A 191400-nucleotide genomic window follows, 5' to 3' on the forward strand; every position below is an offset into this window, starting at 1 on the left:
GGAGAAGTATCTGTTTATGAAGTAACAGGTCAAGATTTAAAGGATTATATGGAATGGGCTGTGGGTTATTTCAATAGCACACGCGATGGAGATGTAACGGTTAGCTTTGATAAAACGCGACGTGCATCTAAATATAGCACAAATGACTATTTCGGTAATGTTCAGTATGATATTGATTTAACAGAGCCAGCAGGCAACAGAATCAAAAATCTTCGCAAATTAGATGGCACACCAATTAAGATGGAAGACAATTTAACACTTGGTATGAATGCATACCGAATGGACTTCCTTGTATCTAAAGGCCAAGCACTTGAAGGGCGCAAATTTAATATGATTTGGTCTTCGAAAGAGGAAAGTGCTTATGGGGAAACAGGTGGTACAATTCGTAATTTAGCGATTCGCTATTTGAAAGAAGAAATGAACGGTGTCTATGAGCCTGTTATTAAGGATAACTGGAAAATTATCGGTGTTGATACAACATCGCCTGCTCGTGCGGCAGTTGTTGAGCTAATCAATAAAGATATTTTAACAGTACCAACATCAGAGGATGGCAAATATACAAATATCGCTTCGATTAATATTAAAGATGCGATTACAGCAGAAGAAATCGCAACATTAGCAACAAAAGCTGGTGTAGATGCAGATCAATTCAAGAATGTAAAAACGACAGGTGAGTTTTATCAGCAGCTTGTAAAAGCAATGAATGCACCTACAGCTGAGCCAGAAAAAGAGGCAGAGAAGCCTGTAGAAAAGCCAGCACCAGAAAAGCAGCAGCCTGAAAAACCAAAGCCTACTGTAACGCAGCCAAAATCAACAAAAGGAACTGTGACAGCTTATCACTTAAACGTTCGTTCAAATCCATCGAACACAGGAAAAGTATATGGAACGATTGCAAAAAATACAGAAATTACGATTTTAGGCAATGAAAAAGGCTGGTACAAAATTTCTTATAAAGGTAAAACAGCTTACGTTTATAGCAAATATGTAAAGGTTAAAAGCAAGTAGTATAGGGAGAAGCAGCCAATGATGAAATTGGTTGCTTCTTTCTTTATAGATAATTATATATTCCAGTCGACGTTTCAAAAGTCATTTTCCAGCTTATCCTTTATAATAATAAAAAGAGGTGATACGATGCTTAGTGAACTCAGCAATTTAATCATATTTGCGGCTGTTTGCTTAATTGCTGCTCTGTTATTTATCTTTTCATTAAAATCATATTTAATGCAAGTGAATGTGCGACGCCATTTAAAGAAGGAGCTACGGCTGAATCGTGCAGAGATTAGGCAGACGAAGGGCAATAAGGCGCAGCGCTTTGAGGCGTATAAACGTGTCTACAATAATGCGGTTTATAATGGGCGCCGTTTTAGAACAAGGCGCAAGCAGAGAAAGTATGAGCAACGTCTAAACGATGAACTGAATTTAATGGTTAAAAATCCATTGACAGCACTTTTCTCATGGTTAAAGTCAGTCGTGTTCGGCGCGGCGACAGTTATTTTACTGCTTTCTAGCTTATTGTTTGGCTCAATTGCTGTAGATGAATTTAGGGCATCCTCTTTAACATTGCCAACAGTAAATCCGCAAATTGCGTTGAAGCTAGATAGCGATTTTAATTTTGATTTGGAGCAGCAGGTCAATCAATTGTTGAATATGTTTACGGAGAAGCCTTCAAGCTTTAATGTTGAGAAGGTTGCAACAGCCAATATTGCACCTGTTTATAAGGAGAGCGATTACCCAGCAGCAGTTACGAACGGAGAGCAGCTTGGACAGGCGATGGCCTACCATATGGGGCAATTTGAAAGCGATTTTATGATTGAATATTACGGCGATGCAACTGATTTGCAGCAAATCGTCAATGCTGCAATGAATTGGCTAGAGGGGCATGAGCCTTATTTATCGCGTTTACGTAGAGAGCTATCTTGGCAAGCGACAGATTATCGTAACGGATACGTGGAGTTTAAAATTGAAGTAACATACGATATGACAGCAGAGCAAAATGCACTTGTCAAAGGGATAGTGAAACAAATTGTTAGTGCAATGCCTAGTGATCTATCCACTGTAGATAAGGTGAAATATGTAAATGATTATATTGTAACGAATACAAAATACAATTTGAATAGCCAGGAAAGCCCATATACACCGTATTCAATTTTAGTGAATGGTGAAGGTGTATGCGAAGGCTATGCGTTAACAGCCTTGCTTTTATTAGAGGAGCTAAATATAGAGACGAAATATATTTCTGGTGAGGTTACTTCTGGCGAGCTACATGCGTGGAATTTAGTGAAGCTGGATGGGGAGTGGTATCATTTAGATGTAACATGGAATGACCCTGTTCCAGACCAAGGCAGTAAGGTGTTTTACAATTATTTTTTAATTTCAGATGAGCAAATTTCAAAGGACCATTTTTGGGATACCGCGAAATACCCTACTACTGCAAGTGAGGGCTATATGTAAAAGGAATGCTATATAAAAAGCATTCCTTTTATTTGTGGATAAATTGGGCAAGTCGCAAATATATCTGGAAAAACGCAAATAAAGTGAGAAAATCGCCAATAAATCAACGACACACAAATAAACTAAAAAAAGCACAAAAAGTAAGGCACCATCGTATACTTCAAATAGGCTGCAATTAAAAAGAAGCTTCCAACAGTATTTGCTAATAAGAAAGGGAGGAAAGTCTTGCTGAATGTAATCGGTGAAGCATTTTTTAAACAATATATTGACCGAGAGTTTCATATAAAGGGAATCAAGTGGTATGTATGGGCATGTTCGCTTAGTCTTATTGCCCTGATGATGTTTTTTATACTTTATGCATATCCAAACACGCAAAAGTTTAGATGTATTGTTGGTGGAGTAGTTTGTGGTGTAGCATCAGTTATTTATTTTAAGCATGAAAAAAATAAAAACACATATGCTCAGCTAGGTGATGAGAAAGCAACATTTCAAAAAAATATTCAGTTAATAAAAAAAATATTAATAGAAAATCATATACTCAGACTTGAGCAGCTAAACATATTAATTAGCTTGGCAGATACTGAATTATCTGGCTTACGTTTAAGCGAAAAATTAAGGAAATGGCTGTATGGGATTATTTCAGCGATTTTGATTCCAAGCACAACGTTTGTTTCAACGCTGATTGGCAATTATGAGCAAACAATTAATTATATATTGCAAGTTTTTTCACTGGTTTTAATGCTATTAGTTATTTATCAACCCATTAAATATTTATTGTATTGGTCACTTGATACAGAATTTCATCAAATGCTCGTACTGAAGCGTTATCTAGAAGATGTGAAGATGATGGATTATGTGAGATGATGCGAGAAATAACAGTCGGAAGTTGAATTAATTGTGGCATATGATGTCAACATACATATAGTAAGTGCAGAGGGCAAAACATGGCCCAGAATAGGAGTGATGAAATATGTATGGTAATTATCAGCCACATCCATCGCATATGTATCCACAGGGAACACAGCCAAACACTTGCAACAATGGGGGGCCAAATAATTTACAGCAACAAACGCTTGCAGCGATTGCACCAGTTGTTCATCATGGATTATGTGAAGCGCAGTATTTAGGATATCAGCATGCATTAACAGAAGCAGTAGCGATTGGCTATTTAATGGGGAAAGGCTATAGCTTTGAGGCAGCATGGAAATTAGTTGAATCTTGGTGGAGAGCACCAGGAAGTCCTTTACCACAGCCATATTAATAGAAGTTTAACAGAGGGGCGTCTAGAAAGTTTACTTTCTAGACGTCTCTTTTCGCTCTTATTGCAATGGTAAAAAGCTAGACTGCCAGAGGCCGTTTTGATTTTGAACCATGCGCCACATACCCAAATCTCCATTAGGTAAGTTGAAGATAATGGCGCCTTCGCTTCCTTCAAATTGAAACTCGCCATTTTGTAGAAGCTGTGCATAGTAAATAGCATAACGACGCTCATTTTCCAAATGGGATAATGAGTTATTTTGACGTATATGCTGGTCCTCTGTCCATTGCACATGCTCTGGATTTGTTGTATACATGCGATAATCGGCTCGTTTGTCGACTATAAATCGCGCATAGAGCTGAGTGCGTACATAAGTAATGGGGTCAATATGCTGAAACACTTCTAGATTGTTTGAGCTTTTGAATTCGTTATATAAATTGCGTTCCTCTTCTGTCCAATGCTTTTCCATACTTTTACTATCATAGCCTAGCACTTTTGCATCAACCTGTTCAAATGAGACTTTCTCGATTTTATCCAGAGACCAGTTATCAGGAATAACAAAAATTTCATTGTCAGAAAGCTGTGTAACTGGATAATTATAAAAGAAAATTTCTTGCGCATTGCTTGGATTTTTAAATTTTTCAATATAACTTTCGTAGACCGTTTCGCCCATTATTTTTGCATACATATGATAATGAGGGAGTGGTATTGTATTAATAACGACAGTCCCATTGGTAATTTCAATCGTTTCATTAGGTAAACCAAGGATGCGGCTCATCACCTGTTGACCATCTTTATCCGTATATAAAATAACATCTGAACGATCTAATGTATCAAATTTTGGATCAACGACAATAGGGTATTGCATATATTCTTGATTGCCTTGCTCCATCGTATTATTTGTTAATTTAATAGCGTATTGTTCTTCTGATAATGAGTCAATCAATGGAATATGTTTAATTGAATCATCATGATATATGTCACCAGCTAGCCGTTCCCATACATTATTTTTATCTTGGACAACAATACGTGCAGCCTTGTCACTAACAGCAAACCAGTAAGTAAGCCCGTCCTCAAGAGGAATCAAAGTTGCCTTTTGCTCACCGACAATAATTTGCTGAAGCATGGCTGTTTCAATAACACCTGCATACATATATGGTGCTTGCACAGTTGAGCCCCAAAATTCTTTGCCTAAATAGGGCTTGCTTTGCGTACCTGTCGTTTGTCTCCATTGCCAACCATTTTGATATTCAAAATAGGCTAAATAAATTTTTTCCTCCTCATGTCGTTCAATAAAGGCAACGAGCGCATCATTGTCTTTTAAATAATTGAATTGTTGAAAAATGATTTCATAATTGACATCTTTCATTTTGCTTTCAAAATAACGTGTAAACTGTGCCTGTTGATCATTTGGCTGCTTGACACTAATAAATAGTACTAATAAAGCGACAAAGCTTGCTACAACAAATAAAGGAGTCCAATTTCTCCTTTTAGGCTCTTGAATTTGCTGTATGATATAGTTTATATTTTTTTCGGTGAAACGCTCTTTTTCTTCCAATACTTCTTTGAGCTCTCGCTTAATATTATTCATACAAATCACCTCCCAATTGAAGCTCACTCAGCGATATTTTCAATAAATCGCGGCCGCGCCTTAATCTTGTTTTGACCGTATTTTCAGAAATGTTGAGGAGTGTCGCAATTTCGAGACTTGTCATTTCTTCATAATAAAAGAGAACAATCGCTTCACGGTATTTAATAGGTAGTTCTAGTACCGCCTTTGCAATAGAGCGCTGTTCCAGTTTTTTGAATGTTTCCTGCTCACTTGATGGCAATGTTTGTTGCTTTTGTTTCCAAAAGCTTTCTAAAATGCGTAATCTATTTTTGATGCTGCGTAAATGGTCGCAGCTTTTATGTATCGTCATTTTGGCTAAATACGTTTTGATGCTTGATTGCCCTTTAAATTGCTGTGATTGAAAATATTTAATGAAGACATCCTGCACAATATCCTCCGCAATGGTCCAATTTTTCACATAGACATAGGATAGGCGTGTTAAATAATCGCCATATAGGCGTATTAATTCTCTCATTTCATCTGTATGCAAAGTGTGATGCCTCCTTTCTTCATGCAATAGACGGGTGAGGTGCGAGAATAGTTTCAAATTGTTAGTGTATTTTTAAAAAGCACAGTTGTATTATTGTAATATACAATGTATGATGAAGAAATTACATAATAGATTTATGGAGGCAGGAAATGAAGAAGATGTTTGAAACGTGGAATCGCATTAACCTTGTCAGTCGAATTGTTGTTGGTATTATTGTCGGCATCGTGTTAGCGTTAATCGTTCCACAGGCCAGTGGTATTACTATTTTAGGAACACTTTTTGTAGGCGCGTTAAAGGCTGTGGCACCTGTGCTTGTATTTGTCCTAGTGATTAATGCAATTGCTTCACATGTGAGTGGCAAGGCGACAAATATGAAAATGGTGCTCGTGCTGTATGCGATAGGTACTTTTTTAGCAGGATTTATTGGTGTTATTGCGAGCTTTTTATTCCCAACCAAGCTTACATTAAAAACAGGTGCTGAAGAAATTGCACCACCAAGTGGTATTACAGAAGTGTTAGAGTCACTATTATTTAATATTGTGTCAAATCCGGTTAGTGCAATTATGAATGCTAATTATCTAGGCATTTTAGCATGGGCTGTGTTGCTTGGTGTTGCACTAAAAGCATCTCATGATTCAACTAAAACAATGTTAGCAAATGTTTCAGATGCTGTAACAAAAATTGTGCAATGGATTATTAGTCTAGCACCAATCGGGATTATGGGAATTGTTTTCGATATTATTTCAACAACAGGGCTATCAGCATTAGCAGAATATGGTCGATTAATTATTATTTTAGTTGTTACGATGTTGTTCATTGCATTAGTGGTTAATCCATTGATTGTTTTTGTAGTAGCACGTCGAAATCCTTATCCGCTAGTTTTAACAAGCTTAAAAGAAAGTGGCATTACAGCCTTCTTTACACGTAGCTCGGCTGCTAATATCCCTGTGAATATGGCATTAGCTGAAAAGCTAAAGCTAAACAAAGATACATATGCTGTATCAATTCCATTAGGTGCAACGATTAATATGGCAGGAGCGGCTGTTACAATTTCCGTATTAACGATGGCAACAGCACATACGCTAGATATCAAGGTTGATATGTTTACAGCAGTTATTTTAATGGTATTAGCAGCAGTTTCGGCAGCAGGTGCATCAGGGGTTCCAGGAGGCTCTTTATTATTAATACCGCTTGCTTGTAGCTTAATTGGTATTTCAGATGATATTGCGATGCAAGTTGTCGCAATTGGCTTTATTATAGGCGTTGTACAGGATTCCTGTGAGACGGCATTAAACTCATCGTCAGATATCGTTTTTACAGCAGCAGCGGAATATGCGCAAGAGCGTAAAAAATCATAAGATATAGTGCAGGGCATGTGTGAAAGCTTTTTACACATGCCTTTAAATCGTATTTCAGCATACTTTACTAGCAGAAGATAAATTGAGCTATCTAAACAATTACTGAATGATATAGCGGATATCACACATTTTTTCAAGCTTAAATTATCAATATTTCCATGCTATAATTTGAGCAAGAAGGAGGTGAGGAACATGAATAATGAAATAGTAATGATGGAAATGCTACAAAAGCTAGTAGTGAGCGTTGATGACATGCAACAAAATATGAATAGACGTTTCGATCAAGTTGAAGCACGCCTTGAAAATGTGGAAACACGATTAACGAATGTAGAAGAGCGTTTAGAGAACGTGGAGACACGATTAACGAATGTAGAAGTGCGTTTGGAGAATGTGGAAACACGATTAGCAGATGTGGAAGTGCGCCTTGAAAATGTAGAGACAAGACTAGCCGATGTAGAAGTACGTCTTGAAAATGTGGAGACAAGGCTGGCAGATGTGGAAGTACGTCTTGGAAAGGTAGAAACAGATTTAGTGGATGTAAAGGTACGTTTAGACAACGTAGAGATGAATTTACAAACGCTGAATACTCGTGTGGGAGCATTGGAGAAAACGAATGGTGGCTTAGGTGAAATGTTTGAGTACACTGTACAGCTTCAACAAGAGGCGACTAATAAAATTCATGAAGTATTACAATTCCACGCACACAAAATTACTGAAAATGAGAAAAGCATTTTCTTTTTGAAACATAGGTTATCCTCTTAATAACTTCATATTGATTAGACCTCATTTAATTTTTTAAACTAACATCGTATTTTTTCGAATTTTTATTTCATTTTGTACTTGAGGCTGAAAGGCTTACATTTGGTTAAGCCCATAATAAAAGCGGCTTATCATCTTTTAAAAAGTTGAAGCCGCTTTTCATTTTATTTCAATGTACTTTGCATAAATGTTTTCATATCATGACTTAAAGTAGTCAGCTCTTCAATAATTTCGCTAAAATCTTGAACTAGCTGAGCTTGTTCATTTGTAGCTTCGTTAATTTGCCCCAAATTTTGCTTTAAGTTTTCTAAGTTGCGGTTAATATTTTTTAACGAGCCCTCAATATTTTCAGTCGCATTTGATGTTTCTTGGGACATTTTGCGAACTTCCTGCGCTACAATGTTGAAGCCTGCGCCATGTTGACCTGCGCGTGCTGCTTCAATGGAAGCATTTAAGCCAAGTAAGTTTGTTTGGCGAGAGATATTTTTGATTAAATCTGTAATACCATTGGTTTTTTCAGCATCCTCAAGTGTATGCTGAGCTTGGCGATTAATCTCTTCACTTGTAGCAGCTAGCTCTTCAGAGTGGGAAGCAATTGTATGTACTTTGTCTTGCAAGTTTGTAACAATCATATTCATTTGCTCCATATAATGCTCAAGCTTTACCATATTATCAATTGGCAAGCCAAAAGCAAGTGCCCCTACTACTTTACCATTTTCACGAATTGGAAATGAGAAAGCGTTCACGGCCACACCGTAAACATCCTGAGGAATAATCACATCTGCATTTTTCCCATTGAAGGCAAGAAATACGTTATCATCGTTAGGATTAATAGAATCCCCATCTTTATAACCAGTATCAACTCGCTTACCAGCTAAATATTTAATCATTTTGTTATCTTCTTTTCGACAGACAGCGACAATGGCTTCTTCTTTCAATGCAAGGTGCATATAAGGGGCGGACATTGCAAGTGCTTCAATAATGTTCATGCGTAATTCCTCCAAATTTCGTTAATAAAATGGCAATAATTACTTTTACTTTAACATAACGCTACATAATACTAAATAACGAATTAATAAAAAAATAAAAATATAGTAAGCGATTTAATTTTACATACACAAGATTAGGCTGTCTGAAAAGATGATTCTTCCCAAACAGCCCTCCATCATTATGAAACTCATTTTTTTCTAAGCCATGCTAGAACGATAACGAAAATAAGGGCGAATCCTAAATAACCCATTGAGGCATATACTTTCCCTACTAAATCCGTAAAGCCTATAAAACTGGCAAGGAATCCTGCCGTACCAACGAGAACTAGCGCAGGCTTAAACATTTGATGATCTGGTGCTACAAAACGTACTGTGAACGCATAAAACATACCAACTGCTGTGTTGTACATCATACCGAGTAAGGCAATGGCCATTAAAATGCCAACGAACGGATGAATTTGATTTGCTAAAGCAAGTGTTGGCATATCGACACCTGCCACAACATCTATTTTCACAAGCATTGTCACATTGATTAAAATAATAAGCATACCAAGCATAATACCGCCAAAAATCCCACCAAGACCAGCTACTTTGCGGTCCTTTACTGTTCCGCCCATCACAATAAGCATCGCTGCGCCTGCCGCAAGATTATAGGAAACATACAAGAGTGCACTAACTAACCAATTAGAGCTTGCAGATGCCTGTGTTTTAGCAAGTTGATCTGCCTCTGAAAGGGAAACATCCATCGTAAACAATGAATAGATTAAAATAATAAAAATGATTGCCATTAAATAAGGTGTAAGAGCTGCGATGATATTAATAATATTTTTAACATTTAAAAGCAATGTGCCAATTGTTAAAAGCACCATAATAATACTACCAACCATCGTAGGGATGCCGAACATTTGATGGAAGGTTGCACCAGAGCCAGCAAACATAACGACTGCGACACCGAATAAGAAAAAGGTAATTAAAAAGTCGAGTGCAAGACCGAGATAGCGACCACCAATGTAATAAATAACACCTTTATGTGAAGTTGTTTGAAGCTGTGAGCCAAGCTGCGCTAATGTCATACCTAAAAATGAAAAGGCAAATGTAGCTAGCAATGCGCCGATAATTCCAATGAAGCCGAAGCTTGTGAAAAATTGCATAATTTCTTGACCTGATGCAAAGCCAGCTCCAACAATGAGTCCGACAAACGCTCCGCCAATTTGTAAGCTTTTTTTCATTGTTTCACTCCTTATTTTAGTTAGAAAATTCTGATTTTTAATAAGCGAATAATTCAAGTATTTTCTTAAAATAGCTGCCTAGAAAGTTATGTTAGCTTATTTTCTAAGCAGCTATCAATTAGCGATAAATCTTTTTGGCTACAGTGTAGGATTCAACAGTTTCTCTATTGATCTCATAGCCGATACCTGCGGATTGAGGCACTTGGATATAGCCGTTTTCAGCGATAACCTCTGGCTCGATAATATCCTTTTCCCAATAGCGGCTCGAGCTTGCTGTATCACCAGGTAGGATGAAGTTTGGTAGCGCTGTGAGTGCGACATTGTGCGCGCGACCTACACCAGATTCTAGCATGCCACCACACCATACAGGGATACCCGCAGCAGCGCAATAATCATGAATTTTCTTAGCCTCTGTTAAGCCGCCAACGCGACCGATTTTAATGTTAATAATTTTAGTAGAGCCTAGCTCAACAGCCTTGCGGGCATCTTCAAGTGAATGGATGCTTTCATCTAGGCAAATCGGTGTAGCTAGCTGCTGCTGTAATTTTGCATGGTCAATAATATCATCTGAAGCTAACGGCTGTTCAATCATTGTTAAGTTAAATTCATCTAATTGCTTTAGTAATTGTGCATCCTCTAAGCGATAGGCTGAGTTCGCATCCGCCATAATCGCTACATTTGGGAAGGCGTTGCGCAATGAACGCATCACTTCAACATCCCAACCGGGCTTTACTTTCACTTTAATGCGCTTATAGCCTTCTTGTACGTAACCTCCAACTAATTCAACAAGCTCTTCAATTGAATTTTGAATGCCGATACTAATACCTACTTCGATTTTATCTTTTGTTCCACCAAGAGCTTGTGCTAATGATTGGTTCGTTTGTTGTGCATAAATATCCCAAACAGCACCTTCAATCGTCGATTTTGCCATATTGTTTTTACGAATAGCTGAAAAAATGTCACTTACTTCATCTGGATGAGTAATTTCCTTATTTAAAATAAGTGGAATTAAAAAATCCTCCAGCATATGCCAGTTTGTTTTCATCGTTTCCTCGTTATACCATGGTGAATCGAAGGCAACAGACTCGCCCCAACCAATTGTACCTGACTCATCCTTTGCCTCTAACAGTAAAAAGTTTTTCGTCGTAAATGTGCCAAAGCTAGTTGTAAAAGGAGACTTTAACTCCATTTGTAAATGGCGTATCGTCATTTCAGTAATTTTCATTTATATTTCCTCCAGTGCTAAAGCTGATTTTTTCACAAAAATATATTGATTCCATTGTGATTGCTTTTCTATACGAACGGCTGCATAGCCTGCTGCAAACAGCTCTTGAAAAATTTTCCGTGTAGCGAGCCGCCAATGCAATGCATGCTCCTGACTTTGCCCTTTTAATGCTTGAAAATCCTGCGGAACAGGTAAGGAATAGCTCTGCGCATCATAAATTGTGTGTAAATTGTGTGTGTGCCTGGCACCTAAAGTGGGTAACCCTTGTTCATCTATTACGATCTCACCAAGAGGAATAGGTGCTGGAGCTAAAGGCTGATGTTTGTGTACCACATAATCGCTTGTCAAATGCCAATGAACTTCAAAGCGATCGGAAGGTAGCCCCTTATTAAAGCCGTCCTGCATTTCTCCATAGCAATTTTCAATATACGTATCACAAATGCCGTTGAGCTTTGTTAAATTTAAAAAGCCGTTACGTGTTTCGAGTGGGTCATATGTCCATGTCATTAGTTCATAGCCTTTTTGAATGGCGATATTGCGCTGAGCTAGCTTTAATTGCTCACCAATTTGCTGTGAGCGATAGGCATTATCAATACCTAGCATATGTGAGCATAAATAGCTTTTCCCATTTTTCCAGCCAGCGAAGGCGTAGCTAAAGCCAATTAACTTATCAGCATCAAAGGCCCCAACGATGATACCACCATTTTTTACGGCAGTAAATGTTTGATGTGTTGGAATAGGGGAGATGCCCCAGACTTTCCACTCTAGCTGCTGCACGAGCTCCATTTCCTCAATCGTTGTTAGCTCTCTAATTGCAATCATCAGCACTCGCTTCCTTTTACTTTTTGTAATGTCAATAATAAAGCTTTCATAATAATTTCAGCTCCAACATGTAAACGCTCTTTGTTAAAGGTCATCAGTGGGTGATGAAGCCCTGGGGTAACACCACAGCCTAAGCCCAGCATTGTTGTTTTCAAATGTGGCTGCTCATAGGCATAATAGTGGAAATCTTCTCCACCTGGTGTCACGACATCGCCAGCGCAATATTGCTCTCCAACTGTTTCGATAATTGCCTGCTTCATAATGGCTTTCGCTTCATCATGTACTTGCGCTGCTACAATTTGTGCCGCACAAGTTGTTTCAATTCTAGCCCCGTAAAGTGTTTCCACTGCCGTGACAGCTTTATGGAAGCCATTTGTTAATGCTTCCATTGTTTCGTTTGTTTGGGCGCGTGCATCGATACTGAATGTCGCACTACCTGGGATGATATTGGCTGAGGAGCCTCCTGCCTGAAGCTGTGTCATTTTAATAGATGCCGATTGCGTTGGGCTAATCCAATGACGTTTCATTGCATCAATAAGGGCCGCGGCTACTTCTATTGCATTAATTCCTTGCTCAGGGCGAGCACCATGTGCCTCAATTCCTGTAATGGTGCCTGTAAACATTTTAGCCGCACCATGATAAAGTGCAGGTGTGTGCACGCCATCTGGAATTTCAACTAATGGTCTTACATGTGTGCCAAATAAATATTCAAGTGGTGCAGTTACACCTTGTTGAATGACAGCTTTTGCCCCTTGCCCCTTTTCCTCAGCAGGCTGAAAAATAATGCGCACAGCGCCAGAGAGGCGATCCTTTTGCTCGTTTAATAATAATGCTACGCCAAGAGCTATCGTCATATGCCCATCATGTCCACAAGAATGATTGGCTTGAAATTTTCCTCCAACCTCCTGCCAAAGTGCGTCCATATCTGTACGGAAGCCTACTTTCGGAACGCCTTTACCTATATCGACATAGAGACCTGTCATATTGTCAAACGTATGTGGCTCTAAACCTTCATCCTTTAAAAGCTGCGCAATATAAGCAGTTGTCCCAACTTCCTGCCAGCTAATTTCTGGATTTGCATGTAAATGAGTAAATATTTTGTCCATTTGATTTGTAATTGTTTGTACGGTCATTTTGTTCAACTCCATCTGTTTGCTAAAAAGCTATTTTGAAAATCATCATAATTGATCCGTTGTTGATTATAGTATGGGATATCGTGTGACATCATGCCTGCTACTAACGTATTGAGAAATGCCATTAAGACAGGCATTAAGTCAATTGTTGAAAGCTCTACCTGCTGTAAAACAAATGTTTCGTGCGCATATGGATGAATCGGTGCGACATTTGTATCTGTAATCGCAATAATATAAGCACCGCGCTGCTGAAATTGCTCAGCAATTTCAATTGGCTCCTTATAATAGCGATGTAAGGAAACGACAATTGCCACAGCCGTTTCGTCAACTTCCTGCAATGTTCGAATTAAGGTGCTTGTATCTGTATGTACAAGCTTCACCCCTGGTCGCAGCATATTGAGTGTAAACTGTAGCCATTGTGTCGCAAAAATAGAGCCACCAGCTCCAATTAAGTAAATAGTGCTTGCTTCATGGATTTTCTTTGTCACTTCATGAAATTGCTGCGAGTCAATTTGCGTTGCAACATTGGCGATTTGCTTGCTCATTTGCCCCATTACTTTTTCACAAAGCTGCTCGCTTGGTAATGCTTTCTTTGAGGCAACATAATTACCTAATGTACTATTTGTATTATGCTCAAATAAGTATTCTCTCCATTTTTGTTGAAGCTGTACATAGCCATCCAATCCGACTGAATAGCAAAAGCGTATCACCGTTGTTTCACTTGCTCCTGCCTTTTTTCCAACTTCTGCAGCGGAGTGCATACTAATAAAAGATGGATTATTTAATACGAAGTTGGCAACTTTTTGCTGCGACTTCGATAGTGTACTGAAATGCTGTTCAATTTTCTTTTTAATGGATATCAAAAGGAAGTCACTCCTTCATTTTATGATAAATTGAAGTATAGGCTTCAATTTATCATAAATAGTGTAATCATGCAATTCGTTTTCTGAAAGTTCTTTTAATTAATCTGACACCTTTAAAAAATATAAAACTGGATATTTTGTAATGGTCAAAATATGATAACCTAAATTTAGGAAAAGGAGGAAGATAAAAATGATGAACTATGGTGGCGTAATTATGGATGTTATTAATGCAGAGCAGGCAAGGATTGCGGAGGCGGCAGGAGCAGTAGCTGTAATGGCTTTAGAGCGTGTGCCGTCAGATATACGTGCAGCTGGTGGAGTGGCGCGCATGGCAGATCCACGAATTATTAAAGAAGTACAAGAGGCTGTTGCAATTCCTGTTATGGCAAAGGCACGTATCGGTCATATTTCAGAGGCACGTGTACTAGAGGCATTGAATATTGATTTTATTGATGAAAGTGAAGTATTATCACCAGCAGACGAGGAATTCCATTTATTAAAAAGCTCGTTCAAAGTACCATTTGTATGTGGTGCACGTAATCTTGGCGAGGCAGCAAGACGCATTGGTGAAGGCGCAAAAATGCTGCGCACAAAAGGAGAGCCAGGTACAGGAAATATCGTGGAGGCAGTGCGTCATTTACGTGAGGTGAATGCGCAAGTGCAAAAAATCATTCATCTAGATTCCGCAGAATTAATGACAGAAGCCAGGGAGCTTGGCGCACCATATGAAGTATTACTAGCGATTAAAGAGGCAAAACGTTTACCAGTTATCAATTATGCGGCAGGAGGTGTAGCAACACCAGCTGATGCAGCACTAATGATGGAATTAGGGGCAGATGGTGTATTCGTAGGGTCAGGCATTTTTAAATCGGAAAACCCTGAGCAATTTGCGAAGGCAATCGTGCAAGCAACAGCGAATTATCAAGATTATGAGCTGATTGCTCATTTATCAAATGGCTTAGGTACACCAATGAAGGGAATTGACTTAGCTACATTGTCGACACATGAAAGAATGGCTACGCGTGGTTTATAAGGAAAAGACTGTTGGGGAAGTTTCTGTTTTCCTCACAGTCTTTTTCTATATTAAACAGTATTTATGAATCTATAAGGAGAGAAAGAACGTATATTAGTTAATTAGAAAACGAAAGGGGAGATATGATGAAACAGCTTTATATTAAACAAAAAATATTAAGCCTAAGTGGGAAGTTTACTGTGAAAAATGAGCAGGGAGAGGATGCCTATTTCGTTGACGGGAGCTTTCTGCAAATTCCGAAGACGTTTACAATATTTGATACGTCGAGAGCTGAAGTGGCAGTTATCACAAAAAAGGTTTTTAGTTTTTTACCAACATTTTTTGTTGAAGTGAATGGACGAGAAATGGTGAAAATTAAAAAGGAATTCAGCTTTTTAAAGGCACGTTATTCTATTGAAGCAGAAGGCGTTGAAGTACGTGGTAATTGGTTTGATATGAATTTTACATTACTAAAGCATGGTGAAGTAGTTGGCAGTGTGAAGAAAGAATGGTTTACGTGGGGCGATAGCTATAAAGTGGAAGTATTAGATGAAGCATTAGAGAAACTTATAATCGCAATCGTTGTAGCTATTGATTGTGTAAAGGCAGATCATGCAGCGGCAGCATCAGCAGCAACGTAAAAAAATGTGCAAGCAGCCGTTGTGAGTAGATTTTTAGCGGAATGATTAAATGAGGCTGGGACAAAACCCATCCCCAAATTCAAAAGCCGGTGAAATTTTACAATCAGTAAAATTTCACCGGCTTTCATTTTTGGATTAAAAATAAGGATCTCTTCTGATAAAATTAAGTTACCACACAAAATCAATCTAGAAAGAAGGATCCTTATGTTTAAAGATTATAACATGAATCAATTAGTTTTACCGCTGGATGTTGAAATAAAATTACAAGAACACGATATCGCCTTCTCTATTCATCAATTAGTGGAAAGTATCCCCACAGAAGCTTTCGCTCCTTTTCTGCAACAAACCGGCTGTCCAGCCTATCACCCACGTATGATGCTCAAGCTCATTTTATGTGGCTATACCCAATCAGCGTTCTCTGGTCGCCGAATTGAAGACCTGACGAAAGATAGCCTTCGTATGATGTGGCTTGCGCAAGGCTATCAACCAAGTTACCGTACCATCAATCGTTTCCGTGTCCACCCATTGACAAAGGAATTGCTTCGTCAATGTTTCGTGCAATTCCGTTGTCAACTGGTGAAGGAGGACCTGATTGCGCAAGAAGCCATTTTTATTGACGGCACGAAAATCGAAGCAACTGCGAACAAATTCACCTTTGTGTGGAAACGTTCGATTGAAAAATATGAAGCGAGTTTGGTGGAAAAATCAAACCAGCTGTATGAGGAATTACTGCAACAACAAATTATACCAGCCATCGAACAAGAAGTGGAAACGCAGCTGTCCATCACTGAATTAAAGCAGGTGGCAGAAAAATTAGAAGAAGTCGTAGCCGACTATACAGAAAGAATCGAGCAATCCGAAAAGGCACAAGAGCGAAAGCAGCTACGAAGTGAACGAAAAACACCGAAACAACAATGGAAGCAAGTAAACGAGTGGATCACCCGCAAACAGAAATATGAACGAGATTTTGCGATTTTCGGCAAACGGAATAGCTATGCCAAAACAGACCCTGATGCAACTTTTATGCGCATGAAGGATGACTACATGCAAAATGGCCAATTAAAAGCGGGCTACAATTTACAAATTGCGACAGAGGGACAGTACACATTGGCTTATGGCATTTATGCGAATCCAACGGATACGAAAACGTTGATTCCCTTCTTGGATGAAATCGAGAGACGCTATTTTCAATTGCCACAACATATCGTAGCCGATGCCGGCTATGGTAGTGAGCCAAACTATGAAGATGTACGAAACAACCGAAAGTGTGAACCTGTGATTCCCTATACGCATTATCGAAAAGAGCAAAGCAAAAAATACCAACAAGACCCCTTCCGAACAAGTAACTGGATGTATGATGAAGAGTTGGATACCTATATCTGTCCATACCAGCAAAAAGTAACGTTCCGCTATGAGTCAACACAAGAAGACAAAGAAGGATTCCAACGAACGTTTCGTATCTATGAATGCGAAGACTGTACCGGTTGTCCATTTCGAGAGAAATGTACGAAAGCCCAAGAAGGCAAGTCACGGAAAATCAAGGTAAATGAAAACTGGGAACAACAAAAAGCATATGTACGTACAAAGCTTTCAGAAGCCAAAGCAGGAACTCTCTACCGTCAACGAAAAGTAGATGTAGAACCAGTTTTTGGCTGTCTGAAGGCTAATTTAGGTTTTACTCGCTTTTCGGTTCGTGGTCAATCGAAGGTGGAAAACGAAATCGGCTTCGCTTTGATGGCCGTGAATCTACGAAAGTATAGGTGGAAGAGGAAATCTTCTTCCAGTTCTTCCTTTCACACATCAAAAAATCGAAATCACCTGATGCGATTTCGATTTTTTGTATGGACTAGAACTATTTATGTCCCAGCCTCAACGTCACGTTTTGTAAGGGAGTTTAGTATAATCGATTTTTACATAACAAGCTGAGGATGCTCGTAACGCACATAGGAGACACCACAATTGAAGGCAGCCTCCATTGCGGTTTTTGATGCTTCCTTAGCGAATGGGTGACTTGCATCGACAACACAAGTAACTTCGTGCTCTGTAATCATATCAACCATTTCATGGACAGATAAAGAATTCATTAAAAGAGTCCCAGCTAAACAAGTGTTTTTTGTTATGACACGATGACCTTGCTGCTGCAATGTAATGGCTAATTCACGTGTTTCATTTATTCCTTCTATAAATAAAATCATCTGCACCCTCCTTATACTAAACTAAAAAAAGCTGTATCTCTAAAGTAAAGAGATACAGGCTATGAGATTTCATGTTGAAAAAGCGTGTATATGCTAATGTATACACATTTTTGTACATTCGATGTCTCGCCTATACTTCTCCCTCCGAAAAGCAAGTGACCAATTAAATAAGCAGGTTTCCTGGCTCGTGCTTCGTTTTACTTTCACATCTTCCCATTCCAGTGAACAGTGATTGGCGTGATTTCATCTGCACTTACAGTAGCGGGGGCTGCATTAGCTTTTCACTAATTTCCCTTTTACCTCAGCATTGCTAAGCACTCATTTAACCATCATATTCGATTATGTTTTTACAATAACATATTTCCCCAAGATTTCAATAGTTTTTTGTCTCCATTCAGCAAGCTAAACCGTTTGCACTACTGTAATAGCCCGTATTTCGTTTTGATGCGCTCCAGCTTCTCACGTATAGGCTTTTCTAATAATAATAAAAAGATAACATTTGATATTGCGTAAACAATCATAAAGGGCACAGCGGAGGTTAAGGCAACAATGTAAGCACTCCAGCTAAATACCCCGTACATCGAGATTGTTCCCCAAATGTCCATACCGAAAGAGAAAAAAATACCTGCAAACATACCAAATAGAATTAAAGGGATTTTTTTATGCATGATGCCAGTTTTCCCTAGTAGCCCTGCAATAAAGCCAATCATTCCCCACATAAACATTTGGAATGGCGTCCAAGGCCCTTGTCCGAAAAACATATTGGATACTAGGGCGGAAATAGCGCCTGTTAAAAAGCCTGCCTCTGCACCAAGTGAAAAGCCTGTGATAGCAGTAATTGCTGCAACAGGCTTGAAGCCTGGTGTCACAACAAACAATGCGCGCCCGGCTACAGAAATGGCGGACATAACAGCAATCACTAAAATTTCACGTGGCTGTGGCTTACGGCGTTCAAATGATAGGAAGAACGGGACAGATGCTAAAATGATAATAACAATCGAAATAAAATAATATTTTCTATCAGCAAATAGCGTAATACCTGCATATAAAGTAAGTGGGATAGCAATGAAAATAACAAGGAGTGAAATAGCTAAACGCATGTTTTTTGACATAGTGTAACGACATCCTCACATGTAATGGCATTGCTCAATTGTTCCCGTGATATGCGGTGTGCTGCTGTTGTATAAAAGCTATTGCCACTATAAAATGCACGTGGCTCATCTTCTGACACGATGCTGCCATCGAAAAACAGGGCACATCTGCTGCTATATTGCGCTGAAAATTCAATATCATGTGTCACCATAATAATCGTCATCCCTTTTGCCTGCAAATTGTTCAAGATGTCTGCAAGCTCATTCTTTGCCTGTGCATCAAGTCCCTTTGTTGGCTCGTCCAGTAACAAAATTTTTGGTTCGATTAACAACAGCTTAGCGAGCGCTAGCTTTTGCTGCTCACCACCACTTAAATCATATGGATGGCGCTTGACTAGATGCGTCAATTGGAATAATTGAATCGTTTCCTGCATTTTTTCTTTCGTTATTTTATGTAAATGAGCCATATCCTCAAGCTCTTGCTGCACGGTTTTTTGGACAAATAATGTTTTAGGGTCCTGTGGCAGCAATGTTAAATAGTGTTGATATAATTGCTTATTACTATAGCTTTTTAATGGCTTATTAAATAAAGTGACCTTGCCACGATAAGGCTTTTGAAGCCCTGCTAAAATGGACAATACCGTGGATTTACCAGTTCCATTGCCACCGAGTATTGTTAAAAACTCCTGCTCCTTTACTTGTAAATTGAAATGATAGATGATATCCTGCCCGTTTTTTTCATAGCGAAAGGCAATATCCCTTGCCTCCAATACAATATTTTCTTTATTTTTCTGTATGATGGGAGGCAGCGTGATTGCGGGAACTTGTTGCTCCTTCAGCCAGCGCTGCCCTTCACGAATGGTCAAAGGAATCAGTCCTTCACCATTCAATAAATGAAAAATTTTTGTGGCTGTCGGTAAAGCTGTAATCATTGCATGATTTGCTGGCAATGTCTTTAAAATTTCGCGTGGGGAACCATCAAATAAAATTGTTCCTTTATCCATTATCAGCACACGATCAGCGAGTGGAAGTACCTCCTCAAGGCGATGCTCAATCAAAATAATTGTAATGCCAAGCTCTTTGTTTAAGCGGTGCAATGTTTGAATAAATTCCAATGCTGCAATCGGGTCAAGCTGTGATGTCGGCTCGTCTAGCAGTAGTAATTTTGGCTGCATAACCATAATAGAGGCTAAATTTAATAATTGCTTTTGTCCGCCAGAAAGCTCAGTTGTCTTTTGATGGAACCATTTTTGAATGCCGAAAAAGTTAGCCATTTCCGCTACTCTACGGCGAATTGTCGCTGAATTCACACCAAGACTTTCTAAGCCAAAGGCAAGCTCATGCCATACTTTATCTGTAACAATTTGATTATCAGGATTTTGAAAAACATAGCCAATATTAGCTGCTGCCACTTCTGCATCGAGCTGCTCTAAATCACAGCCTTGATAAAAAATATGTCCTGTCCTGTCACCATATGGGCATAGCTCACGCTTAAAATGACGTAGCAACGTGCTTTTGCCACAGCCAGATTGTCCGATGAATGCAATGAATTCACCTTGCTGAATCGTTAAATCAATATTTTTTAATACGGGCTCTATCTCATTTGGATATGTAAAGCTTACATTGTCGATTTTAACGATCGCCATTTGAACGCCTCCCTTATTTCGATAATGAGTGGGATAGAGAGCAGCAGCAAGTAGCTACTGTAAAATAAAATGCTCCCAATATCCCATTTGAGTGCACTAAAGGTTGGATAAAAATAAAAGGATGTCGTACCAAGAAAGCCAGCAGCTAAATTCGTAAGAAAAAGCACTAAAATTATTGCTAAAACGACGCCATCACGACGTTCAAAGACAAACAATGAGAAGGCTGATCGCTTCTTAATGCCATAGCCACGAGCCTTCATAGAATCCGCTGTATCAATCGCATTGTCCAATGCCCAAGTAATTAAAATAGATAGGATGCGTACGATACATTTAATTCGATGCCAAAGGGAACCAGCTGTATAATCCATCCCGATTACTTTTTGTGCTTGGACAATTTGTGCTAGCTGATGACGAAAGCGTGGCACTAAGCGCAATGAAATGGACAATGTAAGTGATAGGGCTGGCGATACCTTGCCGAATAAATAAATAAATTTATCGGATGTCATCACAGTGTTGTAGCTGCTAAACCATAGCATTACTGCTACAAGCATTGTGGCAATGGCAAGTCCATACATAATGGCTTCTACAGTAACGGCATTGCCGTTTAAATAAAATAATTTAAGCTGTCCATTATGACTAATTAAAGGATTAATCATCGCCATTAGGAAAAACAGTGGTACATATAGCTTCCAATCCTTAAAAAACAATTGTCTACGCAATGCAATATTTAAGCTGATTGCTGAAAAAATAGTGATAACTAAGTACACGGGGTGCATAAAAAACATGGATAAGCCAATTGCTACGACAAAAAAGGAAAAAAGCACGATTGGGTGAAATGTTTCAAAGGCCTTCATTTTATTCACCTGCCCAATAATGTCCTAGGTCGCGACCTAAATCGACTGTATAATGCCATTCGATGACGTCGCCATCTTGTAAAACATACTGACTGCATCCGTAATTAGGGAATACACCGTTGACGTTATACATCCACCCACTTAATTCACCTGCACTAAATTCATATAGATGGTTGATACCTTCTATATAAACACTACTATAAATGTTTTCATTTGCTCCCTGATATTCCATTTGGATTTTATGCTCCTTTGTAGCACGCTGTAATATATCCCAAACGGTATCATTTTCAGATAACAGCTCATAGGTCGTCGGCTTTAAAATAACACCGCTTTTCGGCACATATTTTTCGCTTTGCAGAGCTGGGTCTAGTAAATCCCAATGCTGAAGTAATGTATCAACACGAATTGCAATCGTTACAGTGCGCTTTTGTGGTGCAGGCTCCTGCGTTTTTTCTACTTTTTTTTCTTTAGGCTTTTCAGCTGGTTGTTTCGTTTGGTTGTTTGGCTCTATTTTTGTACTTGGTGTTTTTGTAACTTCCTGTTTTTTTTCTGTTACCGGTTTTTCTTCCTTTTGCGTTTCAGGCTGTGTTTTTTGTTCCTTTACTTGCTCTTTAGGCTGTTCCTCTTTTGCAGGTTCCTTGACCTCTTCCTGTTCAGCAGGTTCAGGCTCAATCGGCTCTGGTTCTTCTGGCTGCGAAGGGGAGGGAGGCGTAATGCTTTGCTCCTCCTCCTGCATTTTTTCAAATTCCTCAACGGATTGAAGGCCACAAGCAGCTAAAAATATAACGACTAGTGTTAGCAATAAAACATGTACAGTTTTTTTCATTTTATTGCTCCACTACCTTTAAGAAATTGACATACATTTTTGCTGCATGTGCACGGGTAATGGAATTAGTAGGATGAAATGAACCATCTGCGCCCTGTGCAATGTCAAAATTATATAAGAATGTAATAGCTTGCTGTGATTTCTCAGATAATTGTGCAATATCCTTTAAAGGTGCTATTTGAGCAGCTGTATAAGCTTTGCCTGTTTGATGTGCATAGGCATTTGCTAGCATAACCGCTAACTCCTCACGTGAAATAGGGGAGGATGGTGAAAATTTATTAGATTTTCCTACTAATAAATTAGCCTCATAAGCTGCTGCAATTTCTCGTTTTGTTTCATCATTGTATGCGCTAATATCTGTAAATGGTGTGCTGCTAGTGCTTGTTAATTGAAGCGCACGCACTAAAATGGATACAGCTTGTACACGTGTTAAGCTGTTGTTTGGTTTAAAGGTATTGTCCTCATAGCCTTTTAATAAGCCCCTTGCAACAGCTGCTTCGATATCAGCCTTTGCCCAATGTGATTGCACATCCTTAAAGCTCACTTTTGAAGTAGGGGGGGCAGGCTTGTTTGGTTGCTCAGGTGTAGATGGCTGTTTTTTTGTATCTGACATATCGTACAGCTTCGTTTTGCCTGCAACTAGTCGATTATACGCTGCGAGTGTATAAGCTGCCTGCTCGGTTGCCATCCCGTTTGCTGCTGTTTCAGTTAATGCATGCTTGAAGCCACCATCCTTTGCATTATAAAAGGAAAAGAAGCTATTGAATGTGCTGTTAAAGCGTTGATCCTTGCTGACATCGATGTTTAAGCTGGAAAGTGCTGTAATAACTTGTGCGGCACTCTCGATATTGGTAACACCCCAGCTTTGATAGCTGCCGTTTGCCTGTTGTAATTTTTGCAATGTGTTCAAAGCTTTATCGATAGATGTCTTTACATCTTGTCGATCTTTATATGTAGAAAGTGCTTGAAGTGCCATTGCTGTCATATCAGGGTCTGCCTTTGTTCCAGATAAATCCCAGCCACCATCAGGCAATTGTTTAGCTAATATATGCTGAATGAGCTTTTCACGTGTCGTCGTAGCGGTTTTAGGTAGCTCAAAACCCCATGTATCTAAAGCAATTAAAGCAAAGTAGGCGCCATTCGAACCTTGCCATACGACTTTATCAAAATCGCTTAGCTTTTCTACTAAATTATAGCCACCTACATTGGTAGGGTCTTTGCCGATTGCTGTTAGAGCAATAATTAAACGTGAGTACTCAGTGTACTTACGGCTGTGTAATTCACCTTTAACAGATTGGACATGCTTGACAACATTGTCATAATATTTATCATAGTAATCTTTCGGAACCTTGTATTCACCACGAGCAAGTGCAATAATAAACCACTCATTGCCAAACGTAGGGTTCGGTGCTTTCGTTACCATGTAATTTCCAGTTGTTTGATAAGCTTCTATAGCTGAAACATTTTGAGCAGAAACAGGTGATACAATTAATATTAAGGCATATAGCATCACGAGAAGCATGGATAATTTTTGCTTCATTATATAACCTCCATTCTACGAAAAGGTACTAACCCAAATGCAAGAAGCCTTTGGGTTAGTATAGAAATTTACATCATCTCTGCAATAATTAACGTACGTTTTAAAATTTTAGCTGTTTGTCCACGCGTTAATGAAGCACCTGGATCAAAGGAGCCATCCTCTTTACCTGTCATAATATCAAGGCTGTTTAATAGCTCAATATACGGTAAGTATTCCGGGCTAATATTGCTGCTATCAGTGAAATCAACTTGGCCGTTAGCTTTTACATCTACCTTGACATAATCTAAAATACGAGCCATAAAGGCAGCAGCTTGTTGGCGTGTAATTGGTGCCTCTGGATTGAATGTAGAAGCAGTTGTTCCTTTCGTAATGCCCGCTTCAAATAATGCTTGAATATCCGACTCATACCATTTACCTTGTGTATCGCTAAATGGATTTTCACCAGTTGACTGTAAGCCAAGTGAGCGACTAATTAAAGCGGCAAATTGTGCACGTGTAATTGGTTTATTCGGCTCAAACGTTTCTGATGTTGTGCCTTGAATGACGAGTCGGTTCGCTAAAAACTCAATTTCATCTTTGTTCGCTAAATTTGCAATATCATTAAAGGTTGCTGAACGCTCTGCAATAACAAATGTGCCGCTTGTTTTAGTAAATACGACAATTTCCCCGTTCACTACTTGATGTGGAACAGGCTTATATGCACCGCCGACAAGCTGTAAAACAACACTGTTAGCTTTTACATTCTTAGCAGGTAAAGTTACTTTTAAATATTCATTACCTAAAGAAATTGGCTTGACTCTACCTTGCGCTGTTTCAATACCAAATGAAATAGTAAATTGTTTATTGTCGATATCTTTTGTAACAGAGGCGCTAATTTGCTCACCATCTGCTAATGTCATTGTATTGAATGTGGACATTGGGATTTCTAATTTGAAATTATCATCACTTTGAATAATAAGCTTTTGAATATTTTTCTCACGATATTGTTGAAGGTTTTCTTGTGTAATCAGTGCTTTATTTTCATTACCTTCAATTGTAATTTCAACGACTGTCTTATTTTGTGGCTGCTCTGTATCTGTCTTAGGTACAGTATGTTCTGCAATACATTGCTCATCGCCTTCAGGGCATAGCTTTGCAATACACTCTGTATCACCCTCGGCACATGTAGCATCACCTGCTGCGCCACCAGCACCATTTTCGATACCATCGACATAGCCGCCAGTATCTTTCCCTAAATCTATTGTATAAACCCATTCAACAACATCGTTCGGAGATAGAACGTAGCTTGCTGCTGAATAAGAAGGGAAGACACCATTTACACGATACATCCAACCACTTAAAGGACCACGATCAAATTCATAAAGCCCAGCGATCCCATCAATATAGACACCAAGCTCCGTTTGGCGATAACTTAATGCAATCCCATTGTCATCTGTTGCTCTTTTTAAAGCATCAAAGGCTGTTTCACCAGCAAATACTTTTGTTGCTGTTGGCTTTAACGGTACTTCAGATGATGAAATTCGGATGGATACCGTGGCATAGCCAATTGGTTCTTTGTCTGATGGAACGGAAGGCTGATTTCCATTGTTGTCAGGAGGGGAAGGCTCCTCGTCATCATCACCATCGCCATCCTCAGGTGTAGAAGGTCGATCTTTTGTATCGGACATATCATAAAGCGCTGTTTGACCGCTTAGTAGACGGTTGTAGGCTGCTAATGAGTAACCGACCTGTACTGTTGCCATGCCATTGGCTTTATTTTGGCTATAGCTATGTTTAAAGCCGCCATCGTCTGATTGGTATGTCATAATATTAGAAATCACTTTGTTAAAACGTTCATCTTTATTTACATCAATTCCTAAGCTTACAAGTGCTGTTACAACTTGAGCAGCACTTTCAGGGTTTTCAACCCCTTTGACTACAGAATAATCAGCAGATTTATAGCCACCATTAGGTAATTGCATTGCTGCTAGCTTGTCTACTGCTCGATTAATTACTTCTTGTACTTTCGTATTACTTTGATAATATGGTGCAAGTGCTTGTAGCGTCATCCCTGTTACGTCTGCGTCATCATTACTACCACTTAATGCAAAGCCCCCAGCGCCTTTAATTTCCTTCGATAAAATATAATCTATTAATTTATCTCGTGTTGTAGTTGCTGTTTCAGGCAAATCGAATGCCCAAGTATCAAGGGCAATCAATGAATAAACTGCGGAGTTTATGCCAGGACTTATAGCAAAATTATAATCTGTTAACTTTTCTACCAGATTGTAACCACCAACATCTCTAGGATCTTTGCCAATTGCAGTAAGTGCAATAATTACTCGAGACCAATCTGTTGATTGGCTACCTATTTTCCCATTTGTTGTTTTTACATGTTTTACGAGATTGCTATAATATTGCTCATAATAATCTTTATATTTATCAGAATTGTCACCACGAGCTAATGTTAAAATTGTCCATTCTGACCCATAAGTAGGTATAGCTGAGCTTGATGATAAATAATTGGCAACAGCATGATAGGCATCGACTGTAGGAGGTTGCAATTCTATTAAACGTTTTTGTAAAGCCTCTAATTTTGCGTAGTTTGTGACACGAGTTTTAAACTCATCTAGCAATTGGTCATAGGCCTGTTGTGCCTCAATTACTTTTGGTCGGTCAGCCCAAACTAAGGCTTCTAAAGATGGTAATGCATTAATCTTTGTGATGACTTGGTTAATATCACCTTCTGCATTTATTATTTGCTCTTTTTTTATAAGATCATCATAGTTTGAAACATTATTTTGTAAACTTTTTGGATTTAAACTATTGTAGGCAGCCTTTGCGGTAGCTAATTGCTCTTTTGCTGATGTGCTATCTATATCAATAGCGTCAATTAATAGCTCTACATATCGAACTTCTTTATCAAATAGTTCTTGTTTATTACTTACGCTATTATTATTTCGATATGTTGTTGGTAGAATATTATATTTTTTTCTTGCATAATCTAGCTGCTCTTTTATTGTCGTATTAATTGTTAGCTCTTCTATTTTAGGAAGCGCATTGATAGCCAGGTAAGCATATTTAACTTCTTTAGCTATCAAATTGTCATTAAATGCAAGGATCTCTGAATCTGTAACTTTCCTATAGCCAGAAGTTTTAATCAAGGTACTATATTTTTCACGAATAGTATCTAATTTACTATTTACTTCCTCACTTAAAGAAGTCATTTCCTCAGGAGTAGGTAAATCATTGTTAGGGTCCTGCATATACAATTTGAAATAGGTAATTTCTTTTTCTAATAACATAGTGAAGTAAGGTAGTTTACCTGCTGTTATCAATAAAGTACGAGCAGGCGCTTTTACTTTACTATCTAGCTCTCTTGCTTGCAGTAAGAGCTGATATGTTGTCTCATCAGCACTTGTAATTGGCGGAAGGGCTAGGATAAAATCTATAGCTTCGCGAGCTTCAGGGGAAATAACATATGCTGTGATTGCTTTAGTATTAGTACCTAATTTAGCAGTAATGATTGTTTCGCCAATTGCCTTAGCTGTTACTAATCCATTATCAACAGTTGCAACTCCAGAATTACTTGAAGTCCATTCAATTGATGCACTGTCCTCTGTTGTTGAAGTAGTTGCTATCAGTTCAAATGTCTCAGCTACTTGTAATAGTAACGGTTCTTCTATATTTAATTGAATATCGCTAACTGACAGAGGAGAGATCTCCATAAATGGAGTAATTGTTGCATCATTTAATTGTATTGGCTGTTCTAGTTCAGCTAATTCAAATGCATGATCCTGCTCTGTTGAATCTTCTAATTTTTTTTCATTATCAGGTTCTGTCGTATTATCTTGTTTAGTTGAATCATCAAGATGCTGTTCACTAATATTATGAGCATTCTCACTATTCAGCGCGCCTGTTTCTCCTTCAAAATGCTGTGCCTTGATTACACTAGCCGGAGAGAATAGCGATAACACTAAAATAAAGACAAGCGCTATATGTAGCTGTTTTTTCCATATAGCCATTAAAAAGCCACTCCTTTATAAATAGTTAAATACTGATAAGGGGAAATGCTTCCTCTTATCAGTATCAATTTACTTCCTTATTTCACTTCTACTTCAAGCGGCTCACTTGCTGAGCTACCGAATAAAGCATTGGCAGAGGCAGTAATGGTAATCGTGCCTGCTTGCGCTTGACCTGCAAATGTAATCACAACTTGTTGGTCAGTATTTACAGTAACAGACTGCGCTGTTAATGCCGTTGTACCAGTATTAATTGTCCAGTTTGCTAAATTAGTGACACCTGGTGTTACAAATAAATCACCAGTTAAATCTACTGTAACAGTAGGATTGTTATCATTTATGGCAACTGTACTTGTTGTTTGTAATTTAGCCCATGTAGTGTAATAAATATGAACTACATCATCAGGCTCTAATACGTAATCTGCCAAGCCATCATTAGGGCTGATGTTATTTACTGTATACACCCAGCCATCCCAACCGTTTAAGCTACCTGCAGCACGTCCATCAATTGATTGGAGATATGGGCCATATTGAGTAGAAACTACTACATAAGGAATACCCTCGTTATCTAACACTTGTTCTACAAGCTCTAGTGCTGTTGTTCCTTCTGCAACTGTTGCTGTCGTTAACCCTAAAATTTCATCATCCAAGCCATCAATCGATAATTCAACATCAAACGTTGTTGATTGTAGCTCCTGACTTACAGGCTGTAATACTGCTGCACTAGCTGTTGGTGATACGAGCGCAAATGCTAAAAGCAATGCAAACGCTAAATGCCACCATTTTTTGAATTGAACCATTTACAAAACCTCCTAAATTTTTTATTTCGTGAATGTTCTTGCAATTAACTCGAAAATAAAAAGATGCTTCACCGAAAAGGGAAGCATCTTTTAGGAAAACAGAAAAAGGCGCAAAAACATTGTTAGCCTGTCCGCTTTGCCGTAAGTTCTCCTAGCTTCCGAAGAGAGTTAATACGATAAAATAAAGGCAGGTCTCCTGGCTTGTGTATCCTAAAATCAGCACCTTCCCATCTACTAGAGGCATTTTTCCTCGTTTGACAGTGGTATTACGCTGTAGTCATTTACACTTACAGTTGCGGAAACAGCTTCGGCTTTGCACCGAATTCCCTATTAAGCTCTGTGAAAGAGCACCTTTATTCTGCAATCATTATCCACTTGAGGAAAGTATAGCACAAAGTAAGCAATTAAAAAATAAAGAAAAAGAGATTTCAAGTAGAAACATAGTAAATTCACTAGAGAAGAAATTCTCGAGTATGATAGTATCAAGAGGAAGACTAGTTAAAGGGGTGGCAATCGCATGACAACAAATACTTTAGCATATGCCAAAAATTTAGATGAGACATATGAAATTCCCTCAAAAAGAGAAGCCTTTTACATAAAGGAGGGACGTATTTATTTTGATGGTAATTCATTAGGGCTTATGTCAAAGCGTGCAGAGGAAACATTGCATAGCTTGATTGATTCATGGAAGGAATACGGTATTGATGGCTGGACACAGGGGGAGCATGCTTGGTTTTTCCTTGCTGAAAAGCTTGGTGCACAAATGGCACAAATTGTTGGAGCAAATAACAATGAAGTAATCGTAACAGGGTCTACAACCAGCAATTTGCATCAGCTTGTTGCAACGTTTTATAAACCTGAAGGAAAGAGAACGAAAATTTTAGCGGATGAGCTGAATTTCCCCTCTGATATTTATGCATTGAAATCACAATTAGCATTGAAGGGCTATGATGAATCGCATTTAATTCGCGTTGCTTCACGTGACGGGCAAACGCTTTCAGAGGAAGATATTATTGCAGCGATGACAGAGGAAGTTGCATTAATCGTTTTACCTGGCGTGCTTTATCGTAGTGGGCAAATTTTAAATATGGAAAAATTAACGAAGGCAGCGCATGAGCGTGGTATTGTAATTGGCTTTGATTTGTGTCATTCAGTCGGCTCTGTTGTGCATCATTTGCATGCTTGGGATGTTGATTTTGCATTTTGGTGCACCTATAAGCATTTGAATGGGGGACCTGGCAGTACAGGAGCTCTTTTTGTCCATGAAAAGCATTTTGGTACAGCACCAGGCTTAGCCGGTTGGTTTGGCTCAAACAAGGAAAAGCAATTTACGATGAGCCATACATTTGAGCCAGCAGCCGAGGTGGGGGCTTTCCAAATTGGTACGCCAAATGTGTTAAGTATGGCACCACTTTTAGGGGCACTTGAATTATTTAATGAAATGGGCATTGAAAATATTCGCAAACGCTCGCTAGCGTTATCGGATTACATGCTGCAATGTGTGGAGGATATGTTGAGTGAATATGACTTTAAAGTATGTAGTCCAGTGGCACACCAAGAGCGTGGTGGTCATATTTATTTAGAGCACAAGGATGCTGCGCGTATTTGCAAAGCATTAAAGGAACGAGGCATCATTCCAGATTTCCGAGCACCACAAGGCATCCGCCTAGCTGCGGTGGCAATGTATAACACATTTGAGGAAGTGTATACATGCTTTGAGATATTAAAGGATATTATGGAAACGAAAGCATATGAGAAGTTTAGCAATGAAAGAGAGATTGTTGCGTAATGGGATGGATTGATATAACACAGCCGTTAAATCAAAATATTGCGACATGGTCAGGCGATACAAAATTTCGCTATGAAACAGTAGCGACAAAGGAGCAAACAGGCTCGGTTAATGTTGGCATGCTCCAAATGAGCCTTCACTCAGGCACACATATGGATGCGCCATTCCATTTTGATAACGATGGATGCACATTTGAGCACTTAGATTTAGAGCGCTGTATTGGCAAAGTGGTCGTTGTGGAGTGCTTAGATAATGATTTTATTGAAGTGACCCACGTAAGAGGAAAGCTGACAGGGGTAAAGGCTGTCTTTTTTAAAACGAAGGCAATCGCCAACGCACATATTTTTCCTGAGGAAGTACCAACATTAACTTTAGAAACGGTAGCCTATTTAAAGGAATGTGGCATTCAATTGATTGGTGTCGATGTGCCATCCGTTGATAAGGTTGCATCAAAGGAGCTACCAATCCATCACGCATTAGCAAAAAGCGATATTTATATAGTAGAAAATTTATTGCTAGAGTACATCAAGGCGGGGCGTTATGACATGATTGTTTTACCGCTGTTAATTGAAGGTGCGGACGGTAGCCCTGTCAGAGCAGTCATCAAGGAGGAACAATGATGTCAAATAATTATAAGCCATTCGAGGATGAGAAAAAAATCGTCACAGATTTTAAAGACCGTATGACATATACGGATTATTTACATTTAAATGAAGTACTAGCTTGCCAACAGCCGTTGACAGAGGAGCATGATGAAATGCTTTTTATTACGGTGCATCATGTGAGTGAGCTGTGGATGAAGCAAATTTTACATGAAGTCAAATCGGCTACGGTAGATATCCATAATGGGCGCTTACCTGAGTCATTTAAAAAGCTAGCACGTGTTTCACAGGTGCAAAATCAGTTGAAAAATGTGTGGGATGTGCTGGCAACGTTGACGCCTGCGGATTATTTGCAATTTCGTGACTCACTTGGTAATTCATCGGGCTTTCAATCGTATCAAAATCGCTTGCTAGAATTTTATTTTGGCTATAAAACGCCACATATTTTGAAAATTTATGCACATGATGAAAAAATATTAGCGATGCTACAAGAGGCTTATCATGCGCCAAGCTTGTATGATGAAGCAATTCATACATTAGCGAAGCGTGGCTTTGCGATTGATGAGGAAATATTACAGCGCGATGTGACAGCAAAGTATGAAGCAAATGACAGTGTCAAAGAAGCTTGGAAGGCTGTGTATCGTGAGCCTGAAAAATACTTTGATTTGTATGAGCTAGCAGAAGAGCTTGTCGATATTGAGGATTTATTCCAGCAATGGCGCTTCCGTCATATGAAAACAGTGGAGCGCATTATCGGCTTTAAAATGGGAACAGGTGGCTCTGGTGGTGTGAGCTATTTGAAAAAAGTGTTAGACCAATATTTCTTCCCAGAGCTGTGGCAGCTACGTACAGAGCTGTAATTTTACTTATTAAGAGTGTATCTGAGAAACTTTCAGATGCGCTCTTTTTTAATATGATAGAGGAAATATTAGTAAAATATTTGGTGAACTATTGATGCTAATAGAGGCTGACAAGCGTGGACCAGAATATGCGATGTCACTGACTTATTCAGAAAAGGGAGAGACTTTTTATATTCCTAAAATCTTTATATTATTGGTTTAATGAATACAGCGGATCGCTCATTGGCGGTAGTAGATTATGCTTTGAGAAGGCGCTTTGCTTTTATTTCTATGGAGCCAATATTCGATGACAAGTTCATTCATTTTTTAGAGCAAAAAGGCATTGAACAATCATTTGCGCAATTTATAGTTAATGCTATAACACAATTAAATCGAGTAATTGAGCATGACCCTCATTTAGGGAAAGGATTTTTAATTGGGCATAGCTATTTTTCAACAGCTATTCAATCGAAGCAGCCCATTGCTTGGTATAACCAAATCATTCGTTATGAAATTGGCCCAATGCTAGAAGCGTATTGGTATGATGATATGGAACAAGCACATAGAGAAACAGAAAAGCTGATTTTTAAGGAGTAAATACGATGGCAAATAATATTCCTATTCATAACATTTATTATATGCTGAGCTATTGTGCGGGTATATTGCCAGAGGTAGGGGAAACGCAAGTAACAAATATTGATGAAACGGAATTAGTTGAGCTATTTGCAGGAGCATTTGTAAGGCGATTGAATGGCTTTATTAAAAGAGGCTTTTATAAGGAATATGTAGTACAGCAAGAAAACTCATCAGCAATACGATGTGTTTTCAGAAAATATTGTACATAATCAAATTTTGAAGGCGACGATTCATACGTTAACAAAGCATCCTACATTAAAAAAGCCGCTAAAGCTATCTTTGAAAAAAATGTATCCATATTTTCAGCATGTCACACCTATACAGCTAGAACGCCAACATTTTCATCAAATCCAGCTGCATAAGCAAAATCAAAACTACCATCTTATGCTAGAAATTTGTCGCATTATATATGAGCATTATTTAATCGATGAGGAAAGTGGCAAATTAACATTTGTAGATTTTATGCGAGAAGGTAGGGTGCATTATGTGTTTGAGGGCTTTGTACGCAATTTTTACAGGCTGGAGCAACGACAATATAAAGTGTATCGTGAAACATTAAGCTGGCAGGTTGGAGAGATTTTAGCAGGTGAGCAAGGGTTAATTCCAAAAATGCAGACTGATATTTGCTTATCTGATTCAACAACGAAAATAATTATTGATACGAAATTTCATAATCAGCCACTTGCTCGTAATTATTATGAGGAGGAAAAAATTAAATCTGAAAACTTGTATCAAATCTACAGCTACTTAAGCAATTCACTACAGTATGACAAAATGGTTGGCATACTGTTATATCCTCAAATTGATAAAGAGGTTCATCAAGTGTTTGAAATGAATAATTATCTAATTAAAGTGGTGACAGTGGATTTAGCACAAAGCTGGCAATATATTAAGGAGCGACTATTAGGAATTATTAATGATGCTGTCGAATGAGGGCGTCGAAAGGGACTATTTTCTCGCTTTTTTATGGCGTTTTTTGCGATATTACAAATAAAAATAGTCTATATGTAACGCTTTCTAATTAACTAATAAAAACTAAAATCCTGTTTTTTGTAAAAAAATAAATTATTCTTATTATTCTAGGTAAACCTTTTGTATACTAGTAGTATTCTGTTAATCGAGGGATTTGTTACATTTTTAAATAATCGACATGAAAGTGACATCGTTAGACATTATTCTAATGTTTAAGAAATACATAATGTTTTGTAGCCCTTTCTACTCGGGGATGGAATAAATTATAGTTAGGAAAGGTGAAGAAAGATGGAAAATCAAGAACAACAACAGCCGAATACAGCCTCTAAAAAGAAATGGTTTATCGGCGGTGGTATAGCTGCGCTTGTTTTAGCTGGAGGTATTGGCGCGGCGGCGATATTTATGAAATCCCCGAAAGCCGCTTATTTGGCAGCAGAGGCTGAAACGGTTAGCGAAATGGTGGATTTCTTTGAGGAGAAGTATAAAGAGGAGCTAGCTTGGTCTGAGTTAGCACAAACATCTGTTATTCAAAGTGATTTTAAAATTACTGGGGATATTCAAAGTGAAGGAATGGAAGACCCAATTTTTGATGTTATTAATTCCGCAGCGATTAACTTATCAACTACGACAGATGTGAAAAATAAGCAGTATGCATTTGGTGTCGGTGGAGAAATTGCGGATGTGAAAGTCGATAACTTTGAGCTATTTGTTACATCAGAGCAATTTGTATTGAATGCCCCGTTTTTATCTGAAGCGATTGGCGTTTCAATGGAAAAACTAAATGACTTTACGGATGGGGAACTAAGCTGTAGTAAAGATATTTTATCGCAAACAGAGCTTGTAACGAAGGCACAGCAGGAGTATTTAACGAAAAATATAGGCAAAACGATTTATGAAGAATTACCAGATGAAGCCTTTACAAAAGAGAAAAACAAAATTGTGATGGACTTATCTAAGGCAGATGTCAAAAAAGTAGCAGCTGCACTTGCGAAGAAAATGGAAACTGATCCAGAACTCGAGCTGATTTTAAAGCAGGCGATGGCAACGCAAGGCATTTGTGATGATGACACAGTGAAAGAGACGAAACAACAAATCGTCGATGCTTTAGGTGAAATTGAGTTTGGTGTTGTCTCAACAATTTGGGTGGAAAAAGGCAAAATCATTGAGCGTGAATTAAAGTTCAAAGAAGCTGAGGATTTCGTCATTACAGGTAAGCAATCATTCGGCAAAGAGCTAACATTTAATTATGAATTGAAGGATGATATCGACACAGTTTCAATCGAAGGTGTTTTCCAACAAGGGAAAAAAGCCTCTGACCGCGTGCAATTTGCAGTGGAAGGTGTAGAGGTTGCCTATGAATCTGAGGAAAGCAAGGAGAAAGATACAAAGAGCTTTGAGCGCAAATTTATTGTAGATGCTGAAGGGCAGCAAATTACGCTAAATTGGGATGGCTCAACACAATATAAAGCAGATAGCGTTACTGGCGAGCATGTTGTATATATTGATATGCCTGAGCTTGGAAAAGCTTCTTTAACAATTGAACATGATGGTAAAAAAATTAAAGCACTTGAGCTACCAGCAAAAATTAAAGATATTAGTAATCTAACAGATGATGAGCTGTCAGAATATATGATGACAGTTGCGGAAGAGGCAATGGCTTGGGCAGAGAATTTTATGGCTGAAACAGGCTTTGATGAATATTTCGCTAATGATGATTACTATTATGATGAAGATTATGATATGAGCTTTGAGGATTATGATTATAATGAAATCATCGGCTATCCAGCGCCTGATTTTGAGCTCGTTGACTTAAATGGCAAGACGCATCGTTTAGCTGATTATGAAGGAAAAGGCGTACTGCTATACTTCTGGGGCACTGGCATTGCATCAAGTGAAGAGGAGCTACAGGCAATTAATCGTCAATATCAATTATACCGAGAGCAAGATGTTGAAGTACTAGCGATTAATTATGCGGAGCCTGATGCTGAAGTACAAAGCTTCATTTCTAATTTAGGGCTAGAGTTCCCTGTTGCGATTGATAAGACAATCAGCGTGACAAGTGATTATAATATAGGTGAAGATTTACCTGCCACTGTTTTAATAGCACCAGATGGCTATGTAGATGATGTGATTTATGGTGAAATAACAGAGGATGATATTTATTGGTTTATGGAATTCGTTAAACCATACGAAGAATAAAACAGATTCATTGCACTAGCGAGGGATATGTATGAAAGCATTGAAAAATATATTATTTTTTACAACGCAAAACGCCCATTATTTAAAGAAGAAGTGGTTCTCACTTCTTCTTCTTTTTATAACGCCCATTTGCATGATCGGCTTATTTTTATTATTAGTGCTACAGTTTATGACACCTGATGAAAAGCAAAGGTCGACACTAGCGATTGTTGACAATGACCGAACAGAGGAGTCAAAAATATTAACACAGCTACTCATTATGGCATTGAAGGGCAATGGTCATATCGATATTACCCGCATGTCTGACATGGAAGCACAGCAGGCGATGGAGCGGCAGCAAATCACAAGCTATGTAACTTTTCCACAAGGCTTAACAAACGATTTATATGCGGGGAGTCCAATTGAATTGCCATTAGTAGGTGATGCCAATAAATCGATTGAAAATGCGATGATTGAAAATTTGCTTAACAGTATGGCTTCCTATATTGAATCCGCACAGGCGAATATTTTAACGGTATATGAGTATGCCAAAAAAACACCAATGAGCACAGAGCGATACAATCAGCTAGTGGAAGATATCTTTATTGACTATGCTATTTACACAGTAGGGAAAAACAATTTTTTAGCAGAAAATACAGTGAACAATACAGCAACAACTATGCCGCGCTATTATTATGCGATGTCTACATTATTTATTTGTTTGACAATATGGTTAATCGGCTTTTATTTGCTTTTAATGAGAGAGCAGTCGCAAAGCATTCAAAATCGGCTGCGGCTTTTAGGGGTAACGATAACGCAAACGTTTATCGCAAAGTCCGTAATTTGTATTAGTGGCAGTGTATTGTTTCTTATCGTGCTATATAGTGTCATGAATCGCTGGTTGGCATTAGCGCTGTATCCGCTTGATTATTGGCGCCTTTTATTATTCGTTCTTTTCTATAGCATTTGCGTAGTTTGTTTACAAGGAATTGTAGAGCTTCTTAGCACAAATGCAAAAATGCGTATGCTTTGCTATGTAGTAGTAACAACCATCATTATTTTAGTAAGTGGTGCTTTACTGCCAACCATTTATTTTCCACATGCTTTGCAGCAGTTACTTTTGTTTACGTTTCCTTATGAAGCCTTTGCATGGATGATTGATATTACGCTGGAAAATCGTAACTACGCAAATTATATGAGCATGCTCGTTTCGGCAAGCTTAAGCATAGCATTATTCGGGCTACTTGCTTTGTATAAGGAAAGGAGGTTGCGATGAAGAGGGCAATTTATATACGGGCACTGCATTTAAAATATGAATGGAAATCCGCTGTATTTTGGCTGCTATTTCCTTTTGTCGGTACGCTATTTCTTTATCAAATTGCACTTTCTTTTATAGAGGAAAGCAAGGTGCCTATAGCTATTGTTGTGGAAGAACAATCGCTATCAGCACTAGAAATTACTGAGCATTTACAGCAGGTGGATTATTTAAATGTGCAACAGCTTTCCAAAACAGAGGCGCTACGGCTTTTAGAGCAGCATGAGCTAGATAGCGTATTTGTGATTCGGCGTAAATATGAGGAAAATATCAAGCTAGGACGCAAAAAGCTAATTGAAGCCTATTCCTCAAATCGTTCATATGCATATGAGGCAGCGAAGGAATTGATGAGCTCAGCTGTGATGGCGCAAGCGTTACGTGCAAAAACGGCAAGAGATATTGAAGCATTGCTACTTGATTATGATATGCAGTATTTATTTGATGAGCAAGTGATTGAAGGGAAGGTACGCACACGTCAAGCTGAGGCTGACTTAATTCAAATTCCATTCTCCCTTTTTAATGTCCAAAAAGAGACTGGAGATAAAGTACCGTATGTGTCAAAATGGGCAATTTGGTCAAGCTTAACGGTGCTCGCAACGTTCTTTTTATTCGATTGGTTAGTAAAGGAGAGCAATGCACCTATAAGACAGCGTTGGCTACTAAGTGCGCAAACATACAGAAGCTATGCATTTACACAATTTTTTATTTATTATGTCGTATTTTTATGTGCAGATTTGCTTGCCTTTTTGTTCTTTTCACAAGGGGTGTCCTTTTGGTCTTTTGTGGTTTTATGCATATGCCGCTTTGTGTTGAATGGCTATGCATTTATTGTAGCTTCACTTTGCAAAAATCCACCTACGTATTATATTTTGTCTATTTTAGTAACATTGCTATTAGCGTTAACAAACGGTGGGATTGTACCGATTCGCGACAGCGGTTATGTACATCAGCTGCTAGCTCAGTTGCATCCACTTTATGCATTAGTAAAGTTGGAGCTACCAATCGCTGCATTGCTGTTTTGTAGTGTGCTAATCCTTAGCGTAGGGAGGTTGAAAAATGCTTGAAGTGCAGTCTATTTATAAGCGGTATCAGAAAAAAATTGTATTGGAAAATGTTTCATTGACGATTGGACAAGGTGAAATTGTAGGACTTGTTGGAGAAAATGGTGCGGGTAAATCAACATTGCTGCAAATGCTCGCTACATTAATGAAGCCAGATAAAGGTGAAATATATTGGCAAGGTATGGCATATCATCAGCAGCAAAAAGCGATTCGACAAAAAATTGGCTTTGTGCCACAGGATTTAGCGATTTGGGAGCATTTTTCAGTTGAAGATAATATGCGTTATTTTGAACGTTTAAGCTGGAAACGAATTGGCATCTCAGCATGTCAGCAAATTTGTCAGGATATGCAGCTGACACAGTGGAAGGAGCCTGTTTCAAGCCTATCAGGTGGTATGAAGCGCAAATTAAATTTAGCGATTAGCTTAATTCATCAACCAGAGCTACTATTATTGGATGAGCCAACGGTTGGTATTGATATGCGCTCAAAGCAGGAAATAGGTCGCTTTTTACAGCAGCTTGCGAGGTCGCAAGGTACAACGATTATTTATACGTCACATGATATGAATGAAATTGAACAATTTACAGACCGTGTTTTGCTCATTGGCAAGGATCGTTATTACGAGGAATTGCTTACGGCGAAAGGCATTCAAGTAGATTGCTTATCATAAAATGAAAGGTTGTCGGGAAGTATTTTCCCGACAACTTCTTTTATATTGCTGTATAGCCACCATCTACTAATAACGTTGCACCTGTCATAAATTTATTTTCACAAACGAATACACAAGCATGTGCGATTTCCTCTGGCTGACCTAAACGCCCGATTGGGTGGCGTGCCACTAAGCCATCATAAAAATCACCAAGTGCCTCTTTGTTGACCATGCCTGATTCTACATAGCCTGGGCAAATTGCATTTGTACGAATATTACGCGAAGAATATTCAGCCGCAAGTGATTTTGTCATAATAATAACTTCATTTTAGTTTATCGATTGCTATCTAACAATTTCTTTCATTATACCACCTATGTGAAAGCGCTACCAATTGCATCTGCCTGCCATGTATTCTATACTTTTTCAAATAAGGGGGAATGGGTATGTGTATTATTGCATTTGCTTATAAAATGCATCCACAACATGACTTGATTGTTATAGCAAATCGAGATGAATTTTATAAGCGACCGACGAAAGAGCTACATCAATGGGATGATGCGTTACATATTTGGGCAGGGCGAGATTTAGAAAAAATGGGCACATGGCTTGCTGTTAGCGATAATGGGCGTTTTGCTGCTGTGACGAATTACCGCGACCCGCGTTTACCATTAGTTGGAGAGAAATCAAGAGGACAAGTGCCTGTCAACTTTATTAATAGCCAGCTTAGTGCTCATCAATTTGCGCAGCAATTACAGCAGGAACGACAGTTGTACGGGGCATTTAATGCCATTTTGTATGATGGTGAGCATTTGGTGCATTACAATACGGTGCTAAATGAGCTAATGATTGTACCACAGGGCATTCATTGTGTATCAAATGCGACGCTTAATACAGCTTGGCCTAAGGTGGAGCGCTTAAAAGCTAACATGTGTGAAACAATTCAAACAACAACAGAGGAAGAAGCATTATTTGCATTATTAAAGGACACAATAAGGGCAGAGGATCAACATTTACCAGCAACAGGTGTATCTTTTGAAATGGAGCAAAAGCTTTCACCTATTTTTATTCATTTTGATGGCTATGGCACAAGAGCTTCTACTGTTGTAAAAAGCACAAGCAACGGTTGGGATATTGCAGAACGCAGTTTTACAGATGGGCAGTACAGCAATGACGTGCGTTTTCTAATTGAGAAAGGGAGATAAATTTGGCAAAAATGATCAAGATTCAACGTGTAACAATTCGCCACTTAAAAAATGTCAAGCACGGCTCTTTTCAAACGAATACAACACAAGAGAAAGCAAATGTTGTTGGCTTTTACGGGCAAAATGGTTCAGGGAAAACGGCTGTTGTAGAAGCTTTTCATCTGTTGAAAATATTGCTACAAGCGAAAACGTTGCCTGATAACGAGCAAAGACTTATTTATTTTGAGGAAAAAAGCATTGAATTACACATTGAATTTTTTATCATCAACCACTTTGGAGAATACTATGTGAAGTATTTCGTAGAGCTACAAGAAGGAATGAAAACATTAAAGGTTTGTCGTGAAGCTTTATTTTATAAAGAAAATAAGCGTGGTAAACGATATAAGGAGCTTGTAGCTAAAGATGGCAATGACATTTCCATTCGCAATAAAAAAATGCAATCATTTAGCGAAAGTCAGCGTGTGAATATAACGGTAGCTAATTATTTAGCAGAGGAAAATGCAACCTCCTTTATTTTTCGGAAAGAGCTTGTATTGTCTTACTCTGAGGAAGAAAAGGAGCTACTACAAAATTTAAGAGTTGATTTTAATAACGACTTCCATGTAATTGATACGATTCATTACGGCTTACTTGTTGCAAATCTTGTGATGCCACTTAGCATTCATACGGATGGAATACGAGGAAATATTCCTTATGAATTAAGGGATACAATGCTCTTGCCAAGAGATATGTTTGCAACGATTGAAAAGGTCATTACGCAAACAAATATTGTTTTAACAACGATTATCCCAGGGCTAGTAATTAAAGTTCGAGAAATACATCGAGAGAAAATGCCGAGCGGTGAAGATGGCGTGCGCTTTGAGTTTTTATCAGTAAAAGGTGAAATTGAGCTTCCTTTGCGCAGCGAATCACAAGGTGTATTAAAAATTATTTCCATTTTAAGCACATTGATTGCCGTTTATAATAATCCGAATGCTTGTGTTGTTATTGATGAATTAGATGCTGGGATTTTTGAATATTTACTTGGCGAAATACTAGAGGTCATACATGACAATGGTAAAGGACAATTGTTTTTCACATCGCATAATTTGCGCATTTTAGAGGTGCTCCCTATGCAAAATTTATGGTTTACGACATTGAATGAGGAGGAGCGCTATTTACAGCTAAAAGGTGTGAGAAAATTAAGCAATGCACGCGATGTCTATTTAAGGGCAATTCAACTTGGTGGACAGGAAGAGGCAATATACAACGAAACGAACCTATATGATATTAAGAAATCGTTTAGGAAAGCAGGGAAAGTAATTGACTAAGGCACAAAAGAAGGTTGTTATTTTGTTAGTCGAAGGTGACACGGATGAATTGTTACTGATTGAGCGTTTACGACAATTATTTAAGGATAAGGAAATTCGCTTTGAGCCACAGCATGGCGATATTTTTTATCAACGAGATAAAAAGGAGCAGGCAATTAAAGAGGTTATCAGTGATCGTGTGAAAGAAATATTAATAAAGCGAAAATTTAAACCATCGAATATTTTAGCAGTGCTGCATATACTTGATACAGATGGCTGCTTTATCGTACCAGCGCATGTAGCAGTCGACACAGAGCAGTCCAGTTTAACACAATATAATGAAGAAAGCATAACGGTCAATTCAGAGGAGCAAAAAGGACGAATTGAGGAACGCAATGAAATTCGGTCACGCAATGTGCAAATGATGAGTAGCACGCAAGCTTTGGCACAGTATACGTACCAAGCATATTATTTTTCTCGCCACTTAGAGCATGTTGTATTTGATGAAATGAATCCTTGTCGAGAGGAGAAAGTAGAAAAGATAGAGAATTTTTTAGAGGAGCTTACTATACCAATTGAGCAATTTTTAGCACAGTATATGCCTGTAGGACAAGATGAGGGGTATGCGACGATGCATCAGGAGAGCTGGGAATTTATAATGGAAAATATCCATTCATTGCAGCGCTACACGAATGTTTCGTTAATGTTTGATTTTTTGGATCAATATTCATAAGGGGGATATTTATTATGGGAGAAGTAGTTATTGTAGCAGCAACACGAACGGCAATTGGCAGACGTAAAGGGGCCTTGAGTCAAATACGCGCAGATGATTTAGCAGCAGTTGTTTTGGAGGAAGTTGTAAAGCGCGCAGGCATTGAGAAAGCTGATGTGGAAGATGTCATTTTAGGCTGCGTGACACAAAGTGCTGAGCAGGCAGGCAATATTGCACGCACCGCCTTATTAATTGCAGGCTTTCCAGTGCATGTACCAGGTGTAACGATTGACCGACAATGCGGCTCAAGTCAGCAGGCGCTTCACTTTGCTGCACAGGCAATTTTAGCAGGGGATATGGACATCGTCATTGCAGGTGGAGTAGAAAGCATGTCACGCATGGCGATGGGTTCAAATTATATGGGTGTTATGCCAAGCGAGCAGCTAACAAAGCAGCACGAAATCATTCATCAAGGCATATCAGCAGAGCGCATTGCTGAAAAGTGGGGACTTAGCGCAAAGCAGCTAAATGAATATGCTGTTAGCAGCCATCAACGCGCATTACAAGCAATAGCAGAGGGCAAATTTAAAGAAGAGATTGTTGCGCTCAAAGTAAAAAATGCTGCAGGTGAAACAGTTATTTTTGATACGGATGAAGGGCCAAGGCAGGATACGACGATGGAAACCTTAAGTAGCTTAAAGCCTGTGTTTAAAGAAGATGGGGTGATTACAGCGGGCAATGCGAGCCAAATGAGCGATGGTGCATCAGCTGTTTTACTGATGTCACGTGAACGAGCAGAGGAGCTTGGCATCAAGCCATTAGCTCGTATTGTCACTCGTGCGGTTGTTGGCTCTGACCCAACGCTGATGCTAACAGGTCCAATTGCGGCAACAGAAAAAGTATTATTAAAGGCGGGGCTGTCTTTAGTAGATATTGATACATATGAGATCAATGAAGCATTTGCTCCTGTGCCGCTTGCATGGGCAAGAGATACCGGAGCAGATATTGCAAAATTAAACGTAGATGGTGGAGCAATTGCATTAGGACATCCACTTGGTGCAACAGGTACGAAGCTTTTAACAACGATGCTTTATCGTATGCAGCGTGAGCAACAACGTTATGGTTTACTCGCTATTTGTGAAGGTATGGGAATGGCGAATGCAACGATTATTGAACGATTATAGATTACGAGGATTAAGGCTTTGCATTTTAAAAGATAACAAAGGCCATCTAGCAAGTGAACGAATATATCACTTGTTAGATGGTTTTTTATCTTGGTTCAGTAGAAGACCCCTTCCTCAGTAGGGAGGGGCTGAATGCTATAGGTTTACCTAGTTCAATGGATGTCCAAACATCCACTGAACCAAGATAAAGCCTCCGGCGGATGTCACAGATTTTTTCAAGCAAGCTTGAAAAAATCTGGACGCAATTACGCCGAGGCGTAATTGATAAAAAAATTGATTGTAAAGTAGAAATTTTCAGATTATAATAAAGGATAAATAAAGGGTATTTACCCTTTAATCACTTTACATCATCCAAAAGGGGGATATATGTATGGAAACATTCGGATTGATTTCGATTATTCCACCAGTCGTTGCGATTGCCTTAGCGTTTATTACGAGGAACGTTATTATTTCCTTATTTTTAGGGGCTTTCACAGGGATTGTTATTTTATTGAACGGTAATATTTTCAAGGCTGTAAAATCAATTGTTGGCGATTATATTTTTGTGCAGTCGACAGATAGCTATAATGCAGCTGTTTTAGCTTTACTTGTGTTTATTGGTGGCTTTGTTGCATTAATGGAGAAGTCAGGCGGTGCAGGGGCATTTGCAGATAAAGTAGCCACATTTATTCGGACAAAGGTAAGTGCACAATTGTCTGCTTGGATTGGCGGAATTATTATTTTCTTCTCAGATTTAGGTACACCACTGATTGTAGGTCCAGTTTTTGAGCCGATTTTTGATAAATTGAAAGCATCACGTGAGAAGCTAGCATGGATTATTGACTCAACATCATCACCTGTAGCGGTAATGATTCCTTTCATCGGTTGGGGTGTTTATATTATGGGCTTAATCAGCAAAGAGTATGAACGTTTAGGTGTCAAGGAATCTGATTGGGATGCCTTTATGAACGCACTCCCATTTTATATTTACCCGATGCTAGCAGTGCTAATTGTACCAGTAATGCTATTAACAAAATCAGAATTTGGGCCAATGAGGAAGGCAGATCGACGCATTGAAAAAACGGGAGAAATTTATTGGCCGCATTCAAAGCCACTACGTAAAACAGAGGCGATGAATGAATATTTAGAAACGAAAAGTAAAGCGAGCCTAGTATTAGTACCAATCCTTGTGCTGCTTGTTATGTTGTTTGGACAATTAATTCCATTAGGCTTCCCATTCAAGCAAGTGGCAGGTGGGGAATTTAGGGTTGCGTTGAGTATTTCTTATTTAACAGCAGCAATTGTGCTGATGGCACTCATGGTTGCGTATAAAGTAAAAAAAGTGATGGAAACGTTTGATATTTACGTATCCGGTATGCGTCGTATGATGGATATCGTCGTGATTCTTGTATTGGCATGGTCGTTAGGTACAGTATTAGAGCAGCTAGGAACAGCCAATTATTTAGTAAGCGTGATGGATGGAGCGATTCCAGTGATGCTTATCCCAGCGATTATTTTTATTCTTGGTGCCATTATGTCGTTTGCATGTGGAACATCTTGGGGAACATTTGCCATTATGCTACCTTTAGCAATTCCATTAGCGTATCATCTTGATATTTCAGTATATATCGCTATTGGTGCAGTCATTTCAGGTGGTATTTTCGGTGACCATTGTTCGCCAATTTCGGACACGACGATTTTATCATCGACAGGTGCAGGCTGTGACCATGTGGATCATAATAAAACGCAAATTCCGATTGCGCTATTTAACGCATGTATTACATTGATTGCCTTTTTAGTTGCAGGGATGTATGAAAGTGTGTACACAGCAGTATTGGCGATTATTTTAATGATTATCGGTACACTTATTTTAGGGCGAATTGCAAGAAATCGAGAGAAAAAGGAAGAATTAGAGGGGGCATAACAAATGAAGCTTTGGGGCGGACGTTTTCGTAATGAGGAAAATAGTTTAATGGAGGAATTTAATAGCTCACTAGAAATTGACCAGCGACTTTATTTTGAGGATATTACAGGAAGCTTGGCACATGTGAAAATGCTTGTGTATTGCGAGATACTTTCTGCCACAGAGGGTGAATTAATTACAGAGGGCTTAACAGGTATTTTAGCGGATATCGAGAGCGGTGCACTGCCAATCGAAGGTGACTATGAGGATATTCATAGCTTTGTCGAAATGAATTTAATTAAGCGTATCGGTGATGTCGGGAAAAAGCTGCATACAGCGCGTAGCCGCAACGACCAAACGGCGGTTGATACGAGAATGTATGCACGCAAAAAAGCACGTGAAATGGTGGAAGTGCTTGAAGCGTTTAAGCAAGTATTAAAGGATAAGGCAGAAGAAAATCCATATATAATGCCAGGCTATACACATTTACAGAGGGCACAGGTGGTCACATTTAAACATCACTTAATGGCCTATTATCAAATGTTCAACCGCGACCAAAAGCGCGTGCAAAATGCACTGGAATTGTTAAACGAAAATCCGCTTGGCTGCGGAGCACTTGCGGGGACAACACATAGCATTGACCGCACGATTACGACAAAGGAGCTTGGTTTTACAAAGCCTGTTGATAATTTTATGGACGGTGTGAGCGAGCGTGATTATGTACTAGAGTTAACTTCTGATTTCTCAATTATTATGATGCATTTAAGCCGTATGAGTGAGGAATTGATTTTATGGTGCAGCCAAGAGTTTAAGTTTATCGAAATTGATGATGCCTACGCAACAGGTAGCAGCATTATGCCCCAAAAGAAAAACCCCGATGCAGCGGAGCTAATTCGTGGCAAAACAGGGAAGGTGTATGGCGCATTATTCTCAATTTTTACAATTATGAAGGGCATACCGTTGACGTATAATAAAGATATGCAGGAGGAAAAGGAATCGTTCTTCTATGCGATTGATACGACGCTCGCTTCCTTGAAAATTATGACAGAAATGATTCGCACATTAAAGGTCAATGAAGACAAGATGCGTGCCTCTGTGAAGCAAGGCTTTTTAAATGCGACAGAGCTAGCGGATTATTTAGTCAAAGCAGGAACACCGTTTAGAGATGCACATAGCATTGTTGGCAAGGTCGTTATTTATTGTGAAGATCACAATAAAGGGATTGAGGATTTAACATTACAGGAGCTACAGCAGTTTAGCGATGTGATTCAATCGGATATTTATGAATATATTGATTATGATAGCATTTTAAATAAAGGGACAAAGGTTCATTTACGATAGAAAGAGGCGTGTGTTTGAAAGTAATTTCAGGCACACGCTTTTTAATGGGCGAATTTAAGCGTCTTGCGGGCGAATATGGAAGCTTTACGGGCGAATTATATCTTTTGAACTAGAAAAATGAGGCTGGGACATAAATAGTTCTAGTCCATACAAAAAATCGAAATCGCATCAGGTGATTTCGATTTTTTGATGTGTGAAAGGAAGAACTGGAAGAAGATTTCCTCTTCCACCTATACTTTCGTAGATTCACGGCCATCAAAGCGAAGCCGATTTCGTTTTCCACCTTCGATTGACCACGAACCGAAAAGCGAGTAAAACCTAAATTAGCCTTCAGACAGCCAAAAACTGGTTCTACATCTACTTTTCGTTGACGGTAGAGAGTTCCTGCTTTGGCTTCTGAAAGCTTTGTACGTACATATGCTTTTTGTTGTTCCCAGTTTTCATTTACCTTGATTTTCCGTGACTTGCCTTCTTGGGCTTTCGTACATTTCTCTCGAAATGGACAACCGGTACAGTCTTCGCATTCATAGATACGAAACGTTCGTTGGAATCCTTCTTTGTCTTCTTGTGTTGACTCATAGCGGAACGTTACTTTTTGCTGGTATGGACAGATATAGGTATCCAACTCTTCATCATACATCCAGTTACTTGTTCGGAAGGGGTCTTGTTGGTATTTTTTGCTTTGCTCTTTTCGATAATGCGTATAGGGAATCACAGGTTCACACTTTCGGTTGTTTCGTACATCTTCATAGTTTGGCTCACTACCATAGCCGGCATCGGCTACGATATGTTGTGGCAATTGAAAATAGCGTCTCTCGATTTCATCCAAGAAGGGAATCAACGTTTTCGTATCCGTTGGATTCGCATAAATGCCATAAGCCAATGTGTACTGTCCCTCTGTCGCAATTTGTAAATTGTAGCCCGCTTTTAATTGGCCATTTTGCATGTAGTCATCCTTCATGCGCATAAAAGTTGCATCAGGGTCTGTTTTGGCATAGCTATTCCGTTTGCCGAAAATCGCAAAATCTCGTTCATATTTCTGTTTGCGGGTGATCCACTCGTTTACTTGCTTCCATTGTTGTTTCGGTGTTTTTCGTTCACTTCGTAGCTGCTTTCGCTCTTGTGCCTTTTCGGATTGCTCGATTCTTTCTGTATAGTCGGCTACGACTTCTTCTAATTTTTCTGCCACCTGCTTTAATTCAGTGATGGACAGCTGCGTTTCCACTTCTTGTTCGATGGCTGGTATAATTTGTTGTTGCAGTAATTCCTCATACAGCTGGTTTGATTTTTCCACCAAACTCGCTTCATATTTTTCAATCGAACGTTTCCACACAAAGGTGAATTTGTTCGCAGTTGCTTCGATTTTCGTGCCGTCAATAAAAATGGCTTCTTGCGCAATCAGGTCCTCCTTCACCAGTTGACAACGGAATTGCACGAAACATTGACGAAGCAATTCCTTTGTCAATGGGTGAACACGGAAACGATTGATGGTACGGTAACTTGGTTGATAGCCTTGCGCAAGCCACATCATACGAAGGCTATCTTTCGTCAGGTCTTCAATTCGGCGACCAGAGAACGCTGATTGGGTATAGCCACATAAAATGAGCTTGAGCATCATACGTGGGTGATAGGCTGGACAGCCGGTTTGTTGCAGAAAAGGAGCGAAAGCTTCTGTGGGGATACTTTCCACTAATTGATGAATAGAGAAGGCGATATCGTGTTCTTGTAATTTTATTTCAACATCCAGCGGTAAAACTAATTGATTCATGTTATAATCTTTAAACATAAGGATCCTTCTTTCTGTATAATTTGGTTATGGTGACTTAATTTTATCAGAAGTGATCCTTATTTTTTATGAAAAAATTGAAAGCCGGTGAAATTTTACTGATGGTAAAATTTCACCGGCTTTTTAATTTAGAGGTGGGTTTTGTCCCAGCCTCATTTTTGTGATACAAATCGATACACTTTACGTGGTCTTCCTTTAGCATGGTGCGTAGATTCTCCTACACATTCAATTAGGCCTGCCTTGCTTAAATTCGTAACGATGCGCCTTGCGTTGCGATTTTCCATAGCTAAATGGTTCGTTAAATCTAGTGTTGTAAAATGCTCTGTGCCTAGTTTTAAAAGTAATGCTTGAATACGATTATATGTCCGCATGCTAATATTGGCTTCCTTTAAAGCTTCTAGCGATGGTGTATTCAATAATTTATTCGTGTACACAAGCTCTCGGCTATGCCCGAAATGCTCAACTATCGTTCCATCCTCCTGCATAATAAATAGCTCATGCTGTTCATGGTGGCGAGAGTGTTGGTTAGCAGTTGCTGCATTCATTTCGGCTGCTAAGGCGGTTTCGCCATAGCCGATGCCTGCAATAATATGCTTATTAGCTAATAGCTTAAGCTCTTGAATTTTTTGACGCACAATTGAAAAGTTTTTTTCGATGGCGCCACGGGTACTAAAAATAATGTAGCGATGCTCACCTTGCTCTGTTAAAAAACCGTCGATATGCTCGCTTAAATTAATTAATATTTCCTTTATTTGTAGCGCTAAATATTGCTGTGTGTATGGACGAATGGGGGAAATTTCCGCCTCAATTTCTTCCATTGTAATAATACAAATACCAATTTGCGTATCTTTGAAGAACGAGGTTTTTATTTTTTCCTCTAGCACTTTACAAGCATGAAGAATTTCTGAATGGCTAATTGAATACCAATAAACGGGAATTCCTATTTGCTGTAGCGCTGTATAAACTGCCTCGAAGCTTGTAATGGCACCACATGTTTTGCCTTCCTCCCATAGCATTTTATGAAAGGTGACAAGCTCAGCCAATGTTGTCTTCGTATCATAAATTTTTAAATAGATTTGAGAGGATGCAATATTCAGCTGTGTGAGCGCATCGTCTACTGCCTGCTTGGATAGTTCATCAATGCTTAGTTGCTGCAAAAATATATTGGAATGATGTGCAACCTCTAAAAAAGCTTTATATAAGCTTGCTTCATTATTTTGAATTGGTATTAAATAGTCATCTGTTTGCAAATATTCCTTTGCGATGGCATAAGGCAGCTGACCTGTTGGAAACCAAAAGTCGACCTCATGGTCGTGTGCTTGAATAATTTGTTTTGTTTCTTGAAAGCTTTTATAAGGCAATGCAATAAAATGTGCTTTTAGGTTTAAATTTTGTGCAAGTGAGATGACTTTATGCACAGATGTTGTAGAGCCGATTACACCAACTGTAAACATCACATGCCTCCTTTTTCCTAACCTTCAAACGCATCTGAATAACGAACAGTACCTTGTACGTTTTGGAGTGCATTCGGTACTAATTCAAGCGCCATGAAAATTTCACTTGGCACTTCAAATGGAGCGAAAATATTCCATTCTCGGGCTTGACGGAAGCCGAATTTAGGATAGTATGCTGCATGTCCTAAAACGATGACAGATTGCTGCCCAATGTCCGCAGCTTTTTGTAATACTTCTTTAATTAATTGACTGCCAATTCCTTTGTTTTGAAATAACGGTAAAACAGATACGGGTGCAAGCGCTAAAGAATCAACCGATTTTTCGCCATCCTCAATCGTAATTTTCGATAGTAAAATATGGCCGATAATTTGATCGTCATAATCAACTGCGACTAACGAAAGCTCAGGAATAAAAGCGGAGGATTGGCGGATGCGCTGGACAAGGAAATGCTCCTTTTGGTCGCTCATATCTTCATCTAAAAAAGCTTGACGTATTACATCCTCCGTTATTTTATAATCAGCGGGACGCTCTTGTCGAATTGAAAAGTTCATACTATAAAATCTCCTTAATAAAATTCACTATACTAATTATGCACTATATTTGACCGTACTTCTATAATAATATACAATTTCTCATATTAAGCTGGTGAAAACAGCAACCGATTTGTTGCTCGCGCTTTGCGTTGTGTGCGAGTTGAAAAATTGAAACAACGCACTTAACTAATAATCGATGAAACAAACTTGAAGGCTCAAAGCTAAATGTTTAAAGCACAAGGTTCAAGCATCAAAGCTCTTATTTTCTAAAGCTTAATCCTTAAAGCATAAAGCTCCTTCAAATCCAAGATGCAAGGTTAAGGTTATAACAAATCATGACCGGTTGACAGCCTCTTGGCAGCTATAATAGTGCAAATTTGTTCTAAAAAAGCAGTCCAAAATGGGCTGCTTTTTTAATTTGAAGCTAGATGCAAGAAAAAGGCTACATTACGATGTTACAAAAATACGAAAAATAGCATTTATTCAATCAATGCATCTATCTTTTTTATACTTGTACGATATACTTTATTCAAGATATTTTTTGATAGGAGCGTTATAAAATGGGAGCAGAAAAATACCAGCAAATGATGTATAAGCGCATGCAGACAAATTTTCTGAGGTGGAGAGAAAGGGAATCGATAAAGGAGAAGGAAGTATATGCTTTTTTGCATCAACTAAAAGGGACAGCAGGCTCAATTGGCTTACATGGTCTATCTGCTATTGCTACTGAAAAGCTGGTGAATTTAAGTGAAACGAGCGAGCTAGAATGGCTGAAGGAACAATGGACAATGTATTTAAGCCCGCTCATCGAGGCACTTTCCTTTTATGAGACGAATCATCATTCAGGAGAAAATGTGGAAGTCGTTCAATCACTTGTCAAAAGCGATATGTCAAAAGAGTTTATATTAATTATTGATGATGATATGGTCTTTATCGCTTATTTAAAAAGTGCGCTAGAGAAAAAAGGATTTTCTGTCATCGTGGCACATAATGGAAAGCGGGGGATAGAGCTTATTTATGAAGTGCAGCCTGCGCTCGTCTTTTTAGACATTGCATTGCCAGACATTGATGGCTTTTCCATTTTAAACAGCATTAAAAAAATTAAAAAGGACCGCACATTTATTGCGGTGATGAGTAGCTACCATAACAAGGAAAATCGCATTCGTGCTTATGCATTAGGTGCGATGGACTTTGTGTCAAAGCCGATTGATGAAGATATTTTATTTGCCTATGTGACGAATCGTCTTGCATATCGAAAAGAGCTAGAATATGCCATTGTCATTGATGAATTAACACAGGTTTATAATCGCAAGCATTTCGAAGGAAAATTGAAAATACTCATTGAGCGATATAAAAAAATAGGCGAAATGTTCACTGTAGCTATTATTGATTTAGATTTCTTTAAAAAGGTTAATGACACATATGGACATTTAATTGGTGATGAAGTATTAAAAGGCTTCGCGGTGCTTGTAAAGGAATTAAAGCGTGAACAAGATATTTTATGCCGATATGGTGGCGAAGAATTTGTGTTACTAATGCCAAATACGGAAGTGGATGAAGCGTATTTACTTGTGGAAAAAATCCGTCAAGCAATGGAGCAAAAAGCATTTATAGCAAATGATACTATGTTTCATGTCACATTTTCCTCAGGGTTAATGGGTGTTAATGAGCATTATATGCATTCGAAAAAGCTATTAGAGGCAGCTGACCGAGCGCTTTATGCAGCGAAAACGACAGGAAGAAATCGGGCGGTATGCTTTGATCTATCTATTGAGTATATGAAAAAGCAAAAGCAAATCAAAGTAATTGTGATTGATGATGTATATATTATTCGCGATATGCTTACAAAGCATTTTGAGGAGCTTGCTCAACATGATGAAGCCATTGCAGAAGTAGCTGCATTTAACGACGGCTTCACATTTTTATATTCAGGCTGGTACGATGAAAACTATAAATACATTATTTTATTAGATTGGATGCTACCAAATATAAGCGGTATTGAGGTGCTGAAAAAGATTCGTGCAAATTATTCATCGAAGGAAGTAATTGTGTCAATGCTGACTGGTCAAACAGGTGAAAAATATGTGCTAGAGGCATTTCAAAACGGTGCGGATGATTATATTCGTAAGCCATTCCAAATTGCTGATGTGTCATCACGCATCCTGCGCTTAGCAGAGCGTATTTTTTAGGGGGTATAATTATGGCAAAAATTTTAGTCGTAGATGATGAAGAAATTTTACGCATGTTAATTCGAGATACGCTAGAGGATATGGGCTATGAAATTGATGAGGCAGAGGATGGGCCAAGCGCTTTGCAAAAGCTAGAGGAAGCAAGCTATGATGTAATGCTACTCGACTATATGATGCCAAACTTAACAGGTATTGAAGTCATTGATAATTTGCCATCAAATGTAAGGGAGCAGCTAATAATCATTATGCTAACAGCAAAATCGCAAGAGGCAGATAAGCAACGGGTGTTTGAAAAAGGGGTCGATTATTTTATGTCGAAGCCATTTAGTCCAATGAAGTTAGCGGAGTTAGTAGAGGAGGCTTTAAATGCCAAATGAATCTACTATATTGAAAAAGAGCATTCGCAAGCAATTTCTTCACACTTTCTTGCTTTTAACGAGTATTTTTTTACTATTTATTTTAGTATTTTATTTTTTAACAAATGCTCGTAACCAAGCTTTGGAGGAGCAGCAGGAAGCAATGATGGAGAAGGTTATTATTATCGATGGGCTGTCAGATATTTTTCATGACATTTTTTTTCGCGCTCGAGGCTACTATTCGTTTAAAAATGAGCAGGAATTACAACTGTTATATGAGGACTTAGACTTCTTAGATGAACAATTGAGAAAATATGGAAACATGGAACTGTCAGCTGATGAACGTGCTTTATATGACGAGTTGAATGAGTTTGCTGCAAATTATCGTGCCAACATCTTGCCAACAGCGATTTCCTATGTGCAGGCAGATGATTATGAGTCGCTTCGCAATTTATCAAATAGTGGAGCTAATGATGTGGTGAATCGGCTTGTCAGCTATACAAAATCCTATAAAGTGCAAACGAATGAGGAGTTAAATAATTTATTTCGAAAGACCATTCATAGAGTAGAAAATATCGCCTTGTTCTCTTTCTTGTTAAGTATAGGCATCATTCTATTGATTGGCTTTATTACACATCGAGTAACGAAAAAATTAATTAGCCCAATTGAACAATTGACAGCAGCAACAAATGCCTTTGCAGAGGGAAGGCCTTTCGCTGTGAAAAAATTGGAAAAAATGAATGATGAATTAGGTGTGTTAGCAAATGCCTTTATCAATATGACAAAATCAATTCAAGATAAGGAGGAGGAGCTAACAACACAAAATGAAGAGCTGTTAATGCAGCAGGATGAATTGCAGGAAAACCAATTACAGCTCCAGCGCTCATTAAATCAGCTTGAAAAATATAATCAGCTAAATCATGCTTTAACTTTTACATTGAATAAGCAGCAGCTTGTCGAAAACCTGCATAATTATTTAAATGATGTATATCGCTTTGATGCGAGTATTTTAATGTGGCTTGAGGGAGATGTGCAGGATGCAAAAGGCTTAGCAGCTAGCTATGCCGCTGAAAGAATGCATAGCTTAGATGCTAATAAGCTGACACGTCTGGAGGAGGAGAAGTCATTTATTATTAAACGTGAGGTAGATGAGCTGGCACGTGGCATAGCTCAAACTCCGTATTATGCTTATGATATGTATGCATCCATTGTGAATGCACAAGGGAAGCTTGTAGCAGTTTTAATGGCAACTCGCGAAGGGCATAACTTTGCGGAGGATGAACAAAATGAGCTGAATGGCTTGCTGAAACGTGTATCGATTGCCTTTGATCGTATTTTAATGTATGAAGAGGTTGAGCGCTCAAGGCAGCTAAGTAAAAATATTATTGAAACAATTAATGAAGGCTTGCACCTTGTTTCAAGTGAGGGCGATACATTATTAATTAACCATGCATTTGAACAAATAATGATCATGCCACAAACAGAGCAGCCATTTATGAAAAAGGTATGGCTACAAAATTTTGAGCTACTTTGCAAGGAGCCACGACCATTGCTTGAGTTTTTTGAAAAGGCGATTGCGGAAAGCTTTGAGGATAAGCGAACATTGCGTTACGCATTAGCATTTGAGCAGGATACGTTTGTAGAGGTGTATGCAACATGTCTATTTGAAGGTAACCAAAAAATTGGTACGATTTTTGTTCATCGCGATATTACGAAAGAATATGAAATTGACAAAATGAAATCAGAGCTTGTAAGCACAGTAAGTCACGAATTGCGCACACCACTTTCCAGCATACTCGGTTTTACAGAGCTACTTTTAACAAAAACGTTAAAGCCTGAGCGTCAGCAAAAATATGTTGAAACGATTCATAAGGAGGCGCAGCGCCTGACGAATTTGATTAATGATTTCCTAGATTTGCAGCGAATGGAGTCGGGCAGACAGCAATATGTGATGAAGCCATTGCAAGTAAATGAAATTGCAATGGATGTAATTAATCGTTTTCAGCATGAAAAGAATCACCATATTCATTTAATTGATAAAGCACGCAATGTTATTGTAAAGGCAGACGAGGAACGATTAATTCAAGTATTTTTAAATATTGTGAGCAATGCGATTAAATTTTCACCAAATGGTGGGGATGTGGCAATTTTACTGGAGAATAAAGAGCAAATGTTACAGGTTGCTATAAAGGATGAAGGAATCGGTATTGCAACAGCTGATTTATCCGATTTGTTCCAAAAATTTAAGCGCATTGATAATAGCGCTAGGCGGAAAATTGGTGGAACAGGACTTGGCTTAGCGATTTGCCGTGAAATTATTTCAATGCATAATGGCGATATTTGGATTGAGTCTGTGGAAGGAAAAGGGGCAACCGTGTACTTTACATTGCCATTAGATAATGAGTTAAGCATATTGGAGGAGCCTTCACATTTCTCAACTTCACAAGGTGCGAATGTTATGATTGTAGAAGATGATGCTAGCTTAGCCTTACTGTTATCAGAGGAATTAAAAAGTAAAGGCTTTACTGTTGTTTATCACAATAATGTGCAAAGAGCATATGAAGAAGCATTAACTACACCATTTATCGGCATCGTTGTTGATTTAATGTTAAGCGATGAGATGAGCGGCTGGGAATTGATTCAACAGTTGAAAGAAACAGAGCAAACAAGCAAAATTCCAATTGTTATTTCCTCAGCGTTAGATGAAGTGGAGGAGTTAGTGGAGAAATATGGGGTAGCAAAATATTTAACAAAGCCATATTCGCTAGAAGAGATTTCAAAGGCACTTGTACCATTCCTGATGTCGCAGGAAAATAAAGGCGATATTTTGTTCCCACAAGAAGATTGATTGTAAGAAGGCTGTCCGGAAAGATATTATCTTTTCAGACGGCCTTTTGTTTAAGAAATACGGTGACATGACCACACCATCCCTGCGGAGTTTACCCCACCTAAATTTAATCCAATTGTTAATCCATTTGCTTCGTAGTATAAATCAATCGTATCCCCAGCGTTTAATAATAAATCCCCCGCAAGTGTGACAGTACCATTTCCTAAAATAGCACGTAAAGTTAGTAAAGTGACAGACACGTTTAATAAAGGAAATAGCCCGCTAATAACATTTGTTGAAGTGTTACGTCGCATATAAAATGCAGGGTTAATGCCACTACCTAACGATAAACTAATGATAGCAACTGTAGAATAGTTTAACGTTGCTGCAAATGAATAGCGCCCTGTTACAGGCACAGTGAATACACCTGTTGTTGGATTGAATCCGCCTGTTGAATAGTATGGAGCTGTGACAATCCAGTTCGTAATAGCTGTTGAGCTATTTGTCACTAAGGAGCTTTTAAAAGCAGAAAAGCCTTCTGTGAAAGCAGGACCTGTTGCACCAGTAGGCCCAGTAGCGCCGGTAGCACCTGTTGCACCAGTAGGTCCGGTAGCGCCGGTAGCACCTGTTGCACCAGTAGGTCCAGTAGCGCCGGTAGCACCTGTTTCGCCAGTAGGTCCAGTAGGTCCCGTATTTCCTTTACAGCCTAATGCCCGATTACAATTGCAATTTTTAGAAGCGCATTTTTTGCAATTTTGTATGTCCACCTAAATTCCTCCTCCCTATTATGTCGTTTAAATTAACTTATTCGCATGATTTAACAAGGAGGCGGACAAAGAAACTATATTTGTTAAAAAGCTCTTCATAAAATAGATAACGATCGTATGTATAAAATAGGGAGGGGGGATAATTAATGGACATGACCAAAATAGAAAAAGGAAAGCCAGTCATACTATTGGATGAAGAGGGTCAGCCTTTAACTGTTATAGGCTTTTCGCCACATTGCCCATTTATTTCGCATTTTTTTCACTTATAGCTGTTGCTGAAGACGGTCAGTGTGCCATATTTGAAATCCTTTTTCCATGTTGCTGTAAGAAAAAGCTAATTCATACGAAACAAAAAATTATTGTGGATCTAGCTTGCTTTTGCTGTGTAACAATTTGCCAGCCAATTGATGATAACTACGTATGTCATACGACGATACGTGAGAAAATATGTACGACAATTTCGGGTAGCTCTGATAGAAGTCCAAAATTTATATGGCTAAATAATATGCCTGATGTAGAAAATGTAGTGACAGTGAATGTATGTACAACGCAGCCCTTCACGATGAAAATTTATGAACAAGAAGGCATCTTTTCAACTATAGCGGTTGATGAAATATGTAAAGCGTTCACAATGCATAATATTTTATTAATAGAAATTCAATCCCATGCTAATAGTACAGTGGAATTGACGATTACATGGAAGAAAATAAAGAACATTGAGCTTGCATAGTTCGGTTGACCGATGTATCAGCATAAATAAAACATACAATAGCAATGACTTTTAAGCAAAGGAGGGGAAAGCATGGCGAAATTAGGAAGCTGTTGCGGTAATAAAACAAGTGTACACGACTCTGTCTGTCAAGATTTAACATTAGCTGATGAGACACCAGTAACAGTATGGGAAAATTCTACACCATTTGCGATTAACGGAACAATTTTAGTGGAAAATGCGAGCTCATCAACTGGCGATGTAACACTATCTGTAACAAGTAATCCCGCAACACCAGCAATTGCAGCAATTGCACCAGGTAATTCTGTATCAATAACTGCTAATAATATTACTGAAATTCAATTAGCAGGTACAGCTACTGGAGTAGCTAATGTGAAAATTTCTTATTCATTGAACTATAATTTCTAGTATGAAGCTGTGTGGAGTCTACTTCCACACAGCCTTTTGAATTCAGCACTAGTTATCGCTGCTAAACAGCTGTTGAAAATACTGTTCATTATGCAATATTTGAGGATGCTGAGGAGAAAAGTTTTTTGCTTGCTTATGATGCTCGTAAGCAAGCGCATATTGTTGTAAACGATCGTAGAGTACACATAGCTGTAAATGAGGTAGCCATGTGGTAAAGGTCAAATTGCGAAATGCTGCATGTGTAGATTCTGTAATGGATAAAGCTTGCTTATACCAATAAATTGCCTGCTGATTTTTGTGCTGTTCCATAAAATAAAAGCCTAAACGACAGCATGCTTCAGGGCGTGGGGAATCAAATGTAAGGCTCCTCACAACAGCTCTAATAGCATTTGCTTCATTTTGTAATGCGTGATGACAATCCGCCAATTTAAAGCAAGCATGTATGCAGTCCTCAAGCCAGCCTTGCTCTGTTGCTAAAAATTTCTCATAGTAGTCAACAGCTTCCGCATATTTCGCATGATCTTTTAATTCATTGGCATAATAATAAAGGTCGCGTGGTGAAAATGCTTCGCCAGCTTCAAGTAATCGCTCATAAATCGCGATATTGCGCGCAGCATCATGGCTTAGTGGTCGATGACAAATTGCAATATCACTATTGATAATGGTACCATCTACCGCTAAGTATTCATGAACAGCACCGATCCATTGGAATTGACGTTGTCTTTTCACAAGACGATTTCGTCTCAAAGAATGAATAACTTTTTCTTGCTCATCGAAATCGAGATGATAATCCATTGATACAGCATCAACCGCAGTCGATAATGTTGATTTTAGCTGCTGTAATTTTGTTTGATTGTCAATTGTTAAGATATCATCTGCATCAAGCCATAAAATATAATCCTTTGTTGCTTGTTGAAAAGAGAAATTACGTGCAGCGGCAAAATGATGAATCCATGGAAAGTCGAAAATTCTTGAAGTATACTGAGCCGCAATGCTTTTTGTGGCATCCGTTGACCCAGTATCCACGATATTAATTTCATCCACAACCTGTTGAATAGAATCGAGACATCTGGTAAGTACTGCCTCTTCATTTTTTACAATCATACATAAGCTAATCGTAATGCAGGCACGTCACTCCTTTTAGGAATTTGGAAGAAAAGCGGAGAATATGTCATTTTTTTAAGAAAAATGTTTATTTTCATTTATATGCGGTAACACTAGTTGAAAATTCATTGCATCCATAAAGGAGGAGCATTATTTTGAAAACTAAACTAGTGATCATGAGCTTGGTGATGTCGTTTTTGTTGCATATAACAGCAATTTATCCAATGGCGGCAATTCCGTTGCCTCTCAGCGGTGATTTACCTATCGACTATAGCATTCATATGTGGGATGCGTTAAGCATGGAAGACTCGCAAGAAACAGGGCCAACGATTTATACTGTAGAAGAAGGAGATAATTTATATCGTATTGCCTTAACACATGGTGTACCACTTCAGTCATTAATGGCTTGGAATGATATATCGAATACGTTAATTTTCCCTGGTGATGAGTTGACGATTTATAGCGATGGGGACGAGCCTATTAGAGCTGAAGAAGAAAAGGTCGTAGCAGTTGTATCACCAAGTAACAAAACGAAAGAGGAAACTGTCGAAGTATACGAACAGCAGCAAGGTGATGAAATGGTTGTTACAGCAACTGCCTATACGGCTTATTGTGAAGGCTGTTCAGGTACGACTGCCTACGGTATCGATTTGCGAGCAAATCCAAATCAAAAGGTTATTGCTGTTGACCCAAGAGTGATTCCACTTGGAACAAAGGTATGGGTAGAGGGCTATGGAGAAGCAATTGCAGGTGATACTGGTGGTGCGATTAAAGGGCATAAAATTGATGTCTTCATTCCAGAGTATGAAAATGCGATGCAATGGGGTGTCAAAACAGTCAAAATAAAGGTTTTAAATTAATCCACATAACAATTAGGGTGTTGAGGAAACTCAACACCCTAATTTGTTTTGGTTTTATTATTTTAATGTCCCCATACTAACGATAATTGTCCTCACTTGCACATCTACTTCTAATTTGCTTAACACATCCTCTGTCATAGCGCGTGTCCATTTCCCTCTCGTATGCTTACGGAAGTTTTCGCTTAAACCAATTGGGTCAATTTGCTGTTCATTTAATTTTTTTATAAATGCTTCAATGTCTTGTGCTAGCTGTTCATTAATTAAGTGTTCGATTTGATTAATTTCTTTCCAACTGTTTAATTTATCTGTATCCTCAATACGATATTCGCTTAAGGTGGCTTTAATTAGTAAATGGGCAGTGAGCTTTGGCTGCTGATTATCTTTATTGCTGTCTATTTTACACTTGCTTTTAACGAGATTAAGTAATACTTTTGTTTCATTAGGTACATCAATAACAAGTGGCGCAAGATTTTGTCTACAAAGCAGTGCTTGAACGTAAACCGCTTCATTAGGTGGAATGACATCTACCATCGCATCCTCTTTGAACAAGGCAAAGCCTGAAATTTCAACGTTATCACCGTGCAATTCAAGATATGGAACGATAGCATCTCTTGTAGGGTTTGTTGTCGCATAAATAAAGTCGTGAATGTTAGTGTTAGGATTAAACGCTGTGTTTAAGCTAGGAAGCAGTAAGTCATTTAAATAAAAATTAATATTCGGCTTATCAGGGTATTCAGCATATAGAAGATTTGCTGCTTGATCTTTAACAACCGCAATAAATGCTTTATTTCCTACTTCGGCATTGCGATAAATATGTTCGATTATTTTTCTCGGCTGCCCTTTGCGAGCGAATTCCTCGCTAATTAAGATAACACGTAATTGGTTCAATACGACCTTTCGATCAGATTGTGCCTCTATTTTGACAATCCCTTGTGATACCAAATCTGTTTCTACAGAAAATACTTTCGTATCCTTTTCTGCTTCCTGTGAATATTGCGGAATAGCTACAGTTAGTTTTGTGACATTTTCATCAATATAATCAAATGCCATAATCCCAATCATATCGACTTCTTCTATTGGAATTTTTCGTTCTTCAGAGCAGCCAGCGACAAATAATAGAAGAAAAATAATCAACAATTTACTATTCATTGATGCACCTGCTTTTTTCGAAATAAATAAATGATAAATAAAAAAATAGGCCAAAGAAGGAATAAATAAAATATATAGTTATTGATCGTAAAGATTTTTTCTTTCAAATGCTGAGAAAGAGGTAAAATAAGTAGGATAAAAATAATTGCAATTAAAATATATAAAGGAATGTGTGACTTCGGTAAAATGATTGTTTTGAAGCCCTCGTTTGCCGCCCACAAATATAAAGCGACAGTAGAATAAACTAAGAAAACCCATAGTGTCATTCCGATAATATCAGCGCGTTCAATAAAGGAATATTCACCAGCCTTAAAAATATTTAGAACAGCAAATTCCACATTGCTTAACTGCCATTCAGAAAAATACATAACACTTACACTTGTAGTAATTAACATTAAAAAACCAGATATCCAAATGCCTATCGTTGCATATTTGAAGGCGCTTTTTTGCTGAATAATAAACGGAAAATAAAATAGGATAAGTTCATATCCTAAAAAAGATACGTAGCCTTTTTTTGTGGCCTCATAAAATTCTGGAAATGTAAAATTGAATATAGGGAAAAAATGACTAAACTCTCCTTTTTGCACGGCCCATTTTATCAGCAATAACATCGGTAATGTAATAAAAAATGTCATAATTGAAAAGCGTGCAATAGTAAAAATACCACCTTTAACTAAATAAATAAGTAATATTAAAAAAAAGATAACAGGGAGAGGGATTGTCTGTTCAGGCAATGCCGTACTTTGAATGAGTAGCATATAGCTATTAATAGCATCCACGCAAATTATTACAAATATAATAATGAGTAGAATATTAAAGAACTTTCCAAGCACCTTTCCTAATAATATTTCATTTATTTGAAATAAATTATAATTAGGAAATTTAGAGCTAAGCTTTACCATTGGCCATAAAGTGATTGTGGCAATACAAGCGAAAAAAAGTGGCATAAACGCTTGACTATAGCCCATGGAACTTAATTTCTGGGGGAGCTGTAAAATGCCTGTTCCAATTAAACAGCTCTGTACTAAAAATAATACATGCACTTTCGTTAATACTTTCTTTTGGGTTATTTTCATGTTTTATTCATCCTCATTTTAGCAAGTGCATTAGCTTTTTTGACTTTTAGAAATACCCATTCGATTTTTTAAAAAATTCATTGGAAAGCGAACCACACTATTGAATAAATCTGTCCATTTACGTGGAATAAAGGGCGCTATATAAGGCTCTCCTAACGAGCGAATGCTTAATAAATGGATGATAAGCCATGCAAATGCTAACATTTGTCCAAACAAGCCGAATAAGCCTGCCGCAATAATAAAAAAATAACGAACTAATCTACTTGTATTGCTCATTAAAAAAATAGGAGGTAAAAAAGATAGTAGTGCAGATGTTGCCACAAGCACAATTAAAATATTACTAATTAACCCTGCTTCAACAGCCGCTGTGCCAATTACGATACCACCAACAATACCAATTGTTTGACCAACCTTTGCGGGCATTCGTGAACCTGCCTCACGTAATACTTCAATAATTAACTCAATAAACAACACTTCAAACAATGGCGGAAAAGGCACCTGACTTCTAGATTCCTGTAGATTCAACAATAGCTCATAGGGCAATAATTCAGGGTGAAAGGTCAATGTTGATATATACATCGGTGTAATCATAATCGTTAAAAAAAAGCCAAAAAATCGTAGGGAGCGTAACAATGTAGCGGTTGTCCAACGATTGTAATAATCCTCAATCGTAGTAAACATTTCGAAAAAAGACGTCGGACATATAATGACTGTTGGACTATTATCCATTAATAAAGCAATTCGCCCATCTAATAAATAGTGTGTAATGGTATCAGGTCTTACACTTATATAATATTGAGGAAAAGGAGAAAGAGGATTATCCTCAATCAGCTGTTTTAACACCGTAATATCTAATAATGGCGGTACCTCAATTTGCTGAAGGCGTTTTCTCAGCCTTTTCAACAACTTTTTATTGACGATATTGTCCATATACATAATCGAAATTTGATATTGGTTTTGAGAGCCGAGGCAAATGCTCTCGTTTTTCAAGGAATGCTCTTGAATACGTCTTCGTATCAATGAAATATTTGTTGTTAATGTCTCTGTAAATGCATCTTGCGGACCGATGACAGTTGATTCAACCTCTGTCTCTGCAATAGCACGAACCGGTGCACTATATGTGTCGAGTGCTAAAAACTGCTTTGTTTCATGAAAATATAAAATTGTATAGCCTGCATTAATTTTATTTTCAAGCTTAGCAATTTGGTTATATGCTAGTTGCTCAGCAGTTTGTTGAATTTGATGTATAGAGTGAGATAACGGTGCAAGCACGACTGCTTGTAAAGTCATTTTTTCAATAAGCGAGCTTGAAAATATAATGGTTACAGGCCCTTCACTCGTTAATTTTCTTTGAAAAACGATATCGCTAGAATGATCGGAGAGGAGCTGTAGAAGCTGTAATGTATATTGCGCATTGCTGCTATATTTTGTATTGATTTTTTTACGCAACTTACCAGATGAAGTTCGAATTATTATTTTCAATAATACCATTCGCCTTTCCTTCTTGATTATCATAGTTTAGACTGTTTATAGAAGTTGTATACGATAATAATTAGAGAAAATACTTTTGAAATAACATAGCACCAGTATTGAGAGGCAATAATTTAGGAATAAAGTTGTGGAGAGATGGAAAAATGGAAAAGGTGTTTGTCATAGCAGATATACATGGTCACTATAGTCAGCTAGAGAAATTGTTAACACAATGGCGGCCAGAGGAAGAGCAGCTGATATTTTTAGGAGATTATATCGATCGAGGGCAGGAGAGCTTAGCGGTTTTACAGAAAGTTAAATCACTGACAGAACAAGGTGCTATTGCATTAACAGGCAATCATGAGCAGTTATTTTTAAGATGGCTAGCTGATGTTGAGTATACGCATTACCTAGGAAATAATATCGGTGGAACAGCGACGATTACTAGCTTCCAGCAACCCGAATGGACTGCAAATACACCTGAGGAAACAGCGCAAAACATTACACAACATTATCCTGAGCTAGTACAATGGATGAAAGCTTTGCCACTATTTTATCGCTGGGATCAATATTTCTTTGTGCATGGTGGCATTGACCCTGAAAAAGAGGATGCAGCACAAACAGAGCCACGCGATTTAATATGGATTCGCGATAAATTTCACCATACACCGCATGTGGCAAAGGAAACCGTTATATTTGGGCATACACCAACACCTTATTTAAATGAAGACGGCACAGGAAAGCTATGGATTTCTCCTTGTGGTAAAAAGATAGGTCTTGATGGCGGTGTCATTATGCAAGGTGGTCAATTAAACGGCATTGTATTAACACAAGGAACGAATGAAATCATTGTGCACTCTGTTATGGGAGATCACTTAACAACGGTAACTAAAATGCTTCCAGCAACGTCTTGTTAATAATAGGAGGGATTAGCTATGCAACATACATTTGTTTTACAGACGAAATGGGATGGTGGAAGGAATGCAGTAGGTGATTTGCAGGCACAGCGTTTACAGACGCAAATATCCATTCCACCTGAAATGGATGGCCCAGGCATTGGAACAAACCCAGATGAAATGCTGCTAGGTGCAGCAGCAACATGCTATATTATTTCGCTTGCAGCCATGCTGGAAAGAGCAGCTATCAAGGCGACAATCGATATGCAGTCAGATGGTATTGTCGATGTAACGAATGGCGTTTTTACATATCAACAAATTATTCATAAGTTAACGCTCAAGCTTGCTGAGCGCACAGAGAAAAATGAAAAAATGGCAGAGCGACTTGCATTTAAGGCAGAATCTACTTGCATGATTAGCAAGGCATTAAAAGGCAATGTAGAGGTATTGGTGAAATTAACGATCGAGTAAGGAGAGAAGAAGATGAGCGGCTTACATTTTGTTATACAAGTTGTGTTATTTTCCATCGTCATCTTTTTTCTGAGCGGACGTTTAATTGGCTCACAAGTTAATTTATTACGAAGAATTTTATCCGTTGTTTTAAGTGTTGCATTAACGACATTTGTTTTTTGGTACACATATGTACGAGGAACGGATTATTGGACAGGTGATATGGTGCAAAATGTCATCAATGTCGCAACATTGCTATGGGTCGGTAGTATGCTGCTGATTTCAATGTTATTTTATTTATTATTTGAGCTATTTGACCCGATTGCAATTGACGAAAATGGCGTACGCATCAAAGGAAGAAAATCCTTGATTATGCGTGTTATACAGCAATGGCGTAGGCAAAAGCGGCTACGGCAAGTTGTCCAAATTGCCGTAACAAACGGCATTACACGTACTGTGAAATATGCGCGCAATCGAGATAACGACCGTGAATTAGCGATTGCCCTACGTGATACACTAGAGCAATGTGGCGGTATTTTTATTAAATTTGGGCAAGTGTTATCAACACGTAAGGAATTATTTTCACCTGTCTTTATTGACGAGCTTGAAAAGCTACAGCAAAATGTTAAGCCTTTAACAGAGGAGCAAGTCAACGCTGTATTACAAGCCAACTTAGCACAGCCAATGGAAGAAGTATTTTCATACTTTAGTCAAGAGCCTATTGCAGCTGCGTCCATTGGGCAAGTCCACAAAGCGGTATTGCGTGCTACAAATGAGCAAGTAGCTGTGAAGCTGTTGCGCCCTGATGTGAAGGAAATTATGCGAGATGATTTAAGCATTTTAGTAGAATTTGCACAATGGGTATCAAGCAAATCGATGTGGGCTGAAAATTTAGGCTTCCGCGATTTAGCGATTGGCTTTGCTTCCTCATTGATGGAGGAAATTGATTTTCAAATTGAAGCACGCAATACGCAGCAAGTTGCGAATGTACTGCGAGGAAGCGAGTATAAAGTTTATATTCCTAAAATTTATACACAATATAGCAATTCCAATATTTTAGTGATGGAATATATAGATGGGAAATCAGTTGCACAGGCAGACACATTATATGAGCATTTTCAAATTGACCGTCATTTGCTAGCGAAAAATTTATTTCATAGCTTTTTAGAGCAAGCTTTAGTGTCAGGCATTTTTCATGCAGACCCGCATCCAGGAAATATTTATATTACAAGCCGTACAGGGATGCTGACGATGCTTGATTTTGGTGCAGTTGGACGCCTTGCAGAAAAGCAGCAGGATGGCTTAAAGCAATTTTTAATTGGTATTGCCTTGAATGATGCCAGCGTAGTTTATGAGGGAATTACGGAATTGGTAGATAATGCGATGGAAGTGAATGAGGAAGAGGTGGAGCAGGCAATAGGGCAAGTGTTGCTGAAAATTTCCTATGCAGAGAATGTGCAAACAGATGAGCTAATCTATTCCATCTTCTCAATTGTCCGCGAGTTTGGCTTGCACTTTTATCCGTCTGTTAGTACTGCATTGCGTGCGCTTGTTACATTGGATGGGACGTTAAGCATAATCGATCCGAAGTTTGCCATTTTCCAAGAGGCAAGAGAGTTTTCAAGCCATTATATTGAAGCGAGCATGAAGCGCCCATTTAAAGAGCCCTTAGCGACAAAAAATCGCTTAGAGGAAGAGCTAGCACTCATTTTGCCAATGGTGAGAAAAATACCGCGCCGTATGAATAGAATGTTTAAAAAGATGGAGAGCGGTAAAATCATTTTGCATCATGATGTATTTTCGGATAAGCATAATGCGATGTTCGTGACACAATTATTTTCACGCTTTGTTTTGCTTTTTGTCGGCATTACATTTGGTATTATTTCAGTTGCACTGCTTGCCATTTCGCAATTTATGCATACAGCCTATGCTATTTATTTAAATACGATTGCTTATGTTGGGTTATTTTTATGTGCAATTTTACTTGTGCGTTTATCAATTCAAGCGATTCGTGATATGAAGAGAACATAGGTCAGTAACAAAAAGAGGCTGGGACAAAACCCATCCCCAAATTCAAAAGCCGGTGAAATTTTACAATCAGTAAAATTTCACCGGCTTTCATTTTTGGATTAAAAATAAGGATCTCTTCTGATAAAATTAAGTTACCACACAAAATCAATCTAGAAAGAAGGATCCTTATGTTTAAAGATTATAACATGAATCAATTAGTTTTACCGCTGGATGTTGAAATAAAATTACAAGAACACGATATCGCCTTCTCTATTCATCAATTAGTGGAAAGTATCCCCACAGAAGCTTTCGCTCCTTTTCTGCAACAAACCGGCTGTCCAGCCTATCACCCACGTATGATGCTCAAGCTCATTTTATGTGGCTATACCCAATCAGCGTTCTCTGGTCGCCGAATTGAAGACCTGACGAAAGATAGCCTTCGTATGATGTGGCTTGCGCAAGGCTATCAACCAAGTTACCGTACCATCAATCGTTTCCGTGTCCACCCATTGACAAAGGAATTGCTTCGTCAATGTTTCGTGCAATTCCGTTGTCAACTGGTGAAGGAGGACCTGATTGCGCAAGAAGCCATTTTTATTGACGGCACGAAAATCGAAGCAACTGCGAACAAATTCACCTTTGTGTGGAAACGTTCGATTGAAAAATATGAAGCGAGTTTGGTGGAAAAATCAAACCAGCTGTATGAGGAATTACTGCAACAACAAATTATACCAGCCATCGAACAAGAAGTGGAAACGCAGCTGTCCATCACTGAATTAAAGCAGGTGGCAGAAAAATTAGAAGAAGTCGTAGCCGACTATACAGAAAGAATCGAGCAATCCGAAAAGGCACAAGAGCGAAAGCAGCTACGAAGTGAACGAAAAACACCGAAACAACAATGGAAGCAAGTAAACGAGTGGATCACCCGCAAACAGAAATATGAACGAGATTTTGCGATTTTCGGCAAACGGAATAGCTATGCCAAAACAGACCCTGATGCAACTTTTATGCGCATGAAGGATGACTACATGCAAAATGGCCAATTAAAAGCGGGCTACAATTTACAAATTGCGACAGAGGGACAGTACACATTGGCTTATGGCATTTATGCGAATCCAACGGATACGAAAACGTTGATTCCCTTCTTGGATGAAATCGAGAGACGCTATTTTCAATTGCCACAACATATCGTAGCCGATGCCGGCTATGGTAGTGAGCCAAACTATGAAGATGTACGAAACAACCGAAAGTGTGAACCTGTGATTCCCTATACGCATTATCGAAAAGAGCAAAGCAAAAAATACCAACAAGACCCCTTCCGAACAAGTAACTGGATGTATGATGAAGAGTTGGATACCTATATCTGTCCATACCAGCAAAAAGTAACGTTCCGCTATGAGTCAACACAAGAAGACAAAGAAGGATTCCAACGAACGTTTCGTATCTATGAATGCGAAGACTGTACCGGTTGTCCATTTCGAGAGAAATGTACGAAAGCCCAAGAAGGCAAGTCACGGAAAATCAAGGTAAATGAAAACTGGGAACAACAAAAAGCATATGTACGTACAAAGCTTTCAGAAGCCAAAGCAGGAACTCTCTACCGTCAACGAAAAGTAGATGTAGAACCAGTTTTTGGCTGTCTGAAGGCTAATTTAGGTTTTACTCGCTTTTCGGTTCGTGGTCAATCGAAGGTGGAAAACGAAATCGGCTTCGCTTTGATGGCCGTGAATCTACGAAAGTATAGGTGGAAGAGGAAATCTTCTTCCAGTTCTTCCTTTCACACATCAAAAAATCGAAATCACCTGATGCGATTTCGATTTTTTGTATGGACTAGAACTATTTATGTCCCAGCCTCTTTATACGTGGTCGTTCGCATCAATCACATCGCCACACTCCGGACAGAATTTTGGTACTGTCCCATCGGCTTGCCAGCCACATTTATCACATTTAATATTTGCAGGCTTTGCTGCGCCACATTCTTTACAAAACTTACCTTCATTTTGTGTGCCACATGAGCAAGTCCAGCTAGTCGCTTGAGGCTGTGGCTTTCCACATTCCGAGCAGAATTTACCTGTATTTGTTGCACCGCATGAGCAAGTCCAGCCTGCTGTTGCATTTTGTGTAGGCTGCTGTTGCCCCATTTTAAATAAATCCTGTGCATTGACACCGCCAGCCTGTGCTGCCATATTCATTCCAGCAAAACCAACGAAGGCACCTGCGTCGTTTTGTGCCGCCATTTTCATCGCATCGCTTTGTGCCCCAATCATTGTAGCGGCAGCCATATTTGGATTACGCAATACGGCATTTTTTTGTAAATCCTTCATCATTTTTTCGTCTTCTTCAGAGGCTTTTACTGTATTGACACCAAACGAAATAATTTGGATACCGCGTAATTTACCCCATTTTTCAGACAAGACATCATTTAATGCTTGCGCTAGCTCCATTGTACGTCCTGGTAAAGAGCTGTAGCGAATGCCCATTTCTGAAATTTTTGCAAAGGCAGGCTGCAATGCTGTTAATAATTCTGAGCGTAATTGACTCTCAATTTCCTCGCGACGAAATTCCGATTGCACGTTGCCTGATACGTTTGTATAGAAAAGGATAGGGTCCATAATCTTAAAGGAATACTCCCCATTACAGCGAATGGAAATATCGATATCTAGCCCAATATTTGTATCAATGACACGGAATGGAACAGGTGTCGGTGTGCCATATTTGTTTCCTGGAATTTCCTTTGTGTTAAAGAAGTAAACGCGTTGATCCTTTGGCGCTGCGCCACCAAACGCGACACGCTTACCAAATTGCTTAAATGATTCAATAATATTTTCTTTTAAATCTCCATAGAAAATACTTGGCTCTGTCGATGTATCATAAACAAATTCACCAGCTTCAGCACAAAACTCAACGATTTGTCCTTGATCCACGATAATCATCGCTTGTCCTTCATTAATCGCAATAATTGAGCCATTGCTTATAATATTGTCGCTACCTTTAAAGTTAAAGCCGCGTTTTCCACGTTTATTAACACCTTTTGTAATTAACACATCTGCTGGGATTGACTTACAATAAAAATATTCTCTCCACTGATCTGCTAAAACACCTGTTGCTGCTCCAATACCTGCTTTTAATAAACCCATAAAAAAACTCCTCTCTTATATCTACTTATCAATAGTATACTGTCTTTTTTGAAAAAAAGATTCATTTGTTTTTATTGTCAGTAGAAAAATATCGCTCTGCTTTAGTAGACAATCAAAGGTTATAGGTACAGACAATCGCCTTTTTAGTTTTTTTGAAAATAGGATAAAAAAACAGAGTGATTATAATTATATTGAAATATTAAATTACTTTTTTGCTCTATTGCAGTAAAGGAATTTGCTGAAAAAATGACTAGAAAAATATTATTTTTTAGCTAATAATATGAGGAGAGAAACAAATTAAAGGGGATGGCAAAATGATAATTTTAAATGGCAGTGATTTAACAATTGAACAAATGAAAGCGATTTTATATAAAGGTGAAACGGTAGCAATTGATGAGGCAGCAAAGCAACGCGTTTTAAAAAGCCGTGAGCATGTAGAGCGCATCGTACGCGATGATAAAACAGTGTATGGTATTAATACAGGCTTTGGGAAATTTAGCGACGTAAAAATTGAAGAGGCGGAAGTCGGCGCATTACAAATTAATTTAATCCGCTCACATGCTTGTGGCTTCGGTGAATTATTCCCAGAAGTAGTGACGCGTGCAATGACAGTGCTACGTTTAAATGCCTTATTGAAAGGGTTTTCAGGTATTCGCTATGAGGTATTAGAGCGCCTTGCAATGATGGTTAATGAAAAAATTCATCCAGCGATTCCACAGCAAGGCTCGCTTGGCGCATCAGGTGACCTAGCGCCATTATCTCATTTAGTCTTAACATTAATCGGTGAGGGCGAAGTGTTGCGCGATGGTCAAGTGTTGGCGGCTAAGGATGTGTGGAGCAAATACGATGTTGCCCCAATCGTTTTACAGGCAAAGGAAGGTCTTGCTTTAATTAATGGTACACAAGCAATGACAGCACAAGGCGTTGTTAACTATATTGAAGCAGAAAAGCTAGCATATGCGAGTGAATGGATTAGCGGCTTAACATTGGAAAGCTTGCGTGGAATTAAAGATGCATTCCACCCAGCTGTGCATGAGGTGCGTGGCTTTAAAGAGCAAAGCGATGTAGCAGCACGTATGCGCGAGTTGTTTGAAGGTAGCGAGCTAATGACAGCACAAGGTGAACTACGCGTTCAAGATCCATATTCATTACGCTGTATTCCACAAATTCATGGAGCAAGCTGGCAAGTATTAAATTACGTGAAAGAAAAGCTAGAAATCGAAATGAATGCAGCAACGGACAATCCATTAATTTTCGATGAAGAGGATATCGTCATTTCAGGTGGTAACTTCCATGGGCAACCAATTGCCTTTGCGATGGATTTCTTAAAAATCGGCGTATCGGAATTAGCAAATGTATCAGAGCGTCGCATTGAGCGTTTAGTAAACCCAGCATTAAGTGAGGGGCTACCAGCATTTTTAAGCGCACATCAAGGTCTGCAATCAGGTGCAATGATTTTACAATATGCGGCAGCTAGCCTTGTATCAGAAAATAAAACATTAGCACATCCAGCCTCTGTCGATTCGATTCCGTCTTCTGCTAACCAAGAGGATCATGTTAGCATGGGAACAACAGGCGCACGTCATGCCTATAATATTATTGCGAATACGCGCCGTGTACTAGCAATTGAAGCATTTTGCGCAGCGACAGCTGTTGAGTATCGAGGTGTGGAAAAAATGGCACCAAAGCTACATGAAAAATGGCAGGAAATTCGTGAGATTGCAGCGGGTATTACAGAGGACCGTGTTTTCAATAAAGATGTTGAGAAAATTGCACAATATTTAATGCCTTAATTATTTAGGAAGAAGCTGTTCGCAAAGGTGGCGAGCAGCTTTTTTTAGATTTATTCCATGTTATACTAGTAAGTGACTGGAGGAATACATATGGAAAAACCACATTTACTCATTGTTGATGGCATGGCATTATTGTTTCGCTCATTTTTCGCCTCTGCGGCAATGAACCAATATATTCGCTTAGATGATGGTACGCCAACAAACGGTGTACAAGGCTTTGCACGCCATGTGCTGACAGCGCAAAATTTAATGCAGCCGACACATGTCGCCGTATGCTGGGATATGGGGATGCATACATTCCGCAATGATTTATTCGATGGCTATAAGGCGAACCGACCTGCTCCACCTGAGGAAATGCTACCGCAATTCGATATGGCAAAGGATGTATCACAGTTGATTGGCTGGAAAAACTTCGGCATTAGTGGCTTAGAGGCGGATGATTTAATTGGCTCGATGATTGAAAAATGGAAGAGCGATGCGAATATTACAGTCATCAGTGGTGATCGTGATCTATTGCAATTGCTCAATCCTGCGACAACTTTAGCTTTTACGAAAAAAGGCTATACTGAATATGATACGTATACAGAGCAGCGCTTCCGTGAGGAATACGGCATCGCACCAAAGCAATTTGCAGAAGTAAAGGCATTTATGGGCGATACGAGCGATGGTTATCCGGGTGTCAAAGGCATTGGCCCGAAAACGGCTTTGCAGCTTATTCAAACATATCACTCAATTGAAGGAGTATTAGCAGCAATTGATGAATTGAAGCCTGCACAGCGCACGAAAATTAATGATAATATGGATATGCTAAAGCTATCGCATCAACTGGCAACAATTCAATGTGATGCAGCAATTGAAGCAGAGCTACATGAGTTAGCTGTGCCAGCATTTAGTGACTCAGTTGTATTGCAATTGGAAAATCGCGGCTTGCGCTTAATTACGCGCCACGCAAGATCTTTAGGATTATAGTATTGACGCCAGATAAAAATTTCGTAATAATAGAATAAAATTGCTTGCACCACTAGGGGAGCCTTTGAGAGAGGCTGAGATGTATCTGTGCGATATAGACCCTTCGAACCTGATCTAGCTTACACTAGCGTAGGGAAGTGGCGACATTAAATGATACATGTTCATTTTATGCCGTCTCCCTGTATTTTAGTGGGTGCGGCATTTTTCATTGGGAGAGGGCGAAGCGCCAATAGATTCATGAAAAGCGCCAATAGAATTGCTCTAAGCGCCAATAGAAGCGTCCAAACCGCCAATAAAATAAAAATTAAAGAGGTGTTGTTGATGTCAGTTCGTAAATTAACGCTGATGGCGTTATTTGTTGCTATCGCAGTAGCAGGTTCTATGTTTGTAGCAATTCCTACAGGGATAGCCCGTGCCTATCCAATTCAGCATGCGGTCAATGTTGTAAGTGCTATTTTTTTAGGGCCAGTGCCAGCAGTAATCATAGCTTTTGTTACAGCTTTAGTACGTATTTTTACAGGGACAGGCTCATTGCTGGCGATTCCTGGTAGTGTTATAGGGGCCTTTTTAGCTGCAATGGCGTATAAGTATAGCGGTAAAGCATGGTTAGCTGGTGTCGGTGAAGTTATTGGCACAGGTATTATTGCGTCATTAGTTGCTGTTCCATATGCCAAAATACTAATGGGTACATCTGTCGCAGCGTTTGCTTTTATGCCAGCCTTTTTCGTCTCGAGTGCAATCGGTGCGATATTAGGTGTAATTATTGCGGCGAGCTTACGCAATACAGTGTTAGCAAAACATTTTCAAACAATATAATAGAGAAGGGCTGTCAGGAAAAACATTATCTGATAGCCCTTCTCTCATAATTAAAGGTCTTGCTCCTTCTCTTCCTCTTCTTTAGGTAGTCCGATGATTGGCTCACCTAGTAATGGGGAGGACAGGACGTACATGCCGTGATTAGAAAATGCCCAAATTAAATTGCGATCCCATTCAACAAAAATGCCATGTACTGGGTTGGAATGGTCGCTTGGACGCGTCGTTTCTCCATCTTCATTTGGAATATCTCCAGACATTTTTGGTACGAAATATGCTTCAATTGTTGGGTTTTCAGGATCGGCTAAATCAAATACTTGAACTCCCGCATTATAGAATGCATAAGGCATAAAGCGCTGACTTGGTTCTCCAGGATTGATTGTTGCATAGCCACTGCGTTTTGGACCAAAGCTACCACGACGCTGACAATAGTCAGTAAATGGTGCTGACTCAGGTGGTGTTGGACGTTCAAGAGTCGTGACGATTTTTGGGTTATAAGGATCCTTTACATCAATTGCATAAATATCTTTATAAGGCTCATGACAATCTTCTCCTAATGGATAACCACTAAAGTAAACCATACCCGTTGTTTCGACCTTTGTTACATCAATATTGTCACCCTCTGTACCACTAACACTCATCGGCATATCAATATGAGAAACCGCTTTCATGTTGGCTGGATCAGATATGTCGATGACCCAGAAGCCAAATCCGCCCATTGCTGCATAGCCATATTTCCCGCCTTCTTCAACAGGCGTAGGGATAAATAATGGCATTCTAGAACCCATCCAGCTTGTTTTGTTACCAGCGCGAGGGTTTTTGTTGTAGTCAGCCTCTTCTCCTACACGTTGACTAGGAACCCACCAAGTAGACAATAGCTTAGGATTTGTTGGGTCTGAAACATCATAAGCTAACTGAGCGCCTGAATACAGATAGCTTTTATACTCTGTATTACTAAAGCTGTCATTCGGTGCGCCTGCTACAAATAAATATTTATCGCCATTGTATACAGGTACATCCTGACAGCCCGACCCTTGTTGTACTGGGTCTTTAGCAGATGCGTTCACATCTAAAGGTGTTTCAGATAGTATTTTCCAATCTTCAAAAAATGGACTTGTCACTTCAAACATACGAAAACCACGTAGCATTTCTTTGTTTTTAATATTTTCGACTTCTTCGGGGTTGCTGTATTTATTGCTTAACACACCGTAGCGTGGTACTTCGTAGCATTGTACAGCAATTGTTTTATCTAATTTTTTATTATATTTGACATTGAGAGGACCGAATCGCTTATCGCCCGCATCTGAATCAAGGCTTTTATGAACAAGGCGCTCCGCTTTCGTTGGATCAGTAATATCAAAAATGTTATACATATCTGTTTCATAGTCATATAAATAACGGCGTCCATCTAAATCAAAAGTGGCTTGCCAGCTATGGCCCCATCCGATTACATAAGGATAGAACGCTTCAACATTGATGTTTTTTGTGTACTGATTTTGATCCAAATAAGGAAGGTTCCCTTCAAAAGGCTGAGGTCCTTCGTTGTCAGGCGTTGATGATGGATGTGTGAATACACCAGTTTCTGGATTGTATCCCCAACTATCTGGTGCTGGCTCAGCAGGTTCTCCTGGTAAGAGCGATGTGTCATCCTTCTCTTTCGGAAGTGGTGCATCAGGTGCATGTAAATTAAGCCCTGTTCGTGGTGCTTCATAGATGGTTGTTTGTGCTGAATAGGCAGTGATATCGTTACGCGATATCGTCGGTAAATAAAAGCTACCAAGTGCAAGAATTGTAACAAGTAAACTACTAAAAAATCGTTGTTTTCTAGCTTTCTTCATGTTTTTAATCCTCTCCTGAATCATTAGTTTCAAAAATATTAATCGTGCTGCTATAATCAGTGATTGAATAGCTTTATACGATTTTTTCTGATATTACTAAGTTCATCGGCCAATTATTTCTTGCAAAAAAATAGCATGCTAAAACTACAGTTTCGAAACTAGTTCAAATCTTACAAGGTATATGACGTAGTGTCAATATTATTTTTTATTGATTATTTAGAATAATTTGATTATTTATTGAGGTATAGCCCATCTATATACATAGTTGTTAAGGTCATAGCGATTTCTTCAAGAGAGGCAGTATTTGTCTCATGTACGATATCCCATTGGTAATTTTCATTGGCAAAAAACCAAAATCGTGCAACCAATTCAGCTTTTAAATCAGTTCGTGCTAAGCCAGCATTTTGCGCAAAGGTGATATCCTTCGTGATAAAGTGAATATTTGCTTCTCGAATTTCATTCCATTTACTGTTGACAGAAGGAGAAAGTCCGATAGCTTCAGAAAATACCTTCATAATTTTTTTATTAGATTCCGCCATTTTTAAAAAGGCTGTTACTTGCTTTAATACAAGCTTCTTCGCCTCTTCCTTTGAAGCTGGGAAGAAAGGGGTCTCCGCCATTTCTAAAAATTCCCGCATAACGTTTTCCATCAGCATAATCAGTATATCGTCTTTTCCGTTGAAGTGAACGTAGGCTGTGCCATAGCCAGTTTTCGCTCGTTTAATGATTTGAGTAATGGTCGTTTTTTCAAAACCGGCTTCGTAGAATAAATCAAGAGCGGCATCAAGTAGTTTTTGACGCGTTAATATGGAGCGCAAAGTTCTTCCATCCATACCTTTTTCTTTGTTATCCATATAATCTCCCCCTTGTTTAAGTGTGTGAAACTAAGCTATTAATATATGCTCGTATCCTAATTAATTTTAGCTTAATTTACTTAAATGCACAAAGACCTATTCTAAAGGTGATAACAAAGCAATTTACCAAAAAGTAAAAAAAAAGATATTGACATCATGTCAATATGATTATAGTCTAATATGGAATTCTGAAAAATTCAAAAATTGGGGGATGAGGAATATGGGGGAAGAAAAAAATGTATTAACAAGAGAACATGCAAAAGCACATGATGCGACAGATGCGTTTGCTCGTTATCGTGAGGAATTCTACTTACAGCCTGAGGTTATTTATCTCGACGGAAATTCACTCGGGCTTATGTCAAAACGTGCAGAACTAAAAGTAGCTGAATTGATGGATTCTTGGAAAACTCTTGCAATTGAAGGGTGGACAAAAGGAAAGTATCCATGGTTTTTTTTATCAGAAAAATTAGGTGCAATGTGCGCACCACTAGTAGGAGCACTTGAGGACGAAGTAATTGTAAGCGGTTCCACAACCTCGAACATTCATCAGTTGATTGCAACGTTTTATAAGCCAGAAGGAAAGCGCACTAAAATTTTGGCGGATGAATTGACGTTTCCATCTGATATTTATGCACTTCAAAGTCAAATTAAGTTGCGTGGTTATAATCCCGATGAAGAGCTTTTGCGAGTGAAAAGTCGTGATGGCAAGTTTCTTGCGGAGGAAGATATTATTGTGGCAATGACAGATGAGGTTGCATTAATTTTTCTACCAACAGTGCTTTATCGAAGTGGGCAATTACTAGATATTAAGCGGTTAACAGCTGAGGCAAATGCGCGAGGTATTTGTATTGGCTTTGATGCGTGTCATTCAATTGGTGCCATTCCCCATCATTTTAGTGAATGGGGTGTAGATTTTGGGGTATGGTGCAATTATAAATATTTAAATGGTGGACCAGGCTCTGTTGCAGGGCTGTATGTTAACAAAAAACATTTTGGGATATATCCAGGCTTGGCAGGGTGGTACAGCTCCAAAAAAGATAAACAATTTGATATGGAGCACACATTGGATGTAGAGCTGTCAGCAGGTGCTTTCCAAATAGGTACACCGCATGTACTGAGCTTAGCACCAATTTTAGGCTCTTTCGAATTATTTGCTGAAGCAGGCATTGAGCAAATACGTCAAAAATCATTGAAAATTACTCAATTTTTAAGTGATTTAGTTGAACAGGAGCTAGAGGGACTTGGCTTTTCTATCGGCAATCCGCAGGAAGATGATCGACGTGGGGGACATATTTGTTTGGAGCATGAAGAAGCAATTCGCATTTGTAAAGCATTAATTGAAAATCGCATTATTCCCGACAATAGACCACCGAATATTATTCGTCTTGCACCAGTTGCGTTTTATACATCCTACGAGGAGATTTGGGATACAGTTCAAGTATTGAAGACAATCGTTAAAGAAAAGCAATATGAAAAATATAGCAAGGAACGAAATGTTGTCTCTTAAAATACAAAATAGCGAGAGGGGAATTCCATATGAAACCAACCGATAATTTTCAAGATATTATTGAAAGAGAAAAAGGTTTAAATCGTAGTTTAACAACTAGGCAACTGACAATGATTGCAATTGGTGGAGCGATAGGAACAGGGCTATTTTTAGGAAGTGGGCTAGCTATTGGTTTAGCTGGTCCGAGTGTTATTGTCAGCTATGCGGTAGGAGCAGTAATTGCCCTATTATTAATGGGATGTTTAGCTGAAATGACGGTGGCACACCCCGTAACAGGCTCTTTTGGAGCATATGCAGAGCGATATATCAATCCATGGGCGGGATTTGCAGTGCGTTACTCCTATTGGTTCAGCTTAGTCTGTGCAATAGGGACGGAGGTAACCGCTGTTGCCGTTTATATGAAATACTGGTTCCCAACTGTGCCAGCGATTGTTTGGATTGTATTGTTCGCTGCTATTCTCATATATGTCAATGCAACAACCGTTAAAATGTTTGGCTTTGTTGAATACTGGTTCTCATTAATCAAGGTGATTGCCATTACAGGCTTTATTATTTTAGCTGTTTTTGTCATTGTTGGATCAAATGATGGTTCTGTTGGTATACAAAACTACACAGTTAGTGGTGGATTCTTCCCAAATGGACTTTGGGGCATGTGGATTGCTATCTTTATTTCACTTTTTAGCTATTTAAGTATTGAAATGATTGCTGTTAGTGCAGGAGAAGCGGAAAACCCTGAGAAAGCTGTACCGATAGCGCTCAAATCAGCAGTTATTCGATTGGTGTTATTTTATTTATTAACATTGTCGTTAATGTTAATGATTGTTCCATGGAATGCAGCTGGCATTGATAAGAGTCCATTTGTAAAAGTGATGGAAATGTTAAATATACCTGGAGCGGCATCTATCATGAACTTTGTTGTTTTAATTGCAGCTCTTTCAGCAATGAATAGCCAGTTATATATTTCAACACGTATGATGTTTTCTCTTTCACGCGGTGGCTTTGCACCAAAAGTATTTGGAAAATTAAACAAAAAATCCGTTCCTACGATGGCTTTATATGTATCAATTATTGGTATTTTTATTGCTACAATTTTTACAGTTGTGAAGCCAGATACTGCTTTTGCAACGATGATTTCGCTTTCTAGCTTTGGTGCAATGTTTGCTTGGTTTATGATATTTGTAACGCATTTATTTTTCCGTAAAAAATGGAATGAAAGCAATGGACATAAGCTTCCAGTCAGAATGATCGGCTACCCGTATTTAACAATTTTTGGAGCGCTTTTACTTGCTACCGTTGTACTCTCTACATGGTTTTCACCCGATTTTAGAGCGACGTTAACACTAGGGTTCCCATGGTTAATCTTTATTACAATCTGCTACTTCCTTTGGAAAAAGGCTAACGGAAAAAAGATTGTAAGTGACAAGGAGCAGTAGTTTTAAAAATCGTACAACTAGCTTTCGGTTTGAAATGAAAAAATGATAAGTAGGTGGGTTCTGATGATTATTGAATCTGTAAAAAAAGCTTGTCAAATCATTAGCTGTTTTTCAAATGAAGAGCCTGTGCTTGGTGTTGGAGAAATTGCTGATAAGCTCAATATGAATATTAGCACAGCCCATCATTTAGTTACTACGCTTTGCCATGAAGGCGTTTTGATTAAAGATAAGCTTCCGAGGCAGATGTTTCGGCTCAGCATATTCATAAAGCGCGAGAACTTGGGATGGAGGCATTGGGCTTTTTAATGATGGCCCATTCCGTACCAATTGAGAAGCTAGTAGAGCAAGCAAAATTAATGGAGAGCTATGGGGCAGAGGCTGTCTATATAACAGATTCGGCTGGCGCTTTATTGCCAAATGAAGTACGTGAGCGAGTAAAAGCACTGCGCGATACCTTGAACATTGAAGTAGGCTTTCATGCACACAATAACTTATCTCTAGCCGTTGCAACTACAGTAGCGGCAATTGAAGAGGGTGCTACACGTATTGATAGCAGTGTGCGTTGTTTAGGAGCAGGGGCAGGCAATACACAAACAGAGGTTTTACTTGCTGTGTTAGAACGAATGGGGATTGATTTATATAAGATGATGGATTTAGCAGAAGACATTGTGGCTCCTATCCTACCAGTTGCACAGGAAATTCGCAAAGGTAGCCTCGTATTAGGCTATGCAGGTGTTTACTCAAGTTTCTTATTACATGCAGAGCGAGCAGCAAAAAGGTTTGGACTGGATGCAAGGGATATTTTAATGGAGTTAGGCAGAATGAAGGTTGTAGGTGGTCAAGAAGATATGATTCTTGATGTAGCGGCTGATATGGCGAAAAGCATGAAGGTGAGGGGATAGATGATGAAACTAGTGTCGGAAAAAGAAATAGAGATTATTAATTATTTGTTGGCTGCTGAACAAAATGTCTGCGAAGTTATCAAGGTAACAGATGACTTTCCTGAACTAACATTACCACAAGCCTATGAAATTCAAGAACAATTACTAGTGCGTAGACAAGTGGAGAAAGATGTGAGGTTCATTGGTGTAAAGCTAGGGCTGACGAGCAAGGCAAAACAGGAAATGATGGGTGTTGATAAGGCAATTTACGGATTTTTACAAAGCGATATGCTCGCTTTTGAGTGGGAGGCTATACAATATACTGCACTTATTCATCCAAAGGTTGAGCCAGAAATTGCTTTTTTAATAGCAGAAGATTTACAGGGCACCAATGTTACAGCAGCAGATGTACTGCGCGCCACAAAATATGTAGCACCTGCTCTTGAAGTGATTGATAGTCGCTATAAAGATTTCCGTTTCACTTTAGTTGATGTTATAGCAGATAATTGTTCCTCTGCCAAATTTATTATTGGCAGTACATGGGTCTCACCAGACGCTATTGATTTAGAAAATATCGGCATGGTGCTATCTAAAAATGGAGAAGTGGCACAAACGGGCTCGAGTGCAGCTGTTCTAGGGCATCCTGCAAATGCTATCGCTTGGGCAGTAAACGAATTGGGTGCTAGAGGAAAAGGGCTTAAAAAGGGTGATATTGTATTAAGTGGTGCGATGTCAGAAGCGATTACCTTTCAAGCAGGTGATGCCGTTACTGCACAATTTGATAGTTTAGGCAGTGTGGCGATGTATTGCAAGTGAGCCAGTAAGAAGACAGCTAGTCTGTTGCTTCATTACGAATAGAGAAAAAACGTGAACAATCAATGTGTGAAAAATTGATTATTCACGTTTTTACTTTTTCTCAACCTTCACAAAGCTAAGTACATGCTTTTGATCCTCATAGCGAAATGTACGTATTTGACTGCTCCGCCCTTGTCCACCATTATCGTGAATAATAAAATAAAGCTCCCCATCTTTGCGCTCATAGCCAATTAACGGAACCCAATGATATTTAAATAAAGGCTTCTTTTTTGAACGCCATTGAAAGCGGAAATATTGGTCAAATTTGAGTGCAACGGGATTGCCACGGTTCAGCTGTGCTAAAGCTTCAGCAAGTGAGCAGCTGTTAATTGTAAAATGACTGCCTAGCATATGACGAAGCCTTTTGATTAAGCGCCATTTAAACAAGCCAATTTTCGTTGTGCCGAGCTGTTTATATAAGTCATTAATATTTTTGTCTATATTAAAGGATCGCAAAATGACATGCATCGTTGTCGGTCCACATGCTGAGCTTTGATAATTTGGATGAACGCTCCTATCATATTGTGATTTTCCTTCTATATTATTTAGCATCACGCGCATTGTCATCACTCCTTGATTAATATACGTGTAAAATAAAATATAGTTTCAATTTTGAAACCAAATCAACTAGTGCTCCGTCTAACGTGAAACAACAAAGGGGGGATGGCCGTTGTCACAGCTAGAGCAATTTATTCGTGAGCATGGTGAGGAGCTGCTGCGGCTCGCCTTTACATATGTCAAAAGCAAGGAAATAGCAGAGGATATGATTGAACAAGGCAATAATACGATTGGATATAGCGGAATATTTTTAATACTTGAAAAAGATGGGAAGTACTATGAAATTACTTCTTTCAGAGACGATCCACAAACACAATATTCTATTGTAGGAAGAATGAACACAATTCATGTAATGAATGAACCAATAGGAGATTCTTTAAAAGATGTAGACTACGAATTAATATACTATAATGAGCATATCGATAATTTCCAATCTGTCAGAGGGCAGTTGAGCAAAACAAATGGTCCAGCTTCTTTTCAAACAAATTTGACAGAGGAGCCTTTATATACTTTTGATGGAGCTCATGCAAATATTGCCTTTGTTCAAGACGGGACATTAAAGCAAATTAATATTTTAGATGCACTGAATATGCCTTTATTGCTGAAAGAGCTATTAGCAGTGCGTATGGTAGGTGGAGAGGTTTTTGATATCCAGTATCAAGAGCTATATACGGAAAGGTCAACGCCTTATTATTATTTACACTCCTTAGAGGAAGCATCAATGAAGTGAGAGGAGGAATTTTAATGCTTTGGAAGCCATTATTTGAACAGGATGTACCAGTAAACCTTCGCTAATATTATATTTTAATTAGACGGAGGATATGAAAATGAATCTATTACCATATATCGCAGTGCTACTTGCTGCTGTTTTATGGGGAACGACAGGAACAACACAAACATTTTTACAGGGGAATATTTCACCATTTGCGGTCGCATGTGTGCGCTCAGCTATTGGTGGCGGTACGTTATTAATTTTTGCACTTTTAGCAAGGAGCATTCAATGGAAAACATGGCCTTGGAAATGGAATTTACTGGCGGCGCTATCCATTGCACTTTTCCAATGCTTGTTTTTTTCTTCTATACGCTATACTGGTGTGGCCATTGGAACGGTTATAACAATTGGCAGTGCCCCAGTTTTTGCAGGCATTATTGAATGGCTTCTTTGGAAGGTTAAGCCGACACGTGTTTGGGCAATTTCTACAAGCTTTGCTATTGTTGGCTGTGTGCTGCTTTTTGCAATTGGTGGTGATACGACAGTCAATGGCTTTGGGGTGCTGCTTGCACTATGTGGTGGCATAATGTTTGCGTTTTATACGAATGTTAGCAAACGTTTGACGGAGCATGCTGCGACATTGCCTGCAGTAGCCATGACCTTTACATTAAGCGCATTATTTTTAGTACCGCTTGCATGGTCTGATGGCTGGAGCTGGCTAGGAGAAACGACAAACCTATTGACAATGGGCTATATGGGAATAGCAGCGACAAGCATTGCCTATATTTTATTTTTAACAGGCTTGCGGGCGGTTCCATCCTCTGCGGCAGTAACGTTAAGCTTAGCGGAGCCATTGACAGCAGCACTACTCGGTGCGTTTTTCTTGAATGAATATTTAGCGTGGACATCATGGCTAGGTGTTGTGCTGATTTTTGCTGGAATTATCGTATTAACTGTAGGAAATAAAGTGAAAGCTTAATGAAAAGGTACTAGAGGAGCTCATTCTTCTAGTACCTTTTTTATTTAAAAAATATTCAAACAATTCTAAATACCCATTAAATAAAAAGTTCTTTTATACTATAATTAATAATAACAAGCATGTACTTTCTCATAGGGAGGGATAGAAGATGAAAGAAATGTACAATAAAAACCGTTTTTTCAATGTTTTTTCTAAAAGAAAGAGCGATAGCACGTATGTAATGGAAACAACACATGATGATTTACTGCAAATTTATACTTCACTTGTAACGAATGATCCAGAAATCGTCTTTGTTTTTTCACGTCAAGGTGAGCTATATGTTGCAAACAGAGAGAAAATGGAAGCGTTTTTTGGAACGGAAATTACATCGACAAATGACTTTCGAAAATTTACTTCCCCTGAAACATTGAAACAATTAAAAATTAGCTTTATCAATGCATTAAAAGGAATAACGACACAAGTTGATATTACTGTTCGCAATAAACAGCTAGAGGAGCTACCGCTTACTTTATCATTTGTGCCAATTAAAGAGGGCGATCAAATAACGAGTGTCTATGTGAAGGTAAGCAGCAATTTAGAGAAATATTTACTTGAGCAGCAGCTTACGTTAAAGAAAAGTCGCGATGAATATCAATATATTTTCGATCATTTGACTTCGGGAATTTGGATGCGAGAATCAATGGATGGGCCGTTTATTTACGCTTCAAAAGGGCTGGAGGACATATTAAACCTTCCAACTAATACACTTTATGAAAATGAGCAAGCTTGGTTTGAGCTTGTTAATGAAGAGTATATTGATGTGATGAATAAAGCAAAGGCACGTGTTGTGGCAGGAGAAAAAATACAGGAAATCTATGCAATTACTTGTCAAAATGGCGAGAAAAAATGGCTGCTTGAGCAAATTGTACCACGCTTTAATCAGCAGGGAGATGTCACAAATGTTTTTGGACTTGTGCTTGATATTACACGGGAAATTGCAATGGAGCAGGAATTACTATATTTAGCGCAATATGATGCATTAACAGGTTTGCCGAATCAAACGAAAATGAGAAAAGTATTGGGGCAATATACAAAAAAGCAAGAGCCTTTCACTATTTTAAACATTGATATCGACCGGTTCCATGTTATTAACAATTCATTAGGATATTCAACAGGTAATGAAGCATTGAAAATATTAGCGCAAAGATTGAAACAAATAACACCTCAAAATGGTGAAATTGCCCGCATGAGCAATAATAACTTTTTAATGCTTGTGCCTCACATATGGCAAAAAGAGATCATCACATTAGCTGAACAAATTTTAAAAACAATTCAGCAGCCTTTTACGATTCAAGAATTTGAATTGAATGTGACAGCTAGCATAGGAATTTCATTTTATCCAGCAGAGGCAGGAGACGAAAGAACATTGCTTGAAAAAGCATATAATGCTTTACAGGAGGCAAAGAAAAAAGGAAAGAATACGTATGAGCTTTCATCACATGTTGCAAGTATTTCAACATTTAAGCAATATATGCTAGAGCGAGATATGAGAAAAGCTATTACTGAAAAGCAATTTGCCGTTTTTTATCAGCCGCAAGTTGATACGAGAAAAGGGCTGTTGACGGGGGCACAAGCTTTTATTCGCTGGAATCATCCAGACTGGGGACTTGTCATGCCAGATGAGTTTCTCCCATTAGCAGAAGAAAATCATTTAATTAATCCCATTACCGACTGGCTACTAGAAAAAGTGCTGCAATCGATGCAGGAGTGGCAGGCTGAACAGCTGTCATTAAAGCCTATTACGGTCATTATTCCAGCGCTTCGACTATTGAAAAAGGGCTTTTATGATTTAGTTATTCGATTGCTTGAGCAGTACAATATAAATCCAGCCTTCTTACGCTTTGAAATGAATCAAAATACATTTTTACATGAAGACATTATTCATGAATCAATAGAAGCATTTAAACAGCTAGGCATTCAAGTGGTTGTTGCTGATTTTGGCAAAGGACATTCCTCATTAGATTATATTCGAAAAATAAGGCCGAATATTTTGAAAGTAAACAAAGTGTTCGTTCAAAATTTGTTTGAAGAAAATAGCATTGATGATGCGATTATTAAATCGACTATCTATTTAGCAAAGTCGCTTTCGATGGAAGTGATTGCAGAGGGGGTGGAAACGGTAGAGCAGCTCGAATTTTTAAAGCAATTGGAATGTGATGCTGTCCAAGGATATATTTTCTCAAAGCCTGCAAAAGAATCGACATTTAAAGCCATTTTAAAAACAGGCTATGTTATACCAAAAAGCAAATATAAAAGAGCAGTCACTGTAGAGAGACGGCAATATTACCGCTATCGTTTCCAGCATCTATTACAAGGGTTTTTAACAATTACTGAGTTCAATGGACAAGCGATAACGCTTGGGAAAACACCTGTGTTAATTGAAAATATAAGCTTAGGTGGCGTGAAAATTTTATCTAATTTAAAGCTACCAGTCCATCAGGATATGAAGTTTAATGTGACATTTAATATTATGGGCGAGCATTTTGAAGTGGCAGGACAGCTGCGCTGGTGGGAGGAGAAAAAGCTCGATGTATTCGGCTACGGCATTCACTTTATGACAAATATAAATGTAGAAAATCGACTAGCCGCAACGATAAATAAATTAAGTCGCTATGAGCGAAAAATGGAGGCAATTCCGAATACGCTCTTTATTTATACAGAGCCGCACAAATATTTTCGTGAAATGAATTTAATCCATTGAAATGGCTGACTGAAAAGATAATATCTTTTCAGTCAGCTGTTTTAATTTCAATTTTAGTTGCACTTGCCTGTGCCTGTGCAGGATCACTTGTCTCAACGAAATTTACCCACACAGAGACAGTTTGACCAATTTTCAAAGAATCCATTGAATTGCTAGCAATCCAAACTTTGTAGCTGCTTTGCAGTAAAAACCTACCGCTCTCTAGCTCTATAATTTCTCCAGTAATAACAAGCAATTCCTCATTATTTGTTGTAGGAGAAGCTGCATTATCCATAATCATTTGTGAAAAAGCGATGAGGAGAATAGAGATGGTTATTAAAATGATGAATGTAATATTCTTTTTCATCTTTATAGCCCCCTTCTATTATCTTATTAAGAAGTTTTGTATAGGTAAAGCTGCAACTTATAAGGCAGGAAAAACGTTGTGATTTTGGAAAGGAAATGGAGGGACAAGAAATGGGCTCGAGAATTATGCATTTGATTATCTCACAGAAGATAGCAGAACGGATCGCAATAAAGGACAAAGCGAGCTTTTTAGCAGGTGGCATCGCACCGGATGCTGCATTAGACAAAGAGCGCTCGCATTTTTATATTGGTCAACAGGAAGATTATACACGAAAAATTGATTATACAGGTTTTTTAGAAAAATATAATACACACAAAGAACAGTCATACATACTTGGCTACTATACGCATTTAATTACAGATGATTTATGGCTGCAAGGCTTCTATCTACCTTGGCTAAAAAATCGTATGGAAAATGACCAAAATCTAGGAAGGCTTTATCATCAAGATTTTATGCTACTAAATGGGCAGCTATTAGCATATTACGGCTTCAATGAATCTATATTGCCATCTAAAGCAACCATTGTGAATTTAGAGGAAGTAACTGAACAGGAGGTTATGCAGTTTTTACCTTATGTACAAGGTGACATGGTGTATGATGAGGATATGCTAAAGCAAAATTTACAGGTTTTCACATTGCCACAAATCATCGGCTATATTGAAACATCGGTTGAAAAGGGACAGCAGTTAATGAAAGAATTGGTTTAAAAGTAGAGATTCGCTCAACGAATGGTGGAATTCGCTCAACCAAACACGAAATTCGCTCATCGACCAATGCAATTCGCTCAACCAAATGTAAAATTCGCTCATCGAAACGCAAAAAACAAGCTCCCGACCAAGCGGGAGCTTGTTTTTTATGCTTGCGCGTCTAAAAACTCAGTTACTTGTGCAGGTGATTTAGCATTGGCACTATGTAAGTGTGCTAATTTTTCACCATTTTTGAAGATTAATAATGACGGGATGCCCATTACTTGATATTTTTCAGCTAGCTCTGGGAAATCATCGCGGTTGATAGAATACCATTTATATTGGTTGTATTCCTCGATAATTGGGTCAATAAACATATCCATGCGTGTGCAATCAGGGCACCAGCCTGCAAAAAATTTAATGATAACTGCTTGCTCTGTTGAAGTTAATTCGTTAAATTGCTCTAATGTTGTTATTTGTTCCATTGATCTCACTCCTTTATGATTAGTGTACCGATTTTCAAATGTGAACGAAAGCAATTTGCTTGTCGATAGAAAAAATTTTGAAAATACTGTGAAAAAAATATTGCTTTAATAAAAGAAATACACTACACTAAAAACAGAAATGATGTGAAAAAAATATTTTAGTAGTGAGCTATTTTTTTTCGTTACAAAATGAATGACTGTTCATTCAAAGAATTGCACAAGGGGGAATTGCTCGTGGCTTACAGCATTAAAAAGGCAGCCGTTTTAGGCTCAGGGGTTATGGGATCAGGTATTGCAGCACATTTAGCGAATATCGGTATTCCGACATTATTGTTGGATATTGCACCGAAGGAATTAACAGCGGAGGAGCAAGCGAAGGGGTTAACGCTTGAGCATCCTGTAGTACGCAATCGTTTTGCACAAGGGGCAATGCAAAAACTATTAAAACAAAAACCAGCACCACTATCTTCGAAGCAAAACTTAGCTTTAATCACACCAGGGAATTTTGAGGATGATTTAGAGAAGCTAAAAGATGTGGATTGGATTATTGAAGTTGTTGTTGAAAATTTAGATATTAAAAAGAGCTTATATGAAAAAATTGATGCTGCGAGAACAGCTGGCACAATTATTACATCAAATACATCAGGTATTAGCATTAATGCGATGGCAGAGGGACGCTCAGAGGATTTCCAAAAGCATTTCTTAGGAACGCATTTCTTCAATCCACCGCGCTATTTAAAGCTTTTAGAAGTTATCCCAGCAAATACAACTGCACCAGAAGTGGTCGCATTTATGCGTGAATTCGGTGAAGATGTGCTTGGCAAAGGGGTTGTTATCGCAAAAGATACGCCAAACTTTATTGCAAATCGTATCGGTACATACGGTTTACTTGTAACGATGCGTGAAATGCAGGAGCGTGGCTATTCAATCGGAGAAGTTGATTCCGTAACAGGTCCTTTAATCGGTCGCCCAAAATCAGCAACTTTCCGTACGTTAGATGTTGTAGGATTAGATACATTTGCGCATGTTGCTAAAAACGTTTATGACAATACGACAGGTGAGGAGCAACAAGTATTTGCAGAATCAGCAGTCGTGAAAAAGATGATTGCCAATGGCTGGCTAGGTGCGAAGTCAGGTCAAGGCTTCTTCTTAAAGCAAGGCAAGGAAATTCTTGAGCTAAACTTACAAACATTTGAATATGAGCCAGTGAAAAAGCTGAAAACGCCTTCTATGGAAATGGCAAAGCAAGCTAGAGGCTTAGCCAATAAAGTAAAAACACTGGTTTATGCAAATGACCGTGTAGGCGAGTTATTATGGAATGTTTTTGCACCGACATTGATTTATTCAGCACAGCTACATGGCGAAATTGCAGATGACATTGTGGCAATCGACAATGCGATGAAATGGGGCTTCGGCTGGGCACAAGGGCCATTTGAAATGTGGGATGCAATTGGTGTGAAAGACTCTGTTGCAAAAATGGAGGCAGAAGGTCGAGAAGTGCCAGCATTCGTGAAAGGTTTATTAGAAAAAGGCTTTGATACATTCTACTCAGAAATTGATGGTGATTTAGCCTTCTATAATGGGACAGAATATGAAAAAGTGCCAACGAATCCGAAAGTAATTGATTTAAAGCGCTATAAGAAAAAGCATGGTGTCATTAAATCAAATACGGGTGCTAGCTTAATTGATTTAGGTGATGGCATTGCATTATTAGAATTCCACTCACAATCAAATGCCATTGGCTTAGACATTATTCAAATGCTGAACTTCGCAATTGACGAAGTAGAAGCAAATTACAAAGGCTTAGTTATCGGTAACCAAGGCAAGAACTTCTGTGTTGGGGCGAACTTAGGCATGATTTTAATGGAAGCACAGGATGATAATATTTTCGAGCTAGACTTCGTCGTGAGCGCATTCCAAAAGGCGATGCGTCGCATTAAATATTGCACAAAGCCAGTTGTCGCAGCACCTTTCCAAATGGCTTTAGGTGGCGGAGCGGAAGTGTGCTTACCAGCAGCGCATATTCAAGCGTCTGCTGAAACATATATGGGTCTTGTAGAAGTAGGCGTTGGCTTAATTCCAGGGGGCGGCGGTAATATCGGTCTTTATCAAAAGTTCTTAAAAGGCTTGCCAAATGGGGTAGAAATCGATTACCAAGCAATCGCAACAAAAGTATTTGAAACAATTGCGATGGCGAAAGTATCAACGTCTGGTGAGGAAGCACGTGAAAACAACTTCTTAAACTTTGCGGATGGCATTTCTGTTAATGCAGATCATCAACTTTATGATGCAAAGCAAGCAGCGCTAGCATTATATGAGGCGGGTTATACTGCACCGTTAAAGCAAAAGGTGAAGGTTGTTGGGGCACCAGGCTATGCAACATTGCTGTTAGGTGCACAGGGCATGTTCCAATCAGGCTATATTAGTGAGCATGATTTAAAAATTGCCAAAAAGCTTGCATATGTGATTGCAGGGGGCTTAGTACCATATGGAACAGAAGTGACAGAGGAATACTTATTAAACTTAGAAAAAGAGGCATTTTTACAATTAGTTGCTGATCCAAAATCGCAAATGCGTATGCAGCACATGCTTGTAAAAGGAAAGCCATTACGTAACTAGTCATAAAAGGGGGATATGAATGATGCGTGAAGCCGTCATTGTAGCAGGTGCTCGTACACCGATTGGGAAAGCAAAGAAGGGGTCGTTAGCAACAGTCCGTCCAGATGATTTCGGTGCACTTGTTGTCAAAGAAGCATTGAATCGAGCAGGTTACGAAGGGCCGATTGATGATTTAATTATAGGCTGTGCGATGCCAGAAGCAGAGCAGGGCATGAATATAGCACGTAATATTGGAGCATTAGCAGGGTTACCAGATACAACACCTGCATTAACAGTCAACCGTTTCTGTTCATCAGGCTTACAAACAATTGCCTATGCTGCAGAGCGCATTATGCTAGGACATTCCAAGGCGATACTAGCAGGTGGCGTTGAGTCGATGAGTATGATTCCGATGACAGGAAATACGATCCGCTTGAATCCGAAGCTTGCAGAGGAAGCACCACAGTATTATATGAGCATGGGACATACGGCAGAGGAAGTAGCACAGCGCTATGAAGTGAGCCGTGAAGACCAAGATAAATTTGCGGTACGTTCACATGAATTAGCTGAAAAAGCGATTAAAGAGGGCAAATTTAAGGACGAAATCGTAGCTGTAGAAGTTGTCCAGCATTATGTAGATGAGAAAAACAAGCTACAGGAAAAGAAATTTATTTTTGATACAGATGAAGGTGTGCGTCCAGGCACTTCTGTGGAAGGCTTAGCTAAATTACGTCCAGCCTTTAATGTTAAAGGCTCTGTTACAGCAGGAAACGCTTCTCAAACTTCAGATGGCGCAGCTGCTGTCTTGGTAATGGATAAGGAAGAAGCAGAGGCACAAGGCTTAAAGCCACTTGCAAAGTTTTTAGGCTTTGCGGTTGGTGGAGTAGCGCCAGAAGTAATGGGCATTGGTCCGATTGTCGCTGTGCCAAAAGCGTTAGAAATTGCTGGCTTAACGCAGGAGCAAATTGATTTATGGGAAATCAACGAAGCGTTCGCCTCACAATCATTGCAGGTTGTACGTCATTTAGGCATTGATGAAGAAAAAGTAAACGTCAATGGTGGAGCGATTGCATTGGGGCATCCACTTGGTGCAACAGGCACGATTTTAACATTGAAATTAATTCACGAACTAAAGCGTCGTGGCGGCAAATATGGCGTTGTGACAATGTGTATCGGTGGCGGCATGGGCGCTGCTGGTGTGTTCGAAATACTATAACAAGGCTAGATTGGAAATTGTGTGAGAATTGTGTGAGTGCCTGGCACTCAAAATAAGGGGGAACTAATAATGACAAACATTATTAAAGGTGGAAGCTTTTTAGTAGAAGAAGTAGATATTAATCGCGTAATTACACCAGAGGATTTCATGGATGAGCAAAAAATGATTGCGAAAACAACAGAGGAGTATGTAGCAAACGAAGTACTACCAGTTGTAGAAAATTTAGAAAACCATGAATTCGACCACTCTGTACGTTTATTAAAAACAGCAGGTGAATTAGGTCTTTTAGCAGCAGATGTACCAGAAGAATATGAAGGCTTAGGCTTAGACAAAATTTCCTCTGCACTAATCGCAGAAAAAATGTCTGTAGCAGGTGGCTTCTCAATCACACATGGTGCACATGTTGGTATCGGTTCATTACCAATCGTATTGTTCGGAAACCATGAGCAAAAATCAAAATACTTACCAAAGCTTGCTTCAGGTGAATTAATTGCAGCATACGCCTTGACAGAGCCAGGCTCAGGTTCCGATGCATTGGGCGCAAAAACGACAGCAAAGCTAAACGATGCAGGCACACACTACGTATTAAATGGTGAAAAGCAATGGATTACGAACGCAGGCTTTGCGGATGTCTTCGTTGTTTACGCTAAAATTGATGGCGACAAATTCTCTGCATTTATCGTAGAGCGCTCATATCCAGGCGTTTCTGTAGGTCCTGAAGAGAAGAAAATGGGGATTAAATCATCTTCAACACGTACATTAATTTTAGAGGATGCAGAAGTACCTGTTGAAAACTTATTAGGTGAAGTAGGACGCGGTCATATTATTGCCTTCAACATTTTAAATATCGGACGCTATAAATTAGGTGTAGGTACTGTAGGGGGCTCAAAGCGTGCCTTTGAATTAGCTGTACAATATGCCAACCAACGTAAGCAATTCAATACGCCAATTTCAAGCTTCAATTTAACGAAAGAAAAGCTAGCAACGATGGCTTCACATATTTATGCATCTGAATCGTTAAACTATCGTACAGTAGGCTACTTCGAAGATCGTCTAGGTCAATTATCAGCTGAAGAACAAAAGGATGGCAAAGCAATTGCTGGTGCAGTAGCTGAATATGCAATTGAGTGCTCAATCGCTAAAGTATTCGGCTCTGAAACGTTGGACTATGTAGCAGATGAAGCAGTGCAATTACACGGCGGCTACGGCTTCATGGCAGAATACGAAGTAGAGCGCATTTACCGCGACTCTCGTATTAACCGTATTTTCGAGGGTACAAACGAAATCAACCGTATGATTGTACCAGGCACATTTATGAAAAAGGCATTAAAAGGTGAGCTACCATTATTACAAGTTGCGCAAAACCTGCAATCAGAGCTATTAATGATGATGCCTGAAGAAGTGGGTGATGAGCCATTAGCACAAGAGCTATACTTAGTGAAAAACGCCAAGAAAATTGGCGTATTAGCAGCAGGCGCAGCAGCTCAGCGTTTCGGTGTGAAATTAGAGACGGAGCAAGAGGTATTGGTGAAAATCGCCAACATCGCCAACCAATTATACGCAATGGAATCAGCAGTTATCCGCACGCAAAAAGCAATCGAGCGTGATGGTGCAGAAAAAGCAGCACAAAAGCTTCTATATACGCAAATTTTCTGTCAAGAAGCATTTGCAGAAATCGAAAAAGAAGCAAAGGATACATTGCTTGCGTCAGTTGAAGGTGATGCAGGTCGTATGACATTATCAGCACTGCGCAAATTAACACGCAACAACCCATACAACTTAATCACGAAAAAACGTGAAGCTGCTGAGAAATTAATCGAGGCAGAGAAGTACATCGTTTAATATTGTGGGGCTATCCAAATATTTTGGATAGCCTTCTATTTATGTTTGGTAGAGCGAATTGTTACTTTTGAATTAAAAAATAACAGCACTACCCTTTACTGAATAGGCACTAATATTTCGCATAAATGCTGATTAATCATTTGAGCCGTATATCTCTCAATAATCGGCTGCTCCCTAATAGATAAATGATTTTTTTCAATCGCATTAAAAATATTTTTCCAAAATTCGCTCACAGCCTCTTTTGTATGATCAAGCAAGAAAACAGCGTATTTTCCACCTGAAAATTGCCCAGTTTGAGCGGGCGCTGTGACGTTAAAATCTTCACTTACAATAGCACAAACATCATAACGACATTCCTCTTTCAGAACAATTTGTGGATTATCCTGTGGTATGCCTAAAATAATAGATTGCTCAAATATATTTTGCAATTTTGCCCATTCTTTAAAAGCTTCCATCAATTCTTGGTTTTTCTCTCCCCCATACTCCCCGATGCTTCGGAAATAGGCGATTCTTGATGAGGGTAGTTGTTCAATTGTCATGTTCATACTTCAGTCCCCTTTCTAGAACAAGGTAATATGATATAAAATGTTTTTCAAGGTCTTTTTAAAAGAATTTATGATATGATTTTTAAGAAGCAATGAAAAAGGAGCGACTGGCAAATGACAATTCAAATTTATCAATATCCAAAATGTTCAACATGTAAAAAAGCGCAAAAATGGTTGGACGATCAGCATATTACGTATGAGTCGATACATATTGTAGAAGAAACACCGACAAAGGAGCAGCTACAAGCAATTTATGAGGCGAGCGGGCTGCCGTTGAAGAAATTTTTTAATACATCTGGGATGAAGTATAAGGAGCTAGGCTTGAAGGATAAGCTAGCAGAAATGACAGAGGATGAGCAATTAGCCTTGCTGGCGTCTGATGGTATGCTGATTAAGCGACCGCTTGTAACGGATGGCAAAAAAGTGACGTTAGGCTTCAAGGAGTCTGACTTCTTAGAATCGTGGAAATAACGTGAATAGTAGCTTGTTTTTACGTAAGAAATATGGCAAACTGAAAATGAATGTATTACATATTTGGAGGGGTTTTCATGAGCACACCAACAGAATTACGTTATTCTAAAGAGCACGAATGGGTAAAAGTTGAAGACGGCAAGGCGCGTATCGGTATTACGCATTTTGCACAAAATGAACTAGGCGATATCGTATTCGTTGAACTACCAGAAGTAGGCGACGAATTAACGTTGAACGAGCCATTTGGTAGCGTTGAGTCAGTTAAAACTGTATCGGAGCTATATGCGCCCGTATCAGGCAAAGTTGTAGAAGTAAACGAAGAGTTAGGTGATAGCCCAGAATTCGTGAACGAGTCTCCATATGAGCAAGCATGGATGGTTGTTGTTGAGCTATCGAACCCATCTGAAGTAGATGAGTTAATGACTTCTGAGCAATACGACGAAATGACTGCAGAGTAAAACAAATATAAAGGGGGTGTCGGTAAAACAGATGTTGATCTGCTTTCCTGGCACCCCATTTGCGTATGAAAGGAGAATTTTGATGATTTGTATGGTTGTAGAAGGGCGTTCGGATAAATTAAAGCTGGAGCAAGTAATTGCCGAGGATGCGATTATATTATGTACAAACGGAACGATGAGTGAAGACAATTTGCTTGAACTTTTAGCACCATATGAGTATCTTAAATTTTATACGCTTTTTGATGCGGATGTATCAGGGCAAAAAATGCGTAAGCTAATGAAGCGAGTTTATTCAGAGGCTATTCAGCTCGAAATACCTGCACAATATAAAGAGGTTGCAACAACCCCAACAACTGTGTTAGCTACACTTTTGAAAAAAGCAAATATACGTACAAAGTAGGACAATGATAATGGAAGAATGGACAATCGAGCAGTGGCAACAGCAGCTAACTAATAATGATGTTGTCACGCTATATTTATATACGCCAATATGTGGAACATGTGCCATCGCATCGAAAATGATGGATGTCGTGGAACAGCTATTACCTACTATGCCAATAGGAAAAATGAATTTAAACTATTCTGAAAAATTAGCCTTGGAGTTGCAAGTAGAAAGTGTTCCATGCCTAGTAATAGCAAGGGATGACGGCACAATGGAAAAAATTTATGCCTTTCAATCCGTACTAAATTTATATGAAATATTAAAAAGTAGTTGACGCACTTTTTATATCGTGATAAAGTACATTCATACTAAATTTACAAATTAAATAAATCCTCTTATAAAGAGCGGCGGAGGGAAGTGCCCTATGAAGCCCGGCAACCATCACGAATGTGAAAAGGTGCCAAGTCACACAAAGTATACACTTTGAAAGATGAGAGAATGGTTCAACATAAATTCATTATGTAAAACCTTTCTGCTTGCTCAAAGTGGAAAGGTTTTTTTGATTTTTAAAAGGAGAATAACGATGATTCAATTATCTAATATAACGAAAGTTTACAAAACGAAAAATGGCGATTTGACCGCTGTTCGTGATGTTAATTTAACAATCAATCAAGGCGAAATATTTGGCATTATCGGCTACAGCGGTGCGGGTAAAAGTACAATGATTCGCTTGCTCAACGGTTTGGAAAAGCCAACAACTGGAGAAGTCATTGTCAATGGTGAGGATATTGCGCATACTTCTGGTGCAAGCTTACGCCAAGCACGTCAGAAAATAAGCATGATTTTTCAACATTTTAATTTGCTTTGGTCACGTACGGTTGAGGAAAATATCGCATTTCCATTAGAAATTGCGGGTGTCAGCAAAAGCGAGCGAGCAAGCCGCGTGCAGGAGCTAGTGGAGCTAGTCGGTTTAAACGGAAGGGAGAAAGCATATCCTTCACAGCTATCAGGAGGGCAAAAGCAGCGAGTTGGCATTGCCCGCGCATTAGCAAATAACCCAGAAGTATTGCTCTGTGATGAGGCAACTTCAGCGCTAGACCCTGAAACGACGGATGCTATTTTAGAGCTACTCTTGAATATTAATAAAAAGCTAGGGCTGACAATTGTTTTAATTACACATGAAATGCATGTTATTCGTAAAATTTGTCATCGCGTTGCAGTGATGGAAGCTGGACAAGTTGTGGAGCAAGGCAAGGTGCTAGATATATTCCAAAATCCACAGGCAACGATTACGAAAAACTTTGTGTCGCAAGTTTCTGATTCAAGTGAGACGAAGGAATCAATCGAGCAAATTGTGACAAACTATCCGACTGGCAAAATTGTACGTGTTACCTTTGTTGGTCAATCAACAAAAGAGCCTATTATGTCGCAGTTAATTAAGCAATTTGATGTAGATATTAATATTTTGCATGGCGCTATTTCACATACGGCAAATGGTCCTTACGGTACGCTCATCGTGCATATTGATGGAGGTAAAGAAAATATTGAAAGTGCATTGCAGCTATTAGCAACAAACAATATTCAAGCGGAGGTGATTGAACGTGGTTGAGCAATTATTTCCGAACGTCAATTGGGACAAAATGTGGCAAGCAGCCTATGAAACGATTTATATGACAACAATTTCTACTGTAATTACATTTATTTTAGGACTAGCAATCGGGATTGTACTATTTTTAACAAGCCCACATCAGTTGTGGGCAAATAAAATTGTCAATTTTATTACAGGGTCACTCGTTAATATTTTTCGTTCCATTCCATTTGTCGTTTTAATTATTTTATTAATTCCTTTTACGTTATTCATCGTTGGAACAATTCGCGGAACGAATGCCGCTCTACCAGCTTTAATTGTTGGGGCAGCACCGTTTTATGCGCGCATGGTACTTATTGCATTGCGTGAAATTGATAAAGGTGTTATCGAGGCAGCACGTTCAATGGGGGCGAAAACATCGACGATTATTTGGAAGGTCTTGATTCCTGAATCATTGCCTGCCTTGATTTCAGGTATTACAGTAACAGCCGTTGCACTTGTTGGCTATACAGCAATGTCAGGGATTATCGGCGCAGGTGGTTTAGGTCAGCTTGCCTATATCGATGGCTTCCAACGTAGCCGTAGCGATGTAACACAAGTAGCAACAATTTTTATTTTAGTCATCGTCTTTATTATTCAATGGATTGGCGATATTTTGACAGTCAAAGTAGATAAACGTTAGGTCTTTACAAGGTAACTTGTTGACATATAGAAAGTGAAAAAAGAGAGGAAGAAAAAACATGAAAAAATGGTTATCAATCTTATTATTCTCAGCACTTGCGCTAGTATTAGCAGCTTGTGGTGCTAAAGAAGATAAAGAGCAAGAAACAACAGGTAGCAACACAGAAGGTGACAATGGTACAACAGAAACAGCAGAGCCAACAAAATTAGTAGTAGGTGCATCATACGGTTTACATGATATTATTTTAGAAAAAGCGAAGCCAATTTTAGCTGAGCAAGGCGTTGAAATTGAAGTTCGTCCATACCAAGATTATATATTGCCAAACCAAGATTTAGATTCTGGTGAATTAGATGCGAACTATTTCCAAACGATTCCATATTTCGAAAATGAAATGAAGGAAAAAGGCTATGACTTTGCGAATGCAGGTGGTATTCATATTGAGCCAATCGGTGTTTACTCACAAAAATATAAATCACTTGATGAATTACCAGACGGCGCAACAATTATTATTTCAAACTCTGTAACAGAGCAAGGTCGTATTTTAACATTGTTTGAAAGCTTAGGTTTAATTACTTTAAAAGAAGGCGTTGTAAAATCTGAGGCGCGTTTAGAGGATATTGTAGAAAATCCAAAAAATCTTGTATTTGATGCAGACTCTGCACCAGAAATGTTAGTTACTTATTTTGAAAATGGTGAAGGCGACGTTGTTGTCATTAATTCAAACTTTGCTATCGATGCAGGCATTAGCCCAATTAACGATTCAATCGCAATCGAGAGCTCAGATTCTCCATATGTAAACATTATCGCTACACGTACAGGCGATGAAAACAGCGATTCAATTAAAAAATTAGTAGATGTATTAACATCAAAAGAAATCCAAGACTTTATTTTAGAGGAATGGGACGGCGCTGTTGTACCAGTTGAAAAATAATAGATAACTTTCTAAATCGCTTACAACTATTATGAAAGTTCTCCCTTAAAACAGAGGCTACCTGAAAAGATGATTCTTTTCAGGTAGCCTCTACTTTTACATTACATAATGTGTGCTCCTGTGGTGGTCACGATCCACATTCTTTACTGAAACTGCGTCAGCCTTGAGAAAAAATCGCCAACAAACGATAAAAAGATTTGCTCTGATGGTGCTAAATCGCGAGTTGTCGGATAAATGACACCAACTGTGCGGCGGATAACAGGCATTGCAATAGGTACTTTGACGGTTAAGCGCGGTGTGGAGTCATAGAGCGAGCTCTCAGGTAATAGTGTAATACCAATACCAGCTGCAACAAGCCCCTTCAATGCATCCATATCCTCACCCTCAGATGTAATGTTTGGCAAAAAGCCTACTGAACGACATGCATCGACGACCACCTTTTGCAAAACATAGCCCTCAGGAAAGAGTACAAAGTTTTCATGACGTAAATCAATTAAATTAATCGATTCATTTTTAGCTAATGGATGTGATGTTGGCAGCAGTGCATACATATTTTCGCTAAAAAGCACACGGACATCAATTAACTCATCCTTTGGTGGAATCGGCCCTAATAAAGCTAAATTGAGCTCTCGATTTTTTACAGCTTCAATTAAGTATTTATAAGACCCTTGACGCAGCTGAAAGGCGACATCGGGATATTGGCGTTTAAAGGCGGAAATCACAGTTGGTAAAACATAGCTTGCTAAGCTTGTTGGGAAGCCAACTTTAATGACCCCTTTTTGTGGGTCTAAATATTCCTCAACTTGCTTTGTAGCAAAATCTATTGCCTTTAAAGCGGTTAAGCTATGCTCTAAAAAGATTTTCCCAACTGGTGTCAGCTTGACATTGCGACCAACACGCTCAAAAAGGGGGGTACCTAATTCCTCCTCTAAATTGGCAATTTGCCGACTAATTGCTGATTGTGCCACATGTAAATGCTCTGCTGCTGCTGAAATATGCTCGCGTTCAGCCACTTCAACAAAGTAACGCAATTGACGTAACTCCAACGTTTCCACCCCATTCATCTGATTTTTAGATAGATTATATCCAAACTATATATTGTTTATATTATTCTGAAAAATATAAAATGTAAATACGTTATTGAAAAAATTGGGGGGATCATCTATGACTTTTCATCAATTGCCAGTCACACAAGGTCTTTATTCACCAGAGTTTGAACATGATGCATGTGGTATTGGCATGTACGCAAATATTAAAGGGCAACCTTCTCATGATATTGTCAAAAATGGTTTAGAAATGCTATGTCGCTTAGAGCATCGTGCAGGGCGTGGAAGCGATGGGAAAACTGGGGATGGTGCAGGGCTGATGGTGCAAATTCCAGATGCCTTTTTTAAAACGCAATGTCCAGAGCTACAATTACCTAATAAAGGGATGTACGGTGTTGGGCAATTATTTTTTACAAATAATGAGGAACAGCGCAAGGCAATCGAAGAAAAAATAAATGAATTGATTGCGCAAGAAGGGCAGCAACTAATTGCTTGGCGTACAGTACCGATTAATAAAGAATGTTTAAGCGAGGTAGCAAAAGCGACAGCGCCGATTGTTCGTCAAGTATTTATCGCAGCTAATACAACAGACAATCTTGCCTTTGAACGCAAGCTATATTTAATTCGCAAACAGGCAGAGCATTGGGCAAAAGCGCAAAATTATACCTTTTATTGTCCAAGTATGTCCAGTCAAACAATTGTATTCAAAGGGCTGCTAGCACCTGAGGAAGTACGTGAATTTTATTTAGATTTACAAGATGAGCATTTTGTTTCCGCATTAGCACTTGTCCATTCACGCTATTCTACAAATACATTCCCATCGTGGGAGCGAGCACATCCAAATCGCTACATTATTCATAATGGTGAAATTAATACGTTGCGTGGCAATATTAACTGGATGCAAGCACGTGAACAGCAATTTATTTCAGAGGCTTTCGGGGAAGATTTACAAAAAATCTTACCGATTATCGATACGACAGGCTCAGACTCATCAATGCTAGACAATGCCTTTGAGTTTTTCGTACTAGCAGGACGCACACCTGCACATACAGCAATGATGCTAATTCCTGAGCCATGGACAGAAAATCCACGCATTGCAAAAGAGCGCAAAGCATTTTATCAATATCATGCAAGCTTAATGGAGCCTTGGGATGGGCCAACAGCAATTTGCTTTACAGATGGCAAGCAAATTGGCGCTATTTTAGACCGCAATGGCTTACGTCCAGGTCGCTTGTATGTAACTAAGGACGACCATATTATCTTCTCTTCTGAAACAGGTGTTATTGATATAGCAGAGGAAAACGTTTTATATAAGGACCGTCTTAGTCCAGGGCGAATGCTGCTTGTTGATTTAGAGCAAGGGAAAATCATCTCAGATGATGAGCTAAAGGCTGAAATGGCTGCAGCATATCCATATGCAGAGTGGCTAGAGGAGCATATGGTCAAGCTTGAAGCAAAGGAAGAGCCATCTGTACAAGTGCAAAATATTACACGTCAGCAGCAAATTTATGGCTATACATTTGAGGATATTCAAAAATATATTGTGCCTTTAGCGAAGGAAGGGAAGGATCCACTTGGTGCTATGGGCAATGATACACCGCTTGCTGTACTATCTGAGCGCCCACAATCGCTGTTCAATTACTTTAAACAGCTATTTGCGCAAGTAACAAATCCACCGATTGATTCCATACGTGAGCATGTTGTCACATCGACCATGACATTGCTTGGCGCTGAAGGTAATTTATTGCATCCGACAGCAGCAAATGCACGTAGAATTTTCCTTGATACACCAATTTTAACGCATGGGGAATATACCGAGCTACTAAAACAATCAGATTTCCAGTACACTGTGATGGATTTAACATTTAAGGAAAGCTTAGCAGAAGAATTACAGCGTATACAGCAGCAAGCGAAAAAGGCGATTGGGCATGGTGCAACATTGTTAATTTTAACAGATCAAAATGAGGATATCACAATACCAACAGTGCCAATTTTATTAGCTGCAAGTAGCTTACATCAATATTTAGTGCGAACAGGCTTACGCACTAAGGTAAGCATTATTGTTAGCAGTGGCGAGGCGAGAGAGGTGCACCACTTTGCTGCATTAATTGGCTTTGGTGTTGATGCAATTTATCCGTATTTAGCATATGCAACGATTGAGCAGGCAATTCAGAAAGGGCATATTCCACTCCATTATCAAACAGCGATTCAAAAATACCGTAAGGGCATAACGGATGGCGTTGTCAAAGTGATGTCAAAAATGGGTATTTCAACAGTGCAATCCTATCGTGGTGCGCAAATATTTGAAGCTGTAGGGATTAGTAAAGCTGTTATTGAGGAGCATTTCACAGGAACAGCCTCGCAAATTGATGGCATTGATTTAGAAACGATCGGTGAAGAAACGAAAAAGCGCCATCAAGCTGCACTACAAATGAAGCAGCAGGAGCTTGATTCAGGCAGTGACTTCCAGTGGCGTGCAAATGGTGAGCATCATGCCTTCAACCCAAAAACAATTCATACATTGCAATGGGCAACACGTAAAAATGATTACGGCTTATATCGTATGTATGCCGAAATGGCAAATGAAGAGCGCATCGGCTTTTTACGCAATTTATTCGACTTTAAAAAGGCGGAGAAGCGTTTGCCTTTAGAGGAAGTGGAATCGGTGGAATCAATTGTTAAACGCTTTAAATCAGGGGCAATGTCATTTGGTTCATTATCGAAAGAAGCTCATGAAACATTGGCGATTGCGATGAATCGCCTTGGTGCACGCTCAAATTCTGGAGAAGGTGGCGAAGACCCTGCTCGCTATATACAAGACGCAAACGGTGATAGCCGTCGCAGTGCGATTAAGCAAATTGCCTCAGGACGTTTTGGTGTTAAATCGCATTATTTAGTGAATGCAGAGGAATTGCAAATTAAAATGGCACAAGGGGCAAAGCCTGGTGAAGGCGGACAATTGCCGGGCAATAAAGTATATCCATGGGTGGCAGAGGTACGTGGCTCCACGCCAGGTGTTGGTTTAATTTCTCCACCACCACATCACGATATTTATTCTATTGAGGATATGGCTGAGCTCATTCATGATTTGAAAAATGCCAATCGCTATGCACGAATTTCTGTCAAGCTTGTGGCAAAGGCAGGCGTTGGTACAATTGCAGCTGGCGTAGCAAAAGGAGCGGCAGATGTCATCGTTATTTCAGGCTACGATGGCGGTACAGGTGCTTCACCGAAAACATCAATTAAGCATACAGGCTTACCATGGGAGCTAGGCTTAGCAGAGGCGCATCAAACGCTGATGTTAAATGGCTTGCGTGACCGTGTCGTATTAGAAACAGATGGCAAGCTAATGACAGGAAAAGATGTCATTATGGCAGCACTTTTTGGAGCTGAGGAATATGGCTTTGCGACAGCACCATTAATCGTTTTAGGCTGTGTGATGATGCGTGTTTGTCATTTAGATACATGCCCGGTAGGTGTAGCAACGCAAAATCCAGAGCTACGTGCGAAGTTTATGGGGAATGCAGACCATGTTGTGAACTATTTCCGCTTTGTAGCAGAGGAAATGCGTGAGTATATGGCATTGCTAGGCTTCCGCACAGTAGAGGAAATGGTTGGACGCACAGATGTCCTTGAAGTGTCTAAACGTGCGAAGGCGCATTGGAAGGCAGGACAGCTCGATTTAACAGCGTTACTATATCAGGTGCAAGGCGTGCGTACGAAAGAGCAGGAGCAAGACCATAAAATTGCAGAAAGCTTTGATATGCGTGAGCTGTTGCCAAAGGTGAAACAGAGCATTGCAAGCAGAACACCTATTACATTACACTATCCAATTAAAAATACAGACCGTGTTGTCGGCACAATTATCGGCAGTGAAATATCTCGCTGCTATGGAGAGCAAGGCTTACCAGAGCATACGATTCGCCTAAATTTCACAGGACATGCAGGACAGAGCTTTGGTGCGTTTACGCCTCGTGGTATGACATTAAGCTGTGCAGGAGATGTCAACGATTACTTTGGGAAAGGCTTATCTGGTGGCAAAGTGCTTGCGATTGCACCGATTAAAGGACAGCAAGAGCGCAATGTCATTGCAGGCAATGTTTGTTTATATGGCGCAACAAGTGGTCAGGCATTTATTAATGGGCGAGCAGGGCATCGCTTTGCAGTTCGTAATTCAGGTGCACATATCGTTGTTGAAGGCATTGGAGACCATGGCTGTGAATATATGACAGGTGGCAAAATTATTGTGCTAGGCGATGTAGGACAAAACTTTGCAGCAGGTATGTCAGGCGGTATTGCCTATGTGCTGCCAACAGACGAGGCAGCATTTAAAGCGCAGTGCAATATGGAAATGATTGAATTTGCGAAGCTTGAAGAAAAACAGGAGATGGATATCATCCATGCAATGATTACACAGCACTATGATTATACAAATAGCTCAAAGGCTTATGAGGTGTTAGAAAATTGGGAGCAAACTGTTCAGCGCTTGATCAAAGTTGTGCCAACAGATTATCAGGCGATGCTGAATAAAATTGCTCAGCATGAGGCACAGGGGTTAACAACTGATTTAGCAGCAATGCAGGCATTTGTCGAAGCAACGAGCATAAAAGAGCTAGCTATTTCCAAGTAAAGGGGGGGTCTAGAATGGGAAAAGCTACAGGGTTTATGGAATATAAAAGAGAAAAAACAAAGGAAATCGCGCCACTAGAGCGTATCACAAACTGGAAGGAGTATGCTTCTCGCTTAACAGATGAAGCATTGCAAATACAAGGCGCACGCTGCATGGACTGCGGCACACCATTTTGCCATATGGGTATTGAAATTCGTGGTACAGCAGCGGGCTGTCCAATTCAAAATGTAATTCCAGAATGGAATGATTTAGTTTATCGCGGGCAATGGAAGGAAGCACTAGAGCGCTTGCATATGACGAATAATTTTCCAGAATTCACAGGGCGTGTTTGTCCAGCACCATGTGAAGGGTCTTGTACATTAGCGATTACAGACCCCGCTGTTGCCATTAAGTCGATTGAGCGTACCGTTATTGATAAAGGCTTTGAAAATGGCTGGGTAATACCTCGTATTCCAGCACAGCGCACTGGTAAAAAAGTAGCGATTGTTGGCTCAGGTCCAGCAGGCTTAGCAGCAGCTGACCAATTAAATCAGGCAGGGCATGCTGTGACAGTTTTTGAGCGAGCTGATCGCCTTGGTGGTTTGCTCATGTACGGTATTCCGAATATGAAGCTAGAAAAGGATATTATTGAGCGTCGTGTTGACCTTTTGAGTCAAGAGGGCATTGAATTTATTGTCAATACAGAGGTAGGGAAAGATATTACTGCCGATGAGCTACAGAGCACCTATGATGCTGTTATTTTATGTGTAGGTGCACAAAAGCAGCGCTTGCTTCATATGGAGGGCAGCGACGCAAACGGGATTCATTTAGCGATGGATTATTTAACAGATGTCACAAAAAGCTTATTAGACTCAAACTTTGAGGACGGGCAAGCATTGAATGTAGAGGGGAAGGATGTCATCGTTATTGGTGGTGGCGACACAGGGGCTGACTGTGTGGCAACAGCTATTCGCCAAAAATGCAACTCGGTTTACCAATTTGGTAAGCATCCAAAGCTACCGACAGGACGTACAGAGGAGACACCGTGGCCGAAAGATCCGAATGTTTATACGCTAGATTACGCTTATGCAGAGGTGGAGGCAGCGCAGGGGCATGATCCGCGTGAATATTGCATTCAAACAACGAAAATTGAAAAGGATGCGAGTGGTTGTGTGAAAGCATTGCATACAATTCAAATGGAAAAAGTGCTAGGGGATGATGGCTTCTATTATTTTAAGGAGCTACCTGGCACTGAAAAAATATGGCCAGCTCAGCACGTTTTTGTAGCGATTGGCTTTGAAGGTGTAGAGCATACAGTACCAGAGCATTTTGGTGTGACGATTGCCAACAATCGTATTCAAGCATCTATTAAGGACTTCTCTACAAATGTACCAGGTATTTTTGCGGCAGGTGATGCACGTAGAGGGCAAAGCTTAATTGTTTGGGCGATTAAAGAGGGACGCTCTGTCGCTGCGAGTGTGGATGCCTATTTAATGAAAGAACTAGCGATTTCGCAATAATAATAAATGAGGGAGCGTTCTAATTATGAGCGCTCCTTTATTTGTTAAAAATGCAGATAAAGCAAATTAAAACTTTACGTGCGCTCTAACTATTACTTGAGCCATAATTCTTATTGACAATGAGCTAATTGATAATTGTTGCTACTGCATTATTAATAAATTATGAATTGTTGCATACTGGCTACTATCTTTTTTTACAATTATTTAATTAAAATTATTCTAAACTATTTGCAACACTAGCTCTTTTCAGTTAAGATTGTACATGACAATAATTATGCAATGGGATACCCATGCAATGAACATTATGGAGGTAATTTAATGGCAACTTTAGAAATTAAAGATCTTCACGTTGAAATCGACGGAAAAGAGATTTTAAAAGGTGTAAACCTAACAATCAATACAAATGAAGTACACGCAATTATGGGTCCTAACGGTACTGGTAAATCTACGTTAGCATCTGCAATTATGGGTCATCCTAAATATGAAGTAACACAAGGCGAAGTATTATTAGATGGTGAAAATGTGTTAGAAATGGAAGTTGACGAGCGTGCAAAAGCTGGTTTATTCCTTGCAATGCAATACCCATCTGAAATCGCTGGTGTAACAAACGCAGACTTCCTACGCTCAGCAATCAATGCGCGTCGCGAAGAAGGCGATGAAATTTCTTTAATGAAATTTATCCGCGAATTAGATAAAACGATGGACTTTTTAGAAATGCCAGAGGAAATGGGTCAACGTTACTTAAACGAAGGCTTCTCTGGTGGTGAGAAAAAGCGTAACGAAATTTTACAATTAATGATGATTAAGCCAACATTCGCAATTCTTGATGAAATCGACTCAGGTCTTGATATCGATGCATTAAAAGTGGTATCTAAAGGCATTAACGAAATGCGCGGCGAAGGCTTCGGCTGCTTAATGATTACGCACTATCAACGCTTATTAAACTATATCACACCAGACCATGTACACGTAATGATGCAAGGTAAAGTTGTGAAATCTGGCGGTGCAGAGCTTGCACAACGCTTAGAGGCAGATGGTTACGACTGGATTAAGCAAGAGCTAGGTATCGAAGAAGAAACTGTAGAAGCAGAAGCATAATTAGAGGAGGACGAACAAGATGACGGTGGAAACAAAATTGGCGTTATCAGCACAAGAAGTACGCTCGTTCTCACAAAGCAACAATGAGCCAGCGTGGTTTGCTGATTTCCGCGAGGCGGCACTTGCACAAGCGGCAGAGCTAGCATTACCAACGCCTGATAAAACGAATATTAAAAAATGGAACTTTACTGAATTCCCTAAACATACAGTAGAAAGTGCACCATACGCATCATTAGATAGCTTACCAGCAGAGGTAGCTGCTTTAATCGATGTAGAGGGGCAACAAAATCTTTACATTCAACGCAATAACACACCAGCATTTAGCAAAGTTTCAGAAGAGCTAAAAGCACAAGGTGTTATTTTCACAGATATTTTAACAGCAGTTCGTGAGCATAGCGATTTAGTACAAAAATATTTCATGACAACGGCTGTTAAAGTAGATGAGCATAAATTAGCTGCTTACCATGCAGCACTTGTCAATGGTGGCGTATTTGTTTACGTACCACGCAACGTTGTTGTAGAAGAGCCATTACAAGTTGTTTTTGTTAATGATGATGCAGATGCTTCATTATTTAACCACGTATTAGTTGTAGCTGAAGAATCTTCAAGTGTAACATATGTTGAAACATATGTATCGACAATTGAAGAATCAAAGGGACAAGCAAATATCATTGCGGAAGTTGTTATCAAAGACAATGCGCAAGTTGTTTACGGTGCTGTAGATGTTCTTGCAAAAGGCTTTACAACATATGTAAACCGTCGTGCAAACATTGCACGTGATGGCAAAATTGAATGGGCACTTGGCTTAATGAATGATTCAGATACAATTTCTGAAAATATTTCACATTTAATCGGCGATGGCTCTGTTGCAGATACGAAAACAGTTGTTGTTGGTCGCGGTACGCAAAAGCAAAACTTCACAACAGAAGTACGCCACTGGGGTAAAAACTCTGATGGGCAAATTTTAAAGCACGGTGTAATGAAAGACGGTGCACAATCTATTTTCAACGGTATCGGTAAAATCGAGCATGGTGCAACAAAGGCAAACGCAGAGCAAGAATCACGCGTTCTAATGCTTTCTGAAAAAGCACGTGGCGATGCTAACCCAATTCTTTTAATTGATGAAGACGATGTAACAGCAGGACACGCAGCATCTGTAGGTCGTGTTGACCCGATTCAGCTTTACTATTTAATGAGTCGCGGTATTTCAAAAGCAGAGGCAGAGCGTCTTGTCATTCACGGATTCCTTGCGCCAGTTGTGACAAAGTTGCCAATCGAGGGCGTTAAAAAGCAACTGACGGAGGTTATCGAAAGGAAAGTTCGATAATGAATATAAAAGACATAAAAAACTATTTTCCTGTGCTAAATCAAGAGGTAAATGGGCATCCGCTCGTTTACCTTGATAGTGCAGCAACGTCGCAAAAGCCTATTCAAGTGATTGAAGCATTAAAAAAATATTACGAATTTGATAATTCGAACGTCCATCGTGGAGTGCATACTTTAGGAAACCGCGCAACGGATTCTTATGAGGGTGCACGCGAAAAGGTACGTAAATTTATTAATGCTCGTTCTACAAAGGAAATTATTTTCACACGTGGTACAACAACAGCTTTAAATACAGTGGCAGCAGGCTATGGTCGTCAAACGCTGCAAGAGGGTGACGAAATTGTCATTACGTATATGGAGCACCACTCGAATATTATCCCATGGCAGCAGCTTGCGAAAGAAAAGGGAGCTGTGCTGAAATATATTGATTTACAACAAGATGGCACGATTTCTTTAGATGCAGTGCGTGCAGCAATTACTAGCAAAACAAAAATTGTCTCTATTATGTACGTATCGAATGTTTTAGGAACGATTAATCCAATTAAGGATATTGCGAAAATTGCGCATGACAACGGAGCAATTATCGTTGTTGATGCAGCACAGGCAGCACCACATGTCAAAGTCGATGTGCAAGATTTAGATTGTGACTTTTTAGCGTTTTCTGGGCATAAAATGTGTGCGCCAACAGGTATTGGTGTACTATATGGAAAAGAGGCGCTTTTAGACAACATGGAGCCAATCGAATTTGGCGGTGAAATGATTGATTTCGTAGGTCTTTATGAGTCAACATGGAAAGAGCTACCGTGGAAATTTGAAGGTGGTACACCAATCATTGCAGGAGCAATCGGCTTAGGTGCAGCAATCGATTTCTTAAATGAAATCGGCTTAGATAATATAGCTGCACATGAGCATAAATTAGCTGCATATGCAATGGATGAGCTAGAGAAAATCGAAGGCTTACAAATTTTTGGTCCTCGCGATCCAATGCAGCGCTGTGGACTTGTGACATTTAACTTAGATGATGTCCATCCACATGATGTTGCAACAGTATTAGATATGAATGGAATCGCAGTACGAGCTGGTCACCACTGTGCTCAACCGTTAATGAAATGGCTTCAAGTAACTGCAACAGCACGTGCAAGCTTCTATCTATATAATGATGAAGCAGATATCGACCGCTTAGTTGCAGGACTGCGCTCAGCGAAGGAGTATTTCAACGATGTCTTTTAATAATTTAGATCAGCTATATCGTTCTGTTATTATGGAACATTATAAAAACCCTCGTAACAAAGGGATTTTACAAGAAAATAACGTCACAATCGATATGAATAACCCTACTTGTGGTGACCGCATTCATTTAACATTAAAATTGACTGACGGTATTGTAGAGGACGCGAAATTTGATGGTGAAGGCTGCTCGATTTCCATGTCCTCTGCATCGATGATGACACAAATCATCAAAGGAAAAAAACTTGAAGAGGCGTTAGAGCTAGCAGATATTTTCTCAAAAATGATGCTTGGTGAAGAGTACGACCTAGACAAATATGACTTAGGTGATGTAGAAGCGCTACAAGGCGTGTCGCAATTCCCAGCTCGCATTAAATGTGCAACATTGGCTTGGAAAGCAATGGAAAAGGGTGTAAAAAGCGAAGCGCAATAATTGTAATGAACGGAGGAGAACTAATGGCTAAAAAAATGCCTGATATCGGCGATTACAAATATGGCTTCCACGATAAGGACGTATCAATTTTCCGTTCAAAACGTGGGTTAACAGAAGAAATCGTACGAGAAATCTCAAATATGAAAGAAGAGCCGCAGTGGATGCTTGACTACCGCTTAAAAGCTCTCGAACAATTTTATAAAATGCCAATGCCTCAATGGGGCGGCGACCTTTCAGCATTAGACTTCGATGAAATTACGTATTACGTAAAGCCATCTGAAGCAACACAGCGCTCATGGGATGAAGTGCCTGAAGAAATCAAAGCAACATTCGATAAATTAGGTATTCCAGAAGCAGAGCAAAAATATTTAGCTGGTGTATCTGCTCAGTACGAATCTGAAGTAGTTTACCACAACATGAAAAAGGATTTAGAAGACTTAGGTATCGTCTTCAAAGATACAGACTCAGCATTAAAAGAAAATGAAGACATTTTCAAAAAATATTGGGGTACTGTTATTCCTTACGCAGACAACAAATTTGCAGCATTAAACTCAGCAGTATGGTCAGGTGGCTCATTCATCTACGTACCACCAGGCGTAAAGGTAGAAACTCCTTTACAAGCGTACTTCCGTATTAACTCTGAAAACATGGGTCAATTCGAGCGTACATTAATTATCGTAGACGAAGGCGCACATGTACACTATGTAGAAGGCTGTACGGCACCTGTTTACACAACAAACTCATTGCACTCAGCAGTAGTAGAAATTATCGTTGGTAAAGACGCATATTGCCGTTATACAACAATCCAAAACTGGGCAAATAACGTTTACAATCTTGTAACGAAGCGTACAGTTGTAGATGCAAACGGCACGATGGAATGGGTTGATGGCAACATCGGTTCAAAACTAACAATGAAATATCCAGCATGTATTTTACGTGGTGAAGGTGCACGTGGTATGACATTATCAATCGCTTTAGCAGGTAAAGGTCAGCACCAAGATGCAGGGGCAAAAATGATTCACCTTGCACCAAACACATCTTCAACAATCGTATCGAAATCCATTGCACACCATGGTGGTAAAGTATCATACCGCGGTATCGTTCGCTTCGGTCCAAAAGCGACTGGCGCACGTGCAAACATCGAGTGTGATACATTAATTATGGATAACCAATCAACTTCAGATACAATTCCATACAACGAAATTTTAAATGACGATGTGTCATTAGAGCACGAAGCAAAAGTTTCAAAAGTATCAGAAGAGCAATTATTCTACTTAATGAGCCGTGGTATTTCAGAAGTAGAAGCGACAGAAATGATCGTAATGGGCTTCATCGAGCCATTCACAAAAGAATTACCAATGGAATATGCAGTAGAAATGAACCGTTTAATCAACTACGAAATGGAAGGTTCTATCGGTTAATATATAAGGAGCTGTTCGAAAGGATATCATCTTTTCGAACAGCTCCTTCATTTTTATTGAATATGGTTTGACATACTTTTGATAAGTAGCTTTGCAACAGCTCTCACGGAAAAAGGGTTTTGCCCAGTAATTATATGTCCATCTTGCACAGCAAACTCACTGTAAGCACGCTGTTTCTTAAAATGAGCTCCGCGTTGTTCAGCGATTTCTTTATTTAAAAACGGCACGACTGATTTTTTGCCAGCTAAAACTTCCTCAGTTGTTGTAAAGCCAGTAATTGCTTTTCCTGCAATTAAATAATTTCCATTGTCATCCTTAATATTGACTAAACCAGCCATACCATGGCAAACAGCTGAAATGAATCCATTATTTTTGTAAATAGCTAAAGCGATTTGTTGCAATTCCTTATTGTCTGGAAAGTCCCACATCACACCATGACCACCAGTGTAGTAAATTGCAGCATAGTCACTCGCATTTACTTGATTGGGGCTCAATGAGGAGGCTAGTGCTCTTTTTTGAAAGTCAGCTGTTTCATAAATTTGCATAATGGACTCGTCAGCATATTTCATGCTTCTAGGGTCTAATGGTACAAAGCCACCTTTAGGACTGACATAATCCACTTCAATATTGGCTTTCAGCATTTCTTCAACGAATTCAGTTGCTTCCCCAAGCCATAAGCCAGTAGCATCTTTAGTTCCTGGATAACGAGTTACATTTGTTAAAACAACCAATACTTTTTTCATATGCATTTACTCCTTTGTTAAAATAGCTGTGACATGGTCTAATAGCTTTTTCATCTTATCGATTTCTGTTGTGTCATGTGAGAGGTAATAATAATTTTTTGTTCCTTCGCTTCGATAATCAACTAAGTTAGCTTGCTTCAATATTTTTAAATGATGAGAGATAGCAGGGCGAGACAGGTTTGTCACCTCTGTTAAATCATTGACTCTAAGTCCTTCACAGGCTTTGTTTTCAAGGAGAGCAATAATGATTGCTTGTCTTTTTTCATCCCCTAAGGCAACTAAAAAGTCACTAAGTGCAGCAAACTCATTTTTTAAATGTTGTAAATTAGGCATAATAGATCTCCAATGGTTTATATTTTTAAACTATTAAACCATTGGATTATTTGCTTGTCAATTTTTTTGATTCGATTGAAATACTTGACGAAATATTTTAGATGCGTTATTATCACATTACTTAATGGTTTAAAAGTTTAAACCAATGAACTAAAAGGAGAATAGAAAATGACTCAAAAAATGAAAGCCGCTCTTATTCGAAAGTATGGTCAAAAAAACCTAGAAATTGCCGAGGTGGATATTCCTACTGTTCGAGACAATGATGTGCTTGTCAAAATTGTAGCAGCCAGCATCAACCCAATTGATTTGAAGACGAAAGATGGTAAAGTAAAAATGCTTTTAAGCTATAAAATGCCATTAATTTTAGGAAGTGACTTTGCGGGCATTGTTGAAAGTGTAGGGAAGAACGTTACAAAATATAAAATAGGTGACAAAGTATATGGAAGGGTGCAAAAAAATCGAATTGGAACCTTTGCGGAATATATCGCAGTAGATCAAGGTGATATAGCCCTTAAACCAAAAAACCTTACTTTTGAAGAGGCTGCCTCTATTCCGTTAGTAGGGCTAACGAGCTATCAAGCATTATATGACATCATGCAATTAAAAGCGGATGATAAAGTATTGATTCAAGCAGGGGCAGGTGGAATAGGAACAATTGCTATTCAACTAGCAAAATTGACAAGTGCTTATGTAGCAACGACAACAAGTGCAAAAAATGCCGATTTTGTTAAAAGCTTAGGTGCGGATAAAATTATTGATTATCGAACAGAAAATTTCGAAGAGGTCTTAACAGATTATGACTATGTTTATGATACGATGGGCGGTGAGACATTAGAAAAGGCTTTTCGTATTATTAAACCAAATGGCAAAGTGGTTTCTTTGTCAGGAATACCAAATAAACGTTTTGCAAAGGAATATGGCTTACCATTATGGAAACAAATCATTTTAGGAATAGCTACACGAAATATTAGTAAATTAGAGAAAAAAACAAATGCCAGCTACCACTTTTTATTTATGAAACCAAGTGGGCCACAACTAGAAATATTGACGAATTTGATAGAGCAAGGAAAAATTCAGCCAATCATTGACCAAGTTGTTTCGTTAAATAATATTCAAACAGCAGTGAATCACTCATTATCCGGAAGAGCAAAAGGGAAAATTATTATTAGAGTAGCTGAAAATTTAAAAGATGAAAAATAACCCTATAGTATAAATAGACTTTTAAGGTTTTCAGTAATAATAAATTGTTAATTGTGGTACGCTAATAAATAGAATTCCAATAATTTTAAAGGAGTGTTCAAAATGGTTGGTGTAGAAATCGATATGGTTGTGACGGATAGTTTAAAGGCATTAGCATTATATGAGAAGATTTTTGATATTGAGCGTCTAGAGGTAACAAATTTTCCAGTCGGAAAGAACGAAGCTGTTTTTAAGTTATATGATGTAAGATTTCATTTATTAGACGAAAATCCTGAATATCAAATGATTGCACCTAAACCAGATGATCCAAAGCCGATTTGGTTTAATATTTTAGTACCAGACATTGCAGAAACATATGAGAAGGCAATGAAGGCAGGCTGTAAAGAAGTACAAGCAGTAACACAGCTACCTGATTTTGGCGTATCCAATGCGGTATTTAGCGATGAATTTGGCTATCTTTGGATGTTGCATGAGCTGCACAAAGTAGTGAGCTTTGAAGAGCGTGTAGAATTGCTGAAAGATGAAATGGGCGAACATTAATAATTAATTACGCGAACCTTAAGTGCCCATAAATATATGGGGAGGTTCGCGTAAAAAATAATAGTATAACTTTAATTTTAAGTAATAATCTATTGGATATAAGCTAAAGTTTATAACTTTTTCTAAATATAGACGATGCCATAAATAATTAATCTATATATTGCGGTCTCTCTCTGTATGGAGAGAGTGGATTGAAATACATCCGCATGATCTACGGCATGCCCGTGAAACAGTCTCTCTCTGTATGGAGAGAGTGGATTGAAATTTACGGTGTGAAACGTGCATACCAAGAATTATTGTCTCTCTCTGTATGTAGAATGGATTAGAAAAATAAAAAGAGTTAGATGTTGGTGCGAATGTGAAGCGAACATGATTTTCTAAGGGGATTCGCACCAAAAAGAAGCAAGAAATTCTATATACAAGAGAAAAGAATTAGGATAATATTACCTTATAAATTAATTTTTAAGTGAAAAACGGTGATAAATGTTACTTTTATGCGCTTTTTCACAGTTTCTCTCTGTATAGAGAGAATGGATTGAAATGCCTGCTTCTGCTTCCGATATTGCAGCAGTTGCAGTTTCTCTCTGTATAGAGAGAATGGATTGAAATCGACCTGTCAAATGCAAATTTAACGGGTTCGAATGTTTCTCTCTGTATAGAGAGAATGGATTGAAATTCGCTTGACGGTTGTTAGTAGTCCTTGTTTATGTTTCTCTCTGTATAGAGAGAATGGATTGAAATAGCGTATCGATGTAATTACGGGGCAAATTCTGTAGTTTCTCTCTGTATAGAGAGAATGGATTGAAATAATAGGAGAAATGATAATATCCCTTGTGATAAAACGTTTCTCTCTGTATAGAGAGAATGGATTGAAATTCTACGTCTTTTGTTATTTCACTAGATAAAACAATGTTTCTCTCTGTATAGAGAGAATGGATTGAAATCTTAAATTATGAACAACAAGAATATCTTGATGGAGTTTCTCTCTGTATAGAGAGACCCCAAAACATTTTATAAATGCATCATTTTTCATAAAAGGTTATAGGAAATGTAGGTCGATATCTAAATTTCGCTATAGCCTTTTGTGCTTTTTTTAAGAAGTAATTAGGGTATGTGGACAATCGTAAACTAATGAGTAAGGAGCATGAAATTGATGTTGTAGGGGGAGAATAATGAGAAATATATCAACTATCGTTTTCTAATCCATATGCATTAATTAAAAGATAAGGTGTATGCGGTGTAATATAATCAATTATGCCGCAAGTTCCTTGATTATTGATATTTAGAAATTACTTAAAATGTCTTCTTCTTACTTTCAAAAATTTTGCTGAATCAGGCTCAATGAAGAAATTTGTTTATTAGCAACAAACGGTTGCTTTCTATGTTGAAACAGTTCAGCTAAAATGAGGGAGAGGTGAGGAGAAAATGGAAACGGCAACGATTATTAAAGAGATTAGAAATAAAAATCAATTATCACAAGGGGCATTTTCAGAAATACTTTGTGTGACACGCCAAGCTGTTTCAAGGTGGGAAACAGGGAAAACAACACCGAATTATGAAACGTTGAAAACTATTTCTAAGAAATTTAATGTAACGATTAATACTTTACTTGGTTCGCCAAAAAGCTTGATTTGTCAATGTTGTGGGATGTGTCTTCATAGCGATGATGTGATAAGCAAGGAATTGGATAATCAATTTAATGAAGATTACTGTAAATGGTGCTATGTTGATGGGGAGCATCAATACAAAACAATGGAAGAGATACTAAACTTTTTAGTTCCACTTTTAGTAGAAGAGCGTCAACAGGCACCAGAGGTCGTTCGTCAGCAATTAGAGGATTTTCTTCCTACACTGAAACAGTGGGGAGTTAAAGAAGAATAAAAAATGCAAGCCCTTGTCATCAGTGAAAATGGATGACAAGGGCTTTGTAGGTTATTTTGTATCACTAAATGCATGAAGCCAGTTCAATGTATTTTCGTTAAAATCTTTTAATGTAAAGACGATTTCATTTTGTGCCCATTTGACGAATGTCCGTGTTTCATCGTCTGCGTAAAAGTGCATTTGCCCTATAATTTGTGGATGTGGGTAATAGCCATTTCCTGTACCGTCTGTTATGTCATTAACTAAATCCTTTTCCTTAATCCAATCGACTAGCTCTTGCTCGGATTTTTCCATAGAATAGGCAAACACATACCAGCCATGGCTCGTCGTCCAGTTGACAATACTTTCGTCACCTGAAATAAAAGGATAAATTAATTCAGGACCGGCATCCGCGACATAATCATCATGTAATGTGAGCTGTACTTTTAAATCATCATCTGCCTTGAGTTCATCTTCATAGCGTGTAATTGTTAATTGTCCGATATAGTAACCCTCTGTTACGTTTGCTGCATCGAGTGCAGTTTCTTCATCAAATTCATAAAAATCGAATGTTATTTCATTTTCAGTTGTCGTTGTTTGTGCTGTTAAAAATTTGTCTTTTGCTACAGGAAATTTGGTAGGGAGCTGCACTTGCCAATCTGTAGGTATCGCAGATTGAAAGTCAGCATATTGATTGACTTGACCATTGTTTGTTGTCGTTTCCTCAACAGGTGCTTTATTCGGTTCCTCGCTCGAATCATTGCTACAAGCTACTAGTAATAAGGTGCACGCAAGAAGTATGTTAAGCTTTTTCATGATCGTTTCCTCCTAGTTAGTTGGGACTTGGAATATCCACAGGCTCTCCCCACTGTAGAAATGTATTGCTCGTTGTCTCAGATAATCCAGCGATTGTCGCTGTTGCAATGTAATAGGCACCTAAATAGTGATCTGTAATCCAAAGCTGAACATCTGTGAGCATGGCGCCATTTAAATGAATAGGCTGTTCGGGTGTAAGATGCCATGCCGTATCGACGAAGGCTTCTGTGTCAGGTACAGCACCTTGCCCAACAACTTTCCATGTAGGGGCTTGTGCAAAGTTTTCTGCAATGGCGATTGGATGACCTAATATCCGCGTTAATTTTATAACATTTGATGCAATGACTTCCTCGCCATTACTTGGCTCATCTGTTTCCTCAATCCAACCTGTTTCGGGCGTTTTCATCCAACCTGTATCTCCATCAATAATAACTGTATTGTCACTGTTTTCGATATGCATTGAAAAGTCAGGATTCCATTGAAAATCTACTTTTGAAGCACCACTTGCGGAATTGACTTTATGAGAGCCACTGCCTGCTGCTATCATCGCATCTTTCATGCAGGCTGCTAGTTTTTTTCCTTCAATAACAGCCCCTTGTTCAAATAGTATGCCCTCACATGAGGCAGGAGATGCTGGTGTAGCAACAGTTTCTTGCTCTTCGACAGCCTCCTTCGCGGGAGATGTCTCTTGTTTATTTTCCGTTTCGTTAGAGTTTGCTGTATTCCCACATGCTACTAGTAGCAATAGACAAAAGCATAACCAAAAAAGCTTTTTCACTATAAGCAACCCTCCTTATATTGAAAATTTTGAAATTTTATCTATACAAATTAATGGTAACCTATTGCATAGTTTGAAACAAGAACGATAAAATAAGGTTTATTTAAGCATAAAATGGAATTTTATAGTGAAAAGTATCTATTGGAAAAGCCATCGGAAGAACGGCGTTTTCCAATGGCTCCTTTTTTAACATATAACACTTTGCTTCACAGTAAGCTTTGCAAGCGTATTTTCATCTACATCAACACCTAATCCTGCTTGTCCATTTAAGCGAATGTATGGAATTTCAAATTGCAAATTACCTACATCTTCGCTATATTTTAGCGGACCTGTTAACTCAACGCTCGTCATCGATTTTTTTGAGAAGGCAACATGATAGCCTGCCGCAGAGCCAACAGATGATTCCACCATTGAGCCAACTTGACATTCGATGTTTGCCATTTCTGCCATAATCGCTAGCTTATTTGCTTTATAAATACCGCCACATTTCATTAGCTTAATATTTACTTTATGTGCAGCCTGCTTTTGGATGATTGTGCGCATTTCTGTCATGCCAACAAGCCCCTCATCAATCATCACAGGCGTTGACGTTTTTTGTTTAATTTCAACCATGCCATCAAAGTCGTGTGCTACAATTGGCTGCTCAATCCAATCAAGGTGACAATCCTCAAGCAGGGCAAGTGCTTGGAGGGCGGTTGCGCTATTTTTCCAGCCTTGGTTGACATCGACGCGAATAGCGATTTCAGGTCCAACTGCTGCTCTTACTGCTTGAATGCGTTTGACATCCTCTAGCATTTTCGCACCAACCTTCAGCTTGAAGGAGCGATAGCCCTCTGCCATTTTATCGAGCGCTTCCTGTGCCATGACAGCAGGCTCTTGAATGCTTAATACATGGGTAATCGGAAATTCCTCATGGAAGCGTCCGCCTAGTAAATCATAAACAGGTACATTTAGTGATTTTGCGGCAGCATCATAGCACGCAATATCTAGTGCAGCCTTTGCTGTTGGTGCAGCTAAAATAGCGCGATCCATTACGTCATGAATAGCCTCCATATTTAACGGATTCATACCAATTAAGCGTGGCGCTAAAATTTTCTCAATAATTTCGAAGGCACCATACATGCTTTCGCCTGTTACATGCTCATCTGCTACACCTTCACCATAGCCAACAACTCCATTATTTAAAGTCACTTTGACGATTAAGGAAGGCATCGTATAATAGGTAGCATAGCTAATAATAAATGGTTCCTTTAATGGTAATTCAATAGCGAATAATTCAATTTTTTCAATTTTCATCGTTCTACATCCTTTCAAAGGGGGTTTTTCTTTATGATAACAATTGCTTTAATCGGTTCAGCAAGCTTTTGCCAAAAAGCGCAGGCTCTTGCTGTACAAGATGCTTCATACAAGCTAGTATGCTACGAATATAAAGAGGCAGCTGAGGCACCACAGCTCGTAAAAACGATTGAGCACTGTGATGCATTAATGTTTTCAGGCTCGCTGCCATATGATTTTTCAAAGCAACAACTTGAGCAGCTACAAATACCTGTCATTTATTTACGTCAAGATGTGCAAGCATTAGCGATTACGCTATTAAAGGCTGCACAGCTAGGCTATTCTTTAATGCGTATTTCCCTTGACTATCGCCATGAGGAAGAGTGGCAAAGCTTGTGCAAAGATTTGCATCACCCACCAACGGAGCATACGCTATGTTTACAAAGCGCGCAGCCATCTCAGCCTGTATTGACATTTCATCGTAGGGCATTAGACAGTGGACAAGTGGATTTCGCCATTACGAGTATTCATGCCGTCTATGATCAGCTATGTGAGGAGGGCTATCCAGCGATGCGCATTGTAGATACAGATAACGACATCCTACATACGTTAACAAAGGCAAAGGAGCAGGCATTATTAGCAAAAGCACAAGCAGCTCAAGTTGCTGTCGGGCTAATCCAAGGTCAACATTGCTCACAAGGGGAGCTCGCTGAATTTGCGCAGCTAATGGGTGCGACATTAACGGAAACTGCACATGGGCTTGCGGCGTATTCCACAGTTGGCAAAGTAAAGGCGGTTATTGCCCATCCATTGTTTACAAAGTGGCACAATGCTTTGCATCCAAATATGCGAATTTCCTTTGGTAGTGGGCATTCGATGGAAGCAGCGTATAACAATGCACTTGTTGCAAGCTCCTTTACACAATCAAAGCAGTTTTACTTTATGGATGCAAAGCAAATATTGCATGGCCCTTATCCAATTGTCACACATCAATCCATACATTCGATAGAGCATCCACAACTCGTAGCACTTGCACAGCAAGTACATATAAGTACACAAAATATGTCGCGTATTTTTGCATATGCTGCCTTACAATATAATGAGCCTTTTACTGCTGCACAATTAGCGACGTTTTTACAAGTAACGAGAAGGACAGCAGAGCGCATGCTAAAAAAGCTGCATGATGCTAGCTACGTAATGATTATTGGAGAGCAGTCTGCCCATCAAAAGGGTCGTCCATCAGCACTTTATCGCTTGGAGCTTCCTGCTTTAAAGAAATAATATTTGCTCCTGCGATGATTTGTCGCAAAGGAGTCGTCTTGAATTTTTTCAGATGGCTCTTTTTTTATTTTCAGAAAATTCCTTGCATATAACAAAAAATTTTTTTACAATAAAAGACGTCGTTAGATAGTCGTTAATTGTATCGTACAAAGTAAAAAGGATGAAGTCAAGGGCAAATAAAAGAGTTATAGGAGTGATAACATGAAGCAAGTTACAGAGAAGAAAAAGAAATTTTTAATTCCGCATACATATGCAATTATTTTTTCAATTATTATACTTGCAACGTTAGCGACATATTTTTTACCAGCAGGACAATATGAAAGAATAGAAGAAGCAGGGCGTACGATTGTTGTTGAAAATAGTTATGCACAGGTAGAGCAAAGCCCTGTCTCTATTTTTGAGATGTTTAAAGCAATCCCGCTCGGTATGCAGGCAGGAGCACGTATTATTTTCTATATTTTCCTCGTAGGAGGAGCGTTCGGTATTATTCGAGCAACAGGGGCAATTGAATCGGGTGTTAATGCACTCGTACAAAAAATGCAAGGCTCAGGTATATGGCTTATTCCAATTTCCATGACTGTCTTTTCTATTTTAGGCTTTTCAACAGGGATGAGTGAGGAAACAATTATTTTCGTACCAATTGGTATAGCGATTGCGAGAGCACTAGGCTATGATGCGCTTGTTGGGACAGCGATGGTTTCAACAGGGGCAGCAAGTGGCTTTATTGGCGGGATGCTCAATCCATTTACTGTCGGGATAGCGCAAGAAATAGCGGAAGTAAAGCTGTTTTCAGGTATCGGCTTCCGTTCAGTTGTCTATGTATTTATTTTGCTCGTAGCGATTATATATGTAATGCGCTATGCAAAAAAAATCCAAGCAGATCCAACGAAAAGCATTATGTATGATATTGAGCAAAAGATAAAGCTAGTAAAGGTTTCAGATATTGATACATTTGATAAATTTACGACACGCCACATTTTAGTGCTGTTAACATTGCTTACTGGAATTTTAGTAAATATGTACGGCGTATTTAAATTGGATTGGTTTTTAGATGAATTAGCGGCAAACTTTATTATTGTCGGCTTTGTAGCAGGGATATTAGGCGGTTTGAACATTAATAAATTATTTGATGCTTTAGTGGATGGCATGAAAATTGTAGCCTTTGGTGCATTAATTGTAGGTTTTGCTCGCGCAATTTTAGTCATACTTGAATCAGGTGTTATTATTGATACAATTGTTTATAGCTTAGTGCAATTAATTTCACACTTGCCACAAACATTGAATGCTGTTGGTATGTTTGCGGTACAAGTAATTATTAATTTCTTTATTCCTTCAGGAAGTGGACAAGCTGCGACAACGATGCCAATTATGGTGCCGATTGCCGATTTACTTGGAATGGAGCGTCAAGTAGCCGTTTTAGCATTCCAATACGGTGATGCGATTACGAACTCGATTATTCCGACGTCCGCAGCTTTAATGGGTTATTTAGCGATTGCAGGTATTCCGTATGAGCGCTGGGTGAAATTTATTTGGAAGCTGATTGTCATTTGGTTAATTATTGCGGCAATTGCTTTAGTTGCTGCTGTTATGTTAGGAGTTTCTTAAAATGAAAGAAAAAGTAATGCAAATTTTTGAGCATTTACATGCACATGGTGAAGTAAGCTGGAAAGAGATTGAAACGACAAATTATCTCGTAGCATTATTTGAGGAAGCTGGTTTTCAGCCAAAGCGTTTTCAAAATTGTCCAGGCTTTTCAGTAGAAGTTAGCTCTGGTTCACCGAAAGTAGGGCTGCGTGCAGATATGGATGCACTATGGCAGGAAGTGAATGGAGAAATGAAGGCCAACCATTCATGTGGACATGATGCACATATGGCGATTGTCACTGGCGTGATGCATAAATTAAAGGAAATCGGTGATATAGGCGGCACAGTACGCGCCGTGTTTCAGCCAGCGGAGGAGCTTGGTAACGGCTCATTAAGCGTTATTCAAGAGGGCGTTATCGATGATTTAGATTATTTTTATGGCGTTCATTTACGCCCATTTGATGAAATGGCTTTCCCAAATTGTGCACAAGGTATTCAGCATGGCTCCTGTGTCTTTGTTAAAGGGCAAATTGGCGGATTGGATCATCACGGTGCGAGACCACATAAAGGCGTTAATGCGATTGAAGTAGCTGCCTCGATTGTGCATCATTTAGGATTAACGTACACAGACCCACATGTTGCGGCAACGGTGAAAATGACGAATTTACATGCGGGAACGGAAAATTTTAATATTATTCCAGGTAAAGCAACTTTCGGCTTAGATTTACGTGCACAAACAAATGCAGTTATGGATGAATTGCAGCATCAAGTAAAAACGGTTTGTGCACAACTAAGTGCAATGCATCAAGTGCCGATTGATATTGAATTTTTCGATTACGTTCCAGCGGCAGCAGTGAATGAGGAGGCGGCTGCATTGATGGCACAGTCGATTGAACATGTACTAGGATGCCCAGCATTACCGACGATTGTCACACCAGGCGCAGATGATTTTCATTTTTATACGATTGAGCGCCCACATTTAAAAGCGACGATGCTTGGCTTAGGAGCAGATGTAACGCCAGGGTTGCACGATCCGTATATGCTGTTTAATCATGAGGCGATTTTTAACGGAATTGAGATTTTAACAGATGTTTGTTTGCGCACATTGCAAAGAGAGAAGGAATCGGCTGTCTAAATTCGGACAGCTTTTTCCAGTTTGCTGGGTGAAAGGGCATATCGGATGGATGAATTTAAAGCGTCGTTGGGCGAATAGGGACTTTTGAATGGATATATGCCATATTTGAAAATATGTTATGATAAAGGATACGATAGTAGTGAGGAGGGAGAGGTCGTGATTTCGATTGGGTTAACTGGCTGGGGAGATCACCCTGCGCTATATTCAACAGTGACGACTGCTCGTGATAAATTATTTGACTATAGCGGGCATTTTCCAATCGTAGAAGTGGATACATCTTTCTACGCAATTCCAAATAATCAACATGTAGAGAAATGGTGCCGTGATACACCTGATAATTTTCAATTTATATTAAAGGCTTATCAAGGAATGACAGGGCATTTACGTGAGGATTTACCATATGAGACGCGCAATGATATGTTTGAAGCTTTTTTGCAATGTGCACATACATTCCAACGCTTTAATAAACTAGCAATGGTGTTAGTACAATTTCCACCGTGGTTTGATTGTACAACTAAAAATGTTAATTATATTCGATATGTTAAAGAGCAATTGCCAGATTTACCATTAGCAATTGAGTTTCGCAATCAAACTTGGTATGCGGCAGCGATGCGTGAAAAAACGCTGCAATTTTTACGGGAGCATAGCTTTATTCATACAGTTTGTGATGAGCCGCAGGCAGGGGTTGGCTCCGTTCCGTTAGTGCCGATTGCGACAGCTAATAAAGCGCTTTTACGTATACATGGACGCAATATTCATGGCTGGCGCAATAGCGGCAATGCACATAATTGGCGCAAAGTTCGCTTTTTATACGATTACAATGAGGACGAGCTGCAATCCTTAGCTGTGCATATTCGGCAGCTGCAACAGCAAGCGAAGGATGTTTACGTGCTGTTTAACAATAATTCAGATTACCATGCAGCACCGAACGCACAACGTTTAAAGGAAATATTAGGCTTGCATTTTGACAATTTATCACCAAAGCAATTAAATATTTTTGAAGGAGAATTTTAATGGAATTTATACTGCTATTTATTATTGCGGCAGCTTCAGGAATCGTCGGAGCGCTCGTAGGGTTAGGTGGCGGCGTTATTTTAGTACCGGCTACCTTATTTATAGGAATTAACTTAGGCTATATTCCAGATATTACCCCACAAACGGTTGTCGGGTTATCTGTTGTGATGATGATTTTTACAGGGCTTGCTTCTACATTATCACAAATGAAATCGAAGACAGTTGATTATAAAACAGGCTTTATTTTTTTTGCTGGTAGTATCCCAGGTGCGATGCTAGGAGCATGGATTAACAAAGGCTTAGATTTACCATCATTTAATTTATATTTTGGCATTTTATTAATTATTTTATCTATCATTTTATTAGTGCGTGATAAATTAAAGCCTGTACGTTGGTTTGTGGAGCATGGAACAAAGCATACATATGTTGATAGTGAAGGTAAGGAATATGTGTACGGTTATCCGATTTGGTTTGCTTTCATATTAACATTTGTTATTGGCTGTATGTCGGGGCTGTTTGGCATCGGTGGCGGCTCGATGATTGTGCCAGCAATGCTTATTTTATTTTTATTCCCACCGCATGTGGCAATTGCCACATCGATGTTTTTAGTATTTTTAACGTCAATTGTTAACTCTGCCTCGCATATTTATTTAGGGCACGTGCCTTGGCTCTATACGTTGCCAGTCATTCCAGGGGCATATATTGGAGCGAAATTTGGGGCACAATTAAATAAAAAGTTAAAATCGGAAACATTAGTGCTTGCATTAAGAATTATTTTATTACTATTAGGGATTCGTTCAATTATCGACGGATTATTTTAAAAAGGATGGTGTGCATTGTGCAAGAGAAAATTCATTTTTTTCATACAAACGATTTACATAGTCATTTTGAATTTTGGATGCGTACGCAGAGCTATGTCCATGCACAACGCACACTATTAGCACAGCAAGGTGAGCCTAGCTTTTTACTAGACATTGGCGACCATATTGACCGCTCTCATATTTATACAGAGGCGTTAAAAGGGAAGGGCAATGTGCAAATGCTGAATGACGCCAATTATGATGTCGTGACAATCGGCAATAATGAGGGCATTACTTTTGCACATGAAGATTTGATGGACTTATATGAGCATGCTACATTTGAAGTGGTTGTCGCTAATTTACAGGCATCAGAAGGCCCCCAGCCTGCATGGTTAAAGCCATATACGATTTTAACGACGAAATACGGAACAAAGATTGGCGTTGTTGGTGCTACGGCACAATTTGAGGCATTTTATCGCTCATTAAAATGGCAGGTGACAGAGCCGCGTATTGCCATTATTCAAATTGTTGAGCAGCTAAAGACACAGGTAGATATTATTATTTGCTTATCTCATTTAGGAAAAACAGAGGATGAGCTACTTGCAGAGGAATGTCCTGAAATTGATGTCATTTTCGGCTCTCATACGCATCATTTATTTGAAACAGGCGAATATGTTGGCAACGTACTACTCACAGGCTGTGGCAAGTTTGGTCAATATATAGGACATTTAATAATAGAGTTTGACCATCAAACGAAACAATTGACGAGACAGGAAAAAGTCATTGAATGTGCATTGCTCCCTAGTCCAAAAGAAGAGCTACCGTTTTTACAAAATCTATTGAAAGAGGCGCAGCAAAAGCTCGATAAACCTGCTTTTACAACTGTGAAAACTTATCATAAAGAATGGTTTCATTACTCGCAGCTATCCGATTTGTTTGCAGAGGCAATTATTGATTATACAGCAGCAGACTGCGCTTTATTCAATGCAGGTATTTTTTTGGAGGATTTGCACAAAGGCAACGTATCAGCATATGACCTCCATCGCATTTTGCCACACCCTATTAATTTATGTACGTTAGAGCTAACGGGGACAGAGCTAAAGGAAATTTATATACAATCAATGAATGAAGAATGGCCACAGCTGCAATTCAAAGGGCTAGGCTTTAGAGGTATCGTATTCGGCAAGCTGCTAACCTATCATTTTAATTTAAATGCCCAGCGTGAGCTTATTATACATGGTGAGGTTGCAGACTTACAGCGCACGTATAAATTAGTTACGCTCGATTTATTTACATTCGGTTATTTTTTCCCAAGCTTTAAATATGCGAAAAAGCACTATCAGCTCCCTTTATTTTTGCGCGATATCATGCAGTGGTATGGACAAAACAAATTGAATTAAATGCAAGAGAAAAAGTGAAATATTCTGTCTATCATATAATGGTGAGACAGGATATTTTTTTTATTGTACATCTATCTTATTTGATTTATTACTTATATAATAAAAAATAATGTATATAGTAGAATCGGGGTTAAATGATAAATATGCGACTAATATCATTAAATGTTGTGAAGGAAGGCATGGTCGTTGGCAAGACGATATGGAATGAGGCAGGTCATCCACTCTTGCACCAAGGCGTTGTCATCAATCATAGAATAATTGAAAGATTACGGCAATTAAACATTCGATATATTTATATAGATGATTTAATATCTAACGGCATTCAAATAGAGGAAACGGTAAATCCAGTCGTACGCCATAGGGTAGTAACAGAAATTACTAAAACGTTTGAGACGGTTAAAACGTTAAAGGGCGCCCAAGCTTCATATATAATTGACCAACAATCGAAAGCGATTAGTGGTATAGTCGAAGGGCTTTTAGATACGATTTTAAATAGTCATGAATTTTTAACGATTTTATCTGACGCATATTTATATGATCAATACTTATACCAACACTCTTTCCAAGTCACACTCTATTCAATTGCGATTGCAAAGGAACTAGGATACTCCTATGAGGAGCTACGTTTAATTGGCATTGGTGCAATATTGCACGACATTGGCAAACTATTAATACCGACAGAAATTTTAAATAAATCAGGAGCACTAACTGAAGAGGAATACAATGAAATGAAGCTGCACACTCGCTATGGCTTTGATTTATTACGCAATTTACATTCCATCTCCCTATTAGTGGCGCATTGTGCATTTCAACATCATGAACGCTTGGATGGCAGTGGTTATCCTAGAGGATTAGTGGAATTTGAAATTCATCCATTTGCTAAAATCATCGGTGTGGCGGATGTTTTTGATGCGGTAACGTCGAATCGTGTTTATCGAGATAAACTACTACCTTCAGAAGGGGTAGCCATTCTAGAACAAGGGGCAGGTACATTGTATGATACAAATGTTGTCGAAGCATTGAAAAAATGTGTTGTCCATTATCCGAACGGCACAGTGCTTACCTTGTCTAATAATCGCCGCGGCATTGTTTCACGACAAAATGAGTTACATCCTGCAACGCCATATGTAAGGATTTTTGAGGAAAACGGTGAAATGCTTGTTGCTACATATGAAATCAATTTAGCAATTGAATCAGCTAAAATCATTGAAAAAGTCGACACGGAATTTATTCCTTCCGAATAGTTATCCCTTCTTGCTCATACGAATAGAGCAAGGGGGATTTTTCTGTTTTTACAACGAAGAAAAATGCGTTTTAGAAAGTATAAAAAAAGAGGAAATTTAGCTTTTTTCGTTATTTTAACACTAATCATTGTAGTTATTTTATTTTTATACTGGTTGAATGCTCGTCTAATGCCCACCTATTTACAATATGCAGAGGTGCAAACAAACAAAGTGGCCTCATTTGTTGTCAATAAAGCGATTAATGCGCGCACATCGAGTGTGTTAGACGTCAATGATATTATTGAAAATTTGCCATCGGGCTCAAGTGAAATGATTACGACAAAGTTTAACACTGAAATCATTAACCGTGTGCGTGCAGAAACACAGGCTTTAGTAAAGGAATATTTACAGCAGGCGGAAAATGGCGACCTAACACATTTGCCAAACTTAGAAAATGTCGAATACGATGTTGGAAAAATGGAGGCGGGCGATGGCATTGTATTTTTTGTGCCGCTTGGTCAGGCAGCCAACCTTCCTTTGTTAGGAAACTTAGGACCAAAAATACCGATACGCTTTCACATTATTGGCAATGTGCATAGTGATGTACAATCTACAATTCGAGAATTTGGTATTAATAACGCTTATGTAGAAGTAAATATTCATTTAGAGGTAAATGTTCAAATTATTGTCCCATTTGCAAGCAAATCGTCCACTGTAGAGCAATATATCCCAGTTGCCATCGGGTTAGTGCAAGGCTCTGTCCCGCATATTTACACAAATGGGGGAGAAGGTGTACAGCCATCATTAGAGGTGCCAGTGCCTTATGATTAAAGGAAAAACTAGAGGCTTTATAAGCATCCGCTCCTGCTGAATCGAGATAAAGAGTTGTTGTGGCGCATGGAATATGGTACATTGACTACAAGTACTATAGTTTTGATAGGGGCGAATTTGAATGACATCTTGTAAACCTACAACAAAAGAAGAGCATTTACGTAAACCGGAATGGTTAAAAATAAAATTAAACACAAATGATCAATACAAAGGCTTAAAAAAATTAATGCGTGAAAATAACTTGCATACAGTTTGTGAGGAAGCGCGTTGTCCAAATATTCATGAATGCTGGGGCGAACGCCGTACAGCAACGATGATGATTTTAGGGTCTGTCTGTACGCGTGCATGTCGTTTCTGCGCAGTAAAAACAGGCTTACCGACTGAGCTTGATTTAGCGGAGCCAGAGCGTGTGGCAGATTCTGTGAAAATCATGGATTTAAAGCATGTTGTTATTACAATGGTAGCGCGTGATGATTTGAAAGACGGTGGCGCAGAAGTGTTAGCGGAAACAATTCGTGCGATTCGTCGCAAAAGTCCAGCAACATCTGTTGAAGTATTGCCATCTGATTTAGGTGGTATTGAGGAAAACTTACAAATGGTTATGGATGCGAAGCCAGATATTTTAAACCATAATATCGAAACGGTTCGCCGTTTAACACCAAGAGTGCGTGCACGTGCAAAATATGATCGCTCATTAGAATTTTTACGTCGCTCTAAGGAAATGCAGCCTGAGATTCCAACGAAATCTTCTTTAATGATTGGTCTTGGCGAAACATGGGATGAAATTTTAGAGGTAATGGATGATTTACGCGCAAACAATGTAGATATTATGACAATTGGTCAATACTTACAGCCAACGAAAAAGCATTTAGCTGTGAAGAAATATTATTCGCCACTTGAATTTGGCAAGCTGCGTAAAATTGCGATGGAAAAAGGCTTTAGTCATTGTGAGGCAGGCCCATTAGTGCGCAGTAGCTATCATGCGGATGAGCAAGTAAATGCAGCAACAAAAGAACGTCAAGAACAGGCAAACGTAAACGCCTAAGGCATGTGCAAATAGATAGGTGGGTTTTCAATGATTGTTGCGGAAGGTTATATGTATGAGATAATCGAAAATGTGCGAGAAGGCTTTAATGAAGAAGTATTTTTGGAGCGCTTTTCCGACATTTTAACAAAATACGATTACATCGTAGGTGATTGGGGCTATGGTCAGCTTCGTTTAAAAGGATTTTTTGATGATAAAAATCATAAATCGACATTCGACACGAAAATTAGCACATTTGAAGATTATTTATTTGAATACTGTAATTTTGGCTGTGCTTATTTTATCGTTCAAAAAACAGGGCGAGCACCACAGCAAGAGGCGATGGAAGAAGTTGTAGAGGAATTATAAAAAAGGGCTGTAGGAATTTTCCTACAGCCCCTTTTTGTGTGCGAATTCATGCCTCTTACGTGCGAAATGTCTTCATTAACGTGCGAATCATGACTTTCGAACGAAGTTTTAGCTCAGCAACTCTGTTAAATAAGCGCGTAAATCTACTGTTTCTTCCTCGCTACGGTTGTACACATGCTCTAAATAGCCTGGCTCCTCGACATCGTCTGGACCAATAATAGCAAAGCGACCAAATTGAATATCTAAAACAAGCACTTTACCAAAAAAGCGGCCGCTTTGTAAGATAGCTAAATCATAGCGCTGCGTTTTTCCTGCGAAGCTAACGAAGCGTGTTTTTGTATCTTCTACATCATCATATAAGAAAAATCTTTCCATTTGTATTTCTATCTCCTTCCGTATCTCTAGAATATGTTACTATAGATAAGAAAACACTATCAACTTTTTAGGTACTAGGAGGCGTTTGGAATGTATTTCGTGGATCGAAATAAAATTTCATTAAACTTACAACATTTAGACACATTGCTCGCTATTTTTGAAGGGCAAGAAAATTGGCTGGAAAGCGATGTGACAAAGCTAGCACTTGAGCGTATCGGTCATAATGTAATGGAGTCGATGATGGATGTCGGCAATTTAATGATTGATGGCTTTATTATGCGCGATCCAGGTAGCTATGAAGACATTATTGATATTTTAGTAGATGAAAAAGTTATTACAGCAGAGATGGATGCTCCTTTAAAGGCTGTTGTTGGCTTGCGTAAAATGCTTGTACGCGAGTTTATTCAAGTGGATGATGAAGAAGTCGTAAAAGTGTTAACAGGCTCTCTACACGCTTTAAAACAGTTCTCAGACAAAGTGCAAAGTTATTTAACAAATGAGCTTGGTCCTGTATCAGCATTTTTACCAGAGGAGCAATGATGAAACGTTATAAAGCTTATTGTTTTGATTTAGATGGTACGGTCTATCGTGGCGATGAAGGGATTGCGAGTGCTATTGCCTTTATCCAAAAATTGCAGCAAGAAGGTATTGAACCGTTTTACATTACAAATAATGCAACGAAAACGCCTGAGCAAGTGCAGCAAAAGCTAGCTGCTTTAGGTATTGCGGCTCCTTTACAGCATATTTATACGAGCGCACTTGTCACGGCGACATATGTTGAGCAGCATTTTCGACAAATGAAGGTGCAGGTAATTGGCTCAGATGGCATTCGTGTTGCTTTAGCAGAAAAAGGCATACATATAACGAATGATGAGGATGCGAGTGCCGTTGTCATGGGATTGGATCGTGAAATCAATTATGCGAAGCTTGCAAGCGCATGTTTAGCGATTCAAAACGGAGCAAAATTAATCGGAACAAATGGTGATATGAAGTTTCCAACAGAACAAGGCTTTGTTCCTGCCAATGGCTCCTTCGTTCACCTTGTAGCAACAGTTACAGAAACTGAGCCCCTATTTATAGGCAAGCCCTCTCCAATTATGCTAGAGGCAATTGCACAGGCGCATCATTATAGTAAAAACGAAATGGTGATGATTGGCGATAATTATCAAACTGATATTTTATGCGGTATTCGCTTCGGCTGTGATACGATTCACGTAAATACAGGCGTGACATCTACAGCCCAAGTACAAGTGCAGCAGGAGCAGCCAACATGCTGTCTTTCTTCAATGGCTGAGTGGGCATAGATTAGTAGATAAAAAGCTATATTAAAATTATTTTAATATAGCTTTTTATTATTTGTTAAAATTTGATGACAAACAAATTGAATGCAATAGGTATTTATGCGGATTTTCAAAAAGGAATATATGTTTTCATGAAAATTAAAAAAATGCAAGAGTTGTTTTTTTAAAATCGGGTATGTTACAATAAATGCAGTTCAAAATAAACACTATATATAGTGTGGTGGTGTTTTGATTTGCACTACATATAGAAAATATAGCGAGAATAGCCATATGAAGGGCTTTTCCTCATGTTTTGGCAGGTACCGATGTATATTTTTTGTTTAGATATAAATGCATTTGACCAGATAAGGATGATTAAAATTTGAAATTTAGTTTTCAAACTATAAGAATTGTTCGTAATTAATTATGCTAATAAATGAAGAATGACGCATTTTGTTGGTACATGCTTTATAAAAAATTAATGGGAAGAGGTTATTATAATGATTTTGTATACAAAAACAGTTTGTCCAAAATGCATGTTTGTTAAATCGGAGCTAAATGAAGCTGGTTTAGAAGGCCGCTATGAAACGGTAAATATTGACGTAGATGCAGAAGCAAAAGAAAAAATCGTCAATGCAGGCTTTTTAACTGTGCCCATTTTAGAAATCGATGGTCAGCTAATCCATGATTTTTCACAAATTAACGAAGAGATTAGCAAGCTAGTTGGATGATTGTCTTTGCAAGTCGAACAGGCAATGTGCGCTTTATTATTAATCAGCTCCAATTACCAAACATCGAGATAGCAAAGGGGCTCAAAGTAACTGAGCCCTATTTATTATTTACTTATACGGATGGGCTTGGAACGGTGCCACAAATAGTAGAGGAGTTTTTGCAAGACAATGCTGCTTATTGTAAAGGTGTTATTGCAAGTGGTAACTCCAATTTTGGACACCATGTTTTTTGTGGCTCTGCTGATAAAATAAGTGCTGCTTATCAAATCCCAATTGTTCGCAAAATAGAGCTTCGCGGGTTTGCGCACGACTATGAAGTGATTCGAGAATATTATCAAACAGTAATTAAAGGTGGGGAAACGACTTGAAAGAGTATTTAAAGCTCAACAATGATTTATTGAATAGTTACAGCTCTACAGGTATTTTAGATTTAGATAAAGATAAAGAGGCAACACGTAAATACTTTCTGGAAAATGTAAATGTGAAAATGCGCTACTATATCGATTTAGAGGAAAAGCTCGAATATTTAGTCGATGAAGGGTATTATGAAAAAGATTTTTTAGAAATGTATCCATTCGAATTTATAAAAAAATTATTTAAAATCGCTTATTCCTATAAGTTCCGCTTCCCATCCTTTATGAGTGCTAGCAAATTTTATGAAAGCTACGCAATGAAGAGCCGTGACGGTCAGGAAATATTAGAAAAATATGAGGACCGCATTACAATTATTTCTTTATATTTAGCACAAGGTGATCAAGACCTTGCAGAGCGTGCTGTGCGCAGCATTATGGAGGCGTATCAGCCAGCGACACCAACAGCATTAAACAGCGGTAAAAAGGCGCGTGGTGAACTTGTTAGCTGCTTTAAATTATCAGTTGATGATACGATGAACTCCATTGCAGAAAATATCGGCTACTGTTTAGAGCTTTCGCGCTTAGGAGGCGGTGTCGGCACGCTGTTAACCGATTTACGTCCATTAGGCGATCCAATTAAAGGGATTTTAAATCGTGCGAGTGGTGTGATGCCTGTTGCCAAGCTATTAGAAAACTCCTTCTCTTATTCCAACCAACTAGGCCAACGCAATGGCTCTGGTGTTGTTTATTTAAATATTTTCCATGGTGATATCGAGGAATTTATTTCATCGAAAAAGCCAAATGCAGATGAAAAAATTCGCTTAGCGACATTATCAACAGGCGTTATTATTCCATCCATTTTCTTTGAGTTAATGAAGCGCGATAAAGATATTATTTTATTTAGTCCATACGATATTTATCGTGAATATGGCAAGCGTATGTCAGAAATTAGCATGACGGAAATGTATTATGAATTGCTAGACAATCCAAATATCCGAAAACTCAAGCGCGTCAATGCACGCAAGCTTTATACAGAAATTAAGAAAACGCAATTCGAATCGGGCTACCCATTCGAAGTGTTCGATGATAACGTCAATGACAACCATGCATTAAAAGGCATCGGTCGCGTGAAAATGTCGAATTTGTGTACTGAAATTTTACAAGTACAAACAACGAGCGAAATTACGGATATGGATCAGCCAAACAACTATGGCTTAGATGTATCGTGTAATTTAGGCTCTATCGACATTCACCGTGCAACGAAAAGCGAGCACTTTGGTGAGCTGATTACGACGAGTATGCAGCTATTAACGAACGTATCATTAATGACGAATATTACGAATGTGCCATCTGTAGCGAAAGCTAATAAATTAATGCATTCGGTAGGTCTTGGTGTAATGAACTTGCATGGACATTTAGTGCAATCTAACATTTTATACGGCTCACCAGAATCGATTGAATTCGTTGACTACTTTATGGAGGCAATGAACTTCTATTCGCTACAGGCATCAATGCAAATTGCAAAGGAAAAAGGTGAGACATTCTATCGCTATGAAGATAGCGAGTATGCGAATGGTCATTATTTTGATTCGTACGTAGCGAAAGAGGAGAAAGAGCCATCACCAACTGTAAAAGAAGCATTAGGCAATGTGCCGGTTATTACAGCTGCAATGTGGCAGGAGCTAAAGGAGCAAGTGATGGAGCATGGCGTATTTAATGCCTATCGCTTAGCGGTTGCACCAACAGGAAGCATTTCCTATATCCGCAGCAGTACTGCTTCACTTGCACCATGTACAGAGCGTGTGGAAATTCGTGACTATGCAGATAGCCGTACAATTTACCCAATGCCATTTTTAAACAATGACAACAGACATTTATATGTGGAAGCATATGAAGTAGACCCATACCGCTTAATCGATTTATATGTAGCTGCACAAAAGCATGTCGACCAAGGCATTTCAATGACATTGTACGTAACGGACCGCTGGACGACAGAGCAATTGGCGAAAGTGTATATTTATGCTTGGATGAAGGGCATTAAAACAATTTACTATGTGCGCCAACGACTACAAACTTTAGAGGAGTGTGTATCATGCTCGATTTAAAACAATATGAGGCGGTTAACTGGAACAAGCCGACAAGTGATTTAGCAAAAGTATTTTGGGACCAGCAATGGAAGCAGATGTGGCAGCCAGAGGAAATTGCAGTATCAAAGGACATTAAGCAATGGAAAGATTTTGAGCACCAAGATACGTACAAAAAAGTATTTGGCGGCTTAACGTTATTAGATACAGTGCAAACAAATATTGGAATGAATGAAATTGCAAAATATAACAATGACCTGCAAGAAAAAGCAGTGTTAACTGTTTTCGGCTCATTTGAAGCAATTCATGCCAAGTCTTATTCATATATTTTCACAACGCTATGTAATAATGATGAGATCGATGCCGTTTTCGAATGGGTAAAGAAAAATGAATTTTTACAATATAAAGCAAACCGTATTAGTGAAGTCTATTTAGCAATTCAAGAAAATGATGATGAATCATTGTGGAAAGCGATGTTCGCCTCTGTTATGCTGGAAAGCTTTTTATTCTATTCAGGCTTCTTCTATCCACTTTATTTAGGTGGGCAAGGTACTTTACGCAATAGTGCAGAGGTGATTTCACTTATCTTACGTGACGAATCCATTCACGGTGTAGCTATTGGCTTCTTTGCACAAAATATTTTTAGAAAGTTCTCGCCAGAAAAGCAAGATGAATTAAAAGTATGGGGCTATGAGCTATTATTAGACTTATATCAAAATGAAATGAAATATACGGAAGATATTTACGCTGAAACAGGGCTATCGCCTGAGGTGAAGGCATATGTGCGCTTTAATGCGAATAAAGCATTAATGAACCTAGGCTTAGACACAATGTTCCCAGAAGAGGAAGTCAACCCAATCGTTATGAACGGTATTCGCAATGAAGGCTCGACATACGATTTCTTCTCTCAAAAAGGCTCAACATATGCACTTGCAAAAGTCCAGCCGATTACAGATGATACATTTAACTTTGATTTTTTAGAAAAATAACAACATGTAGGGTAGCAAGGAAGTAAAAAAACTTCTTGCTACCCTTTTAACGTTGTATAGTTAAAAGGGCTATTAATAAAGTAACATATAGCATTTACTAATGGAGGCGAGAGTAGATGATAACAATTGTCGTTTTAAACGAAGCTGATGCGAAGATGTATCGAGAAATACGGTTAAACGCATTAAAAATAAATCCAGAGGCATTTGGTTCAACCTATGAAAGAGAAGCAGCATTTCCGATAGCAACTTTTGAGGAACGCTTAAAGTCAACAGAAAATCAATTTGTTTTAGGTGCATTAAAGGATGATGGTTCACTAATTGGCATTGTCGCCTTCAAGCGTGAGGAGAGCCTCAAAATGAATCATAAGGGTAATGTTTTTGCTATGTATGTAGCACCTGAACATCGGGGACAAGGTGTTGGGAAATTGCTAATGCTGGAATTGATTAGTAAAGCAAAAAACTGTGATGGCTTGGAGCAAATTAATTTGACTGTTGTGTCTGATAATGATTCAACGAAGCAATTGTATACATCCTTAGGCTTTGAAACCTATGGTGTGGAACGTAATGCATTAAAATTCAATGAACAGTATTTTGATGAAGATTTGATGGTTTTAAATACAATTATTTGAAAAATAATATGATTACTAATAAAGTAACGCTATCCATAACAAGTTTTTGACTGCTTTTTTTCTTTTTAATAAAAGCTTATTGCATTTACATATAACCCTTCTATACTTTAAATTGAAGAATCTTTAATTTAAAGGAAATCCTATTAATAGGGGATATTTGTAAGGGGTGTATAAATGGGCGATTTTTCTGTAAGCTCTAATAAACAGTTTTTTAATTATTTAACTGAAAATAATATAACAAGAGTAAAGTATGCCGCAAAAATTGCTATCATCATAGAGCTTATTTTACTGGGGCGCAATATTTATTATTATGGTATTTCGTTCCATTATTATGTAAGGCTTTATTTAGCGATGTTATTTATATCCATCTTCATTTTAATTATATTGCGAAGCGTGCAGCGTATTCAACTAGAGGATAAAAAATACCGCATAGCGCATAGGATGATGTTTGCATACTATTTATTTACTTTGTTATGGGGTGTAACAGTCACACTCATTGACCAATTATCTTATGGACATGTAACGGTTTATTTAACCAATTTAGTATTAGCTGCCACCTTATTTATTGGCAATAAAAGAACTTTTTTTGCCCTACATATTATTCCTGTTATCGTCTTATTAACAGGCTTTATATTGATTGTACAAACAAAAGTATTAATTGGACATATCCTTAATATTTCCTTCTTTTGGACTTTTATTATTATTGGCGCACAGTCTATGTATAAGCAAACCGAAAAAAACTATAAACAAAGGCTGTTATTAAATGAACAAAATGAAGAATTAATTGCAATGAATCAAACTTTAGAGTTTTATGCCAACCGTGATCCGCTCACAAGGCTGGCGAACCGCTATTATTTGGAGCGCCATATGAATAAAGTGTTAACGGAAAAATGGCAGATGGCTATTTTTATTTTTGATATAGATTCCTTTAAAATGTATAACGACTTTTATGGACATCCACAAGGGGATAAAGTGCTGCAAGCTGTCGGAGAAACGTTGACCCATTTTGTAGAAGAAAAAGGCTTATTCGCTTGTCGCTATGGTGGCGAGGAGTTTTTAGTTGTAGGCTTAAATATGTCAGAGCAGGATGCGGCGATGATTGCTGAAGAAATTCGTTTAGCAATTGAAGCACTGCAAATACCACATGAAAGGTCAGCGGCCGCTCCGTATGTCACAATAAGCCTTGGCTATGTCGTGCAAGAGGTTGAAAGCTTAGAGCAGTTTGAAAAATACATTGATTTGGCAGACCAAGCACTTTATACAGCGAAAAAAGCAGGACGTAATCAAACGGCATTTTTAAGTAAATTGCTTTCTTAAAAAATGGATATGGTTTCTCTTTCAACTTAGTTCGTGTATGATTAAAACTATATTGAAAGAGGAGTAGAAGTTTTTATGAAACAGTTTGCAAACAAATTACAAAACCATGTACGTGACTTCCATGTCGCATTTAGTCACCCCGCACCTGAGCAGCTTGTGCCGATGGAACGCGAGCGAGCAATTAATCGTAGCGTTTGGACAGCGGAGGAGGCAATTGAGTTTATTGCCGCTTCTTGTACGACGAAAGAACAATTCGAAGCAAGCTTTGAAGTATTTTTAGCAGGTATTCACAAAGCATATGAAAAATCATTAAATGGTGAATTCCCACAAACAGCTGAAGAAAAAGTAATTGCACAGGCAGATGCTTTAGCGGATCAGCTATACTTTTCATTCGGTTCAGCAGTGGAGATTGGTGTTGATATCGAGCCGGTCTTTGATATTGTGCAAGGTGCAAATATGTCAAAGCTTTTTACAGATGAAAATGGCAATAAATATGCGAAATGTCGCGAGGATGGCAAAATTATTAAATCACCAGATTTTTATAGCCCTGAGCCATTTATTAAAGAAGAAGTATTAAAACAGATGAAATAGAAAAAATAGCTGTAGGGAAGAGCGGATGCTTTCTCTACAGCTATTTTATTACGCAATTACGCTACAGCGTAATTAATCACCAAAGAGGATTTTCCTCAATGTAGTCATATATTTTTTTCGTTAGCTCACTCGGAGAGTCAGCTTCTACGATATCTCCATTAACAAGTGCATAAAAGGATTCGGAACATTTTGTGCAGAAGCTCAAGCAACCGTATTCTAGCACATCAATATTTGGATCTTTTTCAAGTGCTTCATATGTTTCCTGTGCACCGTTTGCCAAATTGCTAATACAAAATTCAACCATTGGATTCACAACATGTCACCTCACAATTGTATGCTACTTTTTTTTAGCGATTTCGTCAAACATCCTATTTTGTGAAATGTTTCACAAAAGATATTGTGAAATATATCACAATGAGCTATACTCGTATTGGATAAATAAATCGTATAAGTAAAAAAGGAGATTTTCATATGAAAAAACTAGTGCTATTAGGTGGCGGCTATGGCAATATGCGTATATTGCTGCGTCTACTACCGAATAATTTACCAGAAGATACAGAAATTATTTTAATTGACCGCACATCATTCCATAGCTTAAAAACAGAATTTTATGCGCTTGCTGCAGGTACTTCAACGGATAAAGAAATTCGTGTAGCCTTTCCAGAGCACCCACGCTTAAAAACAGTTTTTGGTGAAGTAATTCGCATTGACTGTGAAGAGAAAACAGTTTTCCTAGAGGGTGGTCAAGAGGTACAGTACGATGATTTAGTAATCGGTCTGGGCTGTGAGGATAAATATCATGGTGTACCAGGAGCTAAAGAAAATACATTTAGCATCCAAACAATTGCAAAATCACGTATTACGTTTGAAAAGCTTTGTAGCTTACCACCTGATTCAACTGTTGCCATCGTTGGTGCAGGCTTATCAGGTATTGAAATGGCAAGTGAGCTACGTGAAAGCCGTGCAGATTTAAAAATTAAATTATTTGATCGCTCGTCACGAATTTTACGCGATTTCCCTGAAAAGCTAAGCAATTACGTGAAGTCATGGTTTATTAAACATGATGTAGAAGTAATTGCAGAGTCTAATATTACAAAGGTTGAGGAAAATAAAATTTATAATCATGACCAAGTAATTGATGTAGATGCTGTTGTTTGGACAGCAGGTGTACAGCCTGTGAAAATTGTACGCGATATGGAAGTTGAGAAAGATAAATTTGGACGCCCAATTGTTACAAAATACTTCACATTACCAAATGATGAGCATGTGTTTGTCGTAGGGGACTGTGCTTCCTCAGATTTACCACCGACAGCACAGCTTGCGGAGGAGCAAGGCGAGCGTATCGTCAAAGTATTGCGTCACCGTTGGAATAACGAGCCACTACCAGAAACAATGCCAGAAATTAAATTAAAAGGCTTTATGGGCGCGTTAGGAAAGAAACAGGGCTTTGTACATTTAGCAGATACAACAGTAACAGGACGTATCGCACGCTTAATGAAATCAGGCTTATTGTGGATGTATAAGCGCCAAAACAATTAGGATTGGTAGAAATTGTGAAATTCGCCCGTAAGATTGCCAAATCACTGAATTAAAAGAGGAACGTGTCTGAAAAGGCACGTTCCATTGGATTAGGCTTTTTCTTCAGGGATATAGCCTAGTTTTTCAAGGGCGGCGTAGACAGGCTTGATTTGAATATAGCCTTCACCGATGACTTCATCATTAATTAAAACGAGTGGGTAGAAAAATTCATCATCTTGAATGCGGTTGGCATAATCAAGATCTCGATCGTCATTTAGGTCTCCTTCAATATCAACGTAGCGAATTGTAAAAGGCTGATTTGGATATTTGCGATCGATGGCAGCTTGTAGCCATTCATATGTGTCCTTAGAAGACGGGGCATTGACACAGCTTGCACAAACAATGTCTGCTCCGTATATTTCGATTACTGCTTTAGATGTTGTCATATAAATTCCGACCTTTCGTAATACAATATTGGCTTTTTTCTCTTGTTCACATTATAATGATTTTAATGAAAGGAGTCGAGAAAAATGACAGAATTAGAACAACGCGAACAAGTACAAGAAGTTTTAGATAAATTACGTCCGTTTTTACTACGTGACGGTGGAGATTGCGAATTAGTAGATGTAGAAGAAGGTATTGTGAAATTACGATTACTAGGCGCATGCGGTAGCTGCCCAAGCTCTACAATTACATTAAAAGCTGGTATTGAACGCGCATTATTAGAAGAAGTACCAGGCATTGTCGAAGTAGAGCAAGTATTCTAATATAACTTATATGAAAAGTGGAATTGGAAGCAAGCTGTTTCCGAATTCCGCTTTTTTTATGTTCATTTCATGTATAATGAATAGGTGTGTTTTTTAATATAGTTTTTTACGATGAAGGAGTTTATTTATGGGTCAACAGCAAGAACAATGGACATCAAGATTAGGTTTTATTTTAGCAACAGCTGGCTCCGCTATTGGATTAGGCGCGATTTGGAAGTTTCCTTATATAGCTGGAATTTCTGGTGGGGGTGCATTTTTTCTCATCTTTTTAATTTTTACATTATTTATGGGTCTGCCAATTTTACTTGCAGAGTTTGTTATTGGACGAGGCTCACAAAAGGATGCCGTTTCAGCATATTTAACATTTGCCCCTAATTCGAAATGGCATTTTGTCGGGATACTTGGCATGGTTACATGCTTTATTTTATTATCCTTTTACAGTGTTGTTGGTGGCTGGATTATTCTTTACATGGTTCAAGCTGTTATTGGGAATTTATCGGGGCTTTCAGAAAGCGCCTATGCACCGCTATTTAATGATTTTATCGCCAATCCGATATATGCGATCCTATTCCAATTTATTTTTATGGCGATTACCATTTATGTTGTAGCAAAAGGTGTTCAGCAGGGGATTGAGCGCGCAGGTAAAATTATGATGCCAGCTTTATTTATTTCCTTTCTTATTTTAATTATCCGCTCTTTAACATTGGATGGCGTTGGGGAAGGGCTGCACTTTTTCTTATATCCTGATTTTTCAAATATGAGCTCTAAGACAATTTTATTTGCATTAGGACAGTCCTTTTTCGCTATTAGTGTCGGGGTGTCTGTTATGGTCACATACAGCTCCTATTTATCGAAAAATGAAGATTTGCCTAAATCAGCATTGATGATTGTTATGATGAATTTATTTATTTCGCTTTTAGCAGGGCTAGCGATTTTTCCAGCAGTATTTTCATTTGGCTTTGAGCCGACTGAAGGCCCTGGGCTATTATTTGTTGTGTTACCTGCTGTGTTCAATCAAATGCCATTTGGAGTATTTTTCTTATTTATCTTTTTAATTTTGTTCTTGTTTGCGACATTGACATCTGCTTTTTCAATGCTAGAAATCATCGTAGCAGCTGTCACGAAGCAAGATCGTACAAAGCGTAAAAGGACAACATGGATTACGGGAATCCTAATCTTTATCGTTGGTATTCCTTCTGCCTTATCTTATGGGGTGTTAAGCGATTTTACGATTTTCGATAAAACGATTTTTGATGCTGCCGATTATCTTGTATCCAATATTTTAATGCCGTTAGGTGCGTTATTAATCGCCTTATTCGCAGGCTTTAAAATTCCACGCAAAGTGTTACTAGAAGAAATTAGCGATGGGGCAAGCTATGCCAAAAAAATATTTGCTATATGGTTAATTGCTATTAAATATATAGCACCAATTGCGATTATTATTGTCTTTTTAGATGCGATTGGCATATTGAAGTTTTAAGTAAAGTAGCTGTAGGGAGAGCGTTCCCCTACAGCTATTTTTATGAAGTTTATTTGTGTGACATATTTGAAGCATATCATGATAAGTATAGAGAACACCTCATATCTTATTTTCAAAGTGTTAATTTAGTTATGTTTCAGTATCGTTTTTTTAGACACTGGTCATAGGAGGATTTAACTGTTAATTGATAAATAAAAAAATATATATATCAATAAAAATAAATATTGTACAAATTGATGGTATTATATATACTATTTTCTTTTTAGATGATAGAAGATTTAGCTTATTTTTAAATATTAAATATAAAAAAAATGTGATGATGCATAAAATTCCAAACAAAGTCATTGGAAAAAATAATTGATAAAATATTTTTTGAGTAAATGTTATATCACCTGGAAAGTTAGAAGCAGCATAACTACGGCTCATATTAATATAAAGATGGCTTCCGTATATCCAAATATAAGTAATCAAAGTGCATATTAATAATTCGATAGAAATAATAAAAAACATATTTTCCGCTCCTTTTTTAGATATTATACCAGATAATCTATTTTTTATGTTATAATTACAAAAAAAGTTAAAGTAGGGATATGAATGAAAAAAATTATTTTGTTGGTTGGCGTATTTTTATTTACTTTGTCACTTGATCCAAATGCTATATCAGCTTCTAATGATTTATTTGTTGATGAAGATTACATTTTGAGAGATCCTGTTACAAACAAATATTCAAGTGATTGGTCACATTTAGATACTCCTGAAAATCTTCAATTACAACAAGATGTTCGAGAATATTTTTTACAAACAAATAGCATAGGGGTTCAAAGTGAAAGTAAATCACTGGATTTAGAAGATTTGAATAAAAGAATTGACGATTTTTTAAGCTTAATAGATCCCGAAATTGCTGCTTATAATTCGCAAGCATCAAATTTAATTATTCCTATGAGTTCCTATGGGTTACCAGGGATTGATCAAACATTGGTAAAAATTTACGAAGGAAGACTTCACCTTGCTATAGGTAATTTGACTCCTTCTAATATAGCTACAGCTATACAAAATTCTAATGCCGCTAGAGACCATGGGATTAGATATGCTGAAAATAATAATTTTTATCATAATGGTAGATTAATAACATGGGAAAATGCAGCAGATGCATTAAGACATTTTGCTTGGAACTATATGAACAGTAATGATTTTGGAGTTGCTAAAGCAAAAACTGCTGGTGATATACATGAACTTGCATTAATAGCTTTAAAATATGTGAATAACGATGTAAATGCTGCTCAATTGTGTAAATTTAATATGAGTTGTATGGAGGCTGCGGCAATACAAAAAACAATAAATAATTCTAACTTAGCTAAAACTAATATAACTGCATTCAATAATATCTTTGACAATGCCAGTGTTATGGATTTAATAAATAATGCAAAAGGACGTCAAGCGTATTCACAAGGGCATGCTACTTACTCTGTTCCGTTCAATAGAATGCTTGCTAGTGGTGAGTTAATTAAAGCGCTAAGCAGTGTAAATAGTACAATCAGAAATAATGCTTGGGTTGAATATAAATAAAATTGAAGGGTAGCTTAATGCTACTCTTTTTGTAAGTATATTGACATTATAATTACAAATGAATAGATTTTGCATGAATAAGCATACATGAGTTTTAGAATTTTCTCTCATTATGATAAACGCATGGTAGATGAGGTAAGGAGTTGATTGAAATAGGTAAATGCCTAAATTTATTGTTATTTAATATATCTATATTTTAATCTTTAATACAAAAAATGTATTTTTAACAGTGTAAATAGCTGTAGGGAGACATTCTCCCTACAGCTATGTTATTGCTTTGCTCGTTCTTCACGAATAATTTCCCATTGCTCCTTCGCCATATCAACAAGCCTTGCTTCGCCACCTACACGTTGGCTTTCAATAACTTTAGAGAAGAAGCGTGTCGCCATTTCAGTCTCACCAATGCGACGAGATAGCTCAGCAATCATATACATAATTCGCACACCTGACATTTGTGTATTGGCGTAATCCTCAGTAGAATAGGATTCCATATATTGGTCACGAGCTATGTGTAAAAAGCGCTCTTCCTGTTCTTTATTGTTCAAGGAGCGGTAAAGCCAAGCGAGGCGGAGTGTCAGTCCAGCAATTGTGACAAAGCGTTCTTTTTTGATTGTAGCGCTAAGCCAAGCAAGCTTATATGCTTGGATTGCTTGGAATACTGTACGCTCACCTTGAAATGAATGGTGCACCCATTTGCGTGAAATTTGCTCATTAATTTGCTCGCTCACACCAGGGGCAAAATATTTCGAAAAATCCTCTGTAAATGAAAAGCCACAATGCTCACAAACAAAGACATTGTAGTAAAGTGCATTGACATGATTGTCCTCATAAATAGGCTGAAAGTCTGACTCTGTTGACTTTACTTTAATGGATTTCGTTCGAATTTTAAACGTAGGAAAGCTTTTTTTGCAGTGCAAACAATCTATTTTTTTTTCGTAAAAAGGTGAGATTTCCATCAAATATTCACGCCCCTCATTTATATACATAGTATTATTATAACACTTTTATTTAAGAAAAAAGTATGGAATGCGTCAAAATAAAGGCAGTTTTGTTGGCAAGGATAAAGCGAACTTGATATGATAGAAAGCAAGAAGGAAGGTGACTGTGATGAGTACAAAGCAAGTAATTGAATTAACGGAAGCGGCAGCGTTTCAAGTAAAGGAAATGATGGCGCATAATGAAGAGGAAGGCTCCTATTTACGCGTCGCGGTTAAAGGTGGCGGTTGTAGCGGTCTTTCATATGGAATGGCCTTTGATACAGAAAGAAATGACGACGATTTTTTAGATGAGCAATATGGCTTACAAATTATCGTCTCAAAAGAAGATGCAGGTATTCTACAAGGAACAAAAATCGATTTCAAGCAATCGCTCATGGGCGGCGGCTTTACCATCGATAATCCTAACGCCCTTGCATCATGTGGCTGTGGCACAAGCTTTAAAGCAGCGACACGTGAAGGTACGCCTGAGGTTTGTGATTAACGGATATGGAGTCTTTTAGGTTTGTATCATACAAACCTAAAAGGCTTTTTTAAATAAGTGCTTTGACCATTGTGTAATAGCTGCTACCAGGTGGGTAATCTTTAATTTCACCAACCACTTGATAGCCTTTTGTTTCATAAAAAGCACGGGCTTGGAATTCAAATGTAGTTAATAGCACTTTCGTTGCACCCATCTCCTTTGCTATGTTTTCACATTGGGAAAGAAGATTGCCTCCTAGGCCTTTTCCCCTGTAGTCTTCATGAAACCAAAAATGATTGATTTCTAACCAATTCCAATAAATCTCTGCATATAAGCCACCAATCCAATTTCCGTTGTCATCTGATACGATGATGTTGACTGGCTGTATAGCTTTCTTTTGTCTTATTTCTTTATGATATATAGAGTGTTCATTGTTAAATTCTCGAATTTTTCCTTGTAAAAAGGCTGCAAAGCTTTCGTTCTGTTGCAATAAAATTTCTATGTGATGATCCATTTTTGCTCCTCTAATTTATTTCCATATTCGTGTGTAAGTAACTCCATTATTTATATTTTCTAATAGGAAAATATCTGGGTTACTAAGTTTTTGCCATTCAACAAAGCCAAATTTTTCATTATAATGCTTCAACAGTAATGACAATAGGTTTCCATGTGTGACAATAACGATATGATTGTTTGAGCTTTGAAAAGCTTCCTCAACAACTGCGATAATGCGTGTCATTGCTTCATAGCTCGATTCGCCACCTTCAAATTTTAGTTCCATGTCTTGAGATGTTCGTTGCAATTTTTCAAACCAATCTGGCAAGTTTTGAGTGCTAAGCACACGTTCGCTTAATCGGTTGTCCTGTGCTATGGCAAGATGTGAGCTTTGTGCAAATGGTTGAATGGATTCTAACGCACGTTTATATGGACTTGTAATAATATAATCTATTGTTAAATCAGCAAAAAAGTTGCTTAGCTCTAAGGCTTGCTTATAGCCTTGTTCTGTTAGGGATGCATCAATATGCTGCCCCTCTGCTTCACAATGTCTCACCAGATATATTTTTTTCAAAGTATCGCATATATCCTTAATTTTGAATTTATAGAAAATTATAATTGGGAGAATTATAACATAATAGGACAACAAATTTTAGCGAAAGGCACAAAAAATCATTGCTGTATAAATCTTCTCAAATCCCGTTCTGATTTTACTATTACCACTTTACTATGAAACGGCTGTAACTGCTCTTGAATTTTCCACTGACCTGTTTTTTCATAAAATTTATTCCATTTGTACATATTGCGCAGCATTTTGAGTGTTGGCTTGTAATTTGATTTTTCTAGACCAAACGCTTGCTTAACAAAGCGCTTATTAATTCGCCATAGCCTTGTCAAATAGGAGGGCTGTAAGTGAACAATATAGTCGGCTTGCTCGAAAAGGGGGGCTACCCAATGCTGGGAGTGTGCTCCTTCTGTAATCCATTCGCTTTGCTGAAGTATTTGTTGGATTATTTGAGCAATGGCTTCATCCGTGCGGCGGATATCGCCAGTAGGATGACGTTCCCACACAATATTATCTAGTTCAATATAATTTATTTGATATTGGCTTGCTAACAGCTTTGCGAAAGTCGATTTACCACTTCCTACACCGCCGATAATATGAATTTTTTTCTTCAACTTAGCTCATTCCTTTATTGATTTGCGTACAGCCATTGTAGCATACAGGGGAAGGGGAGAAAGCTAATTTTCCACAATAGGTGTTGACAATCATTATTTTTAAAATATAATTGATAATGATTTTCATTATTAATTAAGTGGAGGGTTTTCAGTTGAAAAAGTTATTAGCTGTATTTATATGTGCGATGCTTTTATTAGTGGCATGCGCGGAAAAAAAGGAAGAGCAACAAGTAGAAAAAGAAGATGCTACAGTAGATGAACAAGAGCAAGCAACAAATGAAACAGAGTCAGAGGAACAAGCAGAAGACGAAGGACTAACATTAGAAAATGATGGGATAGATGAGGCGAAATTCCAAGAATTATTAGCGGCTCTTCCAGCAGAGAAGCCAGAGCGCATCGTTGTGACATCTGTTCCGTTAACAGAAATGTTGTATTTATTGGATGTGGAGCCAGTTGGGGTACCTACTTCAACAAATCCAATTCCAGAGGCATTCCAGCATATCGCACAAATCGGTTCACCGATGACGCCAGATTTAGAGGCGATTACAAATTTAGAAACAGATTTATTAATTGGCGCAAAATCATTGCAGTCATCGCTTGATAAAAGCTTGGAAGGTCTTAATTTAACAACAGCCTACTTACCAACAGATTCATTTGAGGATTTAAAATTAAGCTTTAAGGTGCTAGGTACATATTTAGGGAAGGAAGAAAAAATGAATGAAGTGCTAAGCTCGATTCTTGATAAAGAAAATGAATTAACGAAGCTAGCAGAAGGAAAAGAGTTACCACGTGTTTTATTAATGATTGGTACATCAGATTCATTTATGGTGATGAGTGAAAATTCATATTTAGGAAGCTTAGTGAAACGTTTAGGTGCAGAAAATATTGCAACAACGGATTTAAAAGTAGATTCGACATACTCAGCGGTTAATTTAGAGGATGTGATTGTTTCTGATCCAGATATTATTTTAGTATTAGCTTCAGGAGATCATGGGGCTAGCGAGGAAATGTTCAAGGAAGAAGTAGCCAAAAATGACGCTTGGACAAAGCTATCCGCTTATAAAAATGACCAAATTCATATTTTAGATTACAGCACATTCGGTGTGACATCCATTATGAATGTAGAAAATGCATTGACAAAAGTAGCAGATTATTTTGTGAAATAAGCAAAGGGGTTTGAGGCAATTATGGTAAGTACAGCTAAAAGTCGTGCTATCATTATCATTACATTTTGCTGCTTACTACTTTTTGCCGTAATCGCAATCGGTTTAGGTAGCGTACGTATAGCAGTGCCAGATATATTAACGACATTATTCACAGCAGCAGGTGAAACAAAATTTCAAACGATTATTTTTGATATTCGCTTACCGCGTGTACTCCTTGCTTTAATTATTGGGGCCAATATCGCCATTTCAGGTGCGTTATTGCAGGCTGTGATGGGCAATCCATTGGCAGACCCAGGTTTAACAGGTGTAACGGCAGGGGCAGCAGCCTTTGTACTAGTCATTATGCTCGTTTATCCAGAGTATACATACTTAGTGCCAATTGCAGCTTTTGTTGGGGGCATCATTGCAGCCTTTATCGTTTATGCATTAGCATGGCGTCGCACTGGTATTACACCTATTACCATCATCTTGTCAGGTGTAGCGGTAAATGCATTATGTGGGGGCATAGTTGGGTTTCTTTCTATCATATATAGCGACCGATTGCCATCAGCAGTGCAATGGTTAAATGGTAGCTTGGCGGCGAAGGGAAATAACTCTTTGCTGATGATTTATCCGTATACATTGGTTGGCTGGATTTTATCTATCTTTGCCATTCGTAAAGCCAATATTATTCGTTTAGGTGACCAAGTGGCAACGAATTTAGGTGAGAATGTCACACGTATCCGTATTGCGTTATCTTTGCTTGCTGTTTTTTTAACGGCTATTTCTGTAGCGGCTATTGGAATGATTGGCTTTATTGGATTGATTGTGCCACATATGGCGCGCTTACTTGTTGGCTCAGATTATAAATATATGATGCCAATGAGCATGATTTTAGGGGCGCTTGTACTGTTATTAGCAGATACGGGTGGACGAACATTGTTTGCACCGCTAGATATTCCTGCTGGTATTTTAATGGCGGTTATTGGTGGACCCTATTTCTTATATTTAATGCGTAGGAGGGCATTTTAATGCTAGTAGTTGATCATGTCTGTATTCGTTATGAACAAAAGCAAGTGATCAAGGACTTTTCCTTTGAAGTAGCAAACGGAGAGATTGTCTCTATTATCGGTCCAAACGGCTCAGGGAAATCGACATTATTAAAATCAATTGCACGCATGCACCCTTATGATAAAGGTCAGATTACATTAAATAAGACGAATATGAAATCGATGAACTCGAAGGAAATTGCCAAAAGGCTTTGTATGCTAAGTCAGCGCAATCAAGCGCCAAACGATATTACGGTGGAAAATTTAGTGAGCTATGGTCGTTATCCGCATAAAAAGTGGTTTGAACGTTTAAATGATGATGATATGCAAATCGTGCACTGGGCTTTAGAAAAAACGCATTTATTACATTATAAGGACCGCCCTATTTCAGCTTTATCAGGTGGTGAATCACAGCGTGCTTGGATTGCGATGGCTTTAGCGCAACGGCCACAAATTTTATTGCTTGATGAACCAACGACATACTTAGATATTTCGCATCAGCATGAAGTATTGCAGCTTGTGCGTGAGCTGAATGAAGAAATGGGTATGACGGTTGTGATGGTATTGCACGATTTGAATCAAGCAGCTGCCTACAGTGATAAAATTGTCGTCATACAAGAAGGTAGCTGTAAATGCATTGGCAATCCAAAAGAAGTGATGACAACAGGCATGATTCGTGAGGTCTACAGGATGGAATCAGAGGTAGAGTATGTTGCTTGGGATCAAGCGCCGCGCATCCATTTAGTAAGTGCGGTCAAATAGGAGGAAGAAAATGAAACCAGTTAATATTGAAAAAGAGAAGGAAAACTTTTTACATTTTATCGACAGCAAAAAAACGTGTGTTATGAGTATGTTAAACGCTGAGGGGGAGCCTTTTATTAGCAATTCACCCTTTGTAAAAATAGGCGATGTTTTTTATATTTATATTAGCCGTATTGCTGACCATTATCGCTTTTTGGAAAATAGCAAATTTGTAGACATAATGTTAATTGCAGATGAAGCGAGCACGCATAACCATTTTGCAACAGAGCGACTGCGCTTTAAATGTGTGCCAGAAAATATCGGCAATGAAGGGCATGAGGAAATTTTTGAAGCCTTTTCAAAAACACACGGCAATCAAATTATGTCATTGTTAAAAACATTGGATTTCTCCCTATTCGCATTAGCACCTGTTGAAGGGCGCTATGTTGTAGGGTTTGGTAAAGCATTTGAAGTGAATCCTTCAGGCACGAAATTTGAGCATGTTGTAGTAGATAAGAAATAATGAAAAAAGCGGCGTCTGATATTTTCAGACGCTATTTTTATGTGGAAGCAATGGATTTTTAAATTTGAATAGCCATCTTGCGACTTATGCTCTCCATACCTAAATGCTTGTAAAAATCAATAGCATTTGTATTGAATTCCCAAACATTGAGCTCTATAGATGTGACATTCATAGTTTGTGCCCAAGTGACACAAGCTGTAAATAATAATTTCCCAACCCCTTGTTTTTGTACATCCTTTTTGACACCAAAATCATGGATATACGCATATTGACGCTGAACTAAGGAATCAAAAGATGGAGTAGATTCAATACTAATGACAGCAAAGCCAATGACAACTTCTTTATTTTTAGCAATAAAAACCATGCTATTTGAACTTTCAAGTAATTCCTTGTAATAAGCTTCTGGCATAACAGATGCTACACTTTTAAAAACAGTTGGAACCTCTGCAACATGTTCGTCATGCCCCTCTTTTACAAGGGTATTGATTGCTTGATAATTCTCTAATGTAGCGCTACAAATTGTCACCATAAAATTCCTCCAATAATTTTTTAATCAACTATAGCACCATATACTAATAAATGGAATAACTTTATTGTTGACATACAACCAAAAGGTGTTATATATTTATAACACCTTTTGGTTGTACTTTTAATAGGGGGAATTAAAACAATGACAAACGATATTATTAAAACGATATTATTAAATGCACCGATTACGAAGGTTTGGAGCATCGTATCAACGGCAGAAGGAATTGGCGCATGGTTTATGCCAAATGATTTTCAGGCAATTGAAGGGCATCACTTTACAATTCAATCACCATTTGGACCTTCGCCATGTGTAGTTGAAAAAATAGAAGCACCACATTTCCTGCGTTTTGCTTGGGATGAGGATGGCTGGTATGTGACATTTGAGTTAAAGGAAATGGGCGAACAAACAGAGTTTATATTAACGCATGGCGGTTGGAAGGAAGAGGGGCATATTATTCCGAAAGCTAACATGTCTGTTGAAGCGGTGCGTCAAAATATGGATGGTGGCTGGACAGCGATTGTTGGTAAAAAATTAAAAGAGGTAGTGGAGGCGTAATGGCACAGCCTGCCGAAAAATACGATGTATTCCAAGCGATTGCTGATTCGACGAGACGCGATATTTTACAGCTATTAACAAAAGGAGACCAGCCAATTGCCGCTATTTCTGCGCAATTTCCGATGAGTCGCACAGCGGTTGTCAAGCATTTAACCGTGCTGGAGCAAGCCTGTCTCGTCGCTACTGAGAAAAAAGGACGCGAAAAAATTTATACGCTGCATGTAGAAGGCTTGAAGGAAGTTGAAGATTGGTTGCAATATTTTGAGCTATTTTGGGATAATAAATTGTCACAGCTACAGCGTTTAGTGGAGGAGCCTTGAAATTCTCAAGGCTCTTTTTGAATTTGCACATCCGATTACACAAATTACAGTTCTTTTTCAATTAACGCAAAATAATTGCTTTCCTCATCTGCGAAGTTAAATAATTTCCCTGATGGAATAGTTACTAAATCGCCAACTGTAATTCCTTTTTCTTTAAATTCCTCATACAAAGCTTCCACATTTGTTGCATAAAACATGATGGAAGGTGTACCCAAGTTTAACTCAGGCTGCATTTTAGCAATGACCGCTTTATTATGAAGGATAAAAGAGGTTTGTACATCTTTTGAAGGTGCAATTTCAATTATTCGCATACCATGACTTTCCTCGTCCTGTATAACAACAAAGCCGATTTTTTCTGTCCAGAACTTTACCGCTGCATCCTGATTGTCTACATAAAGCATAATTTGTCCAATTTGGTGAATCATCGAATTCCTCCTTCTCATCAATTACATTCATTGTACCGCAAATGACTACTAATTGAAATTTGTAGCAGACCTTTGAACAAAAAAGCAAGATGGATTATGATTAGTGTAGAGATGGAATAGGGAGGCTTAGCAATGGATGTGTTAAATGTTTTAGATAAACTTGATCAAATTGAAATATTGTTTGAGCCAATTTATAGTGCAGATGAGCATAGTGTTGCCGCATATGAGGTGCTAGGGCAATTAGATGACAATGTCAATTTAAAAACATTTTCTAAAAGTGAGGAAGTGCCAGAAGAAATTCGTGCAGAAGTTGAACAGCTTGTGATTCGAGCATCTCTACAAAAGGTAGGGCAAAATATCCAAGATGTTGATTTATATATACCTTGTAACCCCAATTTGTTGATGCTTGATTTTGGTGAAAGTTATTTCGCTTTATTAAAGGAAATGCTGCCAGAGCATTTATTATCGCATATTGTGCTAGTAATTAGTGAGCATCATTTTAGCGGAAATATAGAGCAATTACATCATGTCGTAAAATATATGAAAACATATGGAATTAAGGTGGCGCTTGATGATATTGGTCCACACAGCAATTTGAACCATATCCTTTTGCTAGAGCCTTACGTGTTAAAAATGAAAGTAGAGCAATTAAACTACAATCACTGGAGTACACAAAACCATGTTTTTTCAACGCTTCGTACATTAGCTTTAAAAATTGGTGCATCCTTATTAGTAAGCGATATAGATGCAGCGTACCAATTGCAGCATGGCTGGAAAAGCGGTGCACGTTATTATAAAGGAGCCTATTTAGATAAGCCTTTGAAAGATTTTATTGCACGCGATACATTGAAATCGCGCTTCCATGATGAATGTCAGCAATTTATTTTAACTGAAAAGAAGCTGTTAGAGAAAAAGTATGAAGCGATGAAAACATTAGAAAGAAAAATCGTTTTAGCGGTAGAGCAAGCAGAGCCAACGAGTGCCAATATCGATAGCTTATTAAAGTTAGCAGAAAAGCTGCGCCCTTATATTTTTCGTTTATATATTTGCGATGGGGAAGGGTTCCAAACAACGCCGAATATTATGTTAATAGAAGGAAATTGGCATATTCAAAAAGAAGCAATTCATAAAAATTGGAGCTGGCGACCATATTTTTTACAAAATTTAATTAAAATGCGGCACGATGGGCAAAATAAATTTTCCGAAATATACAGCGATATTGAAACGGCAGAGTTAACGAGAACTTATTCAATGGCATTACCTAAAAACGAATTCCTATTCGTCGACATCACATATGACTATTTATATGAGAATAACATTGTAAGTTAATCGAATTTTTGAACTTATAATACTTTCCTTTTAAGGTGTTGAAATTGCTGAATAAAAGGGCTAATATAGTAGGGAGAGATTTTTGTCGAAAATATGTCGACCTAGCGTAAGTATTAGTGAAGTATATCGTACTTCTTTTTTATTTGCCTTGCGCTAGTATAATACAATTAAAGGGGTTTTGATTTCAGTGAAGAGACCGACAATTTTAGTATTAGGCGCGGGCTATGGTGGATTAACAACAACTGTTAATTTACAAAAAATGCTTAGTGGTGAGCAAGCAGAAATTATTTTAGTGAACAAAAATGATTATCACTATGAAACAACTTGGTTACATGAAGTAGGGGCTGGTACAATTGCACCAGATGCTGCACGTTATCCAATTGCAAAAGTAATTAATAACAATGTTCGTTTTGTACAAGCTTCTGTAGAAGGCATTGACGTAAATGAGCGCAAAGTACAAACAACAGCTGGCGAAATGACGTATGATTATTTAGTTTTAGGCTTAGGCTTCGAAGGTGAAACTTTCGGCATTCCGGGCTTAGATAAATATGCTTTATCATTAGCTAACTTAAACGCAGCACGCCAAATTCGTGAGCATATCGAATATCAATTCGCTTCATGGTCATTAGATGAAGTTAAAGATGACAGCAAGCTAACAATCGTTGTTGGTGGTGCAGGCTTTACAGGTATTGAGCTTTTAGGTGAGCTTGGCAACCGTGTACCAGAGCTTTGCAAAGAGTTTGATATTCCACAAGAAAAAGTGCGCATATTATGTGTTGAGGCAGCGCCAATGGTGTTACCAGGCTTTGACCCAGAACTAGTAGAGTATGCAAAAACACAATTAGCGAAAAAAGGTGTTGAGTTCTCTATCGGTACACCTGTTGTAGAAGCAACAGAAGAAGGCGTAAAAATTAAAAAAGGCGAAGATGAGTTTGAGTTCGTAAAAGCCGGCACAGTGATTTGGGCTGCTGGTGTTCGCGGTAACAAGCTTGTCGAAACATCTGGCATCGAATCCAATCGTGCTCGTATCGCAGTGCGTAAAGATATGCGTGCACCAGGCTTTGATGATGTGTTCGTAGTAGGTGACTGTGCGTTTCTATTAAATGAAGAAGCAGGTCGTCCATACCCACCAACAGCACAAATCGCGATGCAGCAAGCGGTAACAATTGCGAAAAACATCAAGCACTTAATGGCTGATGAAGATACAGAGGAGTTTGTTTACGATGACAAAGGCGCTGTATGTTCTTTAGGTCATGATGATGCAATTGCGGATGCAATTGGACGCAAAATGGCAGGTAAAAAAGCTTCTGCATTGAAAAAAATCGTAGATAACCGCGCATTATACTTAGTAGGTGGCGTAGGTTTAACGGTGAAAAAAGGTAAATTTAAATTCATTTAATTCATATAACGTAAAGCAGTGTCCGAAAAGGTGGTACATGAAACCACTTTTCGGACACTTTTTGCTATTTTGTTGAAGCGATAGTGGCTGTCTAAACTCTTTCTTACTGGAAGGAGCAAGCTTATAATAATACATAGAGAAGGGGGATATATAGATGAAAAAAGATCGTGGGAAAGTATGGCTAGGCGTTGCGGCAGTGATTGAAAATCATGCTGGCGAATGGCTTGTAGTTGAAAAAACATACGGTGGATTAAAGGGGCGCTGGTCTTTACCGGCAGGCTTTGTGCAGCAGGCTGAAACAGCAGACATGGCGGCACAGCGTGAGGTGAAGGAGGAGACGGGTATTGATTGTACAATACAAGGGCTTATTGGCTTCCGCACAGGGGTTATTCGTGAGGATATAAGTGATAATATGGCTATTTTTTATGGCAAAGCGCTAACGGAGCATATTCAAATACAGGAAGATGAAATTCTCGCTGCCTTCTGGATTGCACCTGATAAGCTGGCAAAGGATGCAAAATCGTCTGTAATGCTCGCTGAAATGTCTGCATATCATGTACAACAACATCAGTTAGATTTATGGACAGACATTGATCCAGGAAAAGTATTTGGTTATACGACATATCATTTATTTTTCAATCAGCATGGGAATAAGCAATGATTGAACTATCTGTTTATATGCTGGAGCGTATTGGCATTATTGTGATTTTTGCATTTTTAATTTCGAAATGGCAACCGTTTCAAAGCAGATTATATCGGGAGCAAAATACTTTATCAAAACTAATCCTTATTTTTGTCTTTGGACTTTTAGGTGTCATTAGCAACTATTTAGGTATCCGCATTGATGATGGAGATATAAGTGCAAAGATTATGAGTGTACAAGTTGAAGAAACTGCTGCAATCGCCAATACAAGGCTCGTTGGCGTCGCTATTGCAGGCATTTTTGGCGGGCCAGCAGTAGGAATTGGAGCAGGCTTAATCGCAGGCATTCATCGTATTTTGCTTGGAGGCTATACGGCGGTTGCTTGCGGTATTTCAACTATTTTAGCGGGGATTATTACAGGTTTTTTAGGGCGTAAGCTCCACGTTGAAAAAACCTTTTCCTATCGTCATGCTATGGGTATTGGTATATTAGCAGAATGCTTGCAAATGCTTGTTATTTTGCTCATTGCTCGCCCTTTTGATATGGCATTGAATTTAGTACAAATTATTGCAATGCCTATGATTTTTATGAATGCGTTCGGTATTTTTTTATTTTGTCTTATTATTAAAACGTCGATTGCTGAGGAACGACGTACAAAAGCAACACAAACGCACGAGGCCTTTCAAATCGCCCAAAAAACAGTTATCCATTTTAGGCAAGGCTTGAATGAGGAGTCCTGCTATCAAGCTGCTGAAATTATTAAAGAGGAGACAGGCGTCGTAGCAGTTGCGATTACAGATCAGCATGGCATTTTAGCGCATGTTGGTGAAGGGGCAGACCACCACTTAAAAAATCAAAAAATTATGACAAAATTAACATATGATGTGCTGAGGCATGGCAAAATTATTAAGGCAACGAAAAAAAGTGAAATTAATTGCCCTCATAAAGATTGTAAATTACAGGCAGCACTCGTTCTACCGTTACAAGTGCATCAGCAAACGGTTGGAACGTTAAAAATGTATTTTACAGATGGTGCTCATATTACGGCAGTAGAGGAGGAATTGGCTGAAGGGTTAAGCAAATTATTTTCTACACAGCTTGAATATGCGGAGGTAGAGAAGCAGCGAAAATTATTAAAGGATGCGGAGATCAAAGCTTTGCAGGCACAGATTCATCCTCATTTTTTCTTTAATAGCATAAATGCAATATCAAGCTTAATTCGCACAGATCAAGAGCAGGCGCGTCATTTATTGTTACAGCTCGCCTCCTTTTTCAGAAGCAATATGCAGGGGGCACGCCAAATGCGCATTCCTCTCGAAAAGGAAATAGAGCATATTGAAGCCTATTTAGCGATTGAGCAAGCACGCTTCCCAAATAAATATGCCGTGCAATTTAATATCGATGAGCGCTTATTAAAAGTACCTGTGCCACCTTTTACATTACAACCACTTGTTGAAAATGCGATACATCATGGCTTTAAAAAGCTGAAAAGTGGTCAAATCAGCATTACAGCGCGAAAAAATCGAGATACGCTTGAAATTATTGTAGCTGATAATGGCTGTGGTATTGAGCGAACAAAGTTAATTTTATTAGGCAATCAAGTGATAGATTCACCGAATGGCACAGGGACTGCACTATGGAATATATCAGAGCGTTTAAAAGAAATTTATAATTATCGTGGCAAAGTAGAGTTTAAAAGTAAAGAAAATAAAGGAACAGCGGTGAAAGTAATTGTTCCGATAGATGATTAGGTGATAAAAATGTATAAAATATTCATTATTGATGACGAACCTTTAGCGCGTGATGAATTGAAATATTTATTATCGCAATTTTCGGAAATTGAAATAATAGGAGAATCTGAAGATTTACAGCAAGTGCTGGAGAATAATTTAATTGAAGAAATTGATTGTTTATTTTTAGATATAGAGCTTTCTGATAAAAATGGTATAGAGTTAGCCAAGGAGCTATTGCAGCGAGAGGAAAGACCTTTAATCGTTTTTGCTACTGCCTATGATGATTATGCAATCGAGGCTTTTAATATGAATGCCTTTGATTATATTTTAAAGCCTTTTGAACAACAACGAATCGAGCAAACTGTTCTTAAATTAATGACAATGACCAAGAAAAGTGAGCGCAAGGAGCCCGCAGTGAAGGAAAAAATTAAGCAGATGGGGAAAATTGCTGTTTCAAATGAGGATCGAGTTGCCTTAATTAAATTACAGGATGTGCTGTATTTCACATCAGAGGAAAGTAAAACAAAGGTCATTACAGAAAGTAAATGCTACAATAGCACAGAATCGCTAATAACATTAGAAAAAAAGCTAAGCCCCAATTTTATACGCGTCCATCGTGCATTTTTAATCAATTTAGAGCATTTACAGGAGCTTGAATCATGGGGAACCTCCAAATACAATGTCATTTTGCAGGGAGGGCATGTTGTGCCTGTCAGCCGTATGTATGTGAAGGAGATTCGAAAAATATTTGAAATGTAGCATGCATTTTAACAGCAGATTTTGACGCTTTAACAGATTATTCAGACATTTTAATGTGATTTTATCCAATTTTCTTATCTTTTTGCTACGCTTGTAAAAAGAGTAAAGGGGGATGAAGTTCAGTATGAATGCAATTTCAATCGTTATAGGGGCAATCTGTATTTTAGTAATCTCGTATCGTCTTTATGGTTATTTTTTTACAAAGAAAGTATTGAAGATTAATGACAATGAGCCTACACCAGCACATAAATTAAATGATGGGCAAGATTATGTACCCACCAACAAATGGGTGGCGTTTGGGCATCATTTTGCGGCGATTGCTGCGGCGGGTCCGTTAGTTGGTCCTGTATTAGCAGCACAGTTTGGTTATTTACCAGGTCTTTTATGGCTACTAATTGGGGCAGTAATTGGTGGAGCTGTACATGATGCAGTTGTATTATTCGCTTCAATGCGTCGCGGTGGTAAATCACTTTCTGAAGTAATGAAAGAGGAGCTTGGACCTGTCGCTGGATTTTGTACAGGGCTTGCTATGCTGTTTATTATTACGATTACAATGGCTGGTTTATCGATGGTTGTATTAGGGGCACTAGAAAGAAACCCTTGGGGGACATTTGCTGTAGCGATTACCGTGCCTATCGCAATGCTTGTAGGAATCGCCTATAAAAAAACAGGAAATTTACTTATTACATCTACAGTCGGCTTTATTTTATTAATGATTGGTGTTTTTATAGGACCAAGTATTCAAGGTACTTGGCTTGGTGATTTATTAACATTAGAACGTCAAACTTTAGCACTTATTTTACCGATTTATGCCTTCTTTGCAGCGGCATTGCCTGTTTGGCTATTGCTTGCACCGCGTGATTATTTAAGCAGCTTTATGAAAATTGGCGTATTTATTGCATTAATTATCGGTGTGTTTATTGTCAACCCAGCCATTCAATTTCCTGCCATCATTCCGGATTTCTTAGGTGGGGGAGGTCCCGTTGTGGCAGGTCCTGTATGGCCATTTGTTTCAATTACAATCGCCTGTGGTGCTATTTCAGGCTTCCATGCTTTCGTTGGCTCAGGCACTACACCAAAAATGCTTGATCGATGGGAAGATATTCGTGTCGTTGGCTTCGGTGCTATGTTAGTAGAATGCTTGGTTGGTATTATGGCATTAATTGCAGCAACCGCTTTACATCCGGGAGATTATTTCGCAATTAACTCTGCACCAGCAGTATTTGCAACGCTTGGAATGGATACGGTCAATTTGGCGGCGCTTTCACAGCAAATTGGAATGGACTTAGAAGGACGTACAGGTGGAGCCGTTACATTAGCAGTCGGTATGACGTACATTTTCACAGGTGTGAAATGGTTTGCTGACTTGACATCTTACTTCTACCAATTTGTTATTATGTTTGAAGCGGTATTTATTTTAACGGCAATTGATGCAGGAACGCGTGTTGCGCGTTATTTAATTCAGGATTTCGTAGGTGAGGCATATAAGCCATTAAAGAGAACCGACTGGCTTCCAGGCAATATTTTTGCCTCAGCACTTGCCTGCTTCATGTGGGGTTACTTGTTATACTCAGGAGATATTAGCTCTGTTTGGGCATTATTCGGTGTATCGAATCAGCTAATGGCATCCATCGGCTTAGTATGTGGTGCAACGATTATTTTGAAAATGGCTGACAAGCGTATTTATGTTTTAACATGTATCATACCACTTGCATATTTGTATGTTACGGTAAATGTCGCTGCCTATTGGATGGTTAAAAATGTCTATTGGAATTCAGCGGCAGGTGGTTACAGTATATTAAATGGTATTTTATCGATTATTATGGTCGTGTTAGGATTAATCATTGTTGTGACTGCAGCACGTAAATGGAAGGACTTATGGAATAGTCCACGCTTCGTAAAAGGCAAAGCTATAGATGCTATATAATCTTGAACAAGCTGTGTCAAAATGCTTTTCATTTTGGCATGGCTTGTTGCCGTATAAGGACTTAACATTGAAAGCTTTTCTTGAATCATGTAAACTTGATGGAGAGTATATCGGAGGTTTACATAATGACAGTTTCCATTCCAGAAGTAATTATTTCAACATTATTGTTTTTAGTTATGTTTTTCGGCATTGGCTTTTTATTAAATATGCTGCTGCGTATGACATGGTTAATGGCGATTATCTATCCAATTATCGTTATTTTTATCGTTGATGAAGTCAGCTTTTTGGATTATATTTTCAAGCCGGGAACAGCCTTCCCTGCATTGCTAGATAAACTTATTGCTCTACAGCCAGCAGATATTATTATTTTATCGGGCGGCTTTGCTGGGGCGATTATTGCGGGCATTGTGATGATTTTATTGCGTAAAAATGGCTATCGAATGTTTTAACTTGAATCAGCAGAAATTCCCCACTTCCATAAGTGGCGGGATGAATGCCAGAAAAGTAATAGAATCAGAGGGAGTCCCAAACTCCCTGCTCCTGCGATTACTCGTCGCAAAAAACATTACTGATTCAAGTTAAGCCTCCGGCGGATGTCAGGGATTTTGAATTGTGCACGCACAATTCAAAATCCCGACGCAATTATGCCAAGGCGTAATTGATTGAAAAGGCTAGCGGAAAATTTTCCGCTAGCCTTTTCACATTACTTTACAGAAACTGATAAACAATGATGCTTAAAATAATACCAGATAGCGCACCGATTGTGACCTCGCTTTTTTTATGTCCAAGCAATGTTTTTAAATCCTCAATTTTTTGCTCTTCATTTAATTCAGGCCAACGTTTAATTTCACGGAAGAAATGCTGTAAATCGTGGCGGATTTCATTTAAAGCTGCGGCATGCTGTCCTGCCTGAAAGCGCACATGACTTGCATCATACATCACGATACCGGCAAGCATTGCTGCAACAGCGAAAATCGGTGAATCGAAGCCTGTTTCAAAACCAACAGCGGTGGCGATACTTGCTACGGCAGCAGAATGCGAACTTGGCATCCCGCCAGTTGATGTGAGCAAGTGCCAATCAACTTTTTTTGTGGCAAGAAAATAAATTGGGACTTTTAAAAATTGAGCAAGTAAAATAGCAAAAATCCCAATTAACAGCGGGGTGTTTTGTAAAAGCTCCATTGTTCACCGTACCTTTCCAATTGTGTAATTACTATAAGAAAAGTATATCATATTTGTGAATGTCAACAACTACAGGTCTACGATGAAAAGCAATTATTTCGTTATTCGAATAATTATGATATTGTATAATAGAGTGATTAAACAATTGGAGGATGTATGGAATGAATATTGCAAAACAATTAACAACATTAGAGCAAGTGGCAACAGATGTATTAATCGTTGGTGTGCAAAAGCATCGCGAGCAAATGAGCAATTGGTCTGCATTGCCAGCAGCCTTTGGTGAGCATATTAATGATTGGCTACATAGCGGGGAAATTTCTTCTGAGGCAAAAGTAATGACAAAGCTGCCAATTGCAGGTAAAGCAGTAAAGCAAATTTTATTTGTTGGGTTAGGGGAAGGCAAGAAATTAACAGCAGAAGTATTACGCAATGCATTTGGCTTAGTAGGAAAGCAACTAAAGGCTTCAAAAAAGACAGCGTATACAATTTGGCTTGAATCATTTGTAACTGAACAAGTAACAGAGGAAGAGGCGGCATTTTTAGCTGGTGAAGGGATTGGCTTAGGCTTCTATAAAGTGAAGCACTACAAAACGACATCAAATGAGCCCGATACTTATTTAGAAGAGGTTCAGTTTGTAGCCTCTAGCTCTGCTGAGACAGTTGCTGCAAATTATGAGGTAGGGCATATTTATGCAGAGGCAACAAACGAGGCGCGTACGCTTGTCAATACACCACCAAACTTATTAACAGCGACTGATTTAGCAAATTATGCGGAAGAGCTTGGAAAACAGTATGGCTTTGAAGTAGAAATTTTAAATAAAGCACAAATGGAAGAACTAGGAATGGGCGCTATTTTAAGTGTCAATAAAGGGTCTGTGCAGGAGCCGCGTATGATTACATTGAAATACAAGGCGACAGAGCAATGGGAAGATGTTGTGAGCTTTGTAGGTAAGGGTGTAACGTACGATACAGGTGGTTACTCATTAAAGCCTCGTGAAGGTATGATTGGCATGAAAGGCGATATGGGTGGCGCAGCAGCTGTTTTAGGTGCAATGAAAATTATTGGGGAAACACGTCCGAATAAAAACGTCATGGCTGTTATCGGCTCAACAGACAATATGGTTTCTGGCGAGGCCTTAAAGCCAGATGATGTGATTACAACATTAAGCGGCAAAACTGTGGAAGTATTCAATACAGATGCAGAAGGACGCCTTGTGTTAGCCGATGCGGTAACATATGCAAAGGAGCAAGGAGCAAGCTACTTAATTGATGTTGCAACATTAACGGGCGGTGTCATTGTCGCATTAGGTAATGATAAAACAGGTGCATTAACGAATAATGAGCCATTTTTCGAAAGCTTTATGGAGGCAACTGTAGATACAAATGAATTTGTATGGCGCTTACCGTTAACAGAAAATGATAAAAAGCGCATTCGTAACTCTGAGTTTGCAGATTTGAACAACTCACCAGGCCGCGATGGACACATGATTTTTGGTGGAGGCTTTATCGGTGAGTTTGCGGAAGAGACACCATGGATTCATTTAGATATTGCAGGAACATCTGATGCGAGTGCAGCATATGACCTTGGACCAAAAGGTGGCACAGGTGTCATGGTTCGTACTTTAGCAAGCTTTATTGAGCAATTAGCAGAGGAAGAGTAAATTTCTTGCCACATTAAAGGCTATATAAGCGTAAAATCGATTTATACTCAGCAATTTGGTGTAAATCGATTTTTTTATGCGATGGTTGTGTAGAGGTGCTAGCTTAAAGTGAATTGCTCCTGCGGTGGTTGTAGCAAGCCACCACCATCCTCGTCGCAACTGAAGATTTGAAAATGACTTTCAAGGGATTTGAAAAGTCATTTTCGAAGAATTGTGCTCCTGCGATTACTCGTCGCAAAGGAGCTAACTGAAAATAAATTTTCAATTAGCTCCTTTGTCACCAATTCCTAAGCTTTTGTCATATAGTAAAGCAAAGGAGGAGATTTTTTATGTTTCCATGGTTTACATTTGGTGCACCCTTTTTAGGAGGCTTTCTTGGAGGTTTTTTAGGAAATCAAGTTTATCCGCAACGTTATCCGTATTATCCACCATATCCGCCATATCGACCATATCCATATCCACCATATCGCCGTGGATTTTATGGACCATATCGTTAGGACGAAAATTATGAGTTCCTCATAAAAGAAAAGAGCAAGAAATCAGCCAACGATTTCTTACTCTTTTCTTTTTTAATCTTGTACATTTTGTTCTTTTTTCATCCGTTCAATTTCAGGCTTTAAATCATCACGTACAGTACCAGACCAAGGTTTAACGCCTGCGATGTAGGATGAGCGGCTCATAATATGACCGCCTACAGGACCTGTCATAAAAATAAACAAAATCCCTAGCAATATGCGTGGATTGAAGTGGTTTTCAATCAGCCAAAAATGTAGGAAAACACCGATTAACACGCTCATAACACCTAATGTTGCACTTTTAGAAGCTGCATGTGCTCGCGTATATAAATCAGGTAAGCGCAATAAACCGATTGCGGCTACTGCAATAAAAATAACACCTATCGAGATAAAGAGAACAATTAAAATATTAGCGAGAACTGTCACGTTCAATAATGTCTCCTTTCTCAATAAATTTCGAAAAGGCTACTGTACCAATAAATGATAAAATAGCGAGCAATAAAATGATTTCTAAATAAAAGCTTGTATCTACCATAATCGAAAACATTCCGATTAATGCGATAAGAGAAACGCCAATTGAGTCTAGCGCAACGACACGATCAGAAGGGTTTGGTCCTTTAATGAGACGGTAAATAACTAAAATCATTGATAGCATAACAAGGACAATTGCCCCCCAAATAAAATAGGTCATGTACGACTCACCTCCAAAATCGCTTTTTCAAAGGAGTTGCGAATGGAATCAATCGTTTCATCCACATCCTTTGCATCAATTGCATGTATATATAAGCTTTTTGCATCATCAGACACATGGACAACAACAGTACCTGGCGTTAATGTAATTAAGCTAGATAACAGCGTAATTTCCCACTCCTGTGTTAATGTCGTATCATATTTGAAAAATGCAGGCTGCATATCAAGCTTGGGCTTCAATACAACACGTAATACCGCCACATTGGCTAAGACGAGCTCCTTGAAAAATAAGAATGTCAATTTTATAAAAGCCCAAATACGTCCAATATACAGTCGCCCGTTGAAAAAGCGACGCATTAGTAGAACAGCTGCTAGACCAAGTAAATAGCCGATAATAAAGCCGCTAGCTGTAAAGTTATTACCAAGGAACATCCATAATAGGGCAAGTGAAAAGTTTAATAGTATTTGAAATGCCATTAAGGTTGTGCTCCTTTCATGACCGCTTCAATATAAATAGAAGGGTCTGTTAACACACGGGCAGCGCCATCCATAAATGGTGTTACCCATTCAGCACCAACGCCGTAAGCGATGGAAAGGATGACTAAAATAACTGTAGGATAATAGAGCTGCTTATATTTTTTTGGCTGAATTTGCACTGTTTGACCTTCCTCACCCCAAAAGGCATATAGAAAAATACGAATAACTGATAGCAAAACAATTAAGCTAGATGCTAAAATGAAAATGCTACTCCATATGTTGCCAGCTGCAAAACCACCTTGCACAATTAACAATTTCCCAACAAAGCCGCTTAAAGGCGGAATACCTGCTAAGCCAAACGCTGCGATTAAGTAAAACCAGCCTAATGATGGGTATTTTTTCATGAGCCCACCCATTTTGCGTAAATTGCTTGTACCTGTTACATAAATGATGATTCCGACAAGCATAAAGAGTGCCGCTTTAATAATCATATCATGTATTAAATAAAACATAGCCCCCTCTAAACCAGCAAAATTCATTTGTGCTACACCAAATAAAATAACACCAACTGCAATGACAATATTATAAATAATAATTTGTTTCACATCGAAATGTGCTAATGCACCAATGCAGCCTGCCACAATTGTTAATACGGCGAAAATTAACAGCAATTGATGCGTAAAGGCAATATCATGCACGAAAAATAGCGTATATGTACGCATAATGGCGTAGACACCAACCTTTGTTAACAATGCACCGAACAGCGCTAAAACAGGAATTGGCGGTGCTGCATAAGAGCTAGGTAACCAAAAGTACAGCGGAAAAATGGCTGCCTTTAAGCCAAACACCATTAAAAAAAGTACAGCAATCGTTGTAATAATACCTGGTTGGTCAATTTCTGCAATCTTCACAGCAATATCCGCCATGCTCAGCGTACCGATGACAGAGTATAAATAAGCAACTGTAATGACGAATAAGGCAGAAGAAATAATATTCACTAAAAGGTATTGAATTGATTGATGCAGCTGCTTTTTTTCACCACCCAGTACAATGAGTAAATAAGAGGACATTAATAGCACTTCGAAAAACACGAACATGTTAAAAATATCACCTGTTGTGAAGGCGCCGTTGACACCTGTCAAAATAAACATAATACCTGGATAGTAAAAGAAATGCTCACGTGCTCTGCCAATGGAGCTGAAGCTGTACCACACAATGAAAAACGTTAGCAGCAATGATGTAAGAACAAGCAATGTAGAGACACCGTCTGCTACCATTGTAATTCCGTAAGGTACAGGCCAGTCACCAAACGTGACAGATTGAATTCCTTCACGCTGTACTTTCAGCATGACGAAAAAGGCACAAATTGTTGCAATTCCTAATGAAATAAGCGAAATCGTGCGCTGTATATAGATATTTTTCTGGAAAAAGATAAGAATCATTCCAGTGAAAAACGTAATTAAAATAGGGAACAGTAGGAAGTTAATCATGTGTGTCACTTCCTTCCATAGCCGTTGTATCGTCTGTTTTTAATTCCTGATATGCGCGGTAGGCAAGCACTAAAATAAAGGCTGTTACCCCAAAGGCAATAACAATCGCCGTTAAAATAAGCGCTTGTGGGATTGGGTCAGCAAAATCAGTAACCCCTTCTGCTAAAACAGGTGGGGCGCTACCACCAAGCCCACCCATCGTTAAAATTAATAAGTGAGCACCATGGCTTAACAAGCCTGTACCAATAATAATGCGTAATAAGCTACGCGATAAAATTAAATAGATTGCAGCCATAAACAAGAAGCCGCAAACAAAAGCCATAATAATTTCCATTATTCATCCTCCCCAATCGTTTGAATAATGGTCATCGTAACACCAACAACAACCAAAAATACGCCTAAATCAAATAATGCGGCTGTATGCAAAGACGTTTTGCCAAACAGCGGCAAATTGAAATAATCGAAATAATGTGTGAAAAAAGGCTTGCCATCAAAAATTGGATAAGCAGCAGTCGCAAAAGCTAAAATGAGCCCTGATGCTGTCATGTACATATAGTTGATTGGCAAAATTGTTCGCACTGTTTTTAAATCAAAGGCAATCACCAGCAAGACGATGGCGCTGGATGTTAATAGCCCTCCGACGAAGCCACCACCTGGTGTATAATGCCCTGCAAAGAAAATATGAATGGAGAAGAAGAAAATAATGAAAAAGACGATTTTCGCCGTAAACTGCAAAATTAAATCATTTGTTTTCAATTTATTCGCTTTCATTCGACTTCTCCTTTCTACTTAAACGCAGTTTAATCATCGCATAAATGCCCATACCTGCAAGGCCAAGCACCGTGATTTCAAACAATGTATCAAAGCCACGATAATCCACTAAAATAACGTTCACGATATTGCCGCCACCCGCTAATGTGTAAACGGTCTCCTTATAATATTCATTGATTGATTGTACTAGCTTTTGCGAATGCGCTGATAAAGCGAGTAGTGTGACCATTGCGCCAATCCCGATTGAAACGACTAGACGTCTAAAGCGGAAAGGCGTATATTCTTTCACCTTACCTAAACGAGGTAAATGATAAAAGACAAGTAAAAACAATGCAACTGAAATCGTTTCAATTACTAGCTGTGTTAACGCTAAGTCGGGTGCATTAAACATAACGAAGAACAGCGCAACTGTATAACCGACCGCACCTAAACCGACAATCGCTGTAATACGTGATCTTGCAATTAATGTCGTCAATGTACCTAATACAAGAACAATAATTAAAATTAATTGATACAATTCAATTGGTGCAGCAGCTTTAAATGATAGTTTAAAGGCATTTTTATAAAATAATGTGCCAATAACAATCAAGCTAATCGCTGCAAACATGTACATAAAGTAATGGCGTGTAGAGCCATGCATAATGCGTTTTGATAGTTTTGCCATCCCGCGATTGAAGATGCCATCCATGACAAAATCATAAAGAGCATTAATCGAAAACTTCTCAGGCTGTAGACGATATAGCTTTTGCCATTTAGTCAATGTCACAAATAAAATTGCGCCAATTGCTATAATACACACGGTTAGCCATAGTTCAGGTGCTGTCCAACCATGCCATAGCTTCACTGTAATATCGATACTAGATGGCATGTTAGATAAAAACGGGTCTTGGTATAAAAATGGTTGCATCGCAAAAACAGCTGGTTTAATAAATACTGAGCCGATAACATTCGGTATAAAGAAAATCAGCATAACAAGCGCTGCTAAAATCAGCGGTGCAATCAGCATACCAATCGGTGCTTCATGTGGCTTTTGTGGTAGCTTATCCACCTGCAATTTGCCCATAAAGGTTTTGAATACGAAATAGAAGCTATAAACAAATGTGAAAATACTTGCAACGACAGCAACAATCAGGAGTAAAATTCCCCATGTGCTAAATTCGAATAATTCAAAATCTTTCAGTGTAAGCATTGCCGTTAAAAACATTTCTTTACTTAAAAAGCCGTTAAATGGTGGTAAGCCAGCCATCGATAAGCCACTAATGAAAGCAACAGAAAAACTAAGTGGCATCATGCTCATTAATCCGCCAAGCTTTCGAATGTCACGCGTTCCTGTCTCATGGTCAACAATACCAGCAATCATAAACAAGCTACCTTTAAACGTGGCATGATTAATTAAATGGAAAATGGCTGCGAATGCGGCATATTTAAATACCGTATTTGCTGCATCCTCTACATGAAAGGCGATGGCACTAGCACCTAACAATGACATAATCAAGCCTAATTGGCTGACTGTTGAGAAAGCTAAAATGCCTTTTAAATCGGTTTGCTTCACCGCAAAGAATGAGCCCCATATAAGTGTTAGTAAACCAATGCCTGTAACAAGCCAAATCCATACCTCTGATACAGCAAAAATCGGTGTAAAACGTGCAACTAAATAAATCCCAGCCTTCACCATTGTCGCAGAGTGTAGATATGCGCTGACAGGTGTAGGTGCTTCCATCGCATCTGGCAGCCAAATATAAAATGGGAACTGCGCAGATTTTGTAAAAGCACCAAGTAAAATAAGGACTAATGCTAGTACAAAGTATTGACTATCCCAAAAATGTGGTACTTGTGCAATTAATCCACGAATGGAGTATGTGCCACCCATTTGTGCTAAGAGTACAAAGCCTCCAAGCATCAGAAGACCACCTGCAACTGTAATCATCATCGATTTTAATGCACCAAAGCGCGATTTATCACGTTGAAACCAGTAGCCGATTAGTAAAAACGAAGAAATCGATGTCAGCTCCCAAAATAAATACAATGTAATCATATGATCAGATTGGACAACGCCAAGCATCGCTGTCATAAACATTAACAAGTAAATATAAAAATTATGCAGCTGCTCTTTTGTTTTGTCTAAATAAAAAATGGAATATAGAACAACAAGTGTACCGATTCCCGTAATTAATAAAGAAAATAATAAGCTAAGACCATCTAAATAAGATTCAAATGAAATATTTAAAGATGGAATCCAATTAAAAGAAGCAAGTGCAGTATCTCCATCCATTACCCGGGAAATAAATGTTACATAATAACTAACAAGTAGAAGAGGTACAATCAGTACGAACCAACCAGTATGTATTGTTCGAGCATAACGGAATAATAGTGGAATCAAGATAGCTGCTAATAAAGGAATAAAAATCGCTAAAACTTGCATCTCATAAAGCCTCCCTTCATAACGTTGTAAAACACTAACAATATTCATTATAACTGATTTTTCATGCAATTGCATGTGCACATAGGCAATTAACCCCTTGCAGGTAGTGCTATTTGTTCGTTATTATAAATAGGAAAGAATAACGAAATTTGAGGGTAAAAATTTTTATGAAAAATCCATATTTATACGGTTATTTACCGTTGTTCACCATTTTATTGTTTAGTTTGACATTCGGTATTTTTACCGTGACACAATCCATTGAGTTTTTTAAAGTGATTGGTGTTTATACAGGAATGCGTGAATTTTTATCCGATTTAGAGTTGCGGATATTTTTATTAATTGTCTTTGCACTTATTTTTTTCATGATGTTTTCCGCATTTAAATTAATTGGTGAAACAATACATGAGCTTGGTATGCTGTTTTTTTCTAGTGATAAAGTAGGGGAAACGATGAATGCTGCACGTGGAGGCTATGTCATTTTCTTTTTCGGTGCTTTGCTATCAGCTTTTGGCATTCAATCTTTCATCATACTGCTCATTGTTTTTGTATTAACAGTTCTTATTTATTTTGTATATACGGTATATAAAATGAGTAATTTTACGTCAATTGGTGGTATGATTGGCTTAATTTTCTTTGAAATAATCGTTTGGACATTGTTTATCGTTTTAATCTTCTATGTTGTAGTGAAGCTTTATAATGGTGTATTAGCAAGCTTACCGTTTGCAAATTGAAAAGGGAGTATCTCAAAGCACTTTTGAGATACTCCCTTTCATTAGTTCATAATCGCATTAAAAATTTGGTAATGAATTTGGTAGCGCTCGATATCTTCCATTGATTGTGGTATATCATAACCAAGCCACACAGCGGCGGTTTCGCTATCTGTTAAACCAGCGAGCCATAAATCTTTAAAGTCATTCGTTGTTCCTGTTTTTGCTCCAAGATAATTTGTTGATGTATAAAGGCCAACACCAGTCCCACCTGTCACAACATCTGTGAGCAGCTGGCGCATATAACGAACGGTTTTAGGTGACCAAATAACTGTGCGCTCAGATGGCCATTTATAAAGTACATTGCCCTGTAAATCCGTTACCTTTCGAATGGCATGTGCTTGAGAATAGGAGCCATCAATGAAGCTTGTATAAGCATCTGCTAGCTCAAGCGATGTCACACCATATGTTAATCCACCAAGTGCCGATGCATATGAATAATCTCGTGCATCAAGTGATTTGAAATTGAATCGCTCTAAATAAGAGAAGGCGGTATCAATACCAATTGTGTTATACAAACGTAAAGCACTTGTATTATAGCTGTGACGAAAAGCTGTTGACAAAGATACTTGACCATAAAGCCCACCACCATAGTTTTCAGGACAGAAAGTGCCAATGCAATAAGCACCTCCGCTTACAGTGGAGGAGGGGGAAGCATCTATTGTTTCAAAGTAAGGTGCATAAACAGCTAAAGGCTTAAAAGCCGAACCTGGTTGACGGGGTGTTTGATAAGCGCGATGCAAATCAAATTTTTTATAGTTTTTTCCACCATAAATACTTGTAATCTCTCTCGTTTCATTATCAATAATCGTTGCACTTGCTTGCAGCTCAGAGGATGCTAAAATTTGATTGATTGCTTGTTCATCATGCAATTGCTTTAAAGGATTTAATGCTGTATGGACAACGGCCCCTTGTTGGAATAAGGCATCTACTTTATTTTGCAGTTGTTTTTGTAGCTGCTCCTTTTCCTGCTCTGTTTCCGCATTTGCTAGCAAAACATCGAACCCTTCATTTTGTGCAACTAACCATTTTAATTCTTGCAAAACATATGTACTATAGGCAGGGTACTGTTGTATTTTTTGTTTAACATTCAACTGAATCGGTACACTTTTCTGTGTTTCTGCCTCAGCAAATGTAATAACCTCATGCTCCGCTAATATTTGTAGCAATCGCTCCTGTCGAGCCTTCGTTTGCTCAAAATTTTTCAGCGGATCATAGAGCGATGGGTTGTTAGGAATTGCTGCAATAAAGGCAATTTCTGCTAATGATAGCTTATTTAACGGCTTGCCAAAATAATAAGTTGCTGCACTTGAGATACCATATACTTGATTGCTGAAATAAATTTCATTCAAATACATTGTTAAAATTTCTGTTTTGCTATAATGCTTTTCTAATTCATAGGAGTAGAAAATTTCCATTAATTTTCGCTCATATGTTTTTTCCTCTGATAAATACCGCATGCGGACTAATTGCTGTGTAATCGTACTGCCACCTTGCTGTACGGATTGCTCAGATGTATTAATAACGAGCGCTCGAGCGATGGCACTTAAATCAAATCCGATATGCTCATAAAAATCGCTATCCTCACTATAAATAAAAATATCCTTAACAACTTGAGGGATATTTTCAAGCGATGTTGGCTGTCGCCATTCCACATATTCCTCGCTATAGACATCATTATTTTTATCTACTAGTGTAATAGGCAGCTTAGAAGCAACATCTGGAAATTCGATTGAGTCTTGCATTTGGTTTTCAAATGTTCGTGCCGCTTCAATTTCATAGGAAATCTCACTACTCAAAAAAAATAAAAGAGGAAAGCAGCCAATAATGATAAGAAAGCCAGAAAATTTTCTCATAAATTATGCCTCCAATAATCATTTATCATAGCATAAGACGGGAGTTTCTGGAATGGCTAAATGTACTAAAAAGTGGCAGGAAAAGCATTGTAACGCTTTTCCTACCACTCGAGTATTATGCATGCTCCTTTAGCATGTCATCCATATATTGTTTTGGTGCTTTGCGAATAAAGTATAGAATGATAAATGCTACAAGGAATAATGAGCCTGTTACGTAAAAGACAGCTGGAATATTAAATAATCCACTGACAATACCGCCAAGTACAGGACCGATAATATTGCCTAAAAAGCGGAAGCTTTGGCTATAGCCCATTACTTCTCCTTGAATGGCAACAGGTGCATCGCGGCGAATTAAGGCGGAAGTAATCGGAATTAAGCCACCCGCGACAATACCAAATAGAAGGCGTAACATAATGAGCTGCCATAGCGACGTAACAAATGCCTGTGGTACAACGAACATCACACAGCAAATTAACAGGACGGTCAACACGCGCTCATAGCCAATTTGATCACTTAAATGACCCCAGAAGCGTGCGAACAATATATTACCTAAGCCTGCTGCGCTAAATGCGACGCCTGCGAGCATAGCGACGTTTGCGGCTGTTGTTAAATGTGTGACATATAAAGAAAGCAAGGGTTGGATGCTAAAATTGCCGATTTGAATTAAACTCGTCACAATCATAACACTGAACATAAGACGGTGGTGGAAAATCGCCCATAACACATTTTTACGAGAGTAAATGGCGCTTTTTTTCTTTTTGATGATTTCAGGCTCATGAATACCGAAAATAATAATAATGCCTGAAAGAACAATAGCGATGGCGGTATATAAAAACGTATAAGTAAAACCAAAAGTATCTGCAAGTAAGCCGCCGATAACCGGACCGAATAAAGTCCCACCAACGCTCCCCATTTGCAATGTACCTAATGTTTTTCCTGCGATTTCTTTCGGGGTATGTTTGCTAATAAATGCCATGGACGTAGGAATAAAGCCTGTTACAACGCCCATAAATAAGCGCAGTATAAAAAATTGCGCAACATTTTGCACATAGCCCATTAAAAAGATGCTTATGGCAATACCAAAGCAGTTAATAATCATAATCGGCTTATAGCCATATTTATCTGCAATGCGTCCCCAAATTGGTGACATTAAAAAGGCTGTAATAAAAGTTGCGGCAAAAATAAAGCCTGCCCATCTTTGCACATAGCTTTCCGAGAAGTTGCCGAGCGTGTCGATATAGAGTGAAAGGAAGGGCATAATCATTGTTGTAGAGCCTGCAACGATAAAGTTGGAGATTAAAATAATAATAAAATTGTGTTTTCTGTTTTTCATTGTGCGTCACATTCTTTCTCACTTAGTAGGTATACTCAGCAGAAGTTCGAGACATTTGACATGAGGTTATTTAGCTGAGACAAGATATTGACATATAGTATAACTTATTTCGTAACACGAAGGAAGTAACTTGATTGCGAAAAGCGGAAAAATGAAAAGAAATATGGTAGAATGGAAAAGGTTTAATGATTAAAATTAAAGGAGAGACACTTATGTTTCCACAATTAACGACAGAGCTAAATGCTGGCGAAGTTTTAGTAGAAATGAATACAACAATGGGTTCAATTAAAATTAAATTATTCCCAGAGCAAGCTCCAAAAACAGTTGAAAACTTTTTAGGGCATGCAAAATCAGGATATTATAATGGAATCATCTTCCATCGTGTAATCACTGATTTTATGATTCAAGGCGGTGACCCAACTGGTACAGGTATGGGCGGTGAATCAATTTGGGGCGGCTCTTTCGAAGATGAATTCCACCATGATTTATTTAACTTCCGTGGCGCATTATCAATGGCAAATGCGGGCCCCAATACAAATGGCTCACAATTTTTTATCGTGCAAATGCCACATATCCCAAGTGATATGATCCGTCAAATGGAGCAAGCGAACTTCCCGAAAGAAGCAATTGAATACTATGCTGAACATGGTGGTACACCTTGGTTAGACCATAAGCACACGGTGTTTGGACATGTGGTTGAAGGTATGGATATCGTTGATAAAATCGCCAATGTGGAAAAAGGCATGAATGATAAGCCTGTTGAAGACATTAAAATTGAATCAATTACAGTTTTTGAATAATTCGTTGAGAGAAGTGTGAATAATGACTTCATTCATATTAAATTTTGGCTTTCTTTATTTCCCGGAGGATAAATCAACATATTTACCAGCGTTTATAGAAATACTTCTTTTGTTAGGGTTATGTTTTTTAGTTCTTAAACTTATACGTAAATTTGCGAAAAAGCAAGAGCAGGAAGCGAAGAAGCTTGAGGCACGTGCATTAGCAGAGCGCGATGAGCGCATGAAAAAAGAGCAGGAACAAAAATAGTTGTAGAACGAAAAAGTGAAATCGACGATGCGATTTCACTTTTTTGCTTACTTATATAATTCTTGATAAATAATTACCTTTAAAGCGAGCTGCTCCTCTGCTGTTAATTTATTTTGCAGCTGTTGAATGATTTCCTCCTGTGAAAGCATGCCATTTTCTGCTTTGACACGAATATCATTTAATGTTGTTACACCTACTTTTTCAATCAACACCTGCGTTGCCTCTTCCTTTGTCGTAAAAGGCAATTCGTTAGGGTTCGCTGCCTTTGCCTCCTCCATATAGCCTGTAAGTGTTGGGTTTTGCTCAATCACTTGCTTGATTGCTTCAGCTTGCTCGCTGTTAGCTAATTCCACCGTTACCGTTTCTGCTACTTTACCAGCAATAAATTGCATGCCGAAATGGTAAACGCCATAGCCTACTAGCCCAAGTACAATGACTGTTATCAACAAAAATTTGATTACTCTCATAATGAAAATGCCTCCATCTTTATTACATATCATTATATACGCTTTTCTCACATAGGAAGTTTCTAAAAAAATGATCATTCACCCAATGAAACGAAAAACAAAGGATGTCCGAATTTTCTTTCGTCGATCCTTTGTTCATCTTTTGTTTAATTAGTAGCTAGCGCCTTTTTAAAGCGGGCAACCCCATCTTCTACAACAGACAATGGGCAAGCAACGTTCATACGCAGGAAGCCTCGACCTGCTTCACTATATTTTGTGCCAGGCTCTAAAGCAATTTTACCAATCGTTAATAAACGCTGCATCATTTCATCTTCTGACAAGCCAGTTGCGCGGTAGTCAATCCACATTAAGTACGTGCCGTTAGGCTTTGCAACAGAAATGCCATCTAATGCGTTTAATTCGTTGACAACATAATCCATATTGATAGATAAATAGCTAATTAATTCATCTAACCAAGCATCGCCATCTGTATAGGCAGCTTGTACAGCGGCAGAGGCGAATGCATTTAAATCCATTTTGCCATGTGCCATTGCATTTTGCTCTAATTCTTTGCGTAAATCCTCATTTGGTACAACCATCATAGCAGCTTGAATACCGGCTAAGTTAAATGTTTTTGTCGGCGCAATACAGGAAATGATTTTTGCTTGTGCACTGCCCTCTACCGTTAATGTTGGTATGAATTTCGCACCAGGTAAAATGACATCTGCATGAATTTCATCTGCTAACAAATAAACATCGTATTTAATACATAGTGCAACGAGCTCCTCTAATTGCGCACGGCTCCATACAACACCAGCTGGATTATGAGGGTTACATAGTATGTAAAGTTTCACACCTTCTTTAAATAGCTCCTCAAGTGCTGCGAAATCATACGTGTAAGAACCGTTTACTTCAACTAAATCACAGCAAACAAGCTCGCGGCCTTGGCTTTTTGGAACGTTTGAAAATGGTGGATAAACCGGTGTTGAAATTGCCACTTTATCATTTGGTGCTGTAAATGTTTCGATAATGCTAGCGATTGCTGGCACAACACCATGGTGGAATAAAATTGTTTCTGGATCAATTGTCCATTGATGGCGGCGCTCATACCAATTAACAACAGCATTTTTACAGCCACCACAAACGTATGAGTAGCCGAATACAGGATGCTGTAAACGCTCTTCGATAGCTGCAATTACTGCTTGAGGTGCAGCGAAATCCATATCGGCAATCCACATTGGCAAAATATCGCTTGCATCTTCAATATTAAAAATTTGCTCCATACGATCCCATTTATAAGAACGGGATTTACGACGATCAACCACTTCATTGAAAATTGACATAGTTATCACTCTTTCCTTTAGTTTCATTTTATTATATGTTAACATACGAATCATATAAATATAATAATTTAGGGGAATAGTAATAGTGGAAAATATCGAAATGAATCAAAAGGCTGTAAAAGTGCTTGAAGAATGGGACCCTTTTCATTTAGGTCAGGGGAGCTATGAGACAGAGGCAGCAGATGTCGTTGCTAAGTTGCAACGGATAGATGACCCAAGCGAATTAGCAAAGGTTATTCAAATGGTTTATGAGCATTCCTATGAACAGTGGATTCCATTTGAGCATTGCGTCGAAATGGCCTATAAATTGATTGCGATTAAATTTGAAGCGAAATGCATTATATAGTAAAAATAGCCGTCGGGAAATAACATTTTTCCCAACGGCTATTTTTAGCTTATTATGATTCAGTAGAAAACGCCTATCTCTATAGGTGGTGCGATGACAACATAGATTACCCTGGGTATCTAAGCACCGACTGAATCCTAATAAAGCCTTCGGCGCAATTACACTAAGGCGTAATTGATTATGCCACGAATTAAAATAACAACAATGGCAATTGGTGCAATATAACGCACAATTGTATACCAAACTGTAAATAATAGTGGGGTCGTTTGTAGCTCTTGCTGTGATAGCTGCTTTTCATAATAATAGCCAGCAAACCATGAAATGAACAATGCCCCAACTGGCATTGCAATACTATTCGTCAAATAGTCGATAAAATCAAATATTGATTTATTGAAAAATGTGATATTTGATAATGTACCGAAGGAGAGCGCGCTTGGAATCCCGATGATAAAAATAAGCGCTGCAAATAGCCATGCTGCTTTTTTACGCAAATGTAGACGTTCGCCAATGCTGTTAGAAACGACAACCTCCAGCAAAGAAATAGCTGAAGTAATCGTTGCAAATAACAGTAAAATAAAGAAGATAATTAACAGTATTTGACCAAATGGTAGCTGCTCAAAAACAGCAGGAATAATCATAAAGACAAGACCGGGTCCTTCTGTAGGTGAATAGCCTAGCGCAAAAACAGCAGGGAAAATGACTAGCCCTGCAAGTAATGAAATGATAATATTCATCGTTGCAACATTGACACCAGAGCTTACGATATTTTCTTCCTTTGGTAGGTACGAGGCGTATGTAACCATAATACAAATCCCGACACTTAGGGAGAAAAAGGCTTGACCAAGCGCTAATAAAAAGGTTTCGCTATTGAAGTACGACCAGTCTGGTACAAACATAAAGCGTACACCTTCCATTGCGCCATCCAGCGTGATGGAACGAATACATAATAAAACGAAAAAGATAAAGAGCAATGGCATCATCCACTTGCTTGCTACTTCAATGCCATCTTTCACACCCGCTTGTACGATCAGTAGTGTAATAAGCATAAATGCGCCCTGTGCAATGATGACTTCCAGTGGATTTTCAATCACTTGTTGAAATAGCTGCGAAAAATCAATGCCTTGCCCTGATAGACGAAATGTTATTGCTCGCAGTAAATAGCTTAAAATCCAGCCACCAACAACGCTATAAAACGATAAAATCAAACCACTCGTGATGACACCGAGCCAACCAATTAAAAACCATGGTCGATGTGGTGCCTGTTTTTTAAATGATTGAATTGCGCCTGTTTGACCACGACGACCAATCATAAATTCAGCAATTAAAATAGGCAGCCCTAATAATAATGTGCAAATAATAAACAAAAAAATAAAAACACTGCCTCCATTTGTACCGACCATATATGGAAATTTCCATATTGCGCCGATACCAATGGCACTTCCAGCAGCAGCTAAAATAAAGCCAATTCTTGATGCAAAATGCTCTCGTGAAGCCAAAGAAAACCCTCCTTAATAATTGAAACAAGTATTTATTCTACAACATTTTTTATTAGAATTCAGCAATCTTTTTTGCGACGAGTAACCACAGGAGCCAGAAAACGCCTATCTTTATAGGTGGAGGGCTGAATTCTAATAAAGCCTCCGGCGGATGTCAGGGATTTTGAAAGGAGTCAATTGTGCAAGCACAATTCAAAATCCCGACGCAATTACGCCAAGGCGTAATTGATAGAAATAAAACGAATGTAACAAAATGGAGAAAACAATCGTATCATTAATAGGAAAAATGGAAGGGGGAAGCATTATGGAGCAGTTGCTTTTAAAGCGAGCAGCTACAGGGGACAAGGAGGCATATGCCGAGCTTGTACGTTTACATTATAAAACAGTTGAAAAATTCTCCTTTCAATGTGGTGTACATAGCAATGACATACAGGATGTGACACAGGAAGTATTTATTAAGCTGTATCGTTTTTTAGCACAATTTGAGCAAGGGAAATTTACGACATGGCTTTATAAAATGACGTTAAATACAGTGCGCGATTATTATCGTAAAGAGCAACGAGAAAAGCGCAAGAGAGACAAGTTGCAATATGAGTCAAGCTCTATTGTACATATGACAACAGACGATATAGCGTTACATGAGGCGATTTTAACCTTGGATGAAAAATACCGTATGCCAATCGTTTTATATTATTTTCACGATTGTAAGTATGAGGAAATTGCTGAGATTTTAACAATTTCTTTGTCTATGGTGAAAGTGCGCTTAATGCGTGCTAAGGAGCAATTAAAAGCCATTTTACAGCAAGGAGGAGAAAGCAATGGATGATCAACAATTTGAAGCACGTATGACAAAGCTGAAAAATCATTATGACAAAATGCCTTCGCTCGTAAATGTTGAAAAAGTGGTGGCAAATTTACCAGATGAGCTACCAAGAAAAAGACAACAGCGAAGTCTGTGGATTGTTGTATTAGCAAGTGCCTGTATTTTAGCGATATTAGTACCACTTTATGCTACACAACAGCAGCAAGAGATGCAGGCAATCAATGACGTAGAGCGTGCAAATGTCGAGAGAGTTGTTGCAGCAAAAAAGGAATTTGAAGCATGGCGTCAAGCTTTTGCACCACTTTATAAAGAGGAAAAGGAACGTCAGCGGAAAGCGTTGCAATTGACAGAAGAACAATTCAATTCTTTAGTATATGTGCAAAATGCGGAAGCGAGCTATCAATTTTATACAAGCGATGAGACGATGGAACGCTATGCACAAGGAGCTTGGCAGGGACAGTTAGCTGTTTATCAAAATGAGACAATCGAAAAATTACATTCGCCGAAATTAATGCTGTCAAAGCAACGACAAGATGATGCAGAAGAAATGAGTGCTTTGTATATTTATATGGAAAAGGTGAGAGCGCTTAGTGAGCTCTATGATGTGATCACATATACACCTGAAATTATTGCAGCAGCAAAGAACGAAGGCTTTGTATTGATGGAGTTTGGTGGAAAAAAGAGGCTCGTTTTTGATTACACGACCATTGAAAAAGAGCTGCTTACTATATTTTCACCTGAAACAATGGGTCTTTTGGAAGTAATGAAAGTAAAGTATTATTTTTATGCAGGAGAGCTTGTCGTAGATCCTAAGGAAGCAGCAAAATCAACGCTCATTTTGGAGCGGAAATTGCTAACAGAAGCATATGATCAATATAATGGGTATCTGAAAAGTAGCTATGAATTAATAATGGTGAAGCTTTTGACAGGACAAGCTAAAAATCAAGAGTATCAACAATTGCTTCAATTTTTAATAGCTGAAGACAGCGCTGTTGCGCCAATTGCAACAGCTATTTTAGAGGAAATTGCAGCAACTGGAAAGTCAACAACAATGGAACAAATCGATTATCGAACGATTTGGAATGCACTGTTAGCGAAAAAATATCCGTAATCAATATTAGGGCGTTCCTTTGTTCTGTTTAGTGCACTATGTTATAATTTAACATGACATTTTCGTATATAGACACAGAAGGTAGGAACGTATTATGGAAAAACAATACAAAGTGGGTGACGTGCTAACTGGAAAAGTAACTGGAATTCAACCATACGGAGCATTTGTAGCATTGGATGAGCAAACGCAAGGACTTGTGCACATATCAGAAATTACGTATGGCTTTGTAAAGGATGTTAGTCATTTTTTAAAAGTTGGCGATGAAATTACCGTAAAAATTTTAGAAATTGAGGATGGGTCGCAAAAAATAAGCTTATCGATTCGCGCATTGCAGGAAGAGCCTACCCCAATGAAAAAGGAACAGCGCAAAACATTGCAGGAGCGAATTGATGAGGATGATGCGGCAGGCTTTCAACCATTGAAGGATAAGCTACAGGAATGGATTGACCAATCAGGGCAAAAATAGTAAATCAAAAGAACCTTCTAAAACATGAACAGGCTTTAGAAGGTTCTTTTATGGATTGAGTTACTGTATACGCCAATCATATGGAAGTAAATCCTTTAACTTCACGATTGTATGAGCATTGACCATTACCTCAGCCTCAAGGTTTTCGACAGCTAGCTGGCTTAAAAATTCTCTACATCTTCCACACGGTGGGAAAATTATACCTTCCGAGTTGACTGCGATTACTTTTGCAATCTTATTTTCACCATTTGTCACCATAGAAGCAGCTGCTGCATGCTCAGCACAAAACCCCATTGAACAAGCTGTATCAATACAAACACCTACATAGACATGGCCATTTTGAGTTAAAATCGCTGCACCTACACTACCAGCCTCTGCCCATGGTGAAAGCATTGTTGGTTTAGTAACTGCCTGTGCTTTTTTTAGAAGTTCACTAAAATTCATTACTATTACCTCTCAATAGTTAATCATATTGCTTCCATTTGCGCAGGCGATATTGTAAATTTTGTCTGCTCATCCCAAGCGCAGTGGCAGCTTTTGTGACATTGCCATTGTGCATCTTCAACACATTTTGCACATAAAACATCTCGGCATCGCGCAAATATTCATCAAGTGGTAGCAGCTGCTCATCGTTTAAAATCAAGCTCGTCTTTGCATCGGTTTGCTGTACTTTGAAGCGGAAGTGCAATGGCAGCATTTCAAATGTGACGACCTCTTCATTGGTTATCACCGCTGCAATTTCATCAAGCAATAGCTCTAATTCCTTCAAATTTCCTGGCCAATCATAGCTCATAAATAACCGCATGACCTCAGGCGATAAACCTTGAATAAAGGAGGCAAAGCGAGCGCGATGACGAGCAAAATAATCGGTAACGAACGGTTCGATATCCTCTTTTCGCTCGCATAGTGGTGGTATAGAAATTGTTAAATTAGCGAAGAAATAATAAAGCTCCTTTAACAATTGACCATCGCCAATTAAGTCGATAGGATCACTACCAATGCTGCCAATAATCATATGCTTTGTAACGGAAAGCTCCTTTAAAATAGCAAGCAGCTGCTCCTGCATATCGATGGATAAAAATTCAATGCGCTCGAAGAAAAATGTATAGCTGCCATTAGTATGTAAATAATGGCGAATGTTTTCGACGATTTGCTCATCGCGTCTACTGAAAAATGTAATAAAGTCATCACTAGTTGGCAATAATGCATGATGAATACTTTCAGCAATCAAATCTTTGCCTGTTCCAGAATCACCAACCAGCAAAACTGGAATGCGAGCATGTGCTGCCTTTTTTGCATGTGTCATCACCTGCTGCATCGCGTTTGACACAGCTGTGATTGCATCGAATGTCAATGGTTCACCGTATCTTCTTAACGGCTGGTATATAAGCTTTTCCAATGATGTAATATCACGTGCAAATTCGATAGCCCCAATAAGTTTATTTTGGTCAAAAATAGGGAATGTATCATTTAGCGTCGTAATTTCATGCCCGTTTTTATTGCGATACGTTTGCTTGACATTCATTTCTTTGCGCCCGGTTTGTAAAACGCGCCATAGTGTACTATCTTTTTTACGAAATGCAAAAAGTTCAAAAAGGGAGTGGCTTGTCATTTCTTCAAAAGCATAGCCTTCAATTTCCTTCATTTTTGCATTATAAAGCAATGTTTTGCCTTCGGTATCAATTGCATGAATCCCTACAGAAATATGCTCAATTGCATGTATGTAAAAGGGAATGAGTTGTCTTTGCTGTTCAAACAATGCAAGCACCTCAAATTTTCATAAATTTTTTAAAAGATTATACTTGAAAAAAGCAACAATCTTTTGCATTATTATAAATATAAAGTGTGATGAAGTGCAAATTTTTTTTGCATGAAATGACATTTAATAATTTACAAAAAATTATTTTAGGAGGATTTTTCATGATTCCATATAAACACGAACCATTCACAGATTTCTCACAACAAGAAAACAAAGACGCGTACATCGCAGGCTTAAAAACAGTTGAAGGCTATTTAGGTCAAGACTACCCATTAATTATCGGTGGCGAGCGCATCACAACAGAAGACAAAATCGTGTCATACAATCCAGCGAAAAAAACAGAAGTGATTGGTCGCGTATCGAAAGCTTCACGCGAGCTTGCTGAAAAAGCAATGCAAGTGGCGGATGAAACATTCAAAACATGGAAGAAAGTAGATCCAGCTATTCGTGCAGACGTATTATTCAAAGCAGCAGCAATTATCCGTCGTCGCAAATTCGAATTCTCTGCATTATTAACAAAAGAAGCAGGAAAACCTTGGAACGAAGCAGACGCAGATACAGCAGAAGCAATCGACTTTTTAGAATACTACGGTCGTCAAATGCTACGCATGAAAGACGGTCAACCTGTAGAAAGCCGTCCAGGTGAATACAACCGTTATGACTATATTCCATTAGGTGTTGGTATCGTTATCTCTCCTTGGAACTTCCCATTTGCAATTATGGCAGGTACAACAGTAGCAGCTTTAGTTACAGGGAACACAGTATTATTAAAACCAGCTTCTACAACACCAGTTGTAGCATATAAATTTATCGAAGTATTAGAAGAAGCGGGCTTACCAGCAGGTGCGGTAAACTATGTACCAGGTTCTGGCGCAGAAGTAGGCGACTACTTAGTAGATCACCCACGCACACGCTTCATCAGCTTCACAGGTTCACGCGATGTTGGTTTACGTATTAACCAACGTGCATCTGTCTTAAACGAAGGTCAAATTTGGATTAAACGTGTTATCGCTGAAATGGGCGGTAAAGATACAATCGTTGTTGATAAAGAAGCAGATCTTGAATTAGCAGCACAATCAATCGTGAAATCTGCATTTGGCTTCTCAGGTCAAAAATGTTCTGCATGTTCACGTGCTGTTATTGTAGAGGATGTATACGATCAAGTGGTAAACCGTGTAGAAGAGCTAACAAAAGCATTAACAATCGGTGATCCAGCAGATCCATCAAACTTCATGGCAACAGTAATTGACCAAGCAGCATTCAATAAAGTAACAGAGTACATTGAAATCGGAAAAGGCGAAGGACGTCTTGTAGCAGGTGGCACAGCAGATGATTCTGTAGGTTACTTTGTACACCCAACAGTATTTGCAGACGTAGCACGTGATGCACGTATTATGAAGGAAGAAATCTTCGGACCAGTTGTAGCGATTGCAAAAGCAAAAGACTTCGATGAAGCAATTGAAATTGCAAACGATACAGAGTACGGCTTAACAGGTGCAGTGATTACAAACAACCGTATGAACCTAGAAAAAGCACGTGAAGAATTCCACGTAGGAAATCTTTACTTCAACCGTGGCTGTACAGGTGCGATTGTTGGCTACCAACCATTCGGTGGCTTCAACATGTCAGGAACAGACTCAAAAGCAGGTGGCCCTGACTACTTACAATTACACATGCAAGCAAAAACAACTTCAGAAATGCTTTAACCACAATAGCGGACGGACAATAGTGCGTCCGCTATTTTTTACGATTATGCGTTAAATTTAGTTACTTTTGCGTAAATTTTATATGTCATGTATGAAAATGTGTAAAATTTGTTGTATATTATTTAAAATGTGACAAAATTATAAACAAATCTTTGTTGAAATATGTTACAATGTTGGCGATATCAAAAAACAATTAAAAATGTTAAAGAGGCGAATTAATAATGGCTGAAAATTTAAACCTATTTACGTCGACACAAGATGTCATTCAAGAAGCGTTACAAAAGCTTGGTTATGATGAAGCAATGTATGAGTTGCTAAAGGAACCACTTCGCATGTTAGAAGTACGTATTCCTGTAAAAATGGATGATGGTACAACAAAAGTATTTACAGGCTATCGTGCACAGCACAATGATGCAGTAGGACCAACAAAAGGTGGTGTACGTTTCCACCCAGCGGTTACTGACGAAGAAGTTAAAGCGCTTTCAATGTGGATGACATTGAAATGTGGAATTGTAGACTTACCATACGGTGGAGGTAAAGGCGGCGTTATATGTGACCCACGTCAAATGTCTATGGGCGAAATTGAACGTTTAAGCCGTGGTTATGTACGTGCGGTAAGCCAAATCGTAGGACCAACAAAAGATATTCCAGCACCAGATGTATTTACAAATGCTCAAATTATGGCTTGGATGATGGATGAATATAGCCGCATGGATGAATTTAATTCACCAGGCTTCATTACAGGTAAACCGCTTGTACTTGGGGGCTCACAAGGGCGTGACCGAGCAACTGCGGAAGGTGTAACAATCGTTATTAAAGAGGCAGCGAAAAAACGCGGCATCAACATTGAAGGTGCTCGTATCGTAATTCAAGGATTCGGTAACGCAGGAAGCTTCTTAGCGAAGTTTATGAGTGACTTAGGTGCAAAAGTAATCGGTATTTCAGATGCTTATGGCGCTCTACACGACCCAAATGGTTTAGATATTGACTATTTATTAGATCGTCGCGATTCGTTTGGTACTGTCACAACTCTATTTGAAAACACCATTTCAAATAAAGAGCTACTAGAATTAGACTGTGACATTTTAGTTCCTGCGGCTATTGAAAATCAAATTACTGCTGACAATGCACATAATGTGAAAGCTAACATTGTTGTAGAAGCAGCAAATGGACCAACAACAGCAGAAGCCACAAGAATTTTAACAGAGCGTGGTATTCTGTTAGTGCCAGACGTACTAGCGTCTGCTGGTGGTGTAACAGTTTCATACTTTGAGTGGGTACAAAACAACCAAGGCTACTACTGGACTGAAGAAGAAGTACAAGAAAAATTAGTACGTAAAATGGTAGAGGCTTTTGACAATGTCTACACAACTGCAATGAACCGCAATATTAACATGCGTTTAGCTGCATATATGGTAGGCGTTCGTCGCACTGCTGAAGCATCTCGCTTCCGTGGATGGGTGTAAAATAAGAAAAAAACAAGTCGTTCTCTTTATTTGGAGACGGCTTGTTTTATTTTTTACTCCCAATTATCAAATGTTTAGTTTTTGTCTAATAAAAAATTTTATGATATATAAAAAAGGATTTTGCTTATGTTAATCATTATTTTTAGCGTAGTTATGATTGCTACAGGTCTTTTTATGTATAGACAAAAATTGAAACAAATTCGTGAAGAAAAGAAAAAAATAATGCTCCAGCGTTTAGATACTTTACTAAAATCAAATCCCAAAAATCAATTAAGTAAAAAGAAGAAAAGAAATTACTGATTGTCTAATATGAAAAAATAGTTGAAGCTTTGATGAAAAAGCGCAGATTTTGTCGGGTTTTGTTTAGGAATTGTATAGTTCTCTTTTTTACACTAGACAAAAAGAGGAAGGGGACTAAGGAATGCTGAAAAATTTATTACAAGAACGAATCGTTCATAATGAAAATATATCTGTTTATTTTAAGAGTAGATTAATTGAATTGCCAAATGATATAGGTGTACTAGGCATTCAAGCAACTACGTTAAAAATACAACAACAAAGTATTGCTACTGGCTATATTACAGACGATAAAATCTATTTTAAAAGCTTGCACCCTGGCGAAACGATACTCACATTGACGAATCAGGAAGATAGGGCTTTTATTAAACTTACTGTGCTTAGCTCAGGAGAAATTGTGACAGAAATTACACCTTGCTTAAAAAATAAAAAAATAGTACCTGTGTATTTTAAAAGAGTTTTAGGTGCAACTGCCATTGCAATCGATTTAAAGGGAGCATTAACTAACCATTTAATTGCGGAAGGAAAAGTGTATCAAGACAGTTTAATTGAAGAGGTTCACTACCAGTCATTGCATCAAAATGTAATCGATCATTCCATGAATGGTTGCTTTATTTTAGGGTGTCATGTAAATGGTCTTCCATTAACAAATAGACAGGAATATGCGCTAGCCAATCGTGTTGCGACATTAAGGTTTTCAAAAATTGTGTATCGCTATAATGGTGTCAAACTAACTTTAGATGAAGACTTCTTGCTGACATTTATGATAACAGATGAGATTAGGCATATTTGAATAGACTTTCTTTGCTATTTTCTCATGAAACATGAGAAAATAAAAATAGCTTTGAAAGGAGAGAGAACATGAATCCATTTACATTTTATAATCCTGTAACGCTTCATTTTGGAGCGGACGCAATGGAGAAATTGCCACAGGAGCTTGCCAAATATGGCGATAAAGTATTGATTGTCTACGGCGGAGGAAGCATTAAAAGCAACGGTGTTTATGAGGATGTTATAACGATATTGCAGCAGGCGAATAAGCAAATATTTGAATTAGCAGGCGTTGAGCCAAATCCACGTGTCGAAACAGCTCGTCGTGGTGCGGAAATTTGTAAAGCAGAAGGTATCGATCTTGTACTAGCAGTAGGTGGAGGGTCTGTAGTTGACTGTTCAAAATTAATCGTGGCTGCTGCAAAATACGATGGCGATGCTTGGGACTTAGTTATTAAAAAGGCTGTAGCAGAGGAAGCATTGCCATTAGGTGTTGTCTTAACTTTAGCTGCAACAGGCTCTGAAATGAACTCAGGCTCTGTTATTACAAATATGGATACAGCAGAAAAGTTCGGCTGGGGTAGCCCTGCGGTATTCCCGAAATTTTCAATTTTAAATCCTACCTATACAGTGACTGTACCAAAAAATCATACAATATATGGCATCGTTGATATGATGTCGCATATTTTTGAACAATACTTCCATAATGCAACAAATACACCTGTTACAGATGGTATGTGTGAAGGTGTTTTACGTGCGATTATGGAGGCTGGACCAAAGCTAGTAGAGGATTTAGAAAATGTTGCATTACGTGAAACTATTTTATTAGCAGGCACAATTGGCTTAAATAATTTCTTATCGATGGGTTCACGTGGTGATTGGGCTACACATAATATTGAGCATGCAGTATCAGCAGTGTACGATATTCCTCATGCAGGTGGTTTAGCAATTCTTCAGCCACATTGGATGCGCCATGTCGTTTCAGAAAATCCGGAGCGCTTTGCGCGTTTAGCTGTTCGCGTATTCGATGTAGAGGCTAATGGCAAATCAGTAGAGGATGTTGCACTTGAGGGAATTGAGCGCTTAGCTGCATTTTGGGCTTCTTTAGGTGCACCGCAGCGCTTAGCAGATTATAATATTGATACAACACATTTTGAGAAAATAATTGAGCATACGATGTGTAACGGTCCATTTGGCAACTTTAAAAAGCTTCATGCGGACGATGTACGTACAATTTTAGAAAATGCACTATAAAAAAACAGACTGGAAAGGTTGTTGCCTTCCAGTCTGTTTTTAAGTTATTCGGGCTTTTCGCCAACGTGCTGCCAGCTCAATTGACCATCATCTTCGTCAAATAAAATAACAACCTCAGTTACGCCTTTTTGGCTCAAAATAAGATGGGTTAAATGATCTCGCACATCATCTAAGTAAGCCAAGGAAAGGTTCGGGTCAGCTTCTGCAACAAGCTCAACATGCAAAAATTCCCCTTCTTTAATCACTTCTAAGCGCATAATATCCTTTACATTCGGTTCTTCCATTACTAAATGGGCTATATGGTTTAACATTTCTTGATCGGTTTCCCCGATAACGCCTCTCGCATTATCTAAAAATACGCGACCTACTACATAAAACATCATGAAACCAATAATCATTGAGACAAGTCCTTCAAGTCGGTAAAAGCCAGTGAAGTGAGCGATTAAAATGGCACTAAATGCTAGAACATTACCGCTTGTCGCAACTAAATCTTCCATCCATACAAGCTTTGTCGCAGGCTTTGCACGATTTAAATATTTTGCTGACTTGACAATGGATGTAAATCCAGCACTCTCAACACCTACTTCATGCAAAACTTCTTTTGCTGCTTTATGCAAAACTGTTAATTCCAATATAATTCCGACAGCTAATACACCAAGTGCAATAAGCATACCGTTTGATTCAGTAGCAGGGGAGACAAAATGATGCCAGCCCTCTTTTACTGTTTCATAAGATAAAATACCAACAATTAAAACAGCTCCTAAACAAACTAGGTTAATAAGGCGACCAAAGCCATTAGGGAATTGTTTAGTTGGCGCTTTTTTGGATAATGCAGATCCGATATAAACGAAAAGCTGGTTAGCGGCATCCCCTAAGGAGTGCATCATTTCCGCAAACATCGCCACATTGCCAGTAAAGAAAAAGGCAATTCCTTTAATAATACCTAAAAATGCGTTGACACACGCAGCGAGCAAGGAAGGTTTGTTACCGTCTTTAAGTAGTGCGAAAAATTCTTTCATAGAGACTCTCCTTTAAGATAATAATTCAATTTCAATTTGTTCTATATACGATTGAGTATGTAGATCTTGATAAAGTGCTAACGTATTTTGATGAATTGTAGCAAAGCGAATCGTTACTTCATGTTCAATTGTATCATTTGCTATTACCGTATCGCTTATGCGGATGTTTTCAACATACATTTCGTTCTGTTGCATATAGGAAAGGAGTGTAGAAATATCATCGTGATGCTTCACCTGTACTTTCAATGAAAATTCACGTGAAGCTAAGCGTTTAGGTCCTATCGTCATTAAAAACGGAGCAATTAGCTCAATACCAATGACAACAATCACTACTGTCATAAAGGCTTCTGCATAAAAACCTGCTCCTACAGCAATACCAATTCCAGCTGCTCCCCAAATCATGGCAGCTGTCGTAAGGCCAGTAATACTATCATTCCCCTTACGTAAGATTACACCTGCTCCTAAAAAGCCGATGCCGCTAACTACTTGTGCAGCTAGCCTTAGTGGGTCCATCGTAATATTAATATCGTCTCTAGCTGGTGTCATATAAGCCGTTTCAATAGAAATAATCGTCAGTAAGCAACTGAATGTTGCAATGACTAAGCTCGTTTTTAATCCAACTGGCTTCTTCTTTAATTCCCTTTCAATTCCGATAATTAAACTTAAACCAGCAGCTACAGCTAATTTAATTAAAATTTCAATTGAAAAGACTTCGGTTAAAATAGATGACAATCATTCTCCTCCTTAAAACGACTATTGATAATGCGTTATATTACTGTAAAATGAAGTGATGTACAAGAAAAATTTAAGTGAGGAACAATAACTATGAATAAACCGGCGATTAATCCTTATATACCAATTGTGATTGGCGTTATTTCAGTATCGCTATCAGCAATTTTAGTAAAGCTAGCAAGTGCCGATGCGGGTGTTATTGCATTTTATCGAATGTTATTTTCTGTTGTGCTCATGCTTCCAATCTTTTTATGGAAATATACAGGTGAAATAAAGTTATTATCGAAAAAAGATTGGGTATTTTCTGCTATTGCAGGTGTTTTTTTAGCATTTCACTTTATCTTATGGTTTGAGTCATTAAATTACACCTCTGTAGCAAGTTCTACAGTGCTTGTGACGATGCAACCTTTATTTGCTTTTGTAGGGACTTATTTTTTCTTCGGCGAAAAGATTTCTTTGAAAACAATCATTGCGGCCGCAATTGCAATTATAGGTAGTGTTTTGATTAGCTGGGGAGATTTTCGAGTTAGTGGTACAGCTTTATATGGAGATATACTAGCGCTAATTGCTTGTGCATTAGTCACAGGTTATCTCTTGTTTGGACAAGACGTTCGCAAAAGAATTTCACTTGTTACATATACAATGGTCGTTTATATGAGCAGTACAGTTTGTCTTTTCTTCTATGTATTAGTAAAGGGAGAATCGTTTGGTCCATATCCTTCAATGGAATGGGTTTGGTTTATATTGCTTGCTATTATACCTAATTTACTTGGTCATACTTTGTTCAATTGGTCATTAAAGTTTGTTAGCACAAATGTATTGTCGATTGCTATTTTATTTGAACCAATAGGTGCTGCTATATTAGCTTACTTTATTTTTAAAGAATATTTAATTGCAACACAAATCGTTGGTGGGATCGTTGTATTAGCTGGAATATTGCTCTTTGTAGCAGATTTTAAAAAAATAAAAAGTTTTTTTAGAAAAACTATTGATTTATAGTTTTAGATGGTATATATTATTACTTGTCCTTAACGACACAGCGAAAAAATAACATTAAAAAAAGTATTTGACAGCAAGTTAAGGATGAGTTATAGTATAAAAGTCGCCACTGAAAAGCGGTGATGATAATGAACCTTGAAAACTGAACAAGCAAGACGTGAATGAATAAAACGTTTCATTTAATAGATGAAACATAATTTTGGACATCATAAAGATGCCAGCAAATGTTTTACTGTATCGAAAGCGAAAGCGGCAGATACAAAATTTGAGCTTAACTCAAATTCTTTTTATGGAGAGTTTGATCCTGGCTCAGGACGAACGCTGGCGGCGTGCCTAATACATGCAAGTCGAGCGGGCGTTACTTTGGTGCTTGCACCGAAGTAACGCTAGCGGCGGACGGGTGAGTAACACGTGGGCAACCTACCTTGTAGATGGGGATAACTCCGGGAAACCGGTGCTAATACCGAATGATACTTTTGAACACATGTTTGAAAGTTGAAAGATGGTTCTGCTATCGCTACAGGATGGGCCCGCGGCGCATTAGCTAGTTGGTGAGGTAATGGCTCACCAAGGCGACGATGCGTAGCCGACCTGAGAGGGTGATCGGCCACACTGGGACTGAGACACGGCCCAGACTCCTACGGGAGGCAGCAGTAGGGAATCTTCCACAATGGGCGAAAGCCTGATGGAGCAACGCCGCGTGAGTGAAGAAGGTTTTCGGATCGTAAAACTCTGTTGTAAGGGAAGAACAAGTACAGTAGTAACTGGCTGTACCTTGACGGTACCTTATTAGAAAGCCACGGCTAACTACGTGCCAGCAGCCGCGGTAATACGTAGGTGGCAAGCGTTGTCCGGAATTATTGGGCGTAAAGCGCGCGCAGGCGGTTCTTTAAGTCTGATGTGAAAGCCCCCGGCTCAACCGGGGAGGGTCATTGGAAACTGGGGAACTTGAGTGCAGAAGAGGAAAGTGGAATTCCAAGTGTAGCGGTGAAATGCGTAGAGATTTGGAGGAACACCAGTGGCGAAGGCGACTTTCTGGTCTGTAACTGACGCTGAGGCGCGAAAGCGTGGGGAGCAAACAGGATTAGATACCCTGGTAGTCCACGCCGTAAACGATGAGTGCTAAGTGTTAGGGGGTTTCCGCCCCTTAGTGCTGCAGCTAACGCATTAAGCACTCCGCCTGGGGAGTACGGTCGCAAGACTGAAACTCAAAGGAATTGACGGGGGCCCGCACAAGCGGTGGAGCATGTGGTTTAATTCGAAGCAACGCGAAGAACCTTACCAGGTCTTGACATCCCGTTGACCACCATGGAGACATGGTTTTCCCTTCGGGGACAATGGTGACAGGTGGTGCATGGTTGTCGTCAGCTCGTGTCGTGAGATGTTGGGTTAAGTCCCGCAACGAGCGCAACCCTTGATCTTAGTTGCCATCATTTAGTTGGGCACTCTAAGGTGACTGCCGGTGATAAACCGGAGGAAGGTGGGGATGACGTCAAATCATCATGCCCCTTATGACCTGGGCTACACACGTGCTACAATGGACGGTACAAACGGTTGCCAACCCGCGAGGGGGAGCTAATCCGATAAAACCGTTCTCAGTTCGGATTGTAGGCTGCAACTCGCCTACATGAAGCCGGAATCGCTAGTAATCGCGGATCAGCATGCCGCGGTGAATACGTTCCCGGGCCTTGTACACACCGCCCGTCACACCACGAGAGTTTGTAACACCCGAAGTCGGTGAGGTAACCTTTTGGAGCCAGCCGCCGAAGGTGGGATAGATGATTGGGGTGAAGTCGTAACAAGGTAGCCGTATCGGAAGGTGCGGCTGGATCACCTCCTTTCTAAGGATATTTTCGGAATATCTCCTACGGGAGATACCATTCACGACTTGCTGTTCAGTTTTGAAGGTTCATCTACTGATGAATACTTCAAACCATTGTTCTTTGAAAACTGGATAAAACGACATTGAAAGCAACAAGTTTAAAATAGATCAAGTAATTGATCGTGTAAGTTCTTAAATCTTATTTCTTTACTGAAATAAGTTGTAACTAACAACAATGAGGGTTTCAAGACACGAGTAGGACAAGGAAGCGATTGAGCGATGGAAGGAGCGTACTTCAGTACGTGACTGACGGAGTGAATGAAGCTGACGCCGTCATACGATGTGTATTGGAAGCCGAATAGAAGGTTTCGAGATACGAGCAAGACAAGGAAACTGCTTGAGAGAATGAAGGAGCGTACCTTTGTACGTGACTGAATGAGTGAAAGTAGTTGACGCCGTATTGCGATGTAAATCGAAAGCTGTAGGTTAAGTTATTAAGGGCGCACGGTGGATGCCTTGGCACTAGGAGTCGATGAAGGACGGCACTAACACCGATATGCCTCGGGGAGCTGTAAGTAAGCTTTGATCCGGGGATTTCCGAATGGGGAAACCCACTATGTTTAATCGCATAGTATCCTTACGTGAATTCATAGCGTATGGAAGACAGACGCAGGGAACTGAAACATCTAAGTACCTGCAGGAAGAGAAAGAAAATTCGATTCCCTGAGTAGCGGCGAGCGAAACGGG

Annotated in this window: 180 protein-coding genes, 2 rRNA genes, 4 pseudogenes, 1 CRISPR repeat array and 4 riboswitches (2 of these 191 running past the window's edge); of the genes and pseudogenes, 122 read left to right on the forward strand and 64 right to left on the reverse strand. The window is 38.6% G+C overall.

All coding sequences use genetic code 11. From position 1 onward, the window contains the following. The 4 genes from R6U77_RS10250 to R6U77_RS10265 form a co-directional block, all read left to right on the forward strand. Positions 1-1005, forward strand: the end of a protein-coding gene (locus R6U77_RS10250) for a 5'-nucleotidase C-terminal domain-containing protein (protein WP_319835586.1). Its footprint begins 1236 nt before the window's first position; 1005 of the gene's 2241 nt are visible here — the last part of the coding sequence; its start codon lies beyond the left edge, outside the window; its stop codon occupies positions 1003-1005. A 126-nt stretch (positions 1006-1131) separates the two neighbouring features. Next, a complete protein-coding gene (locus R6U77_RS10255; RefSeq protein ID WP_319835587.1) occupies positions 1132-2451 on the forward strand; it encodes a transglutaminase domain-containing protein in 1320 nt (439 codons plus the stop codon). Positions 2452-2676: 225 nt separating this feature from the next. Beyond that, entirely contained in the window at positions 2677-3315 is a 639-nt protein-coding gene (locus tag R6U77_RS10260) for a hypothetical protein (protein WP_319835588.1), read from the forward strand. A 106-nt stretch (positions 3316-3421) separates the two neighbouring features. Next, complete coding sequence (locus R6U77_RS10265; RefSeq protein WP_319835589.1) at positions 3422-3712, forward strand: hypothetical protein; 291 nt, start codon at positions 3422-3424, stop codon at positions 3710-3712. Between the two features lie 58 nt (positions 3713-3770). Here the strand turns inward: R6U77_RS10265 and R6U77_RS10270 are convergent, their stop codons facing one another. Both R6U77_RS10270 and R6U77_RS10275 read right to left on the reverse strand, forming a co-directional pair. Continuing rightward, complete coding sequence (locus R6U77_RS10270; RefSeq protein ID WP_319835590.1) at positions 3771-5300, reverse strand: S26 family signal peptidase; 1530 nt, start codon at positions 5298-5300, stop codon at positions 3771-3773. Then, positions 5293-5811, reverse strand: a complete 519-nt coding sequence (locus R6U77_RS10275) for a sigma-70 family RNA polymerase sigma factor (RefSeq protein ID WP_319835591.1) — start codon at positions 5809-5811, stop codon at positions 5293-5295. The genes R6U77_RS10270 and R6U77_RS10275 overlap by 8 nt, the downstream gene beginning before the upstream one ends. Before the next feature lie 149 nt (positions 5812-5960). Here R6U77_RS10275 and sstT point away from each other — a divergent pair, with 149 nt between their 5' ends. Together sstT and R6U77_RS10285 are read left to right on the forward strand one after the other, a co-directional pair. After that, positions 5961-7169, forward strand: a complete 1209-nt coding sequence (gene sstT, locus R6U77_RS10280) for a serine/threonine transporter SstT (RefSeq protein WP_319835592.1) — start codon at positions 5961-5963, stop codon at positions 7167-7169. Positions 7170-7361: 192 nt separating this feature from the next. Beyond that, positions 7362-7931, forward strand: a complete 570-nt coding sequence (locus R6U77_RS10285; protein WP_319835593.1) for a hypothetical protein — start codon at positions 7362-7364, stop codon at positions 7929-7931. Positions 7932-8092: 161 nt separating this feature from the next. On the opposite strand, the gene R6U77_RS10290 is transcribed toward R6U77_RS10285, so the two are convergent. From R6U77_RS10290 to R6U77_RS10315, 6 genes are all read right to left on the reverse strand, one after another. Continuing rightward, positions 8093-8917: a methyl-accepting chemotaxis protein gene (locus R6U77_RS10290; protein ID WP_319835594.1), complete on the reverse strand. Its 825-nt coding sequence runs from the start codon at positions 8915-8917 to the stop codon at positions 8093-8095. Positions 8918-9105: 188 nt separating this feature from the next. Beyond that, positions 9106-10146 carry a YkvI family membrane protein gene (locus R6U77_RS10295; protein ID WP_319835595.1) on the reverse strand — a complete coding sequence of 347 codons (1041 nt, stop codon included), beginning with the start codon at positions 10144-10146 and terminating at the stop codon, positions 9106-9108. A gap of 118 nt (positions 10147-10264) precedes the next feature. After that, positions 10265-11371, reverse strand: coding sequence for an o-succinylbenzoate synthase (gene menC, locus R6U77_RS10300; protein WP_319835596.1), 1107 nt, complete (start codon positions 11369-11371; stop codon positions 10265-10267). Beyond that, complete coding sequence (locus R6U77_RS10305; protein ID WP_319835597.1) at positions 11372-12193, reverse strand: GNAT family N-acetyltransferase; 822 nt, start codon at positions 12191-12193, stop codon at positions 11372-11374. Then, positions 12193-13326 carry an amidohydrolase gene (locus R6U77_RS10310; protein ID WP_319835598.1) on the reverse strand — a complete coding sequence of 378 codons (1134 nt, stop codon included), beginning with the start codon at positions 13324-13326 and terminating at the stop codon, positions 12193-12195. Before R6U77_RS10310 ends, R6U77_RS10305 begins: the two co-directional genes overlap by 1 nt. 5 nt (positions 13327-13331) lie before the next feature. After that, positions 13332-14189, reverse strand: a complete 858-nt coding sequence (locus tag R6U77_RS10315) for a MurR/RpiR family transcriptional regulator (RefSeq protein WP_319835599.1) — start codon at positions 14187-14189, stop codon at positions 13332-13334. A 184-nt stretch (positions 14190-14373) separates the two neighbouring features. Here R6U77_RS10315 and pdxS point away from each other — a divergent pair, with 184 nt between their 5' ends. The 3 genes from pdxS (at position 14374) to R6U77_RS10330 (ending at position 17768) form a co-directional block, all read left to right on the forward strand. Continuing rightward, positions 14374-15222, forward strand: coding sequence for a pyridoxal 5'-phosphate synthase lyase subunit PdxS (gene pdxS, locus R6U77_RS10320; protein ID WP_406601105.1), 849 nt, complete (start codon positions 14374-14376; stop codon positions 15220-15222). A gap of 125 nt (positions 15223-15347) precedes the next feature. Continuing rightward, entirely contained in the window at positions 15348-15842 is a 495-nt protein-coding gene (locus R6U77_RS10325; RefSeq protein WP_319835600.1) for an LURP-one-related/scramblase family protein, read from the forward strand. Positions 15843-16046: 204 nt separating this feature from the next. Continuing rightward, positions 16047-17768: an IS1182 family transposase gene (locus R6U77_RS10330; RefSeq protein ID WP_319835601.1), complete on the forward strand. Its 1722-nt coding sequence runs from the start codon at positions 16047-16049 to the stop codon at positions 17766-17768. On the opposite strand, the gene R6U77_RS10335 is transcribed toward R6U77_RS10330, so the two are convergent. The 8 genes from R6U77_RS10335 to R6U77_RS10370 form a co-directional block, all read right to left on the reverse strand. Next, on the reverse strand, positions 17753-18037 hold the full coding sequence (locus R6U77_RS10335; protein WP_319835602.1) for a precorrin-6A/cobalt-precorrin-6A reductase: 285 nt from the start codon (positions 18035-18037) through the stop codon (positions 17753-17755). The two genes, R6U77_RS10330 and R6U77_RS10335, sit on opposite strands and share 16 nt — an antisense overlap. A 153-nt stretch (positions 18038-18190) precedes the next feature. Continuing rightward, positions 18191-18374: riboswitch (cobalamin riboswitch) on the reverse strand. A gap of 79 nt (positions 18375-18453) precedes the next feature. After that, entirely contained in the window at positions 18454-19149 is a 696-nt protein-coding gene (locus tag R6U77_RS10340; protein ID WP_319835603.1) for an ECF transporter S component, read from the reverse strand. Next, a complete protein-coding gene (locus R6U77_RS10345; RefSeq protein WP_319835604.1) occupies positions 19128-20774 on the reverse strand; it encodes an ABC transporter ATP-binding protein in 1647 nt (548 codons plus the stop codon). The genes R6U77_RS10340 and R6U77_RS10345 overlap by 22 nt, the downstream gene beginning before the upstream one ends. Beyond that, positions 20747-21628, reverse strand: coding sequence for an energy-coupling factor transporter transmembrane component T (locus R6U77_RS10350; RefSeq protein WP_319835605.1), 882 nt, complete (start codon positions 21626-21628; stop codon positions 20747-20749). The genes R6U77_RS10345 and R6U77_RS10350 overlap by 28 nt, the downstream gene beginning before the upstream one ends. Before the next feature lies 1 nt (position 21629). Beyond that, the gene (locus tag R6U77_RS10355) at positions 21630-22454 is read right to left on the reverse strand and encodes a DUF4430 domain-containing protein (RefSeq protein ID WP_319835606.1); all 825 of its coding nucleotides are present in this window, start codon (positions 22452-22454) and stop codon (positions 21630-21632) included. 1 nt (position 22455) lies between these two features. Next, positions 22456-23994 (reverse strand): S-layer homology domain-containing protein, encoded by a 1539-nt coding sequence (locus R6U77_RS10360; RefSeq protein WP_319835607.1) that lies wholly within the window; start codon positions 23992-23994, stop codon positions 22456-22458. Positions 23995-24062: 68 nt separating this feature from the next. Beyond that, positions 24063-27998, reverse strand: a complete 3936-nt coding sequence (locus tag R6U77_RS10365) for an S-layer homology domain-containing protein (RefSeq protein ID WP_319835608.1) — start codon at positions 27996-27998, stop codon at positions 24063-24065. Positions 27999-28075: 77 nt separating this feature from the next. Next, complete coding sequence (locus tag R6U77_RS10370; protein WP_319835609.1) at positions 28076-28795, reverse strand: DUF4430 domain-containing protein; 720 nt, start codon at positions 28793-28795, stop codon at positions 28076-28078. A gap of 169 nt (positions 28796-28964) precedes the next feature. Beyond that, positions 28965-29165, reverse strand: a riboswitch (cobalamin riboswitch). 147 nt (positions 29166-29312) lie between these two features. Between R6U77_RS10370 and kynU (R6U77_RS10375) the strand changes: the two genes are divergently transcribed. The 9 genes and pseudogenes from kynU (R6U77_RS10375) to R6U77_RS10415 all read left to right on the forward strand — a co-directional run bounded on the left by kynU (R6U77_RS10375) (position 29313) and on the right by R6U77_RS10415 (position 38857). Then, the gene (kynU, locus tag R6U77_RS10375; RefSeq protein ID WP_319835610.1) at positions 29313-30584 is read left to right on the forward strand and encodes a kynureninase; all 1272 of its coding nucleotides are present in this window, start codon (positions 29313-29315) and stop codon (positions 30582-30584) included. Continuing rightward, positions 30584-31204, forward strand: a complete 621-nt coding sequence (gene kynB / locus R6U77_RS10380; RefSeq protein WP_319835611.1) for an arylformamidase — start codon at positions 30584-30586, stop codon at positions 31202-31204. Before kynU (R6U77_RS10375) ends, kynB begins: the two co-directional genes overlap by 1 nt. Next, positions 31204-32046 carry a tryptophan 2,3-dioxygenase gene (gene kynA, locus R6U77_RS10385; RefSeq protein WP_319835612.1) on the forward strand — a complete coding sequence of 281 codons (843 nt, stop codon included), beginning with the start codon at positions 31204-31206 and terminating at the stop codon, positions 32044-32046. The genes kynB and kynA overlap by 1 nt, the downstream gene beginning before the upstream one ends. Before the next feature lie 222 nt (positions 32047-32268). After that, entirely contained in the window at positions 32269-32622 is a 354-nt protein-coding gene (locus R6U77_RS10390) for a 5-methylcytosine-specific restriction endonuclease subunit McrB (RefSeq protein WP_319835613.1), read from the forward strand. Positions 32623-32663: 41 nt separating this feature from the next. After that, positions 32664-33594: pseudogene (locus R6U77_RS10395) on the forward strand (5-methylcytosine restriction system specificity protein McrC). Positions 33595-33921: 327 nt separating this feature from the next. Next, on the forward strand, positions 33922-35832 hold the full coding sequence (locus R6U77_RS10400) for a redoxin domain-containing protein (protein ID WP_319835614.1): 1911 nt from the start codon (positions 33922-33924) through the stop codon (positions 35830-35832). A 31-nt stretch (positions 35833-35863) separates the two neighbouring features. Then, positions 35864-37087: an ABC transporter permease gene (locus R6U77_RS10405; protein ID WP_319835615.1), complete on the forward strand. Its 1224-nt coding sequence runs from the start codon at positions 35864-35866 to the stop codon at positions 37085-37087. After that, entirely contained in the window at positions 37084-38190 is a 1107-nt protein-coding gene (locus R6U77_RS10410) for an ABC transporter permease (protein ID WP_319835616.1), read from the forward strand. Before R6U77_RS10405 ends, R6U77_RS10410 begins: the two co-directional genes overlap by 4 nt. Next, complete coding sequence (locus tag R6U77_RS10415) at positions 38183-38857, forward strand: ABC transporter ATP-binding protein (protein WP_319835617.1); 675 nt, start codon at positions 38183-38185, stop codon at positions 38855-38857. Before R6U77_RS10410 ends, R6U77_RS10415 begins: the two co-directional genes overlap by 8 nt. 40 nt (positions 38858-38897) lie before the next feature. Here the strand turns inward: R6U77_RS10415 and R6U77_RS10420 are convergent. Further along, positions 38898-39158, reverse strand: a pseudogene (locus R6U77_RS10420) (SDR family NAD(P)-dependent oxidoreductase); the annotation flags it as partial. Between the two features lie 122 nt (positions 39159-39280). On the opposite strand from R6U77_RS10420, the gene R6U77_RS10425 reads away from it, so the two are divergent. The 6 genes from R6U77_RS10425 (at position 39281) to argH (ending at position 46447) form a co-directional block, all read left to right on the forward strand. After that, on the forward strand, positions 39281-40039 hold the full coding sequence (locus R6U77_RS10425) for an NRDE family protein (RefSeq protein ID WP_319835618.1): 759 nt from the start codon (positions 39281-39283) through the stop codon (positions 40037-40039). Between the two features lie 11 nt (positions 40040-40050). Next, positions 40051-41349 (forward strand): AAA family ATPase, encoded by a 1299-nt coding sequence (locus R6U77_RS10430; RefSeq protein ID WP_319838365.1) that lies wholly within the window; start codon positions 40051-40053, stop codon positions 41347-41349. Continuing rightward, positions 41342-42061, forward strand: coding sequence for a hypothetical protein (locus R6U77_RS10435; RefSeq protein WP_319835619.1), 720 nt, complete (start codon positions 41342-41344; stop codon positions 42059-42061). Before R6U77_RS10430 ends, R6U77_RS10435 begins: the two co-directional genes overlap by 8 nt. A 14-nt stretch (positions 42062-42075) precedes the next feature. Then, positions 42076-43224: a thiolase family protein gene (locus tag R6U77_RS10440; RefSeq protein ID WP_319835620.1), complete on the forward strand. Its 1149-nt coding sequence runs from the start codon at positions 42076-42078 to the stop codon at positions 43222-43224. A 370-nt stretch (positions 43225-43594) separates the two neighbouring features. Next, entirely contained in the window at positions 43595-45127 is a 1533-nt protein-coding gene (locus R6U77_RS10445) for an SLC13 family permease (RefSeq protein ID WP_293928811.1), read from the forward strand. Positions 45128-45130: 3 nt separating this feature from the next. Next, a complete protein-coding gene (gene argH, locus R6U77_RS10450) occupies positions 45131-46447 on the forward strand; it encodes an argininosuccinate lyase (protein ID WP_319835621.1) in 1317 nt (438 codons plus the stop codon). Between the two features lie 109 nt (positions 46448-46556). Here the strand turns inward: argH and R6U77_RS10455 are convergent, their stop codons facing one another. The 3 genes from R6U77_RS10455 to R6U77_RS10465 form a co-directional block, all read right to left on the reverse strand. Then, the gene (locus R6U77_RS10455; RefSeq protein ID WP_319835622.1) at positions 46557-48233 is read right to left on the reverse strand and encodes an IS1182 family transposase; all 1677 of its coding nucleotides are present in this window, start codon (positions 48231-48233) and stop codon (positions 46557-46559) included. A gap of 152 nt (positions 48234-48385) precedes the next feature. Next, a complete protein-coding gene (locus R6U77_RS10460; protein WP_319835623.1) occupies positions 48386-49687 on the reverse strand; it encodes a hypothetical protein in 1302 nt (433 codons plus the stop codon). Positions 49688-49704: 17 nt separating this feature from the next. Then, positions 49705-50238 carry a GNAT family N-acetyltransferase gene (locus tag R6U77_RS10465; protein WP_293928817.1) on the reverse strand — a complete coding sequence of 178 codons (534 nt, stop codon included), beginning with the start codon at positions 50236-50238 and terminating at the stop codon, positions 49705-49707. 542 nt (positions 50239-50780) lie between these two features. Here R6U77_RS10465 and R6U77_RS10470 point away from each other — a divergent pair. From R6U77_RS10470 to R6U77_RS10480, 3 genes are read left to right on the forward strand one after another with little or no spacing between them, the layout of a single operon-like run. Beyond that, positions 50781-52409: a diguanylate cyclase gene (locus tag R6U77_RS10470; RefSeq protein WP_319835624.1), complete on the forward strand. Its 1629-nt coding sequence runs from the start codon at positions 50781-50783 to the stop codon at positions 52407-52409. An 11-nt stretch (positions 52410-52420) separates the two neighbouring features. Further along, positions 52421-52786: a response regulator transcription factor gene (locus R6U77_RS10475; protein WP_293928821.1), complete on the forward strand. Its 366-nt coding sequence runs from the start codon at positions 52421-52423 to the stop codon at positions 52784-52786. Further along, positions 52776-55613 (forward strand): ATP-binding protein, encoded by a 2838-nt coding sequence (locus R6U77_RS10480; RefSeq protein WP_319835625.1) that lies wholly within the window; start codon positions 52776-52778, stop codon positions 55611-55613. Before R6U77_RS10475 ends, R6U77_RS10480 begins: the two co-directional genes overlap by 11 nt. 50 nt (positions 55614-55663) lie before the next feature. Here R6U77_RS10480 and R6U77_RS10485 read toward each other — a convergent pair whose 3' ends face one another. Further along, positions 55664-56359: a hypothetical protein gene (locus R6U77_RS10485; protein WP_319835626.1), complete on the reverse strand. Its 696-nt coding sequence runs from the start codon at positions 56357-56359 to the stop codon at positions 55664-55666. A gap of 146 nt (positions 56360-56505) precedes the next feature. On the opposite strand from R6U77_RS10485, the gene R6U77_RS10490 reads away from it, so the two are divergent. The 3 genes from R6U77_RS10490 (at position 56506) to R6U77_RS10500 (ending at position 57497) form a co-directional block, all read left to right on the forward strand. Then, on the forward strand, positions 56506-56628 hold the full coding sequence (locus tag R6U77_RS10490; protein WP_293928827.1) for a hypothetical protein: 123 nt from the start codon (positions 56506-56508) through the stop codon (positions 56626-56628). Between the two features lie 92 nt (positions 56629-56720). Then, positions 56721-57089 (forward strand): hypothetical protein, encoded by a 369-nt coding sequence (locus R6U77_RS10495; RefSeq protein WP_319835627.1) that lies wholly within the window; start codon positions 56721-56723, stop codon positions 57087-57089. 72 nt (positions 57090-57161) lie between these two features. Next, complete coding sequence (locus R6U77_RS10500) at positions 57162-57497, forward strand: S-Ena type endospore appendage (protein ID WP_319835628.1); 336 nt, start codon at positions 57162-57164, stop codon at positions 57495-57497. Positions 57498-57545: 48 nt separating this feature from the next. On the opposite strand, the gene R6U77_RS10505 is transcribed toward R6U77_RS10500, so the two are convergent. Continuing rightward, a complete protein-coding gene (locus R6U77_RS10505) occupies positions 57546-58601 on the reverse strand; it encodes a glycosyltransferase family 2 protein (protein WP_319835629.1) in 1056 nt (351 codons plus the stop codon). A 155-nt stretch (positions 58602-58756) separates the two neighbouring features. On the opposite strand from R6U77_RS10505, the gene R6U77_RS10510 reads away from it, so the two are divergent. After that, positions 58757-59461: a 3D domain-containing protein gene (locus tag R6U77_RS10510; RefSeq protein ID WP_319835630.1), complete on the forward strand. Its 705-nt coding sequence runs from the start codon at positions 58757-58759 to the stop codon at positions 59459-59461. 57 nt (positions 59462-59518) lie between these two features. Here the strand turns inward: R6U77_RS10510 and R6U77_RS10515 are convergent, their stop codons facing one another. The 3 genes from R6U77_RS10515 to R6U77_RS10525 are packed head-to-tail and all read right to left on the reverse strand — an operon-like array spanning position 59519 to position 63177. Then, positions 59519-60610: a Ger(x)C family spore germination protein gene (locus R6U77_RS10515; RefSeq protein ID WP_319835631.1), complete on the reverse strand. Its 1092-nt coding sequence runs from the start codon at positions 60608-60610 to the stop codon at positions 59519-59521. Then, positions 60607-61686, reverse strand: a complete 1080-nt coding sequence (locus R6U77_RS10520; RefSeq protein ID WP_319835632.1) for a GerAB/ArcD/ProY family transporter — start codon at positions 61684-61686, stop codon at positions 60607-60609. The genes R6U77_RS10515 and R6U77_RS10520 overlap by 4 nt, the downstream gene beginning before the upstream one ends. A gap of 30 nt (positions 61687-61716) precedes the next feature. After that, a complete protein-coding gene (locus R6U77_RS10525; protein WP_319835633.1) occupies positions 61717-63177 on the reverse strand; it encodes a spore germination protein in 1461 nt (486 codons plus the stop codon). A gap of 143 nt (positions 63178-63320) precedes the next feature. Here R6U77_RS10525 and R6U77_RS10530 point away from each other — a divergent pair, with 143 nt between their 5' ends. The 4 genes from R6U77_RS10530 (at position 63321) to R6U77_RS10545 (ending at position 68527) form a co-directional block, all read left to right on the forward strand. Beyond that, positions 63321-64073: a metallophosphoesterase family protein gene (locus R6U77_RS10530; RefSeq protein ID WP_319835634.1), complete on the forward strand. Its 753-nt coding sequence runs from the start codon at positions 63321-63323 to the stop codon at positions 64071-64073. Positions 64074-64091: 18 nt separating this feature from the next. After that, positions 64092-64523: an OsmC family protein gene (locus R6U77_RS10535; protein WP_319835635.1), complete on the forward strand. Its 432-nt coding sequence runs from the start codon at positions 64092-64094 to the stop codon at positions 64521-64523. Positions 64524-64535: 12 nt separating this feature from the next. After that, positions 64536-66533, forward strand: coding sequence for an ABC1 kinase family protein (locus R6U77_RS10540; RefSeq protein ID WP_319835636.1), 1998 nt, complete (start codon positions 64536-64538; stop codon positions 66531-66533). A gap of 167 nt (positions 66534-66700) precedes the next feature. Then, positions 66701-68527 (forward strand): IS1182 family transposase, encoded by a 1827-nt coding sequence (locus tag R6U77_RS10545; protein WP_319835637.1) that lies wholly within the window; start codon positions 66701-66703, stop codon positions 68525-68527. A gap of 312 nt (positions 68528-68839) precedes the next feature. Here the strand turns inward: R6U77_RS10545 and R6U77_RS10550 are convergent. Continuing rightward, a pseudogene (locus tag R6U77_RS10550) lies at positions 68840-69649 on the reverse strand (SPFH domain-containing protein); the annotation flags it as partial. A 314-nt stretch (positions 69650-69963) separates the two neighbouring features. Between R6U77_RS10550 and hutH the strand changes: the two are divergent. The 3 genes from hutH (at position 69964) to thiW (ending at position 73227) form a co-directional block, all read left to right on the forward strand. Continuing rightward, positions 69964-71442 carry a histidine ammonia-lyase gene (gene hutH, locus R6U77_RS10555; RefSeq protein ID WP_319835638.1) on the forward strand — a complete coding sequence of 493 codons (1479 nt, stop codon included), beginning with the start codon at positions 69964-69966 and terminating at the stop codon, positions 71440-71442. Between the two features lie 90 nt (positions 71443-71532). Further along, complete coding sequence (locus R6U77_RS10560) at positions 71533-72411, forward strand: 5'-3' exonuclease (protein WP_319835639.1); 879 nt, start codon at positions 71533-71535, stop codon at positions 72409-72411. Positions 72412-72455: 44 nt separating this feature from the next. Next, a riboswitch (TPP riboswitch) is annotated at positions 72456-72564 on the forward strand. Between the two features lie 168 nt (positions 72565-72732). Then, entirely contained in the window at positions 72733-73227 is a 495-nt protein-coding gene (gene thiW, locus R6U77_RS10565; RefSeq protein ID WP_319835640.1) for an energy coupling factor transporter S component ThiW, read from the forward strand. 50 nt (positions 73228-73277) lie between these two features. Here thiW and R6U77_RS10570 read toward each other — a convergent pair whose 3' ends face one another. After that, a complete protein-coding gene (locus R6U77_RS10570) occupies positions 73278-75062 on the reverse strand; it encodes an LVIVD repeat-containing protein (RefSeq protein ID WP_319835641.1) in 1785 nt (594 codons plus the stop codon). Between the two features lie 230 nt (positions 75063-75292). Beyond that, entirely contained in the window at positions 75293-75916 is a 624-nt protein-coding gene (locus R6U77_RS10575) for a TetR/AcrR family transcriptional regulator (protein WP_319835642.1), read from the reverse strand. A 220-nt stretch (positions 75917-76136) separates the two neighbouring features. Here R6U77_RS10575 and kynU (R6U77_RS10580) point away from each other — a divergent pair, with 220 nt between their 5' ends. The 5 genes and pseudogenes from kynU (R6U77_RS10580) to R6U77_RS10600 all read left to right on the forward strand — a co-directional run bounded on the left by kynU (R6U77_RS10580) (position 76137) and on the right by R6U77_RS10600 (position 80553). Next, entirely contained in the window at positions 76137-77423 is a 1287-nt protein-coding gene (gene kynU, locus R6U77_RS10580; protein WP_319835643.1) for a kynureninase, read from the forward strand. A 29-nt stretch (positions 77424-77452) separates the two neighbouring features. After that, complete coding sequence (locus R6U77_RS10585; RefSeq protein ID WP_319835644.1) at positions 77453-78856, forward strand: amino acid permease; 1404 nt, start codon at positions 77453-77455, stop codon at positions 78854-78856. 63 nt (positions 78857-78919) lie between these two features. Further along, positions 78920-79162, forward strand: a complete 243-nt coding sequence (locus R6U77_RS10590; protein ID WP_406601035.1) for a helix-turn-helix domain-containing protein — start codon at positions 78920-78922, stop codon at positions 79160-79162. Then, a pseudogene (gene dmpG, locus R6U77_RS10595) lies at positions 79090-79758 on the forward strand (4-hydroxy-2-oxovalerate aldolase); the annotation flags it as partial. The gene R6U77_RS10590 and the pseudogene dmpG, both read left to right, overlap by 73 nt. A 3-nt stretch (positions 79759-79761) precedes the next feature. Then, entirely contained in the window at positions 79762-80553 is a 792-nt protein-coding gene (locus R6U77_RS10600; protein ID WP_319838366.1) for a 2-keto-4-pentenoate hydratase, read from the forward strand. Between the two features lie 90 nt (positions 80554-80643). Here the strand turns inward: R6U77_RS10600 and R6U77_RS10605 are convergent, their stop codons facing one another. Continuing rightward, positions 80644-81153 carry a C39 family peptidase gene (locus R6U77_RS10605; RefSeq protein ID WP_319835645.1) on the reverse strand — a complete coding sequence of 170 codons (510 nt, stop codon included), beginning with the start codon at positions 81151-81153 and terminating at the stop codon, positions 80644-80646. Between the two features lie 109 nt (positions 81154-81262). Here R6U77_RS10605 and R6U77_RS10610 point away from each other — a divergent pair, with 109 nt between their 5' ends. The 3 genes from R6U77_RS10610 (at position 81263) to R6U77_RS10620 (ending at position 85581) form a co-directional block, all read left to right on the forward strand. After that, positions 81263-81880 carry a hypothetical protein gene (locus tag R6U77_RS10610; protein WP_319835646.1) on the forward strand — a complete coding sequence of 206 codons (618 nt, stop codon included), beginning with the start codon at positions 81263-81265 and terminating at the stop codon, positions 81878-81880. 97 nt (positions 81881-81977) lie between these two features. Then, complete coding sequence (locus tag R6U77_RS10615; protein WP_319835647.1) at positions 81978-82841, forward strand: DMT family transporter; 864 nt, start codon at positions 81978-81980, stop codon at positions 82839-82841. A gap of 148 nt (positions 82842-82989) precedes the next feature. Then, entirely contained in the window at positions 82990-85581 is a 2592-nt protein-coding gene (locus R6U77_RS10620; protein WP_319835648.1) for an EAL domain-containing protein, read from the forward strand. Positions 85582-85609: 28 nt separating this feature from the next. Here the strand turns inward: R6U77_RS10620 and R6U77_RS10625 are convergent, their stop codons facing one another. Further along, positions 85610-85927, reverse strand: a complete 318-nt coding sequence (locus R6U77_RS10625; protein WP_319835649.1) for a DUF3221 domain-containing protein — start codon at positions 85925-85927, stop codon at positions 85610-85612. A gap of 110 nt (positions 85928-86037) precedes the next feature. Between R6U77_RS10625 and R6U77_RS10630 the strand changes: the two genes are divergently transcribed. Further along, the gene (locus R6U77_RS10630; RefSeq protein WP_319835650.1) at positions 86038-86634 is read left to right on the forward strand and encodes a zinc dependent phospholipase C family protein; all 597 of its coding nucleotides are present in this window, start codon (positions 86038-86040) and stop codon (positions 86632-86634) included. Positions 86635-86780: 146 nt separating this feature from the next. Here the strand turns inward: R6U77_RS10630 and R6U77_RS10635 are convergent, their stop codons facing one another. Next, positions 86781-87098 carry a thioredoxin family protein gene (locus R6U77_RS10635; RefSeq protein WP_293927768.1) on the reverse strand — a complete coding sequence of 106 codons (318 nt, stop codon included), beginning with the start codon at positions 87096-87098 and terminating at the stop codon, positions 86781-86783. Positions 87099-87332: 234 nt separating this feature from the next. On the opposite strand from R6U77_RS10635, the gene R6U77_RS10640 reads away from it, so the two are divergent. The 3 genes from R6U77_RS10640 (at position 87333) to R6U77_RS10650 (ending at position 92754) form a co-directional block, all read left to right on the forward strand. Continuing rightward, entirely contained in the window at positions 87333-89717 is a 2385-nt protein-coding gene (locus R6U77_RS10640) for a 3-hydroxyacyl-CoA dehydrogenase/enoyl-CoA hydratase family protein (RefSeq protein WP_319835651.1), read from the forward strand. A 22-nt stretch (positions 89718-89739) separates the two neighbouring features. Continuing rightward, on the forward strand, positions 89740-90912 hold the full coding sequence (locus R6U77_RS10645; protein ID WP_319838367.1) for an acetyl-CoA C-acetyltransferase: 1173 nt from the start codon (positions 89740-89742) through the stop codon (positions 90910-90912). Between the two features lie 69 nt (positions 90913-90981). Next, the gene (locus R6U77_RS10650; RefSeq protein WP_319835652.1) at positions 90982-92754 is read left to right on the forward strand and encodes an acyl-CoA dehydrogenase family protein; all 1773 of its coding nucleotides are present in this window, start codon (positions 90982-90984) and stop codon (positions 92752-92754) included. Between the two features lie 95 nt (positions 92755-92849). Here R6U77_RS10650 and R6U77_RS10655 read toward each other — a convergent pair whose 3' ends face one another. Beyond that, complete coding sequence (locus tag R6U77_RS10655) at positions 92850-93299, reverse strand: AraC family transcriptional regulator (protein ID WP_319835653.1); 450 nt, start codon at positions 93297-93299, stop codon at positions 92850-92852. Between the two features lie 114 nt (positions 93300-93413). Between R6U77_RS10655 and R6U77_RS10660 the strand changes: the two genes are divergently transcribed. From R6U77_RS10660 to R6U77_RS10690, 7 genes are all read left to right on the forward strand, one after another. Continuing rightward, a complete protein-coding gene (locus R6U77_RS10660; protein WP_293927778.1) occupies positions 93414-93770 on the forward strand; it encodes an arsenate reductase family protein in 357 nt (118 codons plus the stop codon). 77 nt (positions 93771-93847) lie between these two features. Beyond that, entirely contained in the window at positions 93848-94228 is a 381-nt protein-coding gene (gene gcvH, locus R6U77_RS10665) for a glycine cleavage system protein GcvH (RefSeq protein ID WP_293927779.1), read from the forward strand. A gap of 82 nt (positions 94229-94310) precedes the next feature. Then, positions 94311-94628 (forward strand): toprim domain-containing protein, encoded by a 318-nt coding sequence (locus R6U77_RS10670; protein ID WP_293927780.1) that lies wholly within the window; start codon positions 94311-94313, stop codon positions 94626-94628. A 10-nt stretch (positions 94629-94638) separates the two neighbouring features. After that, positions 94639-94944 carry a thioredoxin family protein gene (locus R6U77_RS10675; RefSeq protein WP_293927781.1) on the forward strand — a complete coding sequence of 102 codons (306 nt, stop codon included), beginning with the start codon at positions 94639-94641 and terminating at the stop codon, positions 94942-94944. Between the two features lie 58 nt (positions 94945-95002). Next, a riboswitch (SAM riboswitch) is annotated at positions 95003-95107 on the forward strand. Between the two features lie 86 nt (positions 95108-95193). Beyond that, complete coding sequence (locus R6U77_RS10680) at positions 95194-96219, forward strand: methionine ABC transporter ATP-binding protein (protein ID WP_319835654.1); 1026 nt, start codon at positions 95194-95196, stop codon at positions 96217-96219. Next, positions 96212-96880: a methionine ABC transporter permease gene (locus tag R6U77_RS10685; protein WP_293927787.1), complete on the forward strand. Its 669-nt coding sequence runs from the start codon at positions 96212-96214 to the stop codon at positions 96878-96880. The genes R6U77_RS10680 and R6U77_RS10685 overlap by 8 nt, the downstream gene beginning before the upstream one ends. A 58-nt stretch (positions 96881-96938) precedes the next feature. Beyond that, on the forward strand, positions 96939-97811 hold the full coding sequence (locus R6U77_RS10690; RefSeq protein ID WP_319835655.1) for a MetQ/NlpA family ABC transporter substrate-binding protein: 873 nt from the start codon (positions 96939-96941) through the stop codon (positions 97809-97811). 143 nt (positions 97812-97954) lie between these two features. On the opposite strand, the gene R6U77_RS10695 is transcribed toward R6U77_RS10690, so the two are convergent. Continuing rightward, a complete protein-coding gene (locus R6U77_RS10695) occupies positions 97955-98857 on the reverse strand; it encodes a glutamate biosynthesis transcriptional regulator GltC (protein WP_293927792.1) in 903 nt (300 codons plus the stop codon). A 118-nt stretch (positions 98858-98975) separates the two neighbouring features. Here R6U77_RS10695 and gltB point away from each other — a divergent pair, with 118 nt between their 5' ends. The 7 genes from gltB to sufB all read left to right on the forward strand — a co-directional run bounded on the left by gltB (position 98976) and on the right by sufB (position 110491). Continuing rightward, positions 98976-103487, forward strand: a complete 4512-nt coding sequence (gltB, locus tag R6U77_RS10700) for a glutamate synthase large subunit (protein WP_319835656.1) — start codon at positions 98976-98978, stop codon at positions 103485-103487. Between the two features lie 14 nt (positions 103488-103501). Continuing rightward, positions 103502-104986 (forward strand): glutamate synthase subunit beta, encoded by a 1485-nt coding sequence (locus R6U77_RS10705; RefSeq protein WP_319835657.1) that lies wholly within the window; start codon positions 103502-103504, stop codon positions 104984-104986. 318 nt (positions 104987-105304) lie between these two features. Continuing rightward, on the forward strand, positions 105305-106084 hold the full coding sequence (sufC, locus tag R6U77_RS10710) for a Fe-S cluster assembly ATPase SufC (protein WP_293927800.1): 780 nt from the start codon (positions 105305-105307) through the stop codon (positions 106082-106084). Positions 106085-106103: 19 nt separating this feature from the next. Beyond that, positions 106104-107411: a Fe-S cluster assembly protein SufD gene (gene sufD / locus R6U77_RS10715; protein ID WP_319835658.1), complete on the forward strand. Its 1308-nt coding sequence runs from the start codon at positions 106104-106106 to the stop codon at positions 107409-107411. Next, on the forward strand, positions 107411-108640 hold the full coding sequence (locus R6U77_RS10720) for a cysteine desulfurase (RefSeq protein WP_319835659.1): 1230 nt from the start codon (positions 107411-107413) through the stop codon (positions 108638-108640). The genes sufD and R6U77_RS10720 overlap by 1 nt, the downstream gene beginning before the upstream one ends. Continuing rightward, the gene (sufU, locus tag R6U77_RS10725) at positions 108630-109070 is read left to right on the forward strand and encodes a Fe-S cluster assembly sulfur transfer protein SufU (protein ID WP_293927807.1); all 441 of its coding nucleotides are present in this window, start codon (positions 108630-108632) and stop codon (positions 109068-109070) included. Before R6U77_RS10720 ends, sufU begins: the two co-directional genes overlap by 11 nt. A 23-nt stretch (positions 109071-109093) precedes the next feature. Next, a complete protein-coding gene (sufB, locus tag R6U77_RS10730; RefSeq protein ID WP_293927810.1) occupies positions 109094-110491 on the forward strand; it encodes a Fe-S cluster assembly protein SufB in 1398 nt (465 codons plus the stop codon). A 53-nt stretch (positions 110492-110544) separates the two neighbouring features. On the opposite strand, the gene R6U77_RS10735 is transcribed toward sufB, so the two are convergent. Together R6U77_RS10735 and R6U77_RS10740 are read right to left on the reverse strand one after the other, a co-directional pair. After that, the gene (locus R6U77_RS10735) at positions 110545-111234 is read right to left on the reverse strand and encodes a type 1 glutamine amidotransferase domain-containing protein (protein ID WP_319835660.1); all 690 of its coding nucleotides are present in this window, start codon (positions 111232-111234) and stop codon (positions 110545-110547) included. A gap of 6 nt (positions 111235-111240) precedes the next feature. After that, the gene (locus tag R6U77_RS10740; RefSeq protein ID WP_319835661.1) at positions 111241-111567 is read right to left on the reverse strand and encodes an ArsR/SmtB family transcription factor; all 327 of its coding nucleotides are present in this window, start codon (positions 111565-111567) and stop codon (positions 111241-111243) included. A gap of 180 nt (positions 111568-111747) precedes the next feature. Here R6U77_RS10740 and R6U77_RS10745 point away from each other — a divergent pair, with 180 nt between their 5' ends. The 3 genes from R6U77_RS10745 (at position 111748) to R6U77_RS10755 (ending at position 115188) form a co-directional block, all read left to right on the forward strand. Beyond that, the gene (locus R6U77_RS10745) at positions 111748-112767 is read left to right on the forward strand and encodes an NADP-dependent oxidoreductase (RefSeq protein WP_319838368.1); all 1020 of its coding nucleotides are present in this window, start codon (positions 111748-111750) and stop codon (positions 112765-112767) included. A gap of 102 nt (positions 112768-112869) precedes the next feature. Further along, positions 112870-113307: a VOC family protein gene (locus R6U77_RS10750; protein ID WP_319835662.1), complete on the forward strand. Its 438-nt coding sequence runs from the start codon at positions 112870-112872 to the stop codon at positions 113305-113307. Positions 113308-113816: 509 nt separating this feature from the next. Then, positions 113817-114251: direct repeats of the CRISPR family, unit length 33 nt; unit sequence GTTTCTCTCTGTATAGAGAGAATGGATTGAAAT. Positions 114252-114732: 481 nt separating this feature from the next. Then, a complete protein-coding gene (locus R6U77_RS10755; protein ID WP_319835663.1) occupies positions 114733-115188 on the forward strand; it encodes a zinc ribbon domain-containing protein in 456 nt (151 codons plus the stop codon). A gap of 51 nt (positions 115189-115239) precedes the next feature. Here the strand turns inward: R6U77_RS10755 and R6U77_RS10760 are convergent, their stop codons facing one another. From R6U77_RS10760 to R6U77_RS10770, 3 genes are all read right to left on the reverse strand, one after another. Next, positions 115240-115983: a hypothetical protein gene (locus tag R6U77_RS10760; protein ID WP_319835664.1), complete on the reverse strand. Its 744-nt coding sequence runs from the start codon at positions 115981-115983 to the stop codon at positions 115240-115242. Between the two features lie 16 nt (positions 115984-115999). Then, a complete protein-coding gene (locus R6U77_RS10765) occupies positions 116000-116761 on the reverse strand; it encodes a hypothetical protein (RefSeq protein ID WP_319835665.1) in 762 nt (253 codons plus the stop codon). A gap of 186 nt (positions 116762-116947) precedes the next feature. Then, complete coding sequence (locus R6U77_RS10770; RefSeq protein ID WP_319835666.1) at positions 116948-118057, reverse strand: mandelate racemase/muconate lactonizing enzyme family protein; 1110 nt, start codon at positions 118055-118057, stop codon at positions 116948-116950. A gap of 33 nt (positions 118058-118090) precedes the next feature. On the opposite strand from R6U77_RS10770, the gene R6U77_RS10775 reads away from it, so the two are divergent. From R6U77_RS10775 to R6U77_RS10820, 10 genes are all read left to right on the forward strand, one after another. Beyond that, on the forward strand, positions 118091-119317 hold the full coding sequence (locus tag R6U77_RS10775) for a hypothetical protein (protein WP_319835667.1): 1227 nt from the start codon (positions 118091-118093) through the stop codon (positions 119315-119317). A gap of 201 nt (positions 119318-119518) precedes the next feature. Then, positions 119519-120922, forward strand: a complete 1404-nt coding sequence (locus R6U77_RS10780) for a YfcC family protein (RefSeq protein ID WP_319835668.1) — start codon at positions 119519-119521, stop codon at positions 120920-120922. A gap of 1 nt (position 120923) precedes the next feature. Then, a complete protein-coding gene (locus tag R6U77_RS10785) occupies positions 120924-122036 on the forward strand; it encodes an amidohydrolase (protein ID WP_319835669.1) in 1113 nt (370 codons plus the stop codon). 156 nt (positions 122037-122192) lie between these two features. Then, positions 122193-123050, forward strand: coding sequence for a DUF72 domain-containing protein (locus R6U77_RS10790; RefSeq protein WP_319835670.1), 858 nt, complete (start codon positions 122193-122195; stop codon positions 123048-123050). Continuing rightward, entirely contained in the window at positions 123050-123871 is an 822-nt protein-coding gene (locus tag R6U77_RS10795) for a sulfite exporter TauE/SafE family protein (RefSeq protein WP_293927830.1), read from the forward strand. The genes R6U77_RS10790 and R6U77_RS10795 overlap by 1 nt, the downstream gene beginning before the upstream one ends. A 17-nt stretch (positions 123872-123888) precedes the next feature. Continuing rightward, on the forward strand, positions 123889-125250 hold the full coding sequence (locus tag R6U77_RS10800; RefSeq protein WP_319835671.1) for a bifunctional metallophosphatase/5'-nucleotidase: 1362 nt from the start codon (positions 123889-123891) through the stop codon (positions 125248-125250). 143 nt (positions 125251-125393) lie between these two features. After that, positions 125394-126494: an HD-GYP domain-containing protein gene (locus R6U77_RS10805; protein ID WP_319835672.1), complete on the forward strand. Its 1101-nt coding sequence runs from the start codon at positions 125394-125396 to the stop codon at positions 126492-126494. A 63-nt stretch (positions 126495-126557) separates the two neighbouring features. Then, a complete protein-coding gene (yunB, locus tag R6U77_RS10810; protein ID WP_293927837.1) occupies positions 126558-127304 on the forward strand; it encodes a sporulation protein YunB in 747 nt (248 codons plus the stop codon). A 121-nt stretch (positions 127305-127425) separates the two neighbouring features. Beyond that, the gene (gene lipA, locus R6U77_RS10815; RefSeq protein WP_319835673.1) at positions 127426-128349 is read left to right on the forward strand and encodes a lipoyl synthase; all 924 of its coding nucleotides are present in this window, start codon (positions 127426-127428) and stop codon (positions 128347-128349) included. A gap of 30 nt (positions 128350-128379) precedes the next feature. Beyond that, entirely contained in the window at positions 128380-128697 is a 318-nt protein-coding gene (locus R6U77_RS10820) for a YutD family protein (protein WP_319835674.1), read from the forward strand. A 108-nt stretch (positions 128698-128805) separates the two neighbouring features. Here R6U77_RS10820 and R6U77_RS10825 read toward each other — a convergent pair whose 3' ends face one another. Further along, a complete protein-coding gene (locus R6U77_RS10825; RefSeq protein WP_293927844.1) occupies positions 128806-129072 on the reverse strand; it encodes a DUF3055 domain-containing protein in 267 nt (88 codons plus the stop codon). Positions 129073-129162: 90 nt separating this feature from the next. On the opposite strand from R6U77_RS10825, the gene R6U77_RS10830 reads away from it, so the two are divergent. From R6U77_RS10830 to R6U77_RS10870, 9 genes are all read left to right on the forward strand, one after another. Further along, positions 129163-129612 (forward strand): DUF86 domain-containing protein, encoded by a 450-nt coding sequence (locus R6U77_RS10830; RefSeq protein ID WP_293927846.1) that lies wholly within the window; start codon positions 129163-129165, stop codon positions 129610-129612. Then, a complete protein-coding gene (locus tag R6U77_RS10835; RefSeq protein WP_319835675.1) occupies positions 129612-130376 on the forward strand; it encodes a TIGR01457 family HAD-type hydrolase in 765 nt (254 codons plus the stop codon). The genes R6U77_RS10830 and R6U77_RS10835 overlap by 1 nt, the downstream gene beginning before the upstream one ends. Before the next feature lie 476 nt (positions 130377-130852). After that, the gene (locus R6U77_RS10840; RefSeq protein ID WP_293927849.1) at positions 130853-131083 is read left to right on the forward strand and encodes a glutaredoxin family protein; all 231 of its coding nucleotides are present in this window, start codon (positions 130853-130855) and stop codon (positions 131081-131083) included. Further along, positions 131080-131451, forward strand: coding sequence for a class Ib ribonucleoside-diphosphate reductase assembly flavoprotein NrdI (gene nrdI / locus R6U77_RS10845; protein ID WP_319835676.1), 372 nt, complete (start codon positions 131080-131082; stop codon positions 131449-131451). The genes R6U77_RS10840 and nrdI overlap by 4 nt, the downstream gene beginning before the upstream one ends. Then, complete coding sequence (nrdE, locus tag R6U77_RS10850; RefSeq protein ID WP_319835677.1) at positions 131448-133541, forward strand: class 1b ribonucleoside-diphosphate reductase subunit alpha; 2094 nt, start codon at positions 131448-131450, stop codon at positions 133539-133541. The genes nrdI and nrdE overlap by 4 nt, the downstream gene beginning before the upstream one ends. Next, a complete protein-coding gene (gene nrdF, locus R6U77_RS10855; RefSeq protein WP_319835678.1) occupies positions 133529-134509 on the forward strand; it encodes a class 1b ribonucleoside-diphosphate reductase subunit beta in 981 nt (326 codons plus the stop codon). Before nrdE ends, nrdF begins: the two co-directional genes overlap by 13 nt. 116 nt (positions 134510-134625) lie before the next feature. Next, positions 134626-135138, forward strand: coding sequence for a GNAT family N-acetyltransferase (locus R6U77_RS10860; protein WP_319835679.1), 513 nt, complete (start codon positions 134626-134628; stop codon positions 135136-135138). 174 nt (positions 135139-135312) lie between these two features. Then, positions 135313-136455, forward strand: a complete 1143-nt coding sequence (locus tag R6U77_RS10865) for a GGDEF domain-containing protein (protein WP_319835680.1) — start codon at positions 135313-135315, stop codon at positions 136453-136455. A gap of 75 nt (positions 136456-136530) precedes the next feature. After that, positions 136531-137046 carry a pyrophosphohydrolase domain-containing protein gene (locus tag R6U77_RS10870; RefSeq protein WP_293927863.1) on the forward strand — a complete coding sequence of 172 codons (516 nt, stop codon included), beginning with the start codon at positions 136531-136533 and terminating at the stop codon, positions 137044-137046. 76 nt (positions 137047-137122) lie between these two features. On the opposite strand, the gene R6U77_RS10875 is transcribed toward R6U77_RS10870, so the two are convergent. Beyond that, positions 137123-137359, reverse strand: a complete 237-nt coding sequence (locus tag R6U77_RS10875; protein ID WP_293927865.1) for a YuzB family protein — start codon at positions 137357-137359, stop codon at positions 137123-137125. A 158-nt stretch (positions 137360-137517) separates the two neighbouring features. On the opposite strand from R6U77_RS10875, the gene R6U77_RS10880 reads away from it, so the two are divergent. Further along, the gene (locus R6U77_RS10880) at positions 137518-138585 is read left to right on the forward strand and encodes an NAD(P)/FAD-dependent oxidoreductase (RefSeq protein ID WP_293927867.1); all 1068 of its coding nucleotides are present in this window, start codon (positions 137518-137520) and stop codon (positions 138583-138585) included. Positions 138586-138674: 89 nt separating this feature from the next. Here the strand turns inward: R6U77_RS10880 and R6U77_RS10885 are convergent, their stop codons facing one another. Continuing rightward, positions 138675-139010, reverse strand: coding sequence for a YuzD family protein (locus R6U77_RS10885; protein WP_319835681.1), 336 nt, complete (start codon positions 139008-139010; stop codon positions 138675-138677). A gap of 84 nt (positions 139011-139094) precedes the next feature. Here R6U77_RS10885 and R6U77_RS10890 point away from each other — a divergent pair, with 84 nt between their 5' ends. The 4 genes from R6U77_RS10890 to R6U77_RS10905 all read left to right on the forward strand — a co-directional run bounded on the left by R6U77_RS10890 (position 139095) and on the right by R6U77_RS10905 (position 142377). Next, positions 139095-139331, forward strand: coding sequence for a NifU family protein (locus R6U77_RS10890; RefSeq protein ID WP_066166526.1), 237 nt, complete (start codon positions 139095-139097; stop codon positions 139329-139331). Between the two features lie 127 nt (positions 139332-139458). After that, on the forward strand, positions 139459-140811 hold the full coding sequence (locus R6U77_RS10895) for a sodium-dependent transporter (protein WP_319835682.1): 1353 nt from the start codon (positions 139459-139461) through the stop codon (positions 140809-140811). Positions 140812-140995: 184 nt separating this feature from the next. Further along, positions 140996-141172, forward strand: a complete 177-nt coding sequence (locus R6U77_RS10900; protein WP_319835683.1) for a hypothetical protein — start codon at positions 140996-140998, stop codon at positions 141170-141172. Between the two features lie 233 nt (positions 141173-141405). Continuing rightward, on the forward strand, positions 141406-142377 hold the full coding sequence (locus R6U77_RS10905; RefSeq protein ID WP_319835684.1) for a hypothetical protein: 972 nt from the start codon (positions 141406-141408) through the stop codon (positions 142375-142377). 269 nt (positions 142378-142646) lie between these two features. Here R6U77_RS10905 and R6U77_RS10910 read toward each other — a convergent pair whose 3' ends face one another. Continuing rightward, the gene (locus R6U77_RS10910) at positions 142647-143333 is read right to left on the reverse strand and encodes a DUF2225 domain-containing protein (protein ID WP_319838369.1); all 687 of its coding nucleotides are present in this window, start codon (positions 143331-143333) and stop codon (positions 142647-142649) included. A gap of 151 nt (positions 143334-143484) precedes the next feature. Here R6U77_RS10910 and R6U77_RS10915 point away from each other — a divergent pair, with 151 nt between their 5' ends. After that, entirely contained in the window at positions 143485-143856 is a 372-nt protein-coding gene (locus tag R6U77_RS10915; protein ID WP_406601037.1) for a HesB/IscA family protein, read from the forward strand. Positions 143857-143905: 49 nt separating this feature from the next. Here R6U77_RS10915 and R6U77_RS10920 read toward each other — a convergent pair whose 3' ends face one another. The 3 genes from R6U77_RS10920 to R6U77_RS10930 form a co-directional block, all read right to left on the reverse strand. Beyond that, complete coding sequence (locus tag R6U77_RS10920) at positions 143906-144349, reverse strand: GNAT family N-acetyltransferase (RefSeq protein WP_319835686.1); 444 nt, start codon at positions 144347-144349, stop codon at positions 143906-143908. Between the two features lie 15 nt (positions 144350-144364). Further along, on the reverse strand, positions 144365-144904 hold the full coding sequence (locus R6U77_RS10925) for a histidine phosphatase family protein (protein ID WP_319835687.1): 540 nt from the start codon (positions 144902-144904) through the stop codon (positions 144365-144367). Between the two features lie 98 nt (positions 144905-145002). After that, positions 145003-145509, reverse strand: coding sequence for a P-loop NTPase family protein (locus tag R6U77_RS10930; RefSeq protein ID WP_319835688.1), 507 nt, complete (start codon positions 145507-145509; stop codon positions 145003-145005). A gap of 152 nt (positions 145510-145661) precedes the next feature. Here R6U77_RS10930 and R6U77_RS10935 point away from each other — a divergent pair, with 152 nt between their 5' ends. From R6U77_RS10935 to R6U77_RS10950, 4 genes are read left to right on the forward strand one after another with little or no spacing between them, the layout of a single operon-like run. After that, on the forward strand, positions 145662-146675 hold the full coding sequence (locus tag R6U77_RS10935) for an ABC transporter substrate-binding protein (protein WP_319835689.1): 1014 nt from the start codon (positions 145662-145664) through the stop codon (positions 146673-146675). A gap of 21 nt (positions 146676-146696) precedes the next feature. Beyond that, a complete protein-coding gene (locus R6U77_RS10940) occupies positions 146697-147686 on the forward strand; it encodes a FecCD family ABC transporter permease (RefSeq protein WP_319835690.1) in 990 nt (329 codons plus the stop codon). Next, positions 147686-148465 carry an ABC transporter ATP-binding protein gene (locus tag R6U77_RS10945; protein WP_319835691.1) on the forward strand — a complete coding sequence of 260 codons (780 nt, stop codon included), beginning with the start codon at positions 147686-147688 and terminating at the stop codon, positions 148463-148465. The genes R6U77_RS10940 and R6U77_RS10945 overlap by 1 nt, the downstream gene beginning before the upstream one ends. Positions 148466-148475: 10 nt before the next feature. Continuing rightward, positions 148476-148967 carry a HugZ family pyridoxamine 5'-phosphate oxidase gene (locus R6U77_RS10950; protein ID WP_319835692.1) on the forward strand — a complete coding sequence of 164 codons (492 nt, stop codon included), beginning with the start codon at positions 148476-148478 and terminating at the stop codon, positions 148965-148967. 58 nt (positions 148968-149025) lie between these two features. Here R6U77_RS10950 and R6U77_RS10955 read toward each other — a convergent pair whose 3' ends face one another. After that, complete coding sequence (locus R6U77_RS10955) at positions 149026-149496, reverse strand: GNAT family N-acetyltransferase (RefSeq protein ID WP_319835693.1); 471 nt, start codon at positions 149494-149496, stop codon at positions 149026-149028. Positions 149497-149637: 141 nt separating this feature from the next. Here R6U77_RS10955 and R6U77_RS10960 point away from each other — a divergent pair, with 141 nt between their 5' ends. Further along, complete coding sequence (locus R6U77_RS10960; protein ID WP_319835694.1) at positions 149638-150051, forward strand: SRPBCC family protein; 414 nt, start codon at positions 149638-149640, stop codon at positions 150049-150051. Further along, on the forward strand, positions 150051-150371 hold the full coding sequence (locus R6U77_RS10965; protein ID WP_293929122.1) for an ArsR/SmtB family transcription factor: 321 nt from the start codon (positions 150051-150053) through the stop codon (positions 150369-150371). Before R6U77_RS10960 ends, R6U77_RS10965 begins: the two co-directional genes overlap by 1 nt. Before the next feature lie 44 nt (positions 150372-150415). Here R6U77_RS10965 and R6U77_RS10970 read toward each other — a convergent pair whose 3' ends face one another. After that, the gene (locus tag R6U77_RS10970) at positions 150416-150796 is read right to left on the reverse strand and encodes a VOC family protein (protein ID WP_319835695.1); all 381 of its coding nucleotides are present in this window, start codon (positions 150794-150796) and stop codon (positions 150416-150418) included. Between the two features lie 132 nt (positions 150797-150928). Here R6U77_RS10970 and R6U77_RS10975 point away from each other — a divergent pair, with 132 nt between their 5' ends. From R6U77_RS10975 to R6U77_RS11005, 7 genes are all read left to right on the forward strand, one after another. Beyond that, positions 150929-152125, forward strand: coding sequence for an EAL-associated domain-containing protein (locus R6U77_RS10975; protein ID WP_319835696.1), 1197 nt, complete (start codon positions 150929-150931; stop codon positions 152123-152125). Positions 152126-152312: 187 nt separating this feature from the next. Beyond that, positions 152313-153524, forward strand: coding sequence for an NAD(P)/FAD-dependent oxidoreductase (locus R6U77_RS10980; RefSeq protein WP_293929118.1), 1212 nt, complete (start codon positions 152313-152315; stop codon positions 153522-153524). 154 nt (positions 153525-153678) lie between these two features. Further along, the gene (locus R6U77_RS10985) at positions 153679-154185 is read left to right on the forward strand and encodes an NUDIX hydrolase (RefSeq protein ID WP_319835697.1); all 507 of its coding nucleotides are present in this window, start codon (positions 153679-153681) and stop codon (positions 154183-154185) included. Continuing rightward, on the forward strand, positions 154182-155918 hold the full coding sequence (locus R6U77_RS10990; RefSeq protein WP_319835698.1) for a sensor histidine kinase: 1737 nt from the start codon (positions 154182-154184) through the stop codon (positions 155916-155918). The genes R6U77_RS10985 and R6U77_RS10990 overlap by 4 nt, the downstream gene beginning before the upstream one ends. Positions 155919-155927: 9 nt before the next feature. Next, positions 155928-156659 carry a LytR/AlgR family response regulator transcription factor gene (locus tag R6U77_RS10995; protein WP_319835699.1) on the forward strand — a complete coding sequence of 244 codons (732 nt, stop codon included), beginning with the start codon at positions 155928-155930 and terminating at the stop codon, positions 156657-156659. A gap of 124 nt (positions 156660-156783) precedes the next feature. Further along, positions 156784-158586, forward strand: a complete 1803-nt coding sequence (locus R6U77_RS11000) for a carbon starvation CstA family protein (RefSeq protein ID WP_319835700.1) — start codon at positions 156784-156786, stop codon at positions 158584-158586. A gap of 125 nt (positions 158587-158711) precedes the next feature. Next, the gene (locus R6U77_RS11005) at positions 158712-159035 is read left to right on the forward strand and encodes a YuiB family protein (protein WP_293929109.1); all 324 of its coding nucleotides are present in this window, start codon (positions 158712-158714) and stop codon (positions 159033-159035) included. A gap of 259 nt (positions 159036-159294) precedes the next feature. Here R6U77_RS11005 and R6U77_RS11010 read toward each other — a convergent pair whose 3' ends face one another. Continuing rightward, positions 159295-159768: a divergent PAP2 family protein gene (locus R6U77_RS11010; protein ID WP_293929107.1), complete on the reverse strand. Its 474-nt coding sequence runs from the start codon at positions 159766-159768 to the stop codon at positions 159295-159297. A 161-nt stretch (positions 159769-159929) separates the two neighbouring features. On the opposite strand from R6U77_RS11010, the gene R6U77_RS11015 reads away from it, so the two are divergent. Both R6U77_RS11015 and R6U77_RS11020 read left to right on the forward strand, forming a co-directional pair. After that, positions 159930-161429, forward strand: a complete 1500-nt coding sequence (locus R6U77_RS11015; RefSeq protein ID WP_319835701.1) for a leucyl aminopeptidase — start codon at positions 159930-159932, stop codon at positions 161427-161429. Positions 161430-161758: 329 nt separating this feature from the next. Continuing rightward, on the forward strand, positions 161759-161926 hold the full coding sequence (locus R6U77_RS11020) for a hypothetical protein (protein ID WP_293929103.1): 168 nt from the start codon (positions 161759-161761) through the stop codon (positions 161924-161926). Positions 161927-161998: 72 nt separating this feature from the next. Here R6U77_RS11020 and mnhG read toward each other — a convergent pair whose 3' ends face one another. From mnhG to R6U77_RS11055, 7 genes are read right to left on the reverse strand one after another with little or no spacing between them, the layout of a single operon-like run. Continuing rightward, positions 161999-162370, reverse strand: a complete 372-nt coding sequence (gene mnhG, locus R6U77_RS11025) for a monovalent cation/H(+) antiporter subunit G (protein WP_293929140.1) — start codon at positions 162368-162370, stop codon at positions 161999-162001. Then, positions 162354-162635, reverse strand: a complete 282-nt coding sequence (locus R6U77_RS11030) for a Na(+)/H(+) antiporter subunit F1 (RefSeq protein WP_293929101.1) — start codon at positions 162633-162635, stop codon at positions 162354-162356. Before R6U77_RS11030 ends, mnhG begins: the two co-directional genes overlap by 17 nt. Next, complete coding sequence (locus R6U77_RS11035; RefSeq protein ID WP_293929099.1) at positions 162632-163111, reverse strand: Na+/H+ antiporter subunit E; 480 nt, start codon at positions 163109-163111, stop codon at positions 162632-162634. Before R6U77_RS11035 ends, R6U77_RS11030 begins: the two co-directional genes overlap by 4 nt. Beyond that, positions 163111-164601 carry a Na+/H+ antiporter subunit D gene (locus R6U77_RS11040; protein WP_319835702.1) on the reverse strand — a complete coding sequence of 497 codons (1491 nt, stop codon included), beginning with the start codon at positions 164599-164601 and terminating at the stop codon, positions 163111-163113. The genes R6U77_RS11035 and R6U77_RS11040 overlap by 1 nt, the downstream gene beginning before the upstream one ends. Continuing rightward, complete coding sequence (locus R6U77_RS11045; RefSeq protein ID WP_293929095.1) at positions 164594-164935, reverse strand: Na(+)/H(+) antiporter subunit C; 342 nt, start codon at positions 164933-164935, stop codon at positions 164594-164596. Before R6U77_RS11045 ends, R6U77_RS11040 begins: the two co-directional genes overlap by 8 nt. Further along, positions 164935-165357, reverse strand: a complete 423-nt coding sequence (locus R6U77_RS11050) for a Na(+)/H(+) antiporter subunit B (RefSeq protein ID WP_293929138.1) — start codon at positions 165355-165357, stop codon at positions 164935-164937. Before R6U77_RS11050 ends, R6U77_RS11045 begins: the two co-directional genes overlap by 1 nt. A 1-nt stretch (position 165358) precedes the next feature. After that, positions 165359-167794 (reverse strand): Na+/H+ antiporter subunit A, encoded by a 2436-nt coding sequence (locus R6U77_RS11055; protein WP_319835703.1) that lies wholly within the window; start codon positions 167792-167794, stop codon positions 165359-165361. Positions 167795-167961: 167 nt separating this feature from the next. Here R6U77_RS11055 and R6U77_RS11060 point away from each other — a divergent pair, with 167 nt between their 5' ends. After that, complete coding sequence (locus tag R6U77_RS11060; RefSeq protein ID WP_319835704.1) at positions 167962-168525, forward strand: DUF5366 family protein; 564 nt, start codon at positions 167962-167964, stop codon at positions 168523-168525. Positions 168526-168566: 41 nt separating this feature from the next. On the opposite strand, the gene R6U77_RS11065 is transcribed toward R6U77_RS11060, so the two are convergent. Both R6U77_RS11065 and R6U77_RS11070 read right to left on the reverse strand, forming a co-directional pair. Beyond that, complete coding sequence (locus R6U77_RS11065) at positions 168567-170417, reverse strand: transglycosylase domain-containing protein (RefSeq protein WP_319835705.1); 1851 nt, start codon at positions 170415-170417, stop codon at positions 168567-168569. Between the two features lie 115 nt (positions 170418-170532). Beyond that, on the reverse strand, positions 170533-171750 hold the full coding sequence (locus tag R6U77_RS11070; RefSeq protein WP_319835706.1) for an MFS transporter: 1218 nt from the start codon (positions 171748-171750) through the stop codon (positions 170533-170535). 212 nt (positions 171751-171962) lie between these two features. Between R6U77_RS11070 and R6U77_RS11075 the strand changes: the two genes are divergently transcribed. Then, complete coding sequence (locus R6U77_RS11075; RefSeq protein WP_293929085.1) at positions 171963-172550, forward strand: peptidylprolyl isomerase; 588 nt, start codon at positions 171963-171965, stop codon at positions 172548-172550. Positions 172551-172572: 22 nt separating this feature from the next. Beyond that, positions 172573-172797 (forward strand): hypothetical protein, encoded by a 225-nt coding sequence (locus tag R6U77_RS11080; protein WP_293929083.1) that lies wholly within the window; start codon positions 172573-172575, stop codon positions 172795-172797. Positions 172798-172844: 47 nt separating this feature from the next. Here R6U77_RS11080 and R6U77_RS11085 read toward each other — a convergent pair whose 3' ends face one another. Beyond that, positions 172845-173264: a hypothetical protein gene (locus R6U77_RS11085; protein WP_319835707.1), complete on the reverse strand. Its 420-nt coding sequence runs from the start codon at positions 173262-173264 to the stop codon at positions 172845-172847. Positions 173265-173410: 146 nt separating this feature from the next. Then, positions 173411-174586, reverse strand: a complete 1176-nt coding sequence (locus R6U77_RS11090; protein WP_319835708.1) for a MalY/PatB family protein — start codon at positions 174584-174586, stop codon at positions 173411-173413. An 85-nt stretch (positions 174587-174671) separates the two neighbouring features. Between R6U77_RS11090 and R6U77_RS11095 the strand changes: the two genes are divergently transcribed. After that, positions 174672-174932: a DUF1871 family protein gene (locus R6U77_RS11095; protein WP_293929077.1), complete on the forward strand. Its 261-nt coding sequence runs from the start codon at positions 174672-174674 to the stop codon at positions 174930-174932. 158 nt (positions 174933-175090) lie between these two features. Here the strand turns inward: R6U77_RS11095 and R6U77_RS11100 are convergent, their stop codons facing one another. Continuing rightward, on the reverse strand, positions 175091-176428 hold the full coding sequence (locus tag R6U77_RS11100) for a sodium-dependent transporter (protein WP_319835709.1): 1338 nt from the start codon (positions 176426-176428) through the stop codon (positions 175091-175093). 304 nt (positions 176429-176732) lie between these two features. Here R6U77_RS11100 and R6U77_RS11105 point away from each other — a divergent pair, with 304 nt between their 5' ends. The 3 genes from R6U77_RS11105 to yugI all read left to right on the forward strand — a co-directional run bounded on the left by R6U77_RS11105 (position 176733) and on the right by yugI (position 178828). Beyond that, the gene (locus R6U77_RS11105; protein ID WP_406601038.1) at positions 176733-177254 is read left to right on the forward strand and encodes an RNA polymerase sigma factor; all 522 of its coding nucleotides are present in this window, start codon (positions 176733-176735) and stop codon (positions 177252-177254) included. Continuing rightward, positions 177247-178362: a hypothetical protein gene (locus tag R6U77_RS11110; protein WP_319835710.1), complete on the forward strand. Its 1116-nt coding sequence runs from the start codon at positions 177247-177249 to the stop codon at positions 178360-178362. Before R6U77_RS11105 ends, R6U77_RS11110 begins: the two co-directional genes overlap by 8 nt. A gap of 94 nt (positions 178363-178456) precedes the next feature. Beyond that, on the forward strand, positions 178457-178828 hold the full coding sequence (gene yugI / locus R6U77_RS11115; RefSeq protein WP_293929071.1) for a S1 domain-containing post-transcriptional regulator GSP13: 372 nt from the start codon (positions 178457-178459) through the stop codon (positions 178826-178828). 60 nt (positions 178829-178888) lie between these two features. Here the strand turns inward: yugI and R6U77_RS11120 are convergent, their stop codons facing one another. Continuing rightward, positions 178889-179272, reverse strand: a complete 384-nt coding sequence (locus R6U77_RS11120) for a cytidine deaminase family protein (protein WP_319835711.1) — start codon at positions 179270-179272, stop codon at positions 178889-178891. Positions 179273-179291: 19 nt separating this feature from the next. Then, complete coding sequence (locus R6U77_RS11125; RefSeq protein WP_293929069.1) at positions 179292-180587, reverse strand: AAA-type ATPase lid domain-containing protein; 1296 nt, start codon at positions 180585-180587, stop codon at positions 179292-179294. 161 nt (positions 180588-180748) lie between these two features. Here R6U77_RS11125 and pruA point away from each other — a divergent pair, with 161 nt between their 5' ends. The 5 genes from pruA (at position 180749) to R6U77_RS11150 (ending at position 186081) form a co-directional block, all read left to right on the forward strand. Beyond that, positions 180749-182293 carry an L-glutamate gamma-semialdehyde dehydrogenase gene (pruA, locus tag R6U77_RS11130; protein ID WP_319835712.1) on the forward strand — a complete coding sequence of 515 codons (1545 nt, stop codon included), beginning with the start codon at positions 180749-180751 and terminating at the stop codon, positions 182291-182293. 221 nt (positions 182294-182514) lie between these two features. Next, entirely contained in the window at positions 182515-183759 is a 1245-nt protein-coding gene (locus R6U77_RS11135; RefSeq protein WP_293929066.1) for a Glu/Leu/Phe/Val family dehydrogenase, read from the forward strand. Positions 183760-183885: 126 nt separating this feature from the next. Further along, positions 183886-184059: a hypothetical protein gene (locus R6U77_RS11140; RefSeq protein WP_319835713.1), complete on the forward strand. Its 174-nt coding sequence runs from the start codon at positions 183886-183888 to the stop codon at positions 184057-184059. Positions 184060-184180: 121 nt separating this feature from the next. Beyond that, positions 184181-184849: a hypothetical protein gene (locus R6U77_RS11145; RefSeq protein WP_319835714.1), complete on the forward strand. Its 669-nt coding sequence runs from the start codon at positions 184181-184183 to the stop codon at positions 184847-184849. Positions 184850-184917: 68 nt separating this feature from the next. Continuing rightward, positions 184918-186081 carry an iron-containing alcohol dehydrogenase gene (locus tag R6U77_RS11150; protein WP_319835715.1) on the forward strand — a complete coding sequence of 388 codons (1164 nt, stop codon included), beginning with the start codon at positions 184918-184920 and terminating at the stop codon, positions 186079-186081. A 44-nt stretch (positions 186082-186125) separates the two neighbouring features. Here the strand turns inward: R6U77_RS11150 and R6U77_RS11155 are convergent, their stop codons facing one another. After that, positions 186126-187100, reverse strand: coding sequence for a cation diffusion facilitator family transporter (locus R6U77_RS11155; RefSeq protein ID WP_293929869.1), 975 nt, complete (start codon positions 187098-187100; stop codon positions 186126-186128). A 12-nt stretch (positions 187101-187112) separates the two neighbouring features. Further along, on the reverse strand, positions 187113-187832 hold the full coding sequence (locus R6U77_RS11160) for an MgtC/SapB family protein (RefSeq protein ID WP_293929867.1): 720 nt from the start codon (positions 187830-187832) through the stop codon (positions 187113-187115). A gap of 93 nt (positions 187833-187925) precedes the next feature. Here R6U77_RS11160 and R6U77_RS11165 point away from each other — a divergent pair, with 93 nt between their 5' ends. From R6U77_RS11165 to R6U77_RS11175, 3 genes are all read left to right on the forward strand, one after another. Continuing rightward, a complete protein-coding gene (locus R6U77_RS11165) occupies positions 187926-188831 on the forward strand; it encodes a DMT family transporter (protein ID WP_293929865.1) in 906 nt (301 codons plus the stop codon). Between the two features lie 286 nt (positions 188832-189117). Beyond that, a 16S ribosomal RNA gene (locus R6U77_RS11170) occupies positions 189118-190672 on the forward strand. A gap of 465 nt (positions 190673-191137) precedes the next feature. Further along, positions 191138-191400: ribosomal RNA gene (locus R6U77_RS11175) — 23S ribosomal RNA — on the forward strand; it runs 2665 nt beyond the window's last position. Together the 16S and 23S rRNA genes form the textbook arrangement of a ribosomal RNA operon.

The sequence above is a fragment of the Lysinibacillus louembei genome (genome assembly GCF_033880585.1).
GTDB classification, from domain to species: domain Bacteria; phylum Bacillota; class Bacilli; order Bacillales_A; family Planococcaceae; genus Metasolibacillus; species Metasolibacillus louembei.

Coding starts and splice junctions, on each gene's coding strand:
- R6U77_RS10255 (WP_319835587.1), top strand. CDS start 1,132: ATGCTTAGTGAACTCAGCAATTTAATCATATTTGCGGCTGTTTGCTTA.
- R6U77_RS10265 (WP_319835589.1), top strand. CDS start 3,422: ATGTATGGTAATTATCAGCCACATCCATCGCATATGTATCCACAGGGA.
- R6U77_RS10270 (WP_319835590.1), bottom strand. CDS start 5,300: ATGAATAATATTAAGCGAGAGCTCAAAGAAGTATTGGAAGAAAAAGAG.
- sstT (WP_319835592.1), top strand. CDS start 5,961: ATGAAGAAGATGTTTGAAACGTGGAATCGCATTAACCTTGTCAGTCGA.
- R6U77_RS10285 (WP_319835593.1), top strand. CDS start 7,362: ATGAATAATGAAATAGTAATGATGGAAATGCTACAAAAGCTAGTAGTG.
- R6U77_RS10290 (WP_319835594.1), bottom strand. CDS start 8,917: ATGAACATTATTGAAGCACTTGCAATGTCCGCCCCTTATATGCACCTT.
- R6U77_RS10295 (WP_319835595.1), bottom strand. CDS start 10,146: ATGAAAAAAAGCTTACAAATTGGCGGAGCGTTTGTCGGACTCATTGTT.
- menC (WP_319835596.1), bottom strand. CDS start 11,371: ATGAAAATTACTGAAATGACGATACGCCATTTACAAATGGAGTTAAAG.
- R6U77_RS10305 (WP_319835597.1), bottom strand. CDS start 12,193: ATGATTGCAATTAGAGAGCTAACAACGATTGAGGAAATGGAGCTCGTG.
- R6U77_RS10310 (WP_319835598.1), bottom strand. CDS start 13,326: ATGACCGTACAAACAATTACAAATCAAATGGACAAAATATTTACTCAT.
- R6U77_RS10325 (WP_319835600.1), top strand. CDS start 15,348: ATGAAACAGCTTTATATTAAACAAAAAATATTAAGCCTAAGTGGGAAG.
- R6U77_RS10330 (WP_319835601.1), top strand. CDS start 16,047: ATGTTTAAAGATTATAACATGAATCAATTAGTTTTACCGCTGGATGTT.
- R6U77_RS10335 (WP_319835602.1), bottom strand. CDS start 18,037: ATGATTTTATTTATAGAAGGAATAAATGAAACACGTGAATTAGCCATT.
- R6U77_RS10340 (WP_319835603.1), bottom strand. CDS start 19,149: ATGTCAAAAAACATGCGTTTAGCTATTTCACTCCTTGTTATTTTCATT.
- R6U77_RS10345 (WP_319835604.1), bottom strand. CDS start 20,774: ATGGCGATCGTTAAAATCGACAATGTAAGCTTTACATATCCAAATGAG.
- R6U77_RS10350 (WP_319835605.1), bottom strand. CDS start 21,628: ATGAAGGCCTTTGAAACATTTCACCCAATCGTGCTTTTTTCCTTTTTT.
- R6U77_RS10355 (WP_319835606.1), bottom strand. CDS start 22,454: ATGAAAAAAACTGTACATGTTTTATTGCTAACACTAGTCGTTATATTT.
- R6U77_RS10360 (WP_319835607.1), bottom strand. CDS start 23,994: ATGAAGCAAAAATTATCCATGCTTCTCGTGATGCTATATGCCTTAATA.
- R6U77_RS10365 (WP_319835608.1), bottom strand. CDS start 27,998: ATGGCTATATGGAAAAAACAGCTACATATAGCGCTTGTCTTTATTTTA.
- R6U77_RS10370 (WP_319835609.1), bottom strand. CDS start 28,795: ATGGTTCAATTCAAAAAATGGTGGCATTTAGCGTTTGCATTGCTTTTA.
- kynU (WP_319835610.1), top strand. CDS start 29,313: ATGACAACAAATACTTTAGCATATGCCAAAAATTTAGATGAGACATAT.
- kynB (WP_319835611.1), top strand. CDS start 30,584: ATGGGATGGATTGATATAACACAGCCGTTAAATCAAAATATTGCGACA.
- kynA (WP_319835612.1), top strand. CDS start 31,204: ATGTCAAATAATTATAAGCCATTCGAGGATGAGAAAAAAATCGTCACA.
- R6U77_RS10400 (WP_319835614.1), top strand. CDS start 33,922: ATGGAAAATCAAGAACAACAACAGCCGAATACAGCCTCTAAAAAGAAA.
- R6U77_RS10405 (WP_319835615.1), top strand. CDS start 35,864: ATGAAAGCATTGAAAAATATATTATTTTTTACAACGCAAAACGCCCAT.
- R6U77_RS10410 (WP_319835616.1), top strand. CDS start 37,084: ATGAAGAGGGCAATTTATATACGGGCACTGCATTTAAAATATGAATGG.
- R6U77_RS10415 (WP_319835617.1), top strand. CDS start 38,183: ATGCTTGAAGTGCAGTCTATTTATAAGCGGTATCAGAAAAAAATTGTA.
- R6U77_RS10425 (WP_319835618.1), top strand. CDS start 39,281: ATGTGTATTATTGCATTTGCTTATAAAATGCATCCACAACATGACTTG.
- R6U77_RS10430 (WP_319838365.1), top strand. CDS start 40,051: ATGATCAAGATTCAACGTGTAACAATTCGCCACTTAAAAAATGTCAAG.
- R6U77_RS10440 (WP_319835620.1), top strand. CDS start 42,076: ATGGGAGAAGTAGTTATTGTAGCAGCAACACGAACGGCAATTGGCAGA.
- R6U77_RS10445 (WP_293928811.1), top strand. CDS start 43,595: ATGGAAACATTCGGATTGATTTCGATTATTCCACCAGTCGTTGCGATT.
- argH (WP_319835621.1), top strand. CDS start 45,131: ATGAAGCTTTGGGGCGGACGTTTTCGTAATGAGGAAAATAGTTTAATG.
- R6U77_RS10455 (WP_319835622.1), bottom strand. CDS start 48,233: ATGTTTAAAGATTATAACATGAATCAATTAGTTTTACCGCTGGATGTT.
- R6U77_RS10460 (WP_319835623.1), bottom strand. CDS start 49,687: ATGTTTACAGTTGGTGTAATCGGCTCTACAACATCTGTGCATAAAGTC.
- R6U77_RS10465 (WP_293928817.1), bottom strand. CDS start 50,238: ATGAACTTTTCAATTCGACAAGAGCGTCCCGCTGATTATAAAATAACG.
- R6U77_RS10470 (WP_319835624.1), top strand. CDS start 50,781: ATGGGAGCAGAAAAATACCAGCAAATGATGTATAAGCGCATGCAGACA.
- R6U77_RS10475 (WP_293928821.1), top strand. CDS start 52,421: ATGGCAAAAATTTTAGTCGTAGATGATGAAGAAATTTTACGCATGTTA.
- R6U77_RS10480 (WP_319835625.1), top strand. CDS start 52,776: ATGCCAAATGAATCTACTATATTGAAAAAGAGCATTCGCAAGCAATTT.
- R6U77_RS10490 (WP_293928827.1), top strand. CDS start 56,506: ATGGACATGACCAAAATAGAAAAAGGAAAGCCAGTCATACTATTGGAT.
- R6U77_RS10500 (WP_319835628.1), top strand. CDS start 57,162: ATGGCGAAATTAGGAAGCTGTTGCGGTAATAAAACAAGTGTACACGAC.
- R6U77_RS10505 (WP_319835629.1), bottom strand. CDS start 58,601: ATGATTGTAAAAAATGAAGAGGCAGTACTTACCAGATGTCTCGATTCT.
- R6U77_RS10515 (WP_319835631.1), bottom strand. CDS start 60,610: ATGAATAGTAAATTGTTGATTATTTTTCTTCTATTATTTGTCGCTGGC.
- R6U77_RS10520 (WP_319835632.1), bottom strand. CDS start 61,686: ATGAAAATAACCCAAAAGAAAGTATTAACGAAAGTGCATGTATTATTT.
- R6U77_RS10525 (WP_319835633.1), bottom strand. CDS start 63,177: ATGGTATTATTGAAAATAATAATTCGAACTTCATCTGGTAAGTTGCGT.
- R6U77_RS10530 (WP_319835634.1), top strand. CDS start 63,321: ATGGAAAAGGTGTTTGTCATAGCAGATATACATGGTCACTATAGTCAG.
- R6U77_RS10535 (WP_319835635.1), top strand. CDS start 64,092: ATGCAACATACATTTGTTTTACAGACGAAATGGGATGGTGGAAGGAAT.
- R6U77_RS10540 (WP_319835636.1), top strand. CDS start 64,536: ATGAGCGGCTTACATTTTGTTATACAAGTTGTGTTATTTTCCATCGTC.
- R6U77_RS10545 (WP_319835637.1), top strand. CDS start 66,701: ATGTTTAAAGATTATAACATGAATCAATTAGTTTTACCGCTGGATGTT.
- hutH (WP_319835638.1), top strand. CDS start 69,964: ATGATAATTTTAAATGGCAGTGATTTAACAATTGAACAAATGAAAGCG.
- R6U77_RS10560 (WP_319835639.1), top strand. CDS start 71,533: ATGGAAAAACCACATTTACTCATTGTTGATGGCATGGCATTATTGTTT.
- thiW (WP_319835640.1), top strand. CDS start 72,733: ATGTCAGTTCGTAAATTAACGCTGATGGCGTTATTTGTTGCTATCGCA.
- R6U77_RS10570 (WP_319835641.1), bottom strand. CDS start 75,062: ATGAAGAAAGCTAGAAAACAACGATTTTTTAGTAGTTTACTTGTTACA.
- R6U77_RS10575 (WP_319835642.1), bottom strand. CDS start 75,916: ATGGATAACAAAGAAAAAGGTATGGATGGAAGAACTTTGCGCTCCATA.
- kynU (WP_319835643.1), top strand. CDS start 76,137: ATGGGGGAAGAAAAAAATGTATTAACAAGAGAACATGCAAAAGCACAT.
- R6U77_RS10585 (WP_319835644.1), top strand. CDS start 77,453: ATGAAACCAACCGATAATTTTCAAGATATTATTGAAAGAGAAAAAGGT.
- R6U77_RS10590 (WP_406601035.1), top strand. CDS start 78,920: ATGATTATTGAATCTGTAAAAAAAGCTTGTCAAATCATTAGCTGTTTT.
- R6U77_RS10600 (WP_319838366.1), top strand. CDS start 79,762: ATGAAACTAGTGTCGGAAAAAGAAATAGAGATTATTAATTATTTGTTG.
- R6U77_RS10605 (WP_319835645.1), bottom strand. CDS start 81,153: ATGCGCGTGATGCTAAATAATATAGAAGGAAAATCACAATATGATAGG.
- R6U77_RS10615 (WP_319835647.1), top strand. CDS start 81,978: ATGAATCTATTACCATATATCGCAGTGCTACTTGCTGCTGTTTTATGG.
- R6U77_RS10620 (WP_319835648.1), top strand. CDS start 82,990: ATGAAAGAAATGTACAATAAAAACCGTTTTTTCAATGTTTTTTCTAAA.
- R6U77_RS10625 (WP_319835649.1), bottom strand. CDS start 85,927: ATGAAAAAGAATATTACATTCATCATTTTAATAACCATCTCTATTCTC.
- R6U77_RS10630 (WP_319835650.1), top strand. CDS start 86,038: ATGGGCTCGAGAATTATGCATTTGATTATCTCACAGAAGATAGCAGAA.
- R6U77_RS10635 (WP_293927768.1), bottom strand. CDS start 87,098: ATGGAACAAATAACAACATTAGAGCAATTTAACGAATTAACTTCAACA.
- R6U77_RS10645 (WP_319838367.1), top strand. CDS start 89,740: ATGCGTGAAGCCGTCATTGTAGCAGGTGCTCGTACACCGATTGGGAAA.
- R6U77_RS10650 (WP_319835652.1), top strand. CDS start 90,982: ATGACAAACATTATTAAAGGTGGAAGCTTTTTAGTAGAAGAAGTAGAT.
- R6U77_RS10655 (WP_319835653.1), bottom strand. CDS start 93,299: ATGAACATGACAATTGAACAACTACCCTCATCAAGAATCGCCTATTTC.
- R6U77_RS10660 (WP_293927778.1), top strand. CDS start 93,414: ATGACAATTCAAATTTATCAATATCCAAAATGTTCAACATGTAAAAAA.
- gcvH (WP_293927779.1), top strand. CDS start 93,848: ATGAGCACACCAACAGAATTACGTTATTCTAAAGAGCACGAATGGGTA.
- R6U77_RS10670 (WP_293927780.1), top strand. CDS start 94,311: ATGATTTGTATGGTTGTAGAAGGGCGTTCGGATAAATTAAAGCTGGAG.
- R6U77_RS10675 (WP_293927781.1), top strand. CDS start 94,639: ATGGAAGAATGGACAATCGAGCAGTGGCAACAGCAGCTAACTAATAAT.
- R6U77_RS10680 (WP_319835654.1), top strand. CDS start 95,194: ATGATTCAATTATCTAATATAACGAAAGTTTACAAAACGAAAAATGGC.
- R6U77_RS10690 (WP_319835655.1), top strand. CDS start 96,939: ATGAAAAAATGGTTATCAATCTTATTATTCTCAGCACTTGCGCTAGTA.
- gltB (WP_319835656.1), top strand. CDS start 98,976: ATGACTTTTCATCAATTGCCAGTCACACAAGGTCTTTATTCACCAGAG.
- R6U77_RS10705 (WP_319835657.1), top strand. CDS start 103,502: ATGGGAAAAGCTACAGGGTTTATGGAATATAAAAGAGAAAAAACAAAG.
- sufC (WP_293927800.1), top strand. CDS start 105,305: ATGGCAACTTTAGAAATTAAAGATCTTCACGTTGAAATCGACGGAAAA.
- sufD (WP_319835658.1), top strand. CDS start 106,104: ATGACGGTGGAAACAAAATTGGCGTTATCAGCACAAGAAGTACGCTCG.
- R6U77_RS10720 (WP_319835659.1), top strand. CDS start 107,411: ATGAATATAAAAGACATAAAAAACTATTTTCCTGTGCTAAATCAAGAG.
- sufU (WP_293927807.1), top strand. CDS start 108,630: ATGTCTTTTAATAATTTAGATCAGCTATATCGTTCTGTTATTATGGAA.
- sufB (WP_293927810.1), top strand. CDS start 109,094: ATGGCTAAAAAAATGCCTGATATCGGCGATTACAAATATGGCTTCCAC.
- R6U77_RS10735 (WP_319835660.1), bottom strand. CDS start 111,234: ATGAAAAAAGTATTGGTTGTTTTAACAAATGTAACTCGTTATCCAGGA.
- R6U77_RS10740 (WP_319835661.1), bottom strand. CDS start 111,567: ATGCCTAATTTACAACATTTAAAAAATGAGTTTGCTGCACTTAGTGAC.
- R6U77_RS10745 (WP_319838368.1), top strand. CDS start 111,748: ATGAAAGCCGCTCTTATTCGAAAGTATGGTCAAAAAAACCTAGAAATT.
- R6U77_RS10750 (WP_319835662.1), top strand. CDS start 112,870: ATGGTTGGTGTAGAAATCGATATGGTTGTGACGGATAGTTTAAAGGCA.
- R6U77_RS10755 (WP_319835663.1), top strand. CDS start 114,733: ATGGAAACGGCAACGATTATTAAAGAGATTAGAAATAAAAATCAATTA.
- R6U77_RS10760 (WP_319835664.1), bottom strand. CDS start 115,983: ATGAAAAAGCTTAACATACTTCTTGCGTGCACCTTATTACTAGTAGCT.
- R6U77_RS10770 (WP_319835666.1), bottom strand. CDS start 118,057: ATGAAAATTGAAAAAATTGAATTATTCGCTATTGAATTACCATTAAAG.
- R6U77_RS10775 (WP_319835667.1), top strand. CDS start 118,091: ATGATAACAATTGCTTTAATCGGTTCAGCAAGCTTTTGCCAAAAAGCG.
- R6U77_RS10780 (WP_319835668.1), top strand. CDS start 119,519: ATGAAGCAAGTTACAGAGAAGAAAAAGAAATTTTTAATTCCGCATACA.
- R6U77_RS10785 (WP_319835669.1), top strand. CDS start 120,924: ATGAAAGAAAAAGTAATGCAAATTTTTGAGCATTTACATGCACATGGT.
- R6U77_RS10795 (WP_293927830.1), top strand. CDS start 123,050: ATGGAATTTATACTGCTATTTATTATTGCGGCAGCTTCAGGAATCGTC.
- R6U77_RS10805 (WP_319835672.1), top strand. CDS start 125,394: ATGCGACTAATATCATTAAATGTTGTGAAGGAAGGCATGGTCGTTGGC.
- yunB (WP_293927837.1), top strand. CDS start 126,558: ATGCGTTTTAGAAAGTATAAAAAAAGAGGAAATTTAGCTTTTTTCGTT.
- lipA (WP_319835673.1), top strand. CDS start 127,426: ATGACATCTTGTAAACCTACAACAAAAGAAGAGCATTTACGTAAACCG.
- R6U77_RS10820 (WP_319835674.1), top strand. CDS start 128,380: ATGATTGTTGCGGAAGGTTATATGTATGAGATAATCGAAAATGTGCGA.
- R6U77_RS10825 (WP_293927844.1), bottom strand. CDS start 129,072: ATGGAAAGATTTTTCTTATATGATGATGTAGAAGATACAAAAACACGC.
- R6U77_RS10830 (WP_293927846.1), top strand. CDS start 129,163: ATGTATTTCGTGGATCGAAATAAAATTTCATTAAACTTACAACATTTA.
- R6U77_RS10835 (WP_319835675.1), top strand. CDS start 129,612: ATGAAACGTTATAAAGCTTATTGTTTTGATTTAGATGGTACGGTCTAT.
- R6U77_RS10840 (WP_293927849.1), top strand. CDS start 130,853: ATGATTTTGTATACAAAAACAGTTTGTCCAAAATGCATGTTTGTTAAA.
- nrdI (WP_319835676.1), top strand. CDS start 131,080: ATGATTGTCTTTGCAAGTCGAACAGGCAATGTGCGCTTTATTATTAAT.
- nrdF (WP_319835678.1), top strand. CDS start 133,529: ATGCTCGATTTAAAACAATATGAGGCGGTTAACTGGAACAAGCCGACA.
- R6U77_RS10860 (WP_319835679.1), top strand. CDS start 134,626: ATGATAACAATTGTCGTTTTAAACGAAGCTGATGCGAAGATGTATCGA.
- R6U77_RS10865 (WP_319835680.1), top strand. CDS start 135,313: ATGGGCGATTTTTCTGTAAGCTCTAATAAACAGTTTTTTAATTATTTA.
- R6U77_RS10870 (WP_293927863.1), top strand. CDS start 136,531: ATGAAACAGTTTGCAAACAAATTACAAAACCATGTACGTGACTTCCAT.
- R6U77_RS10880 (WP_293927867.1), top strand. CDS start 137,518: ATGAAAAAACTAGTGCTATTAGGTGGCGGCTATGGCAATATGCGTATA.
- R6U77_RS10885 (WP_319835681.1), bottom strand. CDS start 139,010: ATGACAACATCTAAAGCAGTAATCGAAATATACGGAGCAGACATTGTT.
- R6U77_RS10890 (WP_066166526.1), top strand. CDS start 139,095: ATGACAGAATTAGAACAACGCGAACAAGTACAAGAAGTTTTAGATAAA.
- R6U77_RS10895 (WP_319835682.1), top strand. CDS start 139,459: ATGGGTCAACAGCAAGAACAATGGACATCAAGATTAGGTTTTATTTTA.
- R6U77_RS10905 (WP_319835684.1), top strand. CDS start 141,406: ATGAAAAAAATTATTTTGTTGGTTGGCGTATTTTTATTTACTTTGTCA.
- R6U77_RS10910 (WP_319838369.1), bottom strand. CDS start 143,333: ATGGAAATCTCACCTTTTTACGAAAAAAAAATAGATTGTTTGCACTGC.
- R6U77_RS10915 (WP_406601037.1), top strand. CDS start 143,485: ATGAGTACAAAGCAAGTAATTGAATTAACGGAAGCGGCAGCGTTTCAA.
- R6U77_RS10920 (WP_319835686.1), bottom strand. CDS start 144,349: ATGGATCATCACATAGAAATTTTATTGCAACAGAACGAAAGCTTTGCA.
- R6U77_RS10940 (WP_319835690.1), top strand. CDS start 146,697: ATGGTAAGTACAGCTAAAAGTCGTGCTATCATTATCATTACATTTTGC.
- R6U77_RS10945 (WP_319835691.1), top strand. CDS start 147,686: ATGCTAGTAGTTGATCATGTCTGTATTCGTTATGAACAAAAGCAAGTG.
- R6U77_RS10950 (WP_319835692.1), top strand. CDS start 148,476: ATGAAACCAGTTAATATTGAAAAAGAGAAGGAAAACTTTTTACATTTT.
- R6U77_RS10955 (WP_319835693.1), bottom strand. CDS start 149,496: ATGGTGACAATTTGTAGCGCTACATTAGAGAATTATCAAGCAATCAAT.
- R6U77_RS10960 (WP_319835694.1), top strand. CDS start 149,638: ATGACAAACGATATTATTAAAACGATATTATTAAATGCACCGATTACG.
- R6U77_RS10965 (WP_293929122.1), top strand. CDS start 150,051: ATGGCACAGCCTGCCGAAAAATACGATGTATTCCAAGCGATTGCTGAT.
- R6U77_RS10970 (WP_319835695.1), bottom strand. CDS start 150,796: ATGATTCACCAAATTGGACAAATTATGCTTTATGTAGACAATCAGGAT.
- R6U77_RS10975 (WP_319835696.1), top strand. CDS start 150,929: ATGGATGTGTTAAATGTTTTAGATAAACTTGATCAAATTGAAATATTG.
- R6U77_RS10985 (WP_319835697.1), top strand. CDS start 153,679: ATGAAAAAAGATCGTGGGAAAGTATGGCTAGGCGTTGCGGCAGTGATT.
- R6U77_RS10990 (WP_319835698.1), top strand. CDS start 154,182: ATGATTGAACTATCTGTTTATATGCTGGAGCGTATTGGCATTATTGTG.
- R6U77_RS10995 (WP_319835699.1), top strand. CDS start 155,928: ATGTATAAAATATTCATTATTGATGACGAACCTTTAGCGCGTGATGAA.
- R6U77_RS11000 (WP_319835700.1), top strand. CDS start 156,784: ATGAATGCAATTTCAATCGTTATAGGGGCAATCTGTATTTTAGTAATC.
- R6U77_RS11005 (WP_293929109.1), top strand. CDS start 158,712: ATGACAGTTTCCATTCCAGAAGTAATTATTTCAACATTATTGTTTTTA.
- R6U77_RS11010 (WP_293929107.1), bottom strand. CDS start 159,768: ATGGAGCTTTTACAAAACACCCCGCTGTTAATTGGGATTTTTGCTATT.
- R6U77_RS11015 (WP_319835701.1), top strand. CDS start 159,930: ATGAATATTGCAAAACAATTAACAACATTAGAGCAAGTGGCAACAGAT.
- R6U77_RS11020 (WP_293929103.1), top strand. CDS start 161,759: ATGTTTCCATGGTTTACATTTGGTGCACCCTTTTTAGGAGGCTTTCTT.
- R6U77_RS11030 (WP_293929101.1), bottom strand. CDS start 162,635: ATGACCTATTTTATTTGGGGGGCAATTGTCCTTGTTATGCTATCAATG.
- R6U77_RS11035 (WP_293929099.1), bottom strand. CDS start 163,111: ATGGCATTTCAAATACTATTAAACTTTTCACTTGCCCTATTATGGATG.
- R6U77_RS11040 (WP_319835702.1), bottom strand. CDS start 164,601: ATGATTAACTTCCTACTGTTCCCTATTTTAATTACGTTTTTCACTGGA.
- R6U77_RS11045 (WP_293929095.1), bottom strand. CDS start 164,935: ATGGAAATTATTATGGCTTTTGTTTGCGGCTTCTTGTTTATGGCTGCA.
- R6U77_RS11055 (WP_319835703.1), bottom strand. CDS start 167,794: ATGCAAGTTTTAGCGATTTTTATTCCTTTATTAGCAGCTATCTTGATT.
- R6U77_RS11060 (WP_319835704.1), top strand. CDS start 167,962: ATGAAAAATCCATATTTATACGGTTATTTACCGTTGTTCACCATTTTA.
- R6U77_RS11065 (WP_319835705.1), bottom strand. CDS start 170,417: ATGAGAAAATTTTCTGGCTTTCTTATCATTATTGGCTGCTTTCCTCTT.
- R6U77_RS11070 (WP_319835706.1), bottom strand. CDS start 171,750: ATGAAAAACAGAAAACACAATTTTATTATTATTTTAATCTCCAACTTT.
- R6U77_RS11075 (WP_293929085.1), top strand. CDS start 171,963: ATGTTTCCACAATTAACGACAGAGCTAAATGCTGGCGAAGTTTTAGTA.
- R6U77_RS11080 (WP_293929083.1), top strand. CDS start 172,573: ATGACTTCATTCATATTAAATTTTGGCTTTCTTTATTTCCCGGAGGAT.
- R6U77_RS11085 (WP_319835707.1), bottom strand. CDS start 173,264: ATGAGAGTAATCAAATTTTTGTTGATAACAGTCATTGTACTTGGGCTA.
- R6U77_RS11090 (WP_319835708.1), bottom strand. CDS start 174,586: ATGTCAATTTTCAATGAAGTGGTTGATCGTCGTAAATCCCGTTCTTAT.
- R6U77_RS11105 (WP_406601038.1), top strand. CDS start 176,733: ATGGAGCAGTTGCTTTTAAAGCGAGCAGCTACAGGGGACAAGGAGGCA.
- R6U77_RS11110 (WP_319835710.1), top strand. CDS start 177,247: ATGGATGATCAACAATTTGAAGCACGTATGACAAAGCTGAAAAATCAT.
- yugI (WP_293929071.1), top strand. CDS start 178,457: ATGGAAAAACAATACAAAGTGGGTGACGTGCTAACTGGAAAAGTAACT.
- R6U77_RS11120 (WP_319835711.1), bottom strand. CDS start 179,272: ATGAATTTTAGTGAACTTCTAAAAAAAGCACAGGCAGTTACTAAACCA.
- pruA (WP_319835712.1), top strand. CDS start 180,749: ATGATTCCATATAAACACGAACCATTCACAGATTTCTCACAACAAGAA.
- R6U77_RS11135 (WP_293929066.1), top strand. CDS start 182,515: ATGGCTGAAAATTTAAACCTATTTACGTCGACACAAGATGTCATTCAA.
- R6U77_RS11140 (WP_319835713.1), top strand. CDS start 183,886: ATGTTAATCATTATTTTTAGCGTAGTTATGATTGCTACAGGTCTTTTT.
- R6U77_RS11145 (WP_319835714.1), top strand. CDS start 184,181: ATGCTGAAAAATTTATTACAAGAACGAATCGTTCATAATGAAAATATA.
- R6U77_RS11150 (WP_319835715.1), top strand. CDS start 184,918: ATGAATCCATTTACATTTTATAATCCTGTAACGCTTCATTTTGGAGCG.
- R6U77_RS11155 (WP_293929869.1), bottom strand. CDS start 187,100: ATGAAAGAATTTTTCGCACTACTTAAAGACGGTAACAAACCTTCCTTG.
- R6U77_RS11165 (WP_293929865.1), top strand. CDS start 187,926: ATGAATAAACCGGCGATTAATCCTTATATACCAATTGTGATTGGCGTT.